This window comes from Pseudomonas sp. FFUP_PS_473 (genome assembly GCF_002858665.1).
GTDB classification, from domain to species: domain Bacteria; phylum Pseudomonadota; class Gammaproteobacteria; order Pseudomonadales; family Pseudomonadaceae; genus Aquipseudomonas; species Aquipseudomonas defluvii.
In genome coordinates, this window is record NZ_PJQQ01000002.1 from 1 (window position 1) to 230686 (window position 230686).

A 230686-nucleotide genomic window follows, 5' to 3' on the forward strand; every position below is an offset into this window, starting at 1 on the left:
CTGTTTGCCCCCACGCTCGCTGAAAGAGCAATTTTGCCAACGGCATTGGGAGGCAGCTACTTTTTCAACAGAATCGGCCGGCAGCAGCCCGTCGTTGCCTGATGGATCCAACCCCTCCGCTGCTATAGTGCAGTCGGCTTCTGACGTTCAGTGCAGCCGTCTTCTGAAAACGACACCACGAGCGGCCCATGCCCGAGCGGCTGGACGTAGCCGGGCAGATGTTCGACCGGGAGCAGTTCGAGGGTTCCGGCCATCCCCTGCCCTTGCGGGCAGAGATGGAGCGGGACGGGCAGTGGGCGCGGGCGCAGTTGCAGGCCCGCGACCGGGCCGAAATCGCCCTGCCGCTGGAATTGCCCATTTGGGTTACAAAAACGCCGCTGACCGAGGGCAAGGCGTGATCCTGTCGCCCGTCTGCGGGCATTTGTTTGTGTTTCATCGTAGCCCTGCCGACTGTTCAGAAAACGGTCGTTTCCTTGCGCTAGACGCATGTCTCTTGCCTAGCAAGGCCTGGGCTGCATATGTAGACTCCAGGTCGCTGCACAAAAAAGCATGCATTAAGGGACTATCCATGAGCACAAAGGAACGAATCAGTATGAGCAAGAGCCTGATTGCCGCAGCAGTCATAGCCGCTGGCCTTATCGCCAGCGCTGGGCAGGCGTCCGCCGCAGCGACCTACTCTGGCAATGCCGCTCCAGCTTTGCTGGTGATTCAGGATGAAGAGGTCTTACGGGATCTCACCGGCAAGATCGGGAGCAGCACCGAGCAGCGCGTAAAAGCAGGCCAAATTGGCTACTTCGCCAATCCCTCAGCCGAGTTTGTTGCCAGCGTATGGTTCCAACAGTCGTTGAAACATGCCGGCACCGACTACCACGTTGCTTTCGTCAAGCTACGCGAAATTGACCCGCAAACTGGCGAGCCCTACGAGGCCCATGCCGCTAGAGCATCAGTCAGCGCAATCACCTACAAGAAGGTCGGCTACGACTGGGAAATCGTATCGCGTCAAAGCAGCCCATTCACAGAGGCAGGAACCTGGGGTGACGCTACAGTACCTGAGAAGGTCGGCCAACTGGAGTTGAGCAACACCAGCACTGCCCTGTTGGTTCCTACCTTCGAGAGCGGTCAAGGAACAGCTTACGAGGGCGAGCAAATCATCGCCTTCGACGGTGTGCATTGGACATCACTAGGGATTATCAATACTAGCGGCAACAATGAGGGGGCCTGTGACGATACCATCCCTGACATGCCAGCCTGCTGGTCTTACACCGGAACAATTCATGTAGCCCCAAGCAAAAACGCCAGAATGCCTGACCTTCTGGTTGTGCGCACGGGGACCGATTACTCGGGGTATGGCAGTAAGCCAGCGCCAACAGAAAACGTCGTCTACAGGCTCAAGGACGGCGCTTACACCTCGCTCTCAGAATAGCAGCACCGACCGCAGGCTCACGATCTCATCCATAGCTTTGAACTGGCCAGGGCAAGGGATCAGTGAGCCATTTGATTCCGTTACAAACTCAACCGACCAGTTAACCACTACGGGAAATTAATTGAGAATTTCATTAATCGCAGCACAGTCAGAAAATGGCGTTATTGGTAATGGTCCAGATATCCCATGGTCGGCGAAAGGAGAGCAGCTACTTTTCAAAGCGCTCACATATAATCAGTGGCTTCTTGTTGGAAGAAAAACTTTTGACTCAATGGGTGTTCTTCCTAATCGAAAGTATGCTGTTCTTTCAAAAAATGGAATTTCAGCTCTTCCTGAGAACGTACTAGTGTTTTCGTCCATAGAACATGCATTGCATGAATTACCTAATATAACAGATCATTTATATATTTCTGGCGGTGGTCAAATTTATAATAGTCTTATTGAAATGGCAGACACTATTCATTTATCTATTGTGCACAAGGTAGTAGAGGGCAATGTAAAATTCCCCCAAATACCTTCCAATTACAAGTTGGTATTTGAGCAATTCTATTTCTCAAATATTAATTATACGTATCAAATTTGGCAAAAAGGTTAACAAGTCGTTGCAGCACCAGTCGCTACGCTCCTTGGACAGTTTTTAAGTCGCGGTTTTATGGTTTTGCTGCGCAAAAGTATTCCATAAAACCACAACTTAAAAACTGCCGCTGAACTCGGCGTTAGCACTGATGATCAACGGGCAGTAAGAGCTGGCACTAGCCGCAGCAGATCAAGCCGGCTCATCAACTTGCCGTAGTCCTCAGCCCAGAGGCAGTAGCTCTGGAGATCGCCATCAACAAGCGCGACCAGAGCCTTCTGGTGGTACACGAGGCCAGTCATCATTGGTATGTGCCGGATGACTGGAGTGCCCGGCTTCCCGGTGTAATAGACAGCTTCCTCAAAAGACAGCAGTTCTTTGGCGCTCGGGCTTTTACGATGCTGAGACGCGAGAACAGTGGCATCAATGACACAGCCGTTCTCCAAGGTGATCCAGGCATGGGCATGGATTGGCTTACCCACGGGGCGCCCACCTTTGAAGTCGAGCTGGTAGCCATCCGCCACATCCTGCAAGAGCTGATCCACAGTCACGCCGACATAAAAGCCGTCTACCAGCTCCACATCGCCGACCGTAACGGTATGCCGGACACCCCGCTCAAACAGGACATAGGACAGCTCCCGAGCCACTCGGAAGCACATACCAGGCAGCACGTCAGTGTGCGGAAGGAACTCCGAAAAGTCCTGCGCGATGGCAGAGACCACTGCTGGCAGATCAATGACCAGTGCTGGGTCAATGTCGAGTGGGTAGTTCGACATCCCCCTTGTAAGCGCATTGGTCCGGTCCATAGCCCGCCGAAATGATTCGATGTATTCCTGCATGTCGATGTCGTCGCTCTGTCAGTGCTTGCAGGAAAGGACGATACAGATAGGGCACGCTCCTTGCGAGCGCTCAGCACCGCCAAGAATTCAAACCCATAAGCCCCCTGGCAGACAGCGGTGTAGCAGAAAGCACCCGCACGGTTTGAGGAGGAGTGGCTACCGTGCAAAAATGACCCGACCCCTCAGCCACTCCCCGTGCGGGAGCACCTTGATCGTGCCCCTGAGCAGCCCTCCCTTACTGCTTGTTGGCTCCCCTGCACACCCCTTCAGCAGGGCAATAGTTCATCCTTCCTCAAGCAATAGTTCACCTATCCGGTTTTGCCTGCTCACTCAGTGTTTCTTGCGCAAACTCGCGCAGTAGTCCTGAGCCGGCAACGCTGCAGTAAACCAGACATAATCCGCCATGCCCGGCTCAACCACCTCGCCTACCTGGGCCAGCATCAGCACCTGCGGTGCGTCTTGCACGCCAAGGTCAGCCACGTGCTGCGGCACACCGATATCTTTGCGCACGTGATAGCCGCCCGCGAACAAAAGGCTTGGCGTCGGCGCCGCAAGCAAGCGCTCGGCTATTCGTCGGTCACGCTGCTGCTGCACCGCAAGCATCGCTGGCAATTGCGAGTCTGGCAGCAAGCCACAATGGGAGTCGCGTACCTGCTCAAGTAGCGCCTGACGAACAGCCGTTGATGTCGAACGGTTTCCAGACAACACCGGCGGCTGTCGATAGATCCGTCCCACTTCATCATCGTCAAGATTGGCGGCCAGCAGTACATACGGTTGTCTCAGGGCCTCCTCTACGATCGGCCCATACAGGGTCCAATCCCAACCTTTTTGCCAGCGCAACGCCCCGGGGACATCAGCAGGTAATGATGCTTGCTGGCGCACTACCTCGACCCGCGCCTGCTGCACAGGCTGAAGCATCTCCAGTAGCAGGCTACCTTGGGGGCGGTATTGGCCGAGAGCCTTTAACAACCACAACTGCAGCGCATGATGGTCAGGATTATCGTGTTGCTCTCCCACCAGCACACGGGACGCACCCGCCAAGCGAGCGACCAGTTGCTCAGGGCTCAGTACTCGACCACTGGCCAGCTCACGTATCTGCCCCAGCTGAGCATGCCCCAGCCCCTCAGGGCTCTGCCAGGCCGGCAATGGCGGCAGCGCTACGCGGGTCTGGCAGCCTGACAGGCACAGAAGCAGTGCGAGTACGGCATAACACAGCAGTCGGGGCATCAGCAGTTCTCCTCTCGAGCCAGCATCAGCAGGCGACTGCTGGCCAGCGGCGTCGGCTTTCCTACGGTCAATCTGCACGGTATAAGACGTGCCTCGGGGTTGAACGCTCGTGTCAGTCGAGCCAAGCCCATCATTTTGAGTAAGCCATGCGCATGCACTTCCTTTGCCCGTCCTCCGACCTTCGTGAAGGCCACAGTCGCGGCTTTAGCCTCGACAACACCCACCTGCTCGCCGTTCGCCGGCAGGGTAAGGTCTACCTCTATCGCAACCGCTGCCCCCATCGAGGCATTCCATTAAACTGGCAGGCTGACACGTTTCTCGACAGCAGTGCCCAATTGATCGCCTGCGTGCATCACGGCGCACAGTTTCTGATCGAGTCAGGCGAGTGCGTGGCAGGCCCTTGCGAAGGCGACGCCCTGGAAGCCCTCAACTGCCACGAAGACACCGGGGGCATCTGGCTCACGGATTGATCAGTACTGGCAAGCGACGATCGACTTCAATCTGCTCACCCTCCAGACGCACTCCGTACGCCAGCACTTCCACACCATCCGCAACGGCCTCACGCAGTGCTGCCGCATAAGCAGGGTCGATTTCCTCGGCCGGACGAACCGCATCAACACCACTGAGGTTCACGCAATATAGCTGTACGGCGCGCACACCTTGACGAGCCAATGCGGCGAGCTCACGCAAGTGCTTGGTGCCCCGTTGAGTCACCGAGTCGGGAAACGCTGCAGTAGTCGAATCAGAAAAACCCAATGTCACGCTTTTGACTTCGACATAAGCCGGGCCGCCAGGAAACTCCAGGCGAAAATCCACTCGACTGTTTTCTTCACCGTAAGGCACTTCGCGCCTGAGCGCGCTAAACCCGGCAAGCTCCTTGATCCGCCCAGCATAAAGCGCCTCTTCGACCAGCGCATTGGCGCGCCCCGTATTCACGCACGCCAGCCGCCCCTGAGGCGTTTCGCTGATTTCCCACGTGCCAGGGAGCTTGCGCTTGGGGTCGTTGGAGCGGCTGAACCAGACCTTGCCACCCTCGATCATGCAATTGAGCATTGAGCCGGTGTTGGGGCAGTGGATCGTCAGTTGCTCACCACTGGCCAGTTCTATATCTGCCAGGAAGCGTTTGTAGCGACGCAGCAAGCGCGCTTCCTCAAGTGCCGGTGAAAAGCGCATCAGCCTTGCCAACTCCGCAGGCCACGCTCAATTCGCTCTACAGCCTCCTGCAAGCGCGGCATGCTCTGGGTGTAGGCAAAACGCACATGGTGCCCGGCCTGATAGCGCCCGAAATCCAGCCCCGGGGTAAACGCGACATGCTCGGTTTCCAGGAAATGACGGCAGAAAGCGAACGCATCGCCGCCAAACGTGCTGATATCAGCGTAGAGATAGAAAGCGCCCTGAGGCTCGACTGCGATACCAAACCCCAGCTCACGCAGGGCTGGAAGAAGAAAATCACGTCGCCGACCAAATTCCTCGCGACGCTCTTCCAAAATAGCTAGCGTTGCCGGCTCAAAACACGCCAATGCAGCATGCTGAGCCATACTCGGCGCACTGATGTACAGGTTCTGGGCGAGCTTTTCCAGATCAGCCACGGCTGCGGGAGGTGCGACCAGCCACCCCAGACGCCATCCGGTCATGCCGAAATATTTTGAGAAACTATTCAGGACGAAGGCCTGGTCTTCAACTTCAAGCACGCTCGGCGCGTCCATGCCGTAGGTCAGGCCATGGTAAATTTCGTCTACCACCAGATGCCCGTGACGCTCCCGAACTGCCTGCGCGAGGCTGGCCAGTTGCTCACGGTCGAGCACCGTACCTGTTGGGTTTGCCGGTGAGGCAACCAGTGCACCAACGCTGTCCTGATCCCAGTAACGCTCTACCAGATCAGCGTTCAGTTGGTAGTTGACCTCAGGGCCGACCGGCACCAACTGTGCAGCCCCTTCTACCAGGCGCAGGAAATGCCGATTGCATGGATACCCTGGATCGGCCAGCAACCAGTGCTTACCAGGGTCGACCAGCAAGCTGCTGGCCAGAAGCAGCGCGCCAGAGCCTCCCGGGGTGATCAGGATACGCTGAGGATCAATGCTCAACCCGTAACGCGTGGCATAGAAGCCCGCGATCGCCTCGCGCAATGCCGGGAGGCCACGCGCGGCGGTGTAACGGGTTTCCCCATTGGCGAGCGCCGCCTGCCCCGCCTTGATGATCGGCGCCGCCGTGGTGAAGTCCGGCTCGCCGATTTCCAGATGAATGACGTCATGGCCTGCAGCTTGCAGTTCGTTGGCTCGCGCCAGCAAAGCCATCACATGAAAGGGTTCGATGGCGCGACTACGCGCACTGTAGGGCTGAGCCATTAGCCTTCTCTCAAATGGGGTGTAAACTAAAGATTCTACCCAAGAGCCGGAACTAGCGGGTGGTAAAACCTGCAATCACGGGGAGTAGCATCCCCTGATTCTATCTGGTAAGTTCGGCGGCTCGCAGTCGCAGGGCCGGCGGGCGCCGGAGATGGAGCAGCCTGCGCAATGGATTAGAAGAGTGAGAGGCGGTCAATTCATGCCCACCAACGAAAAGCAACAAAGTAGTCAACTTGTTCGCGGCTTCGAACCCTATAGAGAAACCCAGGGCGAGGAGTACATGGGCAAGCCCATGCGTGCTCACTTCACCGAGCTGCTGAATAAATGGAAGCAGGAGCTCATGGTCAGCGTCGATCAGACCGTGGACCACATGAAAGACGAAGCGGCCAACTTCCCTGACCCGGCCGATCGCGCCAGTCAGGAAGAGGAGTTCGCCCTGGAGCTGCGCAATCGCGACCGCGAGCGCAAGTTGATCAAAAAGATCGACAAGACGCTGCAGCTGATCCAGGACGAAGAATACGGCTGGTGCGAGAACTGCGGCATCGAGATTGGCGTACGCCGCCTGGAAGCCCGCCCTACCGCCGACCTGTGCATCGACTGCAAGACACTGGCGGAAATCAAGGAAAAGCAGGTCGGCAAAGCCTGACCTGAAAAAATGGGGCGCTTATAGCGCCCCATTTCAATTATGGTTGTACGACTTTTCCTGATTACCCGCGCGTTACCATGAACAACCCCAGCTATGTCGGGCGCTTCGCCCCCACCCCCAGCGGTTTTCTTCATTTCGGCTCACTGGTAGCCGCCCTGGCCTCCTACCTGGATGCCCGTGCGGTTGGCGGTCGTTGGCTGCTGCGCATGGAAGACATCGACCCTCCCCGTGAAGCGCCTGGCGCACAGGCAGCTATCCTGCGCACCCTGGAATCATATGGTCTGGAGTGGGATGGCGAGGTGGTTTATCAAAGCCAGCGCCATGATGCCTACGCCGAAACGATCCAACGCCTGTTTCAGCAAGGCCTGGCCTATGCCTGCACCTGCTCGCGCAAACAGCTGGAGCCTTATCATGGAATCTACCCAGGCCTGTGCCGGAACCTTGGCCATGATCAGCACGATGCGGCCATCCGTGTACGCGTGCCAGAGCTTGCCTATCACTTCATTGATCGGGTGCAAGGCCGTTTTGAACAACACCTGGGCCGCGAGTCAGGCGACTTCATTATCCGTCGTCGAGATGGGCTGTATGCCTATCAACTGGCCGTGGTGCTAGACGATGCCTGGCAGGGCGTTACCGACATTGTGCGAGGCGCCGACCTGCTCGACTCAACACCACGCCAACTGTATATTCAGGAGTTACTGGGGTTACGCCAGCCGCGCTACCTGCATGTACCGCTGATTGTGCAACCCGATGGTCATAAGCTGGGCAAATCCTATCGCTCCGCCCCGCTGCCCACAGACCAGGCCACCCCGCTACTGCTACGTGCCCTGCGTGCCCTGGGGCAACCGACCGATCCGGCTCAGGCGTACGCCACCCCGCAAGAGGTGCTGACACATGCTTGCCGGCACTGGAACGTCGACGCAATCCCCAAAAGCATGACCCTGGCCGAGGCAACGCTGCGCTGAAGCCTTGCCGAACGCAAGAAAGCCCAATAGATTCAATTCCTTGGGGCAGAATGCGAAGTCCATTTGCAGCCTTATCGCCATCCGCTACCATCGCCACCGCCGATTTGCGCCAATAATAACTTCAGGCACGCAGCGGTTTAACCAGTGAGGCCCACATGTACATCTATCGTTTGGTCCTGCTTCTGGTCGTGGGGATCTATTTGTTCTCCCCTGCCATCATGGACTGGTGGATCGAACCGACCGGGGCCTGGTATCGCCCGTACCTGCTCTGGCTGATCCTGATCGTCGTGACCTTTATCCTGCAGAGCCAACGTGATGCCGATGAGCTTTAGCCTGACCCAGATGATCCTGATCAGCGCCGCCTACCTGCTGGTGCTGTTCGGCGTGGCCTGGATCAGCGAACGCGGCATGATCCCACGCGCGATCATCCGTCACCCGCTGACCTACACCTTGTCACTGGGTGTTTATGCCAGTGCCTGGGCGTTCTATGGCACGGTCGGGCTTGCCTACCAGTATGGGTACGGTTTCCTGGCCTGCTACCTGGGGGTTTCCGGGGCCTTTCTATTGGCGCCCGTGCTGCTTTACCCGATCCTCAAGATCACCCGCACCTACCAGCTGTCATCCCTGGCCGACCTGATTGCTTTTCGCTTTCGCAGCACCTGGGCCGGCGCGCTGACCACCGTTTTCATGCTGATTGGCGTACTGCCTCTATTGGCGCTGCAAATTCAGGCGGTGGCCGACTCAATCGGCATTCTCAGCGGCGAACCGGTTAAAAACCGGGTGGCACTGGCCTTCTGCGCAATGATCACACTGTTCACCATTTTCTTTGGCTCGCGGCATATCGCGACCCGTGAGAAGCATGAAGGACTGGTGTTCGCCATTGCCTTCGAATCGGTGATCAAACTACTGGCGCTAGGGGGGATTGGCCTCTACGCGCTTTACGGCGTGTTCGGCGGCCCCCACCAACTGGAAGTCTGGTTGCTGCAAAACCAGACAGCCCTCGCTGCATTGCACTCGCCACTACAGGAAGGCCCGTGGAGAACCCTGCTGCTGGTGTTTTTCGCCTCGGCAATCGTCATGCCGCACATGTACCACATGGCCTTTACCGAAAACCTCAATCCGCGCTCACTGGTCAGCGCCAGCTGGGGCTTACCGCTGTTTCTGCTGCTGATGAGCCTGGCGGTTCCCCTGATCCTCTGGGCGGGCCTGAAACTGGGCGCCAGCACCAGCCCGGAATACTTCACCCTGGGCCTGGGCATTGCCGCGAACAACAAGCTATTGGCACTGCTGGCGTACATCGGCGGGCTCTCAGCCGCCAGTGGCCTGATCATCGTGACCACCCTGGCGCTGTCCGGCATGGCCCTGAACCATCTGGTACTGCCGCTATACCAGCCACCAGCCGAAGGTAATATCTACCGCTGGCTGAAATGGACCCGACGGGCACTGATCGTCGCCATCATCAGCGCAGGTTTCGGCTTCTATCTGTTGTTGGGCGCTCAGCAGGACCTGGCCAACCTCGGTATCGTTGCCTTTGTCGCAACACTGCAGTTCCTGCCCGGTGTGCTCTCAGTACTCTACTGGCCAACCGCAAACCGACGTGGCTTCATCGCCGGGTTGCTGGCGGGGATCAGCGTCTGGCTGGTAACCATGCTGCTGCCACTGGTTGGCAATCTGCAGGGCTTTTACATCCCCCTGCTGAACATGATCTATGTACTCGACGACACCAGTTGGCACATGGCAGCCATCGCTTCACTGGCAGCCAACGTCCTGTTGTTCACGCTGATTTCGCTGTTCACCAATGCCAGCCCGGAAGAGGTTGGCGCCGCGGAAGCCTGTGCGGTGGACAACGTGCGCCGGCCGCAGCGTCGCGAACTGCATGCGGCCTCGCCGCAGGAGTTTGCCACCCAACTGGCCAAGCCCCTGGGTGCCAAGGCCGCACAGAAAGAAGTTGAACAGGCACTGCGCGATCTCTACCTGCCCTTTGATGAGCGCCGGCCTTATGCGCTACGCAGGCTGCGTGATCGAATAGAGGCGAACCTGTCTGGCTTGATGGGGCCTAGCGTGGCTCAGGACATGGTCGAGACCTTCCTGCCCTACAAGTCCGGCAGCGAGAACTACGTTACCGAAGACATCCACTTCATCGAGAGTCGCCTGGAAGACTACCACTCGCGACTAACCGGCCTTGCCGCTGAACTCGACGCCCTGCGCCGCTACCATCGCCAAACCCTGCAGGAACTGCCGATGGGCGTCTGCTCGCTGGCCAAGGATCAGGAAATCCTGATGTGGAACCGGGCCATGGAAGAGTTGACTGGCATTGCCGCCAAGCACGTGGTGGGCTCCCGCCTGACAACCATCAGCGAACCTTGGCGCGGCCTTCTGCTGGGCTTCATCAATGTTCCGGATGAACACCTGCACAAACAACGGTTGGCGCTGGATGGCCAGCCGCGCTGGTTGAACCTGCACAAGGCGGCCATCGACGAACCGCTGGCGCCGGGTAACAGTGGCTTGGTACTGCTTGTTGAGGACTTGACCGAAACTCAAGCGCTTGAAGACAAGCTGGTGCACTCCGAACGTTTGGCGAGCATCGGCCGGCTGGCCGCCGGGGTGGCCCATGAGATCGGCAACCCGATTACCGGCATCGCCTGCCTGGCGCAAAACCTGCGGGAAGAACGCGAGGAAGACAGCGAGATCACCGAGCTGAGCAGCCAGATCATTGAACAGACCAAGCGTATTTCACGCATCGTTCAGTCACTGATGAGCTTCGCCCACGCCGGCGGTAGCCAACAGAACAATGAAGAACCCGTATGCCTGGCAGAAGTGGCACAGGATGCAATCGGCTTGCTGGCCTTGAACCGGCGCAATTTTGAAGTACAGTTTTTCAATCTGTGCGACCCGGAGCACTGGGTAGACGGCGACCCCCAGCGGCTCGCCCAGGTATTGATCAATTTACTGTCCAATGCCCGCGACGCCTCGCCACCCGGTGCTGCCGTGCGGGTCAGAAGCGAAGCGAATAAACACACCGTCGACCTGATTGTCGAGGATGAAGGGAGCGGAATCCCAAAGAACATCATGGACCGATTGTTCGAACCGTTCTTCACCACCAAGGATCCGGGTGAAGGGACAGGACTAGGGCTCGCTCTGGTCTATTCCATCGTGGAAGAGCATTATGGACAAATCACCATCGACAGCCCGGCCGATATCGAAAGCCAGCGTGGCACCCGGATCCGAGTGACCCTACCGCGCCATGTCGTAGCGACGTCCGCTGTGAACTGAGACCGTCGAGAGAATTGAATCAATGCCGCATATTCTGATCGTCGAAGACGAAACCATCATCCGCTCAGCCTTGCGTCGCCTGCTCGAACGGAACCAGTACCAGGTCAGTGAAGCCGGCTCGGTACAGGAGGCTCAGGAACGCTTCAGCATTCCGACCTTCGACCTGATCGTCAGCGATCTGCGCTTGCCAGGCGCCCCGGGCACCGAACTGATCAAGCTTGGCCAGGGCACGCCTGTGCTGATCATGACCAGCTACGCCAGCCTGCGTTCTGCGGTCGACTCCATGAAGATGGGGGCGGTCGACTACATCGCCAAACCCTTCGACCATGACGAGATGCTGCAGGCCGTAGCACGCATCCTGCGTGATCGGCAGAGCGCTCCGGCGGTACCGTCCGAACGCGCGAATGGCAAGCCGGCCGCCAGTGACAAGGCCGGCAGTGAAAGTGCCAATGGCGAGATCGGCATCATCGGCTCGTGCCCACCGATGCAAGATCTCTACAGCAAGATCCGTAAAGTTGCGCCCACCGACTCCAACGTGCTGATTCAAGGCGAGTCGGGTACCGGTAAAGAGCTGGTCGCCCGCGCCCTGCACAACCTGTCGCGACGCGCCAAGGCGCCGATGATCTCGGTAAACTGCGCAGCGATTCCGGAAACCCTCATCGAGTCCGAACTCTTCGGCCACGAGAAAGGCGCGTTCACTGGCGCCAGTGCCGGGCGCGCAGGCCTGGTTGAAGCCGCCGATGGCGGCACGCTTTTCCTGGATGAAATTGGCGAGCTGCCGCTGGAAGCCCAGGCTCGCCTGCTGCGTGTCCTGCAGGAAGGCGAAATCCGCCGGGTCGGTTCGGTACAGTCGCAGAAGGTTGATGTGCGCCTGATCGCCGCTACCCACCGCGACCTGAAGAACCTGGCCAAAGTCGGCCAGTTCCGTGAAGACCTTTACTACCGACTGCACGTCATCGCCCTGAAGCTGCCTGCGCTGCGGGAACGGGGTGCCGACGTCAATGAAATTGCCAATGCCTTCCTCGCTCGGCAGAGCGCACGTATCGGCCGCAATGACCTGAGGTTTGCTCACGACGCAGAAATGGCGATACGTCACTACTCCTGGCCAGGTAACGTGCGTGAACTGGAAAACGCCGTGGAGCGTGCCGTCATCCTTTGCGAGAGCCCAGAGATTTCTGCCGACCTGCTGGGTATCGATATCGAGCTGAGCGATCTGGAAGACGACGATGAGAGCTTCGGTGGCCTGCCAGCAGCCGGCACGCAGGCCAACAACAGCCATGAGCCCATGGAAGACCTGTCGCTGGAAGACTACTTCCAGCACTTCGTGCTCGAGCACCAGGACCATATGACCGAAACCGAACTGGCACGCAAGCTGGGGGTCAGCCGCAAGTGCCTGTGGGAACGACGCCAGCGCTTGGGGATACCTCGACGCAAGAGCAGCGCAACCAACGAGGGCTGATACGCTTCAGCTGTCACCGTGCCATTGGGCAGGTAACATAAGATTCACGTGACAGACTGTTACCGCAACATGAAGACGTAACAAAAACCGGGGCTTACGGTAACGAAACCCCGGTTTTTTTTCGGCGCCAAAACGGACCAAAACCGACGTAAGCCCTTGTTTTACTGGGTTTCACAAAAGTTGGCACGGCACCTGCTATATGTTTGGTACAAGAACAATAACAAGCACTGCAAAAGACAATAAAAATAAGACGAATCGGCTCACGCACAATAAGAACAAGACGGCGGAGGCGCAGCTAACTGATTCTTTTGGAGAGGAGTTGTGTTTTGGGGCTTGCCCCACAACCAGGCAGAGAACAACAAAAACTGCACTAAAGCAGCGCCTACACTGGTTGGATCGACAGATCACCGCAACCTCAGCGACCAAAGCAATCCGTTTGCTCTTGGCCCCCGAATAGGGGGACGCTCTACAAGCCTCGGCTTTGTAGACAGGGCACTCAACAAAAACAAGAAGCCCAGAAGAAAAATAAAAAGAGCACGCAACTACATTCCAGGGGAGCTTCGGCTCCCCTTGTAGTTTTCCTACCTACACCCCCTCACGCTGTTGCCTACACCATTCCCAGAGTAAATGCTAGAATCCCCGCCTATCATGCGGCCATTCTTCGTTTATGGCTGAAAATTCCTTCAAACAGTGCATCCCATGCTGAAGAAGCTGTTCCAGTCGTTCCGTCCCCCCGTTCGTGGCCCGCACCACCAGCGCACCACGCCTGAAGTGATTAATAGCAGTCAACATTCGCTGCAACGTGGCCAATTCAGTCGTCATGCGGTGAGCATCGTCGAGCGTCTGCAAAACGCCGGCTACCAGGCCTATCTGGTCGGCGGCTGCGTGCGCGACCAGCTTCTGGGCATTACGCCGAAAGACTTCGACGTCGCCACCAGCGCCACCCCCGAGCAAGTGCGTGCGGAGTTCCGCAACGCCCGAGTCATTGGCCGTCGCTTCAAACTGGTTCACGTCCACTTTGGCCGTGAAATCATTGAAGTCGCGACCTTCCGCGCCAATCACCCCGAAAGCGAAGAGGAAAACAGCCACCAGTCCTCACGCAACGAGAGTGGGCGCATCCTGCGCGATAACGTCTACGGCACATTGGAAGAAGACGCGCAGCGCCGCGACTTCACCATCAATGCGCTGTACTACGATCCGATCAGCGAGCGTATTCTCGATTATGCCAACGGCGTACACGACATTCGTAACCGCTTGATCCGCCTGATTGGCGACCCGACCCAGCGCTACCAGGAAGACCCGGTCCGCATGCTGCGTGCGGTGCGTTTCGCCGCCAAGCTGAACTTCGGCATCGAGAAGCACACCGTCGCCCCGATTCGCCAACTGGCGCCGATGCTGCGTGAGATTCCGTCTGCACGCCTGTTCGAGGAAAGCCTCAAGCTGTTCCTCTCCGGCCAGGCCGCCGATACGTTCGAGATGCTGGTCGACCTGCAACTGTTCGATCCACTGTTCCCGGCCAGCGCCCAGGCACTGGAAGACCATCCGACCTACACCCATACCTTGATCAGCCAAGCGTTGATCAACACGGATCTACGGGTCAAACAAGGCAAGCCGGTAACCCCGGCCTTCCTTTTCGCTGCCATGCTCTGGCCTGCCCTGCCAACACGTGCGCTGCATTTGCAGAGCCGAGGCATGCCGCCTATCCCGGCCATGAACGAAGCGGCGCACGAACTGATCAGCGAACAGTGCCAACGCATCGCAATCCCCAAGCGTTTCACCATGCCCATCCGTGAAATCTGGGACATGCAGGAGCGCCTGCCACGGCGCAGCGGCAAACGTGCCGACCTGTTACTGGACAACCCGCGCTTCCGTGCCGGCTATGACTTCCTGCTGCTGCGCGAAAGTGCGGGCGAGGACACCGATGGTCTTGGCCAATGGTGGACTGACTATCAGGAGTGCAACGAAAGTGAGCGTCGCGACATGATCCGCGAACTCGGCAGCCGCGATGAGGGTGCTGGCGCAGGCCCACGCAAACGCAAGCGCAGTGGCAGCAAACGCAAGCGCGCCGACGGCGCTGCGGGCGAGTAAACATGCCTCGCGTCTATATTGGTCTGGGCAGCAACCTGGACGATCCCCGCCAGCAGCTTGAGAGCGCCCTGCAATCGCTCGAGCAGCTGCCAGCGACTGATCTGGTTGCCGTGTCCAGCTTCTACACCAGCGACTCGCTCTCACCAGGCCAGCCACGCTACACAAATGCCGTGGCGGCACTGGACAGCGCGCTGGAGCCTATTGCCCTGCTCGATGCCCTGCAATCCATAGAAAACGCCCAGGGCCGCGTTCGTAAAGAGCGCTGGGGGGCACGAACCCTTGACCTGGATATCCTGCTCTACGGCGACCAGGTTATCGATGAACCACGGCTCAAGGTGCCGCATTACCACATGCAGGCGCGTCCGTTCGTGCTCTACCCGCTGGCAGAACTGGTACCTGCCGACTTCCTGCTGGCCGACCAGCGCCCGCTCGCCCAACTGCTGGCCGATTGCCCGTTCGTCGGTCTGGAGCGCCTGTAACCGGGCGTTCCCCCACACGGTAACGCCCGTAACAGTGCATTCGTAACAATGCGGTAACAGGGTAATTGACTTAAGCCCCCTCGCTCACGACTATAGGCGTCCCGTGGCGCCCAAGCGCCGCAAAAAGGCGTATATAGGCCTGGAACAGGTCGTATTTCAAACACCACAATCGATGATGTGCTGTTCCAGAAGATGAATACACGCGTTGTACGCAGTCGTTTTTCACAGCGCCTGAACGAGGATTCCTTTTCATGCCAGATGTAACCCTGACCACCCTGCAGAGCCTAAAGCTCAAGGGTGAGAAAATTGCCATGCTGACGTGCTATGACGCAACGTTCGCCCAGGCATGCTGCCGCGCCGGCGTAGAAATACTGCTGGTAGGCGACTCGCTGGGCATGGTCCTGCAGGGCCACGACAGCACCTTGCCCGTCACCAACGCCGAAATGGCCTACCACGTAAGCAGCGTCAAACGTGGTAACGAAGGCGCACTGATTCTGGCCGACCTGCCGTTCATGGCGTATGCCACCACTGAACAGGCGTTCGCCAACAGCGGCGCACTAATGCAGGCCGGCGCCCATATGGTCAAAATCGAAGGCGCAGCCTGGCTGGCTGACACCATTCGTCTGCTGGCCGAACGCGGTGTACCTGTGTGCGCACATATGGGCCTGACACCACAAGCGGTGAACATACTCGGCGGTTACAAGGTCCAGGGTCGCCAGGAAAACCAGGCCCGACAAATGCGTGCCGATGCCATTGCCCTGGAACAAGCCGGCGCCGCGATGCTGCTGCTGGAGTGTGTCCCAAGCGAACTGGCCGCCGAAATCACCCAGGCAGTAAAAATACCCGTCATCGGTATTGGCGCAGGCAGTGCCACCGACGGCCAGGTACTGGTCATGCATGACATGCTCGGCCTATCCCTCAGTGGTCGTGTACCCAAGTTCGTGAAGAACTTCATGGCTGGCCAGAGCGATATTCAGAGCGCCTTGCAGGCGTATGTCAAAGAGGTCAAGGACGTCACTTTCCCAGGCAGCGAACACGGGTTCAGTGCATGAATACAGTCAAAACCGTCCGCGAGCTGCGCGCCGCCGTAGCGCGGGCACGCAGCGAAGGCAAACGCATTGGCTTCGTACCGACCATGGGCAACCTGCACAGCGGGCATGCTGCACTCGTGGCCAAGGCTGCTCAGCGGGTTGATTTCGTGGTTGCCAGCATCTTCGTCAACCCGCTGCAGTTCGGCGCGGGCGAAGACCTCGACAAATACCCTCGCACGCTTGCCGCCGACCAGGAAAAGCTGCTGGAAGCAGGCTGTCATCTATTGTTTGCCCCTTCCGTCGAGGAAATGTATCCCGAGGGCATGGCAGGACAAACCCGTGTTTCTGTTCCACAGCTGTCAGAAGGCCTTTGCGGCGCAAGCCGACCAGGGCACTTTGAAGGTGTAGCCACCGTGGTCAGCAAGTTGTTCAACATGGTTCAGCCAGACCTGGCGGTGTTCGGCCAGAAGGACTTCCAGCAACTGGCCGTGATCCGCGCACTGGTCCGTGATTTGAACATGCCGATCCAGATCATCGGCGAACCCACTGTGCGTGCCCCTGATGGCCTGGCGCTGTCGTCACGCAACGGTTACCTGAACGATGAACAACGCGCCTGTGCACCCGCGCTGTACCGCACCCTGACGCAGATGGCCGAAGCCATCAAACAGGGCTCGTGCGATTTCCAGGCCCTGATTGCCCAGGGCCAGGAGCAACTGCAAAAGGCCGGCTTCCGTCCCGATTACCTTGAAGTTCGCCATGCGATCAGCCTGCGCCCTGCCACCGCTGAAGACCGTGACCTGGTGATCCTGGTCGCTGCGTTTCTAGGCGCAACCCGCTTGATCGACAACCTGCACCTGAATCTCGACGACAAGCCTTAGCGCCATGTTGCCCGGCCCCCTGGGTTCGGGCACACTGCCGCCGCTCGCGGGGCCGGAAGGCTCCGTGTACCCGCGCGAGAACCTGACCAAGGAATCCCACCATGCACGCCATCATGCTCAAGGCCAAACTGCATCGCGCAGAAGTCACCCATGCCGTACTCGACTACGAGGGCTCCTGCGCCATCGACGGGCTCTGGCTGGACCTGGCCGGTATTCGTGAGTACGAACAAATCCAGATCTACAACGTCGACAACGGCGAGCGCTTCACCACCTACGCCATTCGCGGCGAAGAAGGCTCCCGGATGATCTCGGTCAATGGTGCCGCTGCACACAAGGCCAAAGTCGGCGACCGCGTAATCATCTGCGCCTATGCCCATTACAGTGAAGCAGAACTGCACAACTTCAAACCGCGCATGCTATACATGGCGCCAGGGAATGAGCTGAGCCACACCAGCCATGCCATTCCGGTTCAGTTGGACTGAGCCACCGGCTCAGCCAGGCCAACGGCAGGTTCGTGTGCAATCTTTTCAGACGAGCCTGCAAACGGACCGACCTTTTCAGTGTCCAAGGCAGTTCCAGCAATAAGGAAAATCTGCAGCGATGGCGTACTACCGCACCCCTCATGACGTTACCGCCCTGCCGGCCTGGCAGGCGCTCCAGCAGCACCGCGAAGCCATGCAGAATTTCAGCATGCGCGAGGCCTTCAACGCCGATCCACAGCGCTTCAACCAATTTTCTCTGAGCTGTTGCGGCCTGTTCCTCGACTACTCGAAAAACCTGATCAACGCCCAGACCCGCAACCTGCTGGTAGGGCTGGCCGATGAAGTGGGCCTGCAGGATGCGATAAAGTCGCTGTTCGCCGGCGAGATCCTCAACGCTTCGGAAGGTCGCCCAGCGCTGCACACCGCGCTACGCCGTCCGGTAGGCGACAAATTGAGCGTCAACGGCGTCAACATCATGCCCGAGGTGCATAAGGTCCTTAACCAGGTAACCGAACTGGTTGGGCGGATTCACGACGGCTTGTGGCGTGGTTATACCGAAAAGCCGATTACCGACGTTGTGAACATCGGCATTGGCGGGTCCTTCCTTGGCCCCGAACTGGTCTCTGAAGCCCTCTTGCCTTATGCCCAGCGGGGCGTGCGCTGCCACTACCTGGCCAATATCGACGGCAGCGAGTTTCATGAGCTGTCGGCCAACCTGCGCGCCGAGACCACACTGTTCATCGTCTCGTCAAAGTCTTTCAACACCCTCGAGACCCTGAAAAACGCCCAGGCCGCACGCGCTTGGTACTTGGCCCAGGGTGGCTCGGAAGTAGAACTTCACCGACACTTCATCGCCGTTTCCAGTAACAAGACAGCAGCCATCGCTTTCGGCATTCGCGAAGAGAACATCTTCCCGATGTGGGACTGGGTAGGTGGCCGTTATTCGCTGTGGTCGGCCATCGGCCTGCCTATTGCGCTGGCCATTGGCATGGCCAACTTCAAGGAGCTGCTGTCCGGTGCCTACACCATGGACCAGCACTTCCAGAGCGCCCCGTTCGAACAGAACATGCCTGTGCTGCTGGCACTTCTGGGCGTCTGGTACGGCAACTTCTGGGGAGCACAAAGCCACGCAATCCTGCCGTACGACCACTACCTGCGCAACATCACCAAGCACCTGCAGCAGTTGGATATGGAGTCCAACGGCAAGAGCGTGCGCCAGGACGGAACCCCGGTTAACCACGATACCGGCCCCGTCATCTGGGGTGGCGTCGGTTGCAACGGTCAACACGCCTACCATCAGTTGCTGCACCAAGGCACCCAACTTATTCCAGCGGACTTCATCGTCCCGGTGGTCAGTTTCAACCCGGTTGCCGACCACCACCAGTGGCTGTACGCCAACTGCCTGTCGCAGAGCCAGGCCCTGATGCTCGGTAAGACCCGCGCTGAAGCCGAAGCAGAACTGCGCGAGAAAGGCCTGGCCGAAACCGAAATCCAGAAGCTGGCACCGCACAAGGTGATCCCGGGCAACCGTCCGAGCAACACCTTGGTTGTAGAGCGTATCAGCCCACGCCGTTTGGGCGCGCTGGTGGCCATGTATGAACACAAAGTGTTCGTGCAGAGCGTCATCTGGGGTATCAATGCCTTCGACCAGTGGGGTGTTGAATTGGGCAAGGAGCTCGGCAAAGGCGTCTACCAGCGCCTCACCGGTGGCATCGAAGAGCCTGCTGAAGATGCCTCGACCCAAGGCCTGATCAACTACTTCCGCGGCCGCCACCGCGGCTGATCACCCTTCCTGCCCCTGGTCGCCAGTGCGACCGGGGGCAGTGAAGCGCACCGCAACGACGGTGCCGCAAGGACGTTATGGAAGCCCTTCGTCGGCGTATCGAGACTCAACTGCTTAGCATGACCGGCCTGGCGCTGGGGCAACTGGACCTGGAACACCCCAAAGGTGATCCCGGGCTGTTTGGCCCAGACAGTGTCTGCTGGCGCGTGCATGGCGACTTTCCCAGCATGCTGATCGGCGGCATCAGCGCCCTCCTGTTGCAAGTCTTGCACCCACTGGCACTGGCCGGGGTCTGGGACCATTCGAACTTTCGCCAAGACATGATCGGCCGTCTGCGCCGTACCAGCCAGTTCATCTCCGGGACGACATTCGGCTCAACCCGCGACGCCGAGTGGCTGATCGATAAAGTACGGACCATTCATCTGCAGGTCGTCGGCACCGCCGCCGATGGGCGCCCCTATGCCGCCAGCGACCCCGACCTGCTGACCTGGGTACACGTCGCCGAAGTCAGCAGTTTTCTCGCCGCACACCTGCGTTACCGCAATCCTCGGATGAGCCTCGCTGACCAGGATGCCTACTACGACGAAATTGCCTTGGTCGCCGAACGCCTGGGCGCACGCAATGTGCCCCGCTCGCGCCAGGCTATTGCCGAATATCTGCACGCCATGCGCCCACAACTGGCGTGCGATGCACGCAGCCGCGAAGTGGTTCGCCTGCTGCTTGATGCCCCTGCGCCGAGCCGGCAGGCCAAGCCCGTTGGCGCCGTGATGATGCGGGCAGGCATCGACCTGTTAGCGCCATGGGCCAGTGCCATGCATGGATTCTCACCGAGCCTGCTAGAGCGCCGACTGGTCCGCCTGGGGGTTGCCGGTGTTGCCCCGGTGCTACGCTGGGCCATGCGCGACAGCTCCAAGCACCGTGCACACCGACGCATGGGACTCAGCTGAGCGTCAGCCAGCGGGCGTGCGCGCCTCATACTTTGGTGATTGGCAGGCGCCTGGCCATCTGTGCCACCATGCCTACCAACAAAGCCCAAAGCAGGCTTTTGCCGTTCCGATACCACATCCAACAAGACTAAGGACCTGTGCCATGCAAGATGTTGTGATCGTTGCCGCCACCCGTACCGCCATTGGTAGCTACCAAGGAGCACTGGCCGCTATTCCAGCCGTTGATCTGGGGGCTGCGGTTATCAGCCAGCTGCTGACACAGACCGGCCTGGACGCCGAACTCGTAGACGAAGTCATCTTCGGCCAGGTTCTGACTGCCGGTGCCGGTCAGAACCCTGCCCGCCAAGCCGCGATCAAGGCCGGGCTGCCCCACGCCGTGCCCGCCCTGACACTCAACAAGGTATGTGGCTCTGGGCTCAAAGCCGTGCACTTGGCTGCGCAAGCGATTCGGTGTGGCGATGCCGACGTGGTCATCGCGGGCGGACAGGAAAACATGAGCCTTGCCAACTATGTCATGCCTGGTGCGCGCACCGGCCTGCGCATGGGCCACAGCTCATTGATCGACAGCATGATCAGTGATGGCTTGTGGGACGCTTTCAACGACTACCACATGGGCATCACCGCCGAAAACCTGGTCGAAAAGTACGGCCTGAGCCGCGAGGAGCAGGACGCCTTCGCAGCGGCCTCCCAGCAGAAAGCCAGCGTAGCCATTGAAAGCGGTCGTTTCATTGAAGAGATCACCCCGATCCTGATCCCGCAACGCAAAGGCGATCCGATCGCTTTCGCCACTGACGAGCAGCCCCGCCCGGGCACTACCGCTGAGTCGTTGAGCAAGCTCAGGCCCGCCTTCAAGAAAGATGGCAGTGTCACGGCTGGCAATGCGTCGTCACTCAATGATGGTGCTGCCGCCGTGCTGCTGATGAGTGCCGCCAAAGCCCAGGAACTGGAGCTGCCGGTACTGGCCCGTATCACCGCCTATGCAAACGCCGGCGTTGACCCTGCAATCATGGGCATTGGCCCGGTAAATGCTACTCGACGCTGCCTTGAAAAAGCCGGCTGGTCGTTGTCAGACCTGGACCTGATCGAAGCCAACGAAGCCTTCGCCGCCCAAGCGTTGTCCGTCGGTAAAGAGCTGGGCTGGGATGCCGCCAAGGTCAATGTCAACGGTGGTGCCATTGCATTGGGGCACCCTATTGGTGCTTCCGGTTGCCGGATACTGGTCACCCTGTTGCACGAAATGATCAAGCGTGATGCCAGGAAAGGGCTGGCAACGCTGTGCATCGGTGGTGGGCAGGGTGTGGCCCTGACGATCGAACGCTGATGTACGCCGGAGAGGCTCACCCTGGGCCTCTCCTGTTAAACTGCAGCCCCGAATACCAAGGCTACGTGCATGTCCCTCTTGAATCAGGCGCTGCGCGCCGCCCTCGACTCCCGCAACGGCCTTCTCGCCGAACTCCATGCCCAAGGGACCGACTGCTACCGGCTGTTCCATGGTAGCCAGGAAGGCGCTGCCGGCCTGACCGTAGACCGCTATGGCCCGCAGTTGCTGGTACAGAGCTTTCACCAGACCCTCGATCACGATGCCCTGCTCGACCTGCATGCTACCGTCGAGCAATCACTTGGCCTGGAGCTGCTGCTGGTCTACAACGACCGCTCCCAAGGCAACAGTCGTATCGACCGTCGAGACCCGGCCTACCAGGCTAGCGAGGCGGCCTTGGCCGATCATGTCGGCCATGAATGGGGGCTGAACTATCGGGTACGTGGCCGTCACTCGGGGCAGGATCCGCTGTTGTTTCTCGATTTGCGCAATGCCCGTGGCTGGATCAAGCAGCACAGCGCCGGCAAGCGCGTACTGAACCTGTTTGCCTATACCTGTGGGGTTGGCTTGAGTGCCGCCGCAGGGGGTGCCCGTGAGGTCTGCAACCTGGATTTCGCCGAAGGCAACCTGGCTGTGGGTCGCGAAAACGCAGCCCTGAACCCAACGCTTGCGCCCATGGAGTTCATACAGTCCGACTACTTCCCCGCGATCCGCCAGTTGGCCGGGCTACCCGTCAGCCAACGACGCGGTCACAAACTGCCGCCCTACCCGCGACTGGAACCACGGCAATTCGATCTGGTATTTCTCGACCCGCCTGCCTGGGCAAAGAGTGCCTTCGGCACCGTCGACCTGTTGCGAGACTATCAAAGCCTGCTCAAGCCGGCGCTGTTGAGCACTGCCGAAGGAGGTGTGCTGGTCTGCTGTAACAACCTGGCCAAGGTCAGCCTCGACGACTGGCGCGCACAGGTGCTGCGCTGCGCCGAGAAAAACAACCGGCCAGTGCGCGAGTGGCAGGTTCTGACACCGGCTGCTGACTTCCCGTCCATGGATAACCAACCACCGCTAAAGACCTTGATTCTGCACCTTTGAAATAGACGTTTACGCACGAAAGAGGTGATTTGGCGCTATCTTCGGAACCGAATTATCGTGCCATACTCCAACCACTTCCGTTAGATACAGACGACGCCGCACATGCCCAAAGGAATGAAACGCGCCCTCGGCGCCTTGTTGGCCGCTCTGGCCCTTTACAGCCTGCTTGGATTCCTGATTCTCCCCGGCGTCGCCTTGCGAATTGCTAACCAGCAATTAGCCAACTACGCCACGCTACCAGCCAAGCTGCAGCGCGTGGAACTCAACCCGTTCAGCCTGGAGCTGACACTCTGGGGCTTGCAGATCGGTGAGCCAGGCAAGGAGCAGGTCGGCTTTGAACGTTTGTATGCCAACCTGCAGCTCGACAGCCTGTGGAGCGGCGCGCTTCACCTGGCGAACGTCGAACTGGACAAGCCACGTACCGAGCTGCTGTTTGCCAAGGACGGCAGCCTCAATCTGACCCAACTCTTCAAGCTGCCGCCCAGCGAGCCAAAAGCCGAAACGCCTGCGAGCAAGCCCTTCCCGCTGCGTATTGGCAGCATCAAACTCAACGCCGGTTACCTGCATTTCGAAGACCTGCGCCCCAGCGAACCCATCGAATTTCTCTACGACTCGATGGACCTGGAACTGAAAAACCTCAGCACCCTGCCCGACGACAGCACGGACATGACGCTGGTCGCCGCAGGCCCCAAGGGCGGCCGGATCGACTGGCAGGGTACGTTCAGCCTGGTGCCCATCGCCTCTGAAGGCACGCTGAAGTTTACTGACGGCAAGATGAAGCTCGTCTGGCCTTATGTCCGAGATATAGTGCCGTTGGTACTTGAAGACGGGCGTGTCAGCTTTGAGACCCACTACAAACTGAACCTGTCCAAGGAAACCGAGCTGCTGCTCGACAACACCTCGCTTCAGGTCGCGCCGTTTGCAGTCAATGCGCCCGATGGCAGGCCATTGGTACGCCTGGCCAGCCTGTCGGTCAGCGACACGTCGATTGACCTGGCCAAGCAGTTGGTCACCGTTGGTAAGATTCGCAGCGAGAAACTGGAAACCTGGGCAGCCCTTGAAGCCGATGGTCAGCTCGACTGGCAGAAGCTGTTCGCCAGCCAGCCAGCCAAGGCAAAACCTGCAGAGAAAACTGAACCGGCCACCGCAACGCCGGCCACCAAAGAGACGACAGGCACCAATACCCCAAGCAAACCATGGCAGGTGTTACTGCGTGACGTTCAGTTGCGCAACTATCAGGTTCATCTGGCTGACCGCACCCACAAGGAACCGGTCGCGCTGGAGGTGGGCCCACTTAACCTGGACCTGCAGAACTTCGATAGCCTCAATCAGTCGCCCTTCACCCTGAAGCTCGATACCGGAGTAGGCAAGCAAGGCAAGCTGCAGGCCTCGGGTGACGTCAATCTGGCACCTGTCAGCAGTAAACTGAATGTCGTTACGCGGGATATCGACCTTCGTGTCGCACAAGCCTATATCAGCCCATTCATTCGCCTTGAGCTACGCAGCGGCATGCTCAACAGCGATCTCGACGTCGACCTCAAGAACACGGCACCGCTGGCCTTCAGTATCACGGGCAAGGCTCAGGTCAATCAGCTGCACACGCTGGACACCATCAAGAACCGCGATTTCGTCAAATGGCAGCAGTTGAATCTGGATGGCCTGGAGTACCGTCATGGAGATGCGCTGTCGATTGCCAAGGTCAACCTGCAACAGCCCTATGCGCGCTTTATGATCAATGAAGACCGCACCACCAGTGTCGATGACCTGTTGATACCACAACCGGCTGGAAGCCCGCAGAAAGCCCGCAATACGTCTACCAGCAGCGCCAAGCCGCTGGGCATTCACATTGGTGAAATCGCGATCAACGACGGCTCGGCCAACTTCGCCGACTTCAGCCTGACGCCCAACTTCGCCACGGCGATCCAGCAACTCAACGGCCGGATCGGCACCATCGACAACCGGCAACCGAAACCTGCCAATGTCGATATCAAAGGTAAGGTCGACCGCTATGCGCCCGTCACCATCAAGGGCGCGCTGAACCCCTTCGACCCCATGGCCAGCCTGGACATCGCCACCAGCTTCAAACGCGTCGAGCTGACCACCCTGACCCCTTACTCGGGCAAATTTGCCGGCTACCGCATCCGCAAGGGTCGCCTGAATCTGGACCTGCATTATCTGATCACCAAGGGCCAGCTCAAGGCCGAGAACAAACTGGTGCTTGAACAACTGCAACTGGGTGAAAAGGTAGACAGCCCTGATGCCGTAGACTTGCCGATTCGCCTTGCCGTCGCACTGCTCAAGGACACCGAAGGCAAAATCTCCATTGAGTTGCCAATCTCCGGCGACTTGAACAACCCTCAGTTCAGCGTGATGCCGATTGTCTGGCAGACATTACGAAACCTCGTCATGCGAGCCGCCCAGGCACCGTTCAAGTTCATTGGCGGGCTCGTCAGTGGCGGCGACGCCCAAGACCTCGGAAGCGTCGCCTTTACTCCAGGCTCAAGTGACTTGAGCAGCGACGCCAAAGGAGCCCTGGAAAAACTCGCCAGCGCACTCAAGGCGCGCCCGGAATTGCGCCTGGAAATCGAAGGTACCAGCGCCCAGAGCAGTGACGGCCCGCTGATTGCCGAGCAGCGTCTGGAGCGCGAGTATCAGGCTACCTACTACAAGATGCTGCAACGGCGAGGCGACAAGGTCCCGGCACAAGCCACTCAACTGCAGGTGCCAGATGATGAGAAACCCGCGATGCTTGAGGCGATCTACCGCTCGCGCCTCAAACAACAACCGCCCGCGCAGTGGGAACAGTTGAGCCGTAAAGAGCGCACAGACAACCTGCGCAACGCGGTGATCACGTCGTGGGCTGAAAGCCCCCTGTTGCTGCGTCAACTGGGCCAGGCGCGCGCCAGCAGCATCAAGGATTACCTGGTCGACCAGGGCAAGCTTGAAGACCAGCGCGTGTACTTCGTCGATGCCACGCTGGGGCAAGCCGAAGCCGATGGCCGGGTAATCTCGCAGTTGCATCTGGACTCAGAGTAAGCGCTCCTCAAACGCCTGCTTAAAACCCCGGCTCAATGGCCGGGGTTCAGCTTAATAAGTTCTCAGGCCTTCAGCCGATACCGCCTTAACCCCCTTTATTTTTTTGGCAATCGAGACTGCTGCGTCTTTCTGGGATTGGGTCAAAGGCACCTTTGACGACAGGGAAACTACGCCGCTGTTGGTTTCTACAGAGATGTCCGAACCCGGCACCCCCTTCTCCGTCATCAGGTCTGCTTTGACCTTCGTGGTGATCCAGGTATCGGAAGTAGCCTCTGTTGCCTTGGTCATCTCACCCGCCGCAACCGTCAGCGGCGCTTGAGCAAAGGTCACGTTAGCCAACATCAGCGCGGTAACAGTAGCGGCAGCAATAACGAACTTCTTCATACAAGACACTCCTTTTTGAAGCATGCAGGATGCAAGCACGTACACGGCGAACTCCGCCCATAAAAAAAGGACCCCGTAGGGTCCTTTCTTCAACGCTTTGAGCTTAGACGCCCGAAGCCTTGGCTGCTGCAACATCTTTGATCGACAGCTTGATACGGCCGCGGTTGTCCACGTCCAGTACCAGTACTTCAACTTCCTGGCCTTCTTTCAGGATGTCGGTCACTTTCTCGACACGAGCATCGCTCAGCATCGAGATGTGAACCAGACCGTCCTTGCCCGGCAGGATGTTGACGAAGGCACCGAAGTCAACGATGCGCTCAACCTTGCCGACGTAGATCTTGCCGATCTCGGCTTCGGCAGTAATGCTCAGTACGCGCTGGCGAGCCGCTTCTGCCGCATCCTTGGTTTCACCAAAGATCTTGATCGAGCCGTCGTCTTCGATATCGATCGAAGCCTTGGTCTCTTCACAGATAGCACGGATGGTCGCGCCGCCTTTACCGATAACATCACGAATCTTGTCGGTATCAATCTTCATCGCGATCATGGTCGGAGCATTTTCCGACAGTTCGCTACGGGACTGACCAATGACCTGGTTCATCTGACCGAGGATGTTCAGGCGCGCTTCCAGGGCTTGGCCCAGAGCGATTTCCATGATCTCTTCGGTGATGCCGTTGATCTTGATGTCCATCTGCAGCGCGGTAACACCTTTGGCGGTACCGGCTACCTTGAAGTCCATGTCGCCCAGGTGGTCTTCGTCACCCAGGATGTCGGTCAGGATGGCGAACTTCTCGCCTTCTTTAACCAGACCCATGGCGATACCGGCAACCGGTGCCTTCATCGGTACACCAGCGTCCATCAGTGCCAGCGATGCACCACAGACCGAAGCCATGGAGCTGGAACCATTGGACTCGGTGATTTCCGAGACGACACGAATGGTGTACGGGAATACGTCGGCAGCTGGCAGCATGGCCTGAACCGAACGGCGAGCCAGACGGCCGTGACCGATTTCACGACGACCTGCACCACCCATACGACCACACTCACCTACCGAGAACGGAGGGAAGTTGTAGTGCAGCATGAAGGGGTCTTTTTTCTCGCCTTCAAGGGTGTCCAGCAGCTGCGCGTCACGGGCAGTACCCAGTGTTGCAACAACCAGAGCCTGGGTCTCGCCACGGGTGAACAATGCCGAACCGTGAGTCTTCGACAGTACACCGACTTCGATGTTCAGCGGACGTACGGTCTTGGTGTCGCGACCGTCGATACGTGGCTTGCCATTGACGATGTTTTCGCGAACGGTGCGGTATTCGATTTCGCCAAAGATTTCTTTGACTTCACCAGCGCTAGGCTGACCTTCTTCACCGGAGAACTTGGCGACAACCTGGTCACGCAGTTCGCCCAGGCGAGCGTAGCGATCGGCCTTGACGGTGATGGTGTAAGCCTGGGAAACGGCTTCGCCGAACTCGGCGCGGATTGCGTTCAGCAGTTCGGTGTTGGCAACCGGTGCTTTCCAGTCCCAGGTAGGCTTGGCAGCTTCGGCAGCGAGCTCTTTGACGGCCTGGATAACAGCCTGGAACTCGTCATGAGCGAACAGCACAGCGCCCAGCATCTGGTCTTCGGTCAGCTCTTTGGCTTCCGATTCAACCATCAGTACCGCGTCGGAAGTACCGGCAACGACCATGTCCAGGCTCGAGGCAGCCAGTTGCTCGTAAGTTGGGTTCAGCAGGTAGCCGGTGCTTTCGTGGTAAGCAACACGGGCAGCGCCGATCGGGCCATCAAACGGAATACCGGAGATCGCCAGGGCAGCCGAAGTACCGATCATCGCAGCGATGTCCGGATCGGTCTTCTTGCTGGTGGAAACGACGGTGCAGACAACCTGCACTTCGTTCATGAAACCTTCTGGGAACAGCGGGCGGATCGGACGGTCGATCAAACGCGAAGTCAGGGTTTCTTTCTCGGAAGGACGGCCTTCACGCTTGAAGAAACCACCAGGGATCTTGCCGGCGGCGTAGGTCTTTTCCTGATAGTGAACGGACAGAGGGAAAAAGCCCTTGCCTGGATCAGCCTGTTTGGCACCGACCACGGTCACCAGTACGGTGACATCGTTGTCGACGGTGACCAATACGGCGCCGGAGGCTTGACGAGCAATACGGCCCGTCTCGAGGGTAACGGTCGATTGACCGAATTGGAATTTCTTGATTACCGGGTTCACGGTTTCCTACCTTTTTTCAGTGGCTCTAGGGGAACTTGTTCTTGCGAATTCTTGGGCAGAACGGGGAATCGGCCCCATTGACCGTCCAGATAAAACTAGAGGTTGGGAGCCTGCCCTGACTGCGCGGAAACCGCTCAGGCAGAACAGACAGCCAACCTCATAGATACGCGCGGCGTGTTCATCAACACAGGTACAACGTACCGTGGCTGAAGAATGCAACACGCCGAGCACACCACTGGCCAGGACGCTATTAGCGACGCAGACCCAGACGACCGATCAGGGCGCTGTAACGAGTGGCGTCTTTACCCTTCAGGTAGTCCAGCAGCTTACGACGCTGGTTTACCATACGGATCAGACCACGACGGGAGTGGTGGTCTTTGCCGTTGGCCTTGAAGTGGCCTTGCAGCTTGTTGATGTTGGCGGTCAGCAGTGCAACTTGCACTTCTGGCGAACCGGTGTCACCGGCTGCTTGCTGGTATTCGCCGACGATTTGAGCTTTTTCTTCAACGCTGAGTGCCATCTGGCTTCTCCAAATCAAGGGAAACCGAAACCGGTTTCCAATAGGCCAGGGACGGATCCCTGTATTCATAAAAGTGAGGAATAACCGTGCCTATTAACAGCCATCCTCTGTCCCGCAGGTATCACGCCGAAGCCTGATACCGTTGGTTTCGATCATTCAGACCGAATCAGTCGACGCGGCGCAATTCGCCCGTCTTCGCTCACTTCACCAATACCGATGAAGCGACCGTTGTGATCCTGTACGCGGACCATGCCGAATTTCGGCGCGTCCGGAGCCCTTACCGGCTGACCATGCAGCCAGTAGAAGGCACTGTGCTCGGAAAACTTGAGCAGAGGCCAATCTTGCAGACCGCTATCGGACGGTAACAGAAAGCGATCAACCGCTTCATTACCGCCTTCGGCGTGAACCTGCTCGAGTTCTTCGAGGGTCACAGTCTGTGCCAGGCTGAATGGCCCGGCATGCGTGCGGCGCAGTTCTGCAACATAGGCGCCACAGCCCAACTGCTCGCCGATGTCCTCGACCAGGGTACGGATGTACGTACCTTTACTGCAGCCCACCGAAAGACGAGCGCGGCTACCTTCACACTCAAGCAGTTCCAGGCGATCAATAGTAACAGAACGTGCTTCACGCTCCACTACTTCACCTGCGCGTGCCAGCTTGTACAGCGGCTGCCCGTCACGCTTGAGCGCAGAGTACATCGGCGGTATCTGACTGATTTGACCACGAAATTGTGGCAAAACAGCTTCGATATCGGCGCGACCAACGGTCACTTCGCGAGTCTGCAGCACTTCACCTTCAGCATCGGCAGTGCTGGTGGTCATGCCCAATTGCATGACTGTTTCGTAACCCTTGTCAGAATCGAGCAAGTACTGGGAAAACTTCGTCGCCTCACCGAAGCACAGCGGCAATACACCACTGGCCAGTGGGTCGAGGCTCCCCGTATGGCCTGCCTTTTCAGCATTGAGCAGCCAGCGCACCTTCTGCAAAGCGGCGTTGGAGGTAAACCCCAGCGGCTTGTCGAGCAGGATGATGCCACTGACGTTACGACGGATACGCTTGACCTGAGCCACCGCTTACTCCTTGGTGTCCAGGGAAGTACCGCCATCCTGATGCTGGCTGTCTTCTGCTACGGCACGCTCGATCAACGCCGACAGGTGGGCGCCACGGGAGACACTTTCGTCATAGTGGAAGTGCAGTTGCGGCACACTGCGCAACTTCATTTCACGACCGAGTTGCATGCGCAGGAAACCTGCGGCGGAGTTCAGAACTTTCAAGCTCTGCGCGATGTTTTCTGCACCATCCTGCCCCATCACGGTGATGAACACCTTGGCATGGCCAACATCACGACTGACATCGACGGCAGTGATGGTCACCAGACCAACACGCGGATCCTTGACTTCACGACGGATCAGCTGCGCAAGCTCACGCTGCATCTGATCGCCAATACGTTGGGTACGGCTATATTCTTTTGCCATGTTTGCTACCTGTAACTGAAGCGGCAAACGCCCGGCCAGGCTGAAGCCGGACCGGGCGTTGCGTTCAGAGCCGCTGCGGGCGCCTTGCGGCGATCAACATACGGCTCCCAAGCTCGCGGCTTAGAGCGTGCGAGCGACTTGGACTTTCTCGAAGACTTCGATCTTGTCGCCAACCTTGACGTCGTTGTAGCTCTTGACGCCAATACCGCATTCCATGCCGGCACGGACTTCGGACATATCGTCCTTGAAGCGACGCAGCGATTCCAGTTCACCTTCGAAGATAACGATGTCTTCACGCAGTACACGGATCGGACGGTTACGGTGAACCGTACCTTCGACCACCATGCAACCGGCGATAGCACCGAACTTCGGCGAGCGGAACACGTCACGAACTTCAGCGATACCGAGGATGTTCTCGCGAACATCGCTGCCGAGCATACCGGTCAGGGCTTTCTTGACGTCTTCAATGATGTCGTAGATCACGTTGTAGTAACGCATATCCAGACCTTCCTGCTCGACGATCTTGCGCGCGCCAGCATCAGCACGCACGTTGAAGCCGAACAGTACTGCATTGGAAGCCAGTGCCAGGTTGGCATCGCTTTCGGTGATACCACCGACGCCGCCGCCCACTACGCGCACTTGTACTTCGTCGTTGCCCAGACCGCTCAAGGAACCTTGCAGCGCCTCGAGAGAACCACGCACATCGGCCTTGAGGACGATGTTGAGGGTCTTCTTCTCTTCCTGCCCCATGTTCTCGAAGATGTTCTCGAGTTTGCCGGCATGCGCGCGAGCCAGTTTGACTTCGCGGTACTTGCCTTGACGGAACAGTGCAACTTCACGGGCCTTCTTCTCGTCAGCAACCACGCTCAGCTCATCGCCGGCCTCTGGAGTGCCATCAAGACCAAGGATCTCGACCGGAATCGACGGGCCCGCTTCCTTCACAGGCTTGCCGTTCTCGTCAAGCATGGCACGTACACGGCCGAAGTTCGAACCGCACAGAACCATGTCGCCCTGACGCAGAGTACCGTCCTGAACCAGCACGGTAGCCACTGGGCCACGGCCTTTGTCCAGACGCGATTCAACTACCACGCCCCGACCCGGTGCCGAAGGCGTTGCCTTGAGCTCGAGAATCTCGGCCTGCAGCAGAACGGCTTCAAGCAACTCGTCGACGCCAGTACCCATCTTCGCCGAGACAGGAACGAATGGTGTATCACCGCCCCACTCTTCGGAGGTAACGCCCTGAACAGACAACTCGTTACGGATGCGATCGAGATCTGCACCCGGCTTGTCGATCTTGTTCACGGCAACAACCAGAGGAACACCGGCAGCCTTGGCATGCTGGACTGCTTCAATGGTCTGCGGCATTACACCGTCGTCAGCCGCGACCACGAGGATCACGATGTCGGTTGCCTTGGCACCACGGGCACGCATTGCGGTGAACGCAGCGTGGCCTGGGGTATCGAGGAACGTGACCATGCCGCGGTCGGTTTCAACGTGGTAAGCACCGATGTGCTGGGTAATACCACCGGCTTCGCCAGCAGCTACCTTGGCACGACGGATGTAGTCGAGCAGCGAGGTCTTACCGTGGTCAACGTGACCCATTACGGTAACAACCGGCGCACGAGCGAACGACTCACCTTCAAACTTCAGGGACTCGGCCAGGGAATCTTCCAGGGCGTTGTCGCTGACCAGTTTGACGTTGTGGCCCAGCTCTTCAGCAACCAGCTGTGCGGTTTCCTGATCGAGCACCTGGTTGATGGTCACCGGAGTGCCCAGCTTGAACATGAACTTGACCACTTCAGCGGCCTTGACCGACATCTGTTGGGCCAGTTCAGAAACCGTGATGGTCTCGCCGATCACCACGTCACGGATTACCGGACCAGTCGGGCTCTGGAAGCCGTGCGCGTTACGCTTCTTCGGCTTGCCCTTGCCACGACCACCGCGACGGAAGCCATCGCTTTCTTCTTCGGTAGTACGCGGAGCAGCACGCGGCGTAGGCGCCTTTTCCTTTTCCTTGACCTTGACCGAAACACGTGGCGCTTCGTTGCGGCGCTCGCCACGACGATCGTCGTCACGCGCCTTGTCGCTACGACGGCTTTCGTCTTTCTTGCGATCGGCAACCGGTGCTGGAGCAGCGTCAGCCGGAGAAACAGCGGCAGGCGCTGCTGCGACCGGCGCGGCCGCTACGGCCTCAGTCGCTGCAGGCTGACGACGGGCTTCTTCCTGGGCACGTTGACGTGCTTCGGCTTCAGCCTTCTCACGTGCGGCGTTTTCCACGGCACGGCGTTCGTCCAGCTCGCGCTTCTGCTCGGCCTGGATCTCTTCCGGGCTGCGTTGCACAAATACTTTCTTCTTGCGTACTTCTACGCTGATGCTTTTGCTACCGGCAACACGCAGGGTGCTGGTGGTCTTGCGCTGCAAGGTGATCTTGCGCGGTTCTTCCACTTTCGCCTTGTGGCTGCTTTTCAAATGAGTCAGCAGAGCCTGCTTCTCACTGTCGGTCACTACCTGACCGGCGTCGGTGTGCGGCAGACCTGCCTCACGCATCTGCTGCAGCAGGCGCTCTACCGGTGCAGCGACCTCTTGGGCCAATTCTTTCACCGTGACTTGCGTCATGCACTTCTCTCCTCAGGCCAGCCTAATTACTCGAACCAGTGGGCTCGGGCGGCCATGATCAACTTGCCGGCACGCTCTTCGTCGATGCCGTCGATGTCGAGCAGGTCGTCGATCGACTGCTCGGCCAGGTCTTCGCGGGTAACCACGCCGCGCACCGCCAGTTCCGCTGCCAGGTCGTTGTCCATACCCTCAAGAGAGAGCAGGTCTTCGGCCGGGTGGGCGTCTGCCAGTTTTTCCTCTGTAGCGATGGCCTTGGTCAACAGACGGTCCTTGGCCCGAGCGCGGAGCTCGTTGACGATCTCCTCGTCAAAGCCATCGATGTTGAGCATTTCTTCCAGCGGTACGTAGGCAATTTCTTCCAGGCTGGTGAAGCCTTCGTCAACCAGCACCTGCGCCAGCTCTTCATCAACTTCCAGCTCGTCGATGAAGTTACGCAGGATGTCGCCGGTTTCAGCTTGTTGCTTGGCCTGAATGTCCGACTCGGTCATCACGTTCAGCGTCCAGCCGGTCAGCTGGCTGGCCAGACGCACGTTCTGACCGCCACGGCCGATGGCCTGGGCCAGGTTGTCCGCCGCCACGGCGATATCCATGGCGTGGGCATCTTCATCAACAATGATCGCCGCGACTTCAGCCGGTGACATGGCGTTGATGACAAACTGCGCCGGGTTGTCGTCCCACAGGACGATATCCACGCGCTCGCCGCCCAATTCGCCAGAAACTGCCTGAACACGCGAACCACGCATGCCAATACACGCACCTTGTGGGTCAATGCGCTTGTCTTTGGAGCGAACGGCGATCTTGGCCCGCGAGCCTGGGTCGCGAGAGGCGCCCATGACTTCGATCAGGCCTTCGGCAATTTCCGGCACCTCAATGCGGAAAAGCTCGATCAGCATCTGTGGCGCAGTACGCGACAGAATCAGTTGCGGGCCACGGTTCTCGGTACGAATTTCCTTGAGCAGTGCACGCAGACGCACACCCACACGGAAGGTTTCGCGCGAAATGATGTCTTCACGGGCCAGCAACGCTTCAGCGTTGTTGCCCAGGTCGACGATAACGTTGTCGCGGGTGACTTTCTTGACGGTGCCGGAAATGATCTCGCCCAGACGCTCACGATAAGCGTCGACGACCTGCGCACGCTCGGCTTCACGCACTTTCTGCACGATAACCTGCTTGGCAGTTTGAGCAGCAATGCGGCCGAACTCAATGGATTCGATCTTTTCCTCGATGATCTCGCCAGCAACGGCACCCGGCTTTTTCGCCTGGGCCTGATCAACGGCAAGTTCAATCGCTGGATCGTCCAGATCTTCGTCTTCGACCACAGTCCAACGACGGAAAGTCTCGTAGTTACCCGTGTGGCGGTTGATTTCCACACGCAGGTCGACTTCATCTTCAAAACGTTTCTTGGTTGCAGTGGCCAGAGCCACTTCCAGCGCTTCAAAAATTACGCCGGCCGGTACGCCCTTTTCGTTGGATACCGACTCAACAACCAGCAGTACTTCTTTGCTCATCGTACGCCTCGCCTTTCGCACGCCATTGGATCCGCGGACTACGCGGTATCCGGCACGTCTCAGTCAAAACTGGGAATAATGTTGGCCTTGTCGATCGAGTCGATCGGCAACAGGAACTCATGGCTATCCACCTGGACCACCACATCCTGCTCCTCCACTCCACGGAGAAGGCCCTGAAAGTTACGACGACCTTCAAAGGGCGTACGCAGCTTGATCTTCACTTGTTCGCCGGCATGCGAAGCGAACTGTTCCAAAGTGAACAGCGGGCGATCCATGCCAGGAGAGGACACTTCAAGGGTGTATTCGGAACTGATCGGATCTTCGACATCCAGAATGCCACTCACCTGGCGACTGACCACTTCACAGTCGTCGACCAGAATGCCATCTGCCTTGTCGATATAGATACGCAGTACCGAATGCTTGCCTTGAGAGATGAATTCGATCCCCCAGCATTGATAGCCAAGAGCCTCGACCACCGGGGCCAACAAGGCCTGCAACTGTTCTAGCTTGCTCGACACCTGAACCCCCTCGTGCATGCTATGCAAATAAAAAATGGGCAAAGCGCCCATCCCGGATACGCCGCTGAATACCGGCGCTAAGAACTGTCCAGCTAGCAAAAAGCCCCTGAAAAGGGGCTCCGCTTGGGACTGGTTGCGGGGGCTGGATTTGAACCAACGACCTTCGGGTTATGAGCCCGACGAGCTACCAGACTGCTCCACCCCGCGACAAAGCTGGGGCGAAAGTATACGACCGAACCCACCAAGGGGTCAATCTAACCTCCACCGACAAGAAAGCCCGCATGTAGCGGGCTGTCTTGTTTTAATTGGTACCGAGAAGGGGACTCGAACCCCTACACCCTATGGGCACAACCACCTCAAGGTTGCGTGTCTACCAATTCCACCACCTCGGCAATACTACATTTGACGCTTTTTACTTCTTCTCTTGAGCTGGAGGAACATCAGTATTACCGACATTACCTTTTTGCTCTTGAAGCACCGGCACATCATCTGCCGCTGGTTTTTTCTGAACTTCCAGAACCGCTGGATCTGGCAATCCTACCTGAGTCAGCTCATGAGCTTTCTCTTTAGCAAAGTATCCTAACCCAAGAGCAGTTAAGAAGAAAGAGGCAGCTAGTATAGCAGTAAACTTACTCAGAAAGGTAGCAGAACCTTGGCTTCCGAACACAGTATTTGAAGCACCTGCGCCGAAAGATGCACCAGCCTCTGCACCTTTACCCTGTTGCAACAACACCAGTACCACCAAACCCAGCGCGCCCAACAGATGCAAAACAACTACGACGGTTTCGAGCATTTCTCAGTTTCCTGCGGCGCGACAAATTGCACCGAATTCGTCTGCGTTCAGGGAAGCTCCACCTATGAGCCCCCCATCGATATCCGGCATGCCGAACAGCTCAGCCGCATTGGCCGCCTTCACGCTGCCGCCGTATAGAAGCCGCACATTTCCTGCGACTTCAGTATTCTCTGCCGCCAGCTGCTCACGAATGGCTTTATGCACATCCTGCGCCTGCTGTGGCGTGGCCGTAAGGCCTGTGCCAATGGCCCATACAGGCTCATAAGCAATCACCGCTTTGGCAAAGGCACCAACACCGAGCTCCTCGATGATGCTACCCAGCTGACGCCCTACAACCTCAAGCGTCTTGCCCGCCTCGCGCTCTTCCAGGGTTTCCCCTATACACAACACTGGCGTCAGGCCACAGGCCTGAGCGGCTGCAAACTTGCGGTTGAGCGTTGCGTCAGTTTCGCCCATGAACTGGCGACGCTCCGAATGCCCAACCAACACAAAACTACATCCTGCATCGACCAACTGGCTCGGTGCAGTCTCACCGGTCAGCGCGCCCTGCATAGACTCCACTGCGGAGTTCTGTGCACCGACGGCTACCGACTTACCCTTCAACCCTTCAATCACTTGATTGATGTAGAGACAGGGCGGGAAAACCGCTACTTCAACACCGCTCGGCAGGGCTAAATCACTCAAGCCCTTGATCAGCTCAGCGACGCTGGCGCGGGTACCGTGCATCTTCCAGTTACCAGCTACCATAGGGCGACGCATGCTGTACCTCGTCGGTCAAAGTGGGCGCAGATCTTACCCAACCCTTTCAACGCTGGCAAGCGCTAATCAGACGCAAACTTCACCAACCAGCGCTGCCAGCTCTTCGGCGTAACCACGCACCTGTGCTTCATCGTCACCTTCGACCATCACGCGCACCAGCGGCTCAGTACCGGATTTGCGCAGCAATACCCGCCCACGCCCCGCCATTGCCTCTGTAACACGCGCACAGGCTTCCTTGACGACAGGGTGCTCAACCGGATCGACCTTGCTGTCACCAAAACGCACGTTGATCAGAACCTGTGGGCACTTGCGCAAAGCCTGACGCGCCTGAGCCAAGGTTTCGCCGCGACGCTTGAGCGCCAACAAGACCTGCAACGCAGCAATAATCGCATCGCCCGTCGTGGTGTGGTTGCAGCACACGACATGCCCGGAGTTTTCGCCGCCAACCACCCAGTCACGCTCCAACAGCTCAGCCATGACGTAGCGGTCGCCAACCTTCGCCCGCACAAACGGTATGGAAAGCTCCTGCAAGGCCAACTCAAGGCCCAGGTTGCTCATCAGGGTACCCACCACGCCACCCTGCAACTTGCCGCGCTCCTGCAGGTCACGCGCAATGATGAACAACAGCTCGTCACCATCGACGATCGCACCGGTATGGTCGACCATCAATACACGATCGCCATCACCATCGAAGGCGATACCAAGATCGGCGTGCCCCACCAGCACCGCTGCCTGCAGCGATTCGATGTGCGTAGAGCCACAACCTTCATTGATGTTCAGGCCGTCCGGCTGCGCATGCAGCACCGTGACGCTGGCACCCAATTCGCGGAACACGCTAGGCGCAACCTTGTAGGTAGCGCCATGAGCACAATCAACCACAAGCTTGAGCCCGGCAAAATCGGTACTGGTCGGCACACTGCTCTTGCAGAACTCGATGTAGCGCCCGGCAGCATCGTTGATGCGCGAGACCTTGCCCAGCTTGCTCGACTCCACCACGGTCATCGGCTGATCGAGCAACTCTTCAATCATCAGCTCGATATCATCAGGCAGCTTGGTACCCTGGCCGGAGAAGAACTTGATGCCGTTATCATCGTGCGGATTGTGCGAGGCACTGATGACAATGCCCGCTTCGGCGTGAAAGGTACGCGTCAGGTAGGCAATCGCCGGGGTCGGCATCGGCCCAAGCAGCATGACATCCGCACCGGCAGCAGAGAGACCTGCTTCCAGCGCCGACTCGAACATGTAACCCGAAATTCGCGTGTCCTTGCCCACCAACACCCTGCAAGCGCCCATCTTGCGAAAGGCCATACCCGCTGCCCAACCCAGCTTGAGCATGAAATCAGGGGTGATGGGGTATACACCGACGCGGCCACGAATACCGTCGGTACCAAAATATTTTCTACTCATAAATGCTCCGTCACTCTTATTCGGCGGCCTGTACCGCTGCGATCATCCGCACTACGTCGACGGTTTCGGCGACATCATGAACGCGTAAAATACTGGCACCTTTGGTCATCGCCAGCGCAGCCAATGCGAGGCTGCCGTAGAGCCGCTCCCCAACCGGGCGCTCAAGTGCCTGACCAATCATGCTCTTGCGTGAAACGCCGACCAGCAGAGGCCTGCCAAGGCGATACAACGCTTCCATGTGCTTGAACAGGCTAAGGTTGTGGGCCAGGTTTTTTGCGAACCCAAAGCCCGGATCCAGGATGATGCGCTCCGCACCAATGCCCACCGCCGCACACGCAGCCATCCGTTCTTCAAGATAGCTCGACACTTCGACCGTGACATTCTGGTAATGCGGGTTGTTCTGCATGTCGCCTGGTTCACCGCGCATGTGCATCAAGCACACAGGCAAACCTGTGGCAGCCGCTGCATCCAGGGCGCCATCGCGACTGAGCGATCGCACATCGTTAATCAGCCCCGCCCCGAGACGAGCCGATTCGCGCATCACGGCCGGGGTCGACGTGTCGACGGAGATGATGACATCCAGCGCCTGGCTGATGGCCTCGACGATGGGCGCAACGCGCTCCAGCTCTTCGACAGGAGACACCGCTCGCGCGCCCGGCCGAGTGGACTCACCGCCCACATCGATCAGCGTAGCGCCTGCGGCAACCATCGCCTCCGCGTGGCGCAATGCCGCGTCACGCTGAGTGAAGCGGCCGCCATCGGAGAAGGAGTCTGGCGTGATATTGAGGATACCCATGACATGGGTAAGGGACAAATCAAGAACCCGGTTGCCGCAAGGCAACCGGGTCGGGTACTGCTTTGGAGTCATATGAATCCTTAGTGTTGCGCCGCCGGGCCACCAATCGGCGACTCGGGGCGGTCACCCTGCGAGACAGGTGTGCCCGAAGTACCCGATCCACCTTCCCAGTCACGCGGTTCGCGCGGAGGACGGCCAGCCATGATGTCGTCGATCTGATCAGCATCAATGGTTTCGTACTTCATCAATGCATCCGCCATGGCGTCCAGCTTGTCTCTATTCTCGGTGAGAATCTGCTTGGCGGTGGCATAGCACTGATCGATGATGCTGCGCACTTCGGAGTCGATCATCTTGGCCGTCTCGCCAGACACGCTAGCGTGCTGGGAACCCGCGCTACGACCCAGGAAAACCTCACCCTCTTCTTCGGCATACATCAGCGGGCCGAGCTTTTCGGAAAGGCCCCACTTGGTGACCATGTTACGGGCGATCTGGCTGGCACGCATGATGTCGTTTGATGCACCGGTGGTGACACCATCAAAGCCGAGCGTCATCTCTTCGGCGATACGACCGCCGTAGAGCGAGCAGATCTGGCTAATCAAGGCACGCTTAGAGAGGCTGTAACGGTCCTCTTCAGGCAGGAACATGGTTACACCCAACGCACGGCCACGAGGGATGATCGAGACTTTGTAGACTGGATCATGCTCAGGCACGATGCGACCGACAATGGCGTGACCCGCTTCGTGGTAAGCGGTGTTCTGCTTTTCCTTCTCCGACATGACCATGCTTTTGCGCTCAGCGCCCATCATGATCTTGTCTTTGGCCAACTCGAATTCTTTCATTTCGACGATACGCTTGCTGCCACGTGCAGCGAACAGCGATGCTTCGTTGACCAGGTTAGCCAGGTCGGCACCGGAGAAGCCTGGCGTACCACGTGCAATAACCGCCGGATTGACGTTCTCGCCCACAGGCACTTTACGCATGTGAACCTTGAGAATCTGCTCGCGACCACGAATATCCGGGAGACCCACCACGACCTGACGGTCAAAGCGACCTGGACGCAACAGCGCCGGGTCCAGCACGTCTGGGCGGTTGGTAGCGGCAATCACAATGATGCCGTCGTTCATCTCGAAACCGTCCATCTCGACCAGCAACTGGTTGAGAGTCTGCTCACGCTCGTCATGACCGCCGCCCATACCGGCGCCACGATGACGCCCCACCGCATCGATTTCGTCGATGAAGATAATGCAAGGGGCATGCTTCTTCGCTTGTTCGAACATGTCACGGACACGGCTCGCACCGACACCCACGAACATCTCGACGAAGTCAGAACCGGAAATGGTGAAGAACGGTACTTTCGCTTCGCCTGCAATGGCCTTGGCCAGCAGGGTTTTACCGGTACCCGGTGGGCCAACCATCAGCACGCCGCGAGGAATACGACCACCCAGGCGCTGGAACTTGCCCGGATCGCGCAGGAACTCGACGAGCTCGCCGACTTCCTCCTTGGCTTCATCACAACCGGCCACGTCGGCCAGTGTGGTCTTTACCTGGTCTTCCGATAGCAGGCGCGCCTTGCTCTTGCCAAAGCTCATCGGCCCGCCCTTGCCACCTGCGCCACCCTGCATCTGGCGCATGAAGAACATGAACACGGCGATAATCACCAGGATCGGGAAGCTGGCAACCAGCAGCTGAGTCCAGATGCTCTGCTGCTCGGGCTGCTTGCCTTCAACGACTACGTGATTGTCGACCAGATCGCCAATCAGGCCGTTATCCTGAATGGCCGGACGGATGGTCTTGAAGCTGTCGCCGTCCGTACGCTTGCCGGTGATGACATAGCCGTCGACTGCGACACGTTCGACCTTGCCATCCTTGACCTGTTGAATAAAGTCGGAATAGTTGAGGGTCTGCGGCTCGTTCGGGCTGGAGAAGTTGTTCATCACCGTCACCAGGACAGCCGCGATGATCAACCACAGGATCAAATTCTTTGCCATATCGTTCAATTAGCTACCCTCTGAAGCAGGCTGAGGCGCAGCCGTGCCTCGCATGATAATCACCGGCCTAACTTACTACATTACCTACACATCTGCAGGCGCCGTCTGTAACCCTTTGTGAAACTTAGACTACACGATGTTCGCCCAAGTCAGGCAGGGCAGTCGATTGGAAAAAACTATCGCAAACCCTGGAAGCTGCCGGCATGACGCTTTACTCGCCGCGAAAACCCCTTGCCAGCAAGTACTGCTCGCGGGAACGGTCCCGCGAAGAGAGCGGCTTGCGCATCTGGACCTTGTCGAACTTCTGCCGAACGGTTTTCAGATAGGTATCAAACCCCTCACCCTGAAAGATCTTGATCAGGAAGTCACCACCCGGACGCAATACGCGGGTAGCCAGGTCAAGGGCCAACTCACAGAGGAACATCGCCTTGGGCATATCCACCGCAGGCGTACCACTCATATTGGGGGCCATATCGGAAATCACAAGGTCTACTTCGGTATTACCTACCGCTTCGAGGATTTGCGCAAGCACCTCATCCTGGGTGAAGTCGCCCTGAATGAAGGTCACATCAGGAATGCTGTCCATTTCCAGGATGTCCGAGGCAATCAAACGCCCCTGCCCACCAATCAGACGACTGGTCACCTGAGACCAGCCACCTGGCGCAGCGCCGAGATCGATGACACTCATGCCCGGGCGGATCAGTCGGTCTTTTTCCTGCAGCTCCAGCAGCTTGTAGCTGGCACGCGAGCGATAACCGTCCTTTTGCGCCATCTTGACGTAAGGATCGTTGAAATGTTCTTTCAGCCAGTTATGGCTTGTCTTGGAACGCGCCACTGGGCACCTCGATGATAACGGTCGTGATTAACTGGGCGGATCCACGGGCCCTCGGGTAAAATGGCCGCCATTTTTACAGAATCAGACAAAGGGTCAGATTATGCCGCTCACTCAAGAGCAGAAGAAACAGTACAAATCCATTGGCCACGACCTCAAACCAGTTTTGATTGTGGCAGGCAATGGGCTGACTGAGGGTGTTCTCGCCGAACTCGAGCGCGCCTTGAGCGATCATGAGCTGATCAAGATCAAGCTCAACCTCAACGAGCGCGAAGAGCGTGCCGAAGTGATCACCGAGCTGTGCAAGGCTGGCCGTGCAGAACTGGTACAAACCATCGGGAAAATGGCACTGATTTACCGCAAAAACCCACAGCCTAACAAACAGCTGTCGAACATCCATCGCTACAAGTGATGCTCGCGCCGTGTCAGCGGCGCGCTCTGCGCGCCCTGCCCGGCTGAGGTTGCAGCACCAGCAATACACCGGTAAGGCCCAGCACCAGATAGCAGAGCAACTGCCAACGCATCAACCCTGGCAGCAACGTTCGCAACGCAAAATACACAACACACGCCAGCAACGCCATCAGCAGCAGTTGCCCTCGCCTGTCTTGCCACAGGCTGCGCAGGCCTTCAGCCTGCACCAGAACCAACACCTGCAGCCCCGCACAAAACGCTGCGAATGCTACCAGCAATGACGCCACCAGCTTGCCGATATCCTCGACAAGTAGCGGCGCCAGCCCAACCTTTGCAAGCGTCGGTAGAAGCCCGAAGTACAGCATCCATAGGCCGCCAACCCAGAGCACCTGGGTTAGCTGCCAGATCACAGCGGTCGCGGCAACGCCGCGACGCCGATTAAATATGGGCGACTTCGACAATCTCGTACTCGATCAAACCACTCGGGGTCTTCACCGACACGACATCACCCTCTTGCTTGCCGATCAGGGCGCGAGCAATAGGCGAACCAACCGAAAGCTTGCCAGCCTTGATGTCAGCTTCATCTTCACCAACGATCTGGTACTTCAGGCTTTCGTCGGTTTCGACGTTGGCAATCTCAACAGTCGTGCCGAAAATCACCTTGCCAGTGTGCGCAATCGAAGTGACATCAATCACCACCGCGTTCTGCAAGCGCCCTTCGATGTCACGGATACGCGCTTCAACCATACCTTGCTGCTCGCGCGCAGCATGGTACTCGGCGTTTTCCTTGAGGTCGCCCAGTTCCCGCGCTTCACCAATATCCTGGCTGAGCTTGGGACGAACGACCTTGGTCAGATGGGTCAGCTCTTCTTCCAGGGCGCGAGCGCCCTGGACAGTCATAGGGTATTTATTCATCCGTTGAGTCCTGCATGGAGATCCTGCAAGCGGCGCACGGTCTTTTCCGGACCGAACTTCAGCGCTTCACAGATAGCTTCACCTGCCGCAATGGTGGTGGTGCAGTAGATTTTGTGCTGCAACGCATTGCGACGAATCGAGTAGGAATCAGCAATCGACTGACGACCTTCAGTGGTGTTGATGATCAGCGACACTTCATCGTTCTTGATCATATCAACAACATGCGGACGGCCTTCAGTCACCTTGTTCACACGACGCACTTTCAGCCCGGCAGCCTCAATAATCTTGGCAGTGCCCGCAGTCGCGACAACTTCAAAGCCCAGGGCGATCAGGTCACGGGCAACGCCAGCCACTTGTGGCTTGTCGTCATCACGCACGCTGATAAACGCGGTACCGCCAGTCGGCAGCACTTCGCTGGCACCCATCTGAGCCTTGGCAAACGCTTCACCGAAGCTGTCGCCCACACCCATGACTTCACCCGTCGACTTCATTTCAGGGCCGAGGATCGGGTCAACACCTGGGAACTTGGCGAACGGGAAGACCGCTTCCTTGACGCTGTAGAAGTTCGGAATGATTTCCTTGGTGAAACCAATTTCCTTCAGGGTCTTGCCGGCCATGACACGCGCCGCAATCATCGCCAGGGAAGTGCCGATGCACTTGGAGACGAACGGTACAGTACGCGAAGCGCGCGGGTTGACTTCAATGACGTAGATCTTGTCGCCTTGCAGCGCCAGCTGAACGTTCATCAGGCCGACCACGCCCAGCTCCAGAGCCATTTTCTTGACCTGCTCGCGGACTTCGTCCTGAACATGGGCTGGCAGGGAGTATGGCGGCAGCGAACAGGCCGAGTCACCGGAGTGAACACCGGCCTGCTCGATGTGCTGCATGATTGCGCCGATGACCACGTCGGTACCGTCGCAGACCGCATCAACGTCCATCTCGATGGCGCAGTTGAGGAAGTGGTCGAGCAGCACAGGGCTGTCGTTGGAAACCTGGACCGCTTCACGCAGGTAACGCTTGAGTTCGTCCAGTTCGTAGACGATCTCCATGGCACGGCCACCCAGCACGTAGGACGGACGAACCACCAGCGGGTAACCGATCACACCGGCAGCCCGGATGGCTTCATCTTCGCTGCGAACGGTGGCATTTGGCGGCTGCAGCAGGTTCAGACGCTGAACCATCTGCTGGAAGCGCTCACGGTCTTCAGCACGGTCGATTGCATCAGGGCTGGTACCGATAATCGGTACACCGGCCTCTTCCAGCGCACGAGCCAGTTTCAGCGGGGTCTGGCCACCGTAGTGAACGATCACGCCCTTCGGCTTCTCGACACGCACCACTTCCAGCACGTCTTCCAGCGTCAGCGGCTCGAAGTACAGGCGATCGGACGTGTCATAGTCGGTGGAAACGGTTTCCGGGTTGCAGTTGACCATGATGGTCTCGTAACCATCTTCACGCAGGGCCAGTGCCGCGTGTACGCAGCAGTAGTCAAACTCGATACCTTGGCCGATACGGTTTGGACCACCACCCAGGATCATGATCTTGTCACGGCTCGACGGGTTGGCCTCGCACTCTTCCTCATAGGTCGAATACAGGTAGGCCGTGTCGGTCGCGAACTCGGCAGCGCAGGTGTCGACGCGCTTGTAGACCGGGAACACTTCCAGCTTGTGGCGGTGACGACGCAGGTTCTTGTCGGTAATACCCAGCAGCTTGGCCAGACGCTGGTCAGAGAAGCCCTTGCGCTTGAGGCTGAGCATCAGGCCCTTGTCGATGTTGGCCAAGCCCAGGGTCTTGACGCGCTCTTCTTCCTTGATCAGGTCTTCGATCTGCACCAGGAACCAGTGGTCGATGCTGGTCAACGCGAAGATTTCGTCACGGGTCATGCCAGCACGGAAGGCGTCAGCAACGTACCAGATGCGCTCAGCGCCAGGAACGGTCAGCTCGCGCTTGAGGATGCTCGGGGTTTCCGGGTTAGCCAGGTCAAGCTTAGGATCAAGACCGCATACACCCACTTCCAGACCACGCAGGGCTTTCTGCAGGGATTCCTGGAAAGTACGGCCGATGGCCATGACTTCACCAACGGATTTCATCTGGGTGGTCAGACGGGCGTCGGCTTTCGGGAACTTCTCGAAGGCGAAGCGCGGCAGCTTGGTCACAACGTAGTCGATGGACGGCTCGAACGAAGCCGGGGTACGACCACCGGTGATGTCGTTCTGCAGTTCATCCAGGGTGTAGCCGACAGCCAGCTTGGCGGCAATCTTGGCGATCGGGAAGCCGGTCGCTTTCGAAGCCAGGGCCGAGGAACGCGATACACGCGGGTTCATCTCGATCACGACCATACGGCCAGTGTCCGGGCAGATACCGAACTGGACGTTGGAACCGCCTGTTTCAACACCGATCTCACGCAGTACCGCCAGCGAGGCGTTACGCATGATCTGGTATTCCTTGTCGGTCAGGGTCTGTGCCGGAGCAACGGTGATCGAGTCACCGGTGTGCACGCCCATCGGGTCGAAGTTTTCGATGGAGCAGACGATGATGCAGTTGTCCTTTTTGTCGCGGACCACTTCCATCTCGTACTCTTTCCAACCGATCAACGACTCATCGATCAGCAGTTCCTTGGTCGGCGACAGGTCCAGACCACGGGCACAGATTTCTTCGAACTCTTCACGGTTGTAGGCGATGCCACCACCGGTGCCGCCCATGGTGAAGGACGGACGAATGATGCACGGGAAGCCCAGCTTCTCGAGAACGGCGTTAGCCTCCTCCATGCTGTGGGCGATGCCGGAGCGCGGGCACTCCAGACCAATGGCTTTCATGGCCTGGTCAAAACGCGAACGGTCTTCTGCCTTGTCGATGGTGTCGGCATTGGCGCCGATCATTTCCACACCGAACTTCTCCAGAATGCCTTCGCGCTCCAGGTCCAGGGCGCAGTTCAGTGCAGTCTGGCCACCCATGGTCGGCAGCAGCGCATCTGGACGCTCTTTCTCAATGATCTTGGCCACCGTTTGCCATTTGATCGGCTCGATGTAGGTGGCGTCGGCCATGGCCGGGTCGGTCATGATGGTGGCCGGGTTGGAGTTCACCAGGATGACGCGGAAACCTTCCTCGCGCAGGGCCTTGCAGGCCTGGGCGCCGGAATAGTCGAATTCGCAGGCCTGGCCGATCACGATCGGTCCAGCGCCGAGAATCAGGATACTTTTAATGTCTGTACGTTTTGGCATGGGTTGTCACTCAAATCCGCAGGTCAGTCGGCAAGCCGTCTTGAACAATCTTGGCGGTCCCTGAACACGGCTTGCGCCGGTTCAGGGCCTTCTCACTAGGTGCTCAGCGGCGCTTGGCCATGGCATCGATGAAACGGTCGAACAGCGGCGCGACATCGGTCGGGCCAGGGCTGGCTTCAGGGTGACCCTGGAAGCTGAACGCGCTCTTGTCGGTGCGCTCAATACCCTGGAGGCTACCGTCGAACAGCGACTTGTGCGTAGCGCGCACATTGGCTGGCAGCGTCGCCTCATCAACGGCAAAACCGTGGTTCTGACTGGTGATCATCACAACGCCGGTGTCCAGATCCTGGACCGGGTGGTTGGCACCGTGGTGGCCATGACCCATTTTCACGGTCTTGGCGCCAGAAGCGAGTGCCAGCAGTTGGTGACCCAGGCAGATGCCGAACACCGGAATTTCGGTTTCGAGAATGTCCTGAATCGCCTTGATCGCATAATCGCAAGGCTCTGGATCGCCAGGGCCGTTAGACAGGAACACGCCATCTGGGTTGAGCGCCAGAACGTCGTTGGCCGGAGTTTGCGCAGGAACCACGGTCACACGGCAGCCGCGCTCAACCAGCATGCGCAGGATGTTCAGCTTGACGCCGTAGTCATAGGCAACCACGTGGTATGGCAGCTCGGAAGCTTCGATAGTCGGGTGACTGTCGGTCTTCAGGCTCCAGACACTGGAACGCCACTCGTAGCTGTTCTGGGTGCTGACAACCTTGGCCAGGTCCATGCCTTTCAGGCCTGGGAAGCCACGCGCAGCGGCGATGGCGGCTTCTTCAGTGATGTTGTCACCGGCCAGGATGCAACCATTCTGCGCACCCTTTTCACGCAGGATGCGTGTCAGGCGACGGGTATCGATGCCAGCGATCGCAACCACGTTGTTGGCTTTCAGGTAGTCCGGCAGCGACTGCTTGTTCCGCCAGTTGCTGGCAAGCAACGGCAGGTCGCGAATCACCAGGCCAGCCGACCAGACGCGGTCGGATTCGGCATCTTCCGGCGTGGTGCCAGTGTTGCCAATGTGTGGGTAAGTCAGGGTAACGATTTGCTGCGCATAGGAAGGGTCAGTCAGGATTTCCTGATAGCCGGTCATTGCGGTGTTAAACACCACCTCACCAACGGTCTGACCGTCGGCTCCAATGGCTTCACCGCGAAAAATGCTGCCATCAGCAAGGGCGAGTATGGCTGGCTTAGTCAAGAAGACCTCCCGTAAATCAAGCCTGAAGGGGCGATCGCAGGTTGCAAAAAAGCGGAATGACGTATAGACACGTCACCCCGCTTTCTTCGTCGAATTATCTGCGCGCTTTTAGTGGACACACTAAAGCTGTAGCTTACAGAAAAACGTATTTTTGGTCTACCGCTGATGTGCCTGAAAGGCGCAGAAATGCGACAGGACGTCGCCAGGATTCAGAAGCAACCCGCAAGACCGGCTCCAGTGAAACCCAAAGAGCCGACTTGCAGGCACACTTTCGACAACGCTTAACGCAGTTCCAGCACGTCCTGCATGTCATACAGGCCCGGCTCGCGCCCTTCCAGCCACAATGCGGCACGCACCGCACCCTTGGCGAAGGTCATGCGACTGGAGGCCTTGTGGGTGATCTCGACGCGCTCACCCTCAGCCGCGAACAACACGGTGTGATCGCCGACCACATCGCCGGCACGCACGGTAGCGAAGCCAATGGTCTGCCGATCACGGGCGCCGGTCTGACCTTCGCGACCATAGACCGCCACTTCCTGCAGATTGCGACCCAAGGCCTGGGCAACCACCTCACCCATGCGCAGCGCCGTACCCGAAGGTGCATCGACCTTGTGCCGGTGATGCGCCTCGATGATCTCGATATCGACGTCATCACCCAGCACGCGGGCAGCAGTGTCGAGCAGCTTCAAGCACAGGTTCACACCCACGCTGAAGTTGGCGGCGAAGACAATCGGAATCTCCTTGCTCGCCTCTACCAGCAACTGCTTTTCTTCAGCACTGAAGCCGGTAGTACCGATCACCATGGCCTTGCCCGACTCACGGCAAAACGCCAGGTTTTTCAGGGTGACCGACGGGTGGGTGAAGTCGATCAGGACATCGAAGTCATCGACCACCTGCTCCAGACCACCCGACAGCGCCACACCAATACGACCCAGCGCTGCCAATTCACCAGCATCCGCACCGATCAGCGTACTGTCCGGACGATCCACAGCCGCGGTCAGGCCCGCCCCCTGCGCATGCTGCACAGCTTCGATCAGGGTTTTACCCATCCGCCCTGCAGCACCCATTACCGCTATACGTCGCATGCCCTGTTCCTTCTTACAGATCGCCGAAGAAGCGTTTTACGCCTTCGAACCAGCCACTGGCCTTGGGAGAATGGGAGCTGTCACAGTCCAGCGAATCGCGCAGCTCTTCGAGCAGCTCACGCTGACGGCGACTCAGATTGACCGGCGTCTCGACTGCAACGCGGCACATCAGATCGCCCGCCGCACCGCCACGCACCGGGGCAACACCCTTGCCGCGCAGACGGAACTGCTTGCCGGTCTGAGTACCCTCAGGGATCTTCAGCTTGACCCGACCATCAAGGGTCGGCACTTCAAGCTCGCCACCCAGCGCAGCATCGGTGTAACTGATCGGCACTTCGCAATACAAATGCTTGCCATCACGCTGGAAGATCGCATGTTCGCGCACATTGATCACAACGTAAAGGTCGCCGGTAGGCCCACCATGGCTACCCGCCTCGCCCTCGCCAGACAGCCGGATGCGGTCTCCGGTATCGACACCGGCCGGCACCCTGACCGACAGCGTCTTGTACTCTTCGACACGCCCTTCGCCATGGCATGCATCGCAAGGATCGGTAATGATCTTGCCTTGGCCATGGCAACGCGGGCAGGTCTGCTGGACCGAGAAAAAGCCCTGCTGCATACGCACCTGACCAATACCACCACAGGTCGGACAGGTCGACGGCGAAGAGCCCTTCTTGGCACCGGAACCCTCGCACGGCGAGCAGTTCACCAATGTCGGCACACGGATATTGACCGTGGTGCCGCGCACCGCTTCTTCGAGGTTCAGTTCCAGGGTGTAGCGCAGGTCACTGCCACGCTGGGCACCGCCACGGGAACCACCCCGACCACCACCAAAGAAGTCGCTGAACACATCGCCGAAGATATCGGAGAAGTTCGCACCGCCAAAGCCCGCACCGCCGCCACCCATGCTAGGGTCGACGCCGGCATGGCCATACTGGTCATATGCCGCACGCTTGCTGCTATCGGACAGCACTTCGTAGGCCTCGTTGGCCTCCTTGAATTTTTCTTCCGACTCTTTGTCATCGGGATTACGGTCCGGGTGATGCTTCATCGCCAGACGGCGATACGCCTTCTTCAGCTCGGCCTCACTGGAGCCGCGCTCTACACCCAGAACCTCGTAATAATCACGCTTTGCCATAAGTCTTTGTACTCTTGAGGACGTTCGGCAAACCTCTGCGCTATTCGCGCTATGCCGCCAGCATTCAAACCCGGTCGAATGCCGTAAAAATTCGGGTATTCCAGACACGCCAACGCGGGAGCAAGCCCCCGCGCGGCGACATCCTACCAGCCACCGCTAAAATGCAGTCAACCGGCCGACAACCTGTAGTAATTACTTGTTGTCTTTGACTTCTTCGAACTCGGCGTCGACTACATCGTCATGCTTGCCAGCTTCTTCCGCAGGCTTGGCAGCAGCTTCAGGCTTCTCGCCCTGCTCAGCGTACATTTTCTGAGCCACTGGCGCGGAGACCTTCGACAGCTCTTCGACCTTGGCCTCAATGGCAGCCTTGTCGTCGCCTTTAACGGCGGCTTCCAGCGCTACGACTGCAGCCTCGATAGCAGCCTTCTCTTCGGCAGTGACCTTGTCACCGGCATCAGCGACCATCTTGCGAGTCGAGTGCACCAGTGCATCACCCTGGTTACGGGCAGTGGCCAGCTCTTCAAACTTGCGGTCTTCCTCGGCGTTAGCCTCGGCATCACGCACCATGCGCTCGATTTCTTCGTCCGACAGACCGGAGTTGGCCTTGATCACGATCGACTGAGTCTTGCCAGTAGCCTTGTCCTTCGCACCAACGTGCAGGATACCGTTGGCGTCGATGTCGAAGGTCACTTCGATCTGAGGCACGCCACGTGGTGCTGGTGGAATGTCAGCCAGGTCGAACTTGCCCAGGGACTTGTTCTGTGCGGCTTGTTTACGCTCACCTTGCAGCACGTGAATGGTCACAGCGCTCTGATTGTCATCAGCGGTCGAGAACACCTGCGACTTCTTGGTCGGAATGGTGGTGTTTTTCTCGATCAGCGCGGTCATCACGCCACCCATGGTTTCAATACCCAGGGTCAGCGGGCTGACGTCCAGCAGCAGAACGTCTTTCACGTCACCTGCCAGAACGGCACCCTGGATAGCAGCACCCATGGCAACGGCTTCGTCAGGGTTGACGTCTTTACGCGCTTCTTTACCGAAGAAATCGGTAACGGCTTTCTGCACCAGCGGCATACGGGTCTGGCCGCCAACCAGGATCACGTCGTTGATCGAACCTACATCGATACCGGCATCTTTCAGCGCGATACGGCAAGGCTCGATGGTGCGCTGAACCAGGTCTTCAACCAGCGATTCCAGCTTGGCGCGGGAGATCTTCACGTTCAGGTGCTTAGGACCGGTGGCATCTGCAGTGATGTACGGCAGGTTGACATCAGTCTGCTGGCTCGAAGACAGCTCGATCTTGGCTTTCTCAGCGGCCTCTTTCAGACGCTGCATGGCCAGCGGGTCACCCTTGAGGTTCATGCCGCTTTCTTTCTTGAACTCGTCAACAAGGTAGTCGATCAGACGGATATCGAAGTCTTCACCACCGAGGAAGGTGTCACCGTTGGTTGCCAGTACTTCGAACTGGTGCTCACCATCAACCTCGGCGATCTCGATCACCGACACGTCGAAGGTACCGCCACCCAGGTCATAAACGATCACGGTGTGATCGCCCTTGGCCTTGTCCATACCGTACGCCAGCGCAGCAGCGGTAGGTTCGTTGATGATGCGCTTGACGTCCAGGCCAGCAATACGACCGGCATCCTTGGTAGCTTGACGCTGGCTGTCGTTGAAGTAGGCAGGCACGGTAATAACCGCTTCAGTCACTGCCTCGCCGAGGTAGTCTTCGGCGGTCTTCTTCATCTTTTTCAGGATTTCAGCCGAGATTTGTGGCGGCGCCATTTTCTGGCCGTTCACTTCAACCCAGGCGTCGTTGTTGTCAGCCTTGACGATCTTGTAAGGGACCATCTGGATGTCTTTCTGAACGACTTCTTCATCGAAACGACGACCGATCAGACGCTTTACTGCGTACAGGGTGTTGTGCGGGTTGGTGACAGCCTGACGCTTGGCCGACTGACCGACCAGAATCTCGCCATCGTTGGCGTAAGCGATGATCGATGGGGTGGTACGCGCGCCTTCGGCGTTCTCGATAACCTTGACGTTACCGTTTTCCAGAATGGAGACGCAGGAGTTGGTGGTCCCCAGGTCGATACCGATGATTTTACCCATGTTAACTCTCCCGAAACTTGAATAAGGTTGCCGCAGCAGTGCTGGCTAACTGCGGTAATACTTGAATGCTTGACACCTAAATGGGGACGCCCCGGACGATTTCAAGCCTGCTCGTCAATCGACGGCGAAACCGGCGCCGGCGCCTTGCTGACCACAACCATGGCTGGGCGCAGCAGACGGCCATTGAGCTGATAGCCCTTCTGGAACACTTTCAACACGCTGTTAGGCTCTACCTCAGCGCTTTCCTGCATGGCCATGGCCTGGTGATGCTCGGCATTGAACGGCTCGCCATGCGGGTCAATGGCCTCAAGGTTGAAGCGCTTGAGGGTGTCGTGGAACATTTTCAGCGTCAGCTCAATGCCTTCACGCATTGGGCGAATGCTTTCATCATCGGCGCTGGAAAGCTCCAGACCGCGCTCCAGGCTATCGATGACCGGCAGCAGGTCGCCAGCGAACTTTTCCAGGGCGAACTTGTGGGCCTTCTCGATATCCTGCTCAGCACGACGGCGAATGTTCTGCAGATCGGCTGCAGCACGCAGAGATTGATCCTGGGCCGCCGCCAGCTGCTCTTCGAGCACCTGAACGCGAGCATTGAGGTCGTCGCCGGTCGCGCCTGCGGATTTGTCGGCGTTCAGATTCTGTTCGTCCAGCATCTGTTCGTCAGCCATAAAATCTCTCCTTTCAATTTTGTCAGCGAGCTGAACTCGCGCATCTGCCGCCTATATGGGGTCGCAAAATGCAGGTTCAAGGGCTGAAATCAGCAGAAGCACACCCGCGCTATGATCACTCGCGATCAAAAGCCACCTCACTCAAGCAAACAGAGCTAAAACCAGGCATTGTCAGCCGATTTGAAAACACTGTATAAATAACCAGACTTAACACTTGGGAGCCGCCCCAATGCTGGTGCATCTGTCTGTACATAATTACGCCATCGTCGAACACCTGGACCTCGAACTGTCCCGTGGCATGAGCGTCATCACTGGCGAAACCGGGGCCGGCAAGTCGATCATGCTTGACGCCTTGGGCCTGACACTCGGCGACCGGGCCGACAGTGGCGTGGTACGCCCAGGTGCAGACAAAGCCGACATCCTGGCCACCTTCGACCTGGCCGACATCCCCGAGGCTCGAGCCTGGCTGGCCGAGCGCGACCTGGACACTGACGGCCCCTGCATCCTGCGGCGTGTCATCACTGCCGAGGGGCGCACCCGCGGCTACATCAACGGCACACCCTGCCCGCTGAGCGACCTCAAGGCACTGGGCGAACTGCTGATCGACATTCACAGCCAACACGAACATCAGTCGCTGCTGAAATCCGACACCCATCGCCGCCTGCTTGACGAATACGCCGGCGCCACCGACCTCGCCCGCCAGGTGCAACTGGCGGCCCAGCGCTGGCGACAAACGCGCCAGGAACTGGAGCGCCTGTCCAATTCCAGCGAAGAGCAGCAGGCTCGTCACCAGTTGTTGAGCTATCAACTCGAAGAGCTGGACAACCTGGGCCTTGGAGAAGATGAGCTGGAGCAACTGGAGCAGGAACACAAGAACCTGACCAACGCAGAGGCCCTATTCGGCATTTGCCGCCAGGTCATCGACCATTGCAGCGAAAGCGATTCGGGCAATGTACTCAGCGCGCTGACCGCCAGCCTCAACCGCCTGACTGCCGTGCACAACGCTCCCAAAGCACTGGGCGAAGCTGCCAACCTGATTGCCAGCGCGCAGATTCAGGTCGAAGAGGCCGTAGGCGAACTCAATCGCTTCCTCGACAACTTCGATGCCGATCCAGCGCGCCTGCAACAACTGGAAGAACGCCTCGACACCATCTATACGCTGGCACGCAAGCATCGGGTTCATCCCACTGAACTGACTCAGTTGCAGTGCAAGCTGAGCAGCGAGCTTGGAACGCTCGACGCCAGTGATGAAGCCATCGAGCGCTTGAGCGAAGAACTCGCCGCCTATGCCCGCCATTACCAGGAAAAAGCCAGTGAGCTCAGCATGCTGCGCAGAGCGGCCGCGGACAGCCTGGCCTGCGCCGTGGAGCAAGAAATCCAGCGCCTGGGCATGCCCGGGGGGCGCTTCAACATTGCACTGCAGGCCAGCAACAGTGACGAACTACTGCCCCACGGCCTGGAACAGGTCGAACTGCTGGTCAGTGCCAACCCCGGCCAACCGCTCAAGGCGCTGGCCAAGGTAGCCTCCGGGGGCGAGCTGTCGCGCATCAGCCTGGCGATTCAGGTCATCACTGCACAAACATCACGCATCCCGACACTGGTGTTCGATGAAGTCGACGTAGGTATTGGCGGCCCGACAGCCGAGATCGTCGGCCAACTGCTACGCCGACTGGGCGAGCGCGGCCAGGTACTTACGGTTACCCACCTGCCGCAAGTCGCCGCCCAAGGCCATCATCATTTATTCGTACACAAAGTACGCAACAGTGATGCGACCCACACGGCGGTCGCCAACCTGAGCAAACGTGAACGCGTGGAGGAAGTGGCACGAATGCTCGGCGGCATTGACCTGACCAAAGAGTCCCTGGCCCACGCGCGCAAAATGGTCGTCACCAGCAAGGCCTGAAATATCCGCTCACCAAAAATCACGAAGGCGACCCCAGGGTCGCCTTCTATGCCGTGCCTTAATGCTGGAAACGATTAACGCTTCTTGCGCACATACAGCACCAGATTGTGATCCACGAGCTCAAAGCCATGCTCGGCAACAATTTCTCTCTGGCGCTTTTCGATCTCGCTGTCGAAGAACTCGATCACTTCACCGGACTCCACATTGACCATGTGGTCGTGGTGGCCGCCATCAGCGAGCTCGAATACCGCGTGACCACCATCAAAGTTATGACGGACCACCAGGCCTGCCGCTTCGAACTGGGTCAGCACCCGGTAAACAGTGGCCAAGCCGACGTCCTCGCCTGCCTCCATCAACGCTTTGTAGACGTCCTCGGCGCTCATATGACGCTGCTCGGTTGAGTCAAGCATCTGTAGAATTTTGACTCGAGGCAGGGTCACCTTGAGACCGACTTTGCGTAGTTCGCTATTTTCAACCATGGTCAGCTTTCTCGCCGATGCTGCTTCGCAGCTTCTCTTAATACGGGTATGATCGGGGTTTACGTTGTCCAGCCAAGATAGTGGAAGTCGCCCACCGATGCAAAACACCAAGCTCTTGCTAACCAGCCTCACGTTTGTGGGACTGCTCGCACTCGCCGGTTGTTCATTCCCCGGGGTTTACAAAATCGACATCCAGCAGGGCAATGTCGTAACGCAAGACATGATAGACCAATTGCGCCCGGGAATGACCCGCCGGCAAGTGCGGTTTATCATGGGCAACCCACTGATTCAGGACACGTTCCACCCTAATCGCTGGGACTACCTGTACAGCCTGCAACCTGGTGGCGGCCAACGCCAGCAGGAACGCATGAGCGTTTTCTTCAACGAGAACGACCAACTGGCCAACCTGTCCGGCGACTTTATGCCAGGCGTGAGCCGTGACCAGGAGATCCTGGGGAGCGACGGCAATACCACCATCAGCCCGGCGCGCGGCAACGAAGCGGCTAAAGAAAAGCCCGCCAAAGCCGGCTCGCTGGAAGAGAAGCTGCAACGCGACGTGGATACCATCGAGGTTATCCCGGTGCCCGTGCAACAGCCGCTGGACACCTCGCCGCAGTAAGACACACATAAAAAAGCCCGGATCATTCCGGGCTTTTTTATATCCGTTGTTTTTAGCGCTTGGCTTTTTTGAACACCCGAGCCACCTTGGCTGCACGCTGCTTGCGCACCTCTTTAGGGTCAACCAGCAGCGGCCGGTACAACTCGATACGCTCTCCTGCCTCGACCAGGCGCTCAGCCGGATTGGGCACGACACGCCCAAAGATACCCAACGGGCACTCGCTCACGTCGACCCCTGCAAGCTGCTCGGCAATGCCGGACAGGCGCACCGCCTCGCTCACCGAAGTCCCTTCTGGAACACTGCACGCCAGCAGCCACTGACGCTCGGCAGTTGCATAGACCACTTCAATTTCAAGCATCGTCTCAGCCATTGAGTTGCTTTGCCCGCTGACAGAACGCATCAACCAGGGTATTGGCGGCCTGATTGAAGAGTGGGCCCAAGGTGGCCCGCACCAGCGGACCAGCATAGTCGAACGACAGGTCAAGGCTGATCTTGCAGGCCTTTTCGTTCAATGCTTTGAACACCCAGACACCGTGCAACTGGTTGAACGGCCCCTCCTCCAGGTTCATTTCGATCGACTGCCCGGGCACCAGCACATTACGCGTCACAAAGCGCTGGCTCATGCCACCCTTGGCAACCTCGAGGCTGGCGCGCATCTGCGTATCACTGGCCTCAAGTACCGTGCTCGAAGAACACCAAGGCAGAAACTCCGGGTAACGCGCCACGTCATTGACCAGATCGTAAAGCGCCTGGGCAGGGTAAGGCAGCAGGGCCGAACGTTGAATATGGGTAGTCATCCAGGCGTCACTTCCAAAGCTGAGCGGCAAACACAATCAGAATGCCGAGGGGCGCCACATAGCGCATCAAGAAGAAGGTCAGAGCAAACAGCAGCGGGCTGCGCATGGCCAATTCCTCGCGCACCGCCTCACGCCCCATGATCCAACCCGCGAATATCACAAAGCACAAACCACCCAGCGGCAACATGATGCGCGAGGTAAAGAAGTCGATCACCCCGAAAAAGTCCAGGCCGGCCTTGGCGCCCCATTCATAGAGCCGAAAGCCACTTTCATCGCTCACAAAGAACTTTGCCTGCTGCCAGACGTTGAACGAGAACACCGTGCCCAGGCCCACCAACCAGCAACTGAATGCCAGCCACGTGGTGACCCAGCCACGCCGCACACCCGTACGTTCAACCAGGTAGGCAACCATTGGCTCAAGCAGTGAAATTGCCGAACTCCAGGCTGCCACTGCCACTAGAACAAAGAATACGACGCCCATCAACTGGCCGAAGGCCACATTGCCGAAGGCGAATGGCAATGCGACAAACATCAACCCTGGCCCTTCGCTGGGGTTCAAACCGGCCGCAAACACAATTGGAAACAACGCCAGGCCGGCAAGCAACGATACAAAGGTATCAAGCAGGGCCACCGAGACAATCGTACCGGCAATCGATGATTGCTTCGGCATGTATGCGCCATAAATCAGCAGAGAACCGACACCGACACTCAGCGAGAAGAACGCATGCCCCATGGCTGGAAGCAGGCCATCCATCAGGCGCGACGGATCGAAGTCGAACATGAAGTGCACGCCCTGCATGAAGTGCCCGGTGGTCAGGCTGTAGCCCAGCAGGATTACCAGCAGCAGAAACAGCAGCGGCATCATGATGCGCAGGCTGCGCTCCAGCCCGGCGACAACACCCCTGGCGATCACGACCGCAGACAGCGCCATGAACAGGCTGTGCCAGAGCACCAGGCGCCAAGGATCACTGATCACACCATTGAAGTAGGCGCCCACCTGGTCGGCCGTCACACCTTGAAAATCACCCCGCCCCATGTCGAGGATGTAGTCAAACGACCACCCGCCCACAACGCTGTAAAACGAGAGAATCAACAATGCGGTAAGCATGCCGGCGAAGGCCCACCAGGACCAGCGCGGCGAGTGACCGGTTTCAACTGCCAGATCACGCAAGGCATTGGCCGGGCTTTGCCGGGTACGCCGCCCGATCAAGGTTTCGGCCAGCATCACCGGAATACCGATCAAGGCGATGCAGGCAAGGAAAACCAGGACAAAGGCACCCCCACCGTAAACCCCGACCATGTAGGGGAATTTCCAGATGCTCCCCAGGCCTACCGCTGCGCCTGTCGCCGCCAGCACGAATACCCAGCGACTGGCCCAGCCACCATGGACAGAAACCTTGTCCGTCGACATCGACACACTCAACTCAGAAAAAAGAGCGCGCATTGTCCGGGATTCACTCCGGCGGCTCAAGCGCACCGCAACCCCGTAGCCGACAGCGCAGCGACTGCCTATAATGCCGCCCCTATGGCTAAAAAAACGAAACACCCAACAGGGACCATCGCGCAGAATAAAAAGGCGCGACACGATTACTTCATCGAGCACAAGTTCGAGGCCGGTCTGGTCCTGGCCGGTTGGGAAGTAAAGAGTCTGCGTGCCGGCAAGGCGCACCTGACGGACAGCTACGTGGTGCTCAAGGATGGCGAGGCATGGCTGATGGGTAGCCATATCACGCCACTGACCACGGCCAGCACCCACGTCATTGCCGACCCGACACGTACCCGCAAACTGCTGCTCAACCGCCGCGAGCTCGAGCGCCTGCATGCGGCTGTGCAGCAGAAGGGCTACACCTGCGTCGCCTTGTCGATCTACTGGAGCAAGCACTTGATCAAGTGCGAAATTGCGCTAGGTAAAGGCAAGAAGGAATACGACAAGCGCGATACCCAGCGCGAGCGTGATTCCGACCGCGAACTGCAGCGCGCAGTGCGCAGCAAGGGCCGGGAAGACTAACGCCCGCCACACCCTGGCACCGGCATGGCCGGCCCCTGAAAAGCGGCTGGCTAGCGGCCTTTGCGGCGCTCGGCCCGGGCAACCCGCTGCACTTCCTGACGCACCTCTTCGAGGACTTCCTGCACATACAGAATGTGCCGGCTAGACACCTCACGGGCATCTTGCGCACGCCCCTCGACAATCGCCAGATACAAATCACGGTGCTGAGCAATCAGCATGTCGCGTGTCTCGCTGCGCTGCTTGTACATACCGCCAATGTTGGTCACAACGTTGCGCTTGAGCAAGTCGAACAACCCACGAATGGTATGCAGCAGAACAGCATTGTGGCTGGCCTCGGCAATCGCCAGGTGAAAACTCGCATCGGCAGCCCCCTCCTCGGCCCGGCTGACTTCATCGGCACGGGCGTAGCAATCCTGAAGCGCATCGAAGGCGGCTTTCAGTCGCTCGCGATCAACCTCGGTTGCACGAATCGCCGCATAGTAGGCACACGAGGCCTCCAGGGTGTGCCGGAACTCAAGCAGATCACGCTGCGCTTCAGGATTATTCTCAAGCAGCAGTAACAATGGATCACTGAACGTCGAGCCCAGCGACTCAGCCACGTAGTTACCGCCACCCTGGCGACTCACCAGCATGCCTCGGGCCACCAGCTTCTGGATGGCTTCACGCAACGACGGCCGTGAAACACCAAACTGCTCAGCCAGCAACCGCTCGGCCGGCAATCGCTCGCCAGCAGTCAAAGTGCCTTCAAGAATCATCCCCTCAAGCCGTTCGACGATGTCATCGGACAAACGGCGCTGGCGGACCTGATCGAAAACCATCACGTACTCTCCACTATCCCGGGCACCTCCGGAGCCGCCTATTCTGGCGTATCCACACCCGATCGACACCCATCAGTTTGCATCTTTCCAGGCCACTCAGGCGTCTTTTCCTACGCCCTGATACGAAAGTTTCGCCGAGGCAAATTGACACACCCCCGGCACGGCTTTTAACCTAGCGCCACGACATTGTAAATTGGTATTACCAATTAACCAACTGTCAGCGCACGACCAACAACAATTAGGGGCCACCCCATATGCAAACCTGGCAACAGATCTACAGTCCGCTTGGCAGTCTTGGCTTGTCCGCTATGGCGGCAGTCATCCCCATCGTGTTCTTCTTCCTGGCTCTGGCCGTATTCCGCCTCAAAGGCCACATCGCTGGCAGCATTACCCTGGCGTTGTCGATCCTGGTGGCGATCTTTGCGTTCCAGATGCCTGCCGACATGGCGTTCGCCGCCGCCGGCTATGGCTTTGCCTATGGCCTGTGGCCCATCGCCTGGATCATCGTCGCCGCCGTCTTCCTGTACAAATTGACGGTCAAGAGCGGTCAGTTCGAAGTCATCCGCAGCTCGGTGTTGTCGATTACCGACGACCAACGCCTGCAGGTGCTGCTGATTGGCTTCTGCTTCGGTGCGTTCCTTGAGGGTGCGGCCGGCTTCGGTGCGCCTGTGGCCATCACCGCAGCGTTGCTGGTAGGCCTGGGCTTCAACCCGCTCTACGCTGCCGGCCTGTGCCTGATCGCCAACACCGCGCCAGTAGCATTCGGTGCCTTGGGCATCCCGATCATCGTGGCCGGACAAGTCACCGGCATCGACGCGTTCAAGATTGGCGCCATGACCGGTCGCCAACTGCCACTGCTGTCGATGTTCGTGCCGTTCTGGCTGGTGTTCATGATGGACGGCCTGCGCGGCGTCAAAGAGACCTGGCCAGCAGCGCTGGTCGCCGGCCTGAGCTTCGCCGTCACTCAGTACTTCACCTCCAACTTCATCGGCCCGGAACTGCCGGACATCACCTCGGCCTTGGCCAGCCTGATCTCCCTGACCCTGTTCCTGAAGGTCTGGCAGCCCAAGCGCTCGTTCGCAACCGCCAACGCCAGCGTGGGCGCGGCTGCCGTTCAGAGCGCTGGTGGCTTTGGTCAGCCACGCACGACCCAGCCGTCGCCTTACAGCCTGGGTGAAATTTTCAAAGCCTGGTCGCCGTTCCTGATCCTCACCGTGCTGGTCACCATCTGGACCCTGAAACCGTTCAAGGCGATGTTCGCCGCTGGCGGCTCGATGTACAGCTGGGTGTTCAACTTTGCCATCCCGCACCTGGATCAACTGGTCATCAAGAGCGCACCGATCGTTGCCAACCCAACGGCGATCCCGGCGGTGTTCAAACTTGACCCGATCTCGGCCACCGGTACGGCGATTTTCTTCTCTGCCCTGATCTCGATGCTGGTACTGAAGATCAACGTCAAAACTGGTCTGACCACTTTGAAAGAGACCTTCTACGAGCTGCGCTGGCCTATTCTTTCGATTGGCATGGTGCTGGCCTTTGCCTTCGTCACCAACTACTCGGGCATGTCCTCGACGATGGCTCTGGTGCTGGCCGGTACAGGCGCTGCGTTCCCGTTCTTCTCGCCGTTCCTGGGTTGGCTGGGCGTATTCCTGACCGGTTCGGACACCTCGTCCAACGCGCTGTTCAGCTCGCTGCAAGCCACCACCGCACACCAGATCGGGGTCAACGACACCCTGCTGGTTGCGGCCAACACCAGCGGCGGCGTTACCGGCAAGATGATTTCGCCACAGTCCATCGCTGTCGCCTGCGCCGCCACCGGCCTGGTCGGCAAAGAGTCGGATCTGTTCCGCTTCACGCTTAAGCACAGCCTGTTCTTTGCCACCATCGTCGGCCTGATCACCCTGATCCAGGCGTACTGGCTGACCGGCATGCTGGTGCACTGATTCACGTTACGCTTGATGCAATAAACCTGGCGCGGGCACGCTCGCGCCAGTTGTTCAACAACCCCGCCTGCAAGGTTGCCGAAAGCTTCGCTGGATAAAGTGCCGGCAGCACGCAGGATGGATAACCGGGCCCACCCGGAGACACGCCTGATGAGCGACCTGTTTTACAACGCCGTGCCTAACGCCACCCGCGTCGCACCGCCACTGCCCCAACCACGGGAATACCCACAACACAAACCCGCGAAGGTCTACCTGTTCGGTACCTGTGTGGTCGATCTGTTCTACCCGGAAGCGGGCATGGACGCGATCCGCCTGCTGGAGCGTGAGGGCATTCGTGTCGAGTACCCCCAAGGCCAGAGCTGCTGTGGTCAACCGGCTTACACCAGCGGTTACACCGAGCAGGCCCGGGAAGTGGCCAGGGCGCAACTGGCGCTGTTTGCCGGCGATTATCCGGTGGTCGTCCCGTCGGGCTCGTGTGCGGGCATGATTCGCGAACACTATGCGGACCTGTTCCACGACGAACCGGCCACGCTGCAACAGGTCAAGGCGCTTGCGGCCCGTACCTATGAGTTGGCCGAGTTCCTGCTGCATGTGTGCAAGGTACAACTGCAGGACAGCGGCAATCCGGTCAAAGTGGCGCTGCACACGTCATGCTCGGCACGCCGGGAAATGAACACCCACGTACACGGGCGTGCGCTGCTGGCACAACTGGGTAATGTGGAACGGGTCGAACACGACCATGAAAGCGAATGTTGTGGCTTTGGCGGCACCTTCAGCGTCCGTATGCCAGACATTAGCGGTGCAATGGTCACAGACAAGACCCGCGCCCTGAAAGACTCCGGTGCCCACCAGGTGGTGAGCGCCGACTGCGGTTGCCTGATGAACATCAACGGCGCCCTGGAAAAACAGCGTGAAGCGCTACGCGGTCAACACTTGGCCAGCTTCCTCTGGCAACGTACCGGGGGTGGTCAATGAGCACGCCATCGCTGATTCCGACCGTCGAGGTGCAGGACGATTTTCGCGATCGGGCTCACAAGGCCCTGGGCGATCAACAACTGCGGAACAACTTCCGCAGTGCCATGGACTCGCTGATGACCAAGCGCGCCGTGGCCTTCAGTGATGCTCATGAACGTGAGCATCTGCGCGCATTGGGTAACGCCATTCGCGCTCGTGCATTATCCAAGCTGCCCGACTTGCTCGAGCAGCTTGAACAGAACCTGACTCGCAACGGTGTGAAGGTACACTGGGCGGAAACGGTGGACGAAGCCAATGGCATCGTCCTCTCGATCATCCGGGCTCACGAGGCCCGGCAAGTGATCAAGGGCAAATCGATGGTCAGCGAAGAAATGGAGATGAACCATGTCCTCGCTGAACAGGGCATTGAATGCCTGGAATCGGACATGGGCGAGTTCATCGTCCAGCTCGACCACGAGAAGCCTTCTCATATAATTATGCCGGCAATCCATAAGAATGCCGGCCAGGTCGCGTCCTTGTTCCACGACAAACTTGGCGTGGAGTACACCAAGGACGTTGACCAACTTATTCAGATCGGCCGCCGGGTGCTGCGTGAAAAGTTCTTCGAGGCTGATGTAGGCGTCTCCGGGGTCAACTTCGCCGTTGCCGAAACCGGCACCTTGCTGCTGGTAGAAAACGAAGGCAACGGGCGCATGTCCACCACCGTGCCGCCGGTGCATATTGCCGTGACCGGCATCGAGAAAGTGGTCGAGAACCTGCGCGATGTGGTGCCGCTGCTGTCGTTGCTGACCCGCTCCGCGCTTGGCCAGCCGATCACCACCTACGTCAACATGATCTCCGGCCCACGCAAGGCAGAAGAGCTCGACGGCCCACAGGAAGTCCACCTGGTGCTGCTCGACAACGGCCGCAGCCAGGCCTTCGCCGACAGCGAACTGCGCCAGACCCTGAACTGCATCCGCTGTGGCGCCTGCATGAACCATTGCCCGGTCTACACCCGCATTGGCGGCCACACCTACGGTGAGGTCTACCCCGGCCCTATCGGCAAGATCATCACCCCCCACATGGTCGGCCTGGCCAAGGTTCCAGACCACCCGAGCGCGTCATCGCTGTGCGGTGCCTGTGGTGAAGTCTGCCCGGTGAAGATCCCGATTCCGGCCCTGTTGCGCCGCTTGCGCGAAGAAAACGTGAAAGCGCCGGACAGCCCGCATCAAGTCATGCGTGGCCAAGGCAGCAAGTATTCACGCAAAGAACGGATGATCTGGAACTTCTGGGTTCGCCTGAATACATCGCCTGGGCTTTACCGCCTGTTCGGTTTCTTCGCCACCCGCTTGCGCCAGTGGGTGCCGAACAACGTCGGCCCCTGGACACAGAACCACAGCGCCCCGAAACCGGCTGCCCGCTCGCTGCATGAGCTGGCGCGTGAACACCTGGCCAAGCAGGACAAGCACTGATGAGCGCAAAACAGAACATCCTCGCCAAACTGCGCAAAAGCCTCAGCGGCACCACACCGCTGGCCGACAATTTCGATGAAGCGCTGGTCACCGAACCTTGGCGCTATGCTCCCGAGCAACGGATTGCCCAACTGCGCAAGTTGATGGAAGCGGTGCATACCGAAATCCACCTGACGACCGCTGCCGATTGGCCGCAGCGTGTGGCGCAACTGATGCGCGAGCGCCAGTTGCCAAGCCTGCTGATCGCCCCGGCCACGGCTCACGGCCAGCAGCTGTCGGCCTACTGGCAGCAATGCAGCGACCTGCCGCCACTCAAGGCCTACGACCGGCCCGTGGAAGAGTGGAAGGCCGAGCTGTTCAATGACACCCCGGCCAGCCTCACCGGTACCTTGGGCGCAATCGCCGCGACTGGCAGCCTGATCGTCTGGCCAACCCCGCAGGAACCACGCTTGATGAGCCTGGTGCCACCGGTGCATTTCGCCCTGCTCAAGGCCAGCGAAATCCATGACAACTTCTACGAGGTCCAACAGAAGTTTTCCTGGGCCGCCGGCATGCCGACCAACGCCCTGCTGATCTCCGGCCCCTCGAAAACAGCCGACATCGAGCAGGTACTGGCCTACGGCGCCCACGGCCCGAAAGACTTGGTGGTGTTGATCCTGGAGGACCAATGAGCCTGCCTGCCACGTTTCTGCACGACGTTCAGCGGCTGATCCCCAAGGACCGCCGCTTCGATGATCCAACCTCAACGTTAGCCTTCGGTACCGACGCCAGTTTCTATCGACTGATCCCCAAGCTGGTGATTCGTGTCGAGTCAGAAGATGAGGTGGTCGCCCTGCTCAAACTGGCTCAACGTGACCACGTGCCGGTGACCTTCCGAGCGGCGGGCACCAGCCTGTCCGGGCAAGCCATCAGCGACTCGGTGCTGATCGTCCTGGGCGACAACTGGAACGGGCGCGAAATCCGCACCCAGGGCCAGCAGATCCGTCTGCAACCTGGGGTGATTGGCGCGCAGGCAAACGCCTGGCTGGCCCCCTTCGGGCGCAAGATCGGCCCTGACCCGGCCTCGATCAACGCCTGCAAGATAGGCGGCATCGTCGCCAACAACGCCAGCGGCATGTGCTGTGGCACCGCCCAGAACACCTACCACACGCTGGCCGGCATGCGCCTGGTGTTGGCCGATGGCACGCGCCTGGACAGTGAAGACCCAGCCAGCGTCCGCGCCTTCGAGCAGAGCCACGCCGCACTGCTGGACGAACTCGCCCGGCTTGGCCGCGAGACACGCGCCAACACCGAACTGGCTGCGAAAATCCGCCACAAATACCGCCTGAAGAACACTACTGGTCTCTCGCTCAATGCCCTGATCGACTACGACCAGCCGCTGGATATCCTCTCCCACCTGATGGTCGGCTCCGAGGGTACCTTGGGCTTCATCAGTGCGGTCACCTACGACACCGTCATCGACCACCCGCACAAGGCTTCGGCTCTGATCGTCTTCCCGGATGTGGAGACCTGCTGCACCGCCGTCAGCGTCCTGAAGAGCCAGCCCGTCTCAGCCGTCGAGCTGCTTGACCGTCGCAGCCTGCGTTCAGTGCAAGACAAACCGGGAATGCCGGCCTTCGTCCAGCAACTGTCGGAAAGCGCCTGCGCGCTGCTGATCGAGTCGCGCGCTGCCAGCCAGGCACTGCTGCATGAGCAACTGGCACAGATCATGGCCTCGCTGACACCGTTTCCAGTGGAAAAGCAGGTTGACTTCACCGAAGACGCCAAGGAAAACGCCAAACTCTGGGCTATTCGTAAAGACACCTTCCCGGCCGTCGGCGCCGTGCGCAAAACCGGCACGACGGTAATCATCGAAGACGTGACCTTCCCGGTGGAACAACTGGCCATCGGCGTGAACCGCCTGATCGCCCTGTTCGACAAACACCACTACGACGAAGCGATCCTGTTTGGCCATGCACTGGAAGGCAACCTGCACTTCGTCTTCACCCAAGGCTTCAACAGCGCCGAGGAAGTCGCACGCTATCAGGCGTTCATGGACGACGTGGCGCACCTGGTGGCCGTCGAGTTCGGCGGCTCGCTGAAGGCCGAGCACGGCACCGGGCGCAACATGGCACCGTTCGTCGAACTGGAATGGGGCGAGGACGCCTACCAACTGATGTGGTCGCTCAAGCGCCTGCTTGACCCCAACGGCATCCTCAACCCGGATGTGGTGCTCAGCCAAGACCCACAGATCCACCTGAAGAACCTCAAGCCGTTGCCGGCGGCCGACGAAATCGTCGACAAGTGTATCGAGTGCGGGTTCTGCGAGCCGGTCTGCCCGTCCAAGGGGCTGACCCTCAGCCCACGGCAACGCATCGTCATGTGGCGTGACATCCAGGCCAAGAAGCGCGCCGGCATTGATACCCGAGAACTGGAGCGCGACTACCAGTACCAAGGCATCGATACCTGTGCCGCTACCGGCCTGTGCGCACAGCGTTGCCCGGTAGGCATCAACACGGGCGAACTGGTGAAGAAACTTCGCGGCCAGGCGGCACAGCATGTAAAAACCGCGGACTGGCTGGCCGAGCACTTCCACTCGGCGCTCAGTGGTGCCCGCCTGACCCTGATGGCCGCCGATACAGCACGCAAGCTGCTCGGCGCACCGCGCCTGGCCCGTATCAGCACCACACTGAGCGAGCTCAGCAAGGGCCGTATACCGCAGTGGACGGCAGCCATGCCGCAGCCGCTCAAAGCCATGCGCTTCAGCCCGAGCAGCCACGATACCCGCCCCCGCGTGGTGTACCTGGCCGCCTGCGTTTCGCGGGTCATGGGCCCAGCCGCGGGCGACCTTGAACAGACCTCTCTGCTGGACAAAACCCGCGCGCTGCTGGAAAAGGCCGGTTACCAGGTGGTCTTCCCCGAGAATCAGGACGGCCTCTGCTGCGGCCAGCCCTTTGCCTCCAAGGGCTACGCCGAGCAGGCCGAGCACAAACGCCAGGAACTCATCAGCGCGCTGCTGCATGCAAGCCGCGGCGGGCTCGACCCCATCTACTGCGACACCAGCCCCTGCACCCTGCGCCTGGTTCAGGACTTGGCCGACACACGGCTGGACCTGTACGACCCTGTGCGCTTCATACGCACCCACCTGGTCGACAAACTGGAGTTCACGCCGCAGGACGAACCGATTGCCGTCCACGTGACCTGCAGCACCCAGCACCTGGGCGAAAGCCAGGCACTGATCGACCTGGCGCGGCGCTGCAGTAAGCAGGTGGTGATTCCGGAAGGCATTCACTGCTGTGGTTTCGCTGGCGACAAAGGCTTTACCACACCGGAGCTCAATGCCCACTCACTGCGCAGCCTTAAGGATGCCGTGCAGCATTGCAGCGAAGGGATCTCCACCAGCCGCACCTGTGAAATCGGGCTGTCCAACCATGGCGGCATCGACTACCACGGCCTGGTCTACCTGGTGGACCGGGTGACACGGGCCCGGGCTATCTGAGTGCAACCCTGGATCGCCAGCCTGGCCGGCGATCCAGGGTTCCAGCAGACAGTCGACGTTACCCCAGCGAAAGCGTATACTCCCCTGTGAACGCCTAGAAAGCGTTCCAGCTAGAGCAGCAAATGGGGCCGATTAGGATTCGACGCCGGTAGCGAAACTCTAGGTGCATGCCGAGTTGGTAACAGAACTCGTAAATCCACTGTTGCAACTTTCTATAGTTGCCAATGACGAAACCTACGAGGGCTACGCTCTCGCTGCGTAAGCAGCTGAGCCCGCTCTTCTGGTAGCTTCGGCTCCAGCAATCACCAGGGGATGCCTGTAAACCCGAAGTGATTGTCATACAGAACAGGATCGCCGCGTAGTACGTTGTGGACGAAGTGGCTAAAACTTACACAACTCGCCCAATGCACCCTGCCCGTCGGGCCGCTGAGGGTTAACTTAATAGACACGGCTAAGCATGTAGTACCGACAGCGGAGTACTGGCGGACGGGGGTTCAAATCCCCCCGGCTCCACCAATTTGTCTTCCCAGGAAGACCCAAAAAAGCCGTAAAGCCTAGAGAAATCGAAGCGTTACGGCTTTTTTATTGCGAACATGGATGGGCCCCGGAGGTGATCGAAGTCGCCCTCGCCCACGTCGATAAAGTCGAAGTCCGAAGCGCATACATCCGAGCGGACTACATCGAGCGTCGGCGCCCGATGATGGTTTGGTGGAGCGAGTACATCCAAAAAGCGGCGAAAGGGAATCTATCGGTTACGGCTATCCACGGCGGCCGAAGCGGTAACGTCGTACCGATTCGTTGATCGGACAACCGTCGCTGGCGGTGATGGAACGGGCTGTCAGATGGCCTGGAGGTCTCGCAACGCTTCCGGGTGCTGGCTGGCAACCCGCAACAGGGTCTGTGCCGCACCGGCAGGTCGCCGACGACCTTGCTCCCAATCCTGCAGCGTGCGCAGGCTGACGCCCAGTAGCTCCGCGAATGCACTTTGAGACACGCCGACTTTGGCACGGGCCTCAGCCGCAGCCGAAAGCTTCACCTCGGTTGTGCGTGCGGCCTTGCCAGCCTTCATTTGACGTACCGAAGCCAGCAAGTCCTTCTGAAAGCTTTCCATTTCATGGTCCATTACTGATTTCCTCTTTCAATTGATTCAGGAAGGCTGTCGGCAAGTTGTCGAACTTCGCCTTGGTGTAAGCGATCAGCAGCCAGCGGGTTTGCCGCCAACCAAGTGATGAATTCCTAGCGCTCGTCATCACGCCAGATTGATTCGGCGTAACGCTTGAATATCTCGGTTTCGATGATCGTGTACATGGCAAAAACGTACGGCAAGGCCGTATAGCGGTGCACGGTTCGCTGGTCGGATGCTTGCAATGCCGAGCACCAGCGCCTCCAGGACCTTGCTCTTGCAGGCATCAAGCAGTAAGGTCTATGCATCGCTACCCATTAGCGATACAGGATTGGCGTCCTGTCTGGTTCGGAAGACACAAAAGCCGCTGTCGCGGCTTTTTCGTGTCCTGCATGTGGCTGCCTGTTATGGGCGGGCCGTATGTGGGCATCTTCGGATGCGCCGGGGTCCGACTAGCCGGTACGCCAACCCATACGGTTCCGCCCACCCTGATTGGCGTCAGGAGGCGGTGTTATCACCTCTAGTGGAAAATTCAAAATGAACGAGCATTTCGAACCCACGCGGTTCACGCGCAACAATCGTTTCATCCATGCATTGATACTCGATGCTCAAGCCTGGTTTAGCGTTGTCGATCTCGGCAGGCTTATGGGCTACTCCCTGAACGAGCGCCTCATTCGCAAACTCGACACCGACCAGTATCGTGTTCTCTCGCTGAACTACCACGGGGAAATTCAGGATACGTTGATGGTGAGCGAGTCCGGCATGTATGCACTCATGATCTACCACCAGATCCCTGAAAATCGAAACCTTCGACAGTGGTTGACGCATGACGTCATCCCCGCACTACGAAGAACCACAGCCTCCACAGCAGAGAATGGGCCAACGCTCACCACGCTGCATTGGGCGGGTCGTTCCGTGAGTCTTTTGCATTGGCAAAACACCGCCTGGATTCAATGGCGGGATATGCCAATGCTGATGCCATCAGTCGAGCATGCCAACGGACTCAGTCGGTAAATTGACTTCTCACGGTCCATCTAGCAACGCTGTGCAACTTTCATAGGCCGCAGTGGCGCGACAGTCGCCACTATTTTTCTGCTGTCGCTGGGCTTTTAAAGCCAAGCCCCAGAGGACAGGAAGGCTTTGCCTTCGCGCCCTCAGGGGCTCACAAAAAAATACGACAAGCGATCATCAGGCCAGGTAGCTAGGACCTTCAAGGCTACGCCATACCCTGGTGCTCCCTGCCCATGCGCGCTCGCTTCCAATTAGGCGCGCAGTCACGCCCAACGTGATCGCAGCCAAGTTATCCACCGTACGGCTACGGCAGATCACGCCCGTGTCACCCGCAGCAGCGATGCGGATGATGGTGCCGCAGCCCACGGAATGGACTGCACTTGACTCACAACCTCAAGGGTTTTCATGAGCTAAGGGCGGCGTTCGCGTATGAACGCTATGAGCTAATCACAAAGCACCGCGCGCCCATCAACGGCGGTCACTGCTGCCAAGTAGATCGGAACCTTGATCGTGCGGCGCGAAGGTAAATTAGCTATGAGCTGGGGCAAGGTCGGATCGGCGTGGTCGCTGCCTACATTGGAGGACAGACATGAGCAAGCCATTCGACATGGAGCTTTTCCTCGCCGGTGTGTTGACCGGATCACATGCGATGCGGCAACGTCATCTACGACAGGCAAAGCATATCCAAGCAGAGATAGCAGAGCGCTGGCAGCGTGAGACACCTTGGACTTGGCAGAGAAAGCATGTGGTTTGGCTTCTCGAGCATCACCTAGGCTCATGCGGTGATTCGACGCGCTACTACTACTTGCTAACAGTACGCCTCCTCGCTCGCCGACTAGAAAAACCATGGGTATTCACATACTATGGGCGGTGCTTTGGAATATCGTAAGTGCTCCACAAACCCCACATTCAAAGCGAAAAGCTGATGCCTGATGCTGTGCTCCCGATCTCTTTCTGGAGCCAGCCTCGCCATGATGCGACCCGACGCCAAAGTCGAAAAAGTCTATCTCTATCCCAAACCTGTCGATTTCCGAAAATCCATCGACGGCCTCGCCGCGCTGGTCGAGCTGGATATCAAGGTGGCGGTGTCCGACCCCGTGCTCTTCGTATTTCTCAACAAATCCCGCAACCGTGTGAAGATCTTGTACTGGGAGCGCAACGGCTTCTGTCTTTGGCTCAAACGCCTGGAGTCGGAGCGTTTCAAAACATCGCCCGATGCCATGGACAAGGCGATTGTCCTCAGCGTTCAGGAACTGAACTGGTTGCTCGACGGTTTTGATCTCTGGCGCAACCGCCCTCATCAAGTTTTGACCCCGCGCTACGTGGCATGACCCGGTATAATCCGGGCCATGATTTCTCTGCCTGATGACCTTCCTGATGATCCTGTCTTGCTCAAGCAACTGCTGCTTGAGGCGCTCACTCGCCAGGAGGAATCCGCCCAGGCTTACCAGACCCACATTGTCGACCTGAAAGAACAGATCAAGTTGTTGCGCGACCGTCTGTTTGGGCGCAAGTCCGAGCAAACCGTGGAACCCAATACGCCGCAACTGGCCTTGTTCAATGAGCCCGAAAGCGAGCCAATGCCTTCAGTCGGTGACCCCGATGAAGAAGTCGTTGCACCGACACCTCGCCGTGGCAAACGCAAGCCGTTGTCGGCTGATTTGCCGCGTATCGAAGTCATCCACGAACTGCCCGAACACGAACTGACCTGTGCCTGCGGTTGCCGCAAACACGCCATCGGCGAAGAGACCAGCGAGCAACTGGACATCGTGCCGATGCAGATCCGCGTCATCAAACATATCCGCAAGGTCTATGGTTGCCGGGGCTGCGAAGCAGCCCCGGTGACAGCTGACAAACCTGCGCAAGTGATCGAAAAGAGCATGGCCAGCCCGAGCGTATTGGCCATGCTGCTGACCACCAAGTATGTCGACGGTTTACCGTTGCACCGGTTTGAAAGTGTGCTGAGCCGCCACGGTATCGAGATCCCTCGGCAAACGCTGGCTCGCTGGATTATCCAGTGCAGCGAATACTTCCAGCCGCTGATCAACTTGATGCGTGATCGACTGCTGGAAAGCCCGGTCATCCACTGCGATGAAACGCGCGTGCAGGTGCTGAAAGAACCGGATCGAGACCCGACCAGTCAATCCTGGATGTGGGTACAAGCCAGTGGCCCGCCGGATCGCAAAGTCGTGTTGTTTGACTACACGTCCAGTCGTGCGCAGGAGGTGCCGCTGCGCTTGCTGGACAGCGGTTATGTCATGACCGACGATTACGCCGGTTATAACGCCTTGGCGTTGCAGCCGGGCGTGGAGCGTCTGGCGTGCATGGCCCATGCACGACGCAAGTTCGTGGACGCGCAAAAAGTGCAGCCCAAGGGGAAGACGGGAAGGGCCGATATCGCGCTGACGATGATCAACAAGCTGTACGGCATCGAGCGGGAGCTCAAGGACGTCAGCGATGAACAGCGATTTATCGGTCGTCAGGAAAAGAGCCTGCCGATCCTGGCGCAACTGAAAAGTTGGCTGGATAAAACCCAGTCGCAGGTGACAGCCCAAAGTGCGTTGGGAAAGGCCGTGCATTATCTGGCGAATAACTGGAGCCGGCTGGAACGCTATGTCGAAGCGGGTTACTTGCCCATCGACAACAATGCCGCCGAAAGAGCGATCAAGCCGTTTGTCATCGGGCGCAAGGCCTGGCTGCTCAGCGATACCGTCAACGGTGCCAGTGCCAGCGCGAAGATCTACAGTTTGGTCGAGACCGCCAAGGTCAACGGCCAGGAGCCTTATACGTGGCTGCGCCACGTACTGGAGCGACTGCCGCACGCTTCCTCAGTAGCAGACTACGAAGCCCTGCTGCCGTGGAACTGCTCGCCAGAGATGCCACAGTAAACCGCTAACCCGCTGATGGGCAGGTGGGGTTTATGGATCGCATACGATAACAATGCTGCCGAACGCGCCATCCGCCCGTTTGTGATCGGCAGGAAAAACTGGTTGTTCAGCGACACGCCGAAAGGCGCGGTAGCCAGCGCACAACTGTACAGCCTGGTTGAAACCGCCAAAGCCAACGGCCAAGAGCCCTATGCGTGGCTGCGCCACGCACTGGAACAGTTGCCGCATGCGTCGACAGTTGGTGACTACGAAGCGTTGTTGCCGTGGAACTGTAAGCCAGTAATGCCACGGTAAGCTGAAACCTCACCTTGCGGTAGGTGAGGTTTATGGATCGCTTACTGTGTTTCTCTGCGATAAGGGCGATTTACAGGTTCATGTCACTAATCACAGTGATAGCATCGTATACAAGTAAGCGCTTCATGAACGAAATTTCAATAAAAATTGCGCTCTTAACGCATAGCTAACCGGAGCACTTTCGCGCGTCCGACTAGGTATATTGCTATGTAAATTTGATAAGGCCTGTGGTCGGAGCGCACTCGCTTAAGTGCGACTAATAATTTTAATTTCCTCTTCGGTCAGGCCGTACAGCTTATAAATAAGCTGGTCTATTTTGGCTTCTAAGTCTGATGTGTTTGCAGAACTATCAGCTTCTTTGAGATCTAATATATTCTTGACAGCTCTCTCCATTTCATCGAAAGCTAAAGAATTATAATTTGGGATGGGTAGTACGCCCAAATGCCCCTTTTTCACCTGGGCCAGTGCTTCACCTACTTCGTTATTTACAATATTCTGGTAATACCAGCTCAATAGCTTTGAATTCAAGCAAGCCAAAATAATGTACTCTGAGTAATCAGGGCTTGTTGAAATTAATGTGTACAAGTTATCTCTTGCGATGAATTGGAATTTATCAATTGTTGCTATTAGTGAGCTACCTGTTTGGCGAATGACAATTTTGACATTTGCATCATAGTTAGCAGAATATCTTGGTTCCGCTAGCCAGTCCCCAAAGCTGATATAGTAATCATTATCCCAAGTTGTTACGTACTTGTTTATCAAGCTGCCACGTAGCAGCGGCCTAAATGTTTCATCCTTTTTGAAGGTCTGGACAAAAGGTTTTTCCTGCAGTGTTTTCTCGTCTTGCTTCGGCTTGCCCTTACCTTTTTGAAAGGGTTTTGTTCCTTGAGTGATTGTTGAAATATTATCAAGCTTGAGTAACTTGGAGAGCTTGAAATCAATTTTTGATGCGAATTCAGAAAGGTAGATGTTTACGTAGTTTTGATAAGTTTCTGCAAGTACATTCTTGGGGAACTGATTTTCAATAGTGTCGCCGGATTTTTCAATGATTTGAGCCGACATGTAGCCAATTAAATCATTTTTCTTTTCTGCGCTGACTATTATCGTATCAACTACTGCCTCTTCAAATACCGGGAAATTATAGGCTCTTACATTATAGGTGTTAAAGTTAGTGAAAAGTAGCTTTCTGGCATTAGGTGTTTTGAGATTGAGCAGCCAGGTATTGGGGACGATGAAACACAATTGAGAAAACTCTTTGAGTAGCTTATAAGAGCGCTCAAAGAATGTCATGTAAATATCTAGCTGATAGTCGCAAAACTCATAGTTGCTCTTTATGAATAGCTTCTCAGTTTCGCTGAATAATGAGCCGTAGGGCGGATTTCCAATGAGCACATCAAAGCCGACAAAGTCTCCCGCATCATTTAGTACTTCAGGGAATTCAAAGCGCCATTCAAACGCGTTATCGAAAATTTTGTTGGCTTTAATTGTTTCTATTTCAGACTCTAATTTTTTTACTTCTTCGCTCAGTCGCAGATTTTTTTTGTTCCAATCAGCTTTTTCCTTTCTGCTCATTTCAAAGAGCTGATGCTGATTAATCGATTGAAAAAGCTCGTCTGTAATTCTTCGTAGCTTCTTCACCTTCGGGTCGTTTAATGAAATTTCACTTCTGAAATCCGATTTGATTTCGGCAATCAGTAGTTCCATTTCTCTTTTCTGTTCTTTGCTTTCAGCATTGCGATACGTGTCAACAGCTATGCGATAGCGGTCAATCGTCCACTTACTTTTCTTTAATGCCTGTTTCATGTCGGCATCAATGGCAAAACGGCTAACCAATGAGTTGCCACATTTTATGTTGATGTCGATATTTGGTAGTGTTTCAAGCTCAGTCGAATTTTTGTAATAAGCATTCTTTAACAATTCAATCCACAGGCGCAAGCGGCAAATTTTCACCGAGTTGGTATTGATGTCAACACCAAAAAGGCAGTTTTCAATGATTGTTTGTTTTTCGTGAAAAAGCGCTTCCTGTATGCGCTGGCTCTCTTTGTTGCTTGGGTTGTATTCAAATAGCCCGCCATCTTCATCGGTAACAATTAATTCATCATTGACTACTTCCACTTGGTATTCTTTTAGACGTTTTCCCTCACGATCCTGCAATACTTTCAAGTCATTTTTTACTGCAATTATTTCATTCAGCGCCGAAACTAAAAAGTGACCTGAGCCAACAGCAGGGTCACATATTTTAATGCTATTAATAATTTGATTGGCTTCATTTCGATCTTCAATTTTGTCGTAAAGCTCTTCAATGCTTGTGCAGTTGATTTTTTTTGCTTCATTAAATTTCTGCACAACGGCTCTACGAATGGTTTCGCGACACATATACATCGTAATGAAACCAGGAGTGAAAAATGAACCGTCTTTGTAACCGTTGATTTTCTCGAAAATTAATCCGAGCACCGAAGCATTTATCAGTGTTTTGTTATCTTCCTGAATTTCCTCTGAGCCTTCGCTGCTGAAATCGTACGCGTTTAAAAACTCAAATAGATATGCGAGCGTATTTAAATTCCCTGTTCGCCTTTTCCCATTTTGATCTTTTAGAACGGTGGAGGGGATTATAGGAATGGTTTTATGATCTTTCAGGTTGCTGATAAATAAAGTAACCTGCTCAATGTCTGTTGGTTCAAATAGAGAAGAGTTGAGATAAGGTACTTTTTCAAAAATCTCCTTTACATCTTCGTTTCGATTATTGTATTTGCGTGCTAATACCTGAAAAAATAAGCTGTTGAGATCGTCGTAGGTTTTGATTTTATCAAGATTGAGAAACGAATATGATTTATCACCTTTGTGATAAGCTATGAGTTGTGCTTCCAATAGTTTCAAAAATAAAATTCGGTTTATCCATATAATGGACAGCTCGAGGGCAACATTGAACAGTCTATCCTGTTGCGTGCTACCAAATTGGCTAGGACGCTCAAGTCTGTTGAGTTTGTCTAGACTGTCAATTTGAATGATGGCATCTTCAAGAATGCTTCCTGTGTTTCTTTCACCTTCCTTTTTGCGACCTATTATTTTTTTGCTGCCTTCCTTGGTTTCTGCTAAACCAATGATGTGCAGCAGTTCGCTGTAAAAGCGTTTGTCTAGGGTGTTGCTATCGTTGGCAAATGGGAGTTTCAAAAGATGCTCTGGTGATAGCAGTTTGAACAAAGCAATCAGCAAGTTATCATCTGCTTTGTTGTTGCTTAGAGGTCTTTTATAGTCCTGAATGTTAAAGTACGTGAATTCTATCTCTGCGGAAATGCTGTTAATAAAAGGCTCCGCAATCTGTTTGTAGAAAAAGTCAGTTTTAGTATCTGCTAATCGCCCTCCTTCAAAGTCACTGAATTGCTTTAAGAGGTTTTTGTCCTGGGCAAAAAGTCTGTCAAACAATACGGCGTCAAAAACGAACCATTCATTTATGTTTGTTACCACCAAATGCTTTACTGCAAGGTTGTTATGCGTGACTCTCTCTCGCAAGTAGTAAAGAACCAATTCCTGAAGCGCTTTAACGTTCAGTTTTTTAGTGGTCATCATTTCAGCTTTATTTGTCGGCTTCTTAGCTTCAATAATTACGCCGACCGAACTTTTGGCAGTGTTGCCGTTATGAATAACAAGATCGTTTCGCCCTTTCGTATTTATATAATACGCTGGATCGTAATAGGTCTTCTTTAGAAAGTCGCTGACGAGATTTTTATGGAATTCCTCGCTCTCTGTAGTATTTATTGCGCTGAGCAGTGCCAAAATGTTTGCTTTAAAGCTTTCAATTTCAATTCTGTTTGGCTTTGTTTTTAGAAAAGATTTGTTTAGTGCTTGTTTTGGTTTTAACTCATTTAAAATCATTTGCAGATCTCGGTTTTATTTTGTGCGTTGAATGCTAATGGTAAACGTATTGAGGGATTCAACGGTCATACACGGCGGTGGGTGGCGTGTTTTTGGTGACAAATAAATAGGTTGTTGAACTAGAAGGTTCTATGCTGCCGATTGGGAGCTTCAAAAAAGGAATGTAAATTATGGCCTGCATTTCGCGCTGCTCCTTTAGCACTAATTACACGATTTCTGCTTTTGCCGTCAACATTACTAGCGAAGACAGGCCACGACAATAGGTGGTCGAGAAAAATGAGTGTAACCCTTACTTAACGAGGCCGATTTTGGCCGATTGCTGCCGTCTGGGAGATACGGTTTGCGATGCTTAGATACCCTTCCCAGTTGGAGAGTAACGACCAGAAGCCGTCGCTGGACTCAAATCTACTGCAGGCGTTACTTTGAGAATACAGCTATGCAGAACTTTTCAAAGGTGGCTTAATTCTGATCACTTTGAACAGCGTAAGGCGAAATCCATGGAGTATCTGTCTAGGATCTGCTTCAACTCACAAGGATGGCGACGTCCCACTGGCGAGGCGCAGTTGCTTGAGCTTGCTCGCCCACCCTCTTTTTCACGCAGGTTCGGTTACGGTCACGAAGAATGGTTGTTTCGGTTTGATTGGCAAATTGATGGTTGGCAGTATGGTTTTTTGCAGGGTGTAAATAACAGCCGCTCAACATTTGCGGGTATGGAAGAAGCGGTTGACGTCACTCTTTATACATGTGAGCCAGGATCTCAACGACGATATGTCGCGAAGATTCTGGATTGTGAATGCCTCAGCTACTCACAATCCGAGGCAATCCATGCTCAGTTTGTTGCCAATGGCTGGCTAGCCGAGATGCAGGCCGATATTGTGGCTGTGAATGGAGATGTCTCTACATTAGGCAATCCGAATTGGGTCAACGGAATGATTAACGTACGTTTCCGCCAGGAGAATGTGCGATGGTATCCAGCAGGCACCTATGCCGAAAAGGATGAATACGTACGAACCCTTCGACGCTACCAATTCAACGAGATAAAAAGCGATGCCCAAGCCCCTCGTGTTGATCGAATCCTTCGGGGGCGGAGTGGTCGTCCAGATGCACTGAATCAAAAGCCATTTTATCGAAGTGGCTCTGCTGGAAAGTTGTGTACACCGGAGCACGGGATCATTCAGGCAAAATTGTTAGACGAGTTAAAGGCCGAATATCCGAGTGCGGATATAAGTTGCGAGAAAGAATTTGTAGACATCACTGTCGAAACACCCAGCGAGCGAATCCTTTTTGAAATCAAGTCCGACCTTGTACCGCGCACTGTGCTTCGATTGGCACTGGGGCAACTACTGGAGTACGGATTTTACTATCCATGGCATGATGCGGATTCCAAACGGGTTACCTTAATTGCTGTTGGACGCAAAGCTCTGTCACCCGAGGATCATACGTATCTAAAATGCTTGCAGCAGAAGTTTAATCTACCGCTTAAATATCGCGTCGTCCCCATTTGAGAGAAACTTTAAGTGCCCAAAATGCTCGCCTCAGTCGGCGGGCATTTCATTCTGGCTCACGCTAGGCTCTGTACGAAAAGCCTTGATACTCGGTGATGCTGCGTTGAAAACAGCCTCGGAATGCTCATTTACAACCCGTAAACTCCGCTTCTTCGGCTGTTTTCGCCTTGCCTGACCTTCGTCTCAATACTTCTTATACAGACCCTAAGTAAGGATGCCGCGACGGTAGCCAAGCCTAATTGATCCTGCCCCCATGCCTACCCACGTTCCGGTGTTGATTGAATACCGGAACTGCCAATCTGTTAGCTGCCGCACAAAAAAGTGCTCAAAAAGCACCCCCATCGGAATCCAGACTACGCTGCGTTCCAACTGGTATTCCAAGCAAGTTGACCAATAAATTATTAATTATAAAAAATAGTTAGAGACCGACTTGTTTCAAATTACCCTGGCACCCACCAAATACACAAAACAGAAAAGGCACTTAGCAAACCCCGCAAGTACCTTTCTTGTACCCGTTAAGACAAGTTTGTCTCAGCTCAGACCTTAAAACGCCCCACCAACACTTCCAGCTCATGACCGAGCCGTGCCAGTTCGATGCTTGACGAGGCGGTCTCTTCACAGGCGCTTGCCGTCTGGTCGGAGATGTCGCGCACGTTGATCACACTGCGGTTGATCTCCTCCGCCACAGCGCTTTGCTGTTCCGACGCGGTGGCAATCTGCTGGTTCATCAGTTGGATGGTGGAGACTGTGCGGGTGATGTTCTCCAGCGCGGTGACTGCACGCCGGGTGGATTCCACACTGCTTTCGCTCATCTGCCGGCTGCTGTCCATGCTCACGGCAACCGCTTGGGTACTGCTTTGTACGCCGGCGACCAGGGATTCGATTTCCTCAGTGGATTGCTGGGTGCGCAAAGCCAGGTGGCGGACTTCATCAGCCACGACGGCAAAACCACGCCCGGCCTCACCAGCACGGGCGGCTTCGATCGCTGCGTTCAGGGCCAGCAGGTTGGTCTGCTGGGCCACTGCTTTGATCACGTCCAGCACGCCGCCAATCTTGTCGCTTTGTTCCTTCAGATGGCCCACGGCATCTGCCGAGTGCCCCACTTCCTGGGCAAGGCGCTCGATCTGTTCAATGGCCTCGGCCACGACGCGTTCACCTTCGCTGGCTTGCTGGTCGGCCATGGAGGCCGCTTCAGAGGCTTCTTCGGCGTTGCGTGCAACATCCTGCACGGTAGCAGTCATTTCGTTCATGGCGGTGGCGACATGGTCGGTCTCGGCCTTCTGGCTGTTCACGCCGGCACTGGTTTGCTCGGTCACCGCTGACAGTTCTTCAGCTGCGCTGGTCGCCCGGATCACACTGGTGCGAATGCCATCGATCAACTCACGCAGGCTGACGGTCATCTGGTCGAGCCGGGACTGCAGTTGGCCCAACTCGTCGCGCCGATTGACGTGCACATCCTGGCTCAGATCGCCATGAGCAATGCGCTCCACCACCTGGAGGGTATGCTGCAACGGGTTGACGATCTGCCGGGTAATGACCCAGGCCGACAGGACACCGAACAGCATAGCCAGTACCGTGACGATACTCAGCGTGGCCTTGGCAGACGCTGCATCGCTGTCACGCTTGGCATTTTGCGACTGGATCAGTTGCTGCGTGGTGTTGATGAGCACATCGCCCAACTGCGCCATGTGTTTGAACAAGGACGCGGTATCCGCGTTGGGCTGGCTCAACGCCTGCAGGATCTGCCGGTACTCATCGACCGACTGGCGCTGCTGGCGGATCAAGTCCAGGTCGGCGGGCGCTTCGAAATGATGTTCGATGTTTTCCAGGTGGGCCGCCAATTTATCCAGAATCTGCTGTAAAGGGCTCAAGCCTTCAGCTTGAAGGTTGCTCCCCATACGCAGACGCTGAATACGCAGGTCTTTGGTGTAGTCGCTGACCAGTGCAATCTTCTCGACCTTCTCGCCACGCTCGGTAAGGGTGTTGAGCGCATACCACCCTGTGATAGCCAGTAACAACGTAAGCCCCAACACCAGGCCAAAACCCCAACCCAATTTGGCGCTGACACGGATGTTGCTGATCCAGCCGAACATAAAGACTCCAGGCAGAAATGCAGGTGCACATTGAAAAAGTAGTGACCTGACTATCGGCCAGAAGCTTTGCTGCTTAACCCCGAGAAAACCATCCAGGGCGGCTATAACCCGCAGGATAGACCGTTCGTCTGAATTTTTTTAAGCGCCACAAGGCATGTCAATCCACGCCTGATGCCTTGCAGGCCACGCTGCCCGGGGCTTTTTACGTGCCACCCGCAACGACTCAAGCAGCGCTTACCCAGCAACCGGAAGGCCAGACAGCCGCTTCGATGCTTTGGTCGAATGTCCGTCGAGGCAAAAATCATGTCACGCTCAATGCCAGGTGATGAAACCTTTCACCAACACCCTGCAGCCCTTGAGGCCAGAAACAACAAAGCCCGCACGAAGCGGGCTTTGTTGTTTGCGTAGGTGTTTACCAGCCGGATGGCAACCAACCCAACGCGCTGGAAATCGCATACAGCATGCTGCACAGGTACAGCACCACCACCATGCACTGCAGCGCAGGATGGGCGATCCAGCCGCACTTCCAGGCAGGCTCGATGTCACCGTATTTGCGTGCCGAACGCAGCATCAGGATCGGCATGATCGACAGAATCACACCACTGAATACGCCGGCAAAGTACAACGCACTGACGAAACCCACCATACCGCTATAGGCCAGCAGGAATGGCGGTACGCAAACGATGGCCAATACCATCAGGCGGCTCTTTGGATGGCTCTCGGCGCCCAGCTTCGGGAACTTGTCGAAGATGTTGGTCAGGAAGCTACCGCCCAGGCCCCAATAGGAGGTCATCATCGCGCACAGGGCAAAGGTGTTGGCGGTGTAGAACGCCCACTGGCCCAACGCTTGCCCCCAGGCCAGGGTCGCAACTTCCGTCTGGTTTTCCAGACCGTTCAGCGAGATGACCGACATCGGCACAATGGCCAGCAGCACGAAGGTGATCACCATGCCAGTAATGACAGCCACCGGCAGACGCTTGGGCGCATGGCTGAAACCACGGGCCATTTCCGGCACTACGTACTGGGCCGAGAAGCAGAACACGGCAATGTTGAACACCGGAATCATGTAGACCCAGTCGCCTTCGAGCAGGTTGGCGAAGTTCGTGTTCTCATGAACAAGCGTTGCAACGACCAGCACCAGGGTCATCGAGACCATACCGATACTGATGAACTTTTCACCCTTGCCAATGGCTTTCAAGCCCAAGTACAGCACCAGCGCCGCAGGGGCGAAGAACAACAGGCTGCCCAGCGCAGGGCTGATACCGAAGAACTGGCTGAGAATCTTGCCGCTGCCACTCATGTAAGCGATCAATGCGCCAATACTGTTGACCGCTACCGACAGAAAGATTGCCCAGGCACCGAACGAGCCGACATAGCGTTGAGCCAGGCCGCTGAGCTGGTGATGGCTACGGGTACGCAGCGCCGTTTCCGAGACATACAACATGGAGATGGTGGTGAATATGCCCGCCACGGCCAACCACAGCAGCAGCGGCATGTAGCCGGCCTTGCGACTGGCATAGGCCATGGACAACACACCGGCACCAATGTTGGTACCCACGATCATTGCCACAGCCTCGACGAAGGTCAGCCGTTTGACCTCCAGGCCTGAGGACTCAGTCGCCTCGGCGTGGTCCGCGCCTCGTGCGGCAACGTTAGGGGATGTACTCATGATCAATCACACTCACTACGTATTTGATACGGGATGCACCTGAATTGGTGCGTCACAGAACTCGCCTTTGTGAGACGACTTCTGTGTCTTGATTTCTAGAGCGGCGCGCAAAATATCACACAAGGTGTTTGAAATAACCCCCACATAAGGCGAAACGCGATGCACAGACACGGCCTGTAACACTTGATATAGAGAGGTTTCATTGAGGGGCAGCTCGTTTCGCCCGACATATGCCGGGCGAAACGAGCGCTGCAGGAGCGAGGGGAACACTCAGGAAATCAGATCGCTTTTTGCCGACACAACGGATGCGCTGTACCTACAAGCCAGTACGCAACAGCGCATGCAATGCCCGGCAATCCGCCGCATGCCAGTCCGTGAGCGTTGGCCAGGGATTGTCCGGCAGGTTGACCAGAATGGTGCGTGTACCTGCCGCACGACCGCAGTCGAGGTCAAAGCGGTAGTCCCCCACCATGACCATCTCGTTCGGCGAGACATCCCAGGCCTCGGCCAGCTTGAGCAACCCTCCCGGATGCGGCTTGGGGGGTGCTTCGTCACGGCCCAAAATACTCTGCACGGGGAAACAGTCCGCCAGGCCAATGGCCTCCAGCGTGACATGCGCCAGCTCACGGGCATTACGGGTGAGGATGCCTAGCTGGCAGTCGCGCGCGACCAGTTCACGCACCAGCTCAACCGCCCCCGTCGCCGGGCGCGATGCGATAGCCAGGTCACGCTCATGTTCCAGCAACCAGGCATGCTTGGCGGCGGCTTCCTCTGCCGGAAGGGCCGCCAGATGGGTCAAGATGTCGTCTTCGGCGGGAATGTCCAGCGCTTCGCGGATGGCGGCAAAATCGTGCACGGCGACCGTCAGGGTGCCGTCCATGTCAAACACCCAATGACGAATGTGGTGCAGGTTCATGCCCAGTCCTTGCGATGGCGAATCAGCCCTTCCTGGCACGACGATGCCACCAGTTGCCCAGCCCGGTTGAAGATATTGCCGCGCGAAAAACCACGGGCATTGCCCGCCCAAGGGCTGTCCATCGCGTACAGCAACCAGTCATCGGCGCGCAGGTTGCCGTGAAACCACAAGGCGTGATCAAGGCTGGCCAGTTGCATGTCCTTGTGCCAGACCGATTTGCCATGCGGCATCAACGAGGTGGTCAGCAGGCCAAAATCCGACGCATAGGCGAGGATGTATTTGTGCAATGCCGGCGAGTCAGCCAGGTTGCCGTCGGCACGGAACCAGGCGTACTTGATCGGGTCACCCGGCTGCGGGTTGAACGGGTCTTTCTCGGTCACCGGGCGCACTTCGATCGGCTTGGCGCAGAGCAGCTTTTCGCGCAGTTGCTCCGGTATGTGCTCGGCCATACGTTCGGCAATTTCCACTTCCGACGGGAGGTTTTCCGGGCCGACCACGTCCGGCATCTGCGCCTGATGCTCGAACCCTTCTTCGTCGTACTGGAATGAAGCGCTGCAGGTAAAGATGGGCTGCCCTTTCTGGATCGCCGTTACCCGCCGGGTGCTGAAACTGCCGCCATCACGTACACGGTCCACGGAGTACACCACCGGCATCGACGCATCGCCTGGACGCAGAAAGTAACCGTGCAGCGAATGCACATGGCGTGCTTCTTCTACGGTCTGGGTGGCGGCGGAAAGCGACTGGCCGAGTACCTGGCCACCATACAACTGACGAAAGCCGAGGTCTTGGCTACGCCCACGAAACAGGTTTTCCTCGATCGCTTCCAGACTCAGCAGGTCGACCAGATCGTCCAACACGTGGCTCATTCGAGATTCTCCAAAGCAATGCCCAGTGGTCAAATGATACAGGGTTTGTCATTGCTGGCCGTTATGTTCGGTGATTCACCCGCGCAGGGTCGTTTGCCATTGCGTCCGATTGATCCGGTACAGAACATGCGGGCGCAGTGGATGCCCCGGTGGAATTCTCGGGTGCTCGAAGTTGCTGTCTGGGTCAGCCTGCATGCCGATGGCCTGCATGACTTTCTGCGACGGCAGGTTGCTTTCGCTGGTAAATGACACCACCTGCTCCAGCCCCAACTGTGCGAACGCGCAGCGTAGGCAGGTCCAGGCCGCCTCACTGGCAAAGCCTAGCCCCCAGTGACGCCGCGCCAAGCGCCAACCGATTTCCACCGCAGGAGCGAAGCCCGCATTGAAGTTGACGTTGAGCAGGCCGGTCATGCCGATAAACGCACCACTGTCCTTGCGCTCCAGCGCCCACAAACCAAAACCGTATTCCGCAAAATGACCACGCAGGCGCCCAATCAGCGCGGCGCTTTCCAGGCGCGTCAGCGGCGCCGGGAAGTAGCGCATTACCTGGGGGTCGGCACACATCGCAGCGAACTCGCGCAAGTCGTCATCCTGCCATTGGCGCAACACCAGCCGCGCGCTTTCCAGCTCCAGTATGGGGGTCATGGCCTGTTCCTCTCTCTACCGCTATGCCTGTACAACGCTGGCACCGCAGCCCCCACAACTGGCAAGATCAAGGCTTGATCTCGTCGCGAAGCTGCCATGCCCCTTCCCCTGATTTACCATGACGACTACAGCCCGGACTTTCCCGCCGAGCACCGTTTTCCGATGGACAAGTTCCGTCTGTTGCGCGACCACCTGATCGACAGTGGGCTGACTACCGATCAGGCACTGCTGCGCCCCGAGCTGTGCCCAAACGAGATTCTCGCGCTGGCCCATGATCGCGACTACATCGCGCGCTACATGGACGGCGCACTTTCCCGAGAGGACCAGCGCCGCCTTGGCTTGCCGTGGAGCGAAGCACTCGCACGTCGAACCGTACGGGCGGTCGGCGGCTCATTGCTGGCCGCCGAACAGGCACTTAAGCACGGTATCGCCTGCCACCTGGCGGGAGGGACCCATCATGCTCATTATGACCATCCTGCCGGATTCTGCATTTTCAACGACCTGGCCGTGATCAGCCGTTACCTGCTGGAAGCCGGCCGCGTGCATCGCGTCCTGATCTTCGATTGCGATGTTCACCAGGGCGACGGCACCGCACACATCCTTCACGACACACCGGACGCCATCACCGTTTCACTGCACTGCGAGCAGAATTTCCCGGCGCGCAAGGCCCAGAGTGACTGGGACATTCCGCTACCTCGGGGCATGGGCGATGCCGACTACCTGAGGGTGGTCGAGGACGCACTGAACTACCTGCTGCCCCTCTACCAGCCTGACCTGGTGCTTTACGACGCGGGGGTCGATGTCCACAAGGACGATGCCCTGGGCTACCTGCAACTGACCGACGCGGGGGTTGCCGCCCGCGATGAATGCGTACTGCGCCATTGCCTGGGGCGTGATATCCCGGTGGTTGGCCTGATTGGCGGCGGCTACAGCAAGGATCGCCAGGCCCTGGCACGGCGCCACGGCATTCTGCACCACAGCGCACACCGGGTACTTTACCCACAATGACTGTGGAGCCGCCTGTGGATAACCTGAGTGAAAGCCAGCCCAGCCCTTGATCGGCGTGGCCTGCAGAATGCCGATCATTTTTTGTACAGTGTTTCCCGGCCCCCGCCTCAGGTAGAATGCCGGCTCTTTTCAATCGCTTGCAGCCCACCATGACTGAGACCTCTCACCCGCACCGCCCACACGTCGCTATCATCGGGGGCGGCCCGGCTGGGCTGATGGCCGCCGAAGTGCTCGGCCAGGCCGGGATTGCAGTCGACCTTTACGACGCCATGCCCTCGGTGGGCCGCAAGTTCCTGCTGGCCGGCGTCGGCGGCATGAACATTACCCATTCAGAACCCTACCCGGCCTTTGTCTCGCGCTACGCCGAGCGTGCCGACGAGATCAAGGCGCTGCTCGACGACTTTGACGCAGACGCCCTGCGCCAGTGGATTCACGGCCTGGGCATCGAGACCTTCATCGGCAGCTCCGGCCGGGTGTTCCCCCGCGACATGAAAGCCGCGCCCCTGCTACGCGCCTGGCTCAAGCGCTTACGCGACAGCGGTGTGGTTATCCACACCCGTCACCGCTGGCTCGGCTGGACGAGCGAAGGCAGCTTACGCATGAGTTACCCACAGGGTGAGCTATCGCTCAAACCGGATGCGGTGTTGCTGGCTCTCGGTGGCGGCAGTTGGGCACGGCTTGGATCAGACGGCGCCTGGTTGCCCTTGCTGAAAGCGCGCGGCATCGAAACGGCGCCGCTACAGGCGGCCAACAGCGGCTTCGAGGTCGAGGCCTGGAGCGCGCTGTTGAAAGAGAAGTTTGCTGGTGCACCACTGAAAAACATCGCCATGAGCCTGCCAGGCCAAGCGCCGCGCCTAGGCGAGTGCGTGGTCACTGAACTCGGCCTTGAGGGCAGCCTGGTCTATGCCTTGTCGGCGCAGATCCGCGAGACCATCAACCGCAACGGCCATGCCACGCTGCTACTGGACCTGTTGCCCAACAAGCCTGTGGATAACATTGCCGCCGCACTGGCCAAGCCCCGTGGATCGCGCTCAATGGCCAAACACCTTCACAGCCAGTTGGGCCTGGACGGGGTCAAGGCCGCCCTGTTGCGCGAGCTGACCGACCAAACGACCTTTGCCGACCCGCTGCTACTGGCTCGCGCGATCAAAGCGCTGCAGGTCACGCTGGTGCGCCCTCGCCCACTGGACGAAGCCATCAGCAGTGCCGGTGGGGTGACCTTCGAAGCGCTGGACGAACACTTGATGCTGCGCCAGTTACCTGGGGTGTTCTGCGCGGGGGAAATGCTGGACTGGGAAGCGCCCACCGGTGGCTATCTGCTCACCGCCTGCTTTGCCAGTGGGCGTCGGGCCGGGCTGGGTATGCTGGAGTGGTTGAAGCACTCATAAGCCACACGTGTAGGCGTCGGCAACGCCGACGCACACGATGACCGAGCGATTACGGCTTGCGCTTGCGCGGGCCGGTGTTGAAGGTCGGCACCTTACGTACAGGCTTGGCCTGTGGTGCAGCTGCAGGCGTTTCACCGCTGTCCAGCCAACGACCAAGGCTGCGCTTGGCACCACCCTCTTTCGGCTTTTTCGGTTTCTTCGGCTTTTTCAGGATCTGCCCAGTGGCGTCGGTCACCGGTACCCGGTGCTCTGGCGCGAAATCCGGCTCTTCGTGACGCGGCAGGGTCTTGCGGGTCAGGGTTTCAATGGCCGAGAGCAGTTGCACTTCATCAGCACACACCAGCGAGATCGCTTCACCGGTGTTGCCAGCACGACCGGTACGGCCAATGCGGTGAATGTAGTCCTCAGCCACGATCGGCAGGTCGAAGTTCACCACCAGCGGCAGGTCGTCGATATCCAGGCCACGGGCGGCCACATCTGTCGCCACCAGGATCTGGATTTCGTTGGCCTTGAAGCTGTCCAGTGCGCGCTGGCGTGTCGCCTGTGGACGGTCGCCGTGAATACCGTCGGCATTCACACCTTGACCGCGCAGGCGCTCCACCAGTTGATCGACACCATTGCGGGTCTTGGCAAACACCAGCACCTGCTTCCAGCGCTGCTTGCGCATCAGGTGGATGAACAACTCTGGCTTGCGCTTCTTGTCCACAGGGACAATCCACTGTTTGACCGTGCTTGCCGCAACGTTACGCGGACTGACTTCGATGCTCAGCGGTTCATTGAGCATCTGCCCGCCCAGCAGGCGAATCTCGTCGGAGAAGGTGGCCGAGAACAGTAGGGTCTGGCGACGGTTAGGCAACACGGCATAAATCGCCCGCAGCTCCTCGGAGAAGCCCAGATCAAGCATGCGATCGGCCTCATCCAGCACCAGCGCCTGAAGCTGATTGAACTTCAGTGCATTCTGCCGGAACAGGTCCAACAGGCGCCCGGGCGTTGCAACCAGCAGGTCGACGCCTTTGCGCAGCTTCATCATCTGCGGGTTGATGCTCACCCCGCCGTACACCGCATAGGTGCTGAGCGGCAGGTGCTCGGCATAGTCCTGGATATTGCGGTGAACCTGCTCGGCCAGTTCACGCGTCGGCACCAGCACCAGCGCACGCACCGAGTTGCTGGCAACCTTGGCACCTTCCATCGTCAGGCGCTGCAGCAGCGGCAAGGCAAACCCGGCCGTTTTGCCGGTACCGGTCTGGGCGGCCGCCATCAGGTCGCGCCCGGCCAGCACTGCCGGAATGGCTTGCGCCTGAATCGGCGTCGGCGAGTGGTAGTCGAGGCGCTCAAGCGCGCGCAGCAAAGGTTCAATCAGGCCAAGTTTGGCGAATGTCATGGCAATACCGTCAGGGGAATTCAGCAATGGCGGCAGTTTACCTTGTTCGACGCCCCGGCATGCAGCACGCCGTTCTCAAAACTGCCACAACGCCCCCTTTACTTGGAAAACGCTTCCTTGCCCACCTCGACAGCCGGAACGCTGGCGGCACTCGGCTTACGCCACTGTGGAACACCAATCAGCACGACGGCACCAATGATCACCGCCATGGCCAGACACTCCTCGAAGCCAATCTGCTCGCCCGCGAAGACAATGCCCAGCAGCACCGCCACTGCCGGGTTGACGTAGGCGTAGCTGGTGGCCGCTGCCGGGCGCACATGCTTGAGCAAGTACATGTACGCGCTAAAGGCCAGGATCGAGCCGAAAAACACCAGGTAGGCCAATGCTCCCCAACCCGCAGCGGTCGGCATCTGCGTCATGCGCTCACCGCTGAGTGCGCTACCCAGCAGCAACACCAGGCCGCCCACCAGCATTTCCGCCGCACTGGCCATCGGCCCCTGAGGCAGTGGCAGGCTTTTGCTCCACACTGAACCAAATGCCCAGGAGGCTGCCGCAAACAGAATCAGGGCCGCACCCAGCGGGCTCGCTTGAAGGTTAGAACCCAGGTTAAGCAAACCGATACCCAGCAACCCGAGAAGAATCCCTGCCCACTCCAGACGCGTGTTGCGCTGCCCCCACAACAGGCCAAACAACAGTGTGAACAATGGCACGGTCGCAACCGCCAAGGCCGCAACCCCGGAGGCGACCCCGGCATGCTCGGCGACCGTTACGCCGCCGTTACCGCAACTGAGCAGCAATACGCCGATCGCTCCGGCCGCGCGCCATTGCGGCCAGGTCGGTGCGGGCACCCCACGCCAGCGCAGGAACGCATAAAGCAAGGTACCGGCAATCATGAAACGCACCCCCGCCATCAACAACGGCGGCCAGGACTCCACACCGATGCGAATCACCAGGTACGTCGAGCCCCAGACCAGATACAACGCGAGGAAGGCACCGATCAATAACAGTGGAAAGCGACGAGAGGCAGGCATGGCAGGCTCGAAATCGAGTAAGTAAGGGGATTAGTTTAGAAAGCAGCCCCACTAAACTTAAGCTACAAAACCTGTTTATAGTGCCGTAACAGTTTCTAAACAAAGGTTGTTCAGGCCCATAACCTTCTTTTCAAAAGATCTCTCGCACCATGGATAAATACGATCGGATGCTCCTCGCCGCGCTGCTGGAAAATGGCCGCGCGTCCTTCGCTCAGTTGGCCCGCAAGGTTAACCTGTCGGCACCGGCGGTCGCCGAGCGGGTGGCCAAACTGGAAGCCAGCGGGGTAATAACCGGCTATCAAGCCAAGGTCGACATGAGCAAGATAGGCCTGCCTATCCAGTGCGTGATCGAACTGCGCTTGGCCAGCCACGGCAATCAACAGGCCTACGAGGCGCTGACGCAGATCCCTCAGCTCACCGAGTGCCACCGGGTCACGGGCGATCCCTGCGTGATCATGCAGGCGGCTGTCGGCTCGATGCCGGAACTGGAAGACCTGATCAACCGGGTTGCCCAGTTCGGCTTCAGCAAGACCTCGATCATTCTCTCGAGTGCGGTCGAACGGCGCGTGCCCTTGGGGCAGCTGGATAACCCGGCGAAAAAAGCCTAGCGATAGCGCTTGAGCGTTTCGGCGATTTTCGCCGCGGGTACTTTCTGCAAACTGCAGAACAACGGGTGCGAGACTGCACTCACGCCGTGGCGCAAACGCAACTCATCGGCCAGGTGCTGAGCCAGGTTGGCAGCCATCTCGGCGTCGGCCATGGCCCGGTGAGCGGTACCGGTGTCCGGCAAGCCAGCCCAGCGGGTCAGGGTGCCCAGTTTGTGGTTCGGCGCGGCTGGCAGCAGGCGTCGGGACAGCAACATCGAGCAGGCAAAGTGCTGGGTACGCTGACGGTTGATCTGTGCCAGCTCGTAATCCCAGAACTTCTGGTCGAAGGCCGCGTTGTGCGCCAGCAATGGCGTGTCGCCCACAAACTCAGCGACCTCGTTCATGACCTTGGCGACCGGCGGCGCACTGCGCAGCATGGCAGTGGTGATACCGGTCAGCCCGGCGACAAAGGCAGGCACCGCAAGCCCGGCATTCATCAGGCTCTGGTAACGCTCGACAATACGCCCGTCTTCAAGCATGACCACGGCCACCTCGGTGGCGCGGCAACCGGGGCCCGGAGAAATACCGGTGGTTTCAAAGTCGATGACAGCGATACGTTCCACAAGAACCTCTGGTTTGAACTCAATGCTTGAGCAGCAACTCGCCTTCGATGGGCACGTAGCGACTGGCGGCGCGGATCAGTGAATTGGCGGTGAGCCCCGGCACGCCATAAGCGACCGCTTCGACCCCATGACGGCTGATAATGCGTTCAAGCAGCAGGTCGAAGTCACCATCGCCCGAGGCGAGTACCACTTCATCAACCCGTGCGGCAGCATCCATCACATCCAGGGTGATGCCCACATCCCAATCGCCCTTGGCCGAGCCATCGCTGCGCTGGATATAAGGCTTGAGTTTGACCGTAAAACCGAGGTTGCGCAGGATCTGCTGAAACTGCTGTTGCTTGCTGTCACCACGGTCGATGGCATAGGCAACGGCCTCGACGATCTGCCCGTGTTGGCTGACATCAGCCCAGAACGCGGCATAGTTGAAGTGACAGCCATAGGCCTGGCGCACGGTGTAGTAGAGGTTCTGCACATCGGCGAACACTGCGATTTTCTTCACCGTACTTCCTCATTACGCCCAGGGACCGGCCACCTGTGTCAGCCGTTTCGGCGCACAGTATGCCAGCCCCAGGGCGAATGCGGGTACTCGCGGCTCAGACGTAGGAGTCGTCGTCGCTGAAGAAGCCGCCATCGTCGCTGTAGTCGGTGCCCATGAAGCCGCCCTGATCATTGCCATAACCGCTATTGTCGGCGGTCAAGCGCTGCTCATCATTGCTTCCCCAGCCGCTGTCGCTGGCCGGTGCCGGTTCTTCCTTGATCACCTCGGTAACGGTTTCAGGCTGCGAGTGATGATTGAACAGGCTGCTGATGCCTTGTGCGAGCATCACCCCACCGGCAACGCCAGCGGCGGTTTGCAAGGCACCACCCAGGAAACTGCTGGCACCGCCACGGGCTGGCGCAGCAGCAGGCTGTGCATACGCTTGCGGTTGCGGCGCGACGCCCGGTGCGTTGAACGAACTGGCCGGAGCCGGCTCGCGCCAACCGCCAGTGCTGGTGGGCGGAGGCGAGACTGGCTGACTGGCAACCGGTTGAGGTTGAGGCTGTCGAGTGCCGCTGCCGAAGATGCCGGACAGAAACCCACCGCTGCTTTGGGTCGTCGCCGCGACTTGAGCCTTCGCCTGGGTGAGTTCGGCTTGCAGTTGCTTGTTCTGTTCGTCGAGGCGCTTGATGGCAGCCTCCTGAACCAGAATTGCCTGAGTCATGTAGTACGGGGCCGCACTCTGCTGCTGCAGGTGCTCGGCGATACGCGCTTGAGCCTGGGCGTCTCGTGGCGCAGACGTGGCCTCAGCCTGCTTGAGCTTGGCAAACAGGCCATCGATCAGGGCTTGCTCTTCGCTGTTCATGAACAACCTCGTTGGATAACTGGAGAAACAGACTCACTGAAAATAGGGGCCGCGGCCAGTGATTCAATGCACCTGAAGGATGAAACTTTTTTCAGGTCAATGGCCCTCGGGGATGCGATATGGACTAAAGAATCTACCCCACGTTCGCTTCACCGCACGGTATTTCTTTCTGACCAACGGTAGAGACCCCGTAGCTAGGGTATGCTCAGGCATCACCCGGAACCCGCCAAGCCGCGCCGATGATCCGATTACTGCGCAATACCCTGCTGACGCTGTTACTGACCATTGCCCTGCTCTGGACGCTGGCCTCACACCTGAGCTGGCAACCTGCCCCCCGCGAAGACCTGCCCGTCAGTTGTACGGCCAGCAGCACGCCGCTGGTGCCTGGTCAGGCACTCAAGGTCATGACCTGGAACGTGCAGTATCTGGCCGGCAAGCGCTACGTCTTCTGGTACGACGAAGGACGCGGCAGCGATACACGGCCCACCGCTGAAGACCTCGCGCATAACCTCGACGAGGTAGCCCGCGTGATTCGTGCCGAACAACCCGATATCGTTCTGCTCCAGGAACTGGACAACAATGCCAAGGCCACGGGCTATTACGATCAACTGGCGTTGTTGCGTGAACGCCTGGTAGACCTCTATCCGTGTGCGGTACAGGCCTACGACTGGAAAGCGGAGTTTGTCCCGGACTGGCATGTTTTCGGCAGTGTTGGCCGCAGCCTGGCAACCCTGAGCCGTTACCCGATCAGCAAGGCTCAACGCCTGCAACTGCCGACAACCGCGAGCAATGCACTGAGTCGCCTGCTCCAGCCCCAGCACGCGGTGCTGGCCAGTTACCTGCCACTGCGTGACGGCGGCCAATTGGCGGTGCTCAACACCCGCCTGGCGCACTATGAAACGCAGAGTGATGTTCAGCGCCAACAGGTTCAGGCGCTGGTTAAACAACTTGGCAGCCTGGAACGCCAAGGCGCGGCATGGTTGATTGGAGGGGATTTCAACATGCTGCCACTCGGACAGTACCGGCGCCTCACGCCCCAGCAACGCGGCTTGTACGCGGCTGACAGCGACCTGCACCTGCTCTGGGACACGTACCCCATGATCCCCAGCAATGCCGAGGCCAGCGGTGCGGATCGCGCCCGCTGGCTTACCCATTATCCCAACGACCCCAATGTGAGCGCTCCGGACCGAACCCTCGACTACCTGTTCCACAGCCCCAAGCTCACGCGTGTAAGCGCACAGGTGCTGCAGCAGGACACCCTGGAAATCTCCGACCACCTCCCTGTGAGCGCTCGCCTGCTGCTGCCGGTAGCGCCTTGACTATTTGCGCGGTTTGGCTCGCGCCGTGGCTTCAGCTACCAATGGGTCATCGGGCCGAAAACCCGATGCAAAATAGTCAGTCATCCTAGCGATAACGATGAACTACAGCGGCGCTGGATCCAGTTATAAAAATATTGACACCCCCATCCTCCCGATAAGGAATAACAGTAAGAGTAGAAAGAAGATTCGAATGAAACCACTTCCATAACGCAACGCCAAAAAAGCACCCGTGAGAGAGCCTGCAATATTACATACGCTCACCACCCCACCAATCGTCCATAGCACATGACCTGACGGTATAAAAAAAAGTAGCGCTGCGCTGAATGTCCCCAAATTAACAAGCTTCGCCGAAGCAGATGCATTCAAAAAATCAAAACCAAAGTATTTGACAAAAGTAAAAAGCAAGAGGCTGCCACTACCAGGGCCAAACACCCCATCATAGAAGCCAATTAATCCACCAAAAAAAATACCCAAAAAAATCTCTTTAACTCCACAGGGAGTATTTGAGTGGAAGCGCCCTAAATCTTTTTTTGCAAAAGTATAAATAGCCATCATCACCAGAACAAAAAAAACAACATACTCCATAAGTGCCTTCGGGACTAGCGACACAGAAAAAGCACCTAAAAATGCAAACACGAATGCTGAAATCACGGTTGGAAGCATAAGCTTCCATACGATTTTTATTCTTTTTACATAGCTAAAAATGGAAAAAATATTGCCAGCAAAAACAGCAAGCTTATTGGTACCGAAAACGGTAGCCAAACTATAATTAGGCAATACATGCAAGAGTGCGGGTACTTGTACAAGCCCGCCCCCACCCACTGCGGCATCAATTAAACCCCCACAAAAAGCAAAAAAACCCAATGTAATCATGGCGTACTCAAAACTCATAACGCGCCTCCTACCAGGGCTTGAGGTTGACCAAGCATCATGATCGTTCCTTAATTTCGTAATACCAAGGCGAACAACAGGGTGCCCTAGACACGCCGACCAACGCGCCGTGCGTGCATTGAAGTCATTCTGAGTTTTACCAGATATCGTTACGCCAGCACCCATGCGATGCAGCTTACTTAGCGCTGAGCAGCTGGAGCATATAAAATGCTCAAAACAACCGCTTCAGCGCCCATGACTTATTACGTCAACGCCTCATGCAGAGAGCGGAAAGCTCTTCCAACACGTTTATTATAATCAAGCATTACGCACTTGAGCCGATCAGCATCAAACATTAAGTCTACCGTACGACCAAAAACTTGCGTTGCGGCCAAAGCATGCAGACCATGTTTGTTTTCTACTTCACCAGAATGCCCCATGACATAGCCTTTCGCATTACGCAGCGCTTTAGCATCGCTACTTAATGATGGGCTAACGGAAAGCAGCTTACCTTCAATAAACTGAGCAATAAAGTTATACTCACGCCCATTCCAGAGCTCCGAAGCGATGGAGACCATCATGGCATCCATAATGGAATTTCTATGCCCAGCAGAATTCATGGCAGACTTATGCTCCGCCACGCCAATATTGTAGAGAAATTCGGAAAACGCATTGCACTCATCAACAGCATATTGACTTTCCACCCAGCCTGACGCACCAAAGGCGTTCGTCATATAGGCGTACATACCATCATGCCCTTCATGCCCAAGGCCAAAATCATCTTTTGCGACCTCATACATGTGTGCCATGACGTTGTTATAATGCATTTGTTTTTCGACAGGAACGGATAGAACATCTGCTGATAAACGCATGATAATTTTAGCCGATACCAAACTCGTAGTTTTGTGCGTTTAATTCCATCCATTGAAAAATTTCAAGACACCCGTATCCGCCTTATCCTTTTTGAGGAAAGCTCTGAATGCACGCTCAGCACAGGACTGAGCCTCTTGCGTGATCGAATGGCAAAGCACCTCGTGCATTGCACTCTGAATTTCAGGTACCTGCTCAATCTGCGCAAATAGAGGCGCCCTCCGAAAGCCATCCGTTATTAATCGACCGGGTATTCTCAAACCGACTACATGTTTGGGTAAAGCCTCGATAAACATCTCACCAAATGCTTGCATAGAGGTAGATTCTTCAAACATCTCGGAGCGACACTGCAATGATACTGAGTTCATGATTTCGCCTTTATCCTTAAGGGCTTACCGGATTCCTAGTACTGAAGCCTCACGCCTAGCACTAGCATTCCACACACTAAATTACTTGTTCCACGAACAACAAGTAACTTATAATTACGCATTCATTCACTATAAGTGAGCAATGCGCCAATGGAACTCTCACAATTAACTATGTTTAAATTAGTTGCTGAGCAAGGCAGCATCATTCGAGCATCTGAATTGCTACACTGCGTCCCATCAAACATCACAAACAGAATAAAACTCTTAGAAAAAGAACTAGGCGTATCACTTTTTATACGAAAAGGCAGGGGGCTTGTCATTAGCCCTTCGGGTGCATTATTCCTAGGCTACACAAATAAAATTCTGGCCTTGTGTCAGGAGTCTCGCAGGGCGCTTGCCCCTGAGTCTGCGCCCTCTGGAACATTAAGAATTGGTGCAATCGAATCGGCTGCGATGGGTCGGTTGCCCACGCTGCTCTCAAGATTCCACCATCACTATCCCGCGGTAAAAATGCAGTTCAGCACAGGGACTTGGTCACAATTAGTAACCGATGTCGCCGACCATAAGCTGGACGGTGCAATCATCGCAGTCAATAGCGAGCACCCTGACATTGAACACATCGAAATATATAAAGAATCGCTTGTATTAATTGCCTCACCAACGATTGGAACAATAACAAAACCACAAGACCTAAATGGAAAAAATATATTTATGTGGCCGGAAGGATGCCCCTACAGGCAATCACTGGAGCGCTGGCTAAATGAACACCGGGTACCCATTACCATCACGAATATAGCCAGTTACGGCACTATTCTCGGCTGCGTAAGTTCCGGCGCAGGCGTTTCGCTGGTTCCTACAGGGGTATTTGAACAATTCAAGAGAATTGGCAATATAAGCGGGTACACATTCAGCCAATTGACCCCCATACAAAATTATTTCATCTGGAACAAGAACACAGGTTTTCATCGTGCAAAAGATGCATTTTCGGAACTGCTACAAGATGAGTTCAAAGGCATTTGATTTTATAAATTTCAACATTCAAAAGGCCCTGGAAAATCTTCTAGGGCTTTTTTGTTTGTGCGGCCTGCATCAACGACGCGAATGAGATCTCCATGCTTCCGTACAGTGGACTTCCCAGCATGCTCAGCGTCTACGACCGTGCAAGACATGATGCATGACGTGCAATTATCGTCATGCCCAGTGTGGCCGTCCGCTTCGCTTAGCAGCGCCCCCCCCCTGATTTCGCGACACAATGGCTCGCCTGCTGCTGCCGGTAGCGCCTTGACTATTTGCGCGGTTTGGCTCGCGCCGTGGCTTCCGCTACCAATGGGTCATCGGGCCAATAGTGCTTGGGGTAACGGCCCTTCAGGTCTTTTTTGACCTCGCTGTACGTGCTGCGCCAGAAGTTGGCCAGATCTTGAGTGACCTGCACAGGTCGACGCGCAGGCGACAGCAGGTGCAGCTTGACCTGTAGGCGGCCCTGAGCAATACGCGGCGTTTCCGCCAGGCCGAACAACTCCTGCAGGCGCACAGCAAGGATCGGTGGATGCTCGCTGTAATCCAGACGAATACTGGAACCCGACGGCACACTCAGGTGCATCGGAGCCCACTCGTCCAGGCGTTGCGGCAACGGCCAGGGCAACAGGTTGCGGACAATTGAAGAGAGGTCGAGCTGGGCGAAATGGCTCAAGCGCGTGACCTTGCCCAGATAAGGCTGCAACCACTGCTCAAGGCCCGCCAACAACGCCGCATCACTCAGGTCCGGCCATTCACTGTCGCACCCTGTGGCCAGGTCCAGCTGACGCAGCAACGCCACCCGGGCCTGCCATTGGCGCAACTCCGGCGTCCACGGCAGCAACTCCAGCCCCTTGCGCCGAACCAAGTCAAGCAATGCGCGGGCACGGGCGTCATCATCCAGGCCGGTCAGCGGCTCGCGCGCCAAAATCAGTTCCCCGACCTTACGCTGGCGCTCGGCACGCAGCACGCCTTCACGCTCATCCCAGTCGAGCACATCGAGGCGCTCGACCTGCTCGGCCAGCACCCCATCGAACAGCGCCGGGTCGAACTCAGCCGCCAGGTAGATACGCTCCTCACGCTGGCCCTGACGACTGCCCAGATCAGCAACCACCAACCACGGGGCCTTCATCAGCGCATCGACCTCACCAAACAGGGCCGCTCGCCCATTGGCCAGCCGGTACTCCGCGCCCCCGGCACGGCGCTGCTGTGCAACACGGTCTGGATAAGCCAAGGCCAGCAACGCGCCAAGCCAGCGAGGATGCTCAGGGTCTGGCACTGCGCTCGATGCTTTACCTCGCAAGTAGCCACGGTACTGCCGGGCCAATTGCCGCGCGCGCTGAACACCACCCTGCCCACCACGGGAAGCACGGGTTTCACCACTGAGCAGGGTCAAACGGCTATGCAGGTCGGCGCCCGCACCGCGCAGAATGTCGCGCTCACCCAGCAGGGCCGCAACATCGCAGGCCATCTCGGCCAACCCAAGCGCCTGGCCACGCAATAGCAAATGCGCAATACGTGGATGCGCCGGCAATTCAGCCATTGCCTGGCCATGGGCAGTCAGGCTGAGCAGTTGCCCGGGCTTGAGCGCGCCGAGCCGCAGTAACAGGTCCTGGGCCTGTGCATAGGCCGCCGCTGGGGGTTGATCGAGCCAGCTCAATTGCCCCGGCGTCACACCCCAGCGGGTCAGCTGCAGCGCTAGCCCGGCCAGATCGGCCTGGAGTATTTCCGCACTGGCGTATGCCGCCAACTGATCATGTTGCGCTTCGGACCAAAGCCGGTAGCACACGCCTGGTTCAAGACGCCCGGCCCGGCCCGCCCGCTGGGTAGCACTGGCGCGGGAAATTCGCTGGGTGTCCAGACGCGTCATGCCACTGCCAGGGTCGAACCGAGGCACCCGTGCCAACCCCGCATCAATGACCACCCGAACACCGTCGATGGTCAGGCTGGTCTCGGCGATGTTGGTGGCCAACACCACCTTGCGCACGCCCGGCGCGGGCGCATCGATGGCTGCACGCTGGGCACTCAGTTCGAGCTCACCGTGTAGCGGGCAGAGCAGGATGTCCTGCCGCCCACCCAACGACGCCTGCAACGATTCATGCACACGGCGAATTTCCGCCTGCCCCGGCAGGAACACCAGCAGACTGCCCGGCTCGTCGGCCAGTGCCTGATGGACCGTATCGACCACGCGCGGCTCGATGAACTCGCCGGGCTGGAACGGCCTGCCCCAACGCACGCCGACCGGGTACATGCGCCCTTCGCTGCTGACCACCGGCGCGTCACCGAGCAACGCCGACAGCCGCTCGCCTTCCAGCGTCGCCGACATCAGCATGATCTTCAGCGGCGGCTCGTCGCGTAGCAGGTCACGCCCATTGAGACTGAGGGCCAAGGCCAGATCCGCATCCAGACTCCGCTCGTGAAACTCGTCGAAGATCAACAAGCCCACGCCATCGAGTGCAGGGTCTTCCTGAAGGCGCCGCGTCAGGATGCCCTCTGTCACGACTTCAATACGCGTACGCGGGCCGACTTTACTGTCCAGGCGAATGCGATAGCCCACCGTTTCGCCGACCGATTCCCCCAACTCACTGGCCAGTCGCTCCGCTGCGGCACGTGCGGCCAGGCGGCGCGGCTCAAGCATCAGGATCCGCTGCCCGGCCAGCCAAGGCTCGTTCAGCAACGCCAGTGGCACGCGGGTTGTCTTGCCTGCGCCCGGTGGCGCCTCCAGCACCACTTCATGGCGTTGGCCCAGCGCTTGGCGCAGAGCGGGAAGTACGTTGTCGATCGGTAATGAAATCATGGTGGCCCTCAAACAATGGGCCGAGTATAACGGCGAACCTAGGATGCCTTATCATGGTCTGATCAGCAGTTGCAGGTGCACTGCCTGCTCCTTTGTAACCTCAATTGCGGAGATTTCTATGCGTATGCCTTCCCGCCTCATTGGCGGTGCTCTGATCACCTGCTTACTGACCCAACTGACGGCCTGCGGCACCCTGTTCTACCCGGATCGACGCGGCCAGATTTCCGGCAAGATCGACCCGGTGATTGCCGCCATGGATGCCATCGGCATCCTGTTCTTTGTCATCCCCGGCCTGATCGCCTTCGGCATCGACTTTGCCACCGGCGCTATCTACATGCCGGGCGGCAGGCACGCCCAGATATCACCGGAAAAACTGCAACCGGCCCTGGGGCCTGACGGCAAAGTGGACCTGGTAAAGCTGCAAGCCATCCTCCAGCAGGAGCTGAACCAGCACCTGCCACTCAATGACCCGCGCCTGATCCAGCACAAAGGCAGTGTCGAGCAACTGGCAATGTACGGCCTCAAGCCTGCTGCCTGAAACAACCCTCCACGGACATAGATACCCCATGAGTGAAGCCGCTGAACATGAACGGTTGTTGCGCCTGGCCACCCGCGCGTCGCTTGCGGTGGCCTGTACTCTGGTACTGGCCAAGGCCATCGGCTGGTGGCTTAGCGGGTCAGTCAGCCTGCTGGCAGGCTTGACCGACTCGCTGCTCGATAGCGTGTCGTCCTTTCTCAACCTGCTGGCAGTGCATTACGCCCTGCGTCCTGCCGATGACAATCACCGCTACGGTCACGGCAAGGCGGAAACATTGGCCGGCATGGCTCAGGCGCTGTTCATCGGGGTCAGTGCCGTATTGATCGGCATCCAGGCCTACCATCGGCTGGAAACCCCAGAACCGCTCGGCAACACCAACGTCGGTATCGGCGTGATGGTGTTGTCGCTGGTGCTGACGGCGGCCTTGCTGATGCTCCAGGCACGCGTGATCCGTATCACCGGCTCCACGGCCATTCGTGTCGACTCGCTGCATTACCGCTCCGACATGCTGCTCAATGGCAGTATTTTGCTGGCGCTGGTGCTGGCCATGTTCGGCTGGCCGCAACTGGATGCCTACTTCGGCCTGGGAATCGCGCTGTACATCCTCTGGAGTGCACTGCAGATCGCTCGCGAAAGCACGGCGATCCTGATGGACACGTCATTACCAGAGGACGTCAGCGAGGAAATGCTGGCGCTGGCCTGTTCCGTCAAAGGTGTCGTGGGCGCTCATGACCTGCGTACGCGCATCTCTGGACAGCACTGGTTCGTTCAGTTGCATCTGGAGTTGCCGGGCGACTTGCCGCTGCGCGAAGCCCATTCACTCTGCGAAGAAGCGGCAGCGGCAATCAACGAACGCTTCCCCAGGGCCGAAGTGCTGGTACACGCCGACCCGGCGCCACACTAAGCACAGGAATCAGTTCACGCTGTAGCCACGCCCGCTCAGACACGCGCCCAGCGCACGCCGGTAGTTGTCAGCCACATAGGCAGCCGGCGCGTAGCTGGCCGCTGCCGGATCAAAACCACTCTGCTCCACAGCCCAGCGGTGACACTCGTAGCGGTCCTGCTGGATCTGCTGCGGCGTCTGCCCCTCGGCCGGGTAGGCAATCACGTCATAACCGTTACTCGGTTCAGCCTGAGGCGCCGTGTTGGCCTGCGGTGGATTGACCACCACATACTCCTGGCGGTCGTTGAGGTACTGGTAATAAGTACCCGCGACCATAAACAGCAACGCGTTGCCAACCCACACCTCGCGCGCGTAGGGCGGCAAATAGGTCACCCTTGCCCCGTAAGGCGGTGCCACGACCACATAGCGCGGCCCTTGCGGTCGATACCAGTAACCACCTGAGTAGAAGTAATCATGGCCTCGGTAGGGGACTTTCCAGGACTGCTCGGGAAAGCGATCGATCACATGCCCCGGTCGATACTGCGGGCCTTCACCCCAGCCATTGCCATGCCCATCAGGCCGCCCCGGCCAATCCTCATGCGGTCGCTGCCCGGCACCACCCGCCTGCCAGTGCTGGTTGTAGCCATTGCGTCGTGGAATGTCCTGGTAGTATCCCTGCCGCGGTTGCTGCGTCTGACGCACTTCATCCGGGCGTGACTGGATCGGTAGCGAGGCGGCGGGCTGCTCATCGCCATTGGGCGACTGCTGGCCATAACGCTCGCCCTGCGCCAGGGCGCTCATACTCACACAAAACAGACCAACACCGGCCAGGCGCCAGATGCACGACTTCATGCTGTTCCTCACGGGGTCAAGATGGGCCTATAGCGAAGACAGCAGACACCACAGGCGTGTTCTGCCATCACTGTATCAGGCCTGCCAGGGCGGGTAATCGACCGGTAGATGAAAAATTCAGGGCATAAAAAAGGGAGGCCCTTAGGCCTCCCCTTGATAATTTTGTCCGTGCTCGACGCTTTTGACGCCGGCTCACCTCACGCCGTCTTCTGGACAGTGTGTAGCCCGGGGGCCGAGCACAACCCTGTGGGATTGCTGGCCGCGGCTGTCCTGATTGGGTCAGCCGCCGTGGACTGATGTCCGGGCAGTGATTCTGGAAATAAGAATACGGCGACAGCTGCGGCAGCGGATTGCGAATATTGCTGATCAAAACACTAGTTGCGCAATTTTTAACTAAAGATAGATAATTCAGCGCAATCGAAACAGAAAAGGCCTGATCCATGAGCAAGCTGGACCGCTATGACCTGAGTATTCTTGCCGAATTGCAGCGCGATGCGCGCATCTCCAACCAGGAGCTGGCCGAGCGTATTGGCCTGTCGCCGTCGCCCTGCTCACGGCGGGTCAAACAACTCGAAGATGACGGTTACATCGCCCGCCAGGTTGCTCTGCTCGACCGCAAGATGCTCGGTTTAAGCCTGACCGCTTACGTCCTGATCGGTATGGACCGGCACACACCAGAGCGTTTTGAAACCTTCGAGGCAGCCATCCGCAACCTGCCGCAAGTGCTCGAATGCAGCCTGGTCACCGGGATGGACGCCGACTACCAGCTCAAAGTCGTGGTGCCCGACATGGACCACTACCAGAAGCTGCTGCTCGGCCACCTGACGCGTATCGAAGGGGTGACCAGCGTACGCTCAAGCTTCGTACTCAACCAGGTACTGGCTAGCACCGAACTACCGTTGACGCACCTGCGTTAGTCAGGCCATTCGTACAGGCGTATAATGCCGCGCCTCAGCCTGCCTGGAGAAGATCGATGGATCCTGCGGTATTTGAAGAGTGGATGATGACCGGCCTGGTTACCATCTTGATTGGCTTCATGGGTTTTATCGTCTGGGACCTGGCGAAAAAATCCAATGCTGGCAAATTCGGCACGTTCATTCTGTTCTTCGTGCTGGGCCTGGGCATCCTTGCCTTCATCATCAAGAGCGTGGTGATCGGCTACATCGAAGGGGTCTAGAGCTTGGCCGGGACTTCCCGCCAGCAGCCCTGATCAAGCCCATCGAGCGTCCAGTTGCCGATCCTGACCCTGACCAGCCGCAGGGTCGGCAAGCCTACCGCTGCGGTCATGCGCCGCACCTGACGGTTACGCCCCTCCTTGATCACCAGCTCCAGCCAATGGGTCGGCACGCTCTTGCGAAAGCGCACCGGCGGATTGCGCGGCCATAATTCCGGCTCATCCAAGGCGCGTGCCTGTGCTGGCAAGGTCATGCCATCGTTCAACTCAACACCATCACGCAACCGCTGCAATTGCTCATCGCTCGGTTCACCTTCGACCTGTACCCAGTAGGTCTTTGCCAGCTTGTGCTTGGGGTCGGCAATGCGGGCCTGCAACTGACCGTCATTGGTCAGCAACAACAGCCCTTCACTGTCACGGTCCAGGCGCCCTGCCGGATAGATTCCGGGGATGTCGATGTAGTCCTTGAGCGTTGCTCGCCCCTCGCCGTCACTGAACTGGGTCAAGACGTCGAAGGGCTTGTTGAACAGGATCAGCCGCGGTTCGGCCGGCGGCGCCTTGGCTTGGCGACGCGGGGCGAACGGCTTGGCCGCAGGGCGGCGCGGCTTGGTACGAGGGGGTAACGGCATGGGGCCTCAGCGGAACGGCGGCTCATCGAAACTGCGCAGTTTACGCGAGTGCAGCGCGTTCAGTTGGTTACGCAGCAGGTCCAGTGCCGCGATGCCAATCTTCAAATGCTGGCTGACCGCTCGATTGTAGAACGCGTTGGCCGAACCAGGCAGCTTGATTTCACTGTGCAACGGTTTGTCCGAGACACACAGCAACGTGCCATAGGGCACCCGCAAGCGATAACCCTGCGCCGCAATCGTACCGCTTTCCATGTCGACTGCCACGGCTCGCGAGAGGTTGATCAGCGGTCGCTCCTGGGCCCAGCGCAGCTCCCAGTTGCGGTCGTCATAGGTCAATACCGTGCCGGTACGCAGGCGTTTTTTCAGCTCATCGCCACGCTCACCCGTCACCTGCGCTGCGGCTTCCTGCAGTGCCAGCTGGACTTCAGCCAACGCCGGTATCGGGATATTAGGCGGCACCACGCGATCAAGAATCCCATCGCGACGCATATAGGCGTGAGCCAGTACATAGTCACCAATGGTCTGCGACTGCCGCAGGCCGCCACAGTGGCCAATCATCAACCAGCAATGCGGACGCAGTACCGCCAGATGGTCGGTGATGTTCTTGGCGTTGGACGGGCCGACGCCAATGTTGACCAAGGTAATGCCATGCCCATCGGCCGCGATCAGGTGATACGCCGGCATCTGGTAACGGTGCCAGACCACTCCGGCAACCAGCGCCTGGGCTTCACCGTTGTCCATGGCCTTTTCGATGATGACATTGCCCGGCAGGATCATCCGCACAAAACGTGGATCGTCGCGCAAACGCTCCAAGCCATGGCTGATGAACTGGTCGACGTAACGGTGGTAGTTGGTCAGCAGAATCCACGGCTGCACATGACGCCAGTCGCTGCCGGTGTAATGCACCAGACGACGCAATGAGAAATCCACCCGCGCCGCATCGAACAGCGCCAGCGGCAGCGGATCGACGTTGGCCCAGTCATACAGGCCGTCGGCAATACCGTCGGTGGCTGCCGACAGGTCGGTACTGGGGAAGACCCGTGCCAGCACGGCGGCGGTAATGCCACTGCCCGCCAACTCATCGCCCTGCTCAACCACGTAAGGGTATGGAATGTTCTGCTCGCTGACACCCACTTCCACCGTCACGGTGAAATCTCGCATCAACGGGCGCAGTTGCTCCAGCAGATAGCTGCGAAACGCGGACGGGTGGGTCACGGTAATGCTGTAGGTACCGGGTAACTGGACCTTGGCATAGGCCCTCGTAATGGCCGGTACTTCACCTTGATACTGATAGGTCAGACGCAATTCAGGATATCGGAACTGTGCGCGTTCGGCGGCGCTCGGCTCGGTACGGTCCTTGAGGTAGCGCTTGAGCGCCTGGCTCAAGGCCCCGGTTGCCTGCTCGTGCAGGGCGGCCAGACGATCGACCGCCTCATCGGCGGTTTCTACGACAACAAAGGCTTCAGCAGTGCGGTTCACAATGTACTTCCTGTCTGACGTGCAGGATTCCATCTTGCCTATATCCGCGCCTAAAGGCACGTCTGTTTAGAGCGGCCAATGCGGCGTCGAACGCTGGACCAAAGCGGTGACGTCCAGACCACGTGGCAAGGTCCCATACACACGACCATCGCCACTCAGACGACTGGCAATAAATGCATCGCTGACCGCAGCATTACCGGCCTCCAGCAGCAGCTTGGCTTGCAGCCCCAAGGCAATCGCCTCAGTCAGTTGCCGGGCCCGGTACTGGATATCACTGACATCACTGAACGCTTTCTTCAGCGTGACGATGTGCGCCGCCAGACGCGCATCGCCATGGCCATCACCAAGCTCGGCAAACAGGGCATCGAGCACGCCCGGCTCTTTCGACAATGCCCGCAGTACATCCAGACACTGCACGTTACCGGAGCCTTCCCAGGTCGAATTGACCGGCGCCTCGCGGTACAGCCGCGGCAAGATACTATCCTCGACATAACCGGCACCGCCCATGCATTCGGCCGCTTCGTTGATCATTGCCGGGGCGCGCTTGCAGATCCAGTACTTGCCCACTGCTGTCACCAGGCGAGCAAATCGCACCTGCTGCGGATCATCCGGCTGATCCAGGGCGTGCGCCATGCGCAGGCTGAGGGCCAAGGCGGCCTCGCTTTCCAGGGCCAGGTCGGCAATGACGTTCTGCATCAGTGGCTGCTCAGCCAGCAGGCGCCCACCCACCTGGCGGTGAGCACAGTGATGCGCAGCCTGGGTCAACGCCTGGCGCATCAACGCACTGGAGCCAACCATGCAATCGAAGCGGGTCATGCCGACCATTTCGATGATGGTTGGCACCCCGCGCCCCTCTTCACCCACCATCCAGGCAAGGGCGCCGCGAAACTCCACCTCACTGGACGCATTCGAGCAGTTACCCAGTTTGTCCTTCAAGCGCTGGATATAGAATTGATTGCGGCTGTCGTCAGGGCGGTGACGCGGCAGCAGAAAACAGCTCAACCCCTTATGGGTCTGCGCCAAGGTCAGGAAGGCATCGCACATGGGCGCGGAACAGAACCACTTGTGCCCGACCAGTTCGTAGGCCTGGCCCGGGCCTGCCGCACCGACGGGGTAAGCCCGGGTGGTGTTGGCACGCACATCGGTGCCGCCCTGCTTCTCGGTCATGGCCATGCCCAGCGTAACGCCCGCCTTGTGCCGATCTCCGACGTTGCGCGGGTCGTACTCGGTGGCGAGCACCTTGGGCAACCAATACTGGGCCAGCTCTGGCTGCAACTTGAGGGTCGGCACCGCTGCAAAGGTCATGGTCAACGGGCAACCACTGCCGGCCTCGGCCTGGCTGTGCAGATAAGTCATCGAAGCCCGTGCGACATGAGCGCCCTCGCCCGGTGAGGTCCAGGGCAGTGAAGGCAAGCCATGTTCGATGGCCGTTCGCATCAGCTCGTGATAAGCCGGATGGAACTCCACCAGATCGATCCGGTTGCCGTAGCGATCATGACTCTTGAATTGGGGCTTGTGCTGGTTGGCAAGGAACCCGGCGGCCATAAGCGGCCCACCGGCAAGTGCACCGTAGGCGTCGATCCGTGCTTGCGCCCAGCCCGCACCGAAGCGTTGCGACCACTGCTGCAAAGGCAGATCAATGCGGTACAGGTTGGCGCCATCCAATGAAGGTGGCTGGTTGGTGACCTCGTGGGTTTCAGCGTACTGGTGCAGGTTCATCGGGGGCTCCTGACAGATTCACGCATGACTGAACCTCAGTGAATCACGCGCCGCCCCCGGTTCAAAGTGACAAAAGTGCCTAACTGACCGGGCTTTGGCCTCGGTTAAGGCTCAAGTCGGCGATCTGCACGGGGTTGGCCGCCACACACAGGGACAACTCGAAACAGCTGCCTTCGCCCGGCTGCGACTCATGTGTCAAACGGGCGCCGATCAATTCGGCCAATTGCCGACAGATCGCCAAACCGATGCCTAACCCGCCGTACTCACGGGTCATCGAACCATCAATCTGGAAAAAACGCTGATACACGGTCGATTGGTCCAGGCACGCAAAACCGATTCCAGTGTCACGAACACTGATGGTCAGGCACAACTGCCCAGAACCTTGTGCCACGCCGTTGATGTGCACGGTCACACCACCACGATGAGTGAACTTGATGCCGTTATCGAGCAAGTAACCCAAACATGAGGCCAGCTTCTGTCGATCACCGATCACGGTATCCGGCAAGCCGGCAGCGATCTCGAGGCGAACGTACAAGCCCTTGTGCAACGCCTGAGCGGTGAACTGCCCACGCAACTCATGCAAGACGCCACGCAGGCTGAAGGGTTCGTTGTGCTGCTGCAGTCGCCCGGCCTGGAGTTCCGTCAGCACCAGGATGTCATCGACCATCCGCATCATGTCCCGCGCCGAGCCGCTGGCCGTTTGCTGGTACTGCGCAAGCTCTGGCTCCATTGGCAGGGTCTGCATCAGTTCCAGGCAACCAATGACACCGTTCATCGGTGTGCGCAGCTCATGCGTCACGGTGGCGAGGAACTCATCCTTGAGCCGATTGCTCTTGGCCAATTGCTGATTGAGCCGCTCAAGGCTCTCCCCGGTTTCGCGCAAGGTTCGCGCCTGCAGGTCGCGCATGCTGTTGATTCGGTCAGCAAGCGCCAACGACAGCAGACCGACCTCCAGCGCAGAACCGATCTGGCTGGCATACATCGTCAGGAAGACGTTCGGCAGATAGCCCAACACCATCAGGGTGTTCACCAAACCACCGAGCAAAAACGCCGACCAGGCAATGATGAAGTAACGCGCAACCCTCAACCCGCGCCACCAGGCGAACACACCGGCGGTAAAAATACTGAGGGTGAACATCAACGCCAGCAAAGTAGCCAGGCGCAGGGCTATGCCGTAGCTGAGGGTCAACGACATCAGCACGACCGCGACCGCACAGGCCATCAAGGCAAGCAACAAACGATCAAGCACTCGGCTGTGTTGCGCCATCTGGAGAAAACTTCGGGCGAACTGACAACCGAACAAACCCGCCGCACCAATGAAGAACGGCGTGGCCGCATTGGCCCACCAGGGGTTTTCCGGCCAGAAGTAAGCCACCCCGGCGCCGTTTACCGAAACCTGATACAAACCAAACGAGGCGATGTAGAGGATGTAATAGAGGTAACTGGTGTCGCGCACACTGATGTAGATGAACAGGTTGTACACCAGCATTCCCAGCAGCACACCATAGATCAGGCCCAGCACATACAAGCGTGTCGGCTGTGCCTCCAGATAGGCATCGGTAGCCCACAAGGTCAACGGCGCCTGAACCGACCCCTCGCTGTGCAGGCGCAGGTAGACCGTCATCGATTGATCAGGCTTGAACGGCAATTCGAACAGGTAGTTGTTCTGCTTGATCTGACGGCTGTCATAAGGCAACGCATCACCGGTGCGCTGAGCCAGCCGGTAGGTGCCACTATCGTCGGGGAGATACAGTTCCAGATGATCAAGCGGCGGGTAGGCCAGCTCCAGCAACCAGCTACGTGCACTTGCCTGGGGCATTGCCAGGTAGTGCAGGTCCACCTTGAGCCAGAACACCGATCTTGAATAGCCTGCGTTGAGCACGTCAGCGTCATGGGAGCTGAATCGATCGCTGAAGGCCGCTGCACTCACCTGAGCAATATCGGCATGGCCCTCACGGTCTTCATAGACCTGCATCAAGCGCCCTAGCGGCAGGCTGCGAGTGGCGTCGTCAAAGTCGACCGCGCCAGCAAAGGTTGGCAGGCAGCCCAGCAACAAAATCAGCAAATAGCGCATACAGCCCCAGCATGGTCTGCCCCGGTTGCGTCGCGTTCGCCTCCTTTCCTTTTGAGACGACGAAATCCGGCGGTGCCTGTTATCAGTATTGAGAGCACTCTAGCATAGCTGTCGAGGCTTACTAGCCGCCACTCTAAAATACAAAGAAAAGGCTCTATTTCGGGCATTACAGGCAACCAACACAAAAATACCTGACCCCTTTGCCAAAAAATCAACCTGGCAGGGGAAGACCCGCAAAATGCGTTTAATGTTAAGCTCGCGCACCATGAATACCTACAGCTCCCGCCCCGTTGTCCTCTGTCTCTCCGGCCACGACCCCAGTGGCGGCGCCGGCTTGCAGGCAGATATCGAAGCCCTGATCGCTCAAGGCTGTCACGCTGCACCCGCCGTGACTGCCCTGACCGTGCAGGATACCGTCAATGTCAGCGACTTCCGCGTCCTTGATCGTGAGTGGGTGTTGGCCCAAGCCAATGCCGTGCTCAACGACTCGCCGGTAGCAGCCGTCAAGCTGGGCATGCTCGGCTCACTGGAAATGGTTGATACCGTGGTCGAGCTACTGGCCACCCACCCGCACCTGCCGATGGTCTGTGACCCCGTGCTGCGTGCAGGCGGCGGCGGACGGCTGGGCAAGGATGAAGTGGGTTACGCCATGCGCGAACGCCTGCTGCCGATTGCCACCATCGCCACACCGAACCTGCCGGAAGCACGCATTCTGGCTGAACTCCCGGAAGGGACTGCCGATGAATGTGCGGAAAAGCTCCTGCCCTTCTGCAAGTACCTGCTGATTACCGGCGGTCACGGTGACGAGCACGAGATCCATAACCGCCTATACAGCCGCGATGGCCAGCGCCACACCTGGACCTGCCAGCGCCTGCCTGGCAGCTACCATGGCTCCGGCTGCACCCTGGCCAGTGCCCTCGCCGGCCGCCTGGCGCTGGGCGAACAACTGGAGAGCGCCGTGCGATCCGCGCTGGACTACACCTGGCGAACGCTGCGCGATGCCGAGCAATTGGGCAAAGGCCAGTACGTACCGCGCCGTCTGCCCCTGGATTTCTGTTCCTGACGACTGGTTTCCGGTCACGGCCACGAGGCTCAAGCAATGAAGTTACGCGGTTTGTACGCCATTACAGATAGCCAGTTACTGGCCGGTCGGTTCTTGTCTCATGTCGAAGCCGCGCTGGATGGCGGCGTGACCCTGTTGCAGTACCGCGACAAGAGTGACGACGCGGCGCAACGTCTGCGCGAAGCCGAAGCCCTGGCCAAACTCTGCGAACGCTACACCACCCAGTTGATCATCAATGACGATGTCGAGTTGGCCGCACGCCTGGGTGTCGGCGTGCATCTGGGCCAGACCGACGGCCCGCTGACGCCGGCCCGCACGCTGTTGGGGCATCAGGCGATCATTGGCTCCACCTGCCACGCCCAGCTTGAACTGGCGGAGCAGGCCGCACGCGAAGGCGCCAGCTATGTGGCCTTTGGTCGTTTCTTCAACTCCGTAACCAAGCCCGGTGCGCCGGCCGCCAGCATCGAACTGCTGGAACAGGCACGCCGCCGGGTCAACCTGCCGATTGCCGTGATCGGCGGCATTACCCTGGACAATGCCGCACCGTTGGTCGCCCATGGCGCCGACCTGCTGGCCGTCATCCACGGGCTGTTTGGTGCCGACAGCGCGCAGGAAGTCACCCGCCGCGCCCGCGCCTTCAACGCCCTGTTCGAATCTGTTTGATTGAGAGAGCCCCCATGTCCCGTTCCGAAGCCCTGTTTGCCAATGCCCAGAAGCACATCCCAGGTGGCGTGAACTCGCCCGTCCGCGCATTCCGCAGCGTTGGCGGCACCCCGCTGTTCTTCAAGCACGCCGAAGGCGCCTACGTTACCGATGAAGACGACAAGCGTTATGTCGACTACGTCGGTTCCTGGGGGCCAATGATTCTGGGCCACAGCCACCCAGACGTCCTTGACTCGGTGCGCAAGCAACTGGAGCACGGCCTGTCCTATGGCGCCCCGACCGCGATGGAAACCGAGATGGCCGATCTGGTCTGCTCGATCGTACCGTCGATGGAAATGGTTCGCATGGTCAGCTCCGGCACCGAAGCCACCATGAGCGCCATCCGTCTGGCCCGTGGCTACACCGGCCGCGACAGCATCATCAAGTTCGAGGGCTGCTACCACGGCCACTCCGACAGCCTGCTGGTAAAAGCCGGCTCTGGCCTTCTGAGCCAGGGCGTACCGAGCTCTGCAGGCGTGCCCGCCGCGTTCGCCAAACATACATTGACCCTGCCGTTCAACGACCTTGCTGCCGTCGAGAAGATGCTCAATGAAGTGGGCAACGAGGTCGCCTGTATCATCGTCGAGCCGGTCGCCGGCAACATGAACTGCGTGCCGCCCGCCCCCGGCTTCCTTGAAGGCCTGCGCACACAATGCGACAAGCACGGCGTGGTCCTGATTTTCGACGAAGTCATGACCGGTTTCCGTGTTGCCCTGGGCGGTGCGCAAGCCTATTACGGCGTTACCCCTGACCTGTCGACCTTCGGCAAGATCGTCGGCGGCGGCATGCCTGTCGGCTGCTTCGGTGGCAAGCGCGAAATCATGTCGCAGATCGCGCCGCTGGGCCCGGTGTATCAAGCGGGCACCTTGTCGGGCAACCCACTGGCCATGGCCGCTGGCTTGACCACACTGAAGCTGATCAGCCGGCCTGGGTTCCACGACGAACTGAGCGACTTCACCCGCCGCCTGCTCCAGGGGCTGCAGGAGCGTGCCGATGCTGCAGGCGTACCGTTCGTCACCACCCAGGCGGGTGGCATGTTTGGCCTGTACTTCAGCGCTGCCGACGACATCGTGACCTTCGACGACGTCATGTCCAGCGATGCCGAGCGCTTCAAGCGCTTCTTCCACCTGATGCTGGAAGGTGGCGTGTACCTGGCACCAAGCGCCTTTGAGGCGGGCTTTACCTCTATTGCCCATGGCGAAGCCGAGTTGAAGATCACTCTGGACGCCGCTGAGCGGGCATTCGCCAAGCTCTAAGCGCCCGCCTGCAACAGACCGTCTTGTCGCCGCTGCGGGGCCGACGCGATGCCAATGAGCACGCGTTGCCCGCAGCGCCAACAAGGCCGGTACATGCAAATAGCGAGCACCAAACACCCCCTCAAGCAGAAAATCGAGTAAAGACTTTGTAAGGTTGGCGCAGGTTATCCCATAATGTGCCACCAGACACATTGGCCGCAGCTTTGCAGAGGTAAGTCGATCCCCATGAACCGCACCGGCCGCGCCCTTGCCCTGGGCTGCCTGTTGCTTCTTCAGCCCCTGCTGGCTACAGCAGGCGGTAACTCGTTGCTGATCCCGGCAACCGGCCGCTGCACCCTCGACTCCCAGCCCGAAGACCTGGCGCAAGCACTCGCTGACTGCCAACAAGCGGCACAGGGCGGGGATGCCCAGGCGCAGTACGAGTTGGGTGAGTTCTACTACGTGGGTAAAAATGCACCGCGCGACCTGAGCAAGGCACTGAGCTACTTCGAACAGGCCTCATTGCAAGGGCATGCTGAAGCGCAGTACCGCCTGGGCACCATGTTTTTCCGCGGAGAAGGCGTGGCGGCCAACAATGTGCAAGCCTACATCGTGCTGAAAATGGCCGCAGTCAATGGCGCCGAAGACGCCCTGGACATGGCCGACGAGGTGTCGGCACAAATGCCACGTGACGAGCTGGAGGTCGCAACCCAGGTACTGGGGCAGATCTTCCGCAAGTACCTGCTGGAACTGCAGAGCGCCGAAGGGCGCACCCCCTTCTCGCCACTCCCCTGACGCCGGGGCAGCATCCTGCTTACTTCTCGGGCATCGGCATTGGGAACGGCATCACGTTACCGCCCCCGCGCGCTTCACTGATCTTGGGTGTCCCCAGCCGCTCGACTTCATCGATACGCACGATCGAATGCATCGGTACGAAGCTGCGAACCACACCCTCGAATTGCGCCTTGAGCTTCTCTTCACTGGGATCGACCACCACTTGGGTGCGCTCTCCGAAGATAAACTCCTCCACTTCGAGAAAGCCCCACAGATCACTTTGGTAGATCTGCTTGGCGTACATCTCGAATACCTGGCCCTGGTTGAGAAAAATCACTTTGTAGATCGGATCGGCACGTTTGGTCATTTTCGGCGGGAACGAAGACAGGTGGTAAAGAGAGCGCAAACTATAGCATAGCCACCTGATCGACAACGCTAGGAACCATCGCTGACGCCCCTTATAATGCGCGGTTCTTTGAATTACCTGATGATCTCCCATGGCCAAGAAGCTTTATATCGAAACCCACGGTTGCCAGATGAACGAGTATGACAGCTCGCGCATGGTCGATCTGTTGGGCGAACATCAAGCCCTGGAGGTCACCGCCCGGGCAGAAGACGCCGATGTCATCCTGCTCAACACCTGTTCGATCCGCGAACGTGCACAAGACCGGGTCTACTCCCAGCTGGGCCGCTGGCGTGAGCTGAAGGAACAGAACCCGGAAATGGTCATTGCCGTCGGCGGCTGCGTCGCCAGCCAGGAAGGCGAGTCCATCCGTAAGCGTGCGCCTTATGTCGACGTGGTGTTCGGCCCGCAAACCCTGCACCGCTTGCCGGAGATGATCGACGCCGCCCGCACTACCCGGCAACCACAGGTAGACGTCTCGTTCCCGGAAATCGAAAAGTTCGACCACCTGCCGGAACCCCGTATCGACGGCCCTACTGCCTACGTTTCAGTCATGGAAGGCTGCAGCAAGTACTGCACCTTCTGCGTGGTGCCTTACACCCGCGGCGAGGAAGTCAGCCGCCCATTCGACGACGTACTGGCCGAGGTCATTCACCTGGCCGAGAACGGTGTACGCGAGATCACCCTGCTGGGGCAGAACGTCAACGGTTACCGTGGCCTGACCCACGATGGGCGCCTGGCCGACCTGGCCGAGCTGATCCGCGTGGTTGCCGCAGTAGACGGCATCGGTCGCATCCGCTACACCACCTCGCACCCTCTGGAGTTCTCCGACAGCCTGATCCAGGCGCACGCTGACGTGCCGCAACTGGTCAAGCACCTGCACCTGCCAGTGCAGTCGGGCTCGGACCGTGTACTGGCCGCGATGAAGCGCAACCACACCGTTCTTGAGTACAAGTCCAAGCTGCGCAAGCTCAAGGCGGCGGTGCCGGATATCTGCATCAGCTCCGACTTCATTGTCGGCTTCCCCGGCGAAACTGAAAAAGACTTCGAACAAACCCTGAAACTGGTCAGCGATGTCGGCTTCGACTTCTCCTACTCGTTCGTCTACAGCCAGCGCCCGGGTACACCGGCCGCCGACCTGCCGGACGACACGCCGGAAGAACTCAAGAAGGAACGCCTGCAGGTACTGCAGCAGCGCCTTGACCATCAAGGTTTTGAAATCAGCCGGCGCATGGTCGGGACCGTTCAGCGCATTCTGGTAACCGATTACTCACGCCGTGACCCTGGGCAGTTGCAAGGGCGCACCGAAAATAACCGTATCGTCAACTTCCGCTGCGACAATCCCAAACTGATTGGGCAGTTTGTCGACGTGCAGATCGACGATGCACGGCCTCACTCGTTGTTCGGCTCGCTGCTACCGTAAAGGCATGGCCGGGCCCTGCACACCGGGCCCGGTAACCCTTGAACGTTTCAGCGCTTTCGCACGTGAGCCTCTGGGGTTATCCTTGAATTCACTCTCATTGCCGTTGGGCGGCTAAAAAACGACCTTGAACGCACCCATAGAACCTCATCGTTTCATCCTCGAGCCCTTTGAGGCTCGCCGCTTCGCCAACCTGTGCGGGCAGTTCGACGAGCATTTGCGCCTCATCGAGCAGCGCATGGCCATTGAAATCCGCAACCGCGGCAATCAATTTGAATTGATCGGCGAACCCCAACTCACCTCTTCCGCCGAGCAACTGCTTCGACGCCTGTACCGCGAAACCAAGGCTACCGAGCTTTCGCCGGACATGGTTCACCTGTTCCTGCAGGAGTCGTCGCTGGAAGCCATGGAAAACCCGGCTGCCGCCGAACCGAGCGTGACCCTGCGCACACGCAAGGGCAATATCCGCCCGCGCGGGCTCAACCAGCAGCGCTACGTCAAGGAAATCCTGGCGAACGACATCAACTTCGGCATCGGCCCGGCGGGTACCGGCAAGACCTACCTGGCTGTGGCCTGTGCGGTTGATGCGCTGGAGCGTGAACAGGTGCGGCGCATTCTGCTGGTGCGTCCGGCGGTCGAAGCAGGCGAAAAGCTTGGCTTCCTGCCCGGCGACCTGGCACAGAAAATCGACCCGTACCTGCGACCGCTGTACGACGCCCTCTACGAAATGCTGGGTTTCGAACATGTGGCCAAGCTGATTGAGCGCCAGGTCATCGAGATCGCGCCATTGGCCTACATGCGCGGCCGTACCTTGAATAACAGCTTCATCATCCTCGACGAAAGCCAGAACACGACCGTCGAGCAAATGAAAATGTTCCTCACTCGGATCGGCTTCGGCTCGACAGCCGTGATCACCGGGGACATCACCCAGGTCGACCTGCCGCGCGGCACCAAATCAGGGCTGGCGCATGTGATCGAGGTTCTTGACGGGGTGCCGGGCATCAGCTTTACCCACTTCAAGCCGAAAGACGTTGTACGCCATCCGCTGGTGCAACGCATCGTCGAGGCCTACGAGCGCTTCGACAGCAAGCAGCAGGACAAGCACGAAGGCAACCGTCACGATGGTTGAACTCGACCTGCAACTGGCTACTGATGCCGCCGCCCCTGATGAAGCCACGTTCCGTCGCTGGTGTGAGCTTGCCCTGCGTCAGCGCAGCGCCGACTCCGAGCTGACCATACGCCTGGTTGATGAAGCCGAAGGCCGCGAGCTCAACAACACCTATCGGCACAAGGACTACGCCACCAACGTGCTGTCCTTCCCGGCCGATGTGCCCGATGACATGCTCGACATTCCACTGCTCGGCGACCTGGTCATTTGCGTCGCCGTGGTCGAACGCGAAGCAGCCGAACAAGGCAAGTCGCTGGAGGCACACTGGGCGCACCTGGTCATCCACGGCTGCCTGCACCTGCTGGGCTACGACCACATCGAAGACGATGAGGCCGAAGAGATGGAAGCACTGGAACGAACGTTGCTTGCCGAACTGGGTCACCCTGACCCGTATGCCGACGACGAACACGATTTCCCCGACACCGATACCTGTAAGGATCACGAGTAACCGCCATGAGCGAAGATCGATCGAGCAATGGGCAAAAGTCCTGGCTGGGTAAGCTGACCCAGGCTTTTGCCCATGAGCCGAAAAACCGCCAGGAACTCCTGGAACTGCTGCGCGAAGCCCATCAGAACAAGCTGCTCGACAGCGAAGCCCTGACCATCGTGGAAGGCGCAATCCAGGTCGCAGACCTGCAAGTGCGTGACATCATGGTCCCGCGCTCGCAGATGATCAGCATCAAGGCGACCCAAACACCCCGCGAGTTCCTGCCAGCGGTGATCGACGCTGCGCACTCACGCTACCCGGTCGTGGGCGAGAGCCACGATGACGTCCTCGGCGTACTGCTCGCCAAGGACCTGTTGCCACTGATCCTCAAGGAAAATGGCGACCGCTTCAACATCAAGGACCTGCTGCGCCCGGCCACCTTTGTGCCCGAATCCAAGCGTCTGAACGTGCTGTTGCGTGAATTCCGTGCCAACCACAACCACATGGCCATCGTGATCGATGAGTATGGCGGCGTGGCCGGCCTGGTAACCATCGAAGACGTGCTCGAACAAATCGTCGGCGACATCGAGGATGAGCATGACGTCGAGGAAGACAGCTACATCAAGCCCTTGCCTAGCGGCGACTTCCTGATCAAGGCCTTGACGCCCATCGAGAACTTCAACGAGTTCTTCGACAGCGAGTTCTCCAATGACGAGTTCGACACCGTCGGCGGTTTGGTGATGAGCGCATTCGGGCACTTGCCCAAGCGTAACGAGACAACCGAAATCGGCCCCTACCGTTTCCGGGTTCTCAACGCCGACAGCCGCCGGATACACTTGCTGCGACTGACACCTATCACCCGCTAAGGACAACCATGCGCTGGATCACCCGCCCCGGCTGGCCCGGTAACCTGCTGGCCGTGGCGGCCGGCGCCATCACCACCCTGGCCCTCGCGCCGTTCAACATCTGGCCACTGGCGCTGGTGACCCTGGCGATGTTCTACCTGGGCCTGCGCGACCTTGGCCCACGCCAGGCTCTGGCACGCGGCTGGTGTTATGGCTTCGGTGTGTTCGGCGCGGGAACCAGCTGGATCTACGTGAGCATCCATACCTACGGCGGCGCCTCGGCACTGCTGGCAGGCCTGCTGATGCTTGCCTTCATCGCAGCGATAGCGTTTTTCTTCGCCCTGCCTGCCTGGGTCTGGGCGCGCTGGATTCGACGCAACGAAGCACCGCTGGCCGACGCCCTGGCCTTTGCCGCCCTCTGGCTGGCCCAGGAAGCATTCCGTGGCTGGTTCCTGACCGGCTTCCCATGGCTCTACGCAGGCTACAGCCAGCTTGACGGCCCCTTGGCCGGCTTGGCCCCACTGGGTGGAATGTGGCTGATCTCCTTCAGCCTGGCACTGAGCGCCGCACTGCTATGCAACCTGAACCGCCTGCGTGAGCGCAAAGCCTTCCTGATCGCCGCACTGGCCGTGTTGCTGGCCCCGTGGGCGATCGGCATGGCACTCAAAGGCCACGCCTGGACCCGCCCGGCGGGCGAGCCACTGAAGGTGGCCGCAATCCAGGGCAACATCGAGCAGTCGCTAAAGTGGGATCCGACCCAGCTGAACGCCCAGTTGGCGCTGTACCGCGACATGACCTTCACGTCCAAGCAGGTCGACCTGATCGTTTGGCCGGAGACGGCTGTGCCAGTGCTCAAGGAGTCCGCTCAGGGCTACCTGGACATGATGGGCAGCTTTGCCAGCGACCGACGCTCGGCGCTGATCACTGGCGTACCAATCCGCCAGGTTGTGCATGACCAACGGCGCTACTACAACGGCATTACCGTCACCGGTGAAGGCGACGGCACCTACCTGAAACAGAAACTGGTGCCTTTCGGTGAGTACGTGCCACTGCAAGACCTGCTACGCGGGCTGATCACCTTCTTCGACCTGCCGATGTCGGACTTCGCTCGCGGCCCCTCAGACCAGACACTGTTGCAAGCAAAGGGCTACCAGATCGCGCCCTACATTTGCTACGAAGTGGTGTACCCAGAGTTCGCCGCCAGCCTCGCGGCACGCAGCGACCTGTTGCTCACCATCAGTAACGACACCTGGTTCGGCACCTCGATCGGACCGTTGCAACACCTGCAGATGGCACAAATGCGCGCCCTTGAAGCAGGACGCTGGATGATCCGTGCAACCAACAACGGCGTCACCGGCCTGATCGACCCCTTCGGCCGGATCACCGCGCAAATCCCACAATTTGAGCGCGGCATCCTCTACGGCGAAGTGGTTCCGATGCAAAAACTCACGCCATACCTGAAATGGCGCTCCTGGCCGCTGATCATTCTCAGCACCCTGCTGCTGGGCTGGGCATTGATAGCCGGCCGCATCGCCAGAACAGTCTAGTAAAACAAGCGATAAGCGAGCAGACCAACGGCTTCGTTAAGCAGTTGGCTGCTCTGCCAGAGTGATTTGTTTTCAGGCATCCAGCCGCCAAACGGGCGAGCATGATTGCGCCCCATGTAGCCTACTGGCGCTGGCACCACAGTGAACCCGACGCGCTCAAAGCTCCAGCGCGAACGCTGCATGTGCCATGCCTGGGTCACCAACACCACGCGCTTGTAGCCCTCTGGCAGCAGCAGCTCTGCGCTCATCTGCGCATTCTCCCAGGTCGTACGGCTACGCTCCTCTTTCCAACGCACCGAGACACCAAAATCGCGCGCGAGCGCGTCGGCCATCAACTGGGCCTCACTGGGCGGCGTACCGTAGTGCAATCCGCCACTGATGAGTACAGGCAAACCGGAAGCCTTGGCCAGTTGCGCGGCATAGCGCATACGTTCAAGCGCGACAGCACTCGGCTGATCCTTGGCGCCCCAGGCGGGGTCATCGCGCTCTCGGCCCGCGCCCAGCACGACGATGGCATCGGCACGCTCAGCAAGGCCCTCCCACTGGCCATAAGCCAGCGCAGGGTCGCGCTCCAGCAGGCGTGCGGCCTGCTCCACAATGACAGGCAAGCTCATCAGCCACAGCCCGCCCAAGCCCAGCGTGAAACATGCACAGGCCGTACGAGGCCAGGTGTTACGCAACCACCATGCCGCGATCAACAGCAGAAACAACACGCCAGGCGGCATGATCAATTGTTTGATGAAATAACGAAACGGCATCGGCACCTCCATGGATGCGCGAAGCCTAAGAAAATCGGCACCTGACAACAATAGCCAGGTGCCGATCATGGAAAATTTAACGGCCCGGTCGTACAGCCTGAAGGGCTCGTACGATTACTTGAAATGCAATGCGCTGAACTTTTTCGTGGCTGAAGAACGCGCGCTGTCTTTAAGCCAGACCACTCTGCCGGCAGGTACCTCAGGCTGCTGCAGCGCATCTATATGTGCTCTGTAGCGCTCTGGGTTCGATGCCAGGTAAGCCTTGATCACTTCAAATTCGGCGTAGCTCAATCCACGTAGTTCCAATTCGGCGGGCATCTCATCGCGCAGTCGAACAGAGGCTCTGGCGACATCCAGTGCCAGCCCCAACCGGTCGATCAAACGCTCGCAAAGCTCGGGCTCTAGTGCTTGTAGCGGCGACTCACCCATCCGTTCACCTCATTTGAGATAAAAATACCGCCCCCAAGAATCAGCTTAGCGGTACTCACAAAAGCAGTGAGACGCCACGACCAACGGCCCGCAGCCAGTCTGAGGATGCAATCAGGGTTTCCCTCGATAGAGACGGGTCATGTATGCTACTGCGTTCATTATATTGACACCGAATTGCCGGGCGCAGCGGTTCTGCCTGGATAAGGTCTCCCATTTCTCAGCGCAAAGTAGCCATGCACGAACTCTATCAGCCCCGCGAAATTGAAGCCGCCGCCCAGTCGTTCTGGGACGAGCAAAAGTCTTTTGAAGTCAGTGAACAACCAGGCAAAGACACCTTCTACTGCCTGTCGATGTTCCCGTACCCAAGCGGCAAGCTACACATGGGTCACGTGCGCAACTACACCATCGGCGACGTCATCGCCCGCTATCAGCGCATGCAGGGCAAGAACGTCCTGCAGCCGATGGGTTGGGACGCCTTTGGCATGCCGGCCGAAAACGCGGCGATGAAAAACAACGTCGCCCCGGCCAAGTGGACCTACGAAAACATCGAGTACATGAAGACCCAGCTCAAGAGCCTGGGCCTGGCCTTCGACTGGTCGCGTGAAGTCACCACCTGCAAGCCGGACTACTACCGCTGGGAGCAGTGGCTGTTCACCCGCCTGTTCGAAAAAGGCGTCATCTATCGCAAGAACGGCACCGTCAACTGGGACCCGGCTGACCAGACCGTACTGGCCAACGAGCAGGTCATCGACGGCCGTGGCTGGCGTTCGGGCGCGCTGATCGAGAAGCGCGAAATCCCGATGTACTACTTCAAGATCACCGATTACGCCGACGAGTTGCTGGAAAGCCTCGACGAACTGCCGGGCTGGCCTGAACAGGTCAAGACCATGCAACGTAACTGGATTGGCAAGTCACGCGGCATGGAAGTCCAGTTCCCGTTCGACAAGGCCTCGATCGGCCACGACGGTACACTGAAAGTCTTCACCACCCGCCCGGACACCCTGATGGGCGCGACCTACGTCGCCGTTGCCGCCGAGCACCCGCTGGCCACGCAGGCTGCCCAGGGTAACCCGGCGCTGCAAGCCTTTATCGACGAGTGCAAGAGCGGCAGCGTTGCCGAGGCCGACGTTGCCACCCAGGAAAAGAAAGGCATGCCGACGTCGCTGTTCGTCGAGCATCCGCTGACTGGCGAAAAACTGCCCGTGTGGGTCGCCAACTACGTCTTGATGCACTACGGCGACGGCGCGGTCATGGCTGTCCCGGCCCATGACGAGCGCGACTTCGAGTTCGCACACAAGTACAACCTGCCGGTCAAGACCGTGGTTCGCACCCGTGCCGGTGATGTGGTTGGCACCGAGTGGGACGCCGCCTACGGCGAGCACGGCCAACTGATCAATTCTGCTGAATTCGACGGCCTGGACTTCGCTGGCGCGTTCGATGCCATCGAAGCCGCCCTGATCAAGAAAGAACTCGGCAAGTCGCGCACCCAGTTCCGTCTGCGCGACTGGGGTATCAGCCGCCAGCGCTACTGGGGTTGCCCAATCCCGATCATCCACTGCCCATCCTGCGGCGACGTACCGGTACCGGAAGACCAGTTGCCGGTCGTCCTGCCAGAAGACGTGGTGCCGGATGGTGCGGGATCGCCGCTGGCGCGCATGCCTGAGTTCTACAACTGCAGCTGCCCGAAATGCGGCGCCGCAGCCAAGCGCGAAACCGACACCATGGACACCTTCGTCGAGTCGTCCTGGTACTTCGCGCGTTACGCCTCGCCAAACTACGAAGGCGGCATGGTCGACAAACAGGCTGCCAACCACTGGCTGCCGGTTGACCAGTACATCGGCGGTATCGAACACGCCATTCTTCACCTGCTCTATGCACGCTTCTTCCACAAGCTGATGCGTGACGAAGGCCTGGTTAGCTCCAACGAACCGTTCAAGAACCTGCTGACTCAGGGCATGGTCGTCGCAGAGACGTACTACCGCACTGCCAGCAACGGTGGCAAAGACTGGTTCAACCCGGCCGACGTTGAAGTCGAACGCGATGCCAAGGCCAAGATCATTGGCGCCCGCCTGAAAACCGACGGCCTGCCCGTAGAGATCGGCGGCACCGAGAAGATGTCCAAGTCGAAGAACAACGGCGTTGACCCTCAGGCCATGATCGAAGCCTACGGTGCTGACACCTGCCGCCTGTTCATGATGTTCGCCTCGCCGCCCGATATGAGCCTGGAATGGTCCGACTCCGGCGTAGAAGGCTCGAACCGCTTCCTGCGCCGCGTCTGGCGCCTGGCGCAAAGCCACGTCGCGCAAGGGCTGCCTGGCGCCCTGGATGTCGCTGCGCTGGACGATGCCCAGAAAGCCGTACGCCGTTCGATCCACTCGGCCATCAAGCAAGCCAGCCAGGATGTGGGCCAGCACCACAAGTTCAACACCGCCATTGCGCAAGTAATGACCCTGATGAACGTGCTGGAGAAGGCACCGCAAGCCACGGCACAAGACCGCGCACTGATTCAGGAAGGCCTGGAAACCGTGACCCTGTTGCTGGCACCGATCACGCCGCACATCAGCCACGAACTGTGGAAGCAGTTGGGCCATGAAGGCGCAGTCATCGACGCTGGCTGGCCAGCCGTGGATGAAAGCGCGCTGGTACAGGACAGCCTGCAACTGGTAATCCAGGTCAACGGAAAACTGCGCGGCCAGATCGAGATGCCGGTTGGCGCCAGCCGTGAAGACATTGAAGCCGCGGCCCGCAGCAATGAAAACGTGCTGCGTTTCACTGAAGGCCTGACCATCCGCAAGGTCATCGTCGTACCGGGCAAGCTGGTCAATATTGTCGCCAGCTGATGGAATGTGGCGCCCTGCTCACCTCAGGGCGCCCGCACAGAATCGGCTTACAAGGTTTCAAGGGAGCAACAACATGATCAAACGCAACCTGCTGGTGATGGGCCTGGCCGTAATGCTCAGCGCCTGCGGCTTCCAACTGCGCGGCACCGGCACCACAGACCTGGCGCTCAAGGAGCTCGATGTCAGTGCTCGCGACGCCTATGGCGATACTGTGACGCAACTGCGCCAGGTTCTGAAAAGCAGCGGCGTGAACGTGCACGCCGGCGCCCCATACAAGCTGTTCCTGGCCCGTGAAGACAATACCCAGCGCGCCGCCAGCTATGCAGGCTCTGCTCGCTCGGTCGAGTATGAACTCACCGACACCCTGAGCTTCGAGATCCGCGGCCAGAACAACACCAGCCTCCTTGCCGACAAGCTGGAAGTACAAAAGATCTATGTGCATGACAGCAACAACCTTACGGGCTCCGACCAGGAAGCCAGCCAGGTTCGCGATGAAATGCGCCGCGAGATGGTCCAGAAGATGGTCCTGCGCTTGCAGTTGATCACCCCGGCCCAACTTGAAACCCTGCAAATGGAAGCCGAGGCGCGCGCCAAGGCCGAGGCTGATGCCCTCGAAGCCGCCCGTCGCGCCCAGGACGAAACGCCGCAGCAATCCCCGCTGGAAATCCCAGCCAACTGAGCCTGAACGGGGCACTTCGGTGCCCCGCACTCCGCGATGAAACTCACACCTGCCCAACTCAACAAGCACCTGCAAGGTTCGCTCGCCCCGGTCTACGTGGTTAGCGGCGATGACCCGCTGCTGTGCCAGGAAGCCGCCGACGCGATTCGCGCGGCAGCTCGCCAGCAAGGCTTCGACGAACGCCAGGTGTTCAGCGCAGATGCCAACTTCGACTGGGGCACGCTGCTTCAAGCGGGCGCCAGCTTGTCGCTGTTCGCTCAACGACGCCTGCTGGAACTGCGCCTGCCTTCAGGCAAGCCCGGTGACAAAGGCGCCGCGGCGCTGATTGAGTACTGCTCCAACCCTGCCGAAGACACCCTGCTGCTGATCAGCCTGCCAAAACTCGACGGCAGCGCGCAAAAAACCAAGTGGGGCAAGGCGCTGGTTGACGGTCAGCACGTCCAGTTCATTCAGATCTGGCCGGTGGACAACAATCAACTGCCGCAATGGATCAGCCAACGCCTGTCTCAAGCCGGCCTGGCAGCCCAACGCGATGCAGTAGAGCTGATTGCAGCGCGCGTGGAGGGCAACCTGCTCGCCGCCGCTCAGGAAATCGAAAAGCTCAAGTTACTGGCCGATGGCAATCAGATCACCGTCGAAACGGTACAGGCCGCCGTGGCCGACAGTGCCCGCTTCGATGTCTTTGGCCTGGTCGACGCCATTCTTAGTGGCGAAGCTGCCCATGCCCTGCGCATGCTCGAAGGCTTGCGCGGTGAAGGGGTTGAGCCACCGGTCATTCTCTGGGCATTGGCCCGGGAACTGCGCCTGCTGGCTGGCCTTTCCCAGCAGTACAGCCAGGGCGTACCGCTGGACAAGGCATTCAGCCAGGCCAAACCGCCGGTCTGGGATAAACGCCGGCCGCTGATGAGCAAAGCCTTGCAACGTCATTCGGCGCAACGCTGGAGCCAGCTGCTGCAGGATGCCCAACGCATTGATGCACAGATCAAGGGGCAGGCACAGGGCTCTCCCTGGACCAGCCTGGCACGTCTGTCGCTGCTGATGGCCGGCCAACGTCTGACATTACCTGCCGAATAGCATCACGCCAAACCTGGCGATACCACCCCCGCCAGCGATGTATGCATCGCGCAACAACCCATGCCACAACGAGCAGATAGCCGGTAAGCCCGTAAGATTGCCCACACGAATGCAAGGGCCTATAGTGCGCGCCAACACCCCCATCGCAGGAGCTCCTGTAATGAGCAAGAAACCGGCCAAACCCGGCCCCAACAAAGCCAAGTCCATCATCGCCCAGCCCCTGTTCCGTAGCCGCCAGGAACGCTCAGGCAAGGGCAAAGGCAGCTACCGCCGCGAAGCCTTCCAATCGAGAGATTGGGAGGCTTCTTACTTTTTGGCCGCATGAAGGCAGGAATCCGGCAAGCATGGTATGGTCAACACCTGACTTGAATTACTGGACCTGTGCATGCCCTTTTGCCTTTCCCGCCGTTGGCAACCCCGCCAACTGATCGCTGCCTCCAGCCTCATCCTGCTTGTCGCCTGCGCGGAGAAGCCGACCGCCGCCGATGCGCTGCCGCTAGCGCCGACACAATCCGCTTCTGCTGCACCCCAGCCAACTGCCAGCGCCGATCCGATCGACGATGTGCAACCCCTGCAGAGCTTCGCTCAATGGCAAGCCGGCTTCCGCCAGCAGGCCCTGCAAGCCGGTATCAATCCGGCGACCTTTGACCGCGCGTTTTTTAATATCACCCCTGACATGAGCGTGATCAAGGCCGACCGCAGTCAACCCGAATTCACACGCCCCGTCTGGGAATACCTCGACGGCGCTGTCTCGCCTGTACGTGTTCGCAAAGGCCAGGCCCTGCTCAACCAGAACGCCGAGCTGCTGGCACGCATCGAACAACGGTATGGCGTCGACCGCACCACACTGGTGTCCGTCTGGGGCATGGAAAGTAACTTTGGCCAGTTCCAGGGCAGCAAATCGGTGATCCGCTCGCTCGCCACCCTGGCCTACGAAGGCCGCCGCCCGGCCTTCGCACAGGCGCAGCTCCTCGCTGCCCTGCAGATCCTGCAGAACGGCGACATCCAGCCCGAGGCCATGCTGGGCTCATGGGCCGGCGCCATGGGCCAGACCCAGTTTATCCCGACGACCTACAACACCCACGCGGTAGACTTCGACGGTGACGGTCGCCGTGACATCTGGAACAGCACCGCCGACGCCCTCGCATCGACCGCCCACTACCTGCAAAGCTCAGGCTGGAAACGCGGCGAGCCTTGGGGTTTTGAAGTTGGCCTGAAACCCGGCTTCGACTACTGGCTGGCGGACGGCTCTCAACGCAAGACGGTCGCAGAATGGCTGCAACTGGGCCTGCAACTTCCCCCTGGAACGCAAGTACCCGCGGGTAGCGAACAACTGTCTGCAGCCCTGCTGCTGCCTGCCGGCGCTCGCGGCCCGGCCTTCCTGGTACTGGACAACTTCCGCGCCATCCTCAAGTACAACAACTCATCGTCGTACGCCCTGGCCGTCAGCCTGCTGGCACAGCGTTTCGATGGGTCTGGCTACATCCGCGGTGACTGGCCAAAAGATGATCTGCCGCTGAGCCGTAGTGAGCGCATGGAACTGCAGAACCTGCTCAGTGCCAGCAACTACGACGCCGGCAGCGCCGACGGCATCATCGGGGCCAATACCCGCAAGGCAATTCGTAGCGCACAGCAAGCCCTGGGCTGGCCGGCAGACGGTTACCCGACCCATAAGCTGCTGGAGAGCCTGCGCAACCAGCAGGCACGCTAGCACGCCCAACGGGGCGGCTCAGGCTGCCAGCGGCAGACTTTCCCGTAGCGCACACAAAAATGCCGACACCCTCATGAAGACGGGCGTCGGCATTTTTCGTTCATGTCGAATCAGAGCTTGATCTTGGCCTCATGAGCCTGCTGATCGGCATGGTAGGACGAACGCACCAGCGGGCCGGACGCAACGTTCTTGAAGCCCATCCGATAACCTTCCTCGGCGAACCAGGCGAAGGTATCCGGGTGAACAAAGCGCTGTACCGGCAAGTGGCTGCGCGACGGCTGCAGGTACTGGCCGAGGGTCAGCATGTCGATATCGTGCTCGCGCATGCGCTGCATGACCTCAATGACTTCCTCGTCCGTCTCACCCAGGCCGAGCATCAGGCCGGACTTGGTCGGAACGTGCGGTACCAGTTGCTTGAACTTTTGCAGCAGGTCCAGCGACCACTCGAAATCAGACCCCGGACGCGCAGCCTTGTATAGGCGCGGTACGGTTTCCAGGTTGTGGTTGAACACGTCTGGCGGCTCTTGCGCGGTGATGGCAAGGGCCACGTCCATACGACCACGGTAGTCCGGAACCAGGGTCTCCAACTGCACGCCTGGAGACAGCGCACGGATCTCGCGCAGGCAGTCGGCGAAGTGCTGAGCACCACCGTCACGCAGGTCGTCACGGTCCACCGAGGTGATGACCACGTACTTCAGGCGCAGGTCGGCGATGGCAACCGCGAGGTTCTTCGGCTCATCGACATCCAATGGTTTGGGGCGGCCATGACCCACGTCGCAGAACGGGCAACGGCGGGTGCAGATATCACCCATGATCATGAACGTGGCGGTGCCACCCGAGAAGCACTCACCCAGGTTCGGGCAGGAGGCCTCTTCACACACGCTGTGCAGCTTGTGCTTGCGCAGCAGTTGCTTGATACGGTCGACTTCCGGCGAAACCGGGATGCGCACGCGGATCCAGTCAGGTTTCTTCGGCAGCTCTTCGGTAGGGATGATCTTCACCGGAATACGCGCAACCTTTTCGGCGCCACGCAACTTTACACCGGCTTCAACTTTCGCCCGGGGGGCCGGCGCAGCCGACGCGTCCACCGCAACGGTCACGTTCGGCGCGCTGCTCTCCAGCGGTTCTTGCACAACAGTAGTCATAATCAGTCGATTCCGCCCGTAAGGGTCGTCTGCTCAGCATAGTCGAGGTGCTTGACCAGCTGCGCACGCAGCCTTGCCCTTACCTCGGAGAGTTCGATCGGGCCTGCCTGGTCGCGCAGCTGGGTCATTGCCAGCCCCGCATACCCACAGGGATTAATACGACGGAATGGCGCAAGGTCCATGTCCACGTTCAAGGCAAGGCCATGGAATGAACAGCCATTGCGAATTCGCAAGCCGAGGGAAGCGATCTTTGCTCCATCGACGTAGACACCCGGGGCGTCCGGCTTGGCGGCAGCTTCAACATCGTAGCCTGCCAACAGATCGATCAGGCAGCGCTCAATGCGGCTTACCAGATCTCGTACACCGAAACCCAACCGGCGCACATCCAGCAGCAGATACGCTACCAACTGGCCAGGACCATGGTAGGTCACCTGGCCTCCGCGATCGACCTGCACCACCGGAATATCACCCGGCAACAGCAGGTGCTCAGCCTTGCCAGCCTGCCCCTGGGTGAACACCGGAGGGTGTTCAACCAGCCAGACTTCATCGCCGGTCTGCGGCCCACGCGTATCGGTAAACCGACGCATGGCCTGCCAGACAGGTTCATAAGGCAACAGGCCGAGTTCGCGAAAGCCCAGGCTTGCGGGCATCAAAGCACCATATGCACGATGCCAGTAGCACGCAGGGCGCTATTGATATCTCGCAGTTGATCTTCACCGGTTGCTTCGATGTGCAGTTGCACCGTGGTGTACTTGCCATTGCTGCTCTGGCGCTCGGCCAGTGTCTGCAGGTCGATCTTGGCATATTTGCTCAGGATCTCGATCACCGTGTCCTTGAAATTGACCACGGTATCGCCGATTACCTTGATCGGGTAATCGAGGCAGGGGAACTCAATAGTGTGCGACTTGACGTCAGGTACGCTCATGGCAGTAACGGCCTCGTAAGCCGTGGCAACAACAACGCCCTCACCTGAATATGGCGAGGGCGTGCAGGTCACGATATCAGTTGAACAACCCGTAGAAGAATAGCCGAATGCTATCCCACACACGACGGAAGAAACCACCCTCTTCCACGCCGTCCAAGGCAATCAGGTCGGCGCTATGCACCACATTGTCATCCAGTTTGACTTCCACTTTACCGATTACGTCACCTTTGGCGATAGGCGCAGTCAGCTGCGGGTTCATGGTCATGCTGGCAGCCAGCTTCTTCAATTGGCCTTTAGGCAAAGTCATGCTCAGGTCTTCGGCCAAACCGGCCTTGACCTGGCTGGTGGCGCCCTTCCAGACCGGCGCCTGTGCCAACTCGGTACCCTTCTGGTAGAAGGTCTGGGTTTCGAAGAAACGGAAGCCGTAGGTCAGCAGTTTTTGCGTTTCGGCTGCACGAGCCTGCTCGCTGTTAGTGCCGAAGACCACCGCGATCAGGCGCATGCCGTCGCGTACAGCCGAGGATACCATGCAGTAGCCGGCTTCGTCGGTATGGCCGGTTTTCAGGCCGTCGACGGTCTTGTCACGCCACAGCAGCAGGTTGCGGTTCGGCTGCTTGATGTTGTTCCAGAAGAACTCTTTCTGCGAGTAGATCGCATAGTGAGCCGGGTCTTCGTGGATGATCGCACGGGCCAGCAGGGCCATGTCGTGCGCCGACGAGTAATGCTCTGGGTGCGGCAGGCCGGTCGGGTTCATGAAGTGGCTGTTGCTCATGCCCAGATCGCCAGCCGTCTTGTTCATCATGTCGGCGAACGCATCTTCGCTGCCCGCGATGTGCTCGGCCAGCGCCACGCTGGCGTCGTTGCCCGACTGGATGATGATGCCGTGCAGCAGGTCGCTGACGCTGACCTGGGTACCCACCTTGATGAACATGCGCGAACCACCGGTACGCCAGGCGTTCTCGCTGACGGTCACAGGATCGTTCTCGCCAATCTGCCCGCGACGGATATCCAGGGTCGCGATGTAGGCGGTCATCAGCTTGGTCAGGCTGGCCGGCGGCAGACGCTCGTCGCCATTGTTCTCAACCAGAATGTTGCCGCTGGAGGCTTCCATGAGCACGTAGGACTTGGCTGCCAGTTGTGGCGGCGACGGCATCATCTGCTCCGCCGCGAATGCGGCAGGGGTGATCATCAGCGGGACAAGCAGGCAAAGGCGTTTGGCAAAGGTGGTGATGTTCATCCGTCTCTCGAAATGGCTAATGGGCTCATGCCCGCAAGGGCAAAACGTTTCCAGGCGCGTGGCCTGATGAGCAAAACAGGCATTGTACAGACTGTTTTGCCGCGCCGGTCGTTCGCACTTGAGCACACCGACCGGCGTATTTCACAACAGACTGATCAGGCCCCCTGAGTCAGTCTGCCGTGACAACTTTCGGCTGGCCCAGATTGGCCAGACGCACACTGTCCTGCATTTGTTGGGCTTCGCCCGGGTTGCTGATCGGGCCCATGCGAACCCGGTGCAGGGTCTGCTGATTGCGCACGATCGAACTGATGAACACCGGAGCGCTCACCATGGTGCTGAGCTTGGAACGCAGCAGTTCGGCGGCATCCGGGTTGGCAAATGCGCCGACCTGCAAGTACATGCCAGCGCCGGCCGGGGCCGTGTTGCTGGCGACCTGAACCGGCACCACCGCCGCCGCATGCTGCTGCGGTGGTGGCGTCCACTGCTCGACCGTCCCGGTATTGCTCGACAGCGGCTGGGCCTGCGCTACCTGTGGCTGCTCCAGCACCAGCGGTGCAGGCCGGCCGCGCTGGGCCCACCACTGTTGCGGATCAATACCTTCAACACGCACACGCGCCGTGCCGGTCTCAGCGTAGCCAAGCTTTTTCGCTGCGGCATACGACAGGTCAATGATCCGGTCGGAGTAGAACGGGCCACGGTCATTGACCCGCAAAATCACACTGCGGTTGTTGTCCAGGTTAGTCACCCGCACGTAGCTCGGCAGCGGCAAGGTCTTGTGCGCCGCGCTCATGCCATACAGGTCGTAGACCTCTCCGTTGGCGGTGTTCTGCCCGTGAAACTTGGTGCCGTACCAAGAGGCGGTACCTTGGGCCACGTAGTTGCGCGACTCGCCCATCGGGTAGTAGGTCTTGCCCAACACCGTATAGGGGTTGGCCTTGTACGGGCCATTGTGCACCGTAGGCGTCGCATCGGGGATCTTCGAGACATCGACATCCCACCAGGGCGCGCCGTCCTTGTGAGCACGGTTGATATCCAGGCCGGGCTGCGAGCGGATACCGCCCTGTTGTTGCGGTGAACGACCGGTGGAGCAACTGACCAGCACCAGCCCCAGCGCGGCCACGCCGAGCAGTTGTAACGAAGTAGTGAGCGATACGCGCATTTATTTGGCGCCTCGTGCTTGAACCAGCAGGTCCGAAAGTTGATGTACCGCCATGGCGTACATCACGCTGCGGTTGTAGCGCGTGATCGCATAGAAGTTCTTGAGGCCCAGCCAATACTCAGGGCCGTTGTCGCCTTCAAGCCGAAAAGCGGTGACCGGCAGATCATCGCGCAGCACATCATGGCTTGACCAGCCCAGTGCCCGCAACTCCCCAACCGTACGAACCGGCTCGATTCCAGTCGTCAGCCCTTCATCCACCCGTTCACCGCGGACCATGGCACGGCTGACCACACCCTCGCCGGCCACCCAACCGTGGCGCTTGAAATAACTGGCGACACTGCCAATGGCATCGTCCGGGTCGTTCCAGATATTGATATGGCCATCGCCATCGAAGTCCACGGCGTAGGCCCGAAAACTGCTCGGCATGAACTGCGGCAGCCCCATGGCGCCGGCGTAAGAACCCTTGAGGGTCAGCGGGTCGACCTGTTCTTCACGGGCCAGCAACAGGAACTCACGCAACTCCTTGCGGAAAAACTCGGCACGCGGTGGATAGTCGAAGCCAAGCGTCGACAAGGCATCAATGACCCGATAGTTGCCTGTATTGCGCCCAAAGAAGGTTTCAACGCCAATGATCGCCACAATGACCTGGGCGGGGACACCGTACTCCTGCTCGGCGCGGGCCAGAGCAGCCTCGTGCTGGCGCCAGAAATCCACGCCGCGGGCGATACGTGCATCGGTCAGGAACATCGGGCGATATTCCTTCCAGGGTTTTACCCGCTCAGCAGGTCGGGAAATGGCATCGAGAATCGACTGTTTGCGCTCGACCTCACGAAATACCCCGATCAACTGCTCACCAGCAAAACCGTAGTCACGGGTCATTTCGCCGACGAACTCGGCCACCTGAGGCGAGCCGTCATAGTCGCCAGCCACAGCCTGTTGCGCCGAGCCGAGCAGGCCGAAAAGGCCAACCCAAGGCGCGCAACGAGCCGCCCAGCCACGCATTGCTTGCATGAAATTCTTCACCTTATTCAAGCTTGTGCGATCCATTTACGGTGCGTATGAATCGACATTAAAACCCCAAACGCTGACAGCAGCGTCACCAACGAAGTTCCACCATAACTAATGAAGGGCAGCGGCACCCCCACCACGGGGAGCAAGCCGCTGACCATACCGATATTGACAAAAACATAGACGAAGAACGTCATGGTCAGGCTGCCCGCCAGCAGTTTGCCGAACAGCGTTTGCGCCTGGGCAGTAATCACCAGGCCGCGTCCGATCAACAACATGTAAATCAGCAACAGCGCGCAGATCCCTACCAACCCGAACTCCTCACCCATGACGGCGATAATGAAGTCCGTATGGCTTTCCGGAAGGAAGTCCAGGTGCGACTGCGTGCCCAGCAGCCAGCCCTTGCCGAACACACCGCCCGATCCAATGGCTGCCTTGGACTGGATAATGTTCCAGCCCGTGCCTAATGGGTCGCTTTCCGGGTCGAGAAAGGTCAGCACGCGCTGCTTCTGGTAGTCGTGCATGACGAAGAACCACATCGCCACCGCCACAGGCACAGCAGCGGCGACCACACTGATAATCCAGCGCCACTTCAGCCCGCCCATGAACAGCACGAATGCACCCGAGGCCAGAATCAGCAGTGCAGTGCCCAGGTCCGGTTGACGGACGATCAAAATGAACGGCACGCCAATCATCACCAGACTGATCGCCACATGCTTCAAGTGCGGCGGTAGCGTGCGCTTGGCCAGGTACCAGGCAATGGTGGCGGGCATGATGATCTTCATGAATTCCGAAGGCTGGAAGCGGATCACCCCCGGGATGTTGATCCAGCGCGTGGCCCCCATGGCGTTGTGCCCCATGACATCCACCACGACCAGCAAGAACACGCCGAAAACGTAGGCCAGTGGTACCCAACGCGCCATGAACCGCGGCTCGAACTGCGCGATGATGAACATTGAGACCAGGCCAATACCGAATGAACTGGCCTGCTTGAGCAACAGGTCCCAGTTCTTCCCGCTGGCCGAATACAGCACGAACAGGCTGCCCGCAGCCAAGGTCAACAAGAGAACGAGCAACGGGCCATCAACGTGGATGCGCTGGAGGAACGTCGCCCGACGGCGCATGACGTCATCACTGGAAAGCATGCGATCGAAATTGCTTTTCACTGGGCAGGTTCCTGAGCGACAGAAGGTGTGACGTACTCCGGTTTGAGCCGCCCATGTTCATCGAGCAGCCAGGCATCCATGACCTGCCGCACGACTGGCGCGGCAACGCCCGAGCCAGACTCGCCGTTCTCAACCATCACCGATACGACAATCTTCGGATCGTCAGCCGGTGCAAAGCCGACAAACAGTGCGTGGTCACGGTGGCGCTCCTGCAACTTGTTACGGTCGTACTTCTCGCCCTGCTTGATCGCCACCACCTGAGCCGTACCACTCTTGCCTGCAATCCGGTACTGGGCACCAATCGAGGCCTTGCGCGCAGTACCCCGCGCACCTTGCATCACCTGCTCCATGCCGTGGGTGACCTTGTTCCAATCGGACTTGTCACGCAAAACGATGTCTTCCATCGGGTTCTCATCTACCGGTGGCTTACCTTCGATGGTCTTGGCCAGGTGCGGACGGTTCCACTTGCCCTTGTTGGCAATCAACGCGGTGGCCTGAGCCAACTGCAACGGGGTCGCCTGCATGTAACCCTGGCCAATACCGAGAATCAGCGTTTCACCCGGGAACCAGGCCTGACGACGGGTCGCCCGCTTCCACTCACGGGACGGCATCAACCCAGGCGACTCTTCAAACATGTCCAACGCCACTTTTTGGCCAATACCAAAGCGGTTCATGTAGTTGGCCAACCGGTCGATGCCCATCTTGTGCGCCAGGTCGTAAAAGTAGGTGTCGTTGGAGCGCATGATTGCCGTGTCCAGGTCGACCCAGCCATCGCCGGTACGGTTCCAGTTACGGTACTTGTGGTCGTAGTTGGGCAACTGGTAGTAGCCAGGGTCAAACACCCGCGTACCGGCAGTCACCACACCCGTGTCGAGACCGGCAATCGCCACAGCCGGCTTGATCGTCGAGCCCGGCGGGTAAAGACCACGCAGCACACGGTTGAACAGTGGCCGATCAATGGAATCACGCAACTCGGCATAGGCCTTGAAACTGATGCCGGTCACGAACAGGTTCGGGTCGAAGCTCGGCTGGCTAACCATCGCCAACACCTCGCCGGTACGAGGATCAAGGGCCACAATGGCACCTCGGCGCCCGCCCAGCGCAGCTTCTGCGGCCTCCTGCAGCTTGATGTCGAGGCTTAGAACGATATCTTTGCCCGGCACCGGGTCAGTGCGCTTGAGTACACGCAGTACACGGCCACGGGCATTGGTCTCGACTTCCTCGTAACCCACCTGACCATGCAATTCCGGTTCATAGAATCGTTCGATACCGGTTTTGCCAATGTGGTGGGTACCGCTGTAGTTGACCGGGTCGAGGGTCTTGAGTTCTTTCTCGTTGATCCGCCCGACGTAACCCACCGAATGAGCAAAATGCGGCCCTTGCGGATAGTGCCGGACCAACTGCGCAACCACTTCGACACCCGGCAGGCGGAACTGATTCACCGCAATGCGGGCAATCTGCTCCTCCGTCAGCTCGAACAGGATGGGCACCGGTTCGAAAGGACGACGCCCTTGCTTCATGCGCTTTTCAAACAACGCACGGTCATCGGGGGTCAGTTGCAGCACTTCGACGATTACATCGAGCACCTGACGCCAGTCGCCAGCCCGCTCACGGGTCATGCTCAAGCTGAAGCTTGGTCGGTTATCGGCGATGATTACCCCATTACGGTCGAAGATCAGCCCACGGGTCGGTGGAATCGGCTGTACATGCACCCGATTGTTTTCCGACAGCGTGGAGTGATAGTCGTACTGAATGACCTGCAGGTAGTAGAGGCGAACAATCAGCACGCACACCAGCAAGACGACCGCCACTGCACCGACCACGACGCGGCTACGCACCAGACGGGCGTCTTTTTCGTGATCCTTGAGGCGAATCGGCTGCGACATTACGGAGGCTTACGGCTTATTTGTGGTAAGGGTGCCCGGACAGAACCGTCCAGGCGCGATACAGCTGTTCGCCAATGAGTATCCGTACAAGCGGGTGCGGCAGGGTCAAGGGTGACAGCGACCAGCGCTGTTCACTGCGTGCACAGACTTCCGGCGCCAGCCCCTCGGGGCCACCGACCATGAAGTTGACCGTACGCGAATCCAGCCGCCAGCGGTCCAGCTCGACCGCCAGCTGTTCGGTGCTCCAGGGCTTGCCATGGACCTCCAGCGTGACGATACGTTCCCCCGGCTGGACTTTGGCCAGCATGGCTTCGCCCTCCTGACGGATCAGGCGGGCGACATCGGCATTCTTGCCTCGGGTATTGAGTGGAATTTCCACCAGCTCCAGCGACAGCTCAGAAGGTAGACGCTTGGCATACTCATGCCAGCCGTCTTCAACCCACTTGGGCATGCGCGAGCCAACCGCGATCAGACGCAGACGCACGACGCTTCCTTATTCCTTGTCGCGGAGCTTGTCGAAGTGCTCGTGCGAATGCTCCGGCGAGTGGTGCTTGCCGTCGGCAGCACGGCTCTGCTCAGCGCCCTGCCACAGACGTTCCAGGTCATAGAACTGACGTGCGGCGGCGGTCATCATGTGAACAATGACATCACCCAGGTCCAGCAGAACCCAATCGCTTTCGCCCTTGCCTTCTTCGCCCAGCGGCTGAGCGCCGTGCTTCTTGACGTTCTCGCGAACCTTTTCCAGCATCGCGTTGATCTGACGGTTGGAGGTACCGGTAGCGATGATCATGTAGTCGGTGAGGCTGTGCTTGTCACGCACGTCGATCACCAGGATGTCCTGGGCCTTGACGTCAGCCAGTGCCGCTTGGGTCAGTTCGACCAGTGTTTCGGCGTTGATTGCTTGGTTCTTCATATAAAACTCATTCAGCTCGTAAGTAGGGGCCGCCTCGCGGCGTGCCCTTCAGTTCGGCGTACGGTACAAGCCGTGCGCCTCGATATAGGCCAGTACTGCGTCTGGAACCAGAAAACGCACCGACTTGCCATTGGCCAGCAGCTGTCGGATTTGCGTGGCGGAAACCGCCAGCGGCGTTTGCCAGACGAATGCAATTTGCCCGGCAGGCCCAACCAGGGCCTGTGGATCGCTGACCGAGCGTGCGGCCAGCAGGTTGCGCAACGCATCCGGCGGCTCAACGTCGGCATCCGGGCGTTGCAGCACCAGGATGTGGCAGTGTTTCAGCAACTCATCCCAACGGTGCCAACTGGGCAAGCCACAAAAGGCATCCCAACCCAACAACAGGAACAACTGGTCTTCAGCAGCCAGCTCGGCCCGCATCAGCTCCAGCGTTTCAATGGTGTACGACGGTCTATCACGGGACAACTCCCGGGCATCGACTGTCAGCAACGGCACGCCACGCACCGCCTGTTCGACCATTGCCAAACGGTCGAGCGCCGACACCTGCGGGGTATCGCGGTGCGGCGGTCGAGCATTGGGCATCAGCCGCAACTCATCGAGCCCCAGCACTTCGGCAACCTCCAGCGCACTGCGCAGGTGACCGATATGCACGGGGTCGAAGGTTCCGCCGAGAACGCCAATGCGCCGCTGGGGCGGCACGCTGACAGCAGCGGCGAGTGGGGCATGCTCAACCAAGTCAGAGCGACTCCTGGCCGCGTAACTGGCCGTCGCCGATCACAACATATTTCTCGCAGGTCAACCCTTCCAGGCCAACCGGACCACGGGCATGCAGCTTGTCGGTGGAAATACCGATCTCGGCGCCCAGGCCATACTCGAACCCGTCGGCAAAGCAGGTCGGGGTATTGAGCATGACCGACGCCGAGTCGACCTCGGCAATAAAACGCCGGGCCAGGCCCTGATGCTCGGTCACGATGGAATCGGTATGGTGCGAGCCGTAGTGGTTGATATGTTCAATAGCCTGATCCAGGCCATCGACCACTCGGATCGACAGAATCGCATCCAGGTACTCAGTGTGCCAGTCTTCTTCCGTGGCAGGCAGCGCCTCGATGTACTGACGGGTACGTTCGCAACCACGCAACTCAACGCCTTTTTCCCTGAACAGGGTCGCCATTGCCGGCAGGAACTCCGCCGCAACACGCTGATCGACCAGCAGGGTTTCCATCGCGCCGCAGATGCCATAGCGGTAGGTCTTGGCATTGAAGGCAATACGCCGGGCCTTTTCCAGATCAGCATGCTCGGCCACATACACGTGGCAGATGCCGTCCAGGTGCTTGATCACCGGTACGCGGGCTTCGCGACTGACCCGCTCGATCAGGCCCTTGCCGCCACGGGGCACGATCACGTCGACATACTCCGGCATGCTGATCAGCGCGCCGACCGCCGCACGGTCAGTGACCTCGACCACTTGCACCACCGCCGCAGGCAGGCCGGCTTCAGCCAGGCCACGCTGGATGCAGGCGGCAATCGCGCGATTGGAATGAATGGCCTCCGAGCCGCCACGCAAGATGGTGGCGTTGCCGGACTTCAGGCACAGGCTCGCAGCATCGATGGTCACGTTAGGCCGCGACTCATAGATGATCCCGACGACGCCCAGCGGCACACGCATCTTGCCCACCTGAATGCCCGAAGGGCGGTAGCTCATGTCGCGAATCGCCCCGACCGGGTCTGGCAGGCTGGCGACCTGACGCAAGCCGACGATCATGCTGTCGATACGTGCTGGCGTCAGCGCCAGGCGCTCGAGCATGGCCGGCTCAAGGCCGTTGGCACGGCCAGCAGCCAGGTCCTGCTCATTGGCAGCGGACAGTTCGGCGCGGGCAGCGTCCAGCGCATTGGCAGCAGCCTGCAGCGCGCGGTTCTTCTGCGCAGTGCTGGCACGGCCAATGACGCGGGCCGCCTCACGGGCAGCGCGACCCAGGCGGGTCATGTAGTCAAGAACGGACTCAGTCATGGGGCTCAGTGTCTTGGCGAAGGGGAAATCGGCTGATTATAACTGTCATGCAGGTGAACGCCCAGCGGTGGCTGGCGGATGGTCGAAATCAACCACCCAAAACGGCCCTGACGATAGGCGCGCCCCTTGCACACGCCGGCTCTGCTGACGATAAGTTGCTATGATCGGCGCCAGCTTCCAACGATGATCGATAATGCCTACGCCGAACGCTTGCCGGCCACTGCCCGATACATTTTTTGACCGTGATGCGCAAACCCTGGCCAAAGCCTTGCTCGGCAAGGTCATCCGTCACCGACAGGGCCCCTACTGGCTCTCGGCGCGCATCATCGAAACCGAAGCCTACTACTGCGCCGAAAAAGGCAGCCACGCCTCGCTGGGCTACACAGAAAAGCGCAAAGCCCTGTTTCTCGAGGGTGGACACATCTATATGTACTACGCCCGCGGTGGCGACTCGCTGAACTTCAGCGCCCAAGGCCCCGGTAATGCCGTGCTGATCAAATCCGGCTACCCATGGCTAGACGCCTGTTCCGATGCCGACAGCCTGGCGCAAATGCAAGCGAACAACCCTGATACCCGCGGCCAGCCACGCCAACCTGAACGCCTGTGCGCCGGGCAAACCCTGCTGTGCAAGGCACTGGGGCTAAAGGTGCCCGAGTGGGACGCCCAACGCTTTGACCCCGAGCGACTGTTTGTCGACGACTGCAGCATTATTGTGAAACACATTATTCAGACCACTCGCCTGGGCATCCCCCGCGGCCGCGATGAGCATCTGCTGTATCGTTTCGTTGATGCCGAATTCGCCCGTTACTGCACCCGCAACCCGTTGCGCCGAGGGCAGGTCGAGGGGCAAGACTACCTTTTACTGACACAAGGAATTTGAACCTATGGGCGCATGGCTCGACAGCCTGACCGGCTGGCTGACCACCCACCCGCAGTGGCTTGGCCTGGCGATTTTTGTGGTGGCCTGCATCGAGTGCCTGGCGATTGCCGGGATCATCGTACCCGGCACCGTGCTGCTGTTCGCTATCGCCGTACTGGCAGGCAGCGGCGCCCTGTCGCTGGGCGAAACGCTGTTACTGGGCTATCTGGGCGGCCTTCTCGGCGATGCAATCTCCTATACCCTGGGCCGGCACTTCCACCAGAACATCCGACGCCTGCCATTACTGCGCACACACCCGCAATGGATCGGCAGCGCTGAAACCTACTTCCAGCGCTATGGTATCGCCAGCCTGCTGGTCGGGCGTTTTATCGGCCCGCTACGCCCAATGCTGCCGATGGTGGCGGGCATGTTCGACATGCCGATTCCGCGCTTTATCATGGTCAGCCTGGTTGCTGGTGCCGGCTGGGCTATCGCCTACCTGCTGCCAGGCTGGGCGACCGGTGCAGCCATGCGCCTGCCATTGCCGGACGGTTTCTGGCCGCAGGCCGGTATCGTGGCGGGTAGCATGGCCGTGCTGATTGCACTGAGCATCAGTGGCAGCCTGCGCAGCCAACGACGTGGTACCCGGCTGATGGCAGGGCTGAGCCTGTTGGCGCTGATTGCGCTGTTTTTCGGCTGGCCGTACCTGACACAGTTGGATCAAGGCTTGATGGCCGTCATTCAGGAAAACCGCAGCCAAGCGATCGATGATATAGCCGTCATGGTCACACGGCTGGGAGACTTCCGAACGCAGCTAATAGCAGGAGGCCTGCTGACCGCGCTTCTGCTACTGGCCCGGCAATGGCGACACGCCCTTTTTGCCGCCACCACCCTGATTGGCACCGCACTGCTCAACGGTACCCTGAAGTGGTTCTTCGCCCGCGCCCGCCCGGACGTACTGACCGACCCTTTGGGCACTTACAGCATGCCCAGCGGGCATAGCTCTGCGTCGTTTGCGTTCTTTCTGGTGCTTGCGGTGCTGGCCGGGCGCGAACAACCACCACGCATGCGTCTGACCTGGGTCATGCTGGGCTGCCTGCCGGCCCTGGCCATCGCCTGCTCACGCGTTTACCTGGGCGCACATTGGCCCACCGACATCCTCGCTGGGGCACTGCTGGCCTGTTTTGTATGCGCTACCAGCCTGACACTGATTCAGGACCGCGCACCACTAAACGCCCTGCCACGACGTGCCTGGTGGCTGATCCTGCCAGCCTGTACGGCACTGCTCGCCTTTTTTACCTTGCATGCGTTGCCACAAGCCCTGGCCCGCTATCAGTACTGAGTGGTCAGGCGAACAGCTCACCCTGTAAACGATCAAGCAGTGCCTGGATAGCATCCAGGCGCTGTTGGGGCGCATCAATGGCCAGCAGGTCGAGCTTGTCTTCCTCGACAAACGGCAGCAGGTAGGCCAATTGATTCGCCAACGCCTGCTGCCCGAGAATGGCTCTCGGCATGTTCAGCGCCTCGACCATCGGATGTTCGGCCAACGCAACGAGCAACGCTCGCAGGTCTTCGTCCTGATCACGCAACGGGCGATCCGGCTGTTCGGCCAGCCACTGCACCTGCGCCAGCAGCAACTGATCCTTCTGCACCTCGGCCTGGGTCACGCGAAAACGTCGTGTGCCTTCGACACGAATACCGAGCAGGCCGTTGTCCTGCTGCTGAAAATCGCGAATCAGCGCCTCGCAGCCGATCGAGGCATAGCCCTGCGCAGCCCTACCGACTTCGGCACCGTCCAGAATACAGACCACACCGAAACCACCGCCCTGCTTCATGCAACGGCCAATCATGTCCAGGTAGCGCGCCTCAAAGATCTGCAGATCCAGATAGCAGCCGGGAAACAGCACCGTATTCAGCGGAAACAGCGGTAATGTCATGGCGACTCCTCACGCGACCAGGCTGACCGCCAACGGCAGAAAGACCGCCGTGGCAACGCCCATCAGGCTCATGGCCAGGGCCGCAAAGGCCCCGCACTCCTCACTTTCCTGCAACGCCACTGAAGTACCGACCGCGTGCGCCGTCAAGCCCAGCGCCATGCCACGAGCCTCTGGGCTATGAACACCACAACGGGACAAGAGCGCCGGGCCAAAAATGGCCCCAATCACCCCAGTGATCAATACAAACACGGCCGCCAGTGGCGCAACGCCGCCAATCTGCTCGGCCACCAACATGGCAATCGGCGAGGTCACCGACTTCGGCGCCAGGGTCATCAGAATCATGTGTTCGGCGCCAAACCACCACCCCAACAGCAGGCAGGCGCCAGTCGCTACCACGCCTCCGATTACCAGCGTAGTAAAGGTCGGCCAAAACAGCTGGCGAATACGCCGCAGATTCAGGTACAGCGGCACCGCCAGCGCGACGGTCGCAGGCCCCAGAAGAATATTGAGAATTTCGGTACTTTTACGGTATTCGCTGTAGGTCAAGCCACACAGCAGCAGTACGCTGATGACGACCAGCATCGACATCAACACGGGCTGCAGAAAGATCCAGCGCGTCTTCTCATAGGCGGCAAGCACCAGTTGATAGGCCCCCAGCGTGATACCGATACCGAACAAAGGGTGATGAATGACCGCCTCGACGGCGCCGTGCCAATCCAGGTTCATGGCCGCTCCTCATCCCGCGCCTGACGGGCGATGAGCTTCTGCATCAAAACACCTGCGAAGACGATGGAAATGAGTAGCGAAAGCACCAATGCACCGGCAATCGCCCAGAAATCCGCCGCGATATCGGCGGCATAAACCATCACCCCTACTGCCGGCGGCACCAGCAACAACGGTAAATAGCGCAGCAGGCTGCTGGCGGCTTCGCTCAGTGGCGCACCGACCTCACCTCGGACGATCAGGTACGTCAGCAGGAGCAAGAGCCCGATAATTGGCCCCGGCAGTATCGACAGGAACAAGTGATTAATCGCTGTCCCCAACAACTGAAACAACACCAGCCACGTCAAACCACGCAACAGCATAGAAATCTCCCTCAGGCCCGCCGGCCATTATAAGCACCCTACTGGTGTGCCTATACCGAGATATTCGTTCAAGTCATGCTGACTTGACCGGCCCCCTCCGACGTGCTGATCTTAAACGCTTGAACCTACCGTAGTCATAAGAAAACCAACGACAATCAGGAGAGTCTCGATGCCCTATGTACCCGTTACAGCGCTCAAAGACTATGTCGGCAAGGAACTGGGACGTTCCGCATGGCTGAAGATCGACCAAGAACGCATCAACCTGTTCGCCGAAGCCACCGGCGACTTTCAGTTCATCCACGTTGACCCCGAGAAGGCAGCAAAAACGCCATTCGGTACGACCATTGCTCACGGTTTTCTGACCCTGTCACTGATCCCTACGCTGATGCTGGACATTCTGGTGTTGCCTGAAGGCTTGAAAATGGTGGTCAACTACGGCCTGGACAGCGTCCGCTTTATCCAGCCGGTAAAGGTCAACAGCCAGGTAAGGCTCAAGGTTGATCTCACCGAAGCCACCGAAAAGAAACCAGGGCAGTGGTTGCTGAAGGCTACCGCCACCCTGGAAATCGAAGGTGAAGAAAAACCTGCGTACATCGCCGAACCGCTGTCACTCTGCTTCGTATGACGAAACATGGCCGGTAGAAACACGCCGGCGCGGCTGTTTCCACCGGCGCATTCTGCGGCATACTCGGCGGCTAACCCACCCGGACCCCGTTATGCGCCCACTTGCCCCACTCGCCCTGACCCTGCTGCTCACCGCCTGCGGTGACGGCGAACCACTTTCGCCGCCCGATGCCCTCCTGCCCGACGGTGGTCGCTATCGCGGAGAGGTGGTGAATGGCCTGTTGCAGGGCAGTGGACGCATCGACTACCCCAATGGCAGCTGGTACGCCGGAGGCTTCCTGAACGGCCAATGGCACGGCCAGGGTGAATGGCACGGCAGCAACGGCGAAGTCTATGTTGGCCAGTTTGAGCAAGGCCTGTTCCATGGCCAGGGCCGACTGAAGACGGCAGACAGTAGCTACCAAGGTGGCTTCAAGCTTGGACGTCGTGAAGGTGAAGGCACGCTCAAAGAGGCCGGCCAGGCCTATCGAGGCCAGTTCAAAGCCGACCAGTACAGCGGCGCCGGTCACCTGGAGCTGGAAGACGGCAGTCAGTACCAAGGACTGTTCGCCCATGGCAAACCCAACGGCGAAGGGGTGCGCAGCGATGCCAGCGGCAACCAGTTCAGCGGGCGTTTCGTCAACGGCCAACTGGAGGGCAGCGGCACCTTCAACAGCGTCGATGGTGATCAGTACATCGGTGAGTTCCGCGACAACCGCCTGGAAGGCCGGGGCCGCTACGAAAACGCCGACGGCGATGTCTGGATCGGCCAGTTTGAAGACGGCTCGCTCAGCGGTAAAGGTGAGCTGTTCGCCAGCGACGGCAGCCACTACAAAGGCGATTTCCGCGACTGGCACTTTTCCGGTTACGGTCGCCTGCAACTGGCAGACGGTAGCGTTTATGTGGGTGGCTTCGAGAACGACACGTATCAAGGCAAAGGCCTGCTGACCCTGCCAAACGGCCAGGTCGAGAGCGGACACTGGATCAACGGCCAACGGGTTCGTGACGATCAGGGGCGACCACTGTCCGACCCACTGGAACTGGCACTGCTCAACCAAGGCAAGCTGCTCGAACAAGCCCTGGACAACGTGCCGCGCTCCACCGCCGAGGTAGAACTCTACAGCCTGGTCCTGGCCGGCGACGGCAAACAGAGCGTGTTCCTGCGGGAGGCCGACTACGTCAGCAGCATGCTCAAGAGCCGATTTGGTGCCTTTGGCCAAATCATCCTGGCCAATCACCGCGATCATTTGACCGACCGCACGATGGCCACCCGGGAAAACCTGACCCGTGCCGCGCGCACCCTCGCCGAACGCACCGGCCCGGAAGACCTGGTATTCATCTACCTGACCAGCCACGGCAGCCAGACTCACGAACTGGTGCTCGATCAGCCGCGCCTGCAACTGGCAGACCTGCCTGCCGGCGAACTGGCCACAGCGCTTGCGCCCCTGAAAGGGCGAGACAAAATTGTTGTCATCTCTGCGTGTTACTCAGGTGGCTTTATCGACTCCCTCAAGGACGACAAGACCCTGATCATGACCGCCGCGCGCTCGGACAGAGTGTCTTTCGGCTGTTCCGAAGAGGCCGACTTCACCTACTTCGGCGATGCCCTGTTTGCCCAGGCACTGAACCAGACCGACGACCTGCAAAACGCCTTCGAACTGGCCCGCACCCAAGTAGCCTTGCGTGAGCACAACGAAGACTTCGACGCCTCGGAACCGCAGATCTGGGCCCCCAAAGGCGTCCTTGCGCACTGGCAGCGTTTGCGTCAGCAGCAGGCCCGCAAAGCCCTGCAGAGTGACGAAAAAACAACTGAACAAGCAAAGAGCGCCCGGAGCCACTAAGCTGACTGTATCAAGGGAGAGACATCATGTACTTGACGCCTCAGCACATCCTGCTTGCCGGAGCCACCGGACTGACCGGTGAACATTTACTGGATCGGCTGCTCAGCGAACCCACCGTCAGCCGCGTTCTTGCCCCTACCCGTCGGCCACTGGCCAAACACCCACATCTAGAGAACCCGGTGGGTGATCCTGCGGTTTTTCTGCCCCAACTCAGCGGACGTGTCGATATCGCCTTCTGCTGCCTGGGCACCACCATCAAACAGGCAGGCTCAGAAACGGCATTCCGCGCGGTCGACCTGGACATGGTTGTTGCTTTCAGCAAGCGCGCCCGCGAAATGGGCGCACGCCACTTGCTGGTGGTGAGTGCACTCGGCGCAGACCCAAAATCGTCGGTGTTCTACAACCGGGTAAAAGGGGAAATGGAAGAAGCGCTGAAAGCACAAGACTGGCCGCAACTCACCATCGCCCGGCCGTCCCTGCTGCTCGGCGAACGCATCGAACCACGCACCGCTGAGCGCTTGGCAGCACCGCTGGCACGACTGCTACCGGGCAAGTACCACGGGATTGAAGCCTGTGAACTGGCGCGGGCATTGTGGCGCCTGGCGCTGGAAGAGCAGGACGGCATTCGCGTGGTGGAGTCCGATGAACTGCGCAGGCTGGGCAAGAAGTAAGCCCTGCCCGGCCATCGCCGGCACGGCGGCGATGGCCGGTTACAAACCGCCGGTGGCCTGAAAGCTGACACCCAGCACGGTCAACAACGACAGCGGCAACAGCAGCGTGTCGAGCAACGCGCTCGCGGGCAGATCAAGCCCGGGATACGCCGGCGCCTCAGCACCAAAACGGTCCATGGGGCAACACCCGCCCTGCATGGCATACAGATCAAGGCGCGTACCGGAGTATACAATCGGTGCCCCTGGCTTGGCCGCGTCCAGCGTGCGTACGCTGGCGCAACCACTGAGCAGCGCCAGCGCCAGCACCATCACCAGTAAAACTGAACGTTTCAATCCTCACCGCCGACATGGTGCTCACCCCAACGCGGCAACATGTCCTGAGGAATGTTCAGCACATTGAGAATGCGCGCGACGACAAAATCAATCAGGTCGTCAATGGTTTGCGGCTGATGATAGAAACCTGGAGCCGCTGGCAGAATCACCGCGCCCATGTTCGACAGCTTGAGCATGTTCTCTAGGTGAATGGTGGAGAACGGCGCCTCACGCGGTACCAGAATCAACTGCCGACGTTCTTTCAGAGTGACATCCGCCGCCCGCTCGATCAGGTTGTTACAGGCGCCGGTCGCAATGGCCGAAAGCGTGCCCGTGGAGCACGGCACGACCACCATCGCTGCCGGTGCACCGGAACCTGAGGCCACCGGCGACATCCAGTCTTCCTTGCCGTACACACGAATCTGCCCTGCGGCGGCGCCGGTGTACTCGGTCAGAAAGGCCTGCATTGCCTGTGGCTTGGCCGGCAGCAGCACATCGGTTTCCGTCGCCATGACCAACTGCGCAGCCTTGGAGATCAGGAAATGCACCTCTCGGTCTTCGCGCACCAGGCAATCAAGCAGGCGCAGGCCGTACTGCGCCCCCGAGGCCCCGGTCATGGCCAGCGTGATGCGTTCCGGCCCGCTCATCGCAGGGCCTCGGCCAACTTCCCATGCAGGCCACCAAAGCCGCCATTACTCATGATCACGACTTGAGTACCGGGCTTGGCCTGGCTTTTCACCCGGGCAATGATCGCTTCCAGGCTGTCAGCCACCACCGCAGGTACCGGGCACTGGGCTGCCGTGGCCGCCAGATCCCAACCCAGGTTAGGCGGTGCATACCAGATCACCTGATCGGCCTGGCGTACGCTTTCCGGCAGGCCATCGCGGTGCGCGCCCAGCTTCATTGAGTTCGAACGCGGTTCAATCACGGCGATCAGTGGTGCATCGCCAATACGCTTGCGCAGGCCATCCAGCGTGGTGGCGATCGCCGTCGGATGGTGTGCAAAGTCGTCATAAATCGTCACGCCTTGTACTTCAGCGACTTTCTCCATGCGCCGCTTCACGCTTTTGAAGGCGCTCAGCGCGGCGATACCCATCGACGGCACCACACCAACATGGCGAGCAGCAGCCAACGTGGCCAAGGCGTTGGCGACGTTGTGCTGACCGGTCAGTTCCCACTCGACCACCCCTTGCGACTCGCCTTCAAAGCTGACTTCAAAACGCGAACCGTCAGCACTGAGCAGCTTGACCTGCCACTGACCGCCAACACCCGTGGTCTGGACCGGGGTCCAGCAGCCCATCTCAATCACGCGCTGCAAGGCTGGCTCAGTGGTGGGGTGAATGATCAGGCCTTCACTCGGGATCGTGCGCACCAGATGGTGGAACTGCCGCTCGATAGCTGCCAGATCCGGGAAAATATCCGCATGATCGAATTCAAGGTTATTCAGGATGGCAGTACGCGGACGGTAGTGGACGAACTTCGAACGCTTGTCGAAGAAGGCGCTGTCATATTCATCAGCCTCAACCACGAAGAACGGCGTATCGCCCAAGCGCGCCGACACCGAGAAGTTCTGTGGCACGCCGCCGATCAGGAAGCCCGGGCTCATCCCGGCATGCTCCAACACCCAGGCCAGCATGCTGCTGGTGGTGGTTTTGCCATGGGTTCCGGCCACGGCCAGCACCCAACGCCCTTGCAGCACATGATCGGCCAGCCACTGCGGGCCGGATACATAAGGCAGGCCTTTATTCAGCACATACTCCACCGCGGGATTACCACGCGACAGGGCATTGCCGATGACCACCAGGTCCGGTGCCGGATCCAGCTGGCTGGCATCATAGCCTTGGGTCAGCTCAATGCCCTGGGCCTGAAGCTGAGTGCTCATCGGTGGATAGACGTTGGCGTCGGAGCCCGTGACGCGGTGGCCAAGCTCCTTGGCCAACACCGCCAGCGAACCCATGAAAGTGCCGCAAATACCGAGAATGTGAATGTGCATGGTCGACCTCGCAAAACATCGAGGCAGGGTAGCCCAGGGCGGGGAAAATCGCATCCTTTCGTTCAGGCGTCCCGGGCAATACCATGCTTGCGCAGTTTTCGGTACAAGGTATTGCGACTCACGCCCAAGTGCGCCGCCACATGGCTCATGTGCCAGCGTTGCTGCTCCAGCACAGCCAGCAAAGCGCTGCGTTCAGCATCCTCAAGTGGATGTTCAGGCGCCTCGCTGGAAACCGTGGGTATCGCAGCAACTGGCGGCCGACGAATCAATGGCGGCAGGTCGTTGAAGGTAATCTCTTCGCCCTCCGCGAGCGCAACCAATGTGCGCAGGACGTTGCGCAACTGGCGCACGTTGCCGGGCCAGGCGAAATCGAGCAAGGCATGTCGCGCCTTCGCCTCCAGACGGACAACCTGCCCCGCAGCTTCCTCCGCCAGCAGAAAATCTAGCAACTGGGCCTTGTCACTGCGTTCACGCAGAGCCGGCAAGGCCACTTCCAGGCCGTTCAGCCGGTAGTAGAGGTCTTCGCGGAAACTGCCGTCCTCGACCCGCTCCAGCAGGTTGCGGTGGGTGGCGCTGATGATGCGGACATCCACGGCCTGGGGTTCACCACCAATCGGCACGACCCTGCGCTCTTCAAGCACACGCAGCAGGCGGGTTTGCAGCGCCAGCGGCATATCACCGATTTCATCCAGCAACAGGGTGCCGCCATCGGCCTGTTGCAGCTTCCCACGCATCCCCTCCTTACGTGCACCGGTGAACGAGCCGCCGCGATAGCCAAACAGCTCACTCTCGATCAGGCTCTCAGGGATCGAGGCACAGTTCAGGGCGACGAACGGCTTTGCCGCACGCTGACTGGCCTGATGCACGGCCTTGGCAAAGGCCTCCTTGCCACACCCGGTCTCGCCATTGAGCAGCAATGGCACATCGCGCTCGAACACCCGCACGGCGCGACGAAAATCGTTCTGCAATGCAGGGTCGACCAGGCAAATCGAACCCGTAATCGGTGCTGGCGGCGGCAACGCCACCGCGGCCAATGACGACGGTTGTGGCGCCCGAACCTGACCGCGCACACTGGCAAACAACTGGCGACCATCACGCGTACGCAACGGCCAACTGGCATTGGCCTGAGCCGTAGCACGCCCCAGCAACTCATCCAGTGAACACTCGAAGAACATCTCCACAGGCTTTCCAAGCAGGCCGCCGCGAACATGCCCAAGCAAGTTCAGGGCGCTCTGGTTGGCCGCGCAGATACGCCCATCCCCCTCAAACGCCAGCAACCCCTCGCTGAACAGGCCCACCGACTCGGCCTGCAAATGAAAGCGCAGTAGCCACTGGTTTTCGAAATGGCGCAGGAAGTAACAGCTCTCGATCATCTTCGCCGAGAGGTTGACCAACGCCATGGTGTGAAACTGACTTTGCCGCGAGACCTCAGGGCGGGCCGACGATACGTCAAGCACCGCAAGCAGTTCGCCGTGGGGGTCGAACACCGGGCTGGCAGAGCAGGTCAGGCCGGTATGACGGCCACGAAAATGCTCTTCCTGATGAATAGTGACGGCTTGACGCTCGACCAGGCAGGTACCAATCCCGTTGGTGCCTTCACTGGCCTCGCTCCAGTCGGCGCCGAGCCAGAGCCCGGCACGCTCGAAGATTTTGCGCTCGGTTGGCGCCGTCACACAGTTGAGGATTACCCCACGCGCATCGGTCAGCAGCACCGCATGGCCTGCGCCGGAAAGCTGTTGATGCAGCGTGTTCATCTCGTTGCCGGCAATCTGCAGCACCTGCTGCAGGCGCTCTCGGCTTTCCAGCAGACGCCCATGCTCAAGCACGGTCGGCGCCATCGCCATGGCCGGATCGAGATGATAGTCCTCCAGACAACGCAGCCAGGAACGGGCGATGGATGGATCGCTGCCCGGCCCCTGCAAGTGGGCCTTGCCCTGAGTCACCGTAAGCACTTGCCGAGCGTGCCGGCTCAAATGATTGCTCTGCACTTTTTATTGTTCTCCCCGGAAGCGGTACAACCCAGCATCCTCCAGCCGCTGACGCTTTGCAATGTCAGTACGACCGCTGAGTCACAGGTTGTCCCGCATCTGGCACAAAGTGTCACCCCCACCGTCCCAGAAATGCGACAACCAAGCCCGCGCGCACCCGCAGAATCCCATCAAGCCCTTGATTTACATAGACCTGCCAGCAGTGGCCCGCGCTTTGCTCTACGCTCTATATCCTCCCCAACAAGCACAAAAGCCAGGAGACACACCATGCGTTACGCACACCCAGGTACCGAAGGCGCAATCGTTTCCTTCAAGAGCCGTTACGGGAACTACATCAATGGCGAGTTCGTCGCCCCGGTCAAAGGTGAGTACTTCACCAACACCTCGCCAGTGAACGGCCAACCGATCGCCGAATTCCCGCGCTCCACTGCCGAAGACATCGACAAGGCTCTGGATGCCGCCCATGCCGCCGCCGACGCCTGGGGCAGCACCTCGGTACAAGCCCGTTCGCTGATCCTGCTGAAGATCGCCGACCGTATCGAGCAGAACCTTGAACTGCTGGCCATCACTGAAACCTGGGACAACGGCAAAGCGGTCCGTGAAACCCTGAACGCCGATATTCCGCTGGCAGCTGACCACTTCCGTTACTTCGCCGGTTGCCTGCGCGCCCAGGAAGGCAGCGCCGCCGAGATCGACGGCAACACCGTGGCCTACCACATCCATGAACCGCTGGGCGTGGTCGGACAGATCATCCCGTGGAACTTCCCGATCCTGATGGCGGCCTGGAAACTGGCTCCGGCACTGGCTGCCGGTAACTGCATCGTGCTCAAACCCGCCGAGCAAACCCCGCTGGGCATTACCGTGCTGATGGAAGTCATTGGTGACCTGCTGCCACCTGGTGTACTCAACGTGGTGCAAGGTTTCGGCCGTGAAGCCGGTGAAGCACTCGCCACCAGCAAGCGCATCGCCAAGATCGCCTTCACCGGCTCCACGCCGGTTGGTTCGCACATCATGAAATGCGCGGCCGAGAACATCATTCCGTCCACTGTTGAGCTGGGCGGCAAGTCGCCGAACATCTTCTTCGAAGACATCATGCAAGCCGAACCGGCCTTCATCGAAAAAGCCGCCGAAGGTCTGGTGCTGGCATTCTTCAACCAGGGCGAGGTCTGCACCTGCCCATCGCGTGCGCTGGTACAAGAGTCGATCTACCCGGCGTTCATGCAAGAAGTGATGAAGAAGATCAAACAGATCAAACGTGGCGACCCACTGGACACCGACACCATGGTCGGCGCCCAGGCCTCTGAGCAGCAATTCGACAAGATCCTTTCCTACCTGGAGATCGCCGAGAAGGAAGGTGCTGAACTGCTGACCGGCGGCAAGGTGGAGAAGCTCGAAGGCAGCCTGGCCACCGGTTATTACATCCAGCCGACCCTGCTCAAAGGCAACAACACGATGCGGGTGTTCCAGGAAGAGATCTTCGGCCCCGTGGTAAGCGTCACCACCTTCAAGGACGAGGCGGAAGCCCTGGCCATCGCCAACGACACCGAGTTCGGGCTGGGCGCGGGCGTATGGACTCGCGACATCAACCGTGCTTACCGCATGGGCCGCGGGATCAAGGCCGGTCGCGTGTGGACCAACTGCTACCACCTGTACCCGGCACACGCCGCTTTCGGTGGCTACAAGAAGTCGGGCGTGGGTCGTGAAACCCACAAAATGATGCTTGATCACTACCAACAGACCAAAAACCTGCTCGTGAGCTACGACATCAACCCATTGGGCTTCTTCTAACCCAGTGTACGGTGCGGCCTTCAACAGATTGAAGGCCGCACTGGCTTGACCTCACCGCCCCCTCAACTGCAGCTGCCTTATCGCCCGCCTTGCCGCCCCACGCCGACGCACAGGCAGGATTCAGAAATAACCTCCGCCAGAAACTGAAATTTCCTAATCGACAAGACCCGGATTCGGGTCCATTTTTGCCAATTGCGCTTTTTTTCCGCTTTAGGCAGCATCGGGGCTACGGCTGCCCTGCGATTCGCCGCCACCCCCAAAGGAACCTGAGGACTGCTTATGCGAATCATCAAAGCAACCCTTGAGCATCTGGATCTGATTGCTCCGCTTTTCGTCAAATACCGCGAGTTCTACGGCCAACCGCCTTACCCCGAATCCTCACGCAAATTTCTCGAAAAACGCCTGAAGCGTGGTGAGTCGGTGATTTACCTGGCGCTGGCCAACGATGACGACAGCAAACTGCTTGGTTTCTGCCAGCTGTATCCGAGTTTCTCCTCGCTGTCGCTCAAGCGCGTCTGGATCCTCAACGATATCTATGTGGCCGAAGACTCGCGCCGCCAACTGGTGGCCGACCACCTGATGCGCGCCGCGAAAAAGATGGCCAAGGAGACCAATGCCGTGCGCATGCGGGTTTCCACCAGCACCAACAACGACGTGGCCATGAAAGTCTACGAGTCCATCGGCTTTCGTGAAGACACCGAGTTCAAGAGCTACATCCTCCCCATCCAGTCGGACTGACATGGCAGCCGGGCGGGCCTTGAGCCTGCCCGGTATGCACCAGCAAAACCCTCCGCTACAAACAGCACAGGAATAATCCGTTTGCGGCCGTATAATACGGCACCACACGTTGAGTGGAGGCCTTCGCACGCCGCTGTGTCGCGCGCGAAACACCCCACTGCCAGTCATCGCAGGCCCGCCAGCACGGGCTTTCACCACAGGTGCCGTACATGGATTTCAACCCGCTGGACATTATCCTGCATCTTGATACCTACCTCGATTTACTGGTCAACAACTACGGCCCCTGGATCTACGCCATTCTGTTCATGGTGATCTTCTGCGAGACAGGCCTTGTGGTGACGCCCTTCCTGCCAGGCGACTCACTGCTGTTCATCGCAGGCGCAGTAGCCGCTGGCGGCGGCATGGACCCATTGCTGCTTGGCGGCCTGCTGATGGCTGCGGCAATCCTGGGCGACAGCACCAACTATGTGATTGGCAGAACCGCTGGCGAACGACTGTTCCGCAACCCCAACTCGAAGATCTTCCGCCGCGATTACCTGCAACAAACCCACGATTTCTACGACCGCCACGGTGGCAAGACTGTCACCCTGGCGCGCTTTCTGCCGATCCTGCGGACCTTCGCACCGTTCGTCGCCGGTATCGCCAAAATGACCTATAGCCGTTTTCTGGCGTTCAGCGTCGCCGGTTCCGTCCTGTGGGTAGGTGGCCTGGTCACCCTCGGCTACTTCTTTGGTAATGTGCCGTTCATCAAGAAAAACCTGTCGCTGATGATCGTCGCGATCATTCTGGTGTCGATGCTGCCGATGATCATCAGCCTGGTGCGCAACCGCATCAACCGCAACGCCGCCAAGGCCAACTAAGCCCCGCTCATGTGGTCCCTGAGCGCCTGGCGACGCCGCCGTACATTGGCCCGGTACCCACTCGATGCGCAGCTGTGGCAGCGCATCCGTGAACGCCTGCCGCTGCTCGACGGTCTGAGCGAGGCAGAAGATCACTGGCTGCGCGACGCCTGCGTGCTGTTCTTGCGCGAAAAACACCTCACCGCACTGCCCGGCGTCGAACTGGATGCCGAACAGCGCCTGTACCTGGCGGCTCAAGCGCAGTTGCCCCTACTGCACCTGGGTGAACTGAACTGGTACCAGGGCTTCCATGAAATCATCCTCTACCCCGACGACTTCATCAGCCCACAGCGTCACCGCGACGCCAGTGGCGTGGAACATGAGTGGGATGGTGAGCACAGTGGCGAAGCGTGGTTGCAGGGCCCGGTAATCCTGGCCTGGCCGGGCGTTCTGGCCAGTGGTGGCTGGGAAGGCTATAACCTGGTCATCCATGAGTTGGCGCACAAACTCGACATGCTCAACGGTGATGCCAACGGCCTGCCACCGCTGCACAGCGACATGCGCGTCAGCGATTGGGCGTCAGCCATGCAACACGCCTATGACGACCTCAATCGTCAACTTGACCGCCACCCGGATGCCGAAACCGCCATCGACCCCTATGCCGCAGAAAGCCCGGCGGAATTCTTCGCGGTCACCAGCGAATATTTCTTCAGCGCCCCCGACCTGCTGGCCCGAACCTACCCCAAGGTCTACCAGCAACTGCGCGCGTTCTACCGCCAGGACCCGCTGCTGCGTCTACAGCAACTACACAGCCATCATCCCCACTATCGCCACGCCAAGGACTGAGCATGCCAAGCATCCGGGTGGGCGTGGCAAGCGCGTGGGAATGTGCCTATAATCGCGACCAATTTTTGGCCAAACATGGGGGCAATGCCCAATGAGCTACAGCAAGATTCCGGCTGGCAAAGACCTGCCGAACGACATCTACGTCGCCATCGAGATTCCAGCCAATCACGCGCCGATCAAATATGAAATCGACAAGGACAGCGATTGCCTGTTCGTCGACCGTTTCATGGCCACCCCAATGTTCTACCCGGCCAACTACGGTTTCATCCCGAACACCCTGGCTGATGACGGTGATCCGCTGGACGTGCTGGTTGTAACCCCGTACCCAGTGGCTCCAGGTTCGGTCATCCGCGCCCGTCCGGTCGGCATCCTGAACATGACTGACGACGGCGGCGGCGACGCCAAAGTCATCGCCGTACCGCACGACAAACTGTCGCAACTGTACGTCGACGTCAAAGAGTACACCGACCTGCCAGCCCTGCTGCTGGAGCAGATCAAGCACTTCTTCGAGAACTACAAGGATCTCGAAAAAGGCAAATGGGTGAAGATCGACGGTTGGGGCAACGCAGACGCCGCCCGCGCCGAAATCACCAAGGCCGTTGCCGCCTACAAAGGCTAAGCACCGCGCTGAACAAAAAGCCCCGCTCGCGGGGCTTTTTGTTGCCTGCAAAGATAGCCCCCTGTAGGAGTAGGCTTGCCTACGATGGCATCAGCAGGGTGCCAGCCAACACCTAGGGCCGCGAGAAACATCCGGCAAATCCCTCGGAAACACCCTTAACTCCGAGAAATTCTTCAACCCAATGTTTATATCCTGATCGCACAGAGCCCCGTAAAATCGGGCCTCATGAATACTTCTGGCAGCCGTTTGAAAGCCCTCCTGCGCGAGTGCAACCTGACACCCTCCGACTTTGCCGCCCACCGCAAAGTGACACCGCAGCACATCAACAACTGGTTCAACCGCGGTGTTCCCCTGGCGCGTATCGATGAGATCGCAGAACTCCTGTGCGTCTGCAGCAAATGGCTACGCAGCGGCGAAGGGCCCAAGCATCCGCCACCCGCACCGCGCATCACCCCGACCGAAATCGAAGTCGAACCACCCGACACCAGCCTGATGGCCGCGCACAAAGAGGATGACGCGCAACTGCCCTTCTACCGCGTGAAGGACAAACAACTGAGCGTGATCGCCGACCGCCACCTGCGCCTGCCCGCCTGCAGCCTCGAGCGGCTTGGTGTCGATCCCGCGCGAGCATTCTGCTTGAGCATGCCCGACACCAACATGGCCCCGCTGCTGTCACAGGGTGCGACCCTGGCCATCGACCGCAGCCTGACCCGCATCGTCGAAGGCGAACTCTATGCCCTGCTGCACAATGGCCGACTGCGCATCCACACCCTCAGCCGCCTGCGGGGTGGTGCCATTGCCCTGCACAGCTACGACAATCGGCAATTCCCCAGCGAAAGCTACAGCCCGGCCCAGGCCAAAATGCAGCACCTGGAAATTCTCGGTTGGGTCTTCTGGTGGGGACAACGGCGTACCGAACGGCCAGCCTAAAGCGCTCAAGGTGAATTTCCACTAGGCATACCGCGCCATTGTCAGTATGCTACGCCGCACATTTAGCCCCTGGCAGCCGAGCGCCTGCCAACGGGTTTGGCGACGCAATACATTCGCGTCCAGCCACCTTCGGCCCTCGCGCCGACGCAACGATTTGAAGGCGGTTGCGGCTTACCAAAAATAAGCCAAGACCGTCCCCGAGAAGCCGGCCACAAGCCGGCTTTTTAATGCCCGAAATCCACCTACCGCATCACACCTATCAATGCGACGCCTTCTCCAGCGCCTCACGCAGTGCAGCCGCCGTGGCGTATTCCTGTTGCGCGACCAACCGGCCGTTGTCCAGTTGCAGCCACAGCACCTTGTCTTCGGCACCGGCATAACGGGTTGCCACGCGTGCGTCGCGGTCGAGCAGTACCCGGTAGCTGTAATCACGCATGGCGGGGATGGCGAACATTTTTGCGATCAGTGCAGGCATGCGCTGGATGTCGGCAACGAACACGGTATGTCGTGCTTCCAGGTAGCCCTTGGGACGGTCTTGCAGGGCCTCTTTCACCAGTTTGGCGCCTTCCATGCCACGGGCTACCAGCAGGGTTCGGGTTTGATCGTCCAGGCTATAGGGCTGATCGAACTGATCGAGCAGGGTCCAGGGCGCAAGGCGCTCTCCGACTTCGACCGCCTGGGCCAACAATGGCAATACGCTCAACAGCAGAATCGACAGATATCTCACAGCACACCTCGTTGTAGTGGTTGCACAGCCAGGCCAGCAGTCTACACCGCCGCGCATGCACCTAGCCTTTCACGCACACCACTTGACGCAGGGTATGCACCACTTCCACCAGATCACGCTGGGCCTGCATGACCGCGTCGATGTCCTTGTAGGCCATGGGGATCTCGTCGATCACGTCTTTATCTTTGCGGCACTCGACGTGCGCGGTGGCACGCGCCTGGTCTTGGATGGTGAAGCGCTTCTTCGCCTGGGTGCGGCTCATCACACGCCCCGCACCATGGCTGCAGGAGCAGAACGCTTCTTCGTTACCCAGGCCGCGAACGATGAAGCTGCGTGCGCCCATCGACCCCGGAATGATCCCCAACTGGCCTTTTTGCGCAGAAACCGCGCCCTTGCGGGTAACCAGCACCTCATGGCCGAAATGCTGTTCTTTCTGCACATAGTTGTGGTGGCAGTTCACCGCTTCGAGGTTGGCCTCGAAGGGTTTGTTGATCACCTTATGCGCGGCTTCAATCACCGCGTGCATCATCAGCGCACGGTTCTGCCGGGCAAAGTCCTGGGCCCATTCCACGGCTTCGACGTAGTCGTGGAAATGCCGGCTGCCTTCCTCGAAGTAGGCCAGGTCCTTATCCGGCAGATTGGCAATGTGCTGGCGCATATCGGCCTGGGCCAGTTCGATGAACAGGTTGCCGATGGCGTTACCCACGCCACGCGACCCACTGTGCAGCATGAACCAGACACGATTGGCCTCGTCCAGGCATACCTCGATGAAGTGGTTACCCGTGCCCAAGGTTCCCAGGTGCTGACGGTTGTTGGTGCGTTCCAGCGTCGGGTACTTGTCGGTGATGGCCTTGAATCGGCCAGCCAGTGCGCGCCAGGCATGATCGGCCACGCCGGGTACGGTGTCCCAGGCGCCTTGATCGCGACGGCCGAAGGTCTTGCCGTGCGGTACCGCCTTTTCGATGGCCGTACGCAGGCCATGGAGGTTGTCCGGAAGGTCTGCGGCGTGCAATGAAGTGCGTGCGGCGATCATCCCGCAGCCAATGTCCACGCCCACCGCTGCCGGGATGATCGCGCCACGCGTGGGAATCACACTACCGATGGTCGAGCCCTTGCCCAAGTGGACATCGGGCATCACCGCCAGGTGCTTGAAGATGAACGGCAGTTTGGCGGTGTTGATCAATTGCTGTCGCGCTTCCTCCTCCACCGGCACGCCCTGGGTCCAGAGCTTGATCGGTTTGCCGTTGGCGACTTCGAGGATGTTCATGGTTTTCATCTGGCTGCTCTGTTGCCTGGCGGGTTACTCAGACTGCACCACACCATTCAACACCTTATCCCACCCGCCGCACACCGAAATTCGATCGTCAGCGAGGGCGTCACTGCAACCCGAGCTGCCCACGCAGGAAGTCATACAGGCCTGAGGCACTTTTGCGGTAACCATCGGCGGATAAATGCACCAGGTCGTTCCGGGCCAGACCTTCAGCCTGCCAGTTGACGATAGAACAAGGGCCGCCCATGTACGCCTGCCAATCCCAGAACAGGCCGTTGAACTGCTTGGCGGCCTGGCGCTGAATACGAATGATCTGCGCCAATGGTTGCGGCTGACGGGCGGCGCACGTACGCGCTTTGCGCTGTTTGATCGAGTCCGGTGGGCCGACCAGCAGAATGGCTGCACGCGGCATGTTGCGGCGCAACTCGGCCAGGGTCTGGTTCAGGTGGTCACGGTACTGGTTCAAGTCGAGCTTGTCGTCGAAGGCTTCGTTGGTACCGTACGCCAGAATGATCAGATCCGGGCGCAGAGCCTTGAAGCTCTCCTGCCAGCCGGGCTGCCACTTATCCACAACATCCAGCCGCGCGCCGTTGATCCCCAGAGCTGAATAGGTCACACCGGCATTCTTCTGGCCCTGGATGAACCAGCCACCTAGCGCTACGTCCTTGCGGTTGCTCAAGGTGAGGTCCAGCGGCAAGCTGACACTGTTGAACACCGGGCTGAAGCGCCACTGCCCATTGGTTGCTGCCAGCAGGCGCCGGTTCTGGGTAGTGCCGTCGCGGGCGAGCAATGTCGTGTTGGCCGTTGAGGTGTAGAGGGCCGACACGCGGTAACGCTGGGCCGTGGGCTCACGCGCCTCGATGCGTACGGCTGCGTTGGCCGTCAGCGGTAATGACAGGTAACCGCCCAGGGGAAACTGAGTGCTTTGCTGGTTCCGTGCCGAAACCAGTTCCCACTGGCGCTTGGCGGCCTTGAGGATCACCGTTTCATAGCGCGTCCCCGGTACCGGTGAGCCTGCAACCAGGCCGATACCGCCATCGCCATACTGGGCCTGCAACAGGCGCCGCATTTCCCCGCTGAACAGGTCGGCGGCGGTGTGTGAGTCACCCAGTTGCACGATATTGATCGGGGTGCGGTTTGCAGTGCGGAACTTGCCCGCCAGCAGCGCCAGATTACCGTTGGCAGGGGCTTGAACCGCCTTTTGAGGCACCTGAAGTGGACGTGCTGCCGGCCCATTGACCGCCGCTACCGGGCTACAGCCCGGCAATGCGCAGATCAGTGCCACCAGGGCCAGGATGTTGTGCAATCGACGCATTTCAGTGTTCCGTCACGGTCAAACCCGGGAAGGTAATCATCGACAGCACTTGCTGTGCAATGAGCTTCTGCCCGGTGGGGGTAAAGTGAATGCCGTCATCGACCCGGGTCTTGACCCGTTTGCCTTGGTCATCCTGCAAGGTGTAGGAGAACTCATCAGCCTTGTAACCCAACACGCCGTTAGCAGAGACATAATGCTGCTGGTAGAGCCTGGTCTGGGTTTCATAGAGCGTGCTCAGGTAGGCCATGGCGCTGGACAGCTTGGTTTTCTGCATGTTCGGCGGGCCAACCCAGATCACTTGCACATCATGCGCACGCGCCTGCTCAAGAATCGAATCAATACGCTGACGGTACTGCTCCTCCCACTCGGCAGTTTTAAAGCGCAGGAACGGCTTACCTTTGGCAACCGGCATGTCCCAAGGGTCATTCGGCCCCAGGAACACCACCATCAGGCGAATGTTCGGCTGGCTTTGCAAGGTCTTGGCCACCGTCTGTGGCCAGTTGAAAAAGCCCGGATAGGCAAGCCCGGTACTCTGCTTGCTGAGGTTGACGCTTTTGATCTGGTAACGCTTGTGCAAGGTATTGGCCAGGTGCGGCGCCACCCCTTGCATCAGCGAATCGCCGACCAGAAAGACTTCATCGCCCGCCGACAGGGTCACCGGCATCGGTTGTACTGGCTGCGGGATGGGCGCAGGCAATGGCGTCGCCGCCACCTTGACTGGCTTGGCGCTCTCATGTGCCGGAGCGGCATGCACCGGGGTCGCATGCTTGCCATCCAGCGTCACCGGCACGACAGGCACCGTAGCGGGCATCGTCACGGTTTCGCTGACGGGAGCCTGCGCAATCAATGCTGGCGGAGCAGGCTGGGTCAGGCTTTCAATAAAACTGTCACGGGCACTGCCCAAGGCCTGAGTCAGGTTGCTGCCCATCCGCCAGGCAGCACTCTGGCCCAGTAGCGGCAGTTCACAGCCCTGGTGGTACTTCTGCTCGCAGTAAAGGCGGATTGAGTCCTGGTTGAACCAGAACAACAGCAAGGTGGTCACCACAATGGCATACAGCACCTTGGCCGCGCCCACCTGCGTTTCGAACAGCTTGCTGGCACTAGAAACTGGCATAGATGAACCCCGGAACGCCCGACTGCGATGCAAAGATGACCAAGGAAATGAATACCCCCAGCGGAACGGGGTACAACTGCCAAGGCAGGCGCGTGGTGGCGGCGAAGAGCTGGCGCAGAAGCGCGATCAGTTGCCGGTAGACAGCGATGTACACCACACAGGCCAGCAACAGGGCGCCCGTAGGCGAGAACAGTGCCTCCAGACGCAAGCCAGCAATACCGGCGAGCATGTCCTTGGCATCATCGAGGCTGGCGCAACGGAAGAAAATCCAGGCAAACGCCACATAGTGGAAGGTCAGCAAGCGTGCGGCGATACCCGCCCCCGGCCAACGCATCGGCTGCGGCAACCAATAGGTCGAGGCTTTGTACAACGCCAAACCCAGGCCGTGCAGCGCCCCCCAGATAATGAAGTTGATGCTCGCGCCATGCCAAAGCCCGGAGATCAGCATGGCCAGCAGCATGTTCAGGTTGCCGCGCCAGACGCCCTGACGGTTGCCGCCCAACGGGATGTACACGTAGTCACGGATAAAGGTCGACAGGCTGATATGCCAACGGCCCCAGAACTCCTTGAGGTTGTTCGCGGCATAGGGCGCATTGAAGTTCTCCGGCAAACGGAACCCCAACAACAAGGCAATGCCGGTCACCAGGTTGGTATAGCCACTGAAGTTGAAGTAGATCAGAAAGCTGTAGCCGTAGACGCTGAGCAGGATCTGCTCGGCCGAATAGCTGCTGGGCGTCTCGAACACCGGATCAACCCACTCACTGGCCAGCCAGGCGCTGAAGAAGAACAGCTTCACCACCGCCAACGCAATCAGCCCCAATGCACGTTGTGGCTCCAGCACCTGACGCATCTGCCCGGCCTGAATCTGCGGCAGCATGTGCGAAGCACGGTTCACCGGCCCGGCAATCAGGCTCGGGAAGAACGCCAGGTAAAGGGCCAGATCAAACACCGGCGCAGGCGTCATCTCGCGCCGGTTGATCGACACCAGGTAGCTGACCGAATGGAAGGTGTAGAACGACAGGCCGATAGGCAGCAGCACTTCCAGAATAGGCAGCGAGACATCAAGCCCGGCACTGGCCAGCGCCGACTGAACGCCACCGACGAGGAACTCCTGGTACTTGAACAGGTAGAAACACCCCAGCACCAGTAGCGCAACCAGCCCGTAACTGAAGCGTCGCCCCGGATAACGCGCACCCAGAAGCCCCAGCAGATAGACCAGCGCTGTATACCCCAGCAGGATATAGAGAGAATTCAGACTGAAGCTGGCAACAAGGCCGTAACTGGCGGCCAGAAGCATGACGTTCTGCAAACGAACGCTCCAGCACAGGCTCCAGTAAATAGCAAAGAACAGGATGAAGCAGAGGCCGAACTCGATCGAAAGGAAGCTCACAACGTAGTCCATTACGCGACATCAGGAAGGGAGAGCCTTGCCGGGCAACGCCGTAGCGCAAAGCGGCAGCAATTATGGCAGAGAGCCACAACCCCTCACAATGACAGGCTCACAGAAAAAGCAAGATAGTGAACAAAGGCTTTATGCAACAGAATGCGACGAAAGATCATCGGCACTGATTTGCTCCCCCTGCCCCGCTCTGCTAGTGTCGCGCCGTTTAAACCGCCACAGAGACAGCCGCCATGGCCCGGAAAAAAGCCGCCGTTGATTTCGAGCAATCCCTCGCCGACCTGCAAGCCCTGGTCGAACGCCTGGAGAACGGCGAACTGTCGCTGGAAGACTCGCTGACCGCCTTCGAGCAAGGTATCCGTCTGACCCGTGACTGCCAGGGCGCCCTGGCACAGGCCGAGCAGAAAGTGCAGATCCTCCTCGAGCGCGATGGTGAGTTGGCCGCCGAACCCTTCAGCGCAGAGCAGCCGGAATGATCGCCCGCTACCAAGCCACCTGCCAGGCCCGTGTCGATGCGGCGCTGGAACAGTTGTTTGTCGCCCCTTCGGCCGAACTCACCCGCCTCTACGCCGCCATGCGCTATAGCGTCATGAACGGTGGCAAACGGGTCCGCCCGCTGCTCGCTTATGCAGCCTGCGAAGCCTTGGGGGCGCCAGCCGAACAGGCTAACGGCGCGGCCTGTGCGGTTGAACTGATCCATGCCTACTCACTGGTTCACGATGACCTGCCGGCCATGGACGACGACGACCTGCGCCGTGGCCAGCCAACCACCCATAAAGCCTTCGACGAGGCCTGCGCGATCCTTGCAGGCGATGGCCTGCAAAGCCTGGCCTTCAGCGCCTTGCTCGACCCGCGCCTGAGCCCGCAAAGCGACAGCAACCGCCTGACCATGGTCCAGACGCTGGCCTTGGCTGCCGGCCCGGCCGGGATGGTCGGTGGCCAGGCCATCGACCTGGGCTCAGTGGGCCTGAAGCTTGACCAGCAAGCGCTGGAATTCATGCACCGGCACAAGACCGGCGCACTGATCGAAGCCAGCGTGCGCCTGGGTGCTCTCGCCAGCGCCCGTGCCGGCAACACCGAACTGGAGGCCCTGCAACGCTACGCTCAGGCAATCGGCCTGGCATTTCAGGTACAGGATGACATCCTCGACGTCGAAAGCGACACGGCCACCCTCGGCAAACGCCAAGGCGCGGATATCGCTCGCGACAAGCCGACCTATCCGGCGCTGCTCGGCCTGGATGCCGCCAAAGCCTACGCGCTGGAACTGCGCGATCAAGCACTGCAGGCGCTGGAAGCCTTCGACGGCGCGGCGGAACCACTGCGCGATCTGGCCCGTTACATCGTAGAACGCAAGAACTGAGTGCACTTCACGTAGGCGCCTGCCTTGGTAGCGGTAAGACATATCGCTGGCAGGACCGGCTCCCGCGAAAGACGATGCACAGGTGTCGCAGAAGCACCATGCCATGGGCAGCCATCACCGCAATAAGGTAAACTGCCGCCTCTTCACACCTATAATGATTCGCCTGATGCCCACGACGTTTCAAGAGATTCCCCGCGAACGCCCGGTCACGCCGCTGCTCGACCGTGCTGATACGCCCGCTGGCCTGCGCCGGCTGGCTGAAGCCGATCTGGAGAGCCTGGCCGACGAACTGCGCCAGGAGCTGCTCTATACCGTTGGCCAGACCGGCGGGCATTTCGGTGCCGGCCTGGGCGTCATCGAACTGACGATCGCCCTGCACTACGTCTTCGACACCCCGGATGACCGGCTGGTGTGGGACGTGGGCCATCAGGCCTACCCGCACAAGATCCTCACGGGTCGACGCAAGCGCATGAATACCCTGCGCCAGAAGGACGGTATTGCGGCCTTCCCACGTCGTTCCGAGAGCGAGTACGACACCTTTGGCGTCGGCCACTCAAGCACCTCGATCAGTGCCGCACTGGGCATGGCCATCGCCGCTCGCCTGCAGAACGAGGCGCGCAAGTCCATTGCGGTGATCGGCGACGGTGCACTGACCGCCGGCATGGCTTTCGAAGCGCTCAACCATGCGCAGGAAGTCAACGCTGACATGCTGGTGATTCTCAACGACAACGACATGTCGATTTCACGCAATGTCGGTGGCCTGTCCAACTACCTGGCCAAGATTCTCTCCAGCCGCACCTACGCCAGCATGCGCGAAGGCAGTAAAAAAGTGCTTTCGCGCCTGCCCGGCGCCTGGGAAATCGCTCGCCGCACCGAAGAGTATGCCAAGGGCATGCTGGTACCCGGCACCCTGTTCGAGGAACTCGGCTGGAACTATATCGGCCCGATTGACGGCCACGACCTGCCGACCCTGATTGCCACCCTGCGCAACATGCGCGACCTCAAGGGGCCACAGTTCCTGCATGTGGTCACCAAGAAAGGCAAAGGCTTCAGGCCGGCCGAAGTCGACCCGATCGGTTATCACGCAATTACCAAGCTTGAGCCGGTCGATGCACCGGCTGCTGCGCCGAAGAAAGCCAGCGGGCCGAAGTATTCGGCGGTATTCGGCCAGTGGCTGTGCGACATGGCTGCGGCGGACCCACGCCTGGTTGGCATCACCCCAGCCATGAAGGAAGGCTCGGACCTGGTGGCCTTCAGCGAACGTTTCCCGGCGCGCTACTTCGATGTGGCCATCGCCGAGCAACACGCTGTCACCCTCGCCGCCGGCATGGCGTGCGAAGGCGCCAAGCCCGTGGTGGCGATCTACTCGACCTTCCTGCAGCGCGCCTATGATCAACTGATCCATGACGTTGCGGTACAGAACCTCGACGTCTTGTTTGCCATCGACCGCGCCGGCCTGGTCGGCGAAGACGGCCCGACGCATGCGGGCAGCTTTGACCTGTCGTTCCTGCGCTGCATCCCCGGCATGCTGGTGATGACCCCGAGCGACGAGAACGAACTGCGCAAAATGCTCAGCACCGGTCACCTGTACAACGGCCCGGCAGCGGTGCGCTACCCGCGCGGTACCGGCCCGAATACGCCGATTGAAAACGACCTTGAACCCCTGGAAATCGGCAAGGGCGTAGTACGCCGCCAAGGCCGCACCGTCGCCTTGCTGGTCTTTGGTGTTCAGTTGGCCGAAGCACTAAAGGTTGCCGAACAGCTCGATGCCACCGTGGTTGACATGCGTTTCGTCAAACCGCTGGATGAAGCGTTGGTACGCGAGATAGCTGGCCAGCACGAGCTGCTGGTGACCATCGAAGAGAACGCCATCATGGGCGGCGCCGGTGCGGCTGTCGGTGAATTCCTGGCCCGCGAGAACCTGATCAAGCCGATCCTGCACCTGGGCCTGCCTGACATTTATGTCGAGCACGCCAAACCGGCACAGATGCTTGCTGAATGTGGTCTGGATGCAGCGGGAATCGAAGCAGCAGTACGTCAGCGCCTGCAGTTGTTGGGCCTCTGACGCCCTATCGTCATGGTCGGCTCCGCAAGGAGCGGCCATGACGACAATAGGCCTGCCGACCTATCAGCCGAGCTGACGCGGAATACGGTAGAGGTAGAGCACGACCACGCTTGAGACCGCCAACAGAATCTGCGGCACGGCCTCCAAGCCAACGAATACCGACACAGCAGCAAGCCAGGCCGGCAAGCAGGCATAGAGCATGGCCACCCGACGTACGCGCGCCAGCTCAATCCAGGCCGCAGGCTCCGCCTCGCTGTTCAGCGCCTTCTCCATTGCAATCAGCCCGTGCTTGTAAGCGCCAAAGCGCGGCAGGCTGAGGAACATCGAAGAAACACTGGCGATGAACATCGGCATGGCGAGGATTGGCAGCAACGCTTCACGATCACCGAACGCCCAATTGAAGACAAACAACGGCGCCAATGCGATCAGCAGATGCTGCCACCAGGCAATGCTGAGACGGCGACGAACCTGAGCCCGGGTCACGCCCGACCAACCTCACCCTGATGCTCGTTGCCCATCATGTGGCCAAGCTTGCCGGCCTTGGTGGCCAGGTAGTGTTTATTGTGCGGGTTGTGGCCGGTATGCAACGGCACTCGCTCAGCCACCGCGATACCCATCGCAGTGAGGGCTTTCACCTTGCGCGGATTATTGGTCATCAGGCGCAGCGACTTCACGCCCAGGTGCTCAAGCATCGGCAGGCACATGGCGTAGTCACGCTGATCGGCAGCAAAACCCAGACGCTCATTGGCTTCAACCGTATCGGCACCGCCATCCTGCAGCTCGTAGGCGCGAATTTTGTTCAACAGACCAATGCCGCGACCTTCCTGACGCAAGTACAGCAATACACCGCGCCCTTCATGGGCGATCGCCTGCAGCGCCGCTTCCAGCTGCGAACCGCAATCGCAGCGCTGGCTGAACAGCGCATCGCCCGTCAGGCACTCGGAGTGCAGGCGTCCCAGTACCGGCGCGCCGTCGGCCACATCACCCAGACTGAGCACCACGTGCTCGCGACCGGTGGCCTCATCGAGAAAACCATGCATGGTGAAGGTGGCAAAGGGTGTAGGCAGCTTGGAGGCAGCAACGAAAACGACGGGCACCTTGTGCTCCTGAAATAACGTGAATATTTAACGTGGACTGGATTGTAACAGCAGCGTGGCACCGGTGCTTATGCTGAATTTTTGTGCAGACATATCGAAAAGTTCGATGCACCTTGCCGATCTGAGGACAACCTAGAACGGATACGGCTGCTTCCAGCGCGTGAATATCTCGCGCAACTGGCCACTTGGCACCAGCTCATCCATGCGCTGATCGAAAATTTCCTTGAGGGCACGGCCTTCCGGGGTTTTGGCAAATGCCAGGTACAACGGCAGTTCAGCCAGGTGGGTACGCCGAAATGCCGACGGATTCTGCGCCTGCGACAACACATAGTCGACCTCGGTCAGGGCATCGATGTAGAAATCGACGCGACCATACTCAAGCATCGGCAGAATGCCCTCACGCCGCTGAACCTCGCGGTAACGGTCAACATAGGGCAGGTAACTGTTGAAATCGTAACCACGCACCCAAGCCAATTGGAACTGACCCAGCGTTTCCTGGGTAGGTACCGGCCGACTGGCCAACCCCAGGGCATAGATATGGTCTTGGTCAAAGTGCCAGCGCGGGTAGATATTATCGGCGCTTTCCTCATGATAAGAGCCGACCCAGGCATCTGCTTCGCCACGCTTTACCAGGCCGATGGCGCGACTGTAAGGCACGCTCGCCGTCTTGACCTTGACACCTACGGGCTCAAAAACCTTGCGCAGCAGCTCCCAGGCCAGGCCTGTGCCGTCGGCATTGGTGTAGTCGAGCCACACCTCGCTGGCCAAACGAGCGTGCAAAGGCTTTTTCGGCAAGGGCTCTGCTGCCCACGTCACACCTCCTGCCAAAAGCAGGACCAGTAGCAACCATCGGCATCCTTGCATCGCCCTATCTCCTTAGGTAAAGCTCCATACTAGCCCTTGCATCGTCAGCCAGGCGAATACACCGGCAAGCACATCGTCGATCATGATGCCGACACCTCCATGCACATGCCGATCAAGCCAACTGATCGGCCAGGGCTTGAGTATGTCAAAGAAGCGGAATACCAAGAACCCGACCAACAACCATTGCCAGCCTTGCGGCACCAGCCACAGGGTAATCCACATCCCCACCATCTCGTCCCAGACGATACCCTCATGGTCGTGCACACGTAAATCGCTGGCAACCTTGCCGCACAGCCAGAAACCAAACAGCATGGTCAGGCCCAGCATCAGCCAGTAACCCCAGTCTGGCAGCATTTGCCACGAGGGCATGAACGGCAAGGCAACCAGAGACCCCCAGGTCCCCGGCGCCTTCGGCAAAGTACCCGAGCCGAAGCCGAATGCCATGAAATGCCAAGGGTTGCTCCAGACCGAAGGCGGAACAGGCTTCACCTGATTACGGTGATCGGTCACGGTGTCTCCCTAATCGCTAAAGTGTTGATAGCCCCGAACAGCCGGGGTGATGTTGCGCCCTTCCCGATCGTACAGGCTGACACCGGAGCCAACCTCGACCCTGCCAACCACGTGAATCGGCCAGCCGGCGGCCAGCAGCCCCGGGAGTTCGGCATCGGGAAGCGTGAAGGCCAGCACATAATCGTCGCCACCGGTCAATGCGGCGTGACGCGCACCCTCCAGCCCCAAAAAGCCGCGTAATGCCTGGCTCATCGGTAGCGAGTCCACCTGCAAATGCAGCGCCACGCCAGAGGCTTTGGCGATATGCCCACAGTCAGCCAGCAAGCCGTCGGAGATATCCAGCGCCGAGGACGCCTTGCCACGTAACGCCTGGCCGAGTGCCAACTGCGGTGATGGCGACCAGTAGTGCGCCAGCAGCGGTGCCGCCAGCGACGGCTCGGCTTGACGTTCCGCAAGCACCAGCGGCAACGCGCCAGCAGCGTTGCCCAGTTCACCGCCCACACACACCAGGTCGCCTGGTTGCGCGCCGGCGCGGGTCAGCGCCTGCCCGGCAGGCACACGGCCGAATACGGTCATGGTCAGGCTCAAGGGGCCACGGGTGGTATCGCCACCGACCAGGCTCAGGTTGCACTGCCTGGCCATCTGATTGAGGCCTTCTGCGTAAGCACGCAACCAGTCCGCCGACGTGTCCGGCAGGGTCAGGGCAAGGGTAAACGCGAGGGGGGTAGCGCCCATCGCCGCCAGGTCACTGGCGGCAACGGCCAGCGAACGCTGGCCGAGCAGGAACGGGTCACTGTTGTGCGGGAAATGCACACCGACAACCAGCGTGTCGGTAGACACCGCCAACTGTTCGCCCGCTGGCAAGGCCAGCAGGGCACAGTCGTCACCGATGCCCAAGGCAACTCCTTCGCCACCTTGCGCACACGGTGCGGCGGCGAAGTAGTGACGGATCAGCTCGAACTCACCCATTGGCCAGCAGCGCCGAGATCAGCGCTTGTATGCCCGTACTTCGGCTTCACGAAGCCGTGGAGCCAGCTTGTCGAGCACACCGTTGACGAACTTGTGGCCATCGGTGGCACCGAAGACCTTGGCCAGCTCAACACCTTCGTTGATCACAACGCGAAACGGCACGTCGACCCGCTTGATGAACTCCCAGGTCGACAGCCGCAGCACAGCCAGCTCTACCGGGTCGAGTTCTTCCAGTGGCAGGTCCAGGCACGGAGCCAGGGCTTTGTCGATCTCTTCCTTCATGACCGGAACCCCGTGCAGGATCTCCCGGAAGTAGGCGCCGTCGACATCGCTGAAATCGTTATCGACCCGGAACTGCGCTTCGATCTCGTTCAGCGACTGCTTGGCCATGTGCCACTGATACAGGGCCTGGGTCGCGAGCTGACGGGCTTCGCGACGCTTGGCGCTTTTCGATGGTTTGCCAGCATCCGCAGGTTTTGGATCGCGCGGGTTGAAACGATCGCTTTCGTCGCTAATCACTTGGCCTCCAACTGCGCCAGCAGGCTGACCATTTCCAGGGCGGACAGGGCTGCTTCAGCGCCCTTGTTGCCGGCCTTGGTGCCGGAGCGCTCGATGGCCTGTTCGATCGAATCGACAGTCAAGACACCGAAGGACACCGGTACGCCGAACTCCATGGACACCTGGGCCAGGCCCTTGGTGCACTCGCCTGCCACGTATTCGAAATGCGGAGTGCCGCCACGGATCACCGCGCCCAGGGCGATGATGGCCGCGTATTCACTTTGCTGGGCGACTTTCTGTGCAACCAGCGGGATCTCGAACGCACCCGGGGCACGGATGATGGTGATGTCGCTTTCGCTCACGCCATGGCGAACCAGGGCATCAACGGCACCGCTCACCAGGCTTTCGACGACGAAGCTGTTGAAGCGGCCAACCACCAAAGCATAGCGACCTTTGGGGGCGATGAAGGTACCTTCAATGGTCTTCAGAGTCATTCCGGGATTCTCATCTTAAAGAGCCAGGCCGCACCGACGCGGCCTGTGGGAGGTTTGGTCACGAACACGCAGTGCAATAAACGCCTGCTTTATTCGGAGGGCACGTATTCTACAACTTCCAGATCGAATCCGGATATCGCATTAAATTTCATCGGCGAACTCATCAGGCGCATTTTGCGTACGCCGAGGTCACGGAGAATCTGCGAACCCGCACCGACGGTGCTGTAGGTTGTCGGGGTTTTCACCTGAGCGCTGTCGGCGGTCTCACGGATATGCGCCAACAGCACGTCACCGTCCAACGGGTGGCCGAGCAACAACACAACACCACTGCCCGCCTCTGCCACCGCGCTCATTGCGGCACGCAGGCTCCAGCGGCCGGGCTGCTTGACCATCAGCAGGTCACGCAGCGGGTCCATGTTGTGAACCCGAACCAGGGTCGGTTCTTCTGCGCAGATATTGCCCAGGGTCAGTGCCAGGTGCACATCACCCTCGACCGAGTCACGGTAGGTAACCAGGTTGAATTGGCCCAATTCGCTGTCCAGCGGCTGCTCGGAAATCCGCTGAATGGTACGTTCGTGGATCATCCGGTAGTGAATCAGGTCGGCGATGGTGCCGATCTTGATGCCGTGCTCGGCGGCAAACGCTTCCAGCTCCGGGCGACGGGACATGGTGCCGTCGTCATTCATGACCTCGCAGATCACGCCACTTGGCTCAAAACCGGCCATGCGCGCCAGATCACACGCAGCCTCGGTATGGCCTGCGCGGGCCAGCGTACCGCCGGCTTGCGCCATCAGCGGGAAGATATGGCCTGGGCTGACGATGTCTTCGGCCTTGGCATCACGCGCGGCGGCAGCCTGAACGGTACGCGCACGGTCAGCAGCGGAGATACCGGTAGTGACACCTTCGGCAGCCTCGATCGAGACCGTGAACTTGGTGCCAAAGCCCGAACCGTTGCGCGGTGCCATCAACGGCAACTTGAGCAGTTCACAGCGCTCGCGCGACATCGGCATGCAGATCAGGCCCCTGGCATGCTTGGCCATGAAGTTGATGTGCTCAGCCTTGCAGGCCTCGGCGGCCATGATCAGGTCGCCTTCGTTCTCGCGATCTTCGTCATCCATCAGGATGACCATTTTGCCCTGGCGGATGTCTTCAACCAGTTCTTCGATGCTGTTGAGCGCCACGCGGCACCCCCTTCTCATTCAGGATTTCAGGTAGCCGTTGGCGGCCAGGAAACTTTCAGTGATACCGCTGCCCTTGGTCGACTCGGCGGCTTTGTCGCCGAGCAACAGACGCTCCAGGTAGCGGGCCAGCAGGTCGACCTCAAGGTTGACCCGACGACCAGCGCGGTAGTCGGCCATGATGGTTTCGGCCAGGGTGTGGGGCACGATTGTCAGCTCGAACTCGGCGCCATCGACGGCGTTCACCGTCAGGCTGGTGCCGTCGACGGTAATCGACCCCTTGTGCGCAACGTACTTGGCCAGTTCCTTTGGCGCACGAACACGGAACTGGATGGCGCGAGCGTTATCGCTACGCGATATGATTTCGCCGACACCGTCGACGTGGCCGCTGACCAGATGACCGCCCAATCGGGTAGTCGGCGTCAGGGCTTTTTCCAGGTTGACCCGGCTGCCGCTCTTGAGGTCGGAGAAGGCAGTGCAGTCCAGGGTTTCGCGGCTGACATCGGCCCAGAAGCCGTCGCCAGGCAGCTCGACTGCCGTCAGGCAGACACCATTCACCGCAATGCTGTCGCCAAGTTTCACATCGCCCAGGTCCAGCTTGCCGGTTTCGACATAAACCCGCACATCGCCACCTTTTGGGGTCAACGAGCGAATGCTGCCGATAGATTCGATAATGCCTGTGAACATGAGTCCTCCTCGAGAACAGGCCGCGCGTGGCGCAAGCCGAAAATTATACGCCGGACGTCGGCACAGGGATCGCGGTGACTCGCCAGTCATCGCCAACCGCTCGCATTTCAGTGATTTTCAGCGCCGGCGCCTCGCTCATGCGGGCAAGCGGCCACTCAAGCAGTGGCCTGGCGCTGGAGCCGAGGAACTTGCCGGCAATGAACAGTTGATACTCGTCCACCAGCCCAGACTGCGCAAATGCCCCAGCAAGCCCCGGGCCGGCCTCGACCAGCACCTCATTGACGCCTCGGGCAGCCAGCTCACGCAGCAATGCACGCAAGTCGACCCGCCCCTCCTGAGTGGGCAGTCGCAGCAGCTCCAGGCCCGCCTGAGCATAGCGCTCATCGTGTGCGGCGGCAGTCGCCACCAGCGCAGGACCGGCCTTATAAAACGCTGCCTCCAACGGCAGGCGCAAACGCCCATCGATCAACACCCGCAGCGGCGGGCGAGCCAGCGCCAATGCGGTATTTTCCGCATCCAGCCCCAGTTCTTCGCCACGCACAGTCATCCGGGCATTGTCCGCGATCACACTTTCAGCGCTGGTCAGCACCACACTGGAACGCGCACGCAAACGTTGAACGGCCGAGCGTGCGGCGGGGCCAGTAATCCACTGGCTCTCGCCACTGGCCATGGCGGTGCGGCCATCGAGACTCATCGCCAGTTTGACCCGCACATAAGGCAGGCCGTGCTCCATACGCTTGAGAAAGCCCGGGTTCAACGCGCGTGCCTCGGCCTCAAGCACCCCGCTGGACACCTCAATACCGGCATCGGCCAAGCGCTTCAGGCCTTGACCGGCAACCTGTGGATTGGGGTCCTGCATGGCCGCAACAACCCGCGCCACACCCGCGTTGACCAGCGCTTCGGCGCAAGGCGGTGTGCGGCCATGATGGCTGCACGGCTCAAGGGTGACATAGGCGCAGGCGCCACGGGCCAGTTCGCCCGCCTGGCGCAATGCATGAACCTCAGCATGCGGTTCACCGGCACGGACATGCCAGCCTTCACCCACCACCTGACCATCACGCACAATCACGCAGCCGACGCGAGGATTAGGGTGGGTTGAGTACAGCCCCTTGCGCGCCAGTTCCAGGGCGCGGGCCATGTAGTGAGCATCCAGCACAGCGCGTTCAGTGGGCATGATCACTCTTTAGCAGGCTCTCGGGCCAGACGGTCAATCTCTTCACGGAATTCATCGAGGTCCTGGAAGCGTCGGTAAACCGAGGCGAAACGGATGTAGGCGACTTCATCGAGCTTCTGCAGCTCGGCCATCACCAATTCGCCCACGACCAGCGACTTGACCTCACGCTCGCCGGTTGCCCGCAGCTTGTGCTTGATATGCGCCAGTGCCGCTTCCAGTCGCTCGACGCTGACCGGGCGCTTCTCCAGCGCACGTTGCATACCGGCGCGCAGCTTGTCTTCATCGAACGGCTGTCGGCTGCCATCCTGCTTGATCAAGCGAGGCAGGACCAATTCGGCGGTTTCAAAGGTGGTAAATCGTTCACCGCAGGCGACGCATTCGCGCCGACGGCGCACTTGCTCACCCTCGGCGACCAGTCGCGAGTCGATGACTTTGGTGTCGTTGGCACCGCAGAAGGGACAGTGCATGGTGGCAGGCAACAAAAAAAGGGAGGGCCATGGTAGCGCATCTCACTGGCAAGACAAGCCAAAGGGTTTACCATCCAGTGAGGAAACGTCCTCAAGGAACCTCTTCATGCGCTTTCGAGCACTCATTCTGCTCAGTTTTGTCGGCCTGCTCGTCGCCTGCAGTAGCGATGCGCCCAAACAGACGCAGACAGAAACCTCCCCGACCACCGGCACCTTGCCTGCGGCCCCCGGCCCTCTGCCGGCCTATCAGCGCGAACTCAGCGGCACCCTGCTGGGCATACCGGCCAACGCCGATGTTGAGCTGGCGTTGCTGGTCATTGACGAACGCGGTCGTCCGCAGCGCTTGCTGGCCAGCAGCTCACTCGCAGGTAACGGTCAGGCACTGCCCTTTCATTTACGCTTCAACCCGGAAGCCTTCCCCAGTGGAGCACGTGTTGAACTGCGCGGTCGGGCCAGTCAGTCAGGGCAACTGATCCTGCACTTGCCGGCACTGCGGGTTACCCAGGCAACCACCCAGGCCACCGGGCCGCTGCGCTTTGAGAAGGCGCCATGACGGCAGCACCGTCATCACTGCAAGGGGCATTGAGTGAACTGCTCGGCGATGCGCGTCTTGTCGCCAGCCACCTGCCGGGCAGCGACCTGAAGCTCTGGCTGATCGATGCGGACAACATGGACCGCGCCTTCAGCCCCGAAGAGACCCGACGCATCCTCCATGAGCCGCCATATTGGAGCTTTTGCTGGGCCAGCGGCCTGGCCATGGCGCGCTATTTGTGCGAGCGACCGGAGTGGGTTGAGGGCAAGCGCGTGCTCGACTTCGGCGCAGGCTCTGGCGTTGCAGGTATTGCCGCGGCCAAGGCCGGCGCCCTTGAAGTGGTGGCCTGCGACCTCGACCCTCTGGCGCTGGACGCCTGCCGGGCCAATGCCGAACTGAACGGGGTGAACCTGAACTACTCCACGGACTTCTTTGCCGAAGCCGACCGCTTCGACCTGATTCTGGTCGCCGACGTGCTCTACGATCGGGCCAACCTGCCGCTGCTCGACGAATTCCTCAGCCGCGGCCGTGAAGCCTTGGTGGCCGACTCCCGCGTGCGCGACTTCAGCCACCCGTTGTATCAATCACTGGGCGTCCTCGAAGCCCTGACCCTGCCGGACCTGGCCGAGCCTCACGAATTCCGCCGGGTCAGCCTGTACCACGCCAGCCGACAGCCTTTATAGTGCTGCCATTCAAGGATTTGCGAGAGTCGCGATGAGTCAAGAAACGCCGTACATTTTCGACGCCAGCGCTGCCAACTTCGATCAGCTGGTGATCGCCAACTCCCATCACAAACCGGTGCTGGTGGATTTCTGGGCCGAATGGTGTGCGCCGTGCAAAGCGCTGATGCCGCTGCTTGCACAAATCACGGAGAGCTACCAAGGCGAGCTGCTGCTGGCCAAGGTCAACTGTGACATCGAACAGGATATCGTTGCACGCTTCGGTATCCGCAGCCTGCCGACCGTAGTGCTGTTCAAGGATGGTCAACCGGTTGATGGCTTCGCGGGTGCCCAGCCCGAGTCGGCAATCCGAGCGCTGCTCGAGCCTCATGTTCAAATGCCGCCGCCACCAGCCGCCGACCCTATGGTGCTGGCTCAGGCACTGTTTGCTGAAGGGCGCTTTGGTGAAGCCGAGACCACCCTCAAGGCACTGCTCACTGAAGACAACAGCAATGCCAGCGCACTGATTCTCTACGCCCGCTGCCTGGCAGAACGCGGTGAGCTGGGCGAAGCCCAGACCGTCCTCGATGCCGTGAAAAGCGATGAGCACAAGGCCGCACTGGCAGGCGCCAAAGCCCAGTTGACCTTCCTGCGGCAAGTGGTGGACTTGCCTGACGCCGCCACCCTCAAGACGCGCCTGGCGCAGAATGCAGAGGATGATGAAGCGCTTTACCAGCTGGCGATTCACCAACTGTCACGCCAGCAATACGAAGCGGCGCTAGAGGCACTGCTGAAACTGTTCGTGCGCAACCGTGGCTATGACGGTGGCCTGCCGCACAAGACATTGCTGCAGGTGTTCGACCTGCTCGGCAACGATCACCCGCTGGTGGGTAACTATCGACGCAAGCTGTTTGCAGCGCTGTACTGAGCAGCCTATCGCCGGCGCCTGCAGACACGGCAGGCGCCGGACGCTCATCCAAGCCAGCGATACACCGGCGCATCCGCCCCGCTTTCAACCTTCACCTGTGCACTGTGGCGCAAGCGCACCAGCAGTCGCTTGCCGGCCGCCGTACTGCCAGCAAGCGCAGCCAAGCCTTCCAACAACGCCGGCCCATTGAGCTGCCCGGCCTGACGCAACAAGGTCAGCGCCGCTTGCCACTGCACATCATCCGAACGCACGCTCGACACACTGGCTTCGGTAGGCGGAGTCGCGGGCAGAGCACGTTCCAGATGCCCACCCAACCGCGCCCACTCGGCCGGATCAAGTTCGAGTGTCAGGTCCACCGGCCAGTCACCAATATGTCCACGAATACGCACAGGCCTCTCCTTCAGATCATCCGATAGCCCATGCTCCCATGGCGACAGGCTGCCGCCAAGCACACTGGCAACCACTCGACAACTTGTTATAACATTGCGATTCAAGCCCCGCCTCTACGGAGACCGTTCCATGCGCCGTCTGCTGCTCGCCTTGCCGTTTGCCCTGTTGCCACTCACGGCAGCACACGCCGAGAAAGACCATGATCATGCCCATGGCAGCCTTGACGCCCACGAGCATGGCGTGGCGCATCTCAATGTCGTGCTCGATGACAAGACACTTGAGCTGGAACTGGAAAGCCCGGCCATGAACCTGGTGGGCTTTGAGCATGCGGCCAACAGTGCGGCCGACAAGGCCAAGGTCGCGGCCGTCCGCAAACAACTGGAGCAGCCGTTGACACTGTTTGGCTTGGCCAATGCGGCGCAGTGCACGGAAACCGACGAAGCCCTGGAAAGCCCATTGTTCGGTGATACCCCATCTGACGATGACGCCACCGATGATCACCACGCCGCCCACGAAGACGAACACAGCGAGATCCACGCCCATTACCAACTGACCTGTGAACAGCCAGGCAAACTGGCCAACCTGGATTTGGGCCCACTGTTCAAAACCTTCCCCGCCACTCAGAAAATTACGGTGCAGTTGATCGGCCCCAATGGCCAGAAAGGCCTGGAAGCAACCCCGAACAAGGCCACGGTTGCGTTCTGAATGCGCCAGCCACTGATCGAGTTGACAGACCTGGCGTTCGCCTGGCCGGGCCATCCACCCTTGCTGGATATCCCGGCCTTCCATTTGGATGCGGGTGAATCGCTATTCCTCAAAGGCCCCAGTGGTAGCGGCAAAACCACCCTGCTCGGCCTGCTTGGCGGCGTGCAGCAACCTGACCGCGGCAGCATTCGCCTGCTCGGTCAGACGCTGAGCACGCTCAAGCAAGGCGCTCGCGATCGCTTTCGCGTTGACCATACCGGCTACATCTTCCAGCAGTTCAACCTGCTGCCGTTTCTCTCGGTCCGCGAAAACGTCGAACTGCCCTGCCGCTTCTCCAAGGTTCGCGCAGCCAAGGCCTGTGAGCGCTACGGCAGTGTCGATCAGGCTGCCGCCAGCCTGCTGGCTCATCTGGGCCTGAAAGACCCCGCCTTGTTGATGCGTCGTGCCGACAGCCTGTCGATTGGCCAGCAGCAACGCGTCGCCGCAGCCCGCGCATTGATTGGCCAACCTGAGCTGGTGATCGCCGACGAGCCAACCTCAGCCCTCGATGCTGACAGTCGTGAGGCGTTTATCCGCCTGCTGTTCGCAGAGTGCAGAGCGGCCGGCTCCAGTTTGCTGTTTGTCAGCCATGACCAGAGCCTGGCGCCCTTGTTCGACCGCCACCTGTCGTTGTCAGAACTCAACCGCGCGGCCCGTCCGGCCAATGACCTGGAGGCCTGATGTACCTGCTACGCCTTGCACTAGCCAGCCTGGCCAATCGACGCTTTACCGCCTTCCTGACCGCCTTCGCCATTGCTTTGTCCGTGTGCCTGCTGCTGGCAGTGGAACGCGTACGTACTGAAGCCCGTGCCAGCTTCGCCAGTACCATCAGCGGCACCGACCTGATCGTCGGCGCACGCTCCGGCTCGGTGAACCTGCTGCTGTATTCGGTGTTTCGCATTGGCAATGCCACCAACAACATTCGCTGGGACAGCTATGAGCATTACGCCAGCGACCCACGGGTGAAATGGGCGATTCCGATTTCCTTGGGTGACTCGCACCGTGGCTACCGCGTGATGGGCACGTCCGAGGCCTACTTTGAGCACTACCAGTACGGCCACAAGCAATCCTTGCAACTGGCTCAAGGCCGCGCCTTTGCCAATGACCCGTTTGAAGTGGTACTGGGCGCCGAAGTCGCGCAGGCCCTGCATTACGCCCTGGGCGACAAGCTGGTACTGGCTCACGGCGTGGCGGCAATCAGTCTGGTCAAACATGACGACAAGCCGTTCACGGTGGTCGGTATTCTGCAGCGAACCGGCACACCGGTAGACCGCACACTGCACATCAGCCTGGGCGGTATGGAAGCAATCCACGTTGACTGGCACAACGGTGTTCCCGCGCGCGGGGCAGGCCGTGTCAGCGCCGATCAGGCACGCAACATGGACCTGACGCCCAGCGCCATTACCGCGTTCATGCTCGGCCTGAACAACAAAATCGCCACCTTTGCTCTGCAACGCGAGATCAACGAGTACCGTAATGAACCACTGCAGGCCATTCTGCCAGGCGTCGCCCTGCAAGAACTGTGGAGCCTGATGAGCACTGCCGAGCAGGCGCTGTTCGTGGTATCCCTGTTCGTCGTGCTGACCGGCCTGATTGGCATGCTGACCGCCATTCTCACCAGCCTGAACGAACGACGCCGGGAAATGGCCATACTGCGCTCGGTGGGTGCCCGCCCTTGGCACATCGCCGGCCTGCTGGTACTGGAAGCCTTTGCGTTGTCGGTTGCAGGCATACTCGCAGGCCTGTCCCTGCTTTACCTGAGTATCGCCCTGGCCCAAGGGTATGTGCAAGCCAACTATGGCCTGTACCTGCCACTGGCCTGGCCCAGCAGCCACGAATGGACATTGCTGGCAGTCATCCTGGGCGCAGCGCTATTGATGGGCAGCGTGCCCGCTTGGCGTGCCTATCGGCAGTCACTGGCGGACGGTCTGTCGATTCACTTATGAGACCAATACCCATGGCCCGCGCCCTGTTCTTGTTGCTACTGGTTGCCACACCGCTGTGGGCGGGCGAACCCCGCACCCTGGAATGGCCACAGCTGATCCCTCCTGGCGCACCGGTGATCGAGCCGCAGATGGCTCCCTTGCATGACCTGTCACAACTGGGCAATGCGCTGGCGGCAGAGAGTGCCCCGGCAGCGCACCAGCAAGCACCGGATGCGCCGGTCGTCCAGGCGCTGGACGGTCAGCAGGTCAAGCTACCTGGCTACATCGTACCGCTGGAGGTCAACGAGGAGGGGCGTACGACTGAGTTCCTTCTAGTGCCTTACTACGGCGCGTGCATTCATGTCCCTCCGCCCCCGTCCAACCAGATCGTGCATGTGGTCAGTGAGCTCGGCATAAAGGTCGATGCGCTTTACCAGCCGTACTGGATCGAAGGCCCGATGCGTGTCCAGTCGTCGAGCAGTGAGCTGGCTGAAGCGGGTTATCAGATGGACGCCGAGAAAATCTACGCCTATGAACTACAATAAGAGCCGCTCTGGAGCGCTATCGCGGTTTCATTGAGCTGAGTCAAATTCTCCCCGCTGCTGGCTCTTTACCATTGGCACATTACATTCTAAATGTCCTTTGGGAGCTTCCATGAACAAGTCCTTGCTTGGCGCCTCGCTGATTGCCCTGGCGCTTACAGCCCCTGTTGCCCACGCCCACAAGGCGGGTGAATTTATTATGCGTGCTGGCGCTATCACCACCGCTCCTAACGAAGACAGCGGCAACCTCAAGCTGGACGGCAACAAGGTTCCCGGCACCAAAGCGACGCTGGACAGCGATACCCAACTGGGCTTGACCTTCGCCTACATGCTGACCGACCACGTTGGCCTGGAACTGCTGGCGGCGACGCCATTCCAGCACACCGTTAGCGTCAAGGGCGCAGGCCTGGACGGCAAACTGGGCGACATCAAGCAACTGCCACCGACCCTGTCGCTGCAGTACTACCCGCTTGACGCGAGCTCCAAGTTCCAGCCGTATGCCGGTATCGGCCTGAACTACACCATGTTCTTCGATGAAGACCTGAGCAGCAACCGCAAGGCCCAGGGCTTCAGCAACCTGAAACTGAAGGACTCGGTGGGCCTGGCTGGCCAACTGGGCATGGACTACATGCTGACCGACAACTTCCTGGTCAACGCCGCGGTCTGGTATGTCGACATCGACACCGAGGCCAGCATCGATGGCCCGAGCTTGCTGAACGTAGGCAAGACCAAGGTCGACGTGGATGTCGATCCATGGGTTTACATGGTCGGTGTCGGCTACAAGTTCTAAGGCCTGGCCTTAATAAAAAAACGGCGATTAAATCGCCGTTTTTTTGTTTCAGCGCCCCAGAAGCCGGGCAAGGCCTTCGGCCATTGGCGTAGGTTCGGGAAAGCGGAAGCGCTGCAGCAGACGGGTATTGTCTGCACGCGAATGGCGGATATCGCCAGAACGCACAGGCCCATGACTGATCGCAGGCAAGCTGCCGACCACCGTTTTCAGGGCAGCCAACAGTTGGTTCAACGAGGTGGCCTGATTCAAGCCGACGTTCACTGCACCCTCTTCCACCTGATCCAGCGTCAGCGCCTGCAGCATCACACTCACCAGATCACCGACATAGACGAAGTCGCGGGTCTGCTCGCCATCACCAAACACAGTAATGGGCTGCCCGCTGAGCGCCCGCTCGCTGAAGATGCTGATCACGCCCGAATACGGCGATGAAGGGTCCTGGCGCGGACCGAAAATATTGAAGAAGCGAAACACTACGGGCTCCAGGCCATGCTGACGGCGGTAGAAGTCCAGGTAGTGTTCACTGGCCAACTTATCCACAGCATAAGGCGTGAGCGGCGCCTTGGGCGTCTCCTCACTGATCGATTCGCCTTCACCGTTGTTGCCATACACGGCTGCACTGGAAGCGAAGAGCACCCGACGAATGCCAGCCAGGCGCATAGCCTCACACACATTCAGCGTGCCGATGAAATTGCTCTGGTGAGTTTTCACCGGGTCTTCGACCGACGCTTGGACCGAGGCCACCGCTGCCAGGTGAACCACCGCCTGGCACCCTGCCGCCGCCTGGGCGACCAGCGCCGCGTCAGCGACATCGCCTTCGATCAGTTGCAGCTTGGGGTGCTGCAACTGCAGGTTGCTGCGCTTGCCGGTGGACAGGTCATCCAGCACCCGCACCGCGTAGCCGTTTGCCAACAGCGCGTCGCTCAAGTGAGAGCCGATGAAGCCTGCGCCGCCGGTAATCAGAATAGGTGCATCAGCCATGTCGGTAGAATCGATCCAGTAGTGTCGGCAGGCCAGCACGCCAGGCGCGCGGCTTGATACCGAAGGTGTGCAGAATTTTCTTGCAGGCCAGCACCGCGTGCTGTGGCTCTTCAGCCGCATCCGGGCGTGCCGCGTGCGCCTGTGCAGTCGGCGCTTCGACAGCAAGCTTGTGAAGCTGCGAGGCTTCACTGAGGATCGCCTGGCCTAGCGCGAGCGGCGTAGTCGCCTCATTGCCCGCGTAATGGTAAGTGCCCCACAGTGGGGCCGCGCAATCCAGCTGCTTGAGCACGGAGAGAATGACCCGTGCGGCATCATCGACCGGCGTCGGGTTTCCACGCCGGTCGTCCGCCAGCAGTAACTCCTGAGCCTGTTCAGCGCGCGTCAGGAAGCGCCCAAGAACGCCGTCCAGGCTTTCGTCGAGCAACCAGCCAAAGCGCAGCAGTACATGCTGCGGGCAGGTGGCGCGGACGCTCTGCTCGATCCGCCAGAGCGCTTGCCCGCGCAGGCCCAACGGCACTGGCTCGTCCTTCTCACTGTAGGCCGTGGCCCGAGAGCCATCGAACACGCGGTAGCTGGAAGGCTGTACCAGGATAATGCCGTGGTGCTGGCACAGCTCAGCCAGACGCTCTACCGAGCGCTCCTGCTGTGCCAGTCGTTGCTCGCTGACCGACTCGGCCTGAAACCAGTCGAAATAATAGGCCAGATTCACCAACGCATCGGGGCGGGTGTCATCCAGTAACTGGGTCAGGCTGGCAGCGTCCCACCCCTTATCCGGCGGACGCGGCGCCAGAAAGCCGATGTCTTCCTCGGCTCCAAGGCGAATCAGCGCTTGCCCGAGGGCACTTCCACCACCCAACAGCATCAGGCGCATTCGCATAGAGTCAGCAGGTCCGGTCAGAAATAGAGGAAAGCGGATATTTTGCGGCTTCCCGCAGGGGATGTCCAACCTACAGGTTGGCGGAAGGCAGCGGGAGTCGAACCTGCCCGGGAACGGCTGCCGTCCCCAACCGGGTTTGAAGCCCGGCCGCGCCACCGGGCGCGATTGCCTTCCTTGTCATACGTCGCGGGGTACGTGGGCCAGCGCATTGTCCTTCCGGATGCGACGCTGGTCGCCGAGACGGCGGGTCAAGCCGACACGGTCGAAATACTCGAGAATCTGAATACTGCGTTTACGGCCGATCCCCAGCACATCGCGAAAACGCACCACCTGCACACTCAGGTCCTCGGCAGCCACCTGCATGAGCATAGCCGCCATTTGTCGCACTGTGGCGTCCGGGTAAAACAGGTCGCGCACCACCTGATGAACCTGCCCCAAGCGCGCCATCTTGCGTAACAGCAGCCGTACCGCAGCCTCCTCGCTGTGGGTTGCACGGGCCAGGTCACGCACCCAGGGCGGGTCGAAACCGGACGCCTGCACGTACGGCTGCAACTGCTCCCACAACGCCATGTCCGCGTCGCTCAGACGCGCCTGGTGTTCCGGCAGGTGCAACCAAGGCCCACTGCTGGCAAGTAACCCGGCGGCCAGCAGCTCCTCAATCAAGCTGATGAACACCGGGCGCTCCAACGGCAACGCCACGAAACGTCGCAAGCGGTCACGGTCTGGGCCCAGTTGATCCGGCTCCAGCGTATGAAACCGGGCCAATTGCACCAGCACCTCCTGCTTGAGCGCCTGCCAATGGGCTGTCGCGAACAACCGTGTGCCCTGGCGCGTGGCAACAACACTGACGTCCTCAGGTAAACGCCAACTGCTGCGCAGGCGATTGAACTGACGCTCCAGTTGTTGCGGGTCCAGCCCGGTCGCACCCTGCGCAAGCAGGGCCGGCAGCGCCTGCTCCAGGCTCTCGGCCTCGGCCAGCGCGTGCAACTGCGCCAGCCGCGCCGGGCTGCGACGCTGCCTGGCCGGGGCAAAGGGGTCCAGCACCTTACCGCCACCTAGGGTGCGCTGAGCGCGCTGGTCGCGCAGCACAAGGTGATCGCCATGCACGGCGTGCAATGGGGCGTTGAGCAGCAGTTGCGCGAACATGCGCCCACCAGGCGCCAGGTATTCCCCCTGCAACAGAGCGACCCTGGCAGTAACATCCTGGGTGCCAAGGTGCAAATGCACCGAACTGAAATGCTCAAACTGGCGTGTTTCGCTGCCCAGCAACTGCAACTCGATATCCACACGCTGAGTCGTGGCATACAACCACTCGGCCAGTAGCCAATCACCTCGGTGAATCTGCTCGACCCCCAGGCGCTCGGCACTGATGTTCAAGGCCACCCGCTGCCCGGCCCATGCTTCGACTGCGGCCTGGTTCTGGGCATGCAGGCCACGCACGCGCACCGGTTTGCCGGCCCTGCCCAACAGCAACGTGTCACCCACCTGCACATGTCCGGCCAATGCCGTGCCGGTCACCACAATACCTGCGCCAGTAACGCTGAATGCGCGGTCGATGGCCAGGCGAAAACCTCCTGCACTGCTGCGCCGTTGAACGTCACGCTGCGCGCTCAAGAGCGCCTGACGCAGTGCTTCGATACCGCTACCAGACACACTCGACACCACGAATTGAGCTGCGCCCGCATAAGGCCCTGGCGCCAGCAAGGTGCGCACCTCGCGCTGCACCTCCTGCACCCTGGCAGGCTCGACGCGGTCACACTTGCTGATGACCACCAGCGCCCTGGGGATACCCAGCAGCTCGACAATCGCCAGATGCTCACGGGTCTGCGGCATCACCCCGTCGTCGACCGCTACGACCAACAACACAAGGTCAATGCCGTGCGCCCCGGCGAGCATATTGTGGATAAACCGCTCATGCCCAGGTACATCAATAAAACCGGTCTGTTCGGCCCCCGCCTGCAACGACGCATAGCGATACCCCAGGTCGATGGTGATACCGCGTTCGCGCTCCTCCCGGCGACGATCACCTGCCTGCCCGGTCAATGCTTCCAGCAGCGCAGTCTTGCCATGATCGATATGCCCGGCCGTTCCGACAATCACCTTGCCATCGCTCCCGGCCGCAGTTGCGGCAACTGCTCAAGCCAGCCTGCTTCGTCATCCAACTGGCGCAGGTCCATCCACAGCGCATCGTCATCAATGCGCCCAAGCACGGGTATCGGCAAGGCGCGCAAGGCCGCCTCCAGCGCGAGCAAGTGACGCCCGCGCAAACGCTTGGACGCTTGTGCGCGCACACACAGGGCGGCGCTGGGCAAGCGGGCCACAGGCTGACTGCCGCTGCCAATCATGCCGAGTGCGGGCTCCACACTGACCGTCCACAACTCACCCAGCGCGTGCGCCAGCACCGGTGCCAGACGCTCGGCTTGCGCCAGAATGTCGGCCTGAGGGCGGGTCAGCAGGCGCAGGCTGGGCAAGCGCTCAGCCAGGCGCTCAGGGTTGCGGTACAAGCCCAGCACAGCTTCCAGTGCAGCGAGAGTCAACTTATCCACACGCAGGGCACGCTTGAGCGGGTTTTTCTTGATCCGTGCAATCAACGCCTTGCGGCCTACGATCAAGCCCGCCTGAGGCCCACCCAGCAGTTTGTCGCCGCTGAAGGTGACGATATCGGCCCCGTCAGCCAAGGCCTGGCGAACCGTCGGCTCGGCGGGCAGCCCCCAGCGCGTCAGGTCCAGAAGGCTTCCACTGCCCAGGTCCTCCAACAGCGGCAGACCATGCCGGTGGGCCAGTTCCGCCAGCGCTTGGGTCGGTACCTGATGGGTGAACCCCTGGATGCTGTAATTACTGCAATGCACGCGCATCAACAGGCCGCTGCGCGGGCCGATGGCGGCTTCATAGTCACGCGTATGCGTGCGGTTGGTTGTGCCCACTTCATGCAGTTTTACGCCAGCACGCGCCATGATGTCGGGTATCCGAAAGGCGCCACCGATCTCGATCAACTCACCGCGTGAGATGATCCCCTCCTTGCGCGCCCCCAGACTGTTGAGTGCCAGCAACACCGCTGCTGCATTGTTGTTCACCACCGTGACGGCTTCGGCACCAGTCAGCTCAAGGATCAGGTCCTCGATCAAGTCATCGCGGTCGCCGCGCTTGCCGCTCTCCAGGTCAAACTCCAGGTTCAGTGGATAGCGCCCAGCCTGCTGCACTGCATGAATGGCTTCTTCCGGCAGCAGTGCTCGCCCCAGGTTGGTGTGCAACACCGTACCGGTCAGGTTGAACACCCGACGTACCTGGCTTTGATGCTGCACCGCCAAACGCTCACCCACCCTGCCAGCCAGCACCTCGGGTATCAGCTCAATGGCCTCCAACTGCCCCAGCCGAGCGGGTTCTCGCAGGTCATCGAGTACGTGCCGTAGAACACTGAGTAACGCCTCGCGCCCATAGCGCTCCGCCAACGGCTGGCAGGCCGGGCTACGCAACAGGCTATCGACGGAAGGAAGGCGCGCGGGCAGCGGGGCTAAACTGGAAGGCATCAAAGACTCTCCGGTCATCGCGCTCTCGACGCACGGCAGCGGTCGACTCTGCCGACGAAGGGAGCCGGAAACCCTGAGTGTAGCCGCTGGGCTCAGTCCCCTCCTGGCGCCAGCAGCAGGTTCGGTGCCAGGCGCTGATACCCCTCCTGATCCAGACGCAAATCAAGGGCCAGGCTGGCCACGTCGGCACTCAAGGCTTCCGCTTCAGCGTCATGCTCCAGATAGACCAGTTTCAAATAACTGTTACACCCCGCGCAGCACTCGGCACGCAGTGGTGCCTGGCCGGCAGGGTGGCGGTCATCCTCGAAACTGTAGTAACGCAGCCCCTTGCTCTGTTCGCAGTAGATGCATTTCACCCGTACCACATGCCACTCGCAGGCACACAAGGAACAGACCAGATAACGCAACCCATTGAATTTGCCCCGGTGGCGAATCACCCCGGCCATGGCCGGCGAGCCACAGGCCGGGCATTGCCTGAGGTTATCACCGGGCCCGAGTAGATCTTCCGGCAAACTCAATAACCAGTGGCTCCAGGCCACTTGCAGCGCAGCACCGAGAAAGGGCACCAAGGCCGCCGGCAGCCCAGCGTACTGCCCGCCGAGCAAGGCCAATGCCCACACCTTGCGCTGCCCGGGGCTGGCAGCGCGCAACTGTGCCAGTGCCGCACGCACAGGTTCCGAAGAGGCCTGATACTGCTGCAGCAATGCCTCCAGGTACGGCTGCCAATCGGCTTCGCGCACCAGGCTGTCTGCGGCTAGAGGTGGTAGACCGTGCTCAAGACACAGGCGGATGCGCTCAGGGTCTGGCGCGCAGATGCCCGGAGGCTGATCCAGCAAGCCTTGCTGGAGCTGACAAAGGCTGGCAGCAAAGCGCAGATAATCAGCCAGAGGATGCCCTGCAGCCATGTGCTCAAGACGCACACGGCGCAGGTCAAACAGGTTCGCAGGAGGCAAATGGATGAACGGCGGGGCACTCGCTGCCGCCTCGATATGGCCCGGTTCAAGTATCCTGCTCAAGCCGTCACCCCTTCTTGCCGATGTGGCTGTCCGACCGATCTTCACCGGTCACGTCCCGAAACCATAGCCCATGGTGCTTTTTCGCCCAGGCACGGCTCACCCAACCATGCACCATGGCACCGTTCGAGCCCTTGATCCAGATACCGGCATAGATATGCACGATGATGCTCAATACCAGCACGAATGCAGCCAATGCATGCAGCAGTGTCGCCAGACGAATACTGCCAATGCCGAAATACTGGCTGAAGTAGGCGCGCCAAATCACCACACCGCTGAGCAGCAACACCAGCATGCAAAGCAGCAACGTCCAGAACAGTAGCTTCTGCCCGGCGTTGTACTTACCCACAGGCGGCACGCCCTGCTCTTCATTGCGCATCACCCGGTCGACCCGCCGGAGCCAGAGTCGATCATTCGCCGTGAGCATGTTCGCCCGCCAGAAACGTATTACCAGACCCAGGAACAACACAAACATCAGCACCCCCATAAAAGGGTGCAATATCCGCGTCCAGGGCCCGCCACCAAACAGATGGCTGAGCCAGAACAATGCAGGATGAAACAGCGCCAGCCCGGACAACGCCGCCATGAAGAACAGAATGGCCACCGCCCAGTGGTTGCTGCGCTCATTCGCGGTGTAACGCAGGATCGGTTTGTCTTTCATGGCCGATCCTCCCCTTGTGCCCCGGGCTTGTTCGGATCGAAGACATGCACTGCCGGGTCGACCTCATGCACGCTGGGGTCCTTGCCAGCCGGATGCTCATCGTCCTCGATCCGCTGCGGGCCAATACGCACATAGTGGAAGAACCCCGCCAACACCGCCGCGCCCATGGCCAGCAACGCCAACGGCTTGCTCATGCCCTTCCACAAACCGACCAAGGGGCTGATCACCGGTTGATTCGGCAGGCCAGCGTAGAGCTGAGGCTGATCGGCATGGTGCAGCACGTACATCACATGAGTACCACCAACACCGTCTGGATCGTACAAGCCGGCCTGTTCGAAACCGCGCGACTTGAGATCGACGATGCGTTCGGCGGCATGCTCCTTCATGTCCGGCTTGCTACCAAAGACAATCGCACCGGTTGGGCAGGTTTTGACGCAAGCCGGCTCCAGCCCGACGGCGACCCGATCCGAACACAGGGTGCACTTGTAGGCCTTGTGGTCCTTCTGTGAGATCCGCGGAATATTGAACGGGCAGCCCGTGATGCAGTAACCACAGCCGATACAGTGATCCTGGTTGAAGTCGACGATGCCATTGGCGTGCTGGATGATCGCCCCCGGGCTAGGACAAGCCTTCAGGCACCCCGGATCGGCGCAGTGCATGCAACCGTCCTTGCGAATCAACCACTCCAGGTTACCCACCGTATTTTCATGTTCCGTGAAACGCATCAGGGTCCAGGTTTCGGCGCTCAGGTCCTGAGGGTTGTCATAGGTGCCGAGGCTACGCCCAACATCGTCACGCAACTCGTTCCATTCCGAGCACGCCACCTGGCAAGCCTTGCAGCCGATGCACTTGGACGTGTCGATCAGCTTCGCCACCTCCTCTTGCTGGCGCACCGAAGGCGGTAAGGTGGTGGTGGCTGAACGGGCAATAATGTCTTGGCTGGCCATCAGATTTTCTCCAGGTTGACCAGGAACGACTTGGATTCCGGGGTCTGGGTATTACCGTCACCGAGGTACGGCACCAAGGTATTGGTCAGGTAGCCGTGACGGGTGGCACCGGTGAAGCCCCAGTGCAAGGGAATGCCGATTTGATGCACGGTCTGGTTGTTGACCTGCAGTGGACGGATCCGCTTGGTCACTACGGCCACCGCCTCGATATGCCCTCGCTTGCAGGTCACCCGAACCCGATCCCCTGCGACAATGCCCTTCTCCTTGGCCAGTGCTTCGCCAATTTCAACGAACTGCTCTGGCTGCGTCACGGCGTTGATCGGGCAATGTTTGGTCCAGAAATGGAAGTGCTCGGTCAATCGGTAGCTGGTGGCGGCATAGGGGAAGTCCTTGGCCTGCCCCAGCGAGTCCCAGACCGAATCGAGCACGCGTCCGGCCGGGTTGCTGGTCGCCTGCTTGTTGCCCGGGTGCAGCGGGTTGATGCCAATTGGCGTCTCGAACGGTTCGTAGTGCTCGGGGAACGGGCCTTCGGCCATCTTGTCCAGCGCGAAGAAGCGCGCTACCCCTTCGGGGTTCATGATGAACGGGTTCATCCCCGCCTCTGGAGCGACATCCGCTTTGTAGTCCGGCACGTCGGTACCGCCCCAGGTCTTGCCGTTCCACCAGACCAGTCGCTTGTTCGGTGCCCAGGGCTTGCCTTGCAGATCAGCCGAGGCGCGGTTGTACAGAATCCTTCGGTTCATCGGCCAGGCCCATGCCCACCCCAGGTTCTGCTTCATGCCATAGGGATCGCTATTGTCACGCCGGGCCATCTGGTTGCCTTGCTCGGTCCAGCTGCCGCAGAAGATCCAGCAGCCCGAGGCGGTGCTACCGTCGTCCCTGAGCTGGGAGAACCCAGACAGTTGTTGCCCCGCCTTGAACGTCATACCACTGGCGTCGGTGAAGTCGGCGGTGACATAGCCGTTGACCTCCTTGGCGATTTCTTCCGGCGACGGCTCATCCGCTACCTTGTAAGGCCAGTTGAGCTTGAGTATCGGCTCTGCCCAGGCTCCGCCCTCGCGCTGGTAGCGCTCGCGCAAACGCAGGAACAGTTCGCTCATGATCTTCACGTCGGTGCGAGCCTGGCCCGGGCCTTCGGCCCCCTTCCAGTGCCATTGCAGCCAGCGGCTGCTGTTGACCAACGAGCCGTCCTCCTCGGCAAAGCAGGTGGTCGGCAGGCGGATGACCTCGGTCTGGATATTGGCGGTTTCAACGTTGTTGTACGGCCCCACATTGCGCCAGAACTCAGATGTCTCGGTGGCCAACGGGTCCATTACCACCAGCCATTTGAGCTTGGCCAGCGACGCCATTACACGGTTCTTGTCCGGCAGCGCAGCAATCGGGTTGAAGCCCTGGCAGAAATAGCCATTGACCTGCCCCTTGGCCATCATGTCGAACATCTTCAGTACGTCGTAGCCGGGAACATCCAGCTTGGGCAGCCAGTCATAACCCCAGTGGTTTTCCGCTGTCGCGTTGGCTCCGTACCAGGCCTTCATCAAGCTGACATGGAACTTGCCGTAGTTCTGCCAATAAGACATCTGCCCGGGACGTAACGGCTTAAGCGCTCGCTTGGCGATGTAGGCGTCGTAATCCTGCTCGGCATCGGACGGCAGGGTCAGGTAGCCGGGCAACAGATTGGACAGCAGGCCCAAGTCCGTGAGCCCCTGGATATTGGAATGCCCACGCAAGGCGTTGACACCGCCGCCAGGCATACCGACGTTACCCAACAGCAACTGCACCATGGCCGCACTGCGAATGATCTGCGAGCCAATCGAGTGCTGTGTCCAGCCCAGGGCATAGAGGATCGTCATGGTTTTGCCCGGCTGCGAGCAGGTGGCGATCTCTTCCCAGATCTTGCGCATGCTGTCTTCCGGCATGCCGCAGATCTGGCTAGCCAAGGCCGGCAAGGGTGGGCTTCAGCGGCATTACCACCCATCACCAGAATCAGATTCGCGTTGGCGATATCGGTCCAGTGGTTGGTCATGGCTCCACGGCCATACGTCGGGGCAAGACTTGCCACCGTCGGGCCATGTCAGACACGTGCCTGGTTATCGAACCCCAGCATGCCGAAACTGCGAACGACCTTATGGGTCATGTAACCGGCTTCGTTGGACGAAGCGGACGCGGCGAGGAAACCCACCGTCAGCCAGCGGTTGACCGTCTGCCCCTGCGCATTCTTCTGCACAAAGTTGGCGTCACGGTCGACCTTCATCAGGTCGGTAATGCGATCCAGTGCATCATCCCAGGAGATTCGCGTCCACTCACTGCTGCCCGGCTTGCGCACCTGTGGGTACTGCAACCGGCTAGGGCTGTGGATAAAGTCGAGCAAGCCCGCGCCTTTCGGGCACAACGTGCCGCGATTGACCGGGTGATCGGCGTCGCCTTCGATATGGATGATGTTCTGCGCGACATTCTTGGCTGCATCGCCCTGGCTGTACATGATCAGGCCGCAGCCGACAGAACAGTAAGGGCAAGTGTTGCGGGTCTCGTGGGCGTGGGCCAGCTTGAAGTGGCGCACCTGCTCGGCGAAGGCCGGGGTCGGGGCCATTCCCAGCGCAGCCAGGCTTGAGCCTCCAAGGCCAATAGCGGCGACCTTGAAGAACTGACGACGGTTGAGGTCCATCGTGCACTCCTGATCAGGTTTGGGACGCCTGGAGCAATGCCAGGCATCTCTTGAACGATCACGGTGGCGACGTTACGGCTGTCGCCAGTTGATACTTTAGTCAAGATTGCGCGGGATGGAGTAAAAACGGATCGTCGGGGGGCCTCGTGGCGAGATCAACCTTCATCCGTTAGCGATACTGGTCAACCCGCCCCCTCAGCGTGGTTTGAGTGACGCGCGGGTCGAAGTCGATATCCACAAGCACCATGAACAACTGATAGCAAATTGCCTTCAATCGTGATTGCTGAGGCCGTAGAACAGGGTATGCTGCATCCGCAAACATGGCACCTAAACATAAGTTCAATGCCACGTTAAATGGCGTTCAACAGGGTTTAACTGAAGCAGCGCGACACGATCTGGCACCTCATTAAGTTCAAGAACTAAACCCCACACGTTCTGAACAACACACAATAGCAAGGAGCATCAGCAATGGCATTGAACTACACGGACGCCTCGGGAAACGCATGGGCTGTGGACAACGCTGGAAATTTGACCAAGGCTACCAAATCAGGTACCTACGGCAATACGTTGGACGGTAGCAATATAGCGCTTTACATTGGTGGCTCAACGTCTTCTGCTTACTTGCCATGGTCCACAACAAGTAGTTCAGCCAGTACACAGACGGTCACCGCAACACACTCTACTTCTGGCATTACCATTACGCGCAGTACCTATATCGGCGATGGTTTTGTCCGCACACTGGAAGTCGTAAAAAATACAGGTGCTTCCGCCCAGTCGGTCAACCTTCAACTGGCTGACGACGTTTACTACGATAGCAACACTGTCATAACAGCCACCAGCAGCGGCGACACTGTACGCAATACTGCTGATGACTGGTTCGCCGTCGGCAGCCGTACCAACAGCACCGCCACACAACTTGTCCATGTGGTTTCCGGAGGCGCTGGCTCGCCAAACGCCACGAGCGAGCAATACGGCAGCGCTGATCGGCCGCAGACCTCCTACAACATTACGTTGGCGGCTGGTGAAACCAAGGTGGTCATGCATTTTTATGCACTGGCCACCGATGCTGTTGGCGCAAAAGCGATTGGCAGTTCGCTCGCTGGCCTGACAAACAACACCTACCTAGCAGGCATGACCCCGACCGAACTGAACGGTCTTATCAACTTCACCCAGGATATTTCCAGCAGCGAAACCAAAACGCTTGCAGCGTATCAGGCCAACCTCACACTCACGGGTACTTCCGTCATCAACGGTACCGGCAACGAACGCGACAACATCATTACTGGGAACACTGCGGCTAACACGCTCACAGGCAATGGCGGTAACGACACCCTAATCGGCGGGGGCGGCAACGATACCCTGATCGGTGGCGCAGGCAGTGACACACTTGATGGGGGCGTGGCAAATGACAAAATGATGGGCGGTCTCGGTAATGACATTTATGTCGTCGATTCGGTCAGCGACACGATAACCGAGAACGCTAATGAAGGCATTGATACGGTCAAGAGCAGCGTCAATTTCAGTATTGCAACGCTGCAGAATGTCGAAAACATCACGCTGACCGGCACAGCGCTGAGTGCGACCGGTAATGTCAATGCCAATACATTGATCGGCAATGCGTCCAACAACACGCTAAACGGCGGGGATGGCAACGATATTCTCAACGGCGCGGGCGGCGTCGACACATTGAATGGCGGCAATGGTAATGATGTATACATCGTAGATACGACGACCGACAGCATCATTGATAGCGCGGGCACAGACCGCATTGAGTCCTCTGCCACGCTCAGCCTGGCCGCGTATGCAGCTATCGAAAACCTGACACTGACTGGGACTGCCGCCATCAATGGCACTGGCAACGCCCTTGCAAACACTATCGTGGGTAATGCCGCAGCCAACATCATTGATGGCGGTGCAGGTGCAGACATCATGATAGGGGGTGCAGGCAACGATACGTACATCGTACGTGACAGCGGCGATGTCATCACCGAAGGCAGTACGGGTGGTGCCGACACCGTGATAAGTCATCTGAATCACACGCTAGGGGCCTACCTGGAAAACCTGACCCTAGCGGGGGCAGCTGCAATCGGCACAGGCAATGCTGGAAACAACTCGCTCGTGGGCAACGCCAGCAACAATACCCTGAGCGGCCTTGCTGGCAACGACACACTCAATGGTGGAGGCGGAATTGACACACTCAATGGTGGTGACGGTGACGACCTCTATATTGTCGACACGGATACCGACATCATCATCGACACATCAGGTGTGGATACCGTGCAAAGCATGGCCAACTTTTCGCTGGTCACTCGCACGGCCATCGAAAACCTGAAACTGGCCGGCACCGGAACCATGAGCGGCACCGGCAATGCGTTGAATAATGAGATCTCCGCCAACGTCGGTAACAGCATTATCAATGGCGGTAGCGGTGAAGACACCGTCAACTACGCCAGCGCTATCGCGGGCGTCACGGTCACCGTCAATGGCACGAACCAGGTTACTGGCGGCTCAGGTACTGACACGCTGAGCAACATTGAAAACCTTTCTGGGAGCCAGCACAACGATCGCCTGACGGGTGATGGCAACTCCAATACCCTTCGTGGCGGCGACGGCAATGACATGCTGATTGGCGGCGCAGGCAATGACCAACTCTATGGTGATGCAGGCAATGATCGTTTGGTAGATGCTATCGGCGATGACACGCTGAGCGGTGGCGCGGGTGACGATACTTACGTTGTTGCCGGCAACGCTGGGTCGATTCTGATTGAAGACTCAATCGGCATTGACACACTGGATGCTTCGGGAGCCACAGGCGGTGTAACCATCGATCTGACGCCCGGAAGCACCAGCAATATTGATGGACGGATGGTGACGCTTGCCTCTGGAGGCACTGTAGACACAGCACTCGACGTACTATTCCTGCAAGACGCCTCTGGCTCGTTTAGCGATGACGTTACCAAGGTGAAAACGCTAGTACCACAAGTGGTGTCCGCACTGTCTGGAGTTCAAGCAGACAACCGCTTCGGTCTGGCCTCCTTCATCGACAAGGGCGAATACGTTTATCGCACTGATCTGGCGATGACCGCCAATCAAACCAGCCTGATCAACGCACTCAATACATTGACCATTGGAAACGGTGGTGACACTCCCGAGGCGCAAATTGAAGCCCTGATGCAAGCGGCTGTTCGTCAGACCGAACTGGGTTTTCGCACCGACTCTTTCCGCGTTGCGATCGTGATGACCGACGCCAACTATCACAAGGCAGGCGATTCATCCTACGTTGCCAATGATGGTGATGCCGTACTGGAGGTCGAAGACTACCCGACAGTTGAGCTACTCAAGACAAAGCTGCTGGCAAGTGGAATAGTGCCGGTATTTGCAGTCACTGCAGGTAACGAAACCTACTACAACGACCTTGTAAAGCAGTTGGGTTTCGGCACAGTCGTGACGCTGGCGACGGACAGTTCCAATCTGGTTGAGGCCGTGACCGATGGCATGAGTCAGATTACCGAGGCCCGGATCGAGAACGCCATAGGTAGTCTTTACAACGATACCTTGATCGGTAACGGACTCACCAATCGCCTGGAAGGCTTGGCTGGCAACGATACCTACTACGTTCAAGACAGCCGGGACGTCGTGGTTGAAGCCGTCGCGGGCGGAACCGACCTGGTCATCAGCACGGGTAGCTATACGCTCTCGGCCAACGTCGAAAACCTGACACTCACTGGCTCCGGACATATCGATGCCACTGGGAACGCACTGGACAACCAGCTCGTAGGCAATAGCGGAAACAACGTGATTTCCGGCGGAGCGGGTGCCGACAGAATGCTGGGTGGACGTGGCAATGACACCTACATCGTTGATAGCGCAGGTGATCGCGTAATCGAGTACTCAGGCGCTGGTACCGATACCGTAACCAGCTCGGTCAGCTATGGACTGAGCGCCAACGTTGAGAACCTAGTCCTTACGGGCACAACGACTATCAACGGAACAGGCAATGAACTGGCCAACATACTGAGCGGCAACAGCGCCGCCAACGTGCTCAACGGCGGCGCGGGCAACGACACCCTTATCGGTGGTGCCGGCCAAGACTCACTCACTGGTGGCACTGGCAACGATACCTTCGACTTCAACTCGCTACAGGAGATGGGAATAACCAGCTCGACCGCTGATGTCATCACTGATTTTTTTCGAGGGCAGGACAAAATCGACCTGTCGACATTGGATGCCATAACCTACACAACCTACAGTAACGAGGCATTCTCGTTCATCGGCAATACAACCGCCTTTACTGCCGCCGGGCAACTGAGGCTGCAGGACAGTGTGCTGTACGGCAACACCGATACAGACAGCGACGCCGAGTTCGCCATCAAGCTCACAGGAGTGACGACCCTGGCGGCGACCGACTTCGTTCTGTGATCTAGCGCGTAAACGGTTACGACGATAGCCACCTCAGGTTGCTAACAACCCCGACAAGCCTTAGCGCTTATCGGGGTTTGTTTTTTGTGTGCGGGCGAGCTGCAACGTTTGCGTCAGGGCCCATCATGACGTACTGGCGCCAGAGCGAAACCAGAAGCAACGCTGCGGGCATCAACTGCTGCTTTTAAATGTGGGATAGCGCGTAACTCGGCCCGGGGCTTAATAACATCATCTCAAAAAAAGTTGGCCCACCAAACGCGCTGACCGATAGCGACTGCGGCCCAAGCATCAATATGAGAAGACCGACTACCAGAATCGCCCAACCTATAAAGCTCAAATAGTCGAAAGGATCACTATAACGCTCGTAATAATCATGATACGCCGATTCAAATCCCTCTACCCTTGCCTCTTCCGGCAACCTTTCCAGCAACACCGGGGTTGCTCCATGGTCTTCAACTGACATCCTGCCCTCCTGCCGGTAGCGCGGGGAAAACACCTCGGCCCGCAACCCAAACCGGGTACATCATGTAATAGGAAAAATCGCATAGCGCGCTCAGTGAAAAATTAACAGAGCATGCAATTAATGCCCGAGAAAAATTACTAAATAATAATTCTCAGAAGCCTCCTACACACAAAAAAGAAAAGCAGATCTATGACAAACTTAAAACATAGCGGCATTTCTACCGACCAATAAAAAACCCTGGCCGCCTCATGGCGATCAGGGTTTTTATTCTGAAGCTTAATGCTGGCCCTACAGGACGCCACACCGGGTAACGCCCAATAGAATCTTTACATTTAACCTCATCCGTTAGAACGGAATATCATCATCAAAGCTGTCGAAGTCCGGAGCCGGCTGTGGTGCTGGCTGTTGCGGAGCTGGACGCTGTGGTGCCTGCTGTGGGCGTGGCGCCTGCTGACGCGGGGCCTGGTTGTAGTTGTTACCACCACCCTGCGGAGCACCGTCCTGGTTCTGCGGACGACCGCCGAGCAGCTGCATGGTGCCCTGCATGTCGACGATGATCTCGGTGGTATAACGCTTGATGCCGTCTTTTTCCCACTCGCGGGTTTGCAGCTTGCCCTCGATGTAGACCTGGGAACCCTTACGCAGGTATTCGCCAGCGATCTCGGCAACCTTGCCGAACATCGATACGCGGTGCCACTCGGTGCGCTCGACCTTCTGACCGGTTTGCTTGTCGGTCCACTGCTCGCTGGTCGCCAGGCTCAGGTTGGTCACGGCGTTACCGTTGGGCAGGTAGCGGACTTCGGGATCCTGGCCGCAAGTACCGACCAATATGACTTTGTTAACCCCACGGGCCATAACGTTCTCCTAGGCTTCGCACGCCGCGGATGCCGGATTGACCAGGCGCTCCAGGGTCGAACGATCCAAAATTTTTGTATCCAGTTTGATATAGATGGCGGCTTCATCTGCCACCACCACTGCGTCGGTCACACCCGGGACGGCCATAAGCCGCTCGGTCAGCCCCGCTTCACGGACGGCCTCAGCCGACAGCGGCATGCGCAGGCTGGTCACGTACGGCGGCTCGCGCATGCCTACCGCAACCACCCACCACAGGGCACAGAGCAACGCACATCCGAGGAAGACCATGCTCAAGCCACCGTGCTGGAACAACCAGCCACCGATAATTCCCCCTAGCGCGGCACCCAGGAACTGACTGGTGGAGTAAACCCCCATTGCAGTTCCCTTGCCACCGGCAGGCGACACCTTGCTTACCAGCGAAGGCAACGACGCCTCCAACAGGTTGAAGGCGGTGAAGAATATCACGGTGCCGATCACCAGTTCTTGCAAGTTGTCTGCCGATACCCAGAAGAATAGTTCAGTGAGCATCAATACACTCACCGCCCCGAGCAACACACGCTTCATCTTGCGCTTTTTTTCGCCGTAGATGATGAACGGAATCATTGCGAAGAATGAAATGAGCAGGGCCGTCAGGTACACCCACCAGTGCTCCTCCTTCGGCAAGCCGCCACGCTCGACGAGCGCCAATGGCAAGGCCACGAAACTGGCCATCAGGATGGCGTGCAGAACAAAGATACCGACATCCAGACGCAACAGATCGGGGTGCCGCAAGGTCGGGCCAAGGGCCTGTTTCGCCACACCCGACTCACGGTGCTGCAAGGCGCCGTGGGAGGCTGGAACGACGAACGCGATCAGCGCGATGCCGACAAGCGCCATCGCCGCTGTGGCCAGAAACAACCCCGACAAGCCAAAGGCCCGCGTCAGCAAGGGCCCTACCACCATGGCCACCGCAAAGGACAAGCCGATACTCATGCCAATCATGGCCATGGCCTTGGTTCGATGTTGCTCACGGGTCAAATCCGACAGCAGCGCCATGACTGCCGCCGAAATAGCACCAGCGCCTTGCAGTACGCGCCCGGCAATCACGCCCCAAATGCTGTCGGCGTTGGCTGCCAGCACACTCCCCAGGGCAAAGATGACCAGGCCCAGATAAATAACCGGACGCCGACCAATCCGATCGGAAATGACCCCGAACGGGATCTGCAGGAATGCCTGGGTCAGGCCATAGGCGCCAATGGCCAGGCCAATCAGTGCCGGCGTGGCGCCAGCCAGGTCCATGCCATAGGTCGCCAGAACCGGCAACACCATGAACATGCCTAGCATACGGAATGCGAACACCAGTGCCAGGCCGCTTGCGGCGCGAGTTTCGCTACCACTCATGCGTTCGCTGTGGGGATCGTGCATGGATAAACCTCGTGTGAACCGGCGGCGATTCTACCAGCCCGATCGATTGTCAGCATATACGTGACGCTTTGCCGCGTGCTGGCATGCAGCCTTATACTCACCGGTTTATGCCCGCCAAGCGAGGCCGCAGTGGACAAGATCCTGATTCGTGGGGCACGAACCCACAACCTTAAGAACATCGACCTGACCCTGCCCCGGGACAAGCTGATCGTCATCACCGGCCTGTCTGGCTCTGGAAAGTCGTCGTTGGCGTTCGACACCCTCTATGCCGAAGGCCAGCGCCGTTATGTCGAATCGCTGTCGGCCTATGCCCGACAGTTCCTATCAATGATGGAAAAGCCCGACGTCGACACCATTGAAGGCCTGTCGCCAGCAATTTCCATCGAGCAGAAGTCGACCTCGCACAACCCGCGCTCGACTGTCGGTACCATCACCGAAATCTACGACTACCTGCGCCTGCTTTACGCACGTGTTGGTACGCCACGCTGCCCGGACCACGATATTCCGCTGGAAGCACAGACCGTCAGCCAGATGGTCGATCTGGTGTTGGCGCAGCCTGAAGGTAGCAAGCTGATGCTGCTGGCACCGGTGATTCGAGAGCGCAAGGGCGAACACCTGGCGATCTTCGAGGAGTTGCGCGCTCAGGGCTTTGTCCGCGCTCGGGTCAACGGCAAGCTGTTCGAGCTCGACGAACTGCCCAAGCTGGACAAACAGAAGAAGCACACCATCGAAGTGGTGGTCGATCGCTTCAAGGTTCGCGAGGACCTGCAGCAACGCCTGGCGGAGTCCTTCGAAACGGCTCTGAAGCTTGCCGATGGCATCGCCCTGGTTGCGCCAATGGATGAAGAGCCCGGCGAAGAGCTGATCTTCTCCGCCCGCTTCGCCTGCCCGATCTGCGGCCATGCCATCAGCGAACTGGAACCTAAGCTGTTTTCCTTCAACAACCCCGCCGGCGCATGTCCAACCTGCGACGGCCTCGGCGTGAAACAGTTCTTCGATGTCAAACGCCTGGTCAACAATGAACTGACCTTGGCAGAGGGCGCGATACGCGGCTGGGACCGACGTAACGTCTACTACTTCCAGATGCTTGGCTCCTTGGCCGCGCACTATGGGTTCAGTCTCGAGGTGCCCTTCGGCGAGCTGCCAGCCGACCAGCAGAAGGTCATTCTGCACGGCAGCGGCAACCAGAATGTCGACTTCAAGTACCTCAACGACCGCGGCGATATCGTCAAGCGGTCACACCCCTTCGAAGGCATCGTGCCGAACCTGGAGCGCCGCTACCGGGAAACCGAATCGGCCACCGTCCGCGAAGAGTTGGCCAAGTTCCTCAGCACTCAGCCCTGCCCTGACTGCCGCGGCACACGGTTGCGACGCGAAGCACGGCACGTATGGGTTGGCGAGAAAACCCTGCCAGCCGTTACCAGCCTGCCAATCGGCGATGCCAGCGAGTACTTCGGCGGCCTGAAACTGACCGGGCGACGCGGTGAAATCGCCGACAAGATCCTCAAGGAAATCTGTGAGCGCCTGCAGTTCCTGGTGAACGTAGGCCTGGATTACCTGACGCTAGACCGTAGTGCCGACACCTTGTCAGGTGGCGAAGCACAGCGTATTCGGCTAGCCAGCCAGATCGGTGCCGGGTTGGTCGGGGTGATGTATATCCTCGATGAGCCGTCCATCGGCCTGCATCAGCGGGACAACGACCGCCTCCTGGCGACCCTCAACCACCTGCGCGATATCGGCAACACCGTGATCGTGGTGGAGCATGACGAGGACGCCATTCGTCTGGCTGACTATGTAGTGGATATTGGTCCTGGCGCAGGCGTACACGGTGGACAAATCGTCGCCGAAGGCACGCCTGCCGAGGTAATGGCACACCCTGATTCGCTGACCGGTAAATACCTCTCGGGGCGGGTGAAAATTGCCGTACCGGCCACCCGCACTCCGCGTGACAAGAAGCGCTCATTGAAGCTCAAGGGCGCGCGCGGCAACAACCTGCAGAACGTTGACCTGGAGATTCCGATTGGCCTGCTGACCTGCGTGACCGGCGTTTCCGGCTCAGGCAAGTCAACCCTGATCAACAACACGCTGTTCCCCCTGGCCGCGACAGCCCTTAATGGTGCGACCAGCCTTGAAGCGGCACCGCATAGCAGTTGTGATGGCCTGCAACACCTGGACAAGGTCGTGGACATCGACCAAAGCCCGATCGGTCGCACGCCGCGCTCCAACCCGGCCACGTATACCGGCCTGTTCACACCGATTCGTGAACTGTTCTCCGGCGTGCCGGAGTCGCGCTCACGCGGCTATGGCCCGGGACGCTTCTCCTTCAACGTCAAGGGCGGACGCTGTGAAGCGTGCCAGGGCGATGGCCTGATCAAAGTCGAGATGCACTTTCTACCTGACATCTATGTGCCGTGCGATGTCTGCAAGAGCAAACGCTACAACCGCGAAACCCTGGAGATCAAATACAAGGGCAAGAACATCCACGAAGTTCTTGAGATGACCATTGAGGAAGCGCGGGAGTTCTTCGATGCAGTACCGGCGCTGGCGCGCAAGCTGCAAACGCTGATGGACGTGGGGCTCTCCTACATCAAGCTGGGGCAATCTGCGACCACCTTGTCCGGTGGTGAGGCTCAGCGGGTGAAGCTGTCACGCGAACTATCCAAGCGCGATACTGGCAAGACGCTGTACATCCTCGATGAGCCGACCACCGGTCTGCACTTCGCTGATATTCAGCAGTTGCTCGATGTGCTGCACAGGCTTCGTGACCACGGCAACACCGTGGTAGTGATCGAACACAACCTGGATGTGATCAAGACGGCCGACTGGCTGGTCGATCTCGGCCCGGAGGGTGGCTCCCGAGGAGGCCAGATCATCGCCTGCGGGACGCCTGAAGAGGTCTCGGAGATGGAGCAGTCGCACACAGGTCATTACCTAAAACCGTTGTTACTGCGCGACAGGGCCTGACGCCCATGAAAAAGCCCCTGCCGCGCAAACGGCAGGGGCTTTTTTGCAGCATCGCGAACTACATCTGCGATTGCAGGTAGTTTTCCAGGCCGATGGACTTGATCAGGCCCAACTGCTTCTCCAGCCAGTAGGTGTGATCTTCCTCGGTGTCAGCCAGTTGCGCACGCAAGATATCGCGGCTGATGTAGTCCTTGTGCAGCTCGCACAACTCGATGCCTTTGCACAGTGCTGCACGGACTTTGTACTCGAGGCGCAAATCGGCTGCGAACATATCCGGCACGGTAGCACCGATGTCCAGATCGTCAGGACGCATACGCGGTGTGCCTTCAAGCATGAGAATACGGCGAATCAGGGCGTCAGCGTGTTGTGCCTCTTCTTCCATCTCATGGTTGATACGCTCGTAGAGCTTGCTCAAGCCCCAGTCTTCATACATGCGTGAGTGGATGAAATACTGATCACGTGCCGCCAGTTCTCCCGTCAGCAACGTGTTGAGGTAGTCGATTACGTCCGGGTGACCTTGCATCGCCCTGCTTCTCCCTAAGTGAAAGTGACAGTGTGAACCAGGATGACGGAGAGGTCACTGCGATTAACGTAAAATCAGGTAAAAAGGGGCGCAAACAGTAGTCAATTGCATTGAAAAACCGCCCTAATGCGGGCGGTTCTGCTTATCACTTCGACTTATGCCAGTTTGACCCCCAACGCCTTGGCGACACCTTCACCGTAGGCCGCATCAGCCTTGAGGAAGTGCTGCAACTGACGTTGAACAACATCCTGCGACACACCCTTCATCGCGCCCGCGATATTACTGATCAGCAGCGCTTTCTGTTCACTGTTCATCAAACGGAACAGGGCACCGGCATAGCTGTAGTAGTCACCATCCTCACGATGATCGTAACGGTCCGCAGCGCCATTGAGTGCAAGCGCTGGTTCGGCGTACTGAGGCGCCTGCTTGGGGGCGTTGCTGTAGCTGTTTGGCTCATAGTTCGGCGCTGCTCCGCCATTACTGCCCAGGGCCATCGCACCATCACGCTGGTAACTGTTCACAGGGCTCTTCGGAGCGTTAACAGGCAACTGCTGATGGTTGGTCCCTACACGGTAGCGGTGAGCATCGGCATAAGCGAACACACGCCCCTGCAGCATACGGTCTGGCGATAGGCCAACACCCGGCACCTGATTGCTCGGCGCGAAAGCCGCCTGCTCAACCTCGGCAAAGTAGTTCAGCGGGTTACGATTGAGCTCAAGCTCACCCACTTCAATCAGCGGGAACGCCTTCTGCGACCAGGTCTTGGTGACATCGAATGGGTTATCGCTGTGCGCAGCGGCCTGATCCTCGGTCATGACCTGGATACAGACACTCCATTTAGGGAAGTCGCCTCGCTCAATGGCCTCGAACAGATCCCGCTGGGCGTAGTCCGGATCGGTGCCAGCAAGGCGAGTCGCCTCGGCCGGCGCCAGGTTCTTGATACCTTGCTTGGTCTTGAAGTGCCACTTGACCCAATGACGCACACCAGCCGCGTTGATCAGGCTGAAGGTATGGCTACCAAAGCCGTGCATATGACGGTAGCCATCCGGAATGCCCCGATCAGAGAACAGGATGGTGACCTGGTGCAATGCCTCTGGCGAATGCGACCAGAAGTCCCACATCGCCTGCGGGCTCTTCAGGTTACTTTGTGGCAAGCGCTTCTGGGTATGGATGAAGTCGGGGAACTTCAGCGGGTCCCGAATGAAGAAAACCGGCGTGTTGTTGCCCACAATGTCCCAGTTACCTTCCTCGGTGTAGAACTTCACGGCAAACCCACGAGGATCGCGCTCGGTATCGGCAGAGCCCCGCTCGCCGCCCACCGTAGAGAATCGCAAGAACGTTGGCGTCTGCTTGCCTACTGCCTCGAACAGTTTGGCACTGGTGTATTGGCTGATATCCCGGATGACGGTGAAGGTGCCATAAGCGCCCGAGCCTTTAGCATGTACACGACGCTCCGGAATGTTCTCACGGTTGAAGTGCGCGAGCTTTTCAATCAGGTGAAAATCTTCCAGCAGCAGCGGACCACGTGGGCCGGCAGAACGCGAGTTCTGGTTATCGGCAACCGGAGCACCGCTGGCGGTGGTCAGTGTCTTGTTCTGGCTCATGCTCTCTCCCTTTTCAGAATAATGCTGCCGGCTAGTCGGCTGAGAGGGAGTATTGAGCATGAAGACGACACGATCAAATTCATTAATTAATCAAGATTAATAGTTTATTTCAATCAGCATGAAAACAAAAAACCGGGCACTAGGCCCGGTTCCTTGTTTCAGACTGTTCGTCTTACTCAGCAGCTTCTACTACGCCACCGACAGGACGATCAACCAGCTCGACGTACGCCATAGGTGCGTTATCGCCAGCGCGGAAACCGCACTTGAGGATACGCAGGTAGCCGCCCTGACGGGTGGCATAGCGCTTGCCCAGATCGTTGAACAGCTTACCAACGATGGCTTTCGAACGAGTACGGTCGAAGGCCAGACGACGGTTAGCTACGCTGTCTTCCTTGGCCAGGGTGATCAGCGGCTCGGCAACGCGGCGCAGTTCCTTGGCTTTAGGCAGGGTAGTTTTGATCAGCTCGTGCTCGAACAGCGACACCGCCATGTTTTGGAACATGGCTTTGCGGTGCGCGCTGGTGCGGCTCAGGTGACGACCACTTTTACGATGACGCATGGTTCATTCCTTACCAAACTTACGTTCGGTGATTACGACGATCAGGCAGTCGCCTTGTCGTCTTTCTTAAGACTTGCAGGCGGCCAGTTGTCGAGGCGCATGCCGAGGGACAGACCACGGGAAGCCAGAACGTCCTTGATTTCAGTCAGGGACTTCTTACCCAGGTTCGGAGTTTTCAACAGCTCTACTTCGGTGCGCTGAATCAGATCGCCGATGTAGTAGATGTTCTCCGCCTTCAGGCAGTTGGCCGAACGTACGGTCAATTCCAGATCGTCAACCGGGCGAAGCAGGATCGGATCGATCTCGTCTTCCTGCTCCACTACCACAGGCTCACTGTCACCTTTGAGGTCGACGAACGCAGCCAACTGCTGTTGCAGAATGGTTGCTGCACGACGGATTGCCTCTTCAGGATCCAGAGTACCGTTGGTTTCCAGATCGATAACCAGCTTATCCAGGTTGGTACGCTGCTCGACACGGGCGTTTTCCACCACGTAGGCGATACGGCGAACCGGGCTGAACGAAGCGTCAAGCTGCAAGCGACCAATGCTGCGGCTCTCGTCTTCATCGCTCTGACGCGAATCGGCCGGCTCATAACCACGACCACGAGCTACGGTGAGCTTCATGTTCAAAGCGCCGTTAGACGCCAGGTTAGCGATTACGTGATCGGGGTTAACGATCTCGACATCATGATCCAGCTGAATATCGGCAGCGGTAACCACCCCCGAACCCTTTTTCGACAAGGTCAGCGTAACTTCGTCACGACCATGCAGTTTGATAGCCAGGCCTTTCAGGTTCAACAGGATCTCAATAACATCTTCCTGTACACCTTCAATTGCCGAGTACTCATGGAGTACGCCGTCAATTTCGGCCTCGACTACTGCACAGCCAGGCATAGAGGACAACAGGATGCGACGCAGCGCGTTGCCCAGGGTATGGCCGAAGCCACGCTCGAGAGGCTCGAGCGTGATCTTGGCGCGGGTTGGACTGACGACCTGCACATCAATGTGGCGGGGCGTCAGAAACTCATTTACCGAAATCTGCATGGATGCACCTATTTTCTAGCCCTTACTTGGAGTAGAGCTCGACAATCAGGTTTTCGTTGATGTCGGCAGACAGGTCGCTGCGAGCCGGGACGTTCTTGAAAACACCGGATTTTTTAGCAGCATCTACTTCTACCCACTCAACGCGGCCACGCTGGGCGCACAGTTCAAGGGCTTGAACAATGCGCAGCTGGTTCAACGATTTCTCGCGAACTGCGACCACGTCACCCGGACGAACTTGGTAGGACGGAACGTTTACAGTCTTGCCGTTGATGCTGATCGCTTTATGCGAAACCAGCTGACGGGATTCGGCACGAGTAGCGCCAAAGCCCATACGATAAACGACGTTGTCCAGACGGCACTCGAGCAGTTGCAGCAGGTTCTCGCCGGTAGCACCCTTCTTGGAGGCTGCTTCCTTGTAGTAACCGCTGAACTGACGCTCGAGAACGCCGTAGATACGACGGACTTTTTGCTTCTCACGCAGCTGGGTGCCGTAGTCGGACTGACGACCACGACGCTGACCGTGAATACCTGGGGCTGCTTCGATGTTGCACTTCGATTCCAGAGCGCGAACGCCGCTCTTCAGGAACAGATCAGTGCCTTCACGACGAGACAGTTTGCATTTTGGACCAATGTAACGTGCCATTTATCTGTCTCCTGATTACACGCGGCGCTTCTTCGGCGGACGGCACCCGTTGTGCGGGATTGGCGTCACGTCGGTGATGCTGGCGATCTTATAGCCACAGCTGTTCAAAGCACGAACAGCGGACTCACGACCTGGACCTGGACCCTTGACGTTAACGTCGAGGTTTTTCAGACCGTACTCCAGCGCAGCTTGACCAGCACGCTCTGCAGCAACTTGGGCCGCGAACGGGGTGGATTTGCGCGAACCACGGAAACCCGAACCGCCGGAGGTAGCCCACGACAGTGCGTTACCTTGACGATCGGTGATGGTCACGATGGTGTTGTTGAAAGACGCGTGGATGTGGGCGATCCCATCAACCACTGTCTTTTTGACTTTTTTACGAGGACGAGCAGCAGGTTTTGCCATGTCTATTTTCCTGTCGATTCGCTGGTGCGATTACTTGCGGATCGGCTTACGCGGACCTTTACGGGTACGCGCGTTGGTCTTGGTACGCTGACCGCGTACTGGCAGACCCCGACGATGACGCAGACCGCGGTAGCAGCCCAGGTCCATCAACCGCTTGATTTTCATGTTGATGTCGCGACGCAGATCACCTTCGGTGGTGAACTTCGCAACTTCGCTACGCAGCTGTTCAATCTGCTCGTCGCTCAGATCTTTGATCTTTGCGGCTGGGTTGACCCCAGTGTCTGCACAGATTTTCTGTGCAGTAGTGCGACCAACACCATAGATGTAGGTCAGCGAGATAACAGTGTGCTTGTTATCTGGAATGTTGACGCCTGCAATACGGGCCATTCAGTGGGACTCCAATTGACAGCTACCTACGCCCCGGAAGCCAAGAAATAGGGCGCGAGATAATATCGCTGTAGAAACAAATAATCAACCCAGCAGCGCACTAGCTGCTGGGCTTGAAGCACAGATCACACTCAGCCTTGGCGCTGTTTGTGACGTGGTTCCGCGCTGCAAATTACTCGAACGACACCTTCGCGGCGAATAATTTTGCAGTTACGGCACAGCTTTTTCACCGATGCACGAACTTTCATCACCAACTCCTCGAACCTTAAGGGACTATCAACGCAGCAGACCGCTGCCACCGTAGCCTTTCAGGTTGGCTTTCTTCATCAGGGATTCGTACTGGTGCGAAACGAGGTGCGATTGTACTTGGGACATGAAGTCCATCACAACCACTACCACAATCAGCAACGAGGTCCCGCCAAGGTAGAACGGAACGTTTGCAGCCACCACCAGGAACTGGGGCAGAAGGCAGACGGCCGTCATATAAAGAGCACCGAACATGGTCAAACGGGTCAGAACGCCATCAATGTAGCGCGCCGACTGCTCGCCTGGACGGATGCCCGGAATAAAGGCACCGGACTTCTTCAGGTTTTCCGCTACGTCTTTCGGATTGAACATCAACGCCGTATAGAAGAAGCAGAAGAAAATGATCCCTGCACTAAACAGCAGAATATTCAATGGATGACCAGGAGCGATCGACTCCGAGATGTCCTGCAGCCAGCCCATACCTTCGGACTGACCGAACCAGGCACCCAGCGAAGCCGGGAACAGCAAGATGCTGCTCGCGAAAATGGCTGGGATAACCCCGGCCATGTTCACCTTCAACGGCAGGTGGCTGGTCTGCGCAGCAAAGACCTTACGGCCCTGCTGACGCTTGGCGTAATGAACGGCGATACGACGCTGACCACGCTCAATGAACACCACAAAACCGATGATCGCTACTGCCAGAAGACCGATAACGATCAGGGCGATAATGTTGATATCACCCGTACGCGCAGACTCGAAAGACTGCCCGATTGCTCTCGGAAGACCGGCAACGATACCCGCGAAGATCAACATCGAGATACCGTTGCCGACACCGCGCTCCGTGATCTGCTCACCCAGCCACATCATGAACATCGCGCCCGCCACAAAAGTGGAGACCGCAACGAAATGGAAGCCAAAATCAGCAGAAAACGCTACGCCCTGACCGGCCAAGCCAATGGACATGCCAATAGCTTGAACCAGCGCCAGAACGACGGTGCCGTAGCGGGTGTACTGGCTAATCTTGCGACGGCCAGATTCACCTTCCTTCTTCAACTGCTCCAGCTGCGGGCTGACGGTGGTCATCAGCTGCATGATGATCGATGCCGAAATGTACGGCATGATCCCCAATGCAAAGATGCTCATCCGCTCCAGCGCGCCGCCGGAAAACATGTTGAACAAGCTAAGAATGGTCCCCTCATTCTGTCGAAACAGTTCCGCCAGCCGGTCCGGATTGATACCTGGAACAGGGATGTGTGCGCCGATCCGATAGACGATAATCGCCAGGAACAGAAAACGCAGACGAGCCCAGAGTTCAGACATCCCGCCCTTGCCGAGCGAAGAGAGAGCACCTTGCTTAGCCATTTATTCCTCGAACTTGCCGCCAGCTGCTTCGATAGCCGCACGCGCACCTTTGGTGGCAGCGACGCCCTTGATGGTGACTGCGCGAGTAACTTCACCGGACAGCATGATTTTCACGCGCTGTACGTTTTGGTTAATCACGTTGGCATCCTTCAGGGATTGCACGGTGACGACGTCGCCTTCCACTTTAGCCAGCTCGGACAGACGCACTTCTGCGCGGTCCATGGCTTTCAGCGAAACGAAGCCGAACTTCGGCAGACGACGATGCAGCGGCTGTTGACCGCCTTCAAAGCCTGGAGCGATGGTGCCACCGGAACGGGAGGTCTGACCTTTGTGGCCACGGCCACCAGTCTTACCCAAACCGCTACCGATACCACGACCCGGACGATGCTTCTCGCGACGGGAACCCGGCGCTGGACTCAGATCATTGAGTTTCATCGATTAACCCTCGACGCGCAGCATGTAGTAAGCCTTGTTGATCATCCCGCGGTTCTCGGGAGTATCCAGGACTTCTACAGTGTGACCGATGCGACGCAGACCAAGGCCTTTAACACACAGTTTGTGGTTAGGCAGACGGCCAGCGGTACTTTTGATCAACGTTACTTTAACGGTAGCCATGATCAGATGATCTCCTCAACACTCTTGCCACGCTTGGCGGCAATGGACTCAGGAGATTGCATGGCTTTCAGACCCTTGAAAGTGGCATGAACCACGTTCACTGGGTTGGTCGAACCGTAGCACTTGGCCAGAACGTTCTGAACACCAGCAACTTCCAGGACAGCACGCATTGCGCCGCCAGCGATGATACCGGTACCGTTAGAGGCAGGCTGCATGTAAACCTTCGAGGCGCCGTGGGCGGCCTTGGTAGCGTACTGCAGAGTGGTGCCGTTCAGGTCCACTTGAATCATGTTGCGACGAGCAGCTTCCATTGCCTTCTGGATCGCAGCAGGCACTTCACGCGACTTGCCACGGCCGAAGCCAACACGACCTTTACCATCACCAACCACGGTCAACGCGGTGAAAGTGAAGATACGGCCGCCTTTTACGGTTTTAGCTACGCGGTTAACTTGAACCAGCTTCTCGATGTAGCCTTCGTCGCGCTTTTGGTCGTTATTTGACATAACTTAGAACTCCAGCCCGCCTTCACGAGCAGCATCAGCCAGTGCCTTGACACGGCCGTGGTACTTGAAGCCAGAACGGTCGAAAGCAACTTGAGAAACGCCAGCGGCTTTCGCACGCTCGGCAACCAGCTTGCCAACCTTAGTGGCCGCGTCGATGTTGCCAGTGGCGCCATCACGCAGTTCTTTGTCCAAAGTCGAGGCGCTGGCCAGGACTTTGCTGCCGTCGGCCGAAATGACCTGGGCGTAGATGTGCTGCGAAGAGCGGAACACGCAGAGACGCACGGCTTCGAGCTCGTGCATTTTCAGACGTGCTTTGCGAGCGCGACGCAGTCGAGTAACTTTTTTGTCGGTCATTTGCTAGGCCCTACTTCTTCTTGGCTTCTTTACGACGGACGACTTCATCCGCGTAACGCACACCCTTACCTTTGTAAGGCTCTGGCGGACGGAAATCGCGAATTTCAGCGGCCACTTGACCAACCAGTTGCTTATCGATGCCCTTGATCAGGATATCGGTCTGGCTTGGGGTCTCAGCAGTGACGCCTTGCGGCAGCTGATAATCAACCGGGTGGGAGAAACCGAGAGCCAGGGACAGCACTTCGCCTTTGGCCTGAGCCTTGTAACCAACACCGACCAGCTGGAGCTTACGCTCGAAGCCTTGGCTTACGCCCTGGACCATGTTGTTAACCAGAGCACGGGTAGTACCGGCCATGGCGCGAGTCTGTTGATCGCCATTGCGAGCAGCGAAACGCAGCTCACCGGCTTCTTCGACGACTTCTACGGACGAGTGAACATTCAGTTCGAGAGTGCCCTTGGCACCCTTCACCGAAAGCTGTTGGCCGGCGAACTTAACTTCGACGCCTGCTGGCAGCTTTACGGGGTTCTTAGCGACGCGAGACATGCTTATCCCCCCTTAGAACACAGTGCAGAGAACTTCGCCGCCGACACCGGCAGCGCGCGCAGCACGATCAGTCATCACACCTTTGTTGGTGGAGACGATAGACACGCCCAGACCGCCACGTACTTTCGGCAGTTCTTCGACGGACTTGTACTGACGCAGGCCTGGACGACTTACGCGCTTGACTTCTTCGATGACTGGACGGCCTTCGAAGTATTTCAGCTCGATGGACAGCGACGGTTTAACTTCGCTGCTGACCTGGTAACCCGCGATGTAACCTTCGTCTTTCAGAACTTTGGCTACAGCCACCTTCAGGGTAGAAGAAGGCATGCTTACGACGGACTTTTCAGCCATCTGGGCATTACGGATTCGAGTTAGCATGTCCGCTAACGGGTCCTGCATACTCATGGGCTAGACGCTCCTGATACAAGAATAATTAGCCTTTCGGCTACTACAGACACCCGAACGACCCAGGAAAAACCCGGGCTCAGGTGAGCCGGTCATTCTAGACACATCCCAGAAACGAAACAAGCCCCATAAGGGGCTTGTTTCGTTGCCAGGTCACCGGCGGTCGGAAGATTGCTCCTCCTCCGCCAGGACACTGTCGGCACGTCTTACCAGCTGGCTTTAACCAGACCTGGAACGTCACCGCGCATTGCTGCTTCACGCAGCTTGTTACGGCCCAGGCCGAACTTGCGGTAAACGCCGTGTGGACGGCCGGTGATGCGGCAGCGGTTACGCATGCGAGAGGCGCTTGCGTCACGTGGCTGCTTCTGCAGAGCTACAGCAGCTGCCCAACGCTCTTCTGGAGTTGCATTCAGATTAACGATGGTAGCTTTGAGCTCAGCACGCTTCTTGGCGTATTTAGCAACCGTGAGCTGACGCTTCAGCTCGCGGTTTTTCATGCTCTTCTTGGCCATTTTCCTACTCCAATCAGTTGCGGAACGGGAATTTGAAAGCACGCAGCAGGGCGCGACCTTCGTCATCCGTACGAGCAGTAGTGGTCAGGGTAATGTCCAGACCGCGGAGAGCATCGATCTTGTCGTAATCGATTTCCGGGAAGATGATCTGCTCTTTCACGCCCATGCTGTAGTTGCCACGACCATCGAAGGACTTGGCATTCAGGCCGCGGAAGTCGCGAACCCGAGGCAGGGAGATCGCCAGCAGGCGGTCCAGGAATTCGTACATACGATCGCGGCGCAGAGTAACTTTAACGCCAATCGGCCAGCCCTCACGGACTTTGAAGCCCGCGATGGATTTCCGTGCGAAAGTCACAACGGCTTTTTGACCGGTGATCTTTTCCAGGTCAGCAACAGCGTGCTCGATGACTTTTTTGTCGCCGATCGCTTCGCCCAGACCCATGTTCAGGGTGATTTTGGTAACGCGCGGAACTTCCATCACGTTCGCCAGCTTAAGTTCTTCCTTAAGCTTGGGAGCGATTTCCTTCCGATAAATCTCTTTCAGTCGTGCCATGGTCTTCTACCTAGCAGTGTTCAAGCATCAACCGCTTTTTGGGTCGACTTGAAGACACGAATTTTTTTGCCTTCTTCTACTTTGAAACCAACGCGGTCAGCCTTGTTGGTTTCGCCGTTGAAAATGGCGACGTTGGAAGCGTGCAGTGGCGCTTCTTTCTCGACGATACCGCCTTGTACGCCCGACATAGGGTTAGGCTTGGTATGACGCTTCACCAGGTTGATCCCACCAACGACCAGACGGTCATCAGCGAGCACCTTCAGCACCTTACCGCGCTTACCTTTGTCTTTGCCGGCGATCACGATGATCTCGTCGTCACGACGAATCTTTTGCATGTCGGATCTCCTTACAGCACTTCTGGGGCGAGCGAGACGATCTTCATGAACTTCTCAGTACGAAGTTCACGGGTCACTGGCCCAAAGATACGGGTGCCGATTGGCTCTTGCTTGTTGTTCAACAGAACAGCAGCGTTGCCATCAAAGCGGATAATCGAACCATCGGCACGGCGAACGCCGTGACGGGTGCGGACTACAACAGCAGTCATCACCTGGCCCTTTTTCACTTTACCGCGAGGAATTGCTTCCTTGACGGTTACTTTGATGATGTCACCGATACCGGCGTAACGACGGTGGGAACCGCCGAGCACCTTGATGCACATGACGCGACGAGCGCCGCTGTTATCGGCCACATCGAGCATGGATTGAGTCTGAATCATAAAATTTCTCCGACCCTTAGCCCTTAGACTTCAACAGCGCGTTCGAGAACTTCAACCAGTGCCCAGGACTTGGTCTTGGCCAGCGGACGGGTCTCGCGAATGGAGACCTTGTCGCCGATGTGGCACTGATTGGTTTCGTCGTGCGCGTGCAGCTTAGTCGAACGCTTAACGTATTTACCGTAGATCGGGTGCTTAACGCGACGCTCGATCAGTACGGTGATGGTCTTGTCCATTTTGTCGCTGACGACACGGCCAGTCAGCGTACGGACGGTTTTTTCAGCTTCAGCCATGATCACTTACCTGCCTGCTGGTTGAGCACAGTTTTCACGCGAGCGATGTCACGCTTAACTTGCGAGAGCAGGTGCGACTGCCCCAACTGGCCAGTTGCTTTCTGCATGCGCAGATTGAACTGGTCGCGCAGCAAGCCGAGCAGTTGCTCGTTCAGTTGCTGTGCTGATTTGTCACGAAGTTCATTCGCTTTCATCACATCACCGTCCGCTTAACAAAGGAGGTGGCGAGAGGCAGCTTTGCAGCCGCCAAGGCGAATGCCTCACGCGCCAGCTCTTCAGAAACACCCTCGATCTCGTACAGGACTTTGCCTGGCTGGATCTGGGCAACCCAGTACTCCACGGAACCCTTACCTTTACCCATCCGCACTTCGAGAGGCTTCTTGGAGATCGGCTTGTCCGGGAATACACGGATCCAGATCTTGCCGCCACGTTTTACGTGACGAGTCAGAGCACGACGTGCCGACTCGATCTGGCGAGCGGTGAGACGACCGCGAGCAACAGCTTTCAGAGCAAATTCGCCGAAGCTGACTTTGCTACCGCGCAGTGCCAGACCACGGTTGTGGCCGGTCATCTGCTTGCGGAATTTTGTACGCTTTGGTTGCAACATTTGGCGTACCCCTTACTTAGCAGCTTTTTTACGAGGCGCTGGTGCTTGTGGTTTCAGTTCTTCTTGGCGACCACCGATAACTTCGCCTTTGAAGATCCAAACCTTGACACCGATCACACCATAAGTGGTGTGAGCTTCGTAGGTGGCATAGTCGATATCGGCACGCAGGGTGTGCAGTGGCACACGACCTTCGCGATACCATTCAGTACGTGCGATTTCAGCACCGCCGAGACGACCGCTCACTTGGATTTTGATGCCTTTGGCACCAATACGCATGGCGTTCTGTACAGCGCGCTTCATGGCGCGACGGAACATCACACGACGCTCCAGCTGCTGAGCTACGCTCTGAGCAACCAGCATACCGTCGAGTTCCGGCTTGCGGATCTCTTCGATATTGATGTGCACAGGCACACCCATTTGCTTGGTCAGGTCCTGACGCAGTTTTTCAACATCCTCACCTTTCTTCCCGATAACGATACCTGGACGAGCGGTGTGGATGGTGATGCGTGCAGTTTGGGCCGGACGATGGATATCGATACGGCTAACGGACGCGCTTTTTAGTTTGTCTTGGAGATACTCACGCACGTTCAGATCTGCGAGCAAATAGTCCGCATAAGTCCGACCGTCTGCATACCAGACGGAGGTGTGCTCCTTGACGATTCCCAGGCGAATGCCAGTGGGATGTACTTTCTGACCCATCTGATCGACTCCGTTACTTGTCCGCAACCTTGACAGTGATATGGCAAGACCGCTTGACGATGCGATCAGCGCGGCCTTTGGCACGCGGCATGATACGCTTCAGCGAACGCCCTTCGTTGACGAAAACGGTGGAGACCTTCAGGTCATCAACGTCTGCGCCTTCGTTATGCTCGGCGTTGGCTACGGCCGACTCGAGGACTTTCTTCATGATTTCAGCGGCTTTCTTGCTGCTGAAGGCCAACAGGTTGAGCGCTTCGCCCACCTTCTTCCCGCGGATCTGGTCGGCGACCAAGCGGGCTTTCTGGGCGGAGATGCGAGCGCCCGACAACTTAGCGGCTACTTCCATTTCCTTACCCCTTAACGCTTGGCTTTCTTGTCAGCCACGTGCCCGCGGTAGGTGCGGGTACCGGCGAACTCGCCCAGTTTATGGCCGACCATGTCTTCGTTCACGAGAACTGGGACGTGTTGGCGACCGTTGTGTACCGCGATGGTCAAACCGACCATTTGTGGCAGGATCATGGAACGGCGCGACCAGGTTTTAACTGGTTTGCGATCGTTCTTTTCCGCCGCCACTTCGATCTTCTTCAGTAGGTGAAGATCAATAAAAGGACCTTTTTTCAGAGAACGTGGCACTGTCGTATCCCTCTATTTACTTGCGACGACGGACGATCATATTGTCGGTACGCTTATTACCACGAGTCTTAGCACCCTTAGTCGGGAAGCCCCATGGCGATACCGGATGACGACCACCGGAGGTACGACCTTCACCACCACCGTGCGGGTGGTCAACCGGGTTCATGGCAACACCACGAACGGTTGGGCGAACGCCACGCCAGCGTTTAGCACCAGCTTTACCCAGCGAACGCAGGCTGTGCTCGGAGTTCGAGACTTCACCCAGGGTCGCACGGCATTCAGCCAGGACTTTACGCATTTCACCAGAGCGCAGACGCAGGGTCACGTAGACACCTTCGCGAGCGATCAGCTGAGCCGAAGCACCAGCGGAACGAGCGATTTGTGCACCTTTGCCCGGCTTCAGTTCGATGCCGTGAATGGTGCTACCCACTGGGATGTTACGCAGCTGCAGGGAGTTGCCTGGCTTGATTGGAGCCAGAGCACCTGCGATCAGCTGGTCGCCAGCACTCACGCCTTTAGGGGCGATGATGTAGCGGCGCTCGCCGTCTGCATAGCACAGCAGTGCGATGTGAGCAGTACGGTTTGGATCGTATTCAATACGCTCGACAGTTGCGGCGATGCCGTCCTTGTCGTTGCGACGGAAGTCGACCATACGGTAATGCTGCTTATGACCACCACCTACGTGACGAGTAGTGATGCGGCCATTGTTGTTACGACCACCAGTCTTCGATTTCTTCTCGAGCAGCGGTGCGTGAGGAGCGCCTTTATGCAGCTCCTGGTTGACCACCTTGACCACGAAACGGCGGCCAGGGGAAGTCGGTTTGCATTTAACGATTGCCATGATGCACCCCTTCCTTACTCAGCACTGCTGCTGAAATCGAGATCTTGGCCTGGCTGAAGGGATACGATCGCCTTCTTCCAGTCATTGCGCTTGCCCAGACCACGAGCGGTGCGCTTGGTCTTACCCAGAACGTTCACGGTAGTGACGTTCTCGACCTTGACACCGAACAGACCTTCGACAGCCTTCTTGATTTCCAGCTTGGTTGCATCAGTAGCAACCTTGAATACGAACTGGCCTTTCTTCTCAGCCAGAACCGTGGCCTTCTCGGAAACGTGCGGGCCAAGTAGAACTTTAAATACGCGTTCCTGGTTCATCCCAGCAGCTCCTCGAATTTCTTCACGGCCGACACAGTGATCAACACTTTGTCGTATGCGATCAGACTGACCGGATCGGAACCTTGTACGTCACGTACATCGACGTGCGGCAGGTTGCGAGCAGCCAGGTACAGATTCTGATCAACAGCCTCAGAAACGATCAGTACGTCGGTCAGACCCATACCGTTCAGCTTGTTCAGCAGGTCTTTGGTTTTCGGTGCTTCAACAGCGAAGTCCTGAACCACGACCAGACGGTCGGTACGCACCAGCTCAGCGAGGATGGAGCGCAGTGCTGCGCGGTACATCTTCTTGTTGAGCTTCTGCGAGTGATCCTGAGGACGAGCTGCGAAAGTGGTACCGCCGCCACGCCAGATTGGGCTACGGATAGTACCGGCACGAGCACGGCCAGTACCTTTCTGACGCCATGGGCGCTTACCGCCACCAGCAACGTCGGAACGGGTTTTCTGCTGCTTGGTACCCTGACGGCCGCCAGCCATGTAGGCCACGACTGCTTGGTGAACCAGCGTCTCGTTGAATTCGCCGCCGAAAGTCAGTTCGGAAACTTCGATCGCTTGAGCGTCATTTACATTTAGTTGCATGTCAGCTTCCCCTTAACCGCGAGCCTTGGCAGCCGGACGCACAACCAGATCGCCGCCAGTAGCGCCAGGAACGGCACCCTTGACCAGCAACAGATTGCGTTCAGCGTCGACGCGCACTACTTCGAGGGACTGAACGGTCACGCGCTCGGCGCCCATATGACCGGACATTTTTTTGCCCTTGAATACACGACCAGGAGTCTGGCACTGGCCGATAGAGCCCGGGACGCGGTGGGAAACGGAGTTACCGTGGGTGTTATCTTGACCGCGGAAATTCCAACGCTTGATGGTACCGGCAAAGCCTTTACCTTTGGACTGACCGGTAACATCTACCAGTTGGCCTGCAGCGAAGAGTTCAGCATTGATCAAGTCGCCAGCCTGGTACTCGCCTTCTTCAAGGCGGAATTCCCAGACACCGCGACCAGCGGCAACGTTCGCTTTAGCGAAGTGACCTGCTTGAGCAGCAGTCACGCGCGAAGCACGACGCTCACCTACAGTGACTTGCACTGCACGATAGCCATCGGTTTCTTCAGTTTTGAACTGGGTGACGCGATTCGGCTCGATCTCAATGACCGTGACCGGAATGGAGACACCTTCTTCGGTGAAAATACGGGTCATACCGCATTTACGACCGACTACACCAATAGTCATGTTGTAAACCTCATGAGTGTACGGGGCTTTCACCCGCTATGGCCGCCCATTTCAGAGCGTTACACGACTAAGACCCGAGTCTTAGCCGAGGCTGATCTGCACTTCCACACCTGCCGCAAGATCAAGCTTCATAAGTGCATCAACGGTTTTATCCGTTGGCTGGACGATGTCCAGTACGCGCTTATGAGTACGGATCTCGTACTGGTCACGCGCGTCTTTGTTGACGTGCGGGGAGACCAGAACGGTGAACCGCTCTTTACGGGTAGGCAGTGGAATTGGACCACGCACTTGAGCACCAGTACGTTTCGCGGTTTCCACGATTTCCTGGGTGGATTGGTCGATCAGGCGATGGTCAAAAGCCTTCAACCTGATACGGATTTGCTGATTTTGCATTGGATTTCAGACTCCAGGCTGCTATTCCCACCGGGCGCACTACGCCCGTTAAAAGGAGGCGTGATTCTATAGACGCCCCAGTTGGGTGTCAACCCAATAAAAAAAGCCCCCGCTGAGCGGGGGCTTTTCAAAGCATCGAATATTACTCGATGATTTTGGCTACGACGCCAGCGCCGACGGTACGACCGCCTTCACGGATAGCGAAACGCAGACCATCTTCCATTGCGATGGTTTTGATCAGAGTGACAGTCATCTGGATGTTGTCACCTGGCATTACCATTTCAACGCCTTCTGGCAGCTCGCAGTTACCAGTCACGTCAGTAGTACGGAAGTAGAACTGTGGACGGTAGCCTTTGAAGAACGGAGTATGACGGCCGCCTTCTTCCTTGCTCAGAACGTAAACTTCTGCGGTGAACTTGGTGTGCGGCTTAACCGAACCTGGCTTAACCAGAACCTGACCACGCTCAACGTCGTCACGCTTGGTACCACGCAGCAGAACGCCGCAGTTCTCGCCAGCACGACCTTCGTCCAGCAGCTTGCGGAACATCTCAACACCGGTGCAGGTGGTGGTGGTGGTGTCACGCAGACCAACGATTTCCAGAGCGTCTTGAACGCGGACGATACCACGCTCGATACGACCGGTAACAACAGTACCACGACCCGAGATCGAGAATACGTCTTCGATTGGCATCAGGAACGGCTTGTCGATAGCGCGCTCTGGCTCTGGGATGTAGCTGTCCAGAGTTTCAACCAGCTTCTTGACAGCGGTGGTACCCATGCCGTTGTCGTCTTTGCCTTCCAGCGCCATACGAGCAGAACCGATGATGATCGGAGTGTCGTCGCCTGGGAAGTCATAGGTGGACAGCAGGTCGCGAACTTCCATCTCAACCAGTTCCAGCAGCTCTGCGTCGTCTACCAGGTCAGCCTTGTTCAGGAAGACCACGATGTACGGAACGCCTACCTGACGGGACAGCAGGATGTGCTCACGGGTTTGTGGCATCGGACCATCGGCGGCCGAGCAAACCAGGATAGCGCCGTCCATCTGAGCAGCACCGGTGATCATGTTCTTCACGTAGTCAGCGTGACCTGGGCAGTCAACGTGAGCGTAGTGACGAATGTTCGAGTTGTACTCGACGTGCGCGGTGTTGATGGTGATACCGCGAGCTTTCTCTTCTGGAGCGCTGTCGATCTTGTCGAATTCGACAACAGCCGAACCGAAAACTTCGGAGCAGACGCGAGTCAGAGCAGCAGTCAGAGTGGTTTTACCATGGTCAACGTGACCGATGGTGCCAACGTTGACGTGCGGAAGGGAACGATCAAATTTTTCTTTAGCCACGACAATTAACTCCTAGCCTAAAGGACTGAATCAGCCTTGTTTTTTAACGAGCGCTTCGACGATGTTCGACGGAGCCTCAGCGTATTTGGAGAATTCCATGGAGTAGCTCGCGCGACCCTGAGACATGGAACGAACGTCGGTCGCATAACCGAACATCTCTCCGAGCGGAACTTCAGCACGGACAACCTTGCCGGACACCGAATCTTCCATACCCTGGATCAGACCACGACGACGGTTCAGGTCACCCATCACGTCACCCATGTAGTCCTCAGGGGTCACAACTTCCACCTTCATGATCGGCTCAAGCACTTTACCGCCGCCTTTCGTGGCCAGCTGCTTGGTCGCCATGGAGGCCGCCACCTTGAACGCCATCTCGTTGGAGTCGACGTCGTGGTAGGAACCATCAAACACGGTTGCCTTCAGGCCGATCAGCGGATAGCCGGCAACGATGCCGTTCTTCATCTGCTCTTCGATACCCTTCTGGATAGCCGGGATGTATTCCTTCGGAACCACACCACCCACAACCTCGTTAGTGAAAACCAGGCCTTCGGTGATGTTGCCCTTATCGTCCACGTCTGGCTGCGAGAAGCGAATCCAGCAGTGACCGAACTGACCGCGACCACCGGACTGACGGACGAACTTACCTTCGATCTCGACGTTGTCCTTGGTGATCTGCTCGCGGTAGGAAACCTGTGGCTTACCGATGTTGGCTTCAACGTTGAACTCGCGCTTCATGCGGTCAACGAGGATGTCCAGGTGAAGCTCGCCCATACCCGAGATAATGGTCTGGCCGGTTTCTTCGTCGGTCTTGACGCGGAACGACGGGTCTTCCTGAGCCAACTTGCCCAGTGCGATACCCATCTTTTCCTGATCCTGCTTGGTTTTCGGCTCAACAGCTACCGAAATTACCGGCTCAGGGAAATCCATACGCTCAAGGATTACCGGCTTGTCGGCGTCACAGAGGGTATCACCAGTGGTGACATCTTTCATGCCGATCAGCGCAGCGATGTCGCCTGCACGTACTTCCTTGATCTCTTCACGCTGGTTGGCGTGCATCTGCACCATACGACCAACGCGCTCTTTCTTGCCCTTGACCGAGTTGATCACGGAGTCACCAGAGCTCAGGAAGCCCGAGTAGACGCGCACGAAAGTCAGAGTACCAACGAATGGGTCGGTAGCGATCTTGAACGCCAAAGCCGAGAACGGCTCATCATCGCTAGCGTGACGCTCGATTTTCGGAGCGCTTTCGTCGTCGATGTTGTCCGGGTGGATACCCTGAATTGCAGGGATCTCGGTCGGAGCAGGCAGGAAGTCGATAACGGCGTCAAGAACCAGAGGAACACCCTTGTTCTTGAAGGAAGAGCCGCAGACAGCCGGAACGATCTCGCTAGCCAGGGTGCGAGCACGCAGACCAGCCTTGATTTCTTCGACGGACAGCTCACCTTCTTCAAGGTACTTGTTCATCAGCTCTTCGTTGGCCTCAGCAGCAGCTTCGACCATATTGGCGCGCCACTCTTCAGCCAGCTCCAGCATATCAGCAGGAATTTCTTCCTCGCGATAGGTGGTGCCCTTGTCGTCTTCGTTCCAGTAGATCGCCTTCATCTTGATCAGATCAACCTGACCTTCGAAGTTCTCTTCCGAACCGATAGCCAGCTGGACAGGAACCGGGGTGTGACCCAGACGGTTCTTGATCTGACCAACTACGCGCAGGAAGTTAGCACCTGCACGGTCCATCTTGTTCACGTAAACAACACGTGGAACACCGTACTTGTTGGCCTGACGCCATACGGTTTCGGACTGAGGCTCAACACCGGAGGTACCGCAGAACACAACGACAGCACCGTCGAGCACACGCAGGGAACGCTCTACTTCAATAGTGAAGTCAACGTGGCCTGGTGTATCAATGACGTTTACGCGGTAGTTGTCGTACTGACCACGGGAACCTTTCCAGAAGGTAGTAACGGCAGCAGAGGTAATGGTAATACCCCGCTCCTGCTCCTGAACCATCCAGTCGGTGGTCGCGGCGCCATCATGCACCTCGCCCATTTTGTGGCTCAGGCCTGTGTAGAACAGGATCCGCTCGGTAGTGGTAGTCTTGCCCGCATCAACGTGCGCACAGATACCGATGTTACGGTAGCGGTTAATTGCTGTAGTACGAGCCATAAAGCCCTCGCAAAAAAATTGATGCTGTGATTAGAAGCGGTAGTGCGAGAAAGCCTTGTTGGCTTCAGCCATACGGTGTACGTCTTCACGCTTCTTGACTGCAGCACCTTTGCCTTCAGCAGCATCCAGCAGTTCGCCGGCCAGGCGCAGCGCCATGGACTTCTCGCCACGCTTGCGGGCGTAGTCTACCAGCCAGCGCATTGCCAGCGCGTTACGACGGGATGGACGAACTTCAACAGGAACCTGGTAAGTGGCACCGCCAACACGGCGCGACTTTACTTCGACCAGCGGAGCGATGGCGTCGAGAGCTTTCTCGAAGATTTCCAGGGGATCGCTGTTCTTGCGTGCTTTGACGGTATCCAGAGCACCGTAAACGATGCGCTCGGCTACGGCCTTCTTGCCGCTTTCCATCACGTGGTTCATGAACTTGGCGAGAATCTGGCTTCCGTATTTCGGATCGTCCAGAATCTCACGCTTGGCTGCTACACGACGTCTTGGCATTGATAAGCCCTCAAACGGTCTTCAGGTTAGCCCGGGACACCTGACCCACTGGGTGCGTGCCCGACCTTACTCTTATCGACTCAATAAAATGAATAACTGCAAACTGCTGCAAACGGCCGATTACTTCGGACGCTTGGTACCGTACTTCGAACGGCCTTGGTTACGACCTTTGACGCCGGAGGTATCCAGGGAACCGCGAACGGTGTGGTAACGAACACCTGGCAAGTCTTTTACACGACCGCCACGAATCAGCACCACGCTGTGCTCTTGCAGGTTGTGGCCTTCACCACCGATGTACGAGGAAACCTCGAAACCGTTGGTCAGACGCACACGGCATACTTTACGCAGTGCCGAGTTAGGTTTTTTCGGCGTGGTGGTGTACACACGAGTGCATACGCCACGACGTTGCGGGCAGTTCTGCAGCGCAGGAACGTCGGATTTCTCGACGATACGCTTACGCGGCTGACGTACCAGCTGGTTGATAGTTGCCATCTACTAGCTCCACTGTTGTCTTGCGACGCTATTGTCTTGCAAGAAAAGCAAAATGGCAGGACGAAGTCCCACCAAATTTAGGGGTACAAGAGTCTAAAGAGGATCTTGCCCCCAGTCAAGGCAAGGCCCCAGCCTCCCCTCCCCGGCTGTCGGTGACAATAACAGTCACCGACGACTGGAGTGAGGCCACCAGGGCCCTACGCTTAGTTGCCGCTGGAGTTCAGCGCTTCAGTCAGTGCGGCTTCCACCTCACTGGCACTTACACGCAGCGGCTTGTCGGCATCACGGCGACGCTTGCGCTCGCTGTGGTAAGCCAGACCGGTACCGGCCGGGATCAGACGACCTACGACCACGTTCTCTTTCAGGCCGCGCAGGTAATCGCGCTTGCCGGTTACCGCAGCTTCGGTCAGCACTCGGGTGGTCTCCTGGAAGGAGGCCGCCGAGATGAACGACTCGGTGGAGAGCGAAGCCTTGGTGATACCCAACAGTACGCGCGAGAACTTGGAGACGAACTTGTCTTCAGAAGCCAAGCGCTCGTTCTCTACCAGTACCTGGGTCAACTCCATCTGGTCGCCCTTGATGAAGCTGGAATCACCCGACTCGGCGATCTCAACCTTACGCAGCATCTGACGCAGGATGGTCTCGATGTGCTTGTCGTTGATCTTAACGCCTTGCAGACGGTAAACGTCCTGAATCTCGTTGACGATGTACTTGGCCAGCGCGCTCACACCCAGCAAACGCAGGATGTCGTGCGGATCGCTTGGACCGTCGGAGATAACTTCACCACGGTTCACTTGTTCGCCTTCGAAGACGTTCAGGTGACGCCACTTCGGAATCAGCTCTTCGTACGGCTCGCTGCCATCGTTCGGAGTGATAACCAGGCGGCGCTTGCCCTTGGTTTCTTTACCGAATGCAATGGTACCGCTGACTTCCGCGAGAATCGACGCTTCCTTCGGACGACGCGCTTCGAACAAGTCGGCAACGCGCGGCAGACCACCGGTGATGTCACGGGTCTTGGAAGTTTCTTGCGGGATACGTGCAATAACGTCACCCACACCGATTTGCGCACCGTCAGCAACACCAACCAGGGCGTTCGCCGGCAGGAAGTACTGAGCTGGTACATCGGTACCCGGCAGCAGCAGATCCTTGCCATTGGCGTCGACCATCTTGATTGCAGGACGAATTTCCTTACCTGCAGCCGGACGGTCTTTAACGTCCAATACTTCGATGTTGGTCAAACCAGTCAATTCGTCGGTCTGACGCTTGATGGTAATGCCTTCTTCCATGCCCACGAAGGTCACGGTACCTTTCATTTCGGTAACGATCGGGTGGGTGTGCGGGTCCCACTTGGCAACGATCGCGCCAGCGTCGACCTTGTCACCTTCCTTGACCGAAATCACAGCACCGTAAGGCAGCTTGTAGCGCTCACGCTCACGACCGAATTCGTCGGCAATGGCCAGCTCGCCGGAACGCGAGACCGCGACCAGATTGCCATCGGCACGCTCAACCTGCTTGAGGTTGTGCAGGCGAACCATACCGCCGTTCTTCACCTGGACGCTGTCGGCAGCCGAAGTACGGCTCGCAGCACCACCGATGTGGAACGTACGCATGGTCAGCTGGGTACCAGGCTCACCGATCGACTGGGCAGCGATAACGCCGACAGCCTCACCGATGTTGACCTGATGACCGCGAGCCAGGTCACGACCGTAGCACTTGGCACAGATACCGTAACGGGTTTCACAGCTGATCGGCGAGCGCACGATAACTTCATCGATGCTGTTCAGCTCGATGAACTCAACCCACTTCTCGTCTACCAGAGTGCCAGCAGGGACGATGACTTCGTCGGTGCCAGGCTTGAATACGTCACGGGCAATTACACGACCAAGTACACGCTCACCCAGCGGCTCAACGACGTCGCCACCTTCAATGTGCGGCGTCATCAGCAGGCCCTGTTCGGTGCCGCAATCGATCTCGGTCACTACCAGATCCTGCGCAACGTCTACCAGACGACGCGTCAGATAACCGGAGTTCGCAGTCTTCAACGCGGTATCCGCAAGACCCTTACGAGCACCGTGAGTCGAGATGAAGTACTGCAGTACGCTCAGACCTTCACGGAAGTTCGCGGTGATCGGCGTCTCGATGATCGAGCCGTCCGGCTTGGCCATCAGACCACGCATACCGGCCAACTGACGAATCTGAGCTGCCGAACCCCGAGCACCGGAGTCAGCCATCATGTACATGGAGTTGAAGGACTCTTGCTCGACTTCGTTGCCATCACGGTCGATAACCTTCTCTTTCGAGAGGTTGGCCATCATCGCCTTGGAAACTTCGTCGTTCGCCTTCGACCACAGGTCGATTACCTTGTTGTACTTCTCGCCCTGGGTTACCAGGCCGGAAGCGTACTGGCTCTCGATCTCTTTCACTTCGTCGGTAGCAGTACCGATGATGCGGGCTTTCTCATCCGGGATAACGAAGTCGTTAACACCGATGGAAACGCCAGAAATGGTCGAGTAGGCAAAACCGGTGTACATCAACTGGTCAGCGAAGATCACGGTCTCTTTCAGACCAACAACGCGGTAGCATTGGTTGATCAGCTTGGAGATCGCCTTTTTCTTCATCGGCTGGTTGACCACGTCGTACGACAGGCCGGCCGGAACCACCTGGAACAGCAGCGCACGGCCAACGGTTGTGTCGACGATACGGGTGTTCTTGACGCTGCCACCATCACGATCATTGACGGTTTCGTTGATACGAACCTTGATCTTGGCGTGCAGAGCGGCCTCACCAGCGCGGAACACGCGGTCGACTTCCTGCAGGTCAGCAAAAACGCGACCTTCGCCCTTGGCGTTGATGGCTTCACGGGTCATGTAGTACAGACCCAGTACCACGTCCTGCGAAGGAACGATGATCGGCTCACCGTTGGCTGGCGACAGGATGTTGTTGGTCGACATCATCAGCGCGCGCGCTTCCAGCTGGGCTTCCAGCGTCAGCGGCACGTGAACGGCCATCTGGTCACCGTCGAAGTCGGCGTTGTACGCAGCACAGACCAACGGGTGCAGCTGGATAGCCTTACCTTCGATCAGTACCGGTTCAAAAGCCTGGATACCCAGACGGTGAAGGGTCGGTGCACGGTTAAGCAGTACGGGGTGTTCGCGAATCACTTCGGCAAGAACGTCCCAGACCTCTGGCAGCTCGCGCTCGACCATTTTCTTGGCCGCTTTGATGGTGGTCGCCAGACCGCGCATCTCCAGCTTGCCGAAAATGAATGGTTTGAACAGCTCCAGAGCCATCTTCTTCGGCAGACCGCACTGGTGCAGACGCAGGGTCGGACCTACGGTAATTACCGAACGGCCAGAGTAGTCAACGCGCTTACCGAGCAAGTTCTGACGGAAACGACCTTGCTTACCCTTGATCATGTCAGCCAGGGATTTCAGAGGACGCTTGTTCGAGCCAGTGATGGCGCGGCCACGACGGCCGTTGTCGAGCAGTGCGTCGACCGCTTCCTGCAGCATGCGCTTTTCGTTGCGCACGATGATATCTGGCGCGGACAGGTCGAGCAGGCGCTTCAGACGGTTGTTACGGTTGATCACCCGACGATACAGATCGTTCAGGTCGGAGGTCGCGAAACGACCGCCGTCCAGCGGAACCAATGGGCGCAGATCTGGCGGCAGAACCGGCAGAACGGTCAGAACCATCCACTCAGGCAGGTTGCCGGAGCCCTGGAAGGCCTCCATCAGCTTCAAACGCTTGGACAGCTTCTTGATCTTGGTTTCCGAGTTGGTCTGCGGAATCTCTTCGCGCAGGCGGCCAATTTCGTGCTCCAGATCGATAGCGTGCAGCAGCTCACGTACAGCTTCGGCGCCCATACGAGCGTCAAAGTCGTCGCCGAACTCTTCCAGCGCTTCGAAGTACTGCTCATCGTTCAGCAGTTGACCCTTTTCAAGGGTGGTCATGCCTGGATCGATAACGACATAGCTCTCGAAGTAGAGAACACGTTCGATATCACGCAGGGTCATGTCCATCAGCAAGCCGATACGCGACGGCAGGGACTTCAGGAACCAGATGTGGGCAACCGGAGAGGCCAGCTCGATGTGCGCCATGCGCTCACGACGAACCTTGGCCAGGGCGACTTCAACGCCGCACTTCTCACAGATAACACCACGGTGCTTCAGGCGCTTGTACTTACCGCACAGGCACTCGTAGTCCTTGACTGGACCAAAAATCTTGGCGCAGAACAGACCGTCACGCTCGGGTTTGAACGTACGGTAGTTGATGGTTTCCGGTTTTTTAACTTCACCGAACGACCACGAACGGATCATCTCAGGCGAGGCCAATCCGATACGGATGGCGTCGAACTCTTCGACTTGACCCTGGTTTTTCAGCAAATTCAGTAGGTCTTTCAAGGCCTTTCCTCCTGGCGGAGCAGGGAGCGGGCTTGTTCAGCCACGCTCCCGATTCGCGTCACGTGTTATTCGGTTTCCAGATCGATATCGATACCGAGCGAACGAATCTCTTTGATCAACACGTTGAAGGACTCGGGCATGCCCGGCTCCATACGGTGATCGCCGTCCACGATGTTTTTGTACATCTTGGTCCGACCGTTCACGTCGTCCGACTTCACTGTGAGCATTTCTTGCAGGGTGTATGCCGCGCCGTATGCTTCCAGCGCCCACACTTCCATCTCCCCGAAACGCTGACCACCGAACTGCGCCTTACCACCCAGCGGCTGCTGAGTAACCAGGCTATAAGAACCAGTGGAACGCGCGTGCATCTTGTCGTCCACCAAGTGGTTCAGCTTGAGCATGTACATGTAACCAACGGTCACTGGACGCTCGAACTTGTTGCCGGTACGACCGTCGAACAGCTGCATCTGGCCGCTTTCTGGCATGTCTGCCAGTTTCAGCATGGCCTTGATTTCTTGCTCCTTGGCACCATCGAAGACCGGAGTTGCCATTGGCACACCGCCTTTCAGGTTTTTGGCCAGGTCAAGGATTTCCTGGTCGGTGAACGACTCCAGGTTCTCCTGACGACCACCGATTTCGTTGTAGATCTCGGTGAGGAACTTACGCAGTTCAGCGACTTTACGCTGCTCTTCGAGCATGCGGTTGATCTTCTCGCCCAAGCCCTTGGCCGCGAGGCCCAGGTGGGTTTCCAGGATCTGACCGACGTTCATACGCGATGGTACACCCAGCGGGTTGAGTACCACGTCTACCGGCGTACCGTTGGCATCGTGCGGCATGTCTTCGACAGGCATGATCACGGAGACCACACCCTTGTTACCGTGACGACCAGCCATCTTGTCGCCCGGCTGAATGCGACGACGGATTGCCAGGTAGACCTTGACGATCTTCAGTACGCCAGGAGCGAGGTCATCGCCCTGCTGCAGCTTGCGTTTCTTGTCTTCGAACTTGTCGTCCAGCAGACGGCGACGATCAACGATGTAGGCCTGGGCCTTCTCCAGTTGCTCGTTCAGCGCGTCTTCGGCCATGCGCAGTTTGAACCACTGGCCGTGCTCCAGACCGTCCAGAACTTCGTTAGTGATCTCGGTGCCTTTCTTCAGGCCCGCACCACCTTCAACGATCTGACCATTCAGGGCTGCACGCAGACGCTCGAAGGTTGCCCCTTCGACGATACGGAACTCTTCGTTGAGGTCTTTACGGATTTCGTCCAGCTGCATCTTCTCGATGGACAGCGCACGGCTATCGCGCTCGACACCATCACGGGTGAAGACCTGAACGTCGATGACAGTACCTTTGGTGCCGGTCGGCACGCGCAGGGAGGTGTCTTTAACGTCGCTAGCCTTCTCACCGAAGATCGCACGCAGCAGTTTTTCTTCCGGAGTCAGTTGAGTCTCGCCTTTTGGCGTGACCTTGCCGACCAGAATATCGCCAGCGCCAACCTCAGCACCAACATAAACGATACCGGCTTCGTCCAGCTTGTTCAGCGCAGCTTCACCCACATTCGGGATGTCCGCGGTGATTTCCTCTGGGCCAAGCTTGGTGTCACGGGCCACACAGGTCAGTTCCTGAATGTGGATCGTGGTGAAACGGTCTTCCTGAACCACACGCTCGGACAGGCAGATGGAGTCTTCGAAGTTGAAGCCGTTCCATGCCATGAACGCGATGCGCATGTTCTGACCCAATGCCAGTTCACCCATGTCGGTGGACGGGCCGTCAGCCATGATGTCGCCACGCTCAACGCGATCACCTTTGCTCACCAGCGGACGCTGGTTAATGCAGGTGTTCTGGTTAGAGCGGGTGTACTTGGTCAGGTTGTAGATGTCGACACCCGCTTCGCCGGTTTCGACTTCATCATCGGCAACACGGACCACGATACGACTGGCATCGACGGAGTCGATAACGCCACCACGACGAGCCACAACGCAAACGCCGGAGTCGCGTGCTACGTTGCGCTCCATACCGGTACCGACCAGCGGCTTGTCAGCACGCAGGGTTGGTACAGCTTGACGCTGCATGTTCGAACCCATCAACGCACGGTTGGCGTCGTCGTGCTCGAGGAACGGAATCAGCGACGCTGCAACCGAAACTACCTGCTTCGGCGAAACGTCCATCAGGGTGACGTCTTCCGGCGCCTTGACGGTGAATTCGTTCAGGTGACGAACGGCTACCAGTTCATCGATCAGTTGCTTCTTATCGTTCATCGCGGCCGAAGCCTGAGCGATGACGTGATCTGCTTCTTCGATCGCCGACAGGAACACGATTTCGTCGGTAACAACGCCCTCTTTCACCACACGGTACGGGCTTTCCAGGAAGCCGTACTGGTTGGTACGCGCATATGCGGCCAAGGAGTTGATCAGACCGATGTTCGGACCTTCAGGGGTCTCGATCGGGCAAACGCGACCGTAGTGAGTCGGGTGTACGTCACGAACCTCAAAGCCCGCGCGCTCACGAGTCAGACCGCCAGGGCCGAGTGCAGAGACACGACGCTTGTGGGTAATTTCGGAGAGCGGGTTGTTCTGGTCCATGAACTGGGACAGCTGGCTCGAACCGAAGAACTCTTTCACCGCAGCCGCAACCGGCTTGGCGTTGATCAGGTCTTGCGGCATCAGGCCTTCGCTTTCTGCCATCGACAGACGTTCCTTGACCGCACGCTCGACGCGCACCAGGCCAACACGGAACTGGTTCTCAGCCATTTCGCCAACACAACGTACACGGCGGTTACCCAGGTGGTCGATGTCATCGACGATACCTTTGCCGTTACGAATGTCGACCAGGGTCTTCAGAACCTCGACGATGTCTTCCTTGCTCAGTACGCCCGAACCCTCGATCTCGGTACGACCGATACGACGGTTGAACTTCATGCGGCCAACAGCGGACAGATCGTACCGCTCGGCGCTGAAGAACAGGTTGTTGAACAGGGTCTCGGCAGCGTCCTTGGTTGGCGGCTCGCCTGGACGCATCATGCGGTAGATCTCGACCAGGGCTTCCAGCTGGTTGCCGGTAGAGTCGATTTTCAGGGTATCCGAAATGAACGGACCGCAGTCGATATCGTTGGTGTAGAGCGTCTCGATACGGACAACCTGAGCCTTGGCGATCTTGATCAGCAGCTCGGTGGTCAGTTCGGTGTTGCACTCACACAGGATTTCGCCGGTAGCCGGGTGCACGATGGCCTTGGCGGTGGTGCGACCCAAGACGTATTCCATTGGAACGTCCAGGTGCTTGACGCCTGCCTTTTCGAGCTGGTTGATGTGGCGGGCAGTAATACGACGGCCCTGCTCCACGATCACCTTGCCGGTCTCGTCATGGATGTCCATGACTGCGATTTCGCCACGCAGACGCTGAGGAACCAGTTCCAGGCTGAGTTTTTCACCGGAAACATGGAAAACGTTGGTGGTGTAGAAAGCGTTCAACACTTCTTCAGTGCTGTAGCCCAGCGCGCGCAGCAGCACCGAAGCCGGCAGCTTGCGGCGACGGTCGATACGAACGAATACGCAGTCTTTCGGGTCGAATTCGAAGTCCAACCACGAACCACGGTAAGGAATGATCCGAGCCGAATACAACAGTTTGCCAGAGCTGTGAGTCTTGCCACGGTCGTGGTCGAAGAACACACCTGGCGAACGGTGCAGCTGGGAAACGATAACACGCTCGGTACCGTTAATAACGAAGGTACCGTTTTCAGTCATCAGGGGGATTTCACCCATGTAGACTTCTTGCTCTTTGATGTCCTTGATCGCTTTGTTCGACGACTCTTTGTCGAAAATGATCAGACGCACCTTCACCCGCAGTGGTACGGCGAAGGTTACGCCGCGCAGTACGCATTCTTTGACATCAAAAGCCGGTTCGCCCAGACGATAGCCAACGTACTCCAAGGCAGCATTGCCGGAGTAGCTGATGATCGGGAAAACCGATTTGAAGGCCGCATGCAGGCCCACGTCGCGGAACTGATCTTTGGTCGCTCCCGCTTGCAAGAATTCACGATACGAATCCAGCTGGATGGCCAGGAGGTAAGGCACATCCATGACGTCCGGCAACTTGCTAAAGTCCTTGCGGATACGTTTTTTCTCAGTGTATGAGTAAGCCATCAGCGTTCCCCAGCTTGGTCACCTGCTTGTTTGGCTCCTCCCGACGGAAGCAGCCAGAAAATCGTGCAAACCCCTTGGTTTGCGCCACCGTCTCGGTGGTTGCAGCTCGTTATCGGGGCCGACCTGGTCGGCCGCCAATAACGGAAAAAGGCCGGTGGCAAGAGCCACCAGCCATCAGCCGTTCGCTTAACGCTTGGGCTGGATACGCAAAGTCGGAGTTACTTAACTTCGACTTTAGCGCCTGCTTCTTCCAGAGCTTTCTTCAGAGCTTCAGCTTCTTCTTTCGAAGCGTTCTCTTTCACGACGCCCAGATCGTCAACAACAGCCTTGGCTTCTTTCAGGCCCAGACCGGTGGCTTCACGAACAGCCTTGATGACGTTTACTTTCTTGTCGCCGGCTTCAACCAGTTTAACGGTGAACTCGGTTTGCTCTTCAACAACGGCAGCGGCAGCAGCTGGGCCAGCAGCGGCAACAGCAGCGGTAACGCCGAAGGTTTCTTCCATTGCTTTGATCAGCTCAACAACTTCCAGAACGGTTTTCTGGCCGATTGCTTCGATGATTTGTTCGTTAGTCAGAGACATGACTATAAATTCCTGTATTGGGGTGACAGCCTACGCAGCCATCAAATTAAACGTATGATTTCGAAAGCGCTTGCGGTGCCTTAGGCAGCAGCAGCTTCTTTCTGGTCGCGAACGGCCGCCAAAGTACGAGCCAGCTTGCTGGTAGCGCCTTGAATCACGCTCATCAGCCTTGCAATGGCTTCGTCGCGAGTTGGCAGCGAAGCCAACACGTCGATCTCGTTTGCTGCGAGGAACTTGCCCTCGAACGCAGCTGCCTTGATCTCGAACTTGTCCTGACCTTTAGCGAATTCCTTGAACAAACGGGCAGCAGCGCCTGGATGTTCGTTGGAGAACGCGATCAAGGTCGGGCCGGTGAAGGCGTCGTTGAGGACACTGTATTCAGTGTCAGCAACTGCACGCTTGAGCAGGGTGTTACGTACAACACGTACGTAAACGCCAGCTTCACGAGCCTCTTTACGGAGTCCGGTCATAGCGCCTACAGTCACGCCACGGGCATCAGCCACGACAGCGGACAGAGCAGCTTTGGCAGCCTCGTTGACTTCAGCGACGATGGCCTTCTTGTCTTCGAGTTTAATTGCCACGGGTTTAACTCCTGCTTGTTACCGTTTCATTCGACCGAGGCCGAATGTCGTTTTGGTGTCTGATTCGGTAAGGAATCGGGAGCACCATCTGCGTAGGCTTGAGGTTTAAGACTTGCGTCGCCTACGGTCTTGGATAGCCCCCGCCAGGCAGGGACCCCAATTTTGCAAAGCGGGCGCGATCGCTCGCACCCACCGATGTCTTACGCGCTCAGCGAGCTCTGATCGATGACCAGACCTGGGCCCATAGTGGTGCTCAGGGTAACGCGCTTGACGTAGATACCTTTCGAAGAAGCTGGCTTGATACGCTTCAGATCAGCGATCAGGGCTTCAACGTTTTCCTTCAGCTTGACAGCATCAAAGCCGACTTTGCCAACGGAGGTGTGGATGATGCCGTTTTTGTCGGTGCGATAACGAACCTGACCAGCCTTGGCGTTTTTAACCGCGGTAGCTACGTCTGGAGTTACAGTACCAACCTTCGGGTTTGGCATCAGGCCGCGAGGACCCAGTACCTGACCCAACTGACCTACAACACGCATTGCGTCCGGGGAGGCAATAACGACGTCATAGTTCAGATCGCCGCCTTTCATTTCGGCAGCCAGATCGTCCATACCTACACGGTCAGCGCCGGCAGCCAGAGCGGCCTCAGCAGCTGGACCCTGAGTGAAGACAGCTACGCGTACGGTCTTGCCAGTGCCGTGCGGCAGCACAGTTGCGCTGCGAACAACCTGGTCAGATTTACGCGGGTCAACACCGAGGTTGACTGCAACGTCGAAGGACTCGCTGAACTTCACGGTGGACAGTTCGGCCAGCAGAGCTGCTGCGTCTTCAAAGTTGTAAACTTTGCCAGCTTCAACCTTCGAAGCGATGGCCTTTTGGCGCTTGGTCAGCTTAGCCATTACACACCCTCCACGTTGAGGCCCATGCTGCGAGCAGAACCGGCGATGGTACGCACGGCTGCTTCCAGGTCAGCGGCAGTCAGATCAGCTTTCTTAGCTTTTGCGATCTCTTCCAGCTGAGCGCGGTTCACAGTACCAACCTTGACAGTGTTCGGACGAGCCGAACCGCTGGTCAGGCCAGCTGCTTTCTTCAGCAGAACCGAAGCAGGGGTGCTCTTGGTTTCGAAGGTGAAGCTGCGGTCACTGTAAACAGTGATGATCACTGGAGTCGGCAGACCTGGCTCTTGACCCTGAGTACGGGCGTTGAAGGCCTTGCAGAATTCCATGATGTTCACACCGTGTTGACCCAGTGCAGGACCAACGGGTGGGCTTGGGTTGGCCTGGCCGGCCTTTACTTGCAGCTTGATGTAAGCCTGAATCTTCTTAGCCATGAGCTACTCCAATATCGGGTACGAACGCCTGATGGCTCCCCGGATTACTTACGTTTTATCCCAGTGACGACAAAACCCCGCAGCACAAGGCTGCGGGGTATGGGATGCTGGGTTCAGTTAGACCTTCTCGACCTGACTGAACTCGAGCTCCACCGGAGTAGAGCGTCCGAAAATGAGCACTGCGACCTGCAGCCTGCTCTTCTCGTAGTTAACTTCTTCGACAGTGCCGTTGAAATCAGCGAACGGACCGTCGATCACACGAACGACCTCGCCCGGCTCGAACAACGTCTTCGGCTTCGGTTTGTCGCTGCCATCAGCAACACGACGGAGAATCGCTTCTGCTTCTTTATCAGTGATAGGCGCAGGTTTATCTGCTGTACCACCGATGAAGCCCATGACGCGAGGGGTATCCTTGACCAAGTGCCAAGTCCCTTCGTTCATATCCATCTGAACCAATACGTAGCCTGGAAAGAACTTACGCTCGCTCTTGCGCTTCTGGCCATTGCGCATCTCGACCACTTCTTCGGTCGGAACCAGAATTTCGCCGAAACCGTCTTCCATGCCAGCCAGTTTTACGCGCTCGATCAACGAGCGCATGACATGCTTCTCGTAACCCGAGTAAGCATGCACGACGTACCAACGCTTAGCCACGGGACACCCTTAGCCGACAATCAACGAAATCAACCAACCGAGCAGGGAATCAAGCCCCCACAACAGCAGCGCCATAACCAGAACGACCGCCACTACGATAAGGGTGGTCTGAGTGGTTTCTTGGCGGGTTGGCCATACAACTTTACGAATCTCGGTACGAGCTTCCTTAGCCAGCGCAAAAAACGACCTACCCTTAGCCGTCTGCAGCGCAACGAAGGCAGCAGCAACAGCAAGAACAAGGAGCGCGATTACGCGGTACAGAATCGGGGATGCGCTGTAGTATTGGTTACCAACAACGCCTACGATCACCAAAGCGACAACAGCAAGCCACTTGAGCAGATCAAAACGAGAGTCTTGGGCTTCAGACTTGGAAGTCATCTAGGAGGATCCTGTGAAAAGAAAGCCAGACACACGAGGTGAATCTGGCAGGTCAGGAGGGAATCGAACCCCCAACCTACGGTTTTGGAGACCGTCGCTCTGCCAATTGAGCTACTGACCTAAAAGCTTAATCAGGCCGACCATTATGCCGGCCCGATAGAAATAAATCAACTACTTATTCGAGAACCTTTGCAACCACACCAGCGCCGACGGTACGACCGCCTTCACGGATAGCGAAACGCAGACCATCTTCCATTGCGATGGTTTTGATCAGAGTGACAGTCATCTGGATGTTGTCACCTGGCATTACCATCTCAACGCCTTCT

The 230686-nt window shown here is 58.6% G+C and carries 224 protein-coding genes, 4 tRNA genes, 1 other RNA gene and 5 pseudogenes (1 of these 234 cut by a window edge); 84 read left to right on the top strand and 150 right to left on the bottom strand.

Annotated elements, in window-relative coordinates:
• The first annotated feature begins 188 nt into the window (after positions 1-188).
• The 3 genes from CYD26_RS25095 to dfrA all read left to right on the top strand — a co-directional run bounded on the left by CYD26_RS25095 (position 189) and on the right by dfrA (position 2018).
• Positions 189-398 carry a hypothetical protein gene (locus tag CYD26_RS25095; RefSeq protein WP_158240121.1) on the top strand — a complete coding sequence of 70 codons (210 nt, stop codon included), beginning with the start codon at positions 189-191 and terminating at the stop codon, positions 396-398.
• 194 nt (positions 399-592) lie between these two features.
• A complete protein-coding gene (locus CYD26_RS25100; RefSeq protein ID WP_158240122.1) occupies positions 593-1423 on the top strand; it encodes a hypothetical protein in 831 nt (276 codons plus the stop codon).
• 121 nt (positions 1424-1544) lie between these two features.
• Positions 1545-2018 (top strand): trimethoprim-resistant dihydrofolate reductase DfrA, encoded by a 474-nt coding sequence (gene dfrA, locus CYD26_RS01340; protein ID WP_102051657.1) that lies wholly within the window; start codon positions 1545-1547, stop codon positions 2016-2018.
• Between the two features lie 134 nt (positions 2019-2152).
• Here dfrA and CYD26_RS01345 read toward each other — a convergent pair whose 3' ends face one another.
• The gene (locus CYD26_RS01345) at positions 2153-2836 is read right to left on the bottom strand and encodes a hypothetical protein (RefSeq protein ID WP_130021958.1); all 684 of its coding nucleotides are present in this window, start codon (positions 2834-2836) and stop codon (positions 2153-2155) included.
• Positions 2837-3166: 330 nt separating this feature from the next.
• Complete coding sequence (locus CYD26_RS01350; RefSeq protein ID WP_102051658.1) at positions 3167-4063, bottom strand: ChaN family lipoprotein; 897 nt, start codon at positions 4061-4063, stop codon at positions 3167-3169.
• 152 nt (positions 4064-4215) lie between these two features.
• On the opposite strand from CYD26_RS01350, the gene CYD26_RS01355 reads away from it, so the two are divergent.
• Positions 4216-4533, top strand: a complete 318-nt coding sequence (locus tag CYD26_RS01355; protein ID WP_065758301.1) for a Rieske 2Fe-2S domain-containing protein — start codon at positions 4216-4218, stop codon at positions 4531-4533.
• Here the strand turns inward: CYD26_RS01355 and sfsA are convergent.
• Both sfsA and CYD26_RS01365 read right to left on the bottom strand, forming a co-directional pair.
• A complete protein-coding gene (gene sfsA, locus CYD26_RS01360; RefSeq protein ID WP_102051659.1) occupies positions 4523-5236 on the bottom strand; it encodes a DNA/RNA nuclease SfsA in 714 nt (237 codons plus the stop codon). The two genes, CYD26_RS01355 and sfsA, sit on opposite strands and share 11 nt — an antisense overlap.
• Positions 5236-6408 carry a pyridoxal phosphate-dependent aminotransferase gene (locus CYD26_RS01365; RefSeq protein WP_065758287.1) on the bottom strand — a complete coding sequence of 391 codons (1173 nt, stop codon included), beginning with the start codon at positions 6406-6408 and terminating at the stop codon, positions 5236-5238. The genes sfsA and CYD26_RS01365 overlap by 1 nt, the downstream gene beginning before the upstream one ends.
• A gap of 199 nt (positions 6409-6607) precedes the next feature.
• On the opposite strand from CYD26_RS01365, the gene dksA reads away from it, so the two are divergent.
• The 15 genes from dksA (at position 6608) to CYD26_RS01440 (ending at position 25882) form a co-directional block, all read left to right on the top strand.
• The gene (gene dksA / locus CYD26_RS01370; RefSeq protein WP_065758286.1) at positions 6608-7054 is read left to right on the top strand and encodes an RNA polymerase-binding protein DksA; all 447 of its coding nucleotides are present in this window, start codon (positions 6608-6610) and stop codon (positions 7052-7054) included.
• Between the two features lie 77 nt (positions 7055-7131).
• Positions 7132-8019 carry a tRNA glutamyl-Q(34) synthetase GluQRS gene (gene gluQRS, locus CYD26_RS01375; protein WP_102051660.1) on the top strand — a complete coding sequence of 296 codons (888 nt, stop codon included), beginning with the start codon at positions 7132-7134 and terminating at the stop codon, positions 8017-8019.
• Positions 8020-8174: 155 nt separating this feature from the next.
• The gene (locus CYD26_RS01380) at positions 8175-8351 is read left to right on the top strand and encodes a hypothetical protein (protein WP_003250005.1); all 177 of its coding nucleotides are present in this window, start codon (positions 8175-8177) and stop codon (positions 8349-8351) included.
• Entirely contained in the window at positions 8335-11292 is a 2958-nt protein-coding gene (locus tag CYD26_RS01385; RefSeq protein ID WP_178081681.1) for a sensor histidine kinase, read from the top strand. Before CYD26_RS01380 ends, CYD26_RS01385 begins: the two co-directional genes overlap by 17 nt.
• Positions 11293-11314: 22 nt before the next feature.
• The gene (locus CYD26_RS01390) at positions 11315-12751 is read left to right on the top strand and encodes a sigma-54 dependent transcriptional regulator (protein ID WP_102051662.1); all 1437 of its coding nucleotides are present in this window, start codon (positions 11315-11317) and stop codon (positions 12749-12751) included.
• Positions 12752-13450: 699 nt separating this feature from the next.
• Positions 13451-14839, top strand: a complete 1389-nt coding sequence (locus CYD26_RS01395; RefSeq protein WP_065758282.1) for a polynucleotide adenylyltransferase PcnB — start codon at positions 13451-13453, stop codon at positions 14837-14839.
• 2 nt (positions 14840-14841) lie between these two features.
• On the top strand, positions 14842-15318 hold the full coding sequence (gene folK / locus CYD26_RS01400) for a 2-amino-4-hydroxy-6-hydroxymethyldihydropteridine diphosphokinase (RefSeq protein WP_099775815.1): 477 nt from the start codon (positions 14842-14844) through the stop codon (positions 15316-15318).
• Between the two features lie 251 nt (positions 15319-15569).
• Positions 15570-16370 carry a 3-methyl-2-oxobutanoate hydroxymethyltransferase gene (gene panB, locus CYD26_RS01405; RefSeq protein WP_099775817.1) on the top strand — a complete coding sequence of 267 codons (801 nt, stop codon included), beginning with the start codon at positions 15570-15572 and terminating at the stop codon, positions 16368-16370.
• Complete coding sequence (gene panC, locus CYD26_RS01410) at positions 16367-17227, top strand: pantoate--beta-alanine ligase (RefSeq protein WP_099775819.1); 861 nt, start codon at positions 16367-16369, stop codon at positions 17225-17227. The genes panB and panC overlap by 4 nt, the downstream gene beginning before the upstream one ends.
• Positions 17228-17328: 101 nt before the next feature.
• Positions 17329-17709, top strand: a complete 381-nt coding sequence (panD, locus tag CYD26_RS01415; RefSeq protein WP_099775821.1) for an aspartate 1-decarboxylase — start codon at positions 17329-17331, stop codon at positions 17707-17709.
• A gap of 118 nt (positions 17710-17827) precedes the next feature.
• Positions 17828-19492: a glucose-6-phosphate isomerase gene (pgi, locus tag CYD26_RS01420; protein ID WP_065758277.1), complete on the top strand. Its 1665-nt coding sequence runs from the start codon at positions 17828-17830 to the stop codon at positions 19490-19492.
• 77 nt (positions 19493-19569) lie between these two features.
• The gene (locus CYD26_RS01425; RefSeq protein WP_065758276.1) at positions 19570-20439 is read left to right on the top strand and encodes an oxygenase MpaB family protein; all 870 of its coding nucleotides are present in this window, start codon (positions 19570-19572) and stop codon (positions 20437-20439) included.
• 142 nt (positions 20440-20581) lie between these two features.
• Positions 20582-21760 carry an acetyl-CoA C-acetyltransferase gene (locus tag CYD26_RS01430; protein ID WP_065758275.1) on the top strand — a complete coding sequence of 393 codons (1179 nt, stop codon included), beginning with the start codon at positions 20582-20584 and terminating at the stop codon, positions 21758-21760.
• 69 nt (positions 21761-21829) lie between these two features.
• Positions 21830-22846: a class I SAM-dependent rRNA methyltransferase gene (locus tag CYD26_RS01435; RefSeq protein WP_065758274.1), complete on the top strand. Its 1017-nt coding sequence runs from the start codon at positions 21830-21832 to the stop codon at positions 22844-22846.
• A 102-nt stretch (positions 22847-22948) separates the two neighbouring features.
• Entirely contained in the window at positions 22949-25882 is a 2934-nt protein-coding gene (locus CYD26_RS01440) for a DUF748 domain-containing protein (RefSeq protein WP_102051663.1), read from the top strand.
• A gap of 51 nt (positions 25883-25933) precedes the next feature.
• On the opposite strand, the gene CYD26_RS01445 is transcribed toward CYD26_RS01440, so the two are convergent.
• From CYD26_RS01445 to rlmE, 16 genes are all read right to left on the bottom strand, one after another.
• Positions 25934-26266 carry a BON domain-containing protein gene (locus tag CYD26_RS01445; protein WP_065758272.1) on the bottom strand — a complete coding sequence of 111 codons (333 nt, stop codon included), beginning with the start codon at positions 26264-26266 and terminating at the stop codon, positions 25934-25936.
• A 103-nt stretch (positions 26267-26369) separates the two neighbouring features.
• Positions 26370-28475: a polyribonucleotide nucleotidyltransferase gene (gene pnp / locus CYD26_RS01450; protein WP_065758271.1), complete on the bottom strand. Its 2106-nt coding sequence runs from the start codon at positions 28473-28475 to the stop codon at positions 26370-26372.
• 250 nt (positions 28476-28725) lie between these two features.
• Complete coding sequence (rpsO, locus tag CYD26_RS01455; RefSeq protein ID WP_065758270.1) at positions 28726-28995, bottom strand: 30S ribosomal protein S15; 270 nt, start codon at positions 28993-28995, stop codon at positions 28726-28728.
• A 152-nt stretch (positions 28996-29147) separates the two neighbouring features.
• The gene (truB, locus tag CYD26_RS01460; protein WP_065758269.1) at positions 29148-30065 is read right to left on the bottom strand and encodes a tRNA pseudouridine(55) synthase TruB; all 918 of its coding nucleotides are present in this window, start codon (positions 30063-30065) and stop codon (positions 29148-29150) included.
• A 3-nt stretch (positions 30066-30068) separates the two neighbouring features.
• Positions 30069-30470, bottom strand: coding sequence for a 30S ribosome-binding factor RbfA (gene rbfA / locus CYD26_RS01465; RefSeq protein WP_065758268.1), 402 nt, complete (start codon positions 30468-30470; stop codon positions 30069-30071).
• Between the two features lie 120 nt (positions 30471-30590).
• Positions 30591-33086, bottom strand: a complete 2496-nt coding sequence (gene infB, locus CYD26_RS01470; protein WP_065758267.1) for a translation initiation factor IF-2 — start codon at positions 33084-33086, stop codon at positions 30591-30593.
• 26 nt (positions 33087-33112) lie between these two features.
• A complete protein-coding gene (gene nusA, locus CYD26_RS01475; protein WP_065758266.1) occupies positions 33113-34594 on the bottom strand; it encodes a transcription termination factor NusA in 1482 nt (493 codons plus the stop codon).
• A gap of 59 nt (positions 34595-34653) precedes the next feature.
• Positions 34654-35112, bottom strand: a complete 459-nt coding sequence (gene rimP / locus CYD26_RS01480) for a ribosome maturation factor RimP (RefSeq protein WP_065758300.1) — start codon at positions 35110-35112, stop codon at positions 34654-34656.
• A gap of 130 nt (positions 35113-35242) precedes the next feature.
• A tRNA-Met gene (locus tag CYD26_RS01485) sits at positions 35243-35319 on the bottom strand.
• 99 nt (positions 35320-35418) lie between these two features.
• Positions 35419-35504: transfer RNA gene (locus CYD26_RS01490), tRNA-Leu, on the bottom strand.
• A 20-nt stretch (positions 35505-35524) separates the two neighbouring features.
• The gene (secG, locus tag CYD26_RS01495; RefSeq protein WP_065758265.1) at positions 35525-35905 is read right to left on the bottom strand and encodes a preprotein translocase subunit SecG; all 381 of its coding nucleotides are present in this window, start codon (positions 35903-35905) and stop codon (positions 35525-35527) included.
• 3 nt (positions 35906-35908) lie between these two features.
• Positions 35909-36664 (bottom strand): triose-phosphate isomerase, encoded by a 756-nt coding sequence (gene tpiA / locus CYD26_RS01500; protein ID WP_099775832.1) that lies wholly within the window; start codon positions 36662-36664, stop codon positions 35909-35911.
• A 66-nt stretch (positions 36665-36730) separates the two neighbouring features.
• Complete coding sequence (gene glmM, locus CYD26_RS01505; protein WP_065758263.1) at positions 36731-38071, bottom strand: phosphoglucosamine mutase; 1341 nt, start codon at positions 38069-38071, stop codon at positions 36731-36733.
• Between the two features lie 16 nt (positions 38072-38087).
• The gene (gene folP / locus CYD26_RS01510; protein WP_065758262.1) at positions 38088-38939 is read right to left on the bottom strand and encodes a dihydropteroate synthase; all 852 of its coding nucleotides are present in this window, start codon (positions 38937-38939) and stop codon (positions 38088-38090) included.
• Between the two features lie 8 nt (positions 38940-38947).
• Positions 38948-40855, bottom strand: a complete 1908-nt coding sequence (ftsH, locus tag CYD26_RS01515; protein ID WP_065758261.1) for an ATP-dependent zinc metalloprotease FtsH — start codon at positions 40853-40855, stop codon at positions 38948-38950.
• Positions 40856-41066: 211 nt separating this feature from the next.
• Positions 41067-41690, bottom strand: a complete 624-nt coding sequence (gene rlmE, locus CYD26_RS01520) for a 23S rRNA (uridine(2552)-2'-O)-methyltransferase RlmE (protein ID WP_065758260.1) — start codon at positions 41688-41690, stop codon at positions 41067-41069.
• A gap of 100 nt (positions 41691-41790) precedes the next feature.
• Between rlmE and yhbY the strand changes: the two genes are divergently transcribed.
• Positions 41791-42099 (top strand): ribosome assembly RNA-binding protein YhbY, encoded by a 309-nt coding sequence (gene yhbY, locus CYD26_RS01525; RefSeq protein WP_065758259.1) that lies wholly within the window; start codon positions 41791-41793, stop codon positions 42097-42099.
• Between the two features lie 13 nt (positions 42100-42112).
• Here the strand turns inward: yhbY and CYD26_RS01530 are convergent, their stop codons facing one another.
• The 8 genes from CYD26_RS01530 to grpE form a co-directional block, all read right to left on the bottom strand.
• Complete coding sequence (locus CYD26_RS01530) at positions 42113-42508, bottom strand: MFS transporter (RefSeq protein ID WP_065758258.1); 396 nt, start codon at positions 42506-42508, stop codon at positions 42113-42115.
• 28 nt (positions 42509-42536) lie between these two features.
• On the bottom strand, positions 42537-43013 hold the full coding sequence (greA, locus tag CYD26_RS01535) for a transcription elongation factor GreA (protein ID WP_065758257.1): 477 nt from the start codon (positions 43011-43013) through the stop codon (positions 42537-42539).
• Entirely contained in the window at positions 43010-46231 is a 3222-nt protein-coding gene (gene carB / locus CYD26_RS01540; protein ID WP_065758256.1) for a carbamoyl-phosphate synthase large subunit, read from the bottom strand. The genes greA and carB overlap by 4 nt, the downstream gene beginning before the upstream one ends.
• Before the next feature lie 103 nt (positions 46232-46334).
• Positions 46335-47471 (bottom strand): glutamine-hydrolyzing carbamoyl-phosphate synthase small subunit, encoded by a 1137-nt coding sequence (gene carA, locus CYD26_RS01545; RefSeq protein WP_102051664.1) that lies wholly within the window; start codon positions 47469-47471, stop codon positions 46335-46337.
• Between the two features lie 281 nt (positions 47472-47752).
• Positions 47753-48556, bottom strand: coding sequence for a 4-hydroxy-tetrahydrodipicolinate reductase (dapB, locus tag CYD26_RS01550; protein WP_065758254.1), 804 nt, complete (start codon positions 48554-48556; stop codon positions 47753-47755).
• A gap of 13 nt (positions 48557-48569) precedes the next feature.
• Positions 48570-49694 carry a molecular chaperone DnaJ gene (gene dnaJ / locus CYD26_RS01555; RefSeq protein WP_102051665.1) on the bottom strand — a complete coding sequence of 375 codons (1125 nt, stop codon included), beginning with the start codon at positions 49692-49694 and terminating at the stop codon, positions 48570-48572.
• Positions 49695-49886: 192 nt separating this feature from the next.
• Complete coding sequence (gene dnaK, locus CYD26_RS01560) at positions 49887-51803, bottom strand: molecular chaperone DnaK (protein WP_102051666.1); 1917 nt, start codon at positions 51801-51803, stop codon at positions 49887-49889.
• A 101-nt stretch (positions 51804-51904) separates the two neighbouring features.
• Entirely contained in the window at positions 51905-52471 is a 567-nt protein-coding gene (gene grpE, locus CYD26_RS01565) for a nucleotide exchange factor GrpE (RefSeq protein WP_065758251.1), read from the bottom strand.
• A 229-nt stretch (positions 52472-52700) separates the two neighbouring features.
• On the opposite strand from grpE, the gene recN reads away from it, so the two are divergent.
• Positions 52701-54374 carry a DNA repair protein RecN gene (recN, locus tag CYD26_RS01570; RefSeq protein WP_102051667.1) on the top strand — a complete coding sequence of 558 codons (1674 nt, stop codon included), beginning with the start codon at positions 52701-52703 and terminating at the stop codon, positions 54372-54374.
• A gap of 74 nt (positions 54375-54448) precedes the next feature.
• Here recN and fur read toward each other — a convergent pair whose 3' ends face one another.
• On the bottom strand, positions 54449-54853 hold the full coding sequence (fur, locus tag CYD26_RS01575; protein WP_065758249.1) for a ferric iron uptake transcriptional regulator: 405 nt from the start codon (positions 54851-54853) through the stop codon (positions 54449-54451).
• 97 nt (positions 54854-54950) lie between these two features.
• Here fur and CYD26_RS01580 point away from each other — a divergent pair, with 97 nt between their 5' ends.
• Positions 54951-55472, top strand: a complete 522-nt coding sequence (locus CYD26_RS01580) for an outer membrane protein assembly factor BamE (protein ID WP_065758248.1) — start codon at positions 54951-54953, stop codon at positions 55470-55472.
• Between the two features lie 52 nt (positions 55473-55524).
• On the opposite strand, the gene CYD26_RS01585 is transcribed toward CYD26_RS01580, so the two are convergent.
• The 3 genes from CYD26_RS01585 to CYD26_RS01595 are packed head-to-tail and all read right to left on the bottom strand — an operon-like array spanning position 55525 to position 57680.
• On the bottom strand, positions 55525-55842 hold the full coding sequence (locus CYD26_RS01585; protein ID WP_065758247.1) for an RnfH family protein: 318 nt from the start codon (positions 55840-55842) through the stop codon (positions 55525-55527).
• The gene (locus tag CYD26_RS01590) at positions 55835-56269 is read right to left on the bottom strand and encodes a type II toxin-antitoxin system RatA family toxin (RefSeq protein WP_065758246.1); all 435 of its coding nucleotides are present in this window, start codon (positions 56267-56269) and stop codon (positions 55835-55837) included. Before CYD26_RS01590 ends, CYD26_RS01585 begins: the two co-directional genes overlap by 8 nt.
• 7 nt (positions 56270-56276) lie before the next feature.
• Positions 56277-57680 carry a sodium-dependent transporter gene (locus CYD26_RS01595; protein ID WP_102051668.1) on the bottom strand — a complete coding sequence of 468 codons (1404 nt, stop codon included), beginning with the start codon at positions 57678-57680 and terminating at the stop codon, positions 56277-56279.
• A 114-nt stretch (positions 57681-57794) separates the two neighbouring features.
• Here CYD26_RS01595 and smpB point away from each other — a divergent pair, with 114 nt between their 5' ends.
• Positions 57795-58277, top strand: a complete 483-nt coding sequence (smpB, locus tag CYD26_RS01600; protein ID WP_065758244.1) for an SsrA-binding protein SmpB — start codon at positions 57795-57797, stop codon at positions 58275-58277.
• Between the two features lie 50 nt (positions 58278-58327).
• Here smpB and CYD26_RS01605 read toward each other — a convergent pair whose 3' ends face one another.
• Positions 58328-59095, bottom strand: coding sequence for a GntR family transcriptional regulator (locus CYD26_RS01605; RefSeq protein WP_065758243.1), 768 nt, complete (start codon positions 59093-59095; stop codon positions 58328-58330).
• Positions 59096-59349: 254 nt separating this feature from the next.
• Between CYD26_RS01605 and CYD26_RS01610 the strand changes: the two genes are divergently transcribed.
• From CYD26_RS01610 to CYD26_RS25370, 7 genes and pseudogenes are all read left to right on the top strand, one after another.
• Positions 59350-61038: a lactate permease LctP family transporter gene (locus CYD26_RS01610; RefSeq protein WP_065758242.1), complete on the top strand. Its 1689-nt coding sequence runs from the start codon at positions 59350-59352 to the stop codon at positions 61036-61038.
• Between the two features lie 150 nt (positions 61039-61188).
• Positions 61189-62013 carry a (Fe-S)-binding protein gene (locus tag CYD26_RS01615; protein WP_102051669.1) on the top strand — a complete coding sequence of 275 codons (825 nt, stop codon included), beginning with the start codon at positions 61189-61191 and terminating at the stop codon, positions 62011-62013.
• Complete coding sequence (locus CYD26_RS01620) at positions 62010-63464, top strand: LutB/LldF family L-lactate oxidation iron-sulfur protein (RefSeq protein ID WP_102051670.1); 1455 nt, start codon at positions 62010-62012, stop codon at positions 63462-63464. Before CYD26_RS01615 ends, CYD26_RS01620 begins: the two co-directional genes overlap by 4 nt.
• Positions 63464-64135, top strand: coding sequence for a lactate utilization protein C (locus tag CYD26_RS01625; RefSeq protein ID WP_065758239.1), 672 nt, complete (start codon positions 63464-63466; stop codon positions 64133-64135). The genes CYD26_RS01620 and CYD26_RS01625 overlap by 1 nt, the downstream gene beginning before the upstream one ends.
• Positions 64132-66942 (top strand): FAD-binding and (Fe-S)-binding domain-containing protein, encoded by a 2811-nt coding sequence (locus CYD26_RS01630; RefSeq protein ID WP_102051671.1) that lies wholly within the window; start codon positions 64132-64134, stop codon positions 66940-66942. Before CYD26_RS01625 ends, CYD26_RS01630 begins: the two co-directional genes overlap by 4 nt.
• A 124-nt stretch (positions 66943-67066) precedes the next feature.
• Positions 67067-67458, top strand: a transfer-messenger RNA (tmRNA) gene (ssrA, locus tag CYD26_RS01635).
• Between the two features lie 73 nt (positions 67459-67531).
• Positions 67532-67744 (top strand): annotated as a pseudogene (locus tag CYD26_RS25370) (integrase); the annotation flags it as partial.
• A 36-nt stretch (positions 67745-67780) separates the two neighbouring features.
• Here CYD26_RS25370 and CYD26_RS01645 read toward each other — a convergent pair.
• Together CYD26_RS01645 and CYD26_RS01650 are read right to left on the bottom strand one after the other, a co-directional pair.
• Positions 67781-68065 (bottom strand): DNA-binding transcriptional regulator, encoded by a 285-nt coding sequence (locus CYD26_RS01645; protein WP_177442425.1) that lies wholly within the window; start codon positions 68063-68065, stop codon positions 67781-67783.
• Positions 68055-68250 (bottom strand): annotated as a pseudogene (locus CYD26_RS01650) (hypothetical protein). The gene CYD26_RS01645 and the pseudogene CYD26_RS01650 overlap by 11 nt, the downstream one beginning before the upstream one ends.
• Positions 68251-68602: 352 nt before the next feature.
• On the opposite strand from CYD26_RS01650, the gene CYD26_RS01655 reads away from it, so the two are divergent.
• The 6 genes and pseudogenes from CYD26_RS01655 to CYD26_RS01680 all read left to right on the top strand — a co-directional run.
• On the top strand, positions 68603-69079 hold the full coding sequence (locus CYD26_RS01655) for a Bro-N domain-containing protein (RefSeq protein WP_102051672.1): 477 nt from the start codon (positions 68603-68605) through the stop codon (positions 69077-69079).
• A gap of 353 nt (positions 69080-69432) precedes the next feature.
• Positions 69433-69669: pseudogene (locus CYD26_RS25375) on the top strand (integrase); the annotation flags it as partial.
• Positions 69666-69965 (top strand): hypothetical protein, encoded by a 300-nt coding sequence (locus tag CYD26_RS25380; RefSeq protein WP_102051673.1) that lies wholly within the window; start codon positions 69666-69668, stop codon positions 69963-69965. The pseudogene CYD26_RS25375 and the gene CYD26_RS25380, both read left to right, overlap by 4 nt.
• 82 nt (positions 69966-70047) lie before the next feature.
• The gene (gene tnpB, locus CYD26_RS01670) at positions 70048-70407 is read left to right on the top strand and encodes an IS66 family insertion sequence element accessory protein TnpB (protein WP_256587929.1); all 360 of its coding nucleotides are present in this window, start codon (positions 70048-70050) and stop codon (positions 70405-70407) included.
• A gap of 18 nt (positions 70408-70425) precedes the next feature.
• A complete protein-coding gene (locus CYD26_RS01675) occupies positions 70426-71964 on the top strand; it encodes an IS66 family transposase (RefSeq protein ID WP_102051674.1) in 1539 nt (512 codons plus the stop codon).
• Positions 71965-72009: 45 nt separating this feature from the next.
• Positions 72010-72258, top strand: a pseudogene (locus tag CYD26_RS01680) (transposase domain-containing protein); the annotation flags it as partial.
• 246 nt (positions 72259-72504) lie between these two features.
• Here the strand turns inward: CYD26_RS01680 and CYD26_RS01685 are convergent.
• Entirely contained in the window at positions 72505-76131 is a 3627-nt protein-coding gene (locus tag CYD26_RS01685) for an Eco57I restriction-modification methylase domain-containing protein (protein WP_178081682.1), read from the bottom strand.
• Positions 76132-76628: 497 nt separating this feature from the next.
• Here CYD26_RS01685 and CYD26_RS01690 point away from each other — a divergent pair, with 497 nt between their 5' ends.
• Positions 76629-77636, top strand: coding sequence for a hypothetical protein (locus tag CYD26_RS01690; RefSeq protein ID WP_102051676.1), 1008 nt, complete (start codon positions 76629-76631; stop codon positions 77634-77636).
• A gap of 536 nt (positions 77637-78172) precedes the next feature.
• Here the strand turns inward: CYD26_RS01690 and CYD26_RS01695 are convergent.
• From CYD26_RS01695 to CYD26_RS01715, 5 genes are all read right to left on the bottom strand, one after another.
• On the bottom strand, positions 78173-79729 hold the full coding sequence (locus tag CYD26_RS01695; protein WP_065760945.1) for a methyl-accepting chemotaxis protein: 1557 nt from the start codon (positions 79727-79729) through the stop codon (positions 78173-78175).
• A gap of 412 nt (positions 79730-80141) precedes the next feature.
• Positions 80142-81398: an amino acid permease gene (locus CYD26_RS01700; protein ID WP_065760944.1), complete on the bottom strand. Its 1257-nt coding sequence runs from the start codon at positions 81396-81398 to the stop codon at positions 80142-80144.
• A gap of 316 nt (positions 81399-81714) precedes the next feature.
• A complete protein-coding gene (locus CYD26_RS01705; RefSeq protein ID WP_102051677.1) occupies positions 81715-82314 on the bottom strand; it encodes an HAD family hydrolase in 600 nt (199 codons plus the stop codon).
• Positions 82311-83180: an acyl-CoA thioesterase II gene (gene tesB / locus CYD26_RS01710; protein WP_065760942.1), complete on the bottom strand. Its 870-nt coding sequence runs from the start codon at positions 83178-83180 to the stop codon at positions 82311-82313. Before tesB ends, CYD26_RS01705 begins: the two co-directional genes overlap by 4 nt.
• Positions 83181-83255: 75 nt before the next feature.
• The gene (locus tag CYD26_RS01715) at positions 83256-83825 is read right to left on the bottom strand and encodes a GNAT family N-acetyltransferase (RefSeq protein WP_065760941.1); all 570 of its coding nucleotides are present in this window, start codon (positions 83823-83825) and stop codon (positions 83256-83258) included.
• A gap of 96 nt (positions 83826-83921) precedes the next feature.
• Here CYD26_RS01715 and CYD26_RS01720 point away from each other — a divergent pair, with 96 nt between their 5' ends.
• A complete protein-coding gene (locus CYD26_RS01720) occupies positions 83922-84833 on the top strand; it encodes a histone deacetylase (RefSeq protein ID WP_102051678.1) in 912 nt (303 codons plus the stop codon).
• 149 nt (positions 84834-84982) lie between these two features.
• Positions 84983-86221, top strand: a complete 1239-nt coding sequence (locus CYD26_RS01725; RefSeq protein ID WP_256587930.1) for a TIGR03862 family flavoprotein — start codon at positions 84983-84985, stop codon at positions 86219-86221.
• Positions 86222-86270: 49 nt separating this feature from the next.
• On the opposite strand, the gene CYD26_RS01730 is transcribed toward CYD26_RS01725, so the two are convergent.
• Together CYD26_RS01730 and yedA are read right to left on the bottom strand one after the other, a co-directional pair.
• The gene (locus CYD26_RS01730; protein ID WP_102051732.1) at positions 86271-87602 is read right to left on the bottom strand and encodes a DEAD/DEAH box helicase; all 1332 of its coding nucleotides are present in this window, start codon (positions 87600-87602) and stop codon (positions 86271-86273) included.
• Between the two features lie 98 nt (positions 87603-87700).
• Positions 87701-88633, bottom strand: coding sequence for a drug/metabolite exporter YedA (gene yedA / locus CYD26_RS01735; protein WP_099775879.1), 933 nt, complete (start codon positions 88631-88633; stop codon positions 87701-87703).
• 149 nt (positions 88634-88782) lie between these two features.
• On the opposite strand from yedA, the gene CYD26_RS01740 reads away from it, so the two are divergent.
• Complete coding sequence (locus CYD26_RS01740; protein ID WP_102051680.1) at positions 88783-89241, top strand: Lrp/AsnC family transcriptional regulator; 459 nt, start codon at positions 88783-88785, stop codon at positions 89239-89241.
• Here CYD26_RS01740 and CYD26_RS01745 read toward each other — a convergent pair.
• The 3 genes from CYD26_RS01745 to CYD26_RS01755 form a co-directional block, all read right to left on the bottom strand.
• Positions 89238-89843: a PolC-type DNA polymerase III gene (locus CYD26_RS01745; protein WP_065760937.1), complete on the bottom strand. Its 606-nt coding sequence runs from the start codon at positions 89841-89843 to the stop codon at positions 89238-89240. The two genes, CYD26_RS01740 and CYD26_RS01745, sit on opposite strands and share 4 nt — an antisense overlap.
• Before the next feature lie 19 nt (positions 89844-89862).
• Positions 89863-90342 carry an NYN domain-containing protein gene (locus CYD26_RS01750; protein ID WP_099775881.1) on the bottom strand — a complete coding sequence of 160 codons (480 nt, stop codon included), beginning with the start codon at positions 90340-90342 and terminating at the stop codon, positions 89863-89865.
• Positions 90343-90436: 94 nt separating this feature from the next.
• Positions 90437-91186 carry a DUF2076 domain-containing protein gene (locus tag CYD26_RS01755; RefSeq protein WP_102051681.1) on the bottom strand — a complete coding sequence of 250 codons (750 nt, stop codon included), beginning with the start codon at positions 91184-91186 and terminating at the stop codon, positions 90437-90439.
• Positions 91187-91425: 239 nt separating this feature from the next.
• Here CYD26_RS01755 and CYD26_RS01760 point away from each other — a divergent pair, with 239 nt between their 5' ends.
• Positions 91426-92505 carry an endonuclease/exonuclease/phosphatase family protein gene (locus CYD26_RS01760; protein ID WP_102051682.1) on the top strand — a complete coding sequence of 360 codons (1080 nt, stop codon included), beginning with the start codon at positions 91426-91428 and terminating at the stop codon, positions 92503-92505.
• A 123-nt stretch (positions 92506-92628) separates the two neighbouring features.
• On the opposite strand, the gene CYD26_RS01765 is transcribed toward CYD26_RS01760, so the two are convergent.
• From CYD26_RS01765 to CYD26_RS25390, 3 genes are all read right to left on the bottom strand, one after another.
• Positions 92629-93396: a TSUP family transporter gene (locus CYD26_RS01765; RefSeq protein WP_102051683.1), complete on the bottom strand. Its 768-nt coding sequence runs from the start codon at positions 93394-93396 to the stop codon at positions 92629-92631.
• A gap of 242 nt (positions 93397-93638) precedes the next feature.
• Positions 93639-94247 carry a hypothetical protein gene (locus CYD26_RS25385; protein WP_256587931.1) on the bottom strand — a complete coding sequence of 203 codons (609 nt, stop codon included), beginning with the start codon at positions 94245-94247 and terminating at the stop codon, positions 93639-93641.
• A gap of 39 nt (positions 94248-94286) precedes the next feature.
• Positions 94287-94613: a hypothetical protein gene (locus tag CYD26_RS25390; RefSeq protein WP_256587932.1), complete on the bottom strand. Its 327-nt coding sequence runs from the start codon at positions 94611-94613 to the stop codon at positions 94287-94289.
• A 150-nt stretch (positions 94614-94763) separates the two neighbouring features.
• Between CYD26_RS25390 and CYD26_RS01775 the strand changes: the two genes are divergently transcribed.
• On the top strand, positions 94764-95633 hold the full coding sequence (locus CYD26_RS01775; RefSeq protein ID WP_102051684.1) for a LysR family transcriptional regulator: 870 nt from the start codon (positions 94764-94766) through the stop codon (positions 95631-95633).
• Positions 95634-95898: 265 nt separating this feature from the next.
• Here CYD26_RS01775 and hrpB read toward each other — a convergent pair whose 3' ends face one another.
• Positions 95899-98424: an ATP-dependent helicase HrpB gene (gene hrpB, locus CYD26_RS01780; RefSeq protein ID WP_102051685.1), complete on the bottom strand. Its 2526-nt coding sequence runs from the start codon at positions 98422-98424 to the stop codon at positions 95899-95901.
• A 118-nt stretch (positions 98425-98542) separates the two neighbouring features.
• Between hrpB and CYD26_RS01785 the strand changes: the two genes are divergently transcribed.
• Both CYD26_RS01785 and CYD26_RS01790 read left to right on the top strand, forming a co-directional pair.
• Positions 98543-98962: a polyribonucleotide nucleotidyltransferase gene (locus tag CYD26_RS01785; protein ID WP_065761251.1), complete on the top strand. Its 420-nt coding sequence runs from the start codon at positions 98543-98545 to the stop codon at positions 98960-98962.
• A gap of 28 nt (positions 98963-98990) precedes the next feature.
• Positions 98991-99866, top strand: coding sequence for a cation diffusion facilitator family transporter (locus tag CYD26_RS01790; protein WP_102051686.1), 876 nt, complete (start codon positions 98991-98993; stop codon positions 99864-99866).
• Positions 99867-99875: 9 nt separating this feature from the next.
• On the opposite strand, the gene CYD26_RS01795 is transcribed toward CYD26_RS01790, so the two are convergent.
• Entirely contained in the window at positions 99876-100697 is an 822-nt protein-coding gene (locus CYD26_RS01795; RefSeq protein ID WP_065761249.1) for a DUF6515 family protein, read from the bottom strand.
• A 440-nt stretch (positions 100698-101137) separates the two neighbouring features.
• Here CYD26_RS01795 and CYD26_RS01800 point away from each other — a divergent pair, with 440 nt between their 5' ends.
• The gene (locus CYD26_RS01800; protein ID WP_065761248.1) at positions 101138-101614 is read left to right on the top strand and encodes an Lrp/AsnC family transcriptional regulator; all 477 of its coding nucleotides are present in this window, start codon (positions 101138-101140) and stop codon (positions 101612-101614) included.
• A gap of 56 nt (positions 101615-101670) precedes the next feature.
• Positions 101671-101874, top strand: coding sequence for a DUF2788 domain-containing protein (locus CYD26_RS01805; protein WP_065761247.1), 204 nt, complete (start codon positions 101671-101673; stop codon positions 101872-101874).
• On the opposite strand, the gene CYD26_RS01810 is transcribed toward CYD26_RS01805, so the two are convergent.
• From CYD26_RS01810 to CYD26_RS01825, 4 genes are all read right to left on the bottom strand, one after another.
• On the bottom strand, positions 101871-102500 hold the full coding sequence (locus CYD26_RS01810; RefSeq protein WP_099775892.1) for a pseudouridine synthase: 630 nt from the start codon (positions 102498-102500) through the stop codon (positions 101871-101873). The two genes, CYD26_RS01805 and CYD26_RS01810, sit on opposite strands and share 4 nt — an antisense overlap.
• 6 nt (positions 102501-102506) lie before the next feature.
• The gene (gene amn, locus CYD26_RS01815; RefSeq protein WP_371917175.1) at positions 102507-103979 is read right to left on the bottom strand and encodes an AMP nucleosidase; all 1473 of its coding nucleotides are present in this window, start codon (positions 103977-103979) and stop codon (positions 102507-102509) included.
• Positions 103980-104045: 66 nt separating this feature from the next.
• Complete coding sequence (locus CYD26_RS01820) at positions 104046-105698, bottom strand: acyl-CoA dehydrogenase family protein (RefSeq protein ID WP_102051688.1); 1653 nt, start codon at positions 105696-105698, stop codon at positions 104046-104048.
• Between the two features lie 79 nt (positions 105699-105777).
• Entirely contained in the window at positions 105778-107772 is a 1995-nt protein-coding gene (locus CYD26_RS01825) for a sensor histidine kinase (RefSeq protein WP_102051689.1), read from the bottom strand.
• Positions 107773-108037: 265 nt separating this feature from the next.
• Here CYD26_RS01825 and CYD26_RS01830 point away from each other — a divergent pair, with 265 nt between their 5' ends.
• The 4 genes from CYD26_RS01830 (at position 108038) to CYD26_RS01845 (ending at position 111567) form a co-directional block, all read left to right on the top strand.
• Positions 108038-108835, top strand: coding sequence for a hydroxymethylpyrimidine/phosphomethylpyrimidine kinase (locus CYD26_RS01830; protein ID WP_102051690.1), 798 nt, complete (start codon positions 108038-108040; stop codon positions 108833-108835).
• Between the two features lie 36 nt (positions 108836-108871).
• Positions 108872-109498, top strand: a complete 627-nt coding sequence (thiE, locus tag CYD26_RS01835) for a thiamine phosphate synthase (protein WP_065761242.1) — start codon at positions 108872-108874, stop codon at positions 109496-109498.
• A gap of 14 nt (positions 109499-109512) precedes the next feature.
• On the top strand, positions 109513-110793 hold the full coding sequence (hemL, locus tag CYD26_RS01840; protein WP_102051691.1) for a glutamate-1-semialdehyde 2,1-aminomutase: 1281 nt from the start codon (positions 109513-109515) through the stop codon (positions 110791-110793).
• 225 nt (positions 110794-111018) lie between these two features.
• Positions 111019-111567 carry a tetratricopeptide repeat protein gene (locus CYD26_RS01845; protein ID WP_065760372.1) on the top strand — a complete coding sequence of 183 codons (549 nt, stop codon included), beginning with the start codon at positions 111019-111021 and terminating at the stop codon, positions 111565-111567.
• A gap of 19 nt (positions 111568-111586) precedes the next feature.
• On the opposite strand, the gene CYD26_RS01850 is transcribed toward CYD26_RS01845, so the two are convergent.
• The gene (locus CYD26_RS01850) at positions 111587-111913 is read right to left on the bottom strand and encodes a DUF1820 family protein (protein ID WP_065760371.1); all 327 of its coding nucleotides are present in this window, start codon (positions 111911-111913) and stop codon (positions 111587-111589) included.
• Positions 111914-112043: 130 nt separating this feature from the next.
• Here CYD26_RS01850 and miaB point away from each other — a divergent pair, with 130 nt between their 5' ends.
• From miaB to lnt, 5 genes are all read left to right on the top strand, one after another.
• Positions 112044-113372, top strand: coding sequence for a tRNA (N6-isopentenyl adenosine(37)-C2)-methylthiotransferase MiaB (gene miaB / locus CYD26_RS01855; RefSeq protein WP_065760370.1), 1329 nt, complete (start codon positions 112044-112046; stop codon positions 113370-113372).
• 124 nt (positions 113373-113496) lie between these two features.
• Positions 113497-114498 (top strand): PhoH family protein, encoded by a 1002-nt coding sequence (locus tag CYD26_RS01860; RefSeq protein WP_065760369.1) that lies wholly within the window; start codon positions 113497-113499, stop codon positions 114496-114498.
• A complete protein-coding gene (ybeY, locus tag CYD26_RS01865; RefSeq protein WP_065760368.1) occupies positions 114491-114985 on the top strand; it encodes an rRNA maturation RNase YbeY in 495 nt (164 codons plus the stop codon). Before CYD26_RS01860 ends, ybeY begins: the two co-directional genes overlap by 8 nt.
• A 5-nt stretch (positions 114986-114990) precedes the next feature.
• Entirely contained in the window at positions 114991-115830 is an 840-nt protein-coding gene (locus CYD26_RS01870) for an HlyC/CorC family transporter (RefSeq protein ID WP_065760367.1), read from the top strand.
• Positions 115831-115838: 8 nt separating this feature from the next.
• Complete coding sequence (gene lnt, locus CYD26_RS01875; RefSeq protein ID WP_102051692.1) at positions 115839-117356, top strand: apolipoprotein N-acyltransferase; 1518 nt, start codon at positions 115839-115841, stop codon at positions 117354-117356.
• Here lnt and CYD26_RS01880 read toward each other — a convergent pair.
• Both CYD26_RS01880 and CYD26_RS01885 read right to left on the bottom strand, forming a co-directional pair.
• Complete coding sequence (locus CYD26_RS01880; protein WP_099775901.1) at positions 117353-118114, bottom strand: YdcF family protein; 762 nt, start codon at positions 118112-118114, stop codon at positions 117353-117355. The genes lnt and CYD26_RS01880 overlap by 4 nt on opposite strands.
• A gap of 114 nt (positions 118115-118228) precedes the next feature.
• Complete coding sequence (locus CYD26_RS01885; protein WP_099775902.1) at positions 118229-118543, bottom strand: hypothetical protein; 315 nt, start codon at positions 118541-118543, stop codon at positions 118229-118231.
• A 233-nt stretch (positions 118544-118776) separates the two neighbouring features.
• On the opposite strand from CYD26_RS01885, the gene leuS reads away from it, so the two are divergent.
• The 5 genes from leuS (at position 118777) to CYD26_RS01910 (ending at position 124847) form a co-directional block, all read left to right on the top strand.
• Positions 118777-121383, top strand: a complete 2607-nt coding sequence (leuS, locus tag CYD26_RS01890) for a leucine--tRNA ligase (protein ID WP_099775903.1) — start codon at positions 118777-118779, stop codon at positions 121381-121383.
• A gap of 73 nt (positions 121384-121456) precedes the next feature.
• Positions 121457-122062 (top strand): LPS assembly lipoprotein LptE, encoded by a 606-nt coding sequence (lptE, locus tag CYD26_RS01895; RefSeq protein WP_065760362.1) that lies wholly within the window; start codon positions 121457-121459, stop codon positions 122060-122062.
• A 36-nt stretch (positions 122063-122098) separates the two neighbouring features.
• Positions 122099-123136: a DNA polymerase III subunit delta gene (gene holA, locus CYD26_RS01900; RefSeq protein WP_102051693.1), complete on the top strand. Its 1038-nt coding sequence runs from the start codon at positions 122099-122101 to the stop codon at positions 123134-123136.
• A 160-nt stretch (positions 123137-123296) separates the two neighbouring features.
• A complete protein-coding gene (gene arfA, locus CYD26_RS01905) occupies positions 123297-123461 on the top strand; it encodes an alternative ribosome rescue factor ArfA (RefSeq protein ID WP_065760360.1) in 165 nt (54 codons plus the stop codon).
• Positions 123462-123521: 60 nt separating this feature from the next.
• Positions 123522-124847: a lytic murein transglycosylase gene (locus CYD26_RS01910; RefSeq protein ID WP_065760359.1), complete on the top strand. Its 1326-nt coding sequence runs from the start codon at positions 123522-123524 to the stop codon at positions 124845-124847.
• A 110-nt stretch (positions 124848-124957) separates the two neighbouring features.
• Here CYD26_RS01910 and lipA read toward each other — a convergent pair whose 3' ends face one another.
• From lipA to CYD26_RS01970, 12 genes are all read right to left on the bottom strand, one after another.
• Positions 124958-125992 carry a lipoyl synthase gene (lipA, locus tag CYD26_RS01915; RefSeq protein ID WP_099775904.1) on the bottom strand — a complete coding sequence of 345 codons (1035 nt, stop codon included), beginning with the start codon at positions 125990-125992 and terminating at the stop codon, positions 124958-124960.
• A 2-nt stretch (positions 125993-125994) separates the two neighbouring features.
• Entirely contained in the window at positions 125995-126642 is a 648-nt protein-coding gene (gene lipB, locus CYD26_RS01920) for a lipoyl(octanoyl) transferase LipB (protein WP_099775905.1), read from the bottom strand.
• Positions 126642-126917, bottom strand: coding sequence for a DUF493 domain-containing protein (locus CYD26_RS01925; protein WP_065760356.1), 276 nt, complete (start codon positions 126915-126917; stop codon positions 126642-126644). The genes lipB and CYD26_RS01925 overlap by 1 nt, the downstream gene beginning before the upstream one ends.
• 76 nt (positions 126918-126993) lie before the next feature.
• Positions 126994-128154: a D-alanyl-D-alanine carboxypeptidase family protein gene (locus CYD26_RS01930; RefSeq protein ID WP_099775906.1), complete on the bottom strand. Its 1161-nt coding sequence runs from the start codon at positions 128152-128154 to the stop codon at positions 126994-126996.
• A gap of 169 nt (positions 128155-128323) precedes the next feature.
• Positions 128324-129313: a septal ring lytic transglycosylase RlpA family protein gene (locus CYD26_RS01935; protein WP_102051694.1), complete on the bottom strand. Its 990-nt coding sequence runs from the start codon at positions 129311-129313 to the stop codon at positions 128324-128326.
• Positions 129314-130324, bottom strand: a complete 1011-nt coding sequence (gene mltB / locus CYD26_RS01940) for a lytic murein transglycosylase B (protein ID WP_099775908.1) — start codon at positions 130322-130324, stop codon at positions 129314-129316.
• Between the two features lie 17 nt (positions 130325-130341).
• On the bottom strand, positions 130342-131445 hold the full coding sequence (gene rodA / locus CYD26_RS01945; RefSeq protein ID WP_177442453.1) for a rod shape-determining protein RodA: 1104 nt from the start codon (positions 131443-131445) through the stop codon (positions 130342-130344).
• A gap of 38 nt (positions 131446-131483) precedes the next feature.
• On the bottom strand, positions 131484-133373 hold the full coding sequence (gene mrdA / locus CYD26_RS01950; RefSeq protein WP_099775910.1) for a penicillin-binding protein 2: 1890 nt from the start codon (positions 133371-133373) through the stop codon (positions 131484-131486).
• 16 nt (positions 133374-133389) lie between these two features.
• Positions 133390-133857, bottom strand: coding sequence for a 23S rRNA (pseudouridine(1915)-N(3))-methyltransferase RlmH (gene rlmH / locus CYD26_RS01955; RefSeq protein WP_065760351.1), 468 nt, complete (start codon positions 133855-133857; stop codon positions 133390-133392).
• Between the two features lie 9 nt (positions 133858-133866).
• Positions 133867-134286, bottom strand: coding sequence for a ribosome silencing factor (gene rsfS, locus CYD26_RS01960; RefSeq protein ID WP_065760350.1), 420 nt, complete (start codon positions 134284-134286; stop codon positions 133867-133869).
• 48 nt (positions 134287-134334) lie between these two features.
• Positions 134335-135021 carry a nicotinate-nucleotide adenylyltransferase gene (gene nadD, locus CYD26_RS01965; protein WP_065760349.1) on the bottom strand — a complete coding sequence of 229 codons (687 nt, stop codon included), beginning with the start codon at positions 135019-135021 and terminating at the stop codon, positions 134335-134337.
• A gap of 1 nt (position 135022) precedes the next feature.
• Positions 135023-136294 carry a glutamate-5-semialdehyde dehydrogenase gene (locus CYD26_RS01970; RefSeq protein WP_065760348.1) on the bottom strand — a complete coding sequence of 424 codons (1272 nt, stop codon included), beginning with the start codon at positions 136292-136294 and terminating at the stop codon, positions 135023-135025.
• Between the two features lie 193 nt (positions 136295-136487).
• Between CYD26_RS01970 and CYD26_RS01975 the strand changes: the two genes are divergently transcribed.
• Both CYD26_RS01975 and CYD26_RS01980 read left to right on the top strand, forming a co-directional pair.
• Positions 136488-137174: a DNA-3-methyladenine glycosylase gene (locus tag CYD26_RS01975; protein ID WP_102051696.1), complete on the top strand. Its 687-nt coding sequence runs from the start codon at positions 136488-136490 to the stop codon at positions 137172-137174.
• Between the two features lie 4 nt (positions 137175-137178).
• Positions 137179-138495, top strand: coding sequence for a bifunctional DedA family/phosphatase PAP2 family protein (locus CYD26_RS01980; RefSeq protein WP_102051697.1), 1317 nt, complete (start codon positions 137179-137181; stop codon positions 138493-138495).
• Positions 138496-138499: 4 nt separating this feature from the next.
• Here CYD26_RS01980 and CYD26_RS01985 read toward each other — a convergent pair whose 3' ends face one another.
• From CYD26_RS01985 to CYD26_RS01995, 3 genes are read right to left on the bottom strand one after another with little or no spacing between them, the layout of a single operon-like run.
• Positions 138500-139090 (bottom strand): LON peptidase substrate-binding domain-containing protein, encoded by a 591-nt coding sequence (locus CYD26_RS01985; protein ID WP_065760346.1) that lies wholly within the window; start codon positions 139088-139090, stop codon positions 138500-138502.
• A gap of 9 nt (positions 139091-139099) precedes the next feature.
• On the bottom strand, positions 139100-139810 hold the full coding sequence (locus CYD26_RS01990) for an LrgB family protein (protein WP_176717438.1): 711 nt from the start codon (positions 139808-139810) through the stop codon (positions 139100-139102).
• A 2-nt stretch (positions 139811-139812) separates the two neighbouring features.
• Positions 139813-140175 carry a CidA/LrgA family protein gene (locus CYD26_RS01995; RefSeq protein ID WP_065760344.1) on the bottom strand — a complete coding sequence of 121 codons (363 nt, stop codon included), beginning with the start codon at positions 140173-140175 and terminating at the stop codon, positions 139813-139815.
• A gap of 169 nt (positions 140176-140344) precedes the next feature.
• Between CYD26_RS01995 and CYD26_RS02000 the strand changes: the two genes are divergently transcribed.
• From CYD26_RS02000 to CYD26_RS02010, 3 genes are all read left to right on the top strand, one after another.
• Positions 140345-140800, top strand: coding sequence for a MaoC family dehydratase (locus CYD26_RS02000; RefSeq protein ID WP_065760343.1), 456 nt, complete (start codon positions 140345-140347; stop codon positions 140798-140800).
• Between the two features lie 91 nt (positions 140801-140891).
• Entirely contained in the window at positions 140892-142619 is a 1728-nt protein-coding gene (locus CYD26_RS02005; RefSeq protein WP_102051698.1) for a C13 family peptidase, read from the top strand.
• A 26-nt stretch (positions 142620-142645) separates the two neighbouring features.
• Complete coding sequence (locus CYD26_RS02010; protein WP_065760341.1) at positions 142646-143290, top strand: oxidoreductase; 645 nt, start codon at positions 142646-142648, stop codon at positions 143288-143290.
• A 39-nt stretch (positions 143291-143329) separates the two neighbouring features.
• On the opposite strand, the gene CYD26_RS02015 is transcribed toward CYD26_RS02010, so the two are convergent.
• From CYD26_RS02015 to CYD26_RS02030, 4 genes are all read right to left on the bottom strand, one after another.
• The gene (locus CYD26_RS02015) at positions 143330-143599 is read right to left on the bottom strand and encodes a YceK/YidQ family lipoprotein (protein ID WP_099775916.1); all 270 of its coding nucleotides are present in this window, start codon (positions 143597-143599) and stop codon (positions 143330-143332) included.
• 20 nt (positions 143600-143619) lie between these two features.
• Positions 143620-144249: a flavin prenyltransferase UbiX gene (ubiX, locus tag CYD26_RS02020; protein WP_065761866.1), complete on the bottom strand. Its 630-nt coding sequence runs from the start codon at positions 144247-144249 to the stop codon at positions 143620-143622.
• Complete coding sequence (gene mpl, locus CYD26_RS02025) at positions 144246-145595, bottom strand: UDP-N-acetylmuramate:L-alanyl-gamma-D-glutamyl-meso-diaminopimelate ligase (protein ID WP_065761865.1); 1350 nt, start codon at positions 145593-145595, stop codon at positions 144246-144248. The genes ubiX and mpl overlap by 4 nt, the downstream gene beginning before the upstream one ends.
• Before the next feature lie 62 nt (positions 145596-145657).
• Positions 145658-147583 carry a sigma-54-dependent Fis family transcriptional regulator gene (locus tag CYD26_RS02030; protein WP_099775918.1) on the bottom strand — a complete coding sequence of 642 codons (1926 nt, stop codon included), beginning with the start codon at positions 147581-147583 and terminating at the stop codon, positions 145658-145660.
• 267 nt (positions 147584-147850) lie between these two features.
• Here CYD26_RS02030 and CYD26_RS02035 point away from each other — a divergent pair, with 267 nt between their 5' ends.
• The 6 genes from CYD26_RS02035 (at position 147851) to CYD26_RS02060 (ending at position 153343) form a co-directional block, all read left to right on the top strand.
• Complete coding sequence (locus tag CYD26_RS02035) at positions 147851-149371, top strand: aldehyde dehydrogenase family protein (protein WP_102051699.1); 1521 nt, start codon at positions 147851-147853, stop codon at positions 149369-149371.
• 279 nt (positions 149372-149650) lie between these two features.
• Positions 149651-150109, top strand: coding sequence for a GNAT family N-acetyltransferase (locus tag CYD26_RS02040; protein ID WP_065761984.1), 459 nt, complete (start codon positions 149651-149653; stop codon positions 150107-150109).
• A gap of 209 nt (positions 150110-150318) precedes the next feature.
• On the top strand, positions 150319-150969 hold the full coding sequence (locus tag CYD26_RS02045) for a DedA family protein (RefSeq protein ID WP_065761985.1): 651 nt from the start codon (positions 150319-150321) through the stop codon (positions 150967-150969).
• A 9-nt stretch (positions 150970-150978) separates the two neighbouring features.
• Complete coding sequence (locus CYD26_RS02050) at positions 150979-151794, top strand: zinc-dependent peptidase (RefSeq protein WP_065761986.1); 816 nt, start codon at positions 150979-150981, stop codon at positions 151792-151794.
• 91 nt (positions 151795-151885) lie between these two features.
• A complete protein-coding gene (gene ppa / locus CYD26_RS02055) occupies positions 151886-152413 on the top strand; it encodes an inorganic diphosphatase (RefSeq protein WP_065761987.1) in 528 nt (175 codons plus the stop codon).
• A 225-nt stretch (positions 152414-152638) separates the two neighbouring features.
• Entirely contained in the window at positions 152639-153343 is a 705-nt protein-coding gene (locus CYD26_RS02060; RefSeq protein ID WP_102051700.1) for an XRE family transcriptional regulator, read from the top strand.
• A gap of 259 nt (positions 153344-153602) precedes the next feature.
• On the opposite strand, the gene CYD26_RS02065 is transcribed toward CYD26_RS02060, so the two are convergent.
• The 5 genes from CYD26_RS02065 to CYD26_RS02085 form a co-directional block, all read right to left on the bottom strand.
• A complete protein-coding gene (locus tag CYD26_RS02065) occupies positions 153603-154070 on the bottom strand; it encodes an FAD/FMN-containing dehydrogenase (protein WP_102051701.1) in 468 nt (155 codons plus the stop codon).
• 61 nt (positions 154071-154131) lie between these two features.
• A complete protein-coding gene (locus CYD26_RS02070) occupies positions 154132-155346 on the bottom strand; it encodes an RtcB family protein (RefSeq protein WP_102051702.1) in 1215 nt (404 codons plus the stop codon).
• A 100-nt stretch (positions 155347-155446) separates the two neighbouring features.
• Positions 155447-156655 carry an SGNH/GDSL hydrolase family protein gene (locus CYD26_RS02075; RefSeq protein ID WP_065759157.1) on the bottom strand — a complete coding sequence of 403 codons (1209 nt, stop codon included), beginning with the start codon at positions 156653-156655 and terminating at the stop codon, positions 155447-155449.
• Position 156656: 1 nt separating this feature from the next.
• Entirely contained in the window at positions 156657-157769 is a 1113-nt protein-coding gene (locus tag CYD26_RS02080; protein WP_065759158.1) for an SGNH family hydrolase, read from the bottom strand.
• Positions 157756-159159: an MBOAT family protein gene (locus CYD26_RS02085; protein WP_065759209.1), complete on the bottom strand. Its 1404-nt coding sequence runs from the start codon at positions 159157-159159 to the stop codon at positions 157756-157758. The genes CYD26_RS02080 and CYD26_RS02085 overlap by 14 nt, the downstream gene beginning before the upstream one ends.
• 242 nt (positions 159160-159401) lie before the next feature.
• Here CYD26_RS02085 and CYD26_RS02090 point away from each other — a divergent pair, with 242 nt between their 5' ends.
• The 3 genes from CYD26_RS02090 (at position 159402) to dxs (ending at position 162593) form a co-directional block, all read left to right on the top strand.
• Positions 159402-159644, top strand: a complete 243-nt coding sequence (locus CYD26_RS02090; RefSeq protein ID WP_065759159.1) for an exodeoxyribonuclease VII small subunit — start codon at positions 159402-159404, stop codon at positions 159642-159644.
• On the top strand, positions 159641-160528 hold the full coding sequence (gene ispA, locus CYD26_RS02095; protein WP_065759160.1) for a (2E,6E)-farnesyl diphosphate synthase: 888 nt from the start codon (positions 159641-159643) through the stop codon (positions 160526-160528). The genes CYD26_RS02090 and ispA overlap by 4 nt, the downstream gene beginning before the upstream one ends.
• Positions 160529-160694: 166 nt before the next feature.
• On the top strand, positions 160695-162593 hold the full coding sequence (dxs, locus tag CYD26_RS02100) for a 1-deoxy-D-xylulose-5-phosphate synthase (protein WP_102051733.1): 1899 nt from the start codon (positions 160695-160697) through the stop codon (positions 162591-162593).
• Between the two features lie 63 nt (positions 162594-162656).
• Here the strand turns inward: dxs and CYD26_RS02105 are convergent, their stop codons facing one another.
• The 11 genes from CYD26_RS02105 to nrdR all read right to left on the bottom strand — a co-directional run bounded on the left by CYD26_RS02105 (position 162657) and on the right by nrdR (position 170531).
• Complete coding sequence (locus CYD26_RS02105; RefSeq protein WP_065759162.1) at positions 162657-163076, bottom strand: MFS transporter; 420 nt, start codon at positions 163074-163076, stop codon at positions 162657-162659.
• Positions 163073-163690, bottom strand: a complete 618-nt coding sequence (gene ribA / locus CYD26_RS02110) for a GTP cyclohydrolase II (RefSeq protein WP_065759163.1) — start codon at positions 163688-163690, stop codon at positions 163073-163075. Before ribA ends, CYD26_RS02105 begins: the two co-directional genes overlap by 4 nt.
• 132 nt (positions 163691-163822) lie before the next feature.
• Entirely contained in the window at positions 163823-164554 is a 732-nt protein-coding gene (locus CYD26_RS02115) for an ABC transporter substrate-binding protein (RefSeq protein ID WP_065759164.1), read from the bottom strand.
• A gap of 12 nt (positions 164555-164566) precedes the next feature.
• Positions 164567-165064 carry a phosphatidylglycerophosphatase A gene (locus tag CYD26_RS02120; protein WP_102051703.1) on the bottom strand — a complete coding sequence of 166 codons (498 nt, stop codon included), beginning with the start codon at positions 165062-165064 and terminating at the stop codon, positions 164567-164569.
• Between the two features lie 9 nt (positions 165065-165073).
• Positions 165074-166033, bottom strand: coding sequence for a thiamine-phosphate kinase (thiL, locus tag CYD26_RS02125; protein ID WP_102051704.1), 960 nt, complete (start codon positions 166031-166033; stop codon positions 165074-165076).
• Between the two features lie 18 nt (positions 166034-166051).
• Positions 166052-166552: a transcription antitermination factor NusB gene (nusB, locus tag CYD26_RS02130; protein WP_065759167.1), complete on the bottom strand. Its 501-nt coding sequence runs from the start codon at positions 166550-166552 to the stop codon at positions 166052-166054.
• Positions 166549-167025: a 6,7-dimethyl-8-ribityllumazine synthase gene (gene ribE, locus CYD26_RS02135; protein WP_065759168.1), complete on the bottom strand. Its 477-nt coding sequence runs from the start codon at positions 167023-167025 to the stop codon at positions 166549-166551. The genes nusB and ribE overlap by 4 nt, the downstream gene beginning before the upstream one ends.
• A gap of 89 nt (positions 167026-167114) precedes the next feature.
• Positions 167115-168206, bottom strand: a complete 1092-nt coding sequence (gene ribBA, locus CYD26_RS02140; RefSeq protein WP_065759169.1) for a bifunctional 3,4-dihydroxy-2-butanone-4-phosphate synthase/GTP cyclohydrolase II — start codon at positions 168204-168206, stop codon at positions 167115-167117.
• Positions 168207-168224: 18 nt separating this feature from the next.
• Positions 168225-168890 carry a riboflavin synthase gene (locus CYD26_RS02145; RefSeq protein WP_065759170.1) on the bottom strand — a complete coding sequence of 222 codons (666 nt, stop codon included), beginning with the start codon at positions 168888-168890 and terminating at the stop codon, positions 168225-168227.
• 43 nt (positions 168891-168933) lie between these two features.
• Positions 168934-170064 carry a bifunctional diaminohydroxyphosphoribosylaminopyrimidine deaminase/5-amino-6-(5-phosphoribosylamino)uracil reductase RibD gene (gene ribD, locus CYD26_RS02150; RefSeq protein ID WP_102051705.1) on the bottom strand — a complete coding sequence of 377 codons (1131 nt, stop codon included), beginning with the start codon at positions 170062-170064 and terminating at the stop codon, positions 168934-168936.
• Between the two features lie 2 nt (positions 170065-170066).
• Positions 170067-170531: a transcriptional regulator NrdR gene (gene nrdR / locus CYD26_RS02155; protein ID WP_065759210.1), complete on the bottom strand. Its 465-nt coding sequence runs from the start codon at positions 170529-170531 to the stop codon at positions 170067-170069.
• A 106-nt stretch (positions 170532-170637) separates the two neighbouring features.
• Between nrdR and CYD26_RS02160 the strand changes: the two genes are divergently transcribed.
• From CYD26_RS02160 to trxA, 3 genes are read left to right on the top strand one after another with little or no spacing between them, the layout of a single operon-like run.
• A complete protein-coding gene (locus CYD26_RS02160) occupies positions 170638-171084 on the top strand; it encodes a YbaY family lipoprotein (protein WP_102051706.1) in 447 nt (148 codons plus the stop codon).
• Positions 171081-171746: a methyltransferase gene (locus CYD26_RS02165; protein ID WP_102051707.1), complete on the top strand. Its 666-nt coding sequence runs from the start codon at positions 171081-171083 to the stop codon at positions 171744-171746. The genes CYD26_RS02160 and CYD26_RS02165 overlap by 4 nt, the downstream gene beginning before the upstream one ends.
• 31 nt (positions 171747-171777) lie before the next feature.
• Positions 171778-172650, top strand: a complete 873-nt coding sequence (trxA, locus tag CYD26_RS02170; RefSeq protein WP_102051708.1) for a thioredoxin — start codon at positions 171778-171780, stop codon at positions 172648-172650.
• 44 nt (positions 172651-172694) lie between these two features.
• Here trxA and CYD26_RS02175 read toward each other — a convergent pair whose 3' ends face one another.
• The gene (locus CYD26_RS02175; RefSeq protein WP_102051709.1) at positions 172695-173039 is read right to left on the bottom strand and encodes a hypothetical protein; all 345 of its coding nucleotides are present in this window, start codon (positions 173037-173039) and stop codon (positions 172695-172697) included.
• Between the two features lie 130 nt (positions 173040-173169).
• Between CYD26_RS02175 and CYD26_RS02180 the strand changes: the two genes are divergently transcribed.
• From CYD26_RS02180 to CYD26_RS02200, 5 genes are all read left to right on the top strand, one after another.
• Positions 173170-173745 (top strand): DUF2796 domain-containing protein, encoded by a 576-nt coding sequence (locus tag CYD26_RS02180; RefSeq protein WP_102051710.1) that lies wholly within the window; start codon positions 173170-173172, stop codon positions 173743-173745.
• A complete protein-coding gene (locus CYD26_RS02185) occupies positions 173746-174465 on the top strand; it encodes an ABC transporter ATP-binding protein (protein ID WP_102051711.1) in 720 nt (239 codons plus the stop codon). It begins immediately after the preceding gene.
• Positions 174465-175730 carry an ABC transporter permease gene (locus CYD26_RS02190; protein ID WP_102051712.1) on the top strand — a complete coding sequence of 422 codons (1266 nt, stop codon included), beginning with the start codon at positions 174465-174467 and terminating at the stop codon, positions 175728-175730. Before CYD26_RS02185 ends, CYD26_RS02190 begins: the two co-directional genes overlap by 1 nt.
• Positions 175731-175741: 11 nt before the next feature.
• Complete coding sequence (locus tag CYD26_RS02195) at positions 175742-176254, top strand: DUF3299 domain-containing protein (RefSeq protein ID WP_102051713.1); 513 nt, start codon at positions 175742-175744, stop codon at positions 176252-176254.
• Positions 176255-176363: 109 nt separating this feature from the next.
• Entirely contained in the window at positions 176364-177041 is a 678-nt protein-coding gene (locus CYD26_RS02200) for an OmpW family protein (RefSeq protein WP_102051714.1), read from the top strand.
• 48 nt (positions 177042-177089) lie between these two features.
• On the opposite strand, the gene CYD26_RS02205 is transcribed toward CYD26_RS02200, so the two are convergent.
• The 9 genes and pseudogenes from CYD26_RS02205 to fdnG all read right to left on the bottom strand — a co-directional run bounded on the left by CYD26_RS02205 (position 177090) and on the right by fdnG (position 187706).
• Entirely contained in the window at positions 177090-178019 is a 930-nt protein-coding gene (locus CYD26_RS02205; RefSeq protein WP_102051715.1) for an NAD-dependent epimerase/dehydratase family protein, read from the bottom strand.
• Positions 178012-178896, bottom strand: a complete 885-nt coding sequence (locus tag CYD26_RS02210; protein WP_065759182.1) for a sugar nucleotide-binding protein — start codon at positions 178894-178896, stop codon at positions 178012-178014. Before CYD26_RS02210 ends, CYD26_RS02205 begins: the two co-directional genes overlap by 8 nt.
• 78 nt (positions 178897-178974) lie before the next feature.
• Positions 178975-179070, bottom strand: a tRNA-Sec gene (locus tag CYD26_RS02215).
• Between the two features lie 3 nt (positions 179071-179073).
• Positions 179074-180996 (bottom strand): selenocysteine-specific translation elongation factor, encoded by a 1923-nt coding sequence (selB, locus tag CYD26_RS02220; protein WP_102051716.1) that lies wholly within the window; start codon positions 180994-180996, stop codon positions 179074-179076.
• A complete protein-coding gene (gene selA / locus CYD26_RS02225; protein WP_102051717.1) occupies positions 180993-182423 on the bottom strand; it encodes an L-seryl-tRNA(Sec) selenium transferase in 1431 nt (476 codons plus the stop codon). The genes selB and selA overlap by 4 nt, the downstream gene beginning before the upstream one ends.
• A 92-nt stretch (positions 182424-182515) precedes the next feature.
• Entirely contained in the window at positions 182516-183439 is a 924-nt protein-coding gene (gene fdhE, locus CYD26_RS02230) for a formate dehydrogenase accessory protein FdhE (RefSeq protein WP_102051718.1), read from the bottom strand.
• 4 nt (positions 183440-183443) lie between these two features.
• Entirely contained in the window at positions 183444-184097 is a 654-nt protein-coding gene (locus CYD26_RS02235) for a formate dehydrogenase subunit gamma (RefSeq protein WP_065759186.1), read from the bottom strand.
• Positions 184094-185044: a formate dehydrogenase subunit beta gene (gene fdxH / locus CYD26_RS02240; protein WP_102051719.1), complete on the bottom strand. Its 951-nt coding sequence runs from the start codon at positions 185042-185044 to the stop codon at positions 184094-184096. The genes CYD26_RS02235 and fdxH overlap by 4 nt, the downstream gene beginning before the upstream one ends.
• Positions 185044-187706 (bottom strand): annotated as a pseudogene (gene fdnG / locus CYD26_RS02245) (formate dehydrogenase-N subunit alpha). The gene fdxH and the pseudogene fdnG overlap by 1 nt, the downstream one beginning before the upstream one ends.
• Before the next feature lie 468 nt (positions 187707-188174).
• On the opposite strand from fdnG, the gene CYD26_RS24945 reads away from it, so the two are divergent.
• Complete coding sequence (locus CYD26_RS24945) at positions 188175-192125, top strand: M10 family metallopeptidase C-terminal domain-containing protein (RefSeq protein ID WP_145991776.1); 3951 nt, start codon at positions 188175-188177, stop codon at positions 192123-192125.
• A gap of 184 nt (positions 192126-192309) precedes the next feature.
• On the opposite strand, the gene CYD26_RS02270 is transcribed toward CYD26_RS24945, so the two are convergent.
• The 3 genes from CYD26_RS02270 to CYD26_RS02280 all read right to left on the bottom strand — a co-directional run bounded on the left by CYD26_RS02270 (position 192310) and on the right by CYD26_RS02280 (position 194847).
• Positions 192310-192588 carry a hypothetical protein gene (locus CYD26_RS02270; protein ID WP_102051724.1) on the bottom strand — a complete coding sequence of 93 codons (279 nt, stop codon included), beginning with the start codon at positions 192586-192588 and terminating at the stop codon, positions 192310-192312.
• 345 nt (positions 192589-192933) lie between these two features.
• Positions 192934-193443, bottom strand: coding sequence for a single-stranded DNA-binding protein (locus CYD26_RS02275; RefSeq protein ID WP_065759190.1), 510 nt, complete (start codon positions 193441-193443; stop codon positions 192934-192936).
• A 9-nt stretch (positions 193444-193452) separates the two neighbouring features.
• Positions 193453-194847: an MFS transporter gene (locus tag CYD26_RS02280; protein ID WP_102051725.1), complete on the bottom strand. Its 1395-nt coding sequence runs from the start codon at positions 194845-194847 to the stop codon at positions 193453-193455.
• A 129-nt stretch (positions 194848-194976) separates the two neighbouring features.
• Between CYD26_RS02280 and uvrA the strand changes: the two genes are divergently transcribed.
• Entirely contained in the window at positions 194977-197811 is a 2835-nt protein-coding gene (uvrA, locus tag CYD26_RS02285) for an excinuclease ABC subunit UvrA (protein ID WP_065759192.1), read from the top strand.
• Between the two features lie 58 nt (positions 197812-197869).
• Here the strand turns inward: uvrA and bfr are convergent, their stop codons facing one another.
• The 44 genes from bfr to tuf (CYD26_RS02505) all read right to left on the bottom strand — a co-directional run.
• Positions 197870-198334, bottom strand: a complete 465-nt coding sequence (gene bfr, locus CYD26_RS02290; protein ID WP_065759193.1) for a bacterioferritin — start codon at positions 198332-198334, stop codon at positions 197870-197872.
• Between the two features lie 155 nt (positions 198335-198489).
• Positions 198490-199938: a catalase gene (locus CYD26_RS02295; RefSeq protein ID WP_102051726.1), complete on the bottom strand. Its 1449-nt coding sequence runs from the start codon at positions 199936-199938 to the stop codon at positions 198490-198492.
• Between the two features lie 172 nt (positions 199939-200110).
• A complete protein-coding gene (gene rplQ, locus CYD26_RS02300; RefSeq protein ID WP_065759195.1) occupies positions 200111-200497 on the bottom strand; it encodes a 50S ribosomal protein L17 in 387 nt (128 codons plus the stop codon).
• 41 nt (positions 200498-200538) lie between these two features.
• A complete protein-coding gene (gene rpoA / locus CYD26_RS02305; protein ID WP_017901544.1) occupies positions 200539-201540 on the bottom strand; it encodes a DNA-directed RNA polymerase subunit alpha in 1002 nt (333 codons plus the stop codon).
• Between the two features lie 22 nt (positions 201541-201562).
• Positions 201563-202183 (bottom strand): 30S ribosomal protein S4, encoded by a 621-nt coding sequence (gene rpsD / locus CYD26_RS02310; protein WP_065759196.1) that lies wholly within the window; start codon positions 202181-202183, stop codon positions 201563-201565.
• Between the two features lie 15 nt (positions 202184-202198).
• A complete protein-coding gene (gene rpsK / locus CYD26_RS02315) occupies positions 202199-202588 on the bottom strand; it encodes a 30S ribosomal protein S11 (RefSeq protein WP_065759197.1) in 390 nt (129 codons plus the stop codon).
• A 30-nt stretch (positions 202589-202618) separates the two neighbouring features.
• Positions 202619-202975, bottom strand: coding sequence for a 30S ribosomal protein S13 (gene rpsM / locus CYD26_RS02320; protein ID WP_095159996.1), 357 nt, complete (start codon positions 202973-202975; stop codon positions 202619-202621).
• A gap of 131 nt (positions 202976-203106) precedes the next feature.
• A complete protein-coding gene (rpmJ, locus tag CYD26_RS02325; protein ID WP_002555468.1) occupies positions 203107-203223 on the bottom strand; it encodes a 50S ribosomal protein L36 in 117 nt (38 codons plus the stop codon).
• A 28-nt stretch (positions 203224-203251) separates the two neighbouring features.
• Positions 203252-204583 carry a preprotein translocase subunit SecY gene (gene secY / locus CYD26_RS02330; protein ID WP_065759199.1) on the bottom strand — a complete coding sequence of 444 codons (1332 nt, stop codon included), beginning with the start codon at positions 204581-204583 and terminating at the stop codon, positions 203252-203254.
• Positions 204584-205018 (bottom strand): 50S ribosomal protein L15, encoded by a 435-nt coding sequence (rplO, locus tag CYD26_RS02335; RefSeq protein ID WP_065759200.1) that lies wholly within the window; start codon positions 205016-205018, stop codon positions 204584-204586.
• Positions 205019-205021: 3 nt separating this feature from the next.
• The gene (gene rpmD, locus CYD26_RS02340) at positions 205022-205198 is read right to left on the bottom strand and encodes a 50S ribosomal protein L30 (RefSeq protein WP_010220317.1); all 177 of its coding nucleotides are present in this window, start codon (positions 205196-205198) and stop codon (positions 205022-205024) included.
• 2 nt (positions 205199-205200) lie between these two features.
• Positions 205201-205701, bottom strand: coding sequence for a 30S ribosomal protein S5 (gene rpsE / locus CYD26_RS02345; RefSeq protein ID WP_065759201.1), 501 nt, complete (start codon positions 205699-205701; stop codon positions 205201-205203).
• A gap of 3 nt (positions 205702-205704) precedes the next feature.
• Positions 205705-206055, bottom strand: a complete 351-nt coding sequence (gene rplR / locus CYD26_RS02350) for a 50S ribosomal protein L18 (protein ID WP_011531893.1) — start codon at positions 206053-206055, stop codon at positions 205705-205707.
• A 10-nt stretch (positions 206056-206065) separates the two neighbouring features.
• Positions 206066-206599, bottom strand: coding sequence for a 50S ribosomal protein L6 (gene rplF, locus CYD26_RS02355; protein WP_065759202.1), 534 nt, complete (start codon positions 206597-206599; stop codon positions 206066-206068).
• A gap of 12 nt (positions 206600-206611) precedes the next feature.
• The gene (rpsH, locus tag CYD26_RS02360) at positions 206612-207004 is read right to left on the bottom strand and encodes a 30S ribosomal protein S8 (RefSeq protein ID WP_010220313.1); all 393 of its coding nucleotides are present in this window, start codon (positions 207002-207004) and stop codon (positions 206612-206614) included.
• Positions 207005-207210: 206 nt separating this feature from the next.
• Positions 207211-207516, bottom strand: coding sequence for a 30S ribosomal protein S14 (rpsN, locus tag CYD26_RS02365; protein ID WP_065759203.1), 306 nt, complete (start codon positions 207514-207516; stop codon positions 207211-207213).
• Between the two features lie 13 nt (positions 207517-207529).
• Complete coding sequence (rplE, locus tag CYD26_RS02370; protein ID WP_009397500.1) at positions 207530-208069, bottom strand: 50S ribosomal protein L5; 540 nt, start codon at positions 208067-208069, stop codon at positions 207530-207532.
• Between the two features lie 20 nt (positions 208070-208089).
• On the bottom strand, positions 208090-208404 hold the full coding sequence (gene rplX / locus CYD26_RS02375; protein WP_008374158.1) for a 50S ribosomal protein L24: 315 nt from the start codon (positions 208402-208404) through the stop codon (positions 208090-208092).
• Positions 208405-208415: 11 nt separating this feature from the next.
• Entirely contained in the window at positions 208416-208784 is a 369-nt protein-coding gene (rplN, locus tag CYD26_RS02380) for a 50S ribosomal protein L14 (RefSeq protein ID WP_002555479.1), read from the bottom strand.
• 23 nt (positions 208785-208807) lie between these two features.
• Entirely contained in the window at positions 208808-209074 is a 267-nt protein-coding gene (gene rpsQ, locus CYD26_RS02385; protein WP_008374160.1) for a 30S ribosomal protein S17, read from the bottom strand.
• Positions 209075-209076: 2 nt separating this feature from the next.
• Positions 209077-209268: a 50S ribosomal protein L29 gene (gene rpmC / locus CYD26_RS02390; RefSeq protein ID WP_065759204.1), complete on the bottom strand. Its 192-nt coding sequence runs from the start codon at positions 209266-209268 to the stop codon at positions 209077-209079.
• The gene (rplP, locus tag CYD26_RS02395) at positions 209268-209681 is read right to left on the bottom strand and encodes a 50S ribosomal protein L16 (protein WP_003255479.1); all 414 of its coding nucleotides are present in this window, start codon (positions 209679-209681) and stop codon (positions 209268-209270) included. Before rplP ends, rpmC begins: the two co-directional genes overlap by 1 nt.
• 12 nt (positions 209682-209693) lie before the next feature.
• A complete protein-coding gene (gene rpsC / locus CYD26_RS02400) occupies positions 209694-210380 on the bottom strand; it encodes a 30S ribosomal protein S3 (RefSeq protein WP_010220308.1) in 687 nt (228 codons plus the stop codon).
• Between the two features lie 13 nt (positions 210381-210393).
• The gene (gene rplV, locus CYD26_RS02405) at positions 210394-210726 is read right to left on the bottom strand and encodes a 50S ribosomal protein L22 (protein ID WP_003103908.1); all 333 of its coding nucleotides are present in this window, start codon (positions 210724-210726) and stop codon (positions 210394-210396) included.
• Positions 210727-210737: 11 nt separating this feature from the next.
• Positions 210738-211013: a 30S ribosomal protein S19 gene (rpsS, locus tag CYD26_RS02410; protein ID WP_002555486.1), complete on the bottom strand. Its 276-nt coding sequence runs from the start codon at positions 211011-211013 to the stop codon at positions 210738-210740.
• A gap of 16 nt (positions 211014-211029) precedes the next feature.
• Positions 211030-211854: a 50S ribosomal protein L2 gene (gene rplB / locus CYD26_RS02415; protein ID WP_065759205.1), complete on the bottom strand. Its 825-nt coding sequence runs from the start codon at positions 211852-211854 to the stop codon at positions 211030-211032.
• Positions 211855-211868: 14 nt separating this feature from the next.
• A complete protein-coding gene (gene rplW, locus CYD26_RS02420) occupies positions 211869-212168 on the bottom strand; it encodes a 50S ribosomal protein L23 (RefSeq protein WP_065759206.1) in 300 nt (99 codons plus the stop codon).
• Positions 212165-212767, bottom strand: a complete 603-nt coding sequence (gene rplD, locus CYD26_RS02425; RefSeq protein ID WP_065759207.1) for a 50S ribosomal protein L4 — start codon at positions 212765-212767, stop codon at positions 212165-212167. Before rplD ends, rplW begins: the two co-directional genes overlap by 4 nt.
• A gap of 12 nt (positions 212768-212779) precedes the next feature.
• Positions 212780-213415 carry a 50S ribosomal protein L3 gene (gene rplC, locus CYD26_RS02430; RefSeq protein ID WP_065759211.1) on the bottom strand — a complete coding sequence of 212 codons (636 nt, stop codon included), beginning with the start codon at positions 213413-213415 and terminating at the stop codon, positions 212780-212782.
• Positions 213416-213496: 81 nt separating this feature from the next.
• On the bottom strand, positions 213497-213808 hold the full coding sequence (rpsJ, locus tag CYD26_RS02435) for a 30S ribosomal protein S10 (RefSeq protein WP_003186070.1): 312 nt from the start codon (positions 213806-213808) through the stop codon (positions 213497-213499).
• A gap of 142 nt (positions 213809-213950) precedes the next feature.
• A complete protein-coding gene (gene tuf / locus CYD26_RS02440; protein WP_099775969.1) occupies positions 213951-215144 on the bottom strand; it encodes an elongation factor Tu in 1194 nt (397 codons plus the stop codon).
• 30 nt (positions 215145-215174) lie between these two features.
• The gene (gene fusA / locus CYD26_RS02445) at positions 215175-217307 is read right to left on the bottom strand and encodes an elongation factor G (RefSeq protein WP_065761366.1); all 2133 of its coding nucleotides are present in this window, start codon (positions 217305-217307) and stop codon (positions 215175-215177) included.
• A 30-nt stretch (positions 217308-217337) separates the two neighbouring features.
• Positions 217338-217808: a 30S ribosomal protein S7 gene (gene rpsG / locus CYD26_RS02450; RefSeq protein WP_003246741.1), complete on the bottom strand. Its 471-nt coding sequence runs from the start codon at positions 217806-217808 to the stop codon at positions 217338-217340.
• A gap of 120 nt (positions 217809-217928) precedes the next feature.
• Complete coding sequence (rpsL, locus tag CYD26_RS02455; RefSeq protein WP_003186084.1) at positions 217929-218300, bottom strand: 30S ribosomal protein S12; 372 nt, start codon at positions 218298-218300, stop codon at positions 217929-217931.
• A gap of 203 nt (positions 218301-218503) precedes the next feature.
• The gene (gene rpoC / locus CYD26_RS02460; protein WP_065761367.1) at positions 218504-222703 is read right to left on the bottom strand and encodes a DNA-directed RNA polymerase subunit beta'; all 4200 of its coding nucleotides are present in this window, start codon (positions 222701-222703) and stop codon (positions 218504-218506) included.
• Positions 222704-222768: 65 nt separating this feature from the next.
• Positions 222769-226842: a DNA-directed RNA polymerase subunit beta gene (gene rpoB / locus CYD26_RS02465; RefSeq protein ID WP_065761368.1), complete on the bottom strand. Its 4074-nt coding sequence runs from the start codon at positions 226840-226842 to the stop codon at positions 222769-222771.
• A 218-nt stretch (positions 226843-227060) separates the two neighbouring features.
• Positions 227061-227423 carry a 50S ribosomal protein L7/L12 gene (rplL, locus tag CYD26_RS02470; RefSeq protein WP_065761369.1) on the bottom strand — a complete coding sequence of 121 codons (363 nt, stop codon included), beginning with the start codon at positions 227421-227423 and terminating at the stop codon, positions 227061-227063.
• An 80-nt stretch (positions 227424-227503) separates the two neighbouring features.
• Positions 227504-228004: a 50S ribosomal protein L10 gene (gene rplJ, locus CYD26_RS02475; protein ID WP_065761370.1), complete on the bottom strand. Its 501-nt coding sequence runs from the start codon at positions 228002-228004 to the stop codon at positions 227504-227506.
• Positions 228005-228204: 200 nt separating this feature from the next.
• Entirely contained in the window at positions 228205-228900 is a 696-nt protein-coding gene (gene rplA, locus CYD26_RS02480; protein ID WP_065761371.1) for a 50S ribosomal protein L1, read from the bottom strand.
• A complete protein-coding gene (gene rplK / locus CYD26_RS02485; protein ID WP_065761372.1) occupies positions 228900-229331 on the bottom strand; it encodes a 50S ribosomal protein L11 in 432 nt (143 codons plus the stop codon). The genes rplA and rplK overlap by 1 nt, the downstream gene beginning before the upstream one ends.
• A gap of 117 nt (positions 229332-229448) precedes the next feature.
• Positions 229449-229982 (bottom strand): transcription termination/antitermination protein NusG, encoded by a 534-nt coding sequence (gene nusG, locus CYD26_RS02490; RefSeq protein WP_065761373.1) that lies wholly within the window; start codon positions 229980-229982, stop codon positions 229449-229451.
• Positions 229983-229991: 9 nt separating this feature from the next.
• Positions 229992-230360, bottom strand: a complete 369-nt coding sequence (gene secE / locus CYD26_RS02495) for a preprotein translocase subunit SecE (RefSeq protein WP_102051727.1) — start codon at positions 230358-230360, stop codon at positions 229992-229994.
• Positions 230361-230405: 45 nt separating this feature from the next.
• Positions 230406-230481: transfer RNA gene (locus CYD26_RS02500), tRNA-Trp, on the bottom strand.
• A gap of 54 nt (positions 230482-230535) precedes the next feature.
• Positions 230536-230686, bottom strand: partial view of an elongation factor Tu gene (gene tuf, locus CYD26_RS02505; protein ID WP_102051728.1) — the 3' end only. The gene runs 1043 nt beyond the window's last position; the window shows 151 of its 1194 coding nt (coding positions 1044-1194); its start codon lies beyond the right edge, outside the window; it ends in the stop codon at positions 230536-230538.

Coding starts and splice junctions, on each gene's coding strand:
- folP (WP_065758262.1), bottom strand. CDS start 38,939: ATGACTCCAAAGCAGTACCCGACCCGGTTGCCTTGCGGCAACCGGGTT.
- CYD26_RS01925 (WP_065760356.1), bottom strand. CDS start 126,917: ATGAGCGTACCTGACGTCAAGTCGCACACTATTGAGTTCCCCTGCCTC.
- tesB (WP_065760942.1), bottom strand. CDS start 83,180: ATGAGCCACGTGTTGGACGATCTGGTCGACCTGCTGAGTCTGGAAGCG.
- thiE (WP_065761242.1), top strand. CDS start 108,872: ATGAAGTTACGCGGTTTGTACGCCATTACAGATAGCCAGTTACTGGCC.
- rpsM (WP_095159996.1), bottom strand. CDS start 202,975: ATGGCCCGTATTGCAGGCGTCAACATTCCAGATAACAAGCACACTGTT.
- CYD26_RS01615 (WP_102051669.1), top strand. CDS start 61,189: ATGAGCGACCTGTTTTACAACGCCGTGCCTAACGCCACCCGCGTCGCA.
- glmM (WP_065758263.1), bottom strand. CDS start 38,071: ATGAGTAGAAAATATTTTGGTACCGACGGTATTCGTGGCCGCGTCGGT.
- miaB (WP_065760370.1), top strand. CDS start 112,044: ATGGCCAAGAAGCTTTATATCGAAACCCACGGTTGCCAGATGAACGAG.
- ispA (WP_065759160.1), top strand. CDS start 159,641: ATGATCGCCCGCTACCAAGCCACCTGCCAGGCCCGTGTCGATGCGGCG.
- CYD26_RS01805 (WP_065761247.1), top strand. CDS start 101,671: ATGGATCCTGCGGTATTTGAAGAGTGGATGATGACCGGCCTGGTTACC.
- lipA (WP_099775904.1), bottom strand. CDS start 125,992: ATGACTACTGTTGTGCAAGAACCGCTGGAGAGCAGCGCGCCGAACGTG.
- CYD26_RS02205 (WP_102051715.1), bottom strand. CDS start 178,019: ATGGCTGATGCACCTATTCTGATTACCGGCGGCGCAGGCTTCATCGGC.
- pgi (WP_065758277.1), top strand. CDS start 17,828: ATGGCGTACTACCGCACCCCTCATGACGTTACCGCCCTGCCGGCCTGG.
- fdxH (WP_102051719.1), bottom strand. CDS start 185,044: ATGGCCAGCCAAGACATTATTGCCCGTTCAGCCACCACCACCTTACCG.
- ftsH (WP_065758261.1), bottom strand. CDS start 40,855: ATGGCAAAGAATTTGATCCTGTGGTTGATCATCGCGGCTGTCCTGGTG.
- mrdA (WP_099775910.1), bottom strand. CDS start 133,373: ATGTCGCAGCCGATTCGCCTCAAGGATCACGAAAAAGACGCCCGTCTG.
- rpmD (WP_010220317.1), bottom strand. CDS start 205,198: ATGGCTACCGTTAAAGTAACGTTGATCAAAAGTACCGCTGGCCGTCTG.
- CYD26_RS01620 (WP_102051670.1), top strand. CDS start 62,010: ATGAGCACGCCATCGCTGATTCCGACCGTCGAGGTGCAGGACGATTTT.
- CYD26_RS01385 (WP_178081681.1), top strand. CDS start 8,335: ATGCCGATGAGCTTTAGCCTGACCCAGATGATCCTGATCAGCGCCGCC.
- CYD26_RS02280 (WP_102051725.1), bottom strand. CDS start 194,847: ATGCACGATCCCCACAGCGAACGCATGAGTGGTAGCGAAACTCGCGCC.
- carB (WP_065758256.1), bottom strand. CDS start 46,231: ATGCCAAAACGTACAGACATTAAAAGTATCCTGATTCTCGGCGCTGGA.
- CYD26_RS02235 (WP_065759186.1), bottom strand. CDS start 184,097: ATGAAAGACAAACCGATCCTGCGTTACACCGCGAATGAGCGCAGCAAC.
- rpsK (WP_065759197.1), bottom strand. CDS start 202,588: ATGGCAAAACCTGCTGCTCGTCCTCGTAAAAAAGTCAAAAAGACAGTG.
- lptE (WP_065760362.1), top strand. CDS start 121,457: ATGATCAAACGCAACCTGCTGGTGATGGGCCTGGCCGTAATGCTCAGC.
- CYD26_RS25380 (WP_102051673.1), top strand. CDS start 69,666: ATGAGCAAGCCATTCGACATGGAGCTTTTCCTCGCCGGTGTGTTGACC.
- CYD26_RS25390 (WP_256587932.1), bottom strand. CDS start 94,613: ATGAACTCAGTATCATTGCAGTGTCGCTCCGAGATGTTTGAAGAATCT.
- yedA (WP_099775879.1), bottom strand. CDS start 88,633: ATGCCTGCCTCTCGTCGCTTTCCACTGTTATTGATCGGTGCCTTCCTC.
- tpiA (WP_099775832.1), bottom strand. CDS start 36,664: ATGCGTCGCCCTATGGTAGCTGGTAACTGGAAGATGCACGGTACCCGC.
- dnaJ (WP_102051665.1), bottom strand. CDS start 49,694: ATGGCAAAGCGTGATTATTACGAGGTTCTGGGTGTAGAGCGCGGCTCC.
- CYD26_RS01645 (WP_177442425.1), bottom strand. CDS start 68,065: ATGGACCATGAAATGGAAAGCTTTCAGAAGGACTTGCTGGCTTCGGTA.
- fusA (WP_065761366.1), bottom strand. CDS start 217,307: ATGGCTCGTACTACAGCAATTAACCGCTACCGTAACATCGGTATCTGT.
- CYD26_RS01995 (WP_065760344.1), bottom strand. CDS start 140,175: ATGCTGTTGCGTGGTTTGACGTGGCTGGTGTTGTTTCAGTTGTTGGGG.
- CYD26_RS01810 (WP_099775892.1), bottom strand. CDS start 102,500: ATGCCGTTACCCCCTCGTACCAAGCCGCGCCGCCCTGCGGCCAAGCCG.
- CYD26_RS01390 (WP_102051662.1), top strand. CDS start 11,315: ATGCCGCATATTCTGATCGTCGAAGACGAAACCATCATCCGCTCAGCC.
- CYD26_RS01825 (WP_102051689.1), bottom strand. CDS start 107,772: ATGCGCTATTTGCTGATTTTGTTGCTGGGCTGCCTGCCAACCTTTGCT.
- holA (WP_102051693.1), top strand. CDS start 122,099: ATGAAACTCACACCTGCCCAACTCAACAAGCACCTGCAAGGTTCGCTC.
- CYD26_RS01830 (WP_102051690.1), top strand. CDS start 108,038: ATGAATACCTACAGCTCCCGCCCCGTTGTCCTCTGTCTCTCCGGCCAC.
- CYD26_RS01690 (WP_102051676.1), top strand. CDS start 76,629: ATGGAGTATCTGTCTAGGATCTGCTTCAACTCACAAGGATGGCGACGT.
- CYD26_RS01395 (WP_065758282.1), top strand. CDS start 13,451: ATGCTGAAGAAGCTGTTCCAGTCGTTCCGTCCCCCCGTTCGTGGCCCG.
- rplQ (WP_065759195.1), bottom strand. CDS start 200,497: ATGCGTCATCGTAAAAGTGGTCGTCACCTGAGCCGCACCAGCGCGCAC.
- rpoA (WP_017901544.1), bottom strand. CDS start 201,540: ATGCAGATTTCGGTAAATGAGTTTCTGACGCCCCGCCACATTGATGTG.
- CYD26_RS01695 (WP_065760945.1), bottom strand. CDS start 79,729: ATGTTCGGCTGGATCAGCAACATCCGTGTCAGCGCCAAATTGGGTTGG.
- thiL (WP_102051704.1), bottom strand. CDS start 166,033: ATGGGTGAGTTCGAGCTGATCCGTCACTACTTCGCCGCCGCACCGTGT.
- rplN (WP_002555479.1), bottom strand. CDS start 208,784: ATGATTCAGACTCAATCCATGCTCGATGTGGCCGATAACAGCGGCGCT.
- hrpB (WP_102051685.1), bottom strand. CDS start 98,424: ATGATTTCATTACCGATCGACAACGTACTTCCCGCTCTGCGCCAAGCG.
- CYD26_RS01795 (WP_065761249.1), bottom strand. CDS start 100,697: ATGAAGTCGTGCATCTGGCGCCTGGCCGGTGTTGGTCTGTTTTGTGTG.
- CYD26_RS01625 (WP_065758239.1), top strand. CDS start 63,464: ATGAGCGCAAAACAGAACATCCTCGCCAAACTGCGCAAAAGCCTCAGC.
- CYD26_RS01435 (WP_065758274.1), top strand. CDS start 21,830: ATGTCCCTCTTGAATCAGGCGCTGCGCGCCGCCCTCGACTCCCGCAAC.
- CYD26_RS01630 (WP_102051671.1), top strand. CDS start 64,132: ATGAGCCTGCCTGCCACGTTTCTGCACGACGTTCAGCGGCTGATCCCC.
- rplV (WP_003103908.1), bottom strand. CDS start 210,726: ATGGAAGTAGCCGCTAAGTTGTCGGGCGCTCGCATCTCCGCCCAGAAA.
- CYD26_RS01820 (WP_102051688.1), bottom strand. CDS start 105,698: ATGAACCTGCACCAGTACGCTGAAACCCACGAGGTCACCAACCAGCCA.
- rplP (WP_003255479.1), bottom strand. CDS start 209,681: ATGTTGCAACCAAAGCGTACAAAATTCCGCAAGCAGATGACCGGCCAC.
- CYD26_RS01445 (WP_065758272.1), bottom strand. CDS start 26,266: ATGAAGAAGTTCGTTATTGCTGCCGCTACTGTTACCGCGCTGATGTTG.
- CYD26_RS02165 (WP_102051707.1), top strand. CDS start 171,081: ATGACGGCAGCACCGTCATCACTGCAAGGGGCATTGAGTGAACTGCTC.
- CYD26_RS02060 (WP_102051700.1), top strand. CDS start 152,639: ATGAATACTTCTGGCAGCCGTTTGAAAGCCCTCCTGCGCGAGTGCAAC.
- CYD26_RS01590 (WP_065758246.1), bottom strand. CDS start 56,269: ATGACTACCCATATTCAACGTTCGGCCCTGCTGCCTTACCCTGCCCAG.
- dnaK (WP_102051666.1), bottom strand. CDS start 51,803: ATGGGTAAAATCATCGGTATCGACCTGGGGACCACCAACTCCTGCGTC.
- rpsQ (WP_008374160.1), bottom strand. CDS start 209,074: ATGGCTGAAGCTGAAAAAACCGTCCGTACGCTGACTGGCCGTGTCGTC.
- CYD26_RS01765 (WP_102051683.1), bottom strand. CDS start 93,396: ATGAGTTTTGAGTACGCCATGATTACATTGGGTTTTTTTGCTTTTTGT.
- tnpB (WP_256587929.1), top strand. CDS start 70,048: ATGATGCGACCCGACGCCAAAGTCGAAAAAGTCTATCTCTATCCCAAA.
- CYD26_RS01885 (WP_099775902.1), bottom strand. CDS start 118,543: ATGGGTGAGTCGCCGCTACAAGCACTAGAGCCCGAGCTTTGCGAGCGT.
- CYD26_RS02005 (WP_102051698.1), top strand. CDS start 140,892: ATGCGCCCACTTGCCCCACTCGCCCTGACCCTGCTGCTCACCGCCTGC.
- ppa (WP_065761987.1), top strand. CDS start 151,886: ATGAGCTACAGCAAGATTCCGGCTGGCAAAGACCTGCCGAACGACATC.
- fur (WP_065758249.1), bottom strand. CDS start 54,853: ATGGTTGAAAATAGCGAACTACGCAAAGTCGGTCTCAAGGTGACCCTG.
- CYD26_RS01430 (WP_065758275.1), top strand. CDS start 20,582: ATGCAAGATGTTGTGATCGTTGCCGCCACCCGTACCGCCATTGGTAGC.
- CYD26_RS02045 (WP_065761985.1), top strand. CDS start 150,319: ATGGATTTCAACCCGCTGGACATTATCCTGCATCTTGATACCTACCTC.
- CYD26_RS02080 (WP_065759158.1), bottom strand. CDS start 157,769: ATGCCAGTTTCTAGTGCCAGCAAGCTGTTCGAAACGCAGGTGGGCGCG.
- panB (WP_099775817.1), top strand. CDS start 15,570: ATGCCAGATGTAACCCTGACCACCCTGCAGAGCCTAAAGCTCAAGGGT.
- CYD26_RS01440 (WP_102051663.1), top strand. CDS start 22,949: ATGCCCAAAGGAATGAAACGCGCCCTCGGCGCCTTGTTGGCCGCTCTG.
- CYD26_RS01850 (WP_065760371.1), bottom strand. CDS start 111,913: ATGACCAAACGTGCCGATCCGATCTACAAAGTGATTTTTCTCAACCAG.
- bfr (WP_065759193.1), bottom strand. CDS start 198,334: ATGCAAGGTCACCCGGACGTAATCGACTACCTCAACACGTTGCTGACG.
- nrdR (WP_065759210.1), bottom strand. CDS start 170,531: ATGCACTGTCCCTTCTGCGGTGCCAACGACACCAAAGTCATCGACTCG.
- CYD26_RS01350 (WP_102051658.1), bottom strand. CDS start 4,063: ATGCCCCGACTGCTGTGTTATGCCGTACTCGCACTGCTTCTGTGCCTG.
- CYD26_RS01380 (WP_003250005.1), top strand. CDS start 8,175: ATGTACATCTATCGTTTGGTCCTGCTTCTGGTCGTGGGGATCTATTTG.
- selA (WP_102051717.1), bottom strand. CDS start 182,423: ATGCCTTCCAGTTTAGCCCCGCTGCCCGCGCGCCTTCCTTCCGTCGAT.
- CYD26_RS01910 (WP_065760359.1), top strand. CDS start 123,522: ATGCCCTTTTGCCTTTCCCGCCGTTGGCAACCCCGCCAACTGATCGCT.
- arfA (WP_065760360.1), top strand. CDS start 123,297: ATGAGCAAGAAACCGGCCAAACCCGGCCCCAACAAAGCCAAGTCCATC.
- nusA (WP_065758266.1), bottom strand. CDS start 34,594: ATGAGCAAAGAAGTACTGCTGGTTGTTGAGTCGGTATCCAACGAAAAG.
- CYD26_RS01975 (WP_102051696.1), top strand. CDS start 136,488: ATGCCTACGCCGAACGCTTGCCGGCCACTGCCCGATACATTTTTTGAC.
- smpB (WP_065758244.1), top strand. CDS start 57,795: ATGGCTAAAAAAACGAAACACCCAACAGGGACCATCGCGCAGAATAAA.
- CYD26_RS01675 (WP_102051674.1), top strand. CDS start 70,426: ATGATTTCTCTGCCTGATGACCTTCCTGATGATCCTGTCTTGCTCAAG.
- rplB (WP_065759205.1), bottom strand. CDS start 211,854: ATGGCAATCGTTAAATGCAAACCGACTTCCCCTGGCCGCCGTTTCGTG.
- CYD26_RS02035 (WP_102051699.1), top strand. CDS start 147,851: ATGCGTTACGCACACCCAGGTACCGAAGGCGCAATCGTTTCCTTCAAG.
- CYD26_RS25095 (WP_158240121.1), top strand. CDS start 189: ATGCCCGAGCGGCTGGACGTAGCCGGGCAGATGTTCGACCGGGAGCAG.
- CYD26_RS02210 (WP_065759182.1), bottom strand. CDS start 178,896: ATGCGAATGCGCCTGATGCTGTTGGGTGGTGGAAGTGCCCTCGGGCAA.
- CYD26_RS02195 (WP_102051713.1), top strand. CDS start 175,742: ATGGCCCGCGCCCTGTTCTTGTTGCTACTGGTTGCCACACCGCTGTGG.
- secE (WP_102051727.1), bottom strand. CDS start 230,360: ATGACTTCCAAGTCTGAAGCCCAAGACTCTCGTTTTGATCTGCTCAAG.
- mpl (WP_065761865.1), bottom strand. CDS start 145,595: ATGCACATTCACATTCTCGGTATTTGCGGCACTTTCATGGGTTCGCTG.
- rpsN (WP_065759203.1), bottom strand. CDS start 207,516: ATGGCCAAGAAGAGCATGAAAAACCGCGAGCTGAAGCGTCAGCTCACG.
- rplO (WP_065759200.1), bottom strand. CDS start 205,018: ATGAAACTCAATGATCTGAGTCCAGCGCCGGGTTCCCGTCGCGAGAAG.
- rbfA (WP_065758268.1), bottom strand. CDS start 30,470: ATGGCAAAAGAATATAGCCGTACCCAACGTATTGGCGATCAGATGCAG.
- leuS (WP_099775903.1), top strand. CDS start 118,777: ATGCACGAACTCTATCAGCCCCGCGAAATTGAAGCCGCCGCCCAGTCG.
- rodA (WP_177442453.1), bottom strand. CDS start 131,445: ATGCGCCGTCGGGCGACGTTCCTCCAGCGCATCCACGTTGATGGCCCG.
- CYD26_RS01740 (WP_102051680.1), top strand. CDS start 88,783: ATGGATAAATACGATCGGATGCTCCTCGCCGCGCTGCTGGAAAATGGC.
- panD (WP_099775821.1), top strand. CDS start 17,329: ATGCACGCCATCATGCTCAAGGCCAAACTGCATCGCGCAGAAGTCACC.
- CYD26_RS01800 (WP_065761248.1), top strand. CDS start 101,138: ATGAGCAAGCTGGACCGCTATGACCTGAGTATTCTTGCCGAATTGCAG.
- gluQRS (WP_102051660.1), top strand. CDS start 7,132: ATGAACAACCCCAGCTATGTCGGGCGCTTCGCCCCCACCCCCAGCGGT.
- grpE (WP_065758251.1), bottom strand. CDS start 52,471: ATGGCTGACGAACAGATGCTGGACGAACAGAATCTGAACGCCGACAAA.
- CYD26_RS02015 (WP_099775916.1), bottom strand. CDS start 143,599: ATGGTGCTGGCGCTGGCGCTGCTCAGTGGTTGCGCCAGCGTACGCACG.
- infB (WP_065758267.1), bottom strand. CDS start 33,086: ATGACGCAAGTCACGGTGAAAGAATTGGCCCAAGAGGTCGCTGCACCG.
- rpsE (WP_065759201.1), bottom strand. CDS start 205,701: ATGTCAAATAACGACCAAAAGCGCGACGAAGGCTACATCGAGAAGCTG.
- rplL (WP_065761369.1), bottom strand. CDS start 227,423: ATGTCTCTGACTAACGAACAAATCATCGAAGCAATCGGCCAGAAAACC.
- rplE (WP_009397500.1), bottom strand. CDS start 208,069: ATGGCACGACTGAAAGAGATTTATCGGAAGGAAATCGCTCCCAAGCTT.
- mltB (WP_099775908.1), bottom strand. CDS start 130,324: ATGCAAGCAATGCGTGGCTGGGCGGCTCGTTGCGCGCCTTGGGTTGGC.
- yhbY (WP_065758259.1), top strand. CDS start 41,791: ATGCCGCTCACTCAAGAGCAGAAGAAACAGTACAAATCCATTGGCCAC.
- rplX (WP_008374158.1), bottom strand. CDS start 208,404: ATGCAAAAGATTCGTCGTGACGACGAGATCATCGTGATCGCCGGCAAA.
- recN (WP_102051667.1), top strand. CDS start 52,701: ATGCTGGTGCATCTGTCTGTACATAATTACGCCATCGTCGAACACCTG.
- CYD26_RS01685 (WP_178081682.1), bottom strand. CDS start 76,131: ATGATTTTAAATGAGTTAAAACCAAAACAAGCACTAAACAAATCTTTT.
- CYD26_RS01715 (WP_065760941.1), bottom strand. CDS start 83,825: ATGACCCCCATACTGGAGCTGGAAAGCGCGCGGCTGGTGTTGCGCCAA.
- CYD26_RS01655 (WP_102051672.1), top strand. CDS start 68,603: ATGAACGAGCATTTCGAACCCACGCGGTTCACGCGCAACAATCGTTTC.
- CYD26_RS02275 (WP_065759190.1), bottom strand. CDS start 193,443: ATGGCCCGTGGGGTTAACAAAGTCATATTGGTCGGTACTTGCGGCCAG.
- CYD26_RS01425 (WP_065758276.1), top strand. CDS start 19,570: ATGGAAGCCCTTCGTCGGCGTATCGAGACTCAACTGCTTAGCATGACC.
- CYD26_RS01355 (WP_065758301.1), top strand. CDS start 4,216: ATGCACTTCCTTTGCCCGTCCTCCGACCTTCGTGAAGGCCACAGTCGC.
- CYD26_RS24945 (WP_145991776.1), top strand. CDS start 188,175: ATGGCATTGAACTACACGGACGCCTCGGGAAACGCATGGGCTGTGGAC.
- rpoB (WP_065761368.1), bottom strand. CDS start 226,842: ATGGCTTACTCATACACTGAGAAAAAACGTATCCGCAAGGACTTTAGC.
- dapB (WP_065758254.1), bottom strand. CDS start 48,556: ATGCGACGTATAGCGGTAATGGGTGCTGCAGGGCGGATGGGTAAAACC.
- rplW (WP_065759206.1), bottom strand. CDS start 212,168: ATGAACCAGGAACGCGTATTTAAAGTTCTACTTGGCCCGCACGTTTCC.
- CYD26_RS01785 (WP_065761251.1), top strand. CDS start 98,543: ATGCGTATGCCTTCCCGCCTCATTGGCGGTGCTCTGATCACCTGCTTA.
- CYD26_RS01700 (WP_065760944.1), bottom strand. CDS start 81,398: ATGAGTACATCCCCTAACGTTGCCGCACGAGGCGCGGACCACGCCGAG.
- CYD26_RS01845 (WP_065760372.1), top strand. CDS start 111,019: ATGAACCGCACCGGCCGCGCCCTTGCCCTGGGCTGCCTGTTGCTTCTT.
- CYD26_RS01605 (WP_065758243.1), bottom strand. CDS start 59,095: ATGGTTTTCGATCAGGTCCGCCAGCGCCGTTTGTCCGATGACATCGTC.
- panC (WP_099775819.1), top strand. CDS start 16,367: ATGAATACAGTCAAAACCGTCCGCGAGCTGCGCGCCGCCGTAGCGCGG.
- CYD26_RS01970 (WP_065760348.1), bottom strand. CDS start 136,294: ATGACTGAGTCCGTTCTTGACTACATGACCCGCCTGGGTCGCGCTGCC.
- CYD26_RS02115 (WP_065759164.1), bottom strand. CDS start 164,554: ATGCAAGGATGCCGATGGTTGCTACTGGTCCTGCTTTTGGCAGGAGGT.
- CYD26_RS01980 (WP_102051697.1), top strand. CDS start 137,179: ATGGGCGCATGGCTCGACAGCCTGACCGGCTGGCTGACCACCCACCCG.
- rpmJ (WP_002555468.1), bottom strand. CDS start 203,223: ATGAAAGTTCGTGCATCGGTGAAAAAGCTGTGCCGTAACTGCAAAATT.
- lnt (WP_102051692.1), top strand. CDS start 115,839: ATGCGCTGGATCACCCGCCCCGGCTGGCCCGGTAACCTGCTGGCCGTG.
- CYD26_RS01720 (WP_102051678.1), top strand. CDS start 83,922: ATGCCCCTTCCCCTGATTTACCATGACGACTACAGCCCGGACTTTCCC.
- folK (WP_099775815.1), top strand. CDS start 14,842: ATGCCTCGCGTCTATATTGGTCTGGGCAGCAACCTGGACGATCCCCGC.
- CYD26_RS01760 (WP_102051682.1), top strand. CDS start 91,426: ATGATCCGATTACTGCGCAATACCCTGCTGACGCTGTTACTGACCATT.
- greA (WP_065758257.1), bottom strand. CDS start 43,013: ATGAATAAATACCCTATGACTGTCCAGGGCGCTCGCGCCCTGGAAGAA.
- rplR (WP_011531893.1), bottom strand. CDS start 206,055: ATGACCGACAAAAAAGTTACTCGACTGCGTCGCGCTCGCAAAGCACGT.
- CYD26_RS01580 (WP_065758248.1), top strand. CDS start 54,951: ATGCAAAACACCAAGCTCTTGCTAACCAGCCTCACGTTTGTGGGACTG.
- secY (WP_065759199.1), bottom strand. CDS start 204,583: ATGGCTAAGCAAGGTGCTCTCTCTTCGCTCGGCAAGGGCGGGATGTCT.
- CYD26_RS25100 (WP_158240122.1), top strand. CDS start 593: ATGAGCAAGAGCCTGATTGCCGCAGCAGTCATAGCCGCTGGCCTTATC.
- rplF (WP_065759202.1), bottom strand. CDS start 206,599: ATGTCTCGCGTCGCTAAGAACCCCGTAAAGCTGCCAGCAGGCGTCGAA.
- sfsA (WP_102051659.1), bottom strand. CDS start 5,236: ATGCGCTTTTCACCGGCACTTGAGGAAGCGCGCTTGCTGCGTCGCTAC.
- CYD26_RS02160 (WP_102051706.1), top strand. CDS start 170,638: ATGCGCTTTCGAGCACTCATTCTGCTCAGTTTTGTCGGCCTGCTCGTC.
- CYD26_RS01345 (WP_130021958.1), bottom strand. CDS start 2,836: ATGCAGGAATACATCGAATCATTTCGGCGGGCTATGGACCGGACCAAT.
- CYD26_RS01930 (WP_099775906.1), bottom strand. CDS start 128,154: ATGAACATCACCACCTTTGCCAAACGCCTTTGCCTGCTTGTCCCGCTG.
- CYD26_RS02075 (WP_065759157.1), bottom strand. CDS start 156,655: ATGCGTCGATTGCACAACATCCTGGCCCTGGTGGCACTGATCTGCGCA.
- CYD26_RS02010 (WP_065760341.1), top strand. CDS start 142,646: ATGTACTTGACGCCTCAGCACATCCTGCTTGCCGGAGCCACCGGACTG.
- CYD26_RS02180 (WP_102051710.1), top strand. CDS start 173,170: ATGCGCCGTCTGCTGCTCGCCTTGCCGTTTGCCCTGTTGCCACTCACG.
- secG (WP_065758265.1), bottom strand. CDS start 35,905: ATGCTCGAAACCGTCGTAGTTGTTTTGCATCTGTTGGGCGCGCTGGGT.
- rplK (WP_065761372.1), bottom strand. CDS start 229,331: ATGGCTAAGAAGATTCAGGCTTACATCAAGCTGCAAGTAAAGGCCGGC.
- dksA (WP_065758286.1), top strand. CDS start 6,608: ATGCCCACCAACGAAAAGCAACAAAGTAGTCAACTTGTTCGCGGCTTC.
- rpsJ (WP_003186070.1), bottom strand. CDS start 213,808: ATGCAAAATCAGCAAATCCGTATCAGGTTGAAGGCTTTTGACCATCGC.
- CYD26_RS01755 (WP_102051681.1), bottom strand. CDS start 91,186: ATGAACAGCGAAGAGCAAGCCCTGATCGATGGCCTGTTTGCCAAGCTC.
- CYD26_RS01585 (WP_065758247.1), bottom strand. CDS start 55,842: ATGGCTGAGACGATGCTTGAAATTGAAGTGGTCTATGCAACTGCCGAG.
- ybeY (WP_065760368.1), top strand. CDS start 114,491: ATGGTTGAACTCGACCTGCAACTGGCTACTGATGCCGCCGCCCCTGAT.
- CYD26_RS25385 (WP_256587931.1), bottom strand. CDS start 94,247: ATGCGTTTATCAGCAGATGTTCTATCCGTTCCTGTCGAAAAACAAATG.
- trxA (WP_102051708.1), top strand. CDS start 171,778: ATGAGTCAAGAAACGCCGTACATTTTCGACGCCAGCGCTGCCAACTTC.
- ubiX (WP_065761866.1), bottom strand. CDS start 144,249: ATGAGCGGGCCGGAACGCATCACGCTGGCCATGACCGGGGCCTCGGGG.
- CYD26_RS02270 (WP_102051724.1), bottom strand. CDS start 192,588: ATGTCAGTTGAAGACCATGGAGCAACCCCGGTGTTGCTGGAAAGGTTG.
- CYD26_RS01595 (WP_102051668.1), bottom strand. CDS start 57,680: ATGTCGACGGACAAGGTTTCTGTCCATGGTGGCTGGGCCAGTCGCTGG.
- CYD26_RS02190 (WP_102051712.1), top strand. CDS start 174,465: ATGTACCTGCTACGCCTTGCACTAGCCAGCCTGGCCAATCGACGCTTT.
- CYD26_RS01790 (WP_102051686.1), top strand. CDS start 98,991: ATGAGTGAAGCCGCTGAACATGAACGGTTGTTGCGCCTGGCCACCCGC.
- CYD26_RS02050 (WP_065761986.1), top strand. CDS start 150,979: ATGTGGTCCCTGAGCGCCTGGCGACGCCGCCGTACATTGGCCCGGTAC.
- CYD26_RS02090 (WP_065759159.1), top strand. CDS start 159,402: ATGGCCCGGAAAAAAGCCGCCGTTGATTTCGAGCAATCCCTCGCCGAC.
- CYD26_RS01935 (WP_102051694.1), bottom strand. CDS start 129,313: ATGCGCGTATCGCTCACTACTTCGTTACAACTGCTCGGCGTGGCCGCG.
- dxs (WP_102051733.1), top strand. CDS start 160,695: ATGCCCACGACGTTTCAAGAGATTCCCCGCGAACGCCCGGTCACGCCG.
- rpsL (WP_003186084.1), bottom strand. CDS start 218,300: ATGGCAACTATCAACCAGCTGGTACGTCAGCCGCGTAAGCGTATCGTC.
- CYD26_RS01725 (WP_256587930.1), top strand. CDS start 84,983: ATGACTGAGACCTCTCACCCGCACCGCCCACACGTCGCTATCATCGGG.
- rplA (WP_065761371.1), bottom strand. CDS start 228,900: ATGGCTAAGCTGACCAAGCGCCAAAAGGCCATCGCTTCGAAGGTTGAA.
- CYD26_RS01985 (WP_065760346.1), bottom strand. CDS start 139,090: ATGACATTACCGCTGTTTCCGCTGAATACGGTGCTGTTTCCCGGCTGC.
- rpmC (WP_065759204.1), bottom strand. CDS start 209,268: ATGAAAGCGAATGAACTTCGTGACAAATCAGCACAGCAACTGAACGAG.
- ribE (WP_065759168.1), bottom strand. CDS start 167,025: ATGACTCTGAAGACCATTGAAGGTACCTTCATCGCCCCCAAAGGTCGC.
- CYD26_RS01775 (WP_102051684.1), top strand. CDS start 94,764: ATGGAACTCTCACAATTAACTATGTTTAAATTAGTTGCTGAGCAAGGC.
- rpsO (WP_065758270.1), bottom strand. CDS start 28,995: ATGGCACTCAGCGTTGAAGAAAAAGCTCAAATCGTCGGCGAATACCAG.
- rplD (WP_065759207.1), bottom strand. CDS start 212,767: ATGCAACTAAATGTAAATGACGCTCAAGCGATCGAAGTTTCCGAACTG.
- CYD26_RS02295 (WP_102051726.1), bottom strand. CDS start 199,938: ATGAGCCAGAACAAGACACTGACCACCGCCAGCGGTGCTCCGGTTGCC.
- CYD26_RS01365 (WP_065758287.1), bottom strand. CDS start 6,408: ATGGCTCAGCCCTACAGTGCGCGTAGTCGCGCCATCGAACCCTTTCAT.
- rpsC (WP_010220308.1), bottom strand. CDS start 210,380: ATGGGTCAGAAAGTACATCCCACTGGCATTCGCCTGGGAATCGTCAAG.
- CYD26_RS02145 (WP_065759170.1), bottom strand. CDS start 168,890: ATGTTCACAGGCATTATCGAATCTATCGGCAGCATTCGCTCGTTGACC.
- rpsD (WP_065759196.1), bottom strand. CDS start 202,183: ATGGCACGTTACATTGGTCCAAAATGCAAACTGTCTCGTCGTGAAGGC.
- CYD26_RS01880 (WP_099775901.1), bottom strand. CDS start 118,114: ATGCCGTTTCGTTATTTCATCAAACAATTGATCATGCCGCCTGGCGTG.
- CYD26_RS01730 (WP_102051732.1), bottom strand. CDS start 87,602: ATGACATTCGCCAAACTTGGCCTGATTGAACCTTTGCTGCGCGCGCTT.
- CYD26_RS02200 (WP_102051714.1), top strand. CDS start 176,364: ATGAACAAGTCCTTGCTTGGCGCCTCGCTGATTGCCCTGGCGCTTACA.
- rsfS (WP_065760350.1), bottom strand. CDS start 134,286: ATGAAGAACCAAGCAATCAACGCCGAAACACTGGTCGAACTGACCCAA.
- rpsG (WP_003246741.1), bottom strand. CDS start 217,808: ATGCCAAGACGTCGTGTAGCAGCCAAGCGTGAGATTCTGGACGATCCG.
- CYD26_RS02040 (WP_065761984.1), top strand. CDS start 149,651: ATGCGAATCATCAAAGCAACCCTTGAGCATCTGGATCTGATTGCTCCG.
- rplC (WP_065759211.1), bottom strand. CDS start 213,415: ATGACTATTGGTGTAGTCGGTCGTAAATGCGGTATGACCCGTATTTTC.
- CYD26_RS01870 (WP_065760367.1), top strand. CDS start 114,991: ATGAGCGAAGATCGATCGAGCAATGGGCAAAAGTCCTGGCTGGGTAAG.
- rpsH (WP_010220313.1), bottom strand. CDS start 207,004: ATGAGTATGCAGGACCCGTTAGCGGACATGCTAACTCGAATCCGTAAT.
- CYD26_RS02070 (WP_102051702.1), bottom strand. CDS start 155,346: ATGAAAACCATGAACATCCTCGAAGTCGCCAACGGCAAACCGATCAAG.
- ribD (WP_102051705.1), bottom strand. CDS start 170,064: ATGCCCACTGAACGCGCTGTGCTGGATGCTCACTACATGGCCCGCGCC.
- CYD26_RS02185 (WP_102051711.1), top strand. CDS start 173,746: ATGCGCCAGCCACTGATCGAGTTGACAGACCTGGCGTTCGCCTGGCCG.
- CYD26_RS01610 (WP_065758242.1), top strand. CDS start 59,350: ATGCAAACCTGGCAACAGATCTACAGTCCGCTTGGCAGTCTTGGCTTG.
- lipB (WP_099775905.1), bottom strand. CDS start 126,642: ATGCCCGCAAGCCTGGGCTTTCGCGAACTCGGCCTGTTGCCTTATGAA.
- hemL (WP_102051691.1), top strand. CDS start 109,513: ATGTCCCGTTCCGAAGCCCTGTTTGCCAATGCCCAGAAGCACATCCCA.
- CYD26_RS01705 (WP_102051677.1), bottom strand. CDS start 82,314: ATGAACCTGCACCACATTCGTCATTGGGTGTTTGACATGGACGGCACC.
- CYD26_RS02000 (WP_065760343.1), top strand. CDS start 140,345: ATGCCCTATGTACCCGTTACAGCGCTCAAAGACTATGTCGGCAAGGAA.